The sequence below is a fragment of the Pseudomonas fluorescens genome (assembly GCF_003732425.1).
GTDB classification, from domain to species: Bacteria; Pseudomonadota; Gammaproteobacteria; order Pseudomonadales; family Pseudomonadaceae; genus Aquipseudomonas; species Aquipseudomonas fluorescens_BE.
This window is the reverse complement of sequence record NZ_MOBX01000003.1, coordinates 230,687-461,372: the sequence shown is the minus strand read 5'-3', so window position 1 is coordinate 461,372 and position 230,686 is coordinate 230,687. Positions and strand designations below refer to the sequence as shown.

221 protein-coding genes, 5 tRNA genes and 2 pseudogenes (2 of these 228 cut by a window edge) are annotated in these 230,686 nt (G+C 59.4%); 108 read left to right on the top strand and 120 right to left on the bottom strand.

Translation table 11 applies throughout. The features are described 5' to 3' along the window. The 3 genes in view from ligD to BK670_RS04860 are tightly spaced (at most 17 nt apart) and all read right to left on the bottom strand, a layout consistent with a single transcriptional unit that may run on beyond the window. Positions 1–1,397, bottom strand: the 5' portion of a protein-coding gene (ligD, locus tag BK670_RS04870; RefSeq protein ID WP_123448835.1) for a DNA ligase D. Its footprint begins 1,195 nt before the window's first position; only the first 1,397 of its 2,592 coding nucleotides appear in the window; its start codon is at positions 1,395–1,397; the stop codon falls past the left edge of the window. Between the two features lie 17 nt (positions 1,398–1,414). Further along, positions 1,415–2,368, bottom strand: a complete 954-nt coding sequence (locus BK670_RS04865; protein WP_123448834.1) for a methyltransferase — start codon at positions 2,366–2,368, stop codon at positions 1,415–1,417. A gap of 11 nt (positions 2,369–2,379) precedes the next feature. Next, complete coding sequence (locus BK670_RS04860) at positions 2,380–3,756, bottom strand: iron-containing redox enzyme family protein (protein WP_123448833.1); 1,377 nt, start codon at positions 3,754–3,756, stop codon at positions 2,380–2,382. A 315-nt stretch (positions 3,757–4,071) separates the two neighbouring features. On the opposite strand from BK670_RS04860, the gene BK670_RS04850 reads away from it, so the two are divergent. After that, complete coding sequence (locus tag BK670_RS04850; RefSeq protein WP_123448832.1) at positions 4,072–4,530, top strand: REP-associated tyrosine transposase; 459 nt, start codon at positions 4,072–4,074, stop codon at positions 4,528–4,530. A gap of 92 nt (positions 4,531–4,622) precedes the next feature. Here the strand turns inward: BK670_RS04850 and BK670_RS04845 are convergent, their stop codons facing one another. Continuing rightward, positions 4,623–5,390, bottom strand: a complete 768-nt coding sequence (locus BK670_RS04845; protein ID WP_123448831.1) for a tellurite resistance TerB family protein — start codon at positions 5,388–5,390, stop codon at positions 4,623–4,625. 259 nt (positions 5,391–5,649) lie between these two features. On the opposite strand from BK670_RS04845, the gene pcsA reads away from it, so the two are divergent. Next, positions 5,650–6,372, top strand: coding sequence for a phosphatidylcholine synthase (gene pcsA, locus BK670_RS04840; protein WP_007919592.1), 723 nt, complete (start codon positions 5,650–5,652; stop codon positions 6,370–6,372). A 148-nt stretch (positions 6,373–6,520) separates the two neighbouring features. Here pcsA and BK670_RS04830 read toward each other — a convergent pair whose 3' ends face one another. Both BK670_RS04830 and BK670_RS04825 read right to left on the bottom strand, forming a co-directional pair. Then, positions 6,521–7,333 carry a class I SAM-dependent methyltransferase gene (locus BK670_RS04830; RefSeq protein WP_123448830.1) on the bottom strand — a complete coding sequence of 271 codons (813 nt, stop codon included), beginning with the start codon at positions 7,331–7,333 and terminating at the stop codon, positions 6,521–6,523. Positions 7,334–7,366: 33 nt separating this feature from the next. Beyond that, complete coding sequence (locus BK670_RS04825; protein ID WP_123448829.1) at positions 7,367–7,639, bottom strand: DUF4242 domain-containing protein; 273 nt, start codon at positions 7,637–7,639, stop codon at positions 7,367–7,369. 225 nt (positions 7,640–7,864) lie between these two features. Here BK670_RS04825 and BK670_RS04820 point away from each other — a divergent pair, with 225 nt between their 5' ends. Continuing rightward, entirely contained in the window at positions 7,865–8,326 is a 462-nt protein-coding gene (locus BK670_RS04820; protein ID WP_123448828.1) for a GNAT family N-acetyltransferase, read from the top strand. 17 nt (positions 8,327–8,343) lie between these two features. Here BK670_RS04820 and BK670_RS04815 read toward each other — a convergent pair whose 3' ends face one another. From BK670_RS04815 to BK670_RS04805, 3 genes are all read right to left on the bottom strand, one after another. Further along, entirely contained in the window at positions 8,344–9,555 is a 1,212-nt protein-coding gene (locus tag BK670_RS04815) for a cytochrome c biogenesis protein DipZ (RefSeq protein ID WP_123449191.1), read from the bottom strand. 187 nt (positions 9,556–9,742) lie between these two features. Then, positions 9,743–9,997, bottom strand: a complete 255-nt coding sequence (locus BK670_RS04810; protein WP_123448827.1) for a hypothetical protein — start codon at positions 9,995–9,997, stop codon at positions 9,743–9,745. Positions 9,998–10,026: 29 nt separating this feature from the next. Beyond that, positions 10,027–10,290 carry a DUF2790 domain-containing protein gene (locus tag BK670_RS04805; RefSeq protein WP_123448826.1) on the bottom strand — a complete coding sequence of 88 codons (264 nt, stop codon included), beginning with the start codon at positions 10,288–10,290 and terminating at the stop codon, positions 10,027–10,029. Between the two features lie 296 nt (positions 10,291–10,586). Between BK670_RS04805 and BK670_RS04800 the strand changes: the two genes are divergently transcribed. Both BK670_RS04800 and BK670_RS04795 read left to right on the top strand, forming a co-directional pair. Continuing rightward, positions 10,587–11,327, top strand: coding sequence for a response regulator (locus tag BK670_RS04800; protein ID WP_016983266.1), 741 nt, complete (start codon positions 10,587–10,589; stop codon positions 11,325–11,327). Then, positions 11,324–12,631: a sensor histidine kinase gene (locus BK670_RS04795; RefSeq protein WP_123448825.1), complete on the top strand. Its 1,308-nt coding sequence runs from the start codon at positions 11,324–11,326 to the stop codon at positions 12,629–12,631. The genes BK670_RS04800 and BK670_RS04795 overlap by 4 nt, the downstream gene beginning before the upstream one ends. A 117-nt stretch (positions 12,632–12,748) precedes the next feature. Here the strand turns inward: BK670_RS04795 and BK670_RS04790 are convergent, their stop codons facing one another. Both BK670_RS04790 and BK670_RS04785 read right to left on the bottom strand, forming a co-directional pair. After that, positions 12,749–13,498 carry an HvfC family RiPP maturation protein gene (locus BK670_RS04790; RefSeq protein ID WP_123448824.1) on the bottom strand — a complete coding sequence of 250 codons (750 nt, stop codon included), beginning with the start codon at positions 13,496–13,498 and terminating at the stop codon, positions 12,749–12,751. Beyond that, on the bottom strand, positions 13,491–14,330 hold the full coding sequence (locus BK670_RS04785; RefSeq protein WP_123448823.1) for an HvfB family MNIO-type RiPP peptide maturase: 840 nt from the start codon (positions 14,328–14,330) through the stop codon (positions 13,491–13,493). Before BK670_RS04785 ends, BK670_RS04790 begins: the two co-directional genes overlap by 8 nt. 407 nt (positions 14,331–14,737) lie before the next feature. Between BK670_RS04785 and BK670_RS04775 the strand changes: the two genes are divergently transcribed. Both BK670_RS04775 and BK670_RS04770 read left to right on the top strand, forming a co-directional pair. Beyond that, complete coding sequence (locus BK670_RS04775) at positions 14,738–15,784, top strand: class I SAM-dependent methyltransferase (protein ID WP_123449190.1); 1,047 nt, start codon at positions 14,738–14,740, stop codon at positions 15,782–15,784. A gap of 54 nt (positions 15,785–15,838) precedes the next feature. Next, positions 15,839–16,681, top strand: a complete 843-nt coding sequence (locus BK670_RS04770) for an NAD-dependent protein deacetylase (protein ID WP_123448822.1) — start codon at positions 15,839–15,841, stop codon at positions 16,679–16,681. Positions 16,682–16,800: 119 nt separating this feature from the next. Here BK670_RS04770 and BK670_RS04765 read toward each other — a convergent pair whose 3' ends face one another. After that, positions 16,801–17,697, bottom strand: a complete 897-nt coding sequence (locus BK670_RS04765) for a LysR family transcriptional regulator (protein WP_123448821.1) — start codon at positions 17,695–17,697, stop codon at positions 16,801–16,803. A 241-nt stretch (positions 17,698–17,938) separates the two neighbouring features. Here BK670_RS04765 and BK670_RS04760 point away from each other — a divergent pair, with 241 nt between their 5' ends. Genes BK670_RS04760 through BK670_RS04750 form a run of 3 tightly spaced genes read left to right on the top strand, consistent with a single transcriptional unit; the run spans position 17,939 to position 20,520 of the window. Beyond that, positions 17,939–18,637: a CoA transferase subunit A gene (locus BK670_RS04760; RefSeq protein ID WP_016983257.1), complete on the top strand. Its 699-nt coding sequence runs from the start codon at positions 17,939–17,941 to the stop codon at positions 18,635–18,637. 24 nt (positions 18,638–18,661) lie between these two features. Beyond that, positions 18,662–19,327, top strand: coding sequence for a CoA transferase subunit B (locus BK670_RS04755; protein ID WP_116031285.1), 666 nt, complete (start codon positions 18,662–18,664; stop codon positions 19,325–19,327). Positions 19,328–19,338: 11 nt separating this feature from the next. After that, on the top strand, positions 19,339–20,520 hold the full coding sequence (locus BK670_RS04750) for an acetyl-CoA C-acetyltransferase (RefSeq protein WP_123448820.1): 1,182 nt from the start codon (positions 19,339–19,341) through the stop codon (positions 20,518–20,520). A gap of 221 nt (positions 20,521–20,741) precedes the next feature. Here BK670_RS04750 and cobF read toward each other — a convergent pair whose 3' ends face one another. Together cobF and BK670_RS04740 are read right to left on the bottom strand one after the other, a co-directional pair. Continuing rightward, entirely contained in the window at positions 20,742–21,497 is a 756-nt protein-coding gene (gene cobF, locus BK670_RS04745) for a precorrin-6A synthase (deacetylating) (RefSeq protein WP_123448819.1), read from the bottom strand. Beyond that, entirely contained in the window at positions 21,497–22,051 is a 555-nt protein-coding gene (locus BK670_RS04740; protein WP_123448818.1) for a histidine phosphatase family protein, read from the bottom strand. Before BK670_RS04740 ends, cobF begins: the two co-directional genes overlap by 1 nt. A 329-nt stretch (positions 22,052–22,380) precedes the next feature. Here BK670_RS04740 and BK670_RS04735 point away from each other — a divergent pair, with 329 nt between their 5' ends. The 8 genes from BK670_RS04735 to BK670_RS04700 all read left to right on the top strand — a co-directional run bounded on the left by BK670_RS04735 (position 22,381) and on the right by BK670_RS04700 (position 30,808). Further along, complete coding sequence (locus BK670_RS04735; protein ID WP_123448817.1) at positions 22,381–23,235, top strand: MurR/RpiR family transcriptional regulator; 855 nt, start codon at positions 22,381–22,383, stop codon at positions 23,233–23,235. Positions 23,236–23,237: 2 nt separating this feature from the next. Beyond that, the gene (locus tag BK670_RS04730) at positions 23,238–23,882 is read left to right on the top strand and encodes a cysteine hydrolase family protein (RefSeq protein WP_093439026.1); all 645 of its coding nucleotides are present in this window, start codon (positions 23,238–23,240) and stop codon (positions 23,880–23,882) included. Then, positions 23,879–25,210 (top strand): type I glutamate--ammonia ligase, encoded by a 1,332-nt coding sequence (locus BK670_RS04725; protein ID WP_123448816.1) that lies wholly within the window; start codon positions 23,879–23,881, stop codon positions 25,208–25,210. The genes BK670_RS04730 and BK670_RS04725 overlap by 4 nt, the downstream gene beginning before the upstream one ends. After that, positions 25,194–25,946 (top strand): N-formylglutamate amidohydrolase, encoded by a 753-nt coding sequence (locus tag BK670_RS04720; RefSeq protein ID WP_123448815.1) that lies wholly within the window; start codon positions 25,194–25,196, stop codon positions 25,944–25,946. The genes BK670_RS04725 and BK670_RS04720 overlap by 17 nt, the downstream gene beginning before the upstream one ends. 77 nt (positions 25,947–26,023) lie before the next feature. After that, the gene (locus BK670_RS04715; protein ID WP_123448814.1) at positions 26,024–27,373 is read left to right on the top strand and encodes an APC family permease; all 1,350 of its coding nucleotides are present in this window, start codon (positions 26,024–26,026) and stop codon (positions 27,371–27,373) included. A 118-nt stretch (positions 27,374–27,491) separates the two neighbouring features. Further along, positions 27,492–28,508 carry an arginine N-succinyltransferase gene (locus BK670_RS04710; RefSeq protein ID WP_123448813.1) on the top strand — a complete coding sequence of 339 codons (1,017 nt, stop codon included), beginning with the start codon at positions 27,492–27,494 and terminating at the stop codon, positions 28,506–28,508. A 61-nt stretch (positions 28,509–28,569) separates the two neighbouring features. Next, positions 28,570–29,604, top strand: coding sequence for an arginine N-succinyltransferase (gene astA / locus BK670_RS04705; RefSeq protein ID WP_123448812.1), 1,035 nt, complete (start codon positions 28,570–28,572; stop codon positions 29,602–29,604). Positions 29,605–29,938: 334 nt separating this feature from the next. Next, entirely contained in the window at positions 29,939–30,808 is an 870-nt protein-coding gene (locus BK670_RS04700) for an isocitrate lyase/PEP mutase family protein (protein WP_007919546.1), read from the top strand. Positions 30,809–30,941: 133 nt separating this feature from the next. On the opposite strand, the gene BK670_RS04695 is transcribed toward BK670_RS04700, so the two are convergent. From BK670_RS04695 to BK670_RS04685, 3 genes are all read right to left on the bottom strand, one after another. Further along, a complete protein-coding gene (locus tag BK670_RS04695) occupies positions 30,942–31,244 on the bottom strand; it encodes a hypothetical protein (protein WP_123448811.1) in 303 nt (100 codons plus the stop codon). Between the two features lie 200 nt (positions 31,245–31,444). After that, entirely contained in the window at positions 31,445–32,680 is a 1,236-nt protein-coding gene (locus BK670_RS04690; RefSeq protein ID WP_123448810.1) for a M20/M25/M40 family metallo-hydrolase, read from the bottom strand. A 211-nt stretch (positions 32,681–32,891) separates the two neighbouring features. Further along, entirely contained in the window at positions 32,892–33,965 is a 1,074-nt protein-coding gene (locus BK670_RS04685; RefSeq protein WP_123448809.1) for a diguanylate cyclase, read from the bottom strand. A 177-nt stretch (positions 33,966–34,142) separates the two neighbouring features. On the opposite strand from BK670_RS04685, the gene BK670_RS04680 reads away from it, so the two are divergent. From BK670_RS04680 to BK670_RS04600, 17 genes are all read left to right on the top strand, one after another. Next, on the top strand, positions 34,143–35,597 hold the full coding sequence (locus BK670_RS04680; protein ID WP_123448808.1) for a flavin-containing monooxygenase: 1,455 nt from the start codon (positions 34,143–34,145) through the stop codon (positions 35,595–35,597). Positions 35,598–35,618: 21 nt separating this feature from the next. Continuing rightward, positions 35,619–36,545 (top strand): alpha/beta fold hydrolase, encoded by a 927-nt coding sequence (locus BK670_RS04675; RefSeq protein WP_123448807.1) that lies wholly within the window; start codon positions 35,619–35,621, stop codon positions 36,543–36,545. A 178-nt stretch (positions 36,546–36,723) separates the two neighbouring features. Continuing rightward, the gene (gene glcD, locus BK670_RS04670) at positions 36,724–38,223 is read left to right on the top strand and encodes a glycolate oxidase subunit GlcD (protein ID WP_123448806.1); all 1,500 of its coding nucleotides are present in this window, start codon (positions 36,724–36,726) and stop codon (positions 38,221–38,223) included. Continuing rightward, positions 38,223–39,272 (top strand): glycolate oxidase subunit GlcE, encoded by a 1,050-nt coding sequence (glcE, locus tag BK670_RS04665; RefSeq protein WP_123448805.1) that lies wholly within the window; start codon positions 38,223–38,225, stop codon positions 39,270–39,272. Before glcD ends, glcE begins: the two co-directional genes overlap by 1 nt. Before the next feature lie 2 nt (positions 39,273–39,274). Continuing rightward, entirely contained in the window at positions 39,275–40,495 is a 1,221-nt protein-coding gene (glcF, locus tag BK670_RS04660) for a glycolate oxidase subunit GlcF (RefSeq protein WP_123448804.1), read from the top strand. Between the two features lie 88 nt (positions 40,496–40,583). After that, positions 40,584–41,963 (top strand): 2-oxoadipate dioxygenase/decarboxylase HglS, encoded by a 1,380-nt coding sequence (gene hglS / locus BK670_RS04655; protein ID WP_123448803.1) that lies wholly within the window; start codon positions 40,584–40,586, stop codon positions 41,961–41,963. Between the two features lie 429 nt (positions 41,964–42,392). Further along, a complete protein-coding gene (locus BK670_RS04650) occupies positions 42,393–42,908 on the top strand; it encodes an Hcp family type VI secretion system effector (RefSeq protein ID WP_007949952.1) in 516 nt (171 codons plus the stop codon). 131 nt (positions 42,909–43,039) lie between these two features. Continuing rightward, complete coding sequence (locus BK670_RS04645) at positions 43,040–45,082, top strand: type VI secretion system Vgr family protein (RefSeq protein ID WP_123448802.1); 2,043 nt, start codon at positions 43,040–43,042, stop codon at positions 45,080–45,082. Beyond that, positions 45,072–45,809: a DUF4123 domain-containing protein gene (locus BK670_RS04640; protein ID WP_123448801.1), complete on the top strand. Its 738-nt coding sequence runs from the start codon at positions 45,072–45,074 to the stop codon at positions 45,807–45,809. The genes BK670_RS04645 and BK670_RS04640 overlap by 11 nt, the downstream gene beginning before the upstream one ends. Next, positions 45,809–50,593, top strand: a complete 4,785-nt coding sequence (locus tag BK670_RS04635; RefSeq protein ID WP_123448800.1) for an RHS repeat-associated core domain-containing protein — start codon at positions 45,809–45,811, stop codon at positions 50,591–50,593. Before BK670_RS04640 ends, BK670_RS04635 begins: the two co-directional genes overlap by 1 nt. After that, complete coding sequence (locus BK670_RS04630; RefSeq protein WP_123448799.1) at positions 50,590–51,021, top strand: hypothetical protein; 432 nt, start codon at positions 50,590–50,592, stop codon at positions 51,019–51,021. Before BK670_RS04635 ends, BK670_RS04630 begins: the two co-directional genes overlap by 4 nt. Positions 51,022–51,753: 732 nt before the next feature. Then, the gene (locus tag BK670_RS04625) at positions 51,754–52,242 is read left to right on the top strand and encodes a HEAT repeat domain-containing protein (RefSeq protein WP_123448798.1); all 489 of its coding nucleotides are present in this window, start codon (positions 51,754–51,756) and stop codon (positions 52,240–52,242) included. Between the two features lie 122 nt (positions 52,243–52,364). Next, positions 52,365–52,985 (top strand): hypothetical protein, encoded by a 621-nt coding sequence (locus tag BK670_RS04620; RefSeq protein ID WP_123448797.1) that lies wholly within the window; start codon positions 52,365–52,367, stop codon positions 52,983–52,985. A gap of 458 nt (positions 52,986–53,443) precedes the next feature. Next, complete coding sequence (locus tag BK670_RS04615) at positions 53,444–53,863, top strand: hypothetical protein (RefSeq protein WP_123448796.1); 420 nt, start codon at positions 53,444–53,446, stop codon at positions 53,861–53,863. A gap of 229 nt (positions 53,864–54,092) precedes the next feature. Further along, positions 54,093–54,563: a hypothetical protein gene (locus tag BK670_RS04610; RefSeq protein WP_123448795.1), complete on the top strand. Its 471-nt coding sequence runs from the start codon at positions 54,093–54,095 to the stop codon at positions 54,561–54,563. 144 nt (positions 54,564–54,707) lie between these two features. Further along, on the top strand, positions 54,708–55,178 hold the full coding sequence (locus BK670_RS04605) for a hypothetical protein (protein WP_123448794.1): 471 nt from the start codon (positions 54,708–54,710) through the stop codon (positions 55,176–55,178). 59 nt (positions 55,179–55,237) lie between these two features. Continuing rightward, positions 55,238–55,735, top strand: coding sequence for a hypothetical protein (locus BK670_RS04600; protein ID WP_123448793.1), 498 nt, complete (start codon positions 55,238–55,240; stop codon positions 55,733–55,735). A 39-nt stretch (positions 55,736–55,774) separates the two neighbouring features. Here BK670_RS04600 and BK670_RS04595 read toward each other — a convergent pair whose 3' ends face one another. After that, the gene (locus tag BK670_RS04595) at positions 55,775–56,587 is read right to left on the bottom strand and encodes a VanW family protein (RefSeq protein WP_123448792.1); all 813 of its coding nucleotides are present in this window, start codon (positions 56,585–56,587) and stop codon (positions 55,775–55,777) included. Positions 56,588–56,811: 224 nt separating this feature from the next. On the opposite strand from BK670_RS04595, the gene BK670_RS04590 reads away from it, so the two are divergent. Continuing rightward, a complete protein-coding gene (locus BK670_RS04590) occupies positions 56,812–57,621 on the top strand; it encodes a glycosyltransferase family 2 protein (RefSeq protein WP_123448791.1) in 810 nt (269 codons plus the stop codon). Positions 57,622–57,970: 349 nt separating this feature from the next. Here the strand turns inward: BK670_RS04590 and BK670_RS04585 are convergent, their stop codons facing one another. The 7 genes from BK670_RS04585 to BK670_RS04555 all read right to left on the bottom strand — a co-directional run bounded on the left by BK670_RS04585 (position 57,971) and on the right by BK670_RS04555 (position 65,308). After that, a complete protein-coding gene (locus BK670_RS04585; protein ID WP_123449189.1) occupies positions 57,971–58,555 on the bottom strand; it encodes a hypothetical protein in 585 nt (194 codons plus the stop codon). Positions 58,556–58,639: 84 nt separating this feature from the next. Continuing rightward, complete coding sequence (locus BK670_RS04580; protein WP_123448790.1) at positions 58,640–58,837, bottom strand: hypothetical protein; 198 nt, start codon at positions 58,835–58,837, stop codon at positions 58,640–58,642. Positions 58,838–58,847: 10 nt separating this feature from the next. After that, the gene (locus BK670_RS04575) at positions 58,848–59,090 is read right to left on the bottom strand and encodes a hypothetical protein (protein ID WP_116031342.1); all 243 of its coding nucleotides are present in this window, start codon (positions 59,088–59,090) and stop codon (positions 58,848–58,850) included. Positions 59,091–59,257: 167 nt separating this feature from the next. Further along, on the bottom strand, positions 59,258–60,325 hold the full coding sequence (locus BK670_RS04570; RefSeq protein ID WP_123448789.1) for a lipocalin-like domain-containing protein: 1,068 nt from the start codon (positions 60,323–60,325) through the stop codon (positions 59,258–59,260). Continuing rightward, positions 60,315–62,786: an ABC transporter permease gene (locus tag BK670_RS04565; protein WP_123448788.1), complete on the bottom strand. Its 2,472-nt coding sequence runs from the start codon at positions 62,784–62,786 to the stop codon at positions 60,315–60,317. The genes BK670_RS04570 and BK670_RS04565 overlap by 11 nt, the downstream gene beginning before the upstream one ends. Next, a complete protein-coding gene (locus tag BK670_RS04560) occupies positions 62,783–63,436 on the bottom strand; it encodes an ABC transporter ATP-binding protein (protein ID WP_123448787.1) in 654 nt (217 codons plus the stop codon). Before BK670_RS04560 ends, BK670_RS04565 begins: the two co-directional genes overlap by 4 nt. 174 nt (positions 63,437–63,610) lie before the next feature. Further along, positions 63,611–65,308, bottom strand: a complete 1,698-nt coding sequence (locus BK670_RS04555; protein WP_123448786.1) for a sulfatase-like hydrolase/transferase — start codon at positions 65,306–65,308, stop codon at positions 63,611–63,613. Between the two features lie 389 nt (positions 65,309–65,697). Between BK670_RS04555 and BK670_RS04550 the strand changes: the two genes are divergently transcribed. From BK670_RS04550 to BK670_RS04475, 16 genes are all read left to right on the top strand, one after another. Next, positions 65,698–67,050 carry a UDP-glucose dehydrogenase family protein gene (locus BK670_RS04550; protein WP_123448785.1) on the top strand — a complete coding sequence of 451 codons (1,353 nt, stop codon included), beginning with the start codon at positions 65,698–65,700 and terminating at the stop codon, positions 67,048–67,050. Next, positions 67,047–68,084, top strand: a complete 1,038-nt coding sequence (locus BK670_RS04545) for an NAD-dependent epimerase (RefSeq protein WP_123448784.1) — start codon at positions 67,047–67,049, stop codon at positions 68,082–68,084. The genes BK670_RS04550 and BK670_RS04545 overlap by 4 nt, the downstream gene beginning before the upstream one ends. A gap of 18 nt (positions 68,085–68,102) precedes the next feature. Continuing rightward, on the top strand, positions 68,103–68,849 hold the full coding sequence (locus BK670_RS04540; RefSeq protein ID WP_123448783.1) for a sugar transferase: 747 nt from the start codon (positions 68,103–68,105) through the stop codon (positions 68,847–68,849). Further along, positions 68,849–69,496 carry a CpsD/CapB family tyrosine-protein kinase gene (locus BK670_RS04535; protein ID WP_123448782.1) on the top strand — a complete coding sequence of 216 codons (648 nt, stop codon included), beginning with the start codon at positions 68,849–68,851 and terminating at the stop codon, positions 69,494–69,496. The genes BK670_RS04540 and BK670_RS04535 overlap by 1 nt, the downstream gene beginning before the upstream one ends. Positions 69,497–69,517: 21 nt before the next feature. Continuing rightward, positions 69,518–70,540, top strand: a complete 1,023-nt coding sequence (locus BK670_RS04530; RefSeq protein ID WP_123448781.1) for a polysaccharide biosynthesis/export family protein — start codon at positions 69,518–69,520, stop codon at positions 70,538–70,540. Positions 70,541–70,556: 16 nt separating this feature from the next. Next, on the top strand, positions 70,557–72,146 hold the full coding sequence (locus tag BK670_RS04525) for a GumC family protein (protein ID WP_123448780.1): 1,590 nt from the start codon (positions 70,557–70,559) through the stop codon (positions 72,144–72,146). Continuing rightward, entirely contained in the window at positions 72,143–73,234 is a 1,092-nt protein-coding gene (locus tag BK670_RS04520; protein WP_123448779.1) for a glycosyltransferase family 4 protein, read from the top strand. The genes BK670_RS04525 and BK670_RS04520 overlap by 4 nt, the downstream gene beginning before the upstream one ends. Next, the gene (locus BK670_RS04515) at positions 73,231–74,598 is read left to right on the top strand and encodes an O-antigen ligase family protein (RefSeq protein WP_123448778.1); all 1,368 of its coding nucleotides are present in this window, start codon (positions 73,231–73,233) and stop codon (positions 74,596–74,598) included. The genes BK670_RS04520 and BK670_RS04515 overlap by 4 nt, the downstream gene beginning before the upstream one ends. Continuing rightward, a complete protein-coding gene (locus tag BK670_RS04510) occupies positions 74,595–75,563 on the top strand; it encodes a glycosyltransferase family 2 protein (RefSeq protein WP_123448777.1) in 969 nt (322 codons plus the stop codon). Before BK670_RS04515 ends, BK670_RS04510 begins: the two co-directional genes overlap by 4 nt. Beyond that, positions 75,556–76,692: a glycosyltransferase gene (locus tag BK670_RS04505; RefSeq protein WP_123448776.1), complete on the top strand. Its 1,137-nt coding sequence runs from the start codon at positions 75,556–75,558 to the stop codon at positions 76,690–76,692. The genes BK670_RS04510 and BK670_RS04505 overlap by 8 nt, the downstream gene beginning before the upstream one ends. Positions 76,693–76,705: 13 nt before the next feature. Beyond that, positions 76,706–77,707 (top strand): polysaccharide deacetylase family protein, encoded by a 1,002-nt coding sequence (locus BK670_RS04500; RefSeq protein WP_123448775.1) that lies wholly within the window; start codon positions 76,706–76,708, stop codon positions 77,705–77,707. Beyond that, positions 77,704–79,011, top strand: a complete 1,308-nt coding sequence (locus tag BK670_RS04495; RefSeq protein WP_123448774.1) for an oligosaccharide flippase family protein — start codon at positions 77,704–77,706, stop codon at positions 79,009–79,011. Before BK670_RS04500 ends, BK670_RS04495 begins: the two co-directional genes overlap by 4 nt. Beyond that, positions 79,008–80,927, top strand: coding sequence for a hypothetical protein (locus tag BK670_RS04490; RefSeq protein WP_123448773.1), 1,920 nt, complete (start codon positions 79,008–79,010; stop codon positions 80,925–80,927). Before BK670_RS04495 ends, BK670_RS04490 begins: the two co-directional genes overlap by 4 nt. Before the next feature lie 68 nt (positions 80,928–80,995). Continuing rightward, positions 80,996–81,685, top strand: a complete 690-nt coding sequence (locus tag BK670_RS04485) for a GNAT family N-acetyltransferase (protein WP_123448772.1) — start codon at positions 80,996–80,998, stop codon at positions 81,683–81,685. Between the two features lie 4 nt (positions 81,686–81,689). Beyond that, positions 81,690–82,880, top strand: coding sequence for a GNAT family N-acetyltransferase (locus tag BK670_RS04480; RefSeq protein ID WP_123448771.1), 1,191 nt, complete (start codon positions 81,690–81,692; stop codon positions 82,878–82,880). Beyond that, positions 82,877–83,569 (top strand): GNAT family N-acetyltransferase, encoded by a 693-nt coding sequence (locus BK670_RS04475; RefSeq protein WP_123448770.1) that lies wholly within the window; start codon positions 82,877–82,879, stop codon positions 83,567–83,569. The genes BK670_RS04480 and BK670_RS04475 overlap by 4 nt, the downstream gene beginning before the upstream one ends. Positions 83,570–83,721: 152 nt before the next feature. Here the strand turns inward: BK670_RS04475 and BK670_RS04465 are convergent, their stop codons facing one another. Beyond that, positions 83,722–84,519, bottom strand: a complete 798-nt coding sequence (locus BK670_RS04465; protein WP_123448768.1) for a class I SAM-dependent methyltransferase — start codon at positions 84,517–84,519, stop codon at positions 83,722–83,724. Between the two features lie 258 nt (positions 84,520–84,777). Here BK670_RS04465 and BK670_RS04455 point away from each other — a divergent pair, with 258 nt between their 5' ends. Beyond that, on the top strand, positions 84,778–85,125 hold the full coding sequence (locus BK670_RS04455; protein WP_093439192.1) for a hypothetical protein: 348 nt from the start codon (positions 84,778–84,780) through the stop codon (positions 85,123–85,125). Between the two features lie 150 nt (positions 85,126–85,275). On the opposite strand, the gene BK670_RS04450 is transcribed toward BK670_RS04455, so the two are convergent. From BK670_RS04450 to BK670_RS04425, 5 genes are all read right to left on the bottom strand, one after another. After that, positions 85,276–86,706, bottom strand: a complete 1,431-nt coding sequence (locus tag BK670_RS04450; protein WP_123448767.1) for a sigma-54-dependent transcriptional regulator — start codon at positions 86,704–86,706, stop codon at positions 85,276–85,278. Beyond that, a complete protein-coding gene (locus tag BK670_RS04445; RefSeq protein WP_123448766.1) occupies positions 86,675–88,168 on the bottom strand; it encodes a sensor histidine kinase in 1,494 nt (497 codons plus the stop codon). Before BK670_RS04445 ends, BK670_RS04450 begins: the two co-directional genes overlap by 32 nt. 94 nt (positions 88,169–88,262) lie before the next feature. Continuing rightward, complete coding sequence (locus tag BK670_RS04440) at positions 88,263–89,366, bottom strand: SCO family protein (RefSeq protein WP_123448765.1); 1,104 nt, start codon at positions 89,364–89,366, stop codon at positions 88,263–88,265. Then, the gene (locus tag BK670_RS04435) at positions 89,363–92,170 is read right to left on the bottom strand and encodes a multicopper oxidase domain-containing protein (RefSeq protein WP_123448764.1); all 2,808 of its coding nucleotides are present in this window, start codon (positions 92,168–92,170) and stop codon (positions 89,363–89,365) included. Before BK670_RS04435 ends, BK670_RS04440 begins: the two co-directional genes overlap by 4 nt. Before the next feature lie 278 nt (positions 92,171–92,448). Continuing rightward, positions 92,449–93,897, bottom strand: a complete 1,449-nt coding sequence (locus BK670_RS04425) for a sensor histidine kinase (protein ID WP_123448763.1) — start codon at positions 93,895–93,897, stop codon at positions 92,449–92,451. A 422-nt stretch (positions 93,898–94,319) separates the two neighbouring features. Between BK670_RS04425 and BK670_RS04420 the strand changes: the two genes are divergently transcribed. The 6 genes from BK670_RS04420 (at position 94,320) to BK670_RS04395 (ending at position 100,742) form a co-directional block, all read left to right on the top strand. Continuing rightward, the gene (locus BK670_RS04420) at positions 94,320–95,666 is read left to right on the top strand and encodes a hypothetical protein (RefSeq protein WP_123448762.1); all 1,347 of its coding nucleotides are present in this window, start codon (positions 94,320–94,322) and stop codon (positions 95,664–95,666) included. Positions 95,667–95,701: 35 nt separating this feature from the next. Next, entirely contained in the window at positions 95,702–97,936 is a 2,235-nt protein-coding gene (locus tag BK670_RS04415; RefSeq protein ID WP_123448761.1) for an Ig-like domain-containing protein, read from the top strand. A gap of 70 nt (positions 97,937–98,006) precedes the next feature. Continuing rightward, the gene (locus BK670_RS04410) at positions 98,007–98,471 is read left to right on the top strand and encodes a curlin (RefSeq protein ID WP_053119098.1); all 465 of its coding nucleotides are present in this window, start codon (positions 98,007–98,009) and stop codon (positions 98,469–98,471) included. A gap of 28 nt (positions 98,472–98,499) precedes the next feature. Next, positions 98,500–99,951 carry a curlin gene (locus tag BK670_RS04405; RefSeq protein ID WP_123448760.1) on the top strand — a complete coding sequence of 484 codons (1,452 nt, stop codon included), beginning with the start codon at positions 98,500–98,502 and terminating at the stop codon, positions 99,949–99,951. 310 nt (positions 99,952–100,261) lie between these two features. Beyond that, complete coding sequence (gene relB, locus BK670_RS04400; RefSeq protein WP_123448759.1) at positions 100,262–100,468, top strand: type II toxin-antitoxin system RelB family antitoxin; 207 nt, start codon at positions 100,262–100,264, stop codon at positions 100,466–100,468. After that, positions 100,449–100,742, top strand: coding sequence for a type II toxin-antitoxin system RelE/ParE family toxin (locus BK670_RS04395; RefSeq protein WP_123448758.1), 294 nt, complete (start codon positions 100,449–100,451; stop codon positions 100,740–100,742). The genes relB (BK670_RS04400) and BK670_RS04395 overlap by 20 nt, the downstream gene beginning before the upstream one ends. Positions 100,743–100,804: 62 nt before the next feature. Here the strand turns inward: BK670_RS04395 and relB (BK670_RS30390) are convergent, their stop codons facing one another. The 22 genes from relB (BK670_RS30390) to BK670_RS04285 form a co-directional block, all read right to left on the bottom strand. Continuing rightward, complete coding sequence (gene relB / locus BK670_RS30390; RefSeq protein WP_123449188.1) at positions 100,805–101,032, bottom strand: type II toxin-antitoxin system RelB family antitoxin; 228 nt, start codon at positions 101,030–101,032, stop codon at positions 100,805–100,807. Positions 101,033–101,250: 218 nt separating this feature from the next. Next, positions 101,251–101,625, bottom strand: coding sequence for a DUF6124 family protein (locus BK670_RS04385; RefSeq protein WP_123448757.1), 375 nt, complete (start codon positions 101,623–101,625; stop codon positions 101,251–101,253). A 1,046-nt stretch (positions 101,626–102,671) separates the two neighbouring features. Continuing rightward, positions 102,672–103,532 carry a CsgG/HfaB family protein gene (locus BK670_RS04380; protein ID WP_123448756.1) on the bottom strand — a complete coding sequence of 287 codons (861 nt, stop codon included), beginning with the start codon at positions 103,530–103,532 and terminating at the stop codon, positions 102,672–102,674. Between the two features lie 29 nt (positions 103,533–103,561). After that, positions 103,562–103,993: a curli assembly protein CsgF gene (locus tag BK670_RS04375; protein WP_095124771.1), complete on the bottom strand. Its 432-nt coding sequence runs from the start codon at positions 103,991–103,993 to the stop codon at positions 103,562–103,564. Next, positions 103,990–104,382, bottom strand: a complete 393-nt coding sequence (gene csgE, locus BK670_RS04370) for a curli production assembly/transport protein CsgE (RefSeq protein ID WP_123448755.1) — start codon at positions 104,380–104,382, stop codon at positions 103,990–103,992. The genes BK670_RS04375 and csgE overlap by 4 nt, the downstream gene beginning before the upstream one ends. Beyond that, complete coding sequence (locus tag BK670_RS04365; protein ID WP_123448754.1) at positions 104,379–104,918, bottom strand: type II secretion system protein; 540 nt, start codon at positions 104,916–104,918, stop codon at positions 104,379–104,381. Before BK670_RS04365 ends, csgE begins: the two co-directional genes overlap by 4 nt. Beyond that, positions 104,893–105,267: a type II secretion system protein gene (locus BK670_RS04360; RefSeq protein ID WP_064588154.1), complete on the bottom strand. Its 375-nt coding sequence runs from the start codon at positions 105,265–105,267 to the stop codon at positions 104,893–104,895. Before BK670_RS04360 ends, BK670_RS04365 begins: the two co-directional genes overlap by 26 nt. 5 nt (positions 105,268–105,272) lie before the next feature. Continuing rightward, positions 105,273–105,746, bottom strand: coding sequence for a type II secretion system protein (locus BK670_RS04355; protein ID WP_123448753.1), 474 nt, complete (start codon positions 105,744–105,746; stop codon positions 105,273–105,275). Positions 105,747–105,748: 2 nt separating this feature from the next. Further along, complete coding sequence (locus tag BK670_RS04350) at positions 105,749–107,596, bottom strand: secretin N-terminal domain-containing protein (protein WP_123448752.1); 1,848 nt, start codon at positions 107,594–107,596, stop codon at positions 105,749–105,751. Then, positions 107,593–108,111, bottom strand: coding sequence for a hypothetical protein (locus tag BK670_RS04345; protein WP_123448751.1), 519 nt, complete (start codon positions 108,109–108,111; stop codon positions 107,593–107,595). The genes BK670_RS04350 and BK670_RS04345 overlap by 4 nt, the downstream gene beginning before the upstream one ends. Next, the gene (locus BK670_RS04340) at positions 108,111–108,659 is read right to left on the bottom strand and encodes a GspMb/PilO family protein (protein WP_123448750.1); all 549 of its coding nucleotides are present in this window, start codon (positions 108,657–108,659) and stop codon (positions 108,111–108,113) included. The genes BK670_RS04345 and BK670_RS04340 overlap by 1 nt, the downstream gene beginning before the upstream one ends. After that, a complete protein-coding gene (locus BK670_RS04335) occupies positions 108,646–109,191 on the bottom strand; it encodes a PilN domain-containing protein (protein WP_123448749.1) in 546 nt (181 codons plus the stop codon). The genes BK670_RS04340 and BK670_RS04335 overlap by 14 nt, the downstream gene beginning before the upstream one ends. A gap of 1 nt (position 109,192) precedes the next feature. Further along, the gene (locus BK670_RS04330) at positions 109,193–109,996 is read right to left on the bottom strand and encodes a hypothetical protein (RefSeq protein WP_123448748.1); all 804 of its coding nucleotides are present in this window, start codon (positions 109,994–109,996) and stop codon (positions 109,193–109,195) included. Beyond that, a complete protein-coding gene (locus BK670_RS04325) occupies positions 109,977–111,683 on the bottom strand; it encodes a GspE/PulE family protein (protein WP_123448747.1) in 1,707 nt (568 codons plus the stop codon). The genes BK670_RS04330 and BK670_RS04325 overlap by 20 nt, the downstream gene beginning before the upstream one ends. A gap of 81 nt (positions 111,684–111,764) precedes the next feature. Then, positions 111,765–112,295 (bottom strand): response regulator, encoded by a 531-nt coding sequence (locus tag BK670_RS04320; RefSeq protein ID WP_123448746.1) that lies wholly within the window; start codon positions 112,293–112,295, stop codon positions 111,765–111,767. Positions 112,296–112,514: 219 nt separating this feature from the next. Then, on the bottom strand, positions 112,515–113,276 hold the full coding sequence (locus tag BK670_RS04315) for a peptidylprolyl isomerase (protein ID WP_123448745.1): 762 nt from the start codon (positions 113,274–113,276) through the stop codon (positions 112,515–112,517). A gap of 15 nt (positions 113,277–113,291) precedes the next feature. After that, positions 113,292–114,842, bottom strand: a complete 1,551-nt coding sequence (locus BK670_RS04310) for an ABC transporter substrate-binding protein (protein ID WP_123448744.1) — start codon at positions 114,840–114,842, stop codon at positions 113,292–113,294. Between the two features lie 9 nt (positions 114,843–114,851). Next, complete coding sequence (locus tag BK670_RS04305) at positions 114,852–115,472, bottom strand: SCO family protein (RefSeq protein WP_123448743.1); 621 nt, start codon at positions 115,470–115,472, stop codon at positions 114,852–114,854. Then, positions 115,469–116,119 carry an SCO family protein gene (locus BK670_RS04300; RefSeq protein ID WP_123448742.1) on the bottom strand — a complete coding sequence of 217 codons (651 nt, stop codon included), beginning with the start codon at positions 116,117–116,119 and terminating at the stop codon, positions 115,469–115,471. Before BK670_RS04300 ends, BK670_RS04305 begins: the two co-directional genes overlap by 4 nt. A gap of 14 nt (positions 116,120–116,133) precedes the next feature. Continuing rightward, positions 116,134–118,056, bottom strand: a complete 1,923-nt coding sequence (locus tag BK670_RS04295) for a YncE family protein (RefSeq protein ID WP_123448741.1) — start codon at positions 118,054–118,056, stop codon at positions 116,134–116,136. A 549-nt stretch (positions 118,057–118,605) separates the two neighbouring features. Beyond that, on the bottom strand, positions 118,606–124,437 hold the full coding sequence (mnxG, locus tag BK670_RS04290; RefSeq protein WP_123448740.1) for a manganese-oxidizing multicopper oxidase MnxG: 5,832 nt from the start codon (positions 124,435–124,437) through the stop codon (positions 118,606–118,608). A 200-nt stretch (positions 124,438–124,637) separates the two neighbouring features. Beyond that, positions 124,638–125,246: a lytic transglycosylase domain-containing protein gene (locus tag BK670_RS04285; RefSeq protein WP_123448739.1), complete on the bottom strand. Its 609-nt coding sequence runs from the start codon at positions 125,244–125,246 to the stop codon at positions 124,638–124,640. A gap of 205 nt (positions 125,247–125,451) precedes the next feature. Here BK670_RS04285 and gspG point away from each other — a divergent pair, with 205 nt between their 5' ends. From gspG to BK670_RS29555, 3 genes are all read left to right on the top strand, one after another. Continuing rightward, the gene (gspG, locus tag BK670_RS04280; RefSeq protein WP_007913548.1) at positions 125,452–125,880 is read left to right on the top strand and encodes a type II secretion system major pseudopilin GspG; all 429 of its coding nucleotides are present in this window, start codon (positions 125,452–125,454) and stop codon (positions 125,878–125,880) included. A 14-nt stretch (positions 125,881–125,894) separates the two neighbouring features. Continuing rightward, positions 125,895–127,082, top strand: a complete 1,188-nt coding sequence (locus BK670_RS04275) for a type II secretion system F family protein (protein WP_123448738.1) — start codon at positions 125,895–125,897, stop codon at positions 127,080–127,082. Positions 127,083–127,156: 74 nt separating this feature from the next. After that, entirely contained in the window at positions 127,157–127,717 is a 561-nt protein-coding gene (locus BK670_RS29555) for a hypothetical protein (RefSeq protein WP_185036721.1), read from the top strand. Between the two features lie 280 nt (positions 127,718–127,997). Here the strand turns inward: BK670_RS29555 and BK670_RS04265 are convergent, their stop codons facing one another. Continuing rightward, positions 127,998–128,897, bottom strand: a complete 900-nt coding sequence (locus tag BK670_RS04265; RefSeq protein ID WP_123448737.1) for a LysR family transcriptional regulator — start codon at positions 128,895–128,897, stop codon at positions 127,998–128,000. A gap of 250 nt (positions 128,898–129,147) precedes the next feature. Between BK670_RS04265 and BK670_RS04260 the strand changes: the two genes are divergently transcribed. Together BK670_RS04260 and BK670_RS04255 are read left to right on the top strand one after the other, a co-directional pair. After that, positions 129,148–130,167 carry an alpha/beta hydrolase gene (locus BK670_RS04260; protein ID WP_123448736.1) on the top strand — a complete coding sequence of 340 codons (1,020 nt, stop codon included), beginning with the start codon at positions 129,148–129,150 and terminating at the stop codon, positions 130,165–130,167. 207 nt (positions 130,168–130,374) lie between these two features. Then, positions 130,375–131,802 (top strand): mechanosensitive ion channel family protein, encoded by a 1,428-nt coding sequence (locus tag BK670_RS04255; RefSeq protein WP_123448735.1) that lies wholly within the window; start codon positions 130,375–130,377, stop codon positions 131,800–131,802. Positions 131,803–131,887: 85 nt separating this feature from the next. On the opposite strand, the gene ycaC is transcribed toward BK670_RS04255, so the two are convergent. The 7 genes from ycaC to BK670_RS04215 form a co-directional block, all read right to left on the bottom strand. Continuing rightward, positions 131,888–132,511, bottom strand: coding sequence for an isochorismate family cysteine hydrolase YcaC (ycaC, locus tag BK670_RS04250; protein ID WP_007913541.1), 624 nt, complete (start codon positions 132,509–132,511; stop codon positions 131,888–131,890). 70 nt (positions 132,512–132,581) lie between these two features. After that, on the bottom strand, positions 132,582–134,420 hold the full coding sequence (locus tag BK670_RS04245) for an amidohydrolase (protein ID WP_123448734.1): 1,839 nt from the start codon (positions 134,418–134,420) through the stop codon (positions 132,582–132,584). 43 nt (positions 134,421–134,463) lie between these two features. After that, complete coding sequence (locus tag BK670_RS04240; protein ID WP_123448733.1) at positions 134,464–135,090, bottom strand: antibiotic biosynthesis monooxygenase; 627 nt, start codon at positions 135,088–135,090, stop codon at positions 134,464–134,466. Continuing rightward, the gene (locus BK670_RS04235; protein WP_123448732.1) at positions 135,083–135,499 is read right to left on the bottom strand and encodes a DoxX family protein; all 417 of its coding nucleotides are present in this window, start codon (positions 135,497–135,499) and stop codon (positions 135,083–135,085) included. Before BK670_RS04235 ends, BK670_RS04240 begins: the two co-directional genes overlap by 8 nt. Before the next feature lie 215 nt (positions 135,500–135,714). Beyond that, on the bottom strand, positions 135,715–136,074 hold the full coding sequence (locus BK670_RS04230) for a DUF6124 family protein (RefSeq protein WP_123448731.1): 360 nt from the start codon (positions 136,072–136,074) through the stop codon (positions 135,715–135,717). A 516-nt stretch (positions 136,075–136,590) separates the two neighbouring features. Then, positions 136,591–137,514 carry a LysR family transcriptional regulator gene (locus BK670_RS04220; protein WP_123449187.1) on the bottom strand — a complete coding sequence of 308 codons (924 nt, stop codon included), beginning with the start codon at positions 137,512–137,514 and terminating at the stop codon, positions 136,591–136,593. A gap of 55 nt (positions 137,515–137,569) precedes the next feature. Beyond that, on the bottom strand, positions 137,570–138,553 hold the full coding sequence (locus BK670_RS04215) for an MBL fold metallo-hydrolase (protein ID WP_123448729.1): 984 nt from the start codon (positions 138,551–138,553) through the stop codon (positions 137,570–137,572). Positions 138,554–138,801: 248 nt separating this feature from the next. On the opposite strand from BK670_RS04215, the gene BK670_RS04210 reads away from it, so the two are divergent. Next, the gene (locus BK670_RS04210; RefSeq protein WP_123448728.1) at positions 138,802–139,233 is read left to right on the top strand and encodes a helix-turn-helix domain-containing protein; all 432 of its coding nucleotides are present in this window, start codon (positions 138,802–138,804) and stop codon (positions 139,231–139,233) included. A gap of 125 nt (positions 139,234–139,358) precedes the next feature. After that, positions 139,359–142,247: an ATP-binding protein gene (locus tag BK670_RS04205; protein ID WP_123448727.1), complete on the top strand. Its 2,889-nt coding sequence runs from the start codon at positions 139,359–139,361 to the stop codon at positions 142,245–142,247. Here BK670_RS04205 and BK670_RS04200 read toward each other — a convergent pair. Beyond that, positions 142,224–143,681 carry an ATP-binding protein gene (locus BK670_RS04200; protein ID WP_123448726.1) on the bottom strand — a complete coding sequence of 486 codons (1,458 nt, stop codon included), beginning with the start codon at positions 143,679–143,681 and terminating at the stop codon, positions 142,224–142,226. The genes BK670_RS04205 and BK670_RS04200 overlap by 24 nt on opposite strands. A gap of 89 nt (positions 143,682–143,770) precedes the next feature. After that, on the bottom strand, positions 143,771–144,721 hold the full coding sequence (locus BK670_RS04195; protein WP_123448725.1) for a GlxA family transcriptional regulator: 951 nt from the start codon (positions 144,719–144,721) through the stop codon (positions 143,771–143,773). A 215-nt stretch (positions 144,722–144,936) separates the two neighbouring features. Between BK670_RS04195 and BK670_RS04190 the strand changes: the two genes are divergently transcribed. After that, positions 144,937–145,659, top strand: coding sequence for a pirin family protein (locus tag BK670_RS04190; RefSeq protein ID WP_123448724.1), 723 nt, complete (start codon positions 144,937–144,939; stop codon positions 145,657–145,659). 49 nt (positions 145,660–145,708) lie between these two features. Here BK670_RS04190 and BK670_RS04185 read toward each other — a convergent pair whose 3' ends face one another. Then, the gene (locus tag BK670_RS04185) at positions 145,709–146,194 is read right to left on the bottom strand and encodes a hypothetical protein (RefSeq protein ID WP_259697526.1); all 486 of its coding nucleotides are present in this window, start codon (positions 146,192–146,194) and stop codon (positions 145,709–145,711) included. A 160-nt stretch (positions 146,195–146,354) separates the two neighbouring features. Beyond that, positions 146,355–147,230, bottom strand: coding sequence for a LysR family transcriptional regulator (locus BK670_RS04180; protein WP_123448722.1), 876 nt, complete (start codon positions 147,228–147,230; stop codon positions 146,355–146,357). A 111-nt stretch (positions 147,231–147,341) separates the two neighbouring features. Here BK670_RS04180 and BK670_RS04175 point away from each other — a divergent pair, with 111 nt between their 5' ends. From BK670_RS04175 to BK670_RS04165, 3 genes are all read left to right on the top strand, one after another. Continuing rightward, positions 147,342–148,541: a YbfB/YjiJ family MFS transporter gene (locus BK670_RS04175; protein WP_123448721.1), complete on the top strand. Its 1,200-nt coding sequence runs from the start codon at positions 147,342–147,344 to the stop codon at positions 148,539–148,541. A 60-nt stretch (positions 148,542–148,601) separates the two neighbouring features. Further along, positions 148,602–149,600 carry an NAD(P)H-quinone oxidoreductase gene (locus BK670_RS04170; RefSeq protein WP_123448720.1) on the top strand — a complete coding sequence of 333 codons (999 nt, stop codon included), beginning with the start codon at positions 148,602–148,604 and terminating at the stop codon, positions 149,598–149,600. A gap of 112 nt (positions 149,601–149,712) precedes the next feature. Then, positions 149,713–150,657, top strand: coding sequence for an alpha/beta hydrolase (locus BK670_RS04165; RefSeq protein WP_123448719.1), 945 nt, complete (start codon positions 149,713–149,715; stop codon positions 150,655–150,657). Here the strand turns inward: BK670_RS04165 and BK670_RS04160 are convergent. Further along, positions 150,654–152,465: an ABC transporter ATP-binding protein gene (locus BK670_RS04160; protein ID WP_123448718.1), complete on the bottom strand. Its 1,812-nt coding sequence runs from the start codon at positions 152,463–152,465 to the stop codon at positions 150,654–150,656. The genes BK670_RS04165 and BK670_RS04160 overlap by 4 nt on opposite strands. A gap of 124 nt (positions 152,466–152,589) precedes the next feature. On the opposite strand from BK670_RS04160, the gene BK670_RS04155 reads away from it, so the two are divergent. Continuing rightward, positions 152,590–153,183, top strand: coding sequence for a hypothetical protein (locus tag BK670_RS04155; RefSeq protein WP_259697525.1), 594 nt, complete (start codon positions 152,590–152,592; stop codon positions 153,181–153,183). A gap of 309 nt (positions 153,184–153,492) precedes the next feature. Here the strand turns inward: BK670_RS04155 and BK670_RS04145 are convergent, their stop codons facing one another. From BK670_RS04145 to BK670_RS04130, 4 genes are all read right to left on the bottom strand, one after another. Next, positions 153,493–153,822, bottom strand: coding sequence for a hypothetical protein (locus tag BK670_RS04145; RefSeq protein WP_123448716.1), 330 nt, complete (start codon positions 153,820–153,822; stop codon positions 153,493–153,495). Between the two features lie 151 nt (positions 153,823–153,973). Further along, entirely contained in the window at positions 153,974–154,999 is a 1,026-nt protein-coding gene (gene rtcA, locus BK670_RS04140; RefSeq protein ID WP_123448715.1) for an RNA 3'-terminal phosphate cyclase, read from the bottom strand. An 8-nt stretch (positions 155,000–155,007) separates the two neighbouring features. After that, a complete protein-coding gene (locus BK670_RS04135) occupies positions 155,008–155,796 on the bottom strand; it encodes a nucleotidyltransferase domain-containing protein (RefSeq protein ID WP_123448714.1) in 789 nt (262 codons plus the stop codon). A 13-nt stretch (positions 155,797–155,809) separates the two neighbouring features. Further along, complete coding sequence (locus tag BK670_RS04130) at positions 155,810–157,036, bottom strand: RtcB family protein (protein ID WP_123448713.1); 1,227 nt, start codon at positions 157,034–157,036, stop codon at positions 155,810–155,812. A gap of 246 nt (positions 157,037–157,282) precedes the next feature. Between BK670_RS04130 and rtcR the strand changes: the two genes are divergently transcribed. The 13 genes and pseudogenes from rtcR to BK670_RS04065 all read left to right on the top strand — a co-directional run bounded on the left by rtcR (position 157,283) and on the right by BK670_RS04065 (position 171,636). Next, positions 157,283–158,881: an RNA repair transcriptional activator RtcR gene (gene rtcR / locus BK670_RS04125; protein WP_123448712.1), complete on the top strand. Its 1,599-nt coding sequence runs from the start codon at positions 157,283–157,285 to the stop codon at positions 158,879–158,881. A gap of 122 nt (positions 158,882–159,003) precedes the next feature. Continuing rightward, entirely contained in the window at positions 159,004–159,273 is a 270-nt protein-coding gene (locus BK670_RS04120) for a hypothetical protein (RefSeq protein ID WP_123448711.1), read from the top strand. A gap of 45 nt (positions 159,274–159,318) precedes the next feature. Further along, positions 159,319–159,714 carry a hypothetical protein gene (locus BK670_RS04115; protein WP_259697524.1) on the top strand — a complete coding sequence of 132 codons (396 nt, stop codon included), beginning with the start codon at positions 159,319–159,321 and terminating at the stop codon, positions 159,712–159,714. A 761-nt stretch (positions 159,715–160,475) separates the two neighbouring features. Further along, positions 160,476–160,718 (top strand): annotated as a pseudogene (locus BK670_RS29790) (site-specific integrase); the annotation flags it as partial. 150 nt (positions 160,719–160,868) lie between these two features. Continuing rightward, positions 160,869–161,861 carry a SphA family protein gene (locus tag BK670_RS04105; protein WP_123448709.1) on the top strand — a complete coding sequence of 331 codons (993 nt, stop codon included), beginning with the start codon at positions 160,869–160,871 and terminating at the stop codon, positions 161,859–161,861. A 15-nt stretch (positions 161,862–161,876) separates the two neighbouring features. After that, entirely contained in the window at positions 161,877–163,058 is a 1,182-nt protein-coding gene (locus tag BK670_RS04100) for an MFS transporter (RefSeq protein ID WP_123448708.1), read from the top strand. A 35-nt stretch (positions 163,059–163,093) separates the two neighbouring features. Next, positions 163,094–164,539, top strand: a complete 1,446-nt coding sequence (locus tag BK670_RS04095) for a carotenoid oxygenase family protein (protein ID WP_123448707.1) — start codon at positions 163,094–163,096, stop codon at positions 164,537–164,539. Positions 164,540–164,767: 228 nt separating this feature from the next. Then, complete coding sequence (locus BK670_RS04090) at positions 164,768–165,619, top strand: fumarylacetoacetate hydrolase family protein (RefSeq protein ID WP_123448706.1); 852 nt, start codon at positions 164,768–164,770, stop codon at positions 165,617–165,619. A 3-nt stretch (positions 165,620–165,622) separates the two neighbouring features. Continuing rightward, on the top strand, positions 165,623–166,444 hold the full coding sequence (locus BK670_RS04085; RefSeq protein WP_123448705.1) for an IclR family transcriptional regulator: 822 nt from the start codon (positions 165,623–165,625) through the stop codon (positions 166,442–166,444). A gap of 21 nt (positions 166,445–166,465) precedes the next feature. Further along, a complete protein-coding gene (locus BK670_RS04080; protein ID WP_123448704.1) occupies positions 166,466–168,112 on the top strand; it encodes a bifunctional 3-(3-hydroxy-phenyl)propionate/3-hydroxycinnamic acid hydroxylase in 1,647 nt (548 codons plus the stop codon). A 22-nt stretch (positions 168,113–168,134) separates the two neighbouring features. Further along, complete coding sequence (locus BK670_RS04075; protein WP_123448703.1) at positions 168,135–168,983, top strand: VOC family protein; 849 nt, start codon at positions 168,135–168,137, stop codon at positions 168,981–168,983. Positions 168,984–169,055: 72 nt separating this feature from the next. Continuing rightward, the gene (locus tag BK670_RS04070) at positions 169,056–170,534 is read left to right on the top strand and encodes an aldehyde dehydrogenase family protein (protein WP_123448702.1); all 1,479 of its coding nucleotides are present in this window, start codon (positions 169,056–169,058) and stop codon (positions 170,532–170,534) included. 70 nt (positions 170,535–170,604) lie between these two features. After that, positions 170,605–171,636: a helix-turn-helix domain-containing protein gene (locus tag BK670_RS04065; protein ID WP_123448701.1), complete on the top strand. Its 1,032-nt coding sequence runs from the start codon at positions 170,605–170,607 to the stop codon at positions 171,634–171,636. A 59-nt stretch (positions 171,637–171,695) separates the two neighbouring features. On the opposite strand, the pseudogene BK670_RS04060 reads toward BK670_RS04065, so the two are convergent. After that, positions 171,696–172,028, bottom strand: a pseudogene (locus BK670_RS04060) (MlaA family lipoprotein); the annotation flags it as partial. A 488-nt stretch (positions 172,029–172,516) separates the two neighbouring features. Continuing rightward, positions 172,517–172,867, bottom strand: a complete 351-nt coding sequence (locus tag BK670_RS04050; RefSeq protein ID WP_123448699.1) for a hypothetical protein — start codon at positions 172,865–172,867, stop codon at positions 172,517–172,519. Positions 172,868–173,063: 196 nt separating this feature from the next. Here BK670_RS04050 and BK670_RS04045 point away from each other — a divergent pair, with 196 nt between their 5' ends. The 5 genes from BK670_RS04045 to BK670_RS04025 all read left to right on the top strand — a co-directional run bounded on the left by BK670_RS04045 (position 173,064) and on the right by BK670_RS04025 (position 175,301). Then, positions 173,064–173,468: a hypothetical protein gene (locus BK670_RS04045; RefSeq protein ID WP_123448698.1), complete on the top strand. Its 405-nt coding sequence runs from the start codon at positions 173,064–173,066 to the stop codon at positions 173,466–173,468. After that, positions 173,465–173,656 (top strand): hypothetical protein, encoded by a 192-nt coding sequence (locus tag BK670_RS04040; RefSeq protein ID WP_123448697.1) that lies wholly within the window; start codon positions 173,465–173,467, stop codon positions 173,654–173,656. Before BK670_RS04045 ends, BK670_RS04040 begins: the two co-directional genes overlap by 4 nt. Then, complete coding sequence (locus tag BK670_RS04035; RefSeq protein ID WP_123448696.1) at positions 173,653–173,847, top strand: hypothetical protein; 195 nt, start codon at positions 173,653–173,655, stop codon at positions 173,845–173,847. Before BK670_RS04040 ends, BK670_RS04035 begins: the two co-directional genes overlap by 4 nt. 156 nt (positions 173,848–174,003) lie before the next feature. Beyond that, on the top strand, positions 174,004–174,741 hold the full coding sequence (locus BK670_RS04030) for a hypothetical protein (RefSeq protein ID WP_123448695.1): 738 nt from the start codon (positions 174,004–174,006) through the stop codon (positions 174,739–174,741). Continuing rightward, complete coding sequence (locus BK670_RS04025; protein ID WP_123448694.1) at positions 174,738–175,301, top strand: siphovirus Gp157 family protein; 564 nt, start codon at positions 174,738–174,740, stop codon at positions 175,299–175,301. Before BK670_RS04030 ends, BK670_RS04025 begins: the two co-directional genes overlap by 4 nt. Here the strand turns inward: BK670_RS04025 and BK670_RS30045 are convergent. Next, positions 175,294–175,431, bottom strand: a complete 138-nt coding sequence (locus BK670_RS30045) for a hypothetical protein (protein WP_185036719.1) — start codon at positions 175,429–175,431, stop codon at positions 175,294–175,296. The genes BK670_RS04025 and BK670_RS30045 overlap by 8 nt on opposite strands. Positions 175,432–175,547: 116 nt before the next feature. Between BK670_RS30045 and BK670_RS04015 the strand changes: the two genes are divergently transcribed. Next, positions 175,548–176,012, top strand: coding sequence for a hypothetical protein (locus BK670_RS04015; protein ID WP_123448693.1), 465 nt, complete (start codon positions 175,548–175,550; stop codon positions 176,010–176,012). A gap of 75 nt (positions 176,013–176,087) precedes the next feature. Beyond that, positions 176,088–176,450 carry a hypothetical protein gene (locus tag BK670_RS04010; RefSeq protein ID WP_123448692.1) on the top strand — a complete coding sequence of 121 codons (363 nt, stop codon included), beginning with the start codon at positions 176,088–176,090 and terminating at the stop codon, positions 176,448–176,450. Here the strand turns inward: BK670_RS04010 and BK670_RS04005 are convergent. Together BK670_RS04005 and BK670_RS04000 are read right to left on the bottom strand one after the other, a co-directional pair. Continuing rightward, positions 176,447–176,764: a hypothetical protein gene (locus BK670_RS04005; protein WP_123448691.1), complete on the bottom strand. Its 318-nt coding sequence runs from the start codon at positions 176,762–176,764 to the stop codon at positions 176,447–176,449. The genes BK670_RS04010 and BK670_RS04005 overlap by 4 nt on opposite strands. A 106-nt stretch (positions 176,765–176,870) precedes the next feature. Continuing rightward, a complete protein-coding gene (locus tag BK670_RS04000; RefSeq protein WP_123448690.1) occupies positions 176,871–177,569 on the bottom strand; it encodes a hypothetical protein in 699 nt (232 codons plus the stop codon). Between the two features lie 92 nt (positions 177,570–177,661). On the opposite strand from BK670_RS04000, the gene BK670_RS03995 reads away from it, so the two are divergent. Beyond that, on the top strand, positions 177,662–178,531 hold the full coding sequence (locus tag BK670_RS03995; protein ID WP_123448689.1) for an adenine nucleotide alpha hydrolase family protein: 870 nt from the start codon (positions 177,662–177,664) through the stop codon (positions 178,529–178,531). On the opposite strand, the gene BK670_RS03990 is transcribed toward BK670_RS03995, so the two are convergent. Beyond that, a complete protein-coding gene (locus tag BK670_RS03990) occupies positions 178,528–179,271 on the bottom strand; it encodes an SLATT domain-containing protein (protein WP_259697523.1) in 744 nt (247 codons plus the stop codon). The genes BK670_RS03995 and BK670_RS03990 overlap by 4 nt on opposite strands. Before the next feature lie 126 nt (positions 179,272–179,397). On the opposite strand from BK670_RS03990, the gene BK670_RS03985 reads away from it, so the two are divergent. After that, positions 179,398–180,498, top strand: coding sequence for an HNH endonuclease (locus tag BK670_RS03985; RefSeq protein ID WP_123448688.1), 1,101 nt, complete (start codon positions 179,398–179,400; stop codon positions 180,496–180,498). 251 nt (positions 180,499–180,749) lie between these two features. Here the strand turns inward: BK670_RS03985 and BK670_RS03980 are convergent, their stop codons facing one another. After that, positions 180,750–180,983, bottom strand: a complete 234-nt coding sequence (locus BK670_RS03980) for a hypothetical protein (RefSeq protein WP_123448687.1) — start codon at positions 180,981–180,983, stop codon at positions 180,750–180,752. Between the two features lie 86 nt (positions 180,984–181,069). Here BK670_RS03980 and BK670_RS03975 point away from each other — a divergent pair, with 86 nt between their 5' ends. Continuing rightward, complete coding sequence (locus BK670_RS03975; RefSeq protein ID WP_123448686.1) at positions 181,070–181,699, top strand: phiTE_072 family protein; 630 nt, start codon at positions 181,070–181,072, stop codon at positions 181,697–181,699. 13 nt (positions 181,700–181,712) lie between these two features. Here BK670_RS03975 and BK670_RS03970 read toward each other — a convergent pair whose 3' ends face one another. Then, a complete protein-coding gene (locus BK670_RS03970) occupies positions 181,713–182,105 on the bottom strand; it encodes a hypothetical protein (protein WP_123448685.1) in 393 nt (130 codons plus the stop codon). Between the two features lie 201 nt (positions 182,106–182,306). Between BK670_RS03970 and BK670_RS03965 the strand changes: the two genes are divergently transcribed. From BK670_RS03965 to BK670_RS03945, 6 genes are all read left to right on the top strand, one after another. Beyond that, a complete protein-coding gene (locus BK670_RS03965; RefSeq protein WP_259697522.1) occupies positions 182,307–182,678 on the top strand; it encodes a hypothetical protein in 372 nt (123 codons plus the stop codon). Between the two features lie 76 nt (positions 182,679–182,754). Continuing rightward, positions 182,755–183,321 (top strand): hypothetical protein, encoded by a 567-nt coding sequence (locus BK670_RS03960; RefSeq protein WP_123448684.1) that lies wholly within the window; start codon positions 182,755–182,757, stop codon positions 183,319–183,321. Between the two features lie 61 nt (positions 183,322–183,382). Then, complete coding sequence (locus tag BK670_RS03955; RefSeq protein WP_123448683.1) at positions 183,383–184,147, top strand: hypothetical protein; 765 nt, start codon at positions 183,383–183,385, stop codon at positions 184,145–184,147. A gap of 51 nt (positions 184,148–184,198) precedes the next feature. Beyond that, on the top strand, positions 184,199–184,582 hold the full coding sequence (locus BK670_RS03950; protein ID WP_259697521.1) for a hypothetical protein: 384 nt from the start codon (positions 184,199–184,201) through the stop codon (positions 184,580–184,582). A 36-nt stretch (positions 184,583–184,618) separates the two neighbouring features. Further along, positions 184,619–185,035 (top strand): hypothetical protein, encoded by a 417-nt coding sequence (locus BK670_RS29780; RefSeq protein ID WP_252191777.1) that lies wholly within the window; start codon positions 184,619–184,621, stop codon positions 185,033–185,035. Beyond that, the gene (locus tag BK670_RS03945; protein ID WP_259697530.1) at positions 184,936–186,087 is read left to right on the top strand and encodes a tyrosine-type recombinase/integrase; all 1,152 of its coding nucleotides are present in this window, start codon (positions 184,936–184,938) and stop codon (positions 186,085–186,087) included. The genes BK670_RS29780 and BK670_RS03945 overlap by 100 nt, the downstream gene beginning before the upstream one ends. Positions 186,088–186,168: 81 nt before the next feature. Here the strand turns inward: BK670_RS03945 and BK670_RS03940 are convergent. The 9 genes from BK670_RS03940 to thrS form a co-directional block, all read right to left on the bottom strand. Continuing rightward, a tRNA-Pro gene (locus tag BK670_RS03940) sits at positions 186,169–186,245 on the bottom strand. An 88-nt stretch (positions 186,246–186,333) separates the two neighbouring features. After that, positions 186,334–186,690 (bottom strand): MerR family transcriptional regulator, encoded by a 357-nt coding sequence (locus BK670_RS03935; protein WP_003179985.1) that lies wholly within the window; start codon positions 186,688–186,690, stop codon positions 186,334–186,336. Beyond that, positions 186,671–186,973, bottom strand: a complete 303-nt coding sequence (gene ihfA, locus BK670_RS03930; protein ID WP_002553164.1) for an integration host factor subunit alpha — start codon at positions 186,971–186,973, stop codon at positions 186,671–186,673. Before ihfA ends, BK670_RS03935 begins: the two co-directional genes overlap by 20 nt. Positions 186,974–186,976: 3 nt before the next feature. Next, complete coding sequence (gene pheT / locus BK670_RS03925; protein ID WP_123448681.1) at positions 186,977–189,355, bottom strand: phenylalanine--tRNA ligase subunit beta; 2,379 nt, start codon at positions 189,353–189,355, stop codon at positions 186,977–186,979. A 26-nt stretch (positions 189,356–189,381) separates the two neighbouring features. Beyond that, a complete protein-coding gene (gene pheS / locus BK670_RS03920; RefSeq protein WP_003226365.1) occupies positions 189,382–190,398 on the bottom strand; it encodes a phenylalanine--tRNA ligase subunit alpha in 1,017 nt (338 codons plus the stop codon). Between the two features lie 109 nt (positions 190,399–190,507). Beyond that, complete coding sequence (gene rplT, locus BK670_RS03915) at positions 190,508–190,864, bottom strand: 50S ribosomal protein L20 (protein ID WP_002553161.1); 357 nt, start codon at positions 190,862–190,864, stop codon at positions 190,508–190,510. A 28-nt stretch (positions 190,865–190,892) separates the two neighbouring features. Further along, a complete protein-coding gene (gene rpmI / locus BK670_RS03910) occupies positions 190,893–191,087 on the bottom strand; it encodes a 50S ribosomal protein L35 (protein WP_002553160.1) in 195 nt (64 codons plus the stop codon). 60 nt (positions 191,088–191,147) lie between these two features. Next, a complete protein-coding gene (gene infC, locus BK670_RS03905; RefSeq protein WP_170929410.1) occupies positions 191,148–191,699 on the bottom strand; it encodes a translation initiation factor IF-3 in 552 nt (183 codons plus the stop codon). Then, positions 191,699–193,621 carry a threonine--tRNA ligase gene (gene thrS / locus BK670_RS03900; protein WP_007913488.1) on the bottom strand — a complete coding sequence of 641 codons (1,923 nt, stop codon included), beginning with the start codon at positions 193,619–193,621 and terminating at the stop codon, positions 191,699–191,701. The genes infC and thrS overlap by 1 nt, the downstream gene beginning before the upstream one ends. A gap of 371 nt (positions 193,622–193,992) precedes the next feature. Between thrS and BK670_RS03895 the strand changes: the two genes are divergently transcribed. Together BK670_RS03895 and BK670_RS03890 are read left to right on the top strand one after the other, a co-directional pair. Beyond that, complete coding sequence (locus BK670_RS03895; RefSeq protein WP_123448680.1) at positions 193,993–194,295, top strand: hypothetical protein; 303 nt, start codon at positions 193,993–193,995, stop codon at positions 194,293–194,295. 288 nt (positions 194,296–194,583) lie between these two features. After that, on the top strand, positions 194,584–194,796 hold the full coding sequence (locus tag BK670_RS03890; RefSeq protein WP_003179963.1) for a cold-shock protein: 213 nt from the start codon (positions 194,584–194,586) through the stop codon (positions 194,794–194,796). 72 nt (positions 194,797–194,868) lie between these two features. On the opposite strand, the gene BK670_RS03885 is transcribed toward BK670_RS03890, so the two are convergent. Together BK670_RS03885 and BK670_RS03880 are read right to left on the bottom strand one after the other, a co-directional pair. Continuing rightward, entirely contained in the window at positions 194,869–195,186 is a 318-nt protein-coding gene (locus BK670_RS03885; RefSeq protein WP_123448679.1) for an I78 family peptidase inhibitor, read from the bottom strand. Between the two features lie 169 nt (positions 195,187–195,355). Then, the gene (locus BK670_RS03880; protein ID WP_123448678.1) at positions 195,356–195,661 is read right to left on the bottom strand and encodes a hypothetical protein; all 306 of its coding nucleotides are present in this window, start codon (positions 195,659–195,661) and stop codon (positions 195,356–195,358) included. 131 nt (positions 195,662–195,792) lie between these two features. On the opposite strand from BK670_RS03880, the gene BK670_RS03875 reads away from it, so the two are divergent. Then, positions 195,793–196,005 (top strand): hypothetical protein, encoded by a 213-nt coding sequence (locus BK670_RS03875; RefSeq protein ID WP_123448677.1) that lies wholly within the window; start codon positions 195,793–195,795, stop codon positions 196,003–196,005. 33 nt (positions 196,006–196,038) lie between these two features. On the opposite strand, the gene BK670_RS03870 is transcribed toward BK670_RS03875, so the two are convergent. The 9 genes from BK670_RS03870 to BK670_RS29460 form a co-directional block, all read right to left on the bottom strand. Continuing rightward, entirely contained in the window at positions 196,039–197,067 is a 1,029-nt protein-coding gene (locus tag BK670_RS03870; RefSeq protein ID WP_007949847.1) for a nucleoside hydrolase, read from the bottom strand. Between the two features lie 31 nt (positions 197,068–197,098). Further along, entirely contained in the window at positions 197,099–197,503 is a 405-nt protein-coding gene (gene rbsD, locus BK670_RS03865) for a D-ribose pyranase (protein WP_123448676.1), read from the bottom strand. After that, entirely contained in the window at positions 197,500–198,417 is a 918-nt protein-coding gene (rbsK, locus tag BK670_RS03860) for a ribokinase (protein ID WP_123448675.1), read from the bottom strand. The genes rbsD and rbsK overlap by 4 nt, the downstream gene beginning before the upstream one ends. A gap of 24 nt (positions 198,418–198,441) precedes the next feature. Continuing rightward, positions 198,442–199,461 carry a LacI family DNA-binding transcriptional regulator gene (locus tag BK670_RS03855; protein WP_123448674.1) on the bottom strand — a complete coding sequence of 340 codons (1,020 nt, stop codon included), beginning with the start codon at positions 199,459–199,461 and terminating at the stop codon, positions 198,442–198,444. A gap of 3 nt (positions 199,462–199,464) precedes the next feature. After that, entirely contained in the window at positions 199,465–200,442 is a 978-nt protein-coding gene (locus BK670_RS03850) for an ABC transporter permease (protein WP_123448673.1), read from the bottom strand. Then, a complete protein-coding gene (locus BK670_RS03845; RefSeq protein WP_123448672.1) occupies positions 200,439–201,992 on the bottom strand; it encodes a sugar ABC transporter ATP-binding protein in 1,554 nt (517 codons plus the stop codon). The genes BK670_RS03850 and BK670_RS03845 overlap by 4 nt, the downstream gene beginning before the upstream one ends. A 56-nt stretch (positions 201,993–202,048) precedes the next feature. Beyond that, positions 202,049–203,005, bottom strand: a complete 957-nt coding sequence (locus tag BK670_RS03840; protein WP_034152750.1) for a sugar ABC transporter substrate-binding protein — start codon at positions 203,003–203,005, stop codon at positions 202,049–202,051. Positions 203,006–203,206: 201 nt separating this feature from the next. Then, positions 203,207–203,653 (bottom strand): hypothetical protein, encoded by a 447-nt coding sequence (locus BK670_RS03835; RefSeq protein WP_123448671.1) that lies wholly within the window; start codon positions 203,651–203,653, stop codon positions 203,207–203,209. Between the two features lie 186 nt (positions 203,654–203,839). Continuing rightward, positions 203,840–204,019 carry a hypothetical protein gene (locus BK670_RS29460; protein WP_148047002.1) on the bottom strand — a complete coding sequence of 60 codons (180 nt, stop codon included), beginning with the start codon at positions 204,017–204,019 and terminating at the stop codon, positions 203,840–203,842. Between BK670_RS29460 and BK670_RS03830 the strand changes: the two genes are divergently transcribed. From BK670_RS03830 to BK670_RS03820, 3 genes are all read left to right on the top strand, one after another. Continuing rightward, positions 204,003–205,091 carry an asparaginase gene (locus BK670_RS03830; protein ID WP_007913474.1) on the top strand — a complete coding sequence of 363 codons (1,089 nt, stop codon included), beginning with the start codon at positions 204,003–204,005 and terminating at the stop codon, positions 205,089–205,091. The two genes, BK670_RS29460 and BK670_RS03830, sit on opposite strands and share 17 nt — an antisense overlap. Before the next feature lie 175 nt (positions 205,092–205,266). Continuing rightward, positions 205,267–205,557, top strand: a complete 291-nt coding sequence (locus tag BK670_RS03825) for a DUF1654 domain-containing protein (RefSeq protein ID WP_123448670.1) — start codon at positions 205,267–205,269, stop codon at positions 205,555–205,557. A 4-nt stretch (positions 205,558–205,561) separates the two neighbouring features. Continuing rightward, positions 205,562–206,251: an endonuclease gene (locus BK670_RS03820; RefSeq protein WP_123448669.1), complete on the top strand. Its 690-nt coding sequence runs from the start codon at positions 205,562–205,564 to the stop codon at positions 206,249–206,251. A 306-nt stretch (positions 206,252–206,557) separates the two neighbouring features. On the opposite strand, the gene BK670_RS03810 is transcribed toward BK670_RS03820, so the two are convergent. Beyond that, positions 206,558–206,932: an SPOR domain-containing protein gene (locus BK670_RS03810; protein WP_123448668.1), complete on the bottom strand. Its 375-nt coding sequence runs from the start codon at positions 206,930–206,932 to the stop codon at positions 206,558–206,560. Between the two features lie 250 nt (positions 206,933–207,182). Between BK670_RS03810 and csrA the strand changes: the two genes are divergently transcribed. Beyond that, positions 207,183–207,377: a carbon storage regulator CsrA gene (csrA, locus tag BK670_RS03805; RefSeq protein WP_003179932.1), complete on the top strand. Its 195-nt coding sequence runs from the start codon at positions 207,183–207,185 to the stop codon at positions 207,375–207,377. A gap of 211 nt (positions 207,378–207,588) precedes the next feature. Here the strand turns inward: csrA and BK670_RS03800 are convergent, their stop codons facing one another. Further along, entirely contained in the window at positions 207,589–208,044 is a 456-nt protein-coding gene (locus BK670_RS03800; RefSeq protein WP_123448667.1) for a DUF2214 family protein, read from the bottom strand. A gap of 512 nt (positions 208,045–208,556) precedes the next feature. Then, positions 208,557–208,633, bottom strand: a tRNA-Val gene (locus BK670_RS03795). A gap of 182 nt (positions 208,634–208,815) precedes the next feature. Between BK670_RS03795 and BK670_RS03790 the strand changes: the two genes are divergently transcribed. Beyond that, the gene (locus BK670_RS03790) at positions 208,816–210,099 is read left to right on the top strand and encodes an NAD(P)/FAD-dependent oxidoreductase (protein ID WP_123448666.1); all 1,284 of its coding nucleotides are present in this window, start codon (positions 208,816–208,818) and stop codon (positions 210,097–210,099) included. Between the two features lie 49 nt (positions 210,100–210,148). Here BK670_RS03790 and BK670_RS03785 read toward each other — a convergent pair whose 3' ends face one another. The 19 genes from BK670_RS03785 to asd form a co-directional block, all read right to left on the bottom strand. Next, positions 210,149–211,120 carry an XdhC family protein gene (locus BK670_RS03785; protein ID WP_123448665.1) on the bottom strand — a complete coding sequence of 324 codons (972 nt, stop codon included), beginning with the start codon at positions 211,118–211,120 and terminating at the stop codon, positions 210,149–210,151. A 1-nt stretch (position 211,121) separates the two neighbouring features. Beyond that, positions 211,122–212,357, bottom strand: a complete 1,236-nt coding sequence (locus tag BK670_RS03780) for a c-type cytochrome (RefSeq protein WP_123448664.1) — start codon at positions 212,355–212,357, stop codon at positions 211,122–211,124. A 2-nt stretch (positions 212,358–212,359) separates the two neighbouring features. Continuing rightward, positions 212,360–212,899: a (2Fe-2S)-binding protein gene (locus BK670_RS03775; protein ID WP_038369461.1), complete on the bottom strand. Its 540-nt coding sequence runs from the start codon at positions 212,897–212,899 to the stop codon at positions 212,360–212,362. Beyond that, positions 212,892–215,723, bottom strand: a complete 2,832-nt coding sequence (locus BK670_RS03770) for a xanthine dehydrogenase family protein molybdopterin-binding subunit (protein WP_123448663.1) — start codon at positions 215,721–215,723, stop codon at positions 212,892–212,894. The genes BK670_RS03775 and BK670_RS03770 overlap by 8 nt, the downstream gene beginning before the upstream one ends. 497 nt (positions 215,724–216,220) lie before the next feature. Next, positions 216,221–216,297: transfer RNA gene (locus BK670_RS03760), tRNA-Asp, on the bottom strand. A gap of 94 nt (positions 216,298–216,391) precedes the next feature. Continuing rightward, positions 216,392–216,468, bottom strand: a tRNA-Asp gene (locus BK670_RS03755). Between the two features lie 56 nt (positions 216,469–216,524). Next, a tRNA-Val gene (locus BK670_RS03750) sits at positions 216,525–216,600 on the bottom strand. Positions 216,601–216,816: 216 nt separating this feature from the next. After that, positions 216,817–217,593, bottom strand: a complete 777-nt coding sequence (locus BK670_RS03745) for an SDR family oxidoreductase (protein WP_123448661.1) — start codon at positions 217,591–217,593, stop codon at positions 216,817–216,819. Continuing rightward, a complete protein-coding gene (locus BK670_RS03740; protein WP_123448660.1) occupies positions 217,590–218,801 on the bottom strand; it encodes an O-succinylhomoserine sulfhydrylase in 1,212 nt (403 codons plus the stop codon). Before BK670_RS03740 ends, BK670_RS03745 begins: the two co-directional genes overlap by 4 nt. Before the next feature lie 73 nt (positions 218,802–218,874). Continuing rightward, positions 218,875–220,380, bottom strand: a complete 1,506-nt coding sequence (gene purF / locus BK670_RS03735) for an amidophosphoribosyltransferase (RefSeq protein ID WP_123448659.1) — start codon at positions 220,378–220,380, stop codon at positions 218,875–218,877. A gap of 41 nt (positions 220,381–220,421) precedes the next feature. Continuing rightward, positions 220,422–220,982, bottom strand: a complete 561-nt coding sequence (locus tag BK670_RS03730) for a CvpA family protein (RefSeq protein ID WP_007913461.1) — start codon at positions 220,980–220,982, stop codon at positions 220,422–220,424. A gap of 98 nt (positions 220,983–221,080) precedes the next feature. Beyond that, entirely contained in the window at positions 221,081–221,737 is a 657-nt protein-coding gene (locus tag BK670_RS03725) for an SPOR domain-containing protein (RefSeq protein ID WP_123448658.1), read from the bottom strand. Beyond that, positions 221,721–223,028: a bifunctional tetrahydrofolate synthase/dihydrofolate synthase gene (folC, locus tag BK670_RS03720; protein WP_123448657.1), complete on the bottom strand. Its 1,308-nt coding sequence runs from the start codon at positions 223,026–223,028 to the stop codon at positions 221,721–221,723. Before folC ends, BK670_RS03725 begins: the two co-directional genes overlap by 17 nt. Further along, on the bottom strand, positions 223,025–223,945 hold the full coding sequence (gene accD, locus BK670_RS03715; protein WP_123448656.1) for an acetyl-CoA carboxylase, carboxyltransferase subunit beta: 921 nt from the start codon (positions 223,943–223,945) through the stop codon (positions 223,025–223,027). Before accD ends, folC begins: the two co-directional genes overlap by 4 nt. A gap of 204 nt (positions 223,946–224,149) precedes the next feature. Further along, positions 224,150–224,776 (bottom strand): phosphoribosylanthranilate isomerase, encoded by a 627-nt coding sequence (locus BK670_RS03710; protein ID WP_123448655.1) that lies wholly within the window; start codon positions 224,774–224,776, stop codon positions 224,150–224,152. 65 nt (positions 224,777–224,841) lie between these two features. Beyond that, a complete protein-coding gene (truA, locus tag BK670_RS03705; protein WP_047600206.1) occupies positions 224,842–225,666 on the bottom strand; it encodes a tRNA pseudouridine(38-40) synthase TruA in 825 nt (274 codons plus the stop codon). A gap of 268 nt (positions 225,667–225,934) precedes the next feature. Further along, positions 225,935–228,580, bottom strand: coding sequence for a motility hub landmark protein FimV (locus BK670_RS03700; protein ID WP_123448654.1), 2,646 nt, complete (start codon positions 228,578–228,580; stop codon positions 225,935–225,937). A 208-nt stretch (positions 228,581–228,788) separates the two neighbouring features. Continuing rightward, positions 228,789–229,799 carry an aspartate-semialdehyde dehydrogenase gene (locus BK670_RS03695; RefSeq protein WP_123448653.1) on the bottom strand — a complete coding sequence of 337 codons (1,011 nt, stop codon included), beginning with the start codon at positions 229,797–229,799 and terminating at the stop codon, positions 228,789–228,791. Positions 229,800–230,046: 247 nt separating this feature from the next. Beyond that, a protein-coding gene (gene asd, locus BK670_RS03690) for an aspartate-semialdehyde dehydrogenase (RefSeq protein WP_064363920.1) crosses the window boundary here: on the bottom strand, positions 230,047–230,686 show its 3' portion. Its footprint extends 473 nt past the window's final position; 640 of the gene's 1,113 nt are visible here — the last part of the coding sequence; its start codon lies beyond the right edge, outside the window — the gene reads right to left on this strand; it ends in the stop codon at positions 230,047–230,049.

Sequence of the window (230,686 nt, the reverse complement as noted above, 5' to 3'; positions counted from 1 at the left end):
ATGCTTTTCAACGTCGACTCGTTGAAGCCGGTGCCGACCTTGCCGGCGTAGCGCAGCTCGCCGCTGTCGCGATCATGCAGCCCCAGCAACAAGGCGCCGAAGGCACTGCGCGAGCCCTTCGGATCGGTGTACCCGACGACCACGAATTCCTGGCGGTGTTTGCACTTGAGTTTGATCCAGTCACTGCTGCGCCGCGACACATACGGCGAGCCGAGGCGCTTGCCGATCAGGCCTTCCATCTGCATCTGGCAGGCGCTGTTGAGCAGCGCGTCCGGGGTTTCGTCAAAGGCCTCGGAGAAGCGCAGCAACGGTTGTTCATGACTGCCGAGCACCGTTGCCAGCGCGGCGCGACGTTCCTCGACCGGCACCTCACGCAGGTCGACGCCGTTGAGATACGGCAGATCGAACAGGTAATAGAGAATGTTGCCGCTGCTTCCAGCTTCAAAAGCATTTTGCAGGGCCTGAAAGTCCGGTACGCCGTGTTCGTTGACGACGACCATTTCGCCGTCGAGCCACGCCGACTCCAATCCCAGCGCAGCCAGGGCTGCGGCCTGTTGCGGCAACTTGTGCGTCCAGTCATGACCGTTGCGGGTGAACAGTTGCACCTGATCATGATCGATGCGCGCCATGATCCGGTAACCATCAAATTTGATCTCGTAGCTCCACTGCCCTTCCGGCGCACTGTCGACCAGCGTGGCCAGTTCCGGTTTGAGTTGTGTCGGCAGTTTGGCTTTGTGCGCACCGGTGAGCTTGCCGGTCGCAGTTTTGCGTGTCTTGGCTGGGGACTTTTTCAGCGGTTTGCTGTGCTCGGCGGCCAGCTTGGGCTGGGTGACAAGCGTGCGTTCGCTCAACACGCTGTCGGGTTCAGCCGCCAGCACGTCGTAGTCATCCTGCGGCCGTGCGGCGCTGTCCTGATGTTTGATGAGAAACCATTGTTCTTTTTTGCCCGGCATGTGCGTGCGCACCAGGTTCCAGATACCGCCGAGCTTCTCGCCTTGCAGCTCGAACTTGAGCTTGCCCTTGGCGTAGGCCTTGTGCGGATCTTCCAGCGGAATCCACACGCCACGATCCCAGACAATCACATCACCGGCGCCGTAATGCCCTTCGGGAATGCTGCCCTCGAACGTCGCGTAATCCAGCGGATGATCTTCGACATGCACCGCCAGCCGCTTGACCTTGGGGTCGAGTGACGGCCCTTTTGGCACCGCCCAGCTCTTCAAAGCGCCATCGAGTTCCAGGCGAAAGTCGTAGTGCAGGTGCGAAGCGTCATGCTTCTGGATGCAGAACTGCAAAGCATGCTCGGCAGCGGTTTTACGCCCGGTGCGCTTGACGGCGGCCGGTTCCGACGTCGCCGAAAAATCGCGCATGCGGTTGTAGTCGTCGAGGTTCCTGTTCATCGTGCACCTGCCTTGTTTCAGCCCATTCGGGTCACGGTCAGCGCCACCACCGCGATGCGGTCGACCCGTTGATAGCCGGGGTTGAGCAGTTCTTCGCCGAAGACATCCGGATCGAGTTCGCGGTATGTCCAGGCGAAGCGCTTTTCATCCAGGCGTGGCAGCACGGTGTCGAGGAACGGGTCGCGACCGTCGACCATCGCCACACCGGTATAGAGCAGCAGAGAACCGCCGGGGGCCAGTCGATTCAGCGCCTGCTCGACGATGCGCAGCGACAGCCCTGCGCCCAGCGTCCCGCCACCGTGGCGATAGGCGCGTTCCGCCGGATCGGCCATGTACGGCGGGTTGGCGACGATCAGATCGAACTCGCCGTCGACGCCCTGCAAAAGATCACTGGCGCGCACTTCGACATTGGCAACTTCCGCCAGCGCCGCGTTGATCGCGGTCAGGCGCAGCGCCGCAGGGTTAATGTCCAGCGCCAGCACCTCTGCCTCGCGACGGGCGCGGCCGATCAGAATCGCACCGACGCCAGCGCCACAGCCGATGTCCACCGCGCGATGGATCGGCGCGAAGTTCTGCTGCAGGTGGGCGTGGATCAGTTGCGCAAAACGGTAGGTGTCGGGGCCGAAAAACACCGCGTCAGCGGCCTCGGTGGGAAATGCCGAATGCACGAACAGCAAATCATCCAGGCTCGACCAGCGCACGCGACTCTTCAACTGACCTTCGTAGGCATCGATGACCTGCGCGTCTTGCAGTTGCCGCTGCTCATCGGCCGACAACAACCCCGGCGCGAACGGACGCGACCAGCCGAAGACATCGCGCAAGGTGTCGGCCATCTGGCCCTCATCACGCTGATTGACCCGTTGATGGGTCAACGGCGTCGGGGTGACGAACCGATATCCGTCTGCCAACAAGCGCCGGCCGAGGTGCAGCAACACGAGGTCGTTGGGGCAGAGTTGTTCTTCCTGATTCATCGGCAAAGTCCTTAAGGCAAGCGGGATTTGAGTTCGATAAAACGCCGGGTGGCGAGCAGCCCGGCCGGGTGTGCATGGCGGGCCGGGGCGAGCCAGGGGATCAGAATCGCCATTTGCGCCAAGGCATCCTGACCTTGCAACGCGGCGTTGAGTGCCAGTACGTCGGGATCCTGTTCAAGCCCTTCGATGGGTGCTGCGGTCTGACTATGGCGCCGAACGGGTCTGGGTTTATCCGATGACGTCCAGTCGCCGGCAATCCAGTCGTGCACCAGTTGTTTTTCGTAGGCATTGAACACGCCGAACATCGCCGCACCGTCACCCGCGATCAGTTGCCAAAAACGGCTGGCCTGCGGGTCTTCGTGGCGTTTGATCCAGCCTTTGTTCTGCAATGCCTGGAGAAATCCGGGCAATTGCTCCGGCGCAGCCAGCCACTGATTGACGGTCTGCCCTTCGAAACGGCAGTAATCGGAGTGCATGTGTTGAGCGAATGGACACTTGCGCTCAAGCATCGCCAGCAATTCATGCTCAAGGTCGAAACCTTCGATGATTGTGCGGCTGCCCTGCCCCAGATCGTTGAGCCGATAGCCGAGCGCTACCCGGCGCAGAAATTCGGCGCGATCGGCCTCGAGCGGTAGCAGATCAAGCGCCGCCTGCACGGCTTTTTGCGCATGGCCGGTGCTGGCGTTGTCGATGGTCACGTGCAGGGTGAAATAGTACGGATCGATCCCGAGTTCACTGAGTTCGTAGCTGCTGATCAACAGGTGCAACGGCAGTTGTTCATAGCCGAGGTTATAGCCGATCACCTCGGGCAGATAATCAGCACCACAGACGCCGAGGGCCAGTTGTATTGCGCCCTGCAAGTAGCGCTCATCAGCGATCGCGCTGCTGTCCTGCAAGTCGTGTTCGGCGAGCAATTTACGGTAGATCACCACGTGGTTCTGCGCCGGATTGCCATCGCCCAGCTCTTCCAGAAAGGTTTGCAGCAGGCCTTGGAAACGCGGGTCCTGCCAGCGTGGCAACAGACCATGGAGCCAGGCGCCGTCGACCAGTTTGGTCGGCGCCACCGCTTGCAGGAAATACAGCGCCTGCGCCTTGCCACGGAAGAATTGCCGAGGCCCACCGGCCTTGCGTTGCTGCAGGTAGTCGGCGTATTGCCGGGCGACATCGGCGCAATGTTCGGCCACCCAGGCGTGCCACGTCGCGGGATCTTCGGGCAGAGCATCGGAGAGTTGCGCGGCATGTAGCAGTTGCTCCTGCAAAAACGCCTGCGCAAGGTCCTGGCAATCGTCATCGCGCAACAGCGCTTCATAGATCTGCCGGATATTCCCGGCGGCATTCATAAGATGCGGTTGGGCAGGCGCAGCTTGCAGGTGTGTCAGGACAGTCATGGCAAAATTCTCGGTCGGTAGGCAGGACGTTGTTCCACACGCCTCTACAGCAGCAGAGAGGCGGCGCCTGCGAAAAATTCAATCGACGTGAAAATTGCCCGGACGGACGGCCACCTGCGCCGTCTTCGCATACACCTCAATCCCCTGTAGGAGCTGCCGAAGGCTGCGATCTTTTGATTTTGATTTTAGAAAACAAGATCAAAAGATCGCAGCCTTCGGCAGCTCCTACAGGGTTACATCCTGCAATGGGTTTGACCGGCGTGAGAGCGAGGGCTGGCTAGAGTTCGAGAATGATATTTTTTGGAGGGCAAAGGAATGCCTGTTGCTGCAAAGGCGTGTGGATTGCGTAAGGGACGTTATAGCGAGGCTGGACGTATTTATTTGCTCACTGCCGTCGTTTATGAACGTCAGTCGGTGTTTTCGGATTGGCGTTTGGGAAGACTGCTGGTTGAGCAAATGCGTGCAGCCAATGACGAGGGAATGGTTCAGTCACTGGCGTGGGTTGTGATGCCCGATCATCTGCATTGGCTGATTGAATTGAAACACTGTTCGTTGGCAGCGCTCATGTGCCGCGTCAAATCGCGCAGTTGTCGCTCGATCAATCTCAAGCGCGGCAGTCAGGGAGGGATATGGCAGCGCGGTTATTACGACCGGGCGTTGCGTCGCGACGAAGATCTAAAAGCGGCTGCCCGATACATCGTCATGAACCCGTTGCGCGCCGGTTTGGTTGGGCGTGTGGGGGACTACCCGTTGTGGGATGCAATTTGGCTATGAAGATCAAAAGATCGCAGCCTTCGGCAGCTCCTACACGGAATGATGGACACCCTGTAGGAGCTGCCGAAGGCTGCGATCTTTTGATTCTGCTTTCAGGCCTGACCCTTGGCCTGCTGTTCCAGGTGCACCTGCAACTGCGGGTCGATATTCAACGCGGCTGCCAGCTCGTCCAGATAGGCGCGTTCGGCGTCCTGCTGGTCGTCCACCAGCATCACGCTGGCCAGGTACATTTCGGCGGCGACAGCCGGGTCACCGTTTGACGCTTGCGCCACTTCGTCAGGGTCCAGCGGCTTGGCGACTTCAGCGTCAAGCCATTGCTGTAATTGCGGATCATCGGTGTGTTTGCCGATTTCGCTGCTGATCAGGTGTTTTTCGGATTCATCGATACGACCATCAGCCTTGGCCGCCGCAATCAACGCGCGTAGCACCGCGTGGCTGTGTTCTTCTATTTCCGGGCCGGCAAGAAGGTTAGCGGTTTGCGGCGCTTGCTGCGGTGCCGCACTCGCCTGGTTGCGTTGCCAGGCCTGATACGCCTGGAACGCCATCATGCCCAGCGAGGCCAGCGCCGCGTAGTTGGTGCCTCCCGAACGGTTTTGCGTGGCGCCACCGCCGCCCAGCGCCCCACCCAAGGCGCCGCCCAGACCACCAGCGCCGCCGAGCAAACCACCGAGCAAGCCACCTAATCCGCCCAGCCCCCCGGCTGCAGAGCCGCCGCGTGTGCCGATGGAATCCGCGCCACCGAGCAGTCCACCCAGCAAGCCGCCTAAACCACCCGAACCATCGCCGGCAGACGCTGAAGATTGTTGCCCCGCCGAGGCCTGGCCTCGCAGCAGTTGTTCGAGCAAATCGCTGGTGTTCATCACGTCATCCTCAAGCATTGGCAGTAACTGCGTCTGGCAACGATAGACCCGTGTAGCCACAGCGCCAGCACCGTTTGGCTGACGCTCGACGCCCTGGCGGATTTCACCCGCGTATTTTTTCGCCGGCCAGCTAAGATTGATCAGTGGTGAACCTTATCCCGGCCAGACCGGTCGATAGCTGCAACCCCGACCCGGTTTGCCGGCGCCCTGCTCGCCAAGGGTGATACCCGGCTTGCTTCACTTTCTGGAGAACGCCCCTGTGATATCAACCGTACACATCGCCAGGCTCAAAGCATGGGGCGCCCATGGTTTTACCGCGACTGGCGTGGTCACCGCCTTCCTGGCCACTCTCGCCCTGTTGGAAAACCAGCCGACCCATTGCCTGATGTGGCTGGGCGTGGCGCTGATTGTCGACGGCCTCGACGGCGCGCTGGCGCGTAAGGTCAATGTGCAATCGGTGCTGCCGAGCTTCGACGGTTCGATCCTTGATCTGGTGATCGATTACCTGACGTATGTGTTCATTCCGGCACTGTTCATCTATCGCTACATTCCGTTGCCCGATTACACCCTGCTGCTGACCGTGTCGCTGATTCTGGTGTCGTCGCTGTTCTGCTTCTGCAACGTCAACATGAAGAGCAAAGACAACTACTTTGTCGGGTTTCCGGCGGCGTGGAATGTGGTCGCACTGTGCCTGTACATCATCGGACCGGGGCCGTGGATCACTTTCCTGACGGTGATCGGCCTGGCGCTGCTGACGGTGACGCGAATGAAGTTCCTGCACCCGTTCCGCGTACGCCGGTTCATGCCGATCAACATTGCGGTGACGGCCATCTGGCTCCTGTGCAGTTTGTCGCTGGTACTCAACCACCCGGTGATCAACCCGTTGGTGATGGGCTTGTGGTTGCTGATGTCGGCGTACTTTCTGGGGATCTGCATCTGGCGCACGGCGCTGGAGTGGTTTGATCGGCCGCAGGTGAAATAAGTCTTCCGCACTCAGTACATTTCCCTTGTGGGAGCGAGCCTGCTCGCGAAAGCGCTGTGTCATTCAACAAAGATGTTGTCTGACACTCCGTCTTCGCGAGCAGGCTCGCTCCCACAGGGATCTCCATCGCTATGAAAGTCGGGGTGACTCAACGTTTAGTAATCACCACCTCCAGATACTCACTCGGCACCACCAGCGACCCTTCTCCCGCCCGATTCAACCGATTGAGCAGATCCGCCAGATCACTTTCCAGCGCCTGCCCGCTCTCCGGCGGCAACGCGGCGAAGGCCTTGTGCACCGGCCCATACCAATGGCGAAAGATGTCGATGAAATGCGCCGCCGAGCGATAGCGAAAATTGAAATCGCGCCGCGTCACGCGCAACAGAAAATCGCGGTCATCGAAATGTTTGTGCAGCCAGGCATCGGAGCCCCAATTCGAGGGGGGCTGGGCACCGGCAGGCGGCGGCAGATGACGGCCGAGCGTCTTGAACATCTGGCCAACAAAACCTTCCGGGGTCCAGTTGGCCAGACCAATCCGCCCGCCACGACGACAAACCCGGCCCAGTTCGGCAGCGGCCTTGTCCTGATCCGGCGCGAACATCACGCCAAAGGTCGACAGCACCGCGTCGTAACTCTCATCGGCGAACGGCAGGGCCTCGGCATCGGCCACTTGAAATATCACATCGAGATGTTCCGCCCGGGCGCGATCCTGGCCGCGTTCCAACAACGCCGCGACATAATCGGTCGACGTGACCCGGCACCCGCGTCGCGCCGCGGCCAGCGTCGCATTACCGTTGCCGGCGGCGACATCCAGCACCTCCTCGTCGCAACGCAGGTCACAGGCTTCGGCGAGGTTTTCGCCGACGATTTGCAACGTCGTGCCGATCACGGCGTAGTCGCCACTGGCCCAAGCGACTTTCTGGCGCTCCTTCAGGGCAGTCAGATCAATCGGGGTACTCATAAACGTGAGCTCCGCTACTGGTTGAACCCGTGATCATTCGGCGGTCGTCGGATCAATAACCGTCATCACCCGCGCCACACTGTTGGCCGGAAACCCACCAAGCCTGGCGTGTTCGCGGATCTGCTCTTCGTCAGGTGCGATGTACACACAATAGATTTTGTCGGCGGTGACATAGCTCTGCAGCCACTGCACTTGCGGCCCGAGTTCGCGCAACACCTGACAGGACGTTTGCGACACGGTTTTGAGTTCTGCTTCAGACAGCTTCCCGGCTCCTGGAATCTCGCGTTCAATCACGAATTTCGGCATGGCAACCTCGCGTTATTGTTATGTGGCAGGGCCGGCAGTGACCCTGCTCACGCACTATCGCGCTGCTGCCGGTTGGCGTCCCTGCCGATCGTCCGGCAACCCTTGAAAACAGGGGGGTTGCCGATGAGTGGTGGAATTCTGTAAAGCATCTGGAACACCTTCAGGATTGCCAACGTTCGGGGATTGGTTTCTGATGCACGCTCGCTTCTGGAACGGACTCGACAGATGTCATTGCAAATCGATTGGCTCGCGCATCACATGCACTACAGCGACCGCTATGCCCAATGGATTCACCAACAATTCCCCTACGAATATGTCAACCAACCGTTGGCCGAATGGCAGCGCGAGTTCGCCGAAGGCCAAAGCAATGGCGACTGGTCCTGCCTGATCGCCATGGACGGTGAACATCTGGTCGGCGGCGCGGCGCTGGCACGCGATGACCTCGCCCTGCGCCCTGATCTTGGTCCTTGGCTGGCATGCGTGTTCGTCAGCCCAGAAGCACGCGGGCAAGGGCTGGCAGAACGCTTGATTGCCGGGATTTGTCAGGAGGCGAAAGAGTGCGGGTTTGCGCGTTTGTACCTGCATACGCAGAGCAAGCAGGACTACTACGCCAAGCGCGGCTGGCAAGTCCTGGAGCGTTTTCGCGCCTGGGACAACGAGCAATGGCTCATGGTCCGCGACCTCTGAGCCATTGGTGTTGTTGATCAGGCCGCCGGCGCCTTCGCCTCCTCCAGCAACTGCTGGATCATCTGCTCCTGCGCTTCGTAGCGACCTTCGCCGAAGTGGCTGTAACGCACCTGCCCCTTGGCATCGATCAGGTAATGCGCGGGCCAGTACTGGTTGTCGAAGTTGCGCCAGATCGCGTAGTTGTTGTCGATGGCCACCGGGTAGGTGATGCCGAGTTTTTTCACCTGATCCCGGACGTTGTCGATGATCCGCTCGTAACCGTATTCCGGGGTGTGCACGCCGATCACCACGAGGCCATCCTTTTCATATTTCTTCGCCCAGTCTTTGACGTACGGCAGGGTGTGCTGGCAGTTGATGCAGTCGTAAGTCCAGAAGTCCACCAGCACGACTTTGCCGCGCAGGGCTTCAGCGTTCAGTTCGGGAGAGTTCAACCACTGCACGGCGCCGGCCAGTGACGGCATCGCCCCTTTGCCCTGCTCCATCGGCGAGTCCGCGCGGACTTTGCTGATGAAGTAGTCGACCACTTTCGGCACGTTTTCCAACACGCTTTTTTCGACGCTGGCGACGCCTTCAGAGGAGGTGTTCGCCAGCAAGGTTTTATCGAAGCCAGTGGCGATCACCGCCGCCGTCGCCAGTACCGCAACCCCGGCACCGCGACGCAACCAGCCAGTGAACGGAATCGACGGTTTCAAGCGATTGACCAAGCCGCGCCCGGCAAAGATCAGTGTGCCCAGCGACAACGCACTGCCGGCGCCATAGGCCAGCAGCAACAGGCTGGTCTGCGCATTGGCGCCTTGCAGCATGGCCCCGGTAAGGATCACACCAAGAATCGGCCCGGCGCACGGTGCCCATAGCAGGCCCGTGGCCACGCCGAGCATGATCGAACCCATTGGCCCGGCCTTTTTCCGGGTATCCGGGTCGAGGCGGTTGCCGAGCATCACCAAGGGGCGCGTCAGCCAGTCGCCGATGCGCGCCGAGATCAGTGACAAGGCGAATACGCTCATTACGATCAGTGCGACGTAACGACCACTGTTGCTGGCCTGGATCACCCATTCGCTGCTGACCACGGCGAGGCTGGAGATCAGCGCGAAGGTCAGGGCCATGCCGCCGAGCGTCAGCAGAATCGCCGCGCGACTGCGTTGAGCGCCGGCAAACAGAAACGGCACCACCGGCAGGATGCAGGGGCTGAGCACGGTCAGCAGACCGCCAAGAAATGCGATTAGATACATGATGATCACCCGGAATAATGTGAACCCAGACCTCTGTGGCGAGGGAGCTTGCTCCCGCTCGGCTGCGCAGCAGCCGCAGAACCATCCAACGCGCTTTCACTGATCAATCGTGAAAGCCGGTTTGGGGCAGCTTCGCTGCCCGGCGGGAGCAAGCTCCCTCGCCACAGAATGCTTTGCATAACCAGACTCAAGCGCTCTGGCTGTCCAGCCAATGGCTCTGCGGCGTACGACTGGCGCCGTTCTCGGCAAACATCTGGCCCTGTGGCGTGCGGCTGGAGCCGTCCGCCGCAATCAGGCCATCGCTGTCCTGCTTGGCCACCGGGGTCAGTTGAAAGCAGCTGCCGCTGTGGCAGCTATGCTGTTCAACCGCAGCGTTGGCATGGGCGGCGACGCCGGTCAGGGAGAAAGCGATGGCAGTCAAAAAGCGCGATACGTTGTTCATCGGTATTTCCTTCTATTAAGAGTGATGACTCAGTTGTCGTTGTTGCAGCCGTCGGCAAATTTGCTGTAATCGAGTACGCGGGTCTGGCCGGCCGAATCGAGGTAGGTCATGCGCGCCTCGACGATGCCGCAGGACACCGAGTTGTCCTGCTTCAGCGAGATCACTTTCTGAATATCCAGGTGGGTGCCGTAGGTGTAGGTTTGCGGGGTGACGGCGGCTTCGGCCCGGGCCGACAGCGTGCAGATGTTCAGGGCGGCAAACAGGCAGGCGGCAATTACGGATTTGTTGTTCATGGCGTTTTCCTCAAGGCTTCAGTGGGTTTGAGCCGAGGCGATCTGTGTGGGCCTCGATGGAGCCTATTTGAAGCGTGCGAGGTATCGCGTCTGTGTCAGGAACTGGCGCGTTTCACTCGCTGTGTATCCCTGCCATCGGGGGATACACAGCGATACAAAACCCTGAGAAATTCGCGATTTTGCGTTCCCGTGTATCCGCCGCCACGGCAGATACACTGCAATACAAAGGCAGGCAGGCGAGCCATTGAAGGCTCTATAGACTGCACGGCAGTCCCTTTTGATAGAGGTTTGCACCGATGGATCATGTCGATCACATTCTCATCGTCGACGACGACCGCGAGATCCGTGAACTGGTGGGCAACTACCTGAAGAAAAACGGCCTGCGCACCACGGTGGTCGCCGATGGCCGGCAGATGCGCAATTTTCTCGAGGCCAACACCGTCGACCTGATCGTGCTCGACATCATGATGCCCGGCGACGACGGCCTGCAGTTGTGCCGCGAATTACGGGTGGGCAAACACAAGGCCACTCCGGTGCTGATGCTGACCGCGCGCAACGATGAAACCGACCGCATCATCGGCCTGGAAATGGGCGCCGACGATTACCTGACCAAACCGTTCGCCGCCCGCGAATTGCTCGCGCGGATCAACGCCGTGCTGCGCCGCACGCGGATGCTGCCACCGAATCTGGTGGTCACCGAGGCCGGTCGCTTGCTGGCTTTCGGTCGTTGGCAACTGGACACCTCGGCCCGTCACCTGTTGGACAAAGACGGCACCATGGTCGCCCTCAGTGGCGCCGAGTATCGATTGCTGCGGGTCTTTCTCGATCATCCGCAACGGGTGCTCAGCCGCGACCAACTGCTCAACCTGACCCAGGGCCGCGACGCCGATCTGTTTGACCGCTCGATCGATTTGCTGGTCAGCCGCTTGCGTCAGCGCCTGCTGGATGACGCGCGCGAGCCGGCCTACATCAAGACCGTGCGCAGCGAAGGTTATGTGTTCTCGCTGCCGGTCGAGATTCTCGGTGCCCCGGCATGAGCGTCAATCTGCACTGGCCGCGCACCCTCGCCTCGCGCCTGTCGCTGATTTTCCTGATCGGCCTGCTGCTCGCCCAGGCGCTGTCGTTCGGTGCGCAGTATTACGAGCGTTACCAAAGCGCCAAGAACACCATGCTCGGCAATCTGGAAACCGACGTGTCAACCTCGATTGCGATCCTCGATCGCCTGCCCGCGCAAGAGCGTCCCGACTGGCTCGAGCGTCTGGCGCGAAAAAATTATCGCTACCTGTTGAGCGCAGGCGAACCGGGCACGCCGATCGAGGCCGGTGATGTGCCGGTGGCGGTCACCTCGATCACCGAAGCCATCGGTGAACGCTATCCGCTGACCTTCACCGATATTCCCGGGCCGAAGAAACACTTTCAGGGCCATCTGCGCCTGAGCGACGGCAGCCCGGTGACCATCGACGTGCGCCCCGCGATGGTCCCGCTGTCACCCTGGTTGCCGGCGGTCTTGCTCGGCCAACTGGTGTTGATGATCGCCTGCACCTGGCTGGCCGTGCGTATCGCGATCCGTCCGCTGACCCGGCTGGCCAACGCTGTGGAAACCCTCGACCCCAACGCCCACCCGATCAACCTCGACGAAAGCGGCCCGAACGAAGTGGTCTACGCGGCGCGGGCGTTCAACGCGATGCAGGCGCGCATCGCCGCTTACCTCAAAGAACGCATGCAACTGCTAGCGGCGATTTCCCATGACCTGCAAACGCCGATCACGCGGATGAAACTGCGCGCCGAACTCATGGACGATTGCGCCGAGAAAGACAAACTGTGGAACGACCTCAGCGAGATGGAACACCTGGTGCGCGAAGGCGTGGCCTATGCGCGCAGCATCCATGGCTCGACCGAGGAAAGCCGCCGCACCAACATGGATTCCTTCCTCGAAAGCCTGGTGTTCGACTATCAGGACATGGGCAAGCAGGTACAACTGGTCGGCAAGAGTGCGGCGGTCATCGACACCCGTCCTCATGCGTTGCGCCGGGTGCTGGTGAACCTGACCGATAACGCACTGAAATTCGCCGGTGCTGCCGAAGTGTGGGTCGAAGCCAACAAGGGCAGCCTGGCGATCACGGTCATGGATCGCGGCCCGGGCATCGCCGATGCCGAACTGGCCCAGGTGCTGCAACCGTTCTATCGCGTGGAAAACTCGCGTAATCGCGACACCGGTGGCACCGGGCTAGGGTTGGCCATCGCCCAGCAACTGGCCATGGCCTTGGGTGGCTCGCTGACCTTGAGTAATCGCGAGGGTGGCGGGTTGTGTGCGGAGCTGAAACTGCCGCTCAATGCTTAACGCTACACAACCCTGTAGCAGTGAGCCTGCTCGCGATGGCGTCTTTTCAGTCAATGCGGGTTGACTCGAAGGACGCCATCGCGAGCAGGCTCACTCCTACAATAGATTGCTACACATTCACGCTATGCCGATCACGCTGTCCTCATGCATCTGCAGCAACAACATCAAGCCGTTATCCATGAACGAACTGCTGGCGGGCTGCCCGGCCTCCAGCGCCAGCCCCTGCAACTGCTGACGCCCGGTCAACGGCGCACACTCGGTGATGCGCTGTAACAGGCGCCAGGCCAGCGGGCTCAGTTCGGAAAACTTCACACGCCAATCCGCCGCACGTCGCACCAGCAAAAGGGTCGGTTGCGCCGGTGGCTGGGCAGGCTGATTGTCTGGATCAAGTTCATGCACCGGCCACACATACGCCAATGGCCAGGCCAGCGCCGAGATCTGCAACGGACGCTCCAGCAACAGCGCCGGATCCGTCCACGGCAGCGCTTGGCCATCAGATTGCTGCAAGATCATCTCGACCCATTCGTAATGCGCCAGCTCCAGTAAAAACGCCGGCCACTCACCTTCGCGCAACACTTGCGGCGGAGAAGCGAGATAGTCGAGAAACGTTTGGGCAATCTCGCCGAACTTCGGGGTTTGCGCCCGCCAGTCGCGCAGGAAACCTCGCACCAGCAAGCCCCAGCGCTGTGCTCCAATGATGCGGATCGATACCGGAAACGTGCCGCTCAACAGTTGCGAGACGTTGTTGAACACCAGATCGCGATAGACATTGACCCGCGCCGCGTTCATGTCGGCCGGTGGCGATTGATATTCGGGATCACGCAAATACCGGGTCAGCGCCTGTTGTTGCAGCCTCAGGTTATCCACGATGGCGGCCTCCTGCTTGCAAGTGGCGAATGGTCTGCAACTCGGCAACCAGTCCGGAAAATGCCGGAAAATTGAAATCCCGCTCAAGCAACGTTGGCTGCACGCCAAACCGCGTATAGGCCTCGGCCAACAGTGCCCACACCAGCGGTTTTACCGAAGCGCCATGGGTATCGATTTTCAGCGTATCGGACTCATCGAAATGCCCCGCCACATGCATGCCGACCACGCGACCCGGCTCGATACCGGCGAGAAACGTTTGCGGGTCGAAACCGTGGTTGATCGCGTTGACGTAGACATTGTTGACGTCCAGCAGCAGATCGCAATCGGCCTCGCGCAACACGGCATTGGTGAAGGTCACCTCGTCCATGTCCTGACGCGGTGCGGCGTAGTAGGAGACGTTTTCCACCGCCAGCCGCCGGCCGAGAATGTCTTGAGCCTGACGGATTCGCGCGGCGACGTGGTGAACCGCCTCTTCGGTGAACGGCAACGGCAGCAAGTCATACAGATGCCCGTCATCGCTGCAATAACTCAGGTGCTCGCTGTAGAGCGGCACGTTGTAATGGTCGAGAAAACCCCGGACTTCCTGCAAGAACCCGACATCCAGCGGTGCCGGGCCGCCGAGTGACAACGACAAGCCGTGACAGGACAACGGATAGCGTTCAGCCAGTTCCCGCAACGCCGCGCCATGTACGCCGCCGACGCCGATCCAGTTTTCCGGGGCGACTTCGAGAAAGTCGAAAGCGCCGGGGTTGGCAGCTTGCAGGTCTTTCAGCAGACCACGGCGCAGGCCGAGGCCGACGCTGGGTGGCAGTGATTGGGGCGGCGTAAGCATGGGGGTGTACCTCGCAGTGGGTTTGCCACATTTGAGCCGCCGGCTGTATCGCCGCTGTGTGCAACTGACCGGACATTTGCGGCCCTGTGTATCCCCCGATGACGGCGATACACAGTGATACACGCCGAAAAACCTGTGGGAGCGAACCTGCTCGCGAAGGCTGCCGAACAGTCGAACACGATGTTGACTGTGCCGGCCTCTTCGCGAGCAGGCTCGCTCCCACCGAGGTTTTCGTTGTTCACAAATACAGCGTCAGTCCCGCACCGGGGCTAGACTCCTTTATTACCCAGTCGAGGGGGCCGCAGGACGTCAGCCGTGCCCTGCCCAACTCCGTGACCACCGCCCGGTGGCGCACGCCTCGACCCTCGACGCCGCCGGACCGTGATCCTGTTTCAGGAGCACACATGATGAATGAGGCGAAGCTCAACGAATTCATGGGCAAACTGGTCAACGACATGGGCGGCGCGGCGATGCTGGCCAATGTCATCGTCGGCGAAGAACTCGGTCTGTACCGGGCAATGGCCGACAGTCAGCCGATCAGTGCCGATGCTCTCGCGGAAAAAACCACCTGCAACCCGCGCCTGGTGCGCGAATGGCTCAGTGCGCACGCGGCGTCCGGCTACATGGAGCACCACGACGGTCAGTTCCGGTTACCCGAAGAACAAGCGCTGGCCTTGGCCGTTGAAGATTCCCCCGTGTACGTCGCCGGTGGTCTCGGAGTGGTGGCATCGTTTTTCCACGACAAAGACAAACTGGTCAAAGCCATGCGCGGCAACGGTGCCCTGCCCTGGGGCGATCACCACCCGTGCATGTTCACCGGCACCGAGCGCTTCTTCCGGCCCGGCTACAAAGGTCACCTGATCGCCGAATGGCTGCCGGCGCTGGATGGTGTGGTGGCGAAACTAGAGAAAGGCGCCAAAGTCGCCGACATCGGCTGCGGTCATGGTGCCTCGACCGTGATCATGGCCCAGGCGTTTCCCAACTCGCGTTTCGTCGGCTACGACTATCACGCGCCCTCGGTCACCGTCGCCACCGAGCGCGCCGAGGAAGGTGGCGTCAGCAGCCGGGCGAAGTTTTTCCAGGGTTCGGCGAAAAGCTACCCCGGCGATGACTACGACCTGATCTGCTATTTCGACTGCCTGCATGACATGGGCGATCCGGTCGGTGCCGCGCGCCACGCCTATGACTCGCTGAAAGACGATGGCACGGTGTTGCTGGTCGAACCGTTCGCCAACGACACACTGGACGACAACATCAACCCGGTCGGGCGGCTGTTCTATGCGGCCTCGACGTTTATCTGCACACCGAATTCGCTGTCGCAGGAAGTCGGCCTGGGCCTGGGTGCGCAGGCGGGGGAAATGCGTCTGCGTAAAGTATTTACCGAAGCCGGGTTCAAGCAGTTCCGCCGGGCCACGCAAACGCCGTTCAACCTGATTCTGGAGGCGCGCAAGTAACCCGCGCGGGTCGCGTGCTAACCTGCTGGCACTGCCCACTTCGGAGCGCTGACCATGCTCGACAGCCCGACCCGCGAACACCTCGATACCTTGCAGGAAGCGATGGCTGATGGCGATTTCATTGTGCTGACCGGGGCCGGTATCAGCACGCCGTCGGGCATTCCGGATTACCGCGACAGCGACGGAGTACGCCGAGGCCGACAACCGATGATGTACCAGGAATTCCTCGCCGCCCCTGAATCACGCCGCCGCTATTGGGCGCGGGCCATGCTCGGCTGGCCGAGGGTACGTCAGGCGCAACCGAATGCAGCGCACGAAGCATTGGCCGGTCTGCAGCGCCATGGGCTGATCCATGACCTGATCACCCAGAACGTCGACACCCTGCACGATCAGGCCGGCAGTCACGATGTCATCGAATTGCACGGCAGCCTGCATCGCGTTGTCTGTCTGGACTGCGGCCAGCGCAGCGAGCGCGATTCGATTCAACAATTGATGGAGATGCACAACCCGTATCTGGCCGGGGTCGATGCGGTACAGGCGCCGGATGGTGACACCCTGCTTGATCCGGCCTTCGAAGCGCGTTTTCAGGTGCCGCACTGCCCGCATTGCGCCGGTGAACGGATGAAACCGGACGTGGTGTTTTTCGGCGAGAACGTCGCGCAGCCCACGGCGGCGCGGGCGATGGCGGCAGCAGAAAACGCGGCGGGGATGTTGGTGGTGGGTTCGTCGTTGATGGCGTATTCGGCGTTTCGCCTGTGCCGGGTGATTGCCGATCGCGGGAAGCCGTTGATCGCGATCAATCTGGGCAAGACCCGGGCGGATGAGTTGCTGGATTTGAAAATTGAAGCGTCGTGTGAACAGCTTTTGCCCTTGCTGACTCAACGCCTCACCCCCTGAACGCCCCTATCCCTTGTGGGAGCGAGCCTGCTCGCGAAGGCGGTCTGCCTGCACCAACAAGGTCGTTTGGCAGAACGCTTTCGCGAGCAGGCTCGCTCCCACAGGGGAATTGGGTTGGGTCAGGGCGACAGGCGTTGGCTCAGGTTTTCCTGCTGGAGAATATCGAACAACGCCTGCGCCGCCGCCGACAGTTCATTGCCCGGCTCCGTCAGCACGCCGATGGCCCGCTCCACCGAGTCATTCAGGGTCAGGCAATGGGCGCCCAGCTCGTGCATTTGCTCGGCGCACAGCGCTGGCACGGCACTGACGCCCAGACCGCTGGCGACCATCCGCCCGACCGTCGCCAATTGATGGCTTTCAAACTCCACCGGCAACTTCATGCCCCGCGCCTGCAGGTGCTCTTCGAGCATCACCCGCACCGTCGATGGCCGCTGCAAGGTGATGAACGGCTCCTGCAACAACGTCTGCCAGTCGATTTCGCCGCGCTGCGCCAGCGGCGAATCCTTTGACACCACCGCGACAAAGCGATCCATGTACAACGGCGTAAACGTCATCGAAGTGTTTTGCATCGGCTCGAATGCCACGCCCAGTTCGACTTGGCGATCACGGACCATTTCCAGCACTTGCTCGTTGATCACGTCGTTGACCGTGACGTTGACGTTCGGATAGCGCGCGCGAAAGGTCTTGAGGATCGGCGGTAGCAGGTTGCCGGCAAACGACGGCATCGCCGCCAGCGTCACCCGCCCGCGCTGCAAGCTGAAGCGTTGGCGCATTTCGTCTTCGGCGTTATCCCAGTCGGCAATCAAGCGCCGGGCCAGCGGCAACAAGGATTCACCTTCGGCAGTCAGCGCGACGTTGCGTGTGTTGCGGCTAAACAGGCGCCCGCCGAGGCCCTCCTCCAGCGCTTTGATGGTCAGGCTCAAGGCTGATTGCGACAGGTGCAGGCGCTCGCAGGCCACGGCGAAACTCAGACTCTGGGCCACGGCGAGAAAGGCGCGGATCTGTTTGATGGTCATACTCAAGCCTCTGAACATGAAACTCGGTCAGGTAGGAGCTGCCGAAGGCTGCGATCTTTTGATGCTGATTTTATAAGATCAAAAGATCACAGCCTTCGGCAGCTCCTACAGGGGGACGGATGCCTTTGTTGAGTTTTATCTATCAATCAACCTTAAAAATCAACTTAACAAATATATTCTTCAGCGCGACACTCCAACCATTCGGCTAGCCAGCCGCCCGCAAATAATAAAAGAGGTGCATATGGCAGGTTTCGACAAGCGCGTGAGTTCCTACGAGGAAGCCCTGGCCGGGCTTGAGGACGGCATGACCGTCATCGCCGGCGGCTTCGGTCTGTGCGGCATTCCGGAAAACCTGATCGCCGAGATCAAGCGCAAAGGCACCCGCGACCTCACCGTCGTCTCCAACAACTGCGGCGTCGACGGTTTCGGCCTCGGCGTGCTGCTTACCGATCGTCAGATCAGCAAAGTCATCGCCTCCTATGTCGGCGAAAACAAGCTGTTCGAAGAGCAACTGCTCAAGGGCGACATCGAAGTCATCCTGACCCCACAAGGCACCCTCGCCGAGAAAATGCGCGCAGGCGGCGCCGGCATTCCCGCCTTCTTCACCGCCACCGGCGTCGGCACACCGGTCGCCGAAGGCAAGGAAGTACGCGAGTTCAAAGGTCGCAAGTACCTGATGGAAGAATCCATCACCGGCGACTTCGCCATCGTCAAAGGCTGGAAAGCCGACCACTTCGGTAACGTCATCTACCGTCACACCGCGCAGAACTTCAACCCGCTGGCGGCCACCGCCGGCAAGATCACCGTGGTTGAAGTCGAAGAAATCGTCGAACCCGGTGAACTCGACCCCTCGCAGATCCACACCCCGGGCATCTACGTCGATCGGGTCATTTGCGGCACGTTCGAAAAACGCATCGAACAGCGCACCATCCGCAAATAATTCAGGCTGACGGAGAATAAAAACATGGCTCTTACCCGCGAACAAATGGCTCAGCGCGTGGCCCGCGAAATGCAGGACGGCTTTTATGTGAACCTCGGCATCGGCATTCCGACCCTGGTCGCCAACTACATTCCCGACGGCATGGAAGTCATGCTGCAATCGGAAAACGGCCTGCTCGGCATGGGCCCGTTCCCGACGGAAGACACCATCGATGCCGACATGATCAACGCCGGCAAACAAACGGTGACCGCGCGCATCGGCGCGTCGATCTTCAACTCCGCCGAATCCTTCGCGATGATCCGTGGTGGTCATGTCGACCTGACCGTGCTCGGCGCGTTCGAAGTGGACGTCGAAGGCAACATCGCCTCGTGGATGATCCCCGGCAAACTGGTCAAGGGCATGGGCGGCGCGATGGATCTGGTGGCGGGCGCCGACAACATCATCGTGATCATGACCCACGCGTCCAAGGACGGTGAGTCCAAACTGCTCTCCAAATGCAGCCTGCCGTTGACCGGCGCCGGTTGCATCAAGCGTGTGCTGACCGACCTCGCCTATCTGGAAATCGAAAATGGCGCTTTTGTCCTCAAGGAACGCGCACCTGGCGTCAGCGTCGAGGAAATCGTCGCCAAAACCGCTGGTAAACTGATCGTCCCGGATCACGTACCGGAAATGCAGTTCGCTGCCCAGTGAGGAATTCGAAAATGCAAGACGTCGTAATTGTTGCCGCCACGCGTACCGCGATCGGCAGTTTCCAGGGTTCCCTGGCCAGCGTGACCGCGGTGGATCTGGGTGCGGCGGTGATCCGCCAGTTGCTTCAGCAGAGCGGCCTGGACGGTGCGCAGGTCGATGAAGTGATCATGGGCCAGGTGTTGACCGCCGGCGCCGGCCAGAACCCGGCGCGTCAGGCCGCCATCAAAGCTGGCCTGCCCCACGCCGTGCCGGCGATGACCCTGAACAAGGTCTGCGGCTCGGGCCTCAAAGCCCTGCATCTGGGCGCGCAGGCGATCCGTTGCGGCGACGCTGACGTGATCATCGCCGGCGGCCAGGAAAACATGAGCCTGTCCAACTACGTTATGCCGGGCGCACGCACCGGCCTGCGCATGGGCCACGCGCAAATCGTCGACACCATGATCAGCGATGGCCTGTGGGATGCGTTCAACGATTACCACATGGGCATCACCGCCGAAAATCTGGTCGACAAATACGAGATCAGCCGTGAGCAGCAAGATGCTTTCGCCGCCGCTTCTCAGCAGAAAGCCGCCGCCGCGATTGAGGCCGGTCGCTTTGTCGATGAGATCACGCCGATCCTGATCCCGCAGCGCAAAGGCGATCCGGTAGCGTTCAAGGTCGACGAACAGCCACGCGGTGACACCACCGCCGAATCCCTGGCAAAACTGCGTCCTGCCTTCAAAAAGGACGGCAGCGTCACCGCTGGCAATGCTTCGTCGCTGAACGACGGCGCCGCCGCCGTGATTCTGATGAGCGCAGAAAAAGCCAAATCCCTCGGCCTGCCCGTACTGGCGAAAATCGCTGCCTACGCCAACGCCGGTGTTGATCCGGCGATCATGGGCATCGGCCCGGTGTCGGCGACCCGCCGTTGCCTCGACAAGGCTGGCTGGAACATCGGCCAGCTCGACCTGATCGAAGCCAACGAAGCGTTCGCCGCACAATCCTTGGCGGTGGCCAAGGATCTGCAATGGGATATGGACAAGGTCAACGTCAACGGCGGCGCCATCGCGTTGGGCCACCCGATCGGTGCATCGGGGTGCCGCGTGCTGGTGACCCTGCTGCATGAAATGATCAAGCGTGATGCGAAAAAGGGTCTGGCGACCCTGTGCATCGGCGGCGGTCAGGGTGTGGCGCTGGCGCTGGAACGCGTTTAAAACAAGGGTTCAACGGAGAGCGGCGGATCCACGACATCCGCTGTTTTCTGGCAACAAAAACCCGGTGCGACTTGCGTTGCACCGGGTGTTTTTTTGCCTGTTTAAAATGTGCGTTGAATGTTCCGACCCCTTCGCGAGCAGGCTCGCTCCCACATTTTGAAATGCAGTCCCCCTGTGGGAGCGAGCCTGCTCGCGAAGGGGCCAGCCCAGCCAGCGAAAATCTAAGGCTTGCGCAACAAATACGTATCCATGATCCACCCATGCTCCGCCCGCGCAGCCTTACGCACGCGCTCGATCTCATCGGCAACATCTGCAAGCCTGCCACTGATCAAAATCTCGTCCGGCGTGCCCAGATAGGCGCCCCAATAAATCTGAGTCTGCTGATCGACCACCCGCTGATACGAATCCTCGGCATCGAGCATCACCACCAGACTGTCCGCATCACTCACCTGCCCCGCCGCCAAACGCCGACCGGTGGTGATTTCGATGGAGCGACCGATGCTGTTCAACGGCACCTTGTGCTGCGCTGCCAACGCCTGAACGCTGGTGATCCCCGGGATCACCTCAAACTCGAAGGCACACGCGCCCGAGGCCAGAATCGCCTGAAGGATGCGCACGGTGCTGTCGTACAACGCCGGGTCGCCCCACACCAGGAAACCGCCGCACTGGCCGTCAGACAATTGCTCATTGATCAGTCGCTCGAAGGTCTGCTGCTTGGCGCGGTTCAGTTCATCGACACTGGCGGTGTAGTCGACATCGCCGCGTTCGCGCTCCGGGCTGTGGGCTTCGACGAAGCGATAGTCAGGGTCGTCGATGTAGCGCTCACAAATCTCGCGGCGCAAATCGATCAGCTTGTCCTTGCTCTGGCCTTTATCCATCAGAAAGAACACGTCGACCCGATTCAGCGCCTTCACCGCCTGCATTGTGATGTAGTCGGGATTGCCGGCACCGATGCCGATCACCAGCAGTTGTTTCATCACCAAGCTCCTTTAAGACACAGGCGCCAGCGCCCGGTGAAGCGCAGTTCGAGCAGCGACAACGGTTCGACATCAATGTCATGAAACGCCGAACCGCGCATCACGTGGGTCAGCGCGGCGCGGATGACAAACGGATGCGTCACCGCCACCACATATCCCGGTGTACCTTGCAGGCTGGCCAGCCAAATCGCCACGCGCTCACACAATTGCGCCACCGACTCACCGCCATGGGGAGCGGCATGGGGATCTTCCAGCCAACTTTGCAGCGCGGCGTCTTCCGAGGCTTGCAGGGCTTTGATCGACAGGCCGTGCCAGCGTCCCCAGTCACAATCGCGCAGCGCCTCATCAATCTGTGCATCCGCACCGAACCACGCCGCTGTCTGGCGCGTGCGCAACTCCGGCGCGCAAATCAATCGCCTCGCAGCGGCGAACCGCTCGGCCAATGCACCCGACGCCAGCTCGCTATTTTCAACAGGCTCATTCGTAGGAAAACACGCCAGTTTCTGTGCGACGGTTCGCGCGTGGCATATCAATGTCAAACGAATGGTCTGCACAGGGATCACTCCGGTGGGCCTGCATGAAAATCAACGGCGCCAGGCCGTTCTTTCGGCAATTGTGCCGTAAACCGAGGACTTCAGGGCTGCTGGATGGCCTCGGCAAGCGCGGACAAAAGCGGAAATACGGCAATCTCTGACACTAACGAGGGCGATGGACTACAAGCCTTGTCGAACTCCGTGTAGCCCTTGTTAAACGGGCATCTCGCCCTTTTTGGGGGCCTTTTCAACACACTGAAAAATTCACTAGACATGTAACATCAGTTACATAAATACTGTTTTAACGGATTATGAAGCGAATTCAACACCCTCATCCAGCAGGAGCCCGGATGCCCCCTCTCAGAGACCTGATCACCGATCCCGGCCTGGATCTTACGCCGTCGGAGCGCAAAGTCGTTCGCGCCTTGCTTGATCAGTACCCACGCAACGGTCTGGGGCCGATGGCGCGCCTGGCCGAACATGCCGGCGTCAGCGATCCGACCATTGTGCGGCTGGTGAAAAAACTCGGTTTCGGCGGTTATGCCGAATTCCAGGACGCCCTGCTCAGTGACATGGACCACCGCCTGCGCTCGCCGCGCACGCTGTTGCAACCGCGCGCCCATCAGCACAAGGACGACGCCTGGAGCCACTATCTGTGCGACAGCCATCGCCTGCTGGTCGAAACCCAATCGCTGACCCAACCCGAAGACGTGCGCATTCTCACCGACTGGCTGCTCGACGCCCGGCATCAGGTGTACTGCTTTGGCGGGCGCTTCAGCAGTCTGATGGCCACTTACCTGCTCAATCACCTGCGTCTGTTGCGCCCCGGTTGCTTCGCTTTGGAAGACAACGCGCAATTGCCTGATCGCCTGTTCGATCTGCAGCGTCAGGATGTTGTGCTGTTGTTCGACTATCGCCGCTACCAGACCCAGGCCTTGCGGGTCGCCAGCGCGGCAAAAAACAACAACGCACGCGTGGTGCTGTTTACCGATATCTATGCCTCGCCGCTGCGCGAGCTGGCCGACCTGATCATCAGCGCCCCGGTGGAGTCGGCCTCGCCGTTCGACACCATGGTCCCGGCGCTGGCGCAGGTCGAAGCATTGATCGCCTGCCTGACCTTGCGCACCGAAAACCTCGCCGATCGCCTGGAAGGCATCGATGCCCTGCGCAATGACTTCAACACCCACCTGCTGGAGGATAAATAAGGATGTTCAGCCTTCCCCACCGCTCGCCGCGGGACCTGCCGTTTGTTACCGATCACACCGCACTGTTGCTGGTGGACATGCAGCGTGCCTGGCTCGAACCGCAGTTCGACGCGCACCTCAACGGGCCTGACGCCGAGTATTTCCTGACCCGTGCACACATGCAGGTGGTGCCCAACCAACGTCGTTTGCTCAGCGCTTTTCGCGAGGCGCGGCAAAACGTGCTGCACACCATTATCGAAAGCCTCACCGCGGATGGTCGCGACCGCTCGCTCGACCACAAACTCTCGGACATGCACCTGCCCAAAGGCAGCGCGCAGGCGCGGATCATTGAAGACCTGAGCCCTGTAGAAAACGAAATCGTCCTGCCGAAGACTTCGTCCGGAGTGTTCAACTCGACCAACATCGATTACGTGCTGCGCAACCTCGGAACCCGTCACTTGATCATCGCCGGCATCGTCACCGACCAGTGCGTGGACATGGCCGTGCGCGATGCCGCCGATCGCGGCTATCTGGTCACCCTGGTCGAAGATGCCTGCGCCACCTACAGCGCCGAACGCCATCACGCCTGTCTGAATGCGATCAAAGGTTACTGCTGGATCACCGACACCGACACCGTGCTCGCCCGCCTGCAAGAGATGCAGCCATGAGCGCCCGCCTGACACCGCTGCCGATGACCACGCTGGTCACCACCGACCTGATCGGCATCACCCGGGGCCGCTCGTTTCCCACCGATGAGCTTGAGCATTATCAGGCTGCTGGTTGCGGCTGGGTGCCGGCCAACAGCGCGTTGACGCCGCAGGACATCATTGCTTCGACCAATCCGTGGGGCGCGTATGGCGACCTGCGGCTGATTCCCGATCTGGGCAGCCGCGTCACTGTCGGCAACGGCCCGGACGCCGACGCACCAGCGCTTGATTACATCCACGGCGATATCCGCGAAACCGATGGCCGCCCGTGGGGCGCCTGCCCGCGCACGCTACTGCGTGATGAAATCGAGCGTTATCGCGATGAACTGGGTTTGCAGGTTAACGCCGCGTTCGAACACGAATTCAACCTGCACGCCGGTTTCGCCGAGCATCTGGCGTTTTCCCTCGAAGCCCAGCGTCAGGGTGCCGAGTTCGGCGGCTGGCTGCTCAGCGCCCTGCGCGCCGGCGGTGTCGAGCCGGAAATGTTTCTGCCGGAATACGGCAAGCACCAATACGAAATCACCTGCCGCCCGACGCTCGGCGTGGCGGCGGCCGATCGCGCCGTCAACGTGCGTGAGATCAGCCGCGAGATCGCCCGGCAAATGGGTGTGGATCTGAGCTTTGCACCGAAAACCGCCGCCGACGCGGTGTGCAACGGCGTGCATCTACACGTCAGCCTGCTCGATCTGGCCGGCCAGCCGATGCTTTACGACGCTGGCACCAGCAACGGTCTGTCGAGCCTCGGCCAGCACTGGGCGGCGGGGATCCTGCATTACTTGCCGGCACTCTGCGCGTTCACCGCGCCGACGCCAGTGTCGTACGAGCGCTTGCAACCGCATCACTGGAGCGCGTCCTACGCCTGTCTGGGCCAGCAGAACCGCGAGGCGGCGCTGCGCATCTGCCCGACCGTGACCCTCGGCGGCAAATCCGTGGCCAACCAGTTCAACCTCGAATTCCGCGCCATGGACGCCACCGCCTCGCCGCATCTGGCCATGGCCGCGTTGCTGATCGCCGGAAGGCTGGGGATCGAACAGCGCCTGGCGCTGAACGCGATCACCGATGAGATTCCCGATTCACTCAACGACGAGCAACGCAAGGCCCGGGGCATCGTCGCCCTGCCCGCCTCGCTGGCCCAGGCCCTGGATTGCCTGCGCAACAGTGGCACCTTCACCGAATGGCTGCCCAAGCCGCTGCTCGACACCTACTACGCCCTTAAAACCGAGGAACTGGCGCTGACGGAACAGCTCTCGCCCGCTGACTTGTGTGAGCACTATGCACGCCTGTACTGAACCCACCGAGCTGGGGTTGTACACCCGACCGGCCTACAACTTGAGCCGCGCCGACTCGACGCACCCGTTGATTCTGGTGTGCGAACACGCCAGCCGCTACATCCCCGAAGCCCTGAACAATCTGGGCCTGGACGAGGCCGCTGCTGCTGAACACATCGCCTGGGACATAGGGGCGCTGCAATTGGCTGAACAGCTATCGGAAAGGCTCGGCGCAACGCTGTTGAGCGCCAATTACTCGCGCCTGCTGATCGATCTGAACCGGCCACGCCACGCCCCGGACAGCATTCCGGCGCAGAGCGAAATCTATCAGGTGCCGGGCAACCGCGAGCTGGACGAAGCCACCCGCGAGTACCGCCGGCAGACCTTGTTCAAGCCGTTTCACGCGCGCTTGCAAACGTTGATCGACGAGCGTGTGGCACAGGGCCAAACGGTGCGCGTAGTGGGGATTCACAGTTTCACCCCGGTGTATTACGGCCAGCCGCGGCCGCTGGAAGCCGGCGTGTTGTTCGGTCAGGCCAAGGCCTACGCGCAACGCCTGCTCGACGGCCTCGGCGAGCATCCGCTGAAAGTGGCCGGCAATCAGCCATACAGAATAGATCCGCTGGGTGACATGACCGTGCCGGTGCACGGCGATGCCCGTGGCCTCGACTCGGTGCTGATCGAGGTGCGCAACGACTTGCTGCGCAGCCCCGAAGCCGTATCGCGCTGGGCCGGATACCTCGCGCCATTGCTGTAATGAAAGACTGCTAACGCTGTAAACGATGGACCGATAACAACTAAAACGACCGACTGGCTGACAAGGAGTTGCGCTTCATGGAAATTGAAGAATTCGGCTACAAGCAAGAGTTGAAACGTAGCCTGACGCTGACCGATCTGGTGGTGTACGGGATGATCTTCATGATCCCCATCGCCCCGTTCGGTGTGTATGGCTATGTCAACGCCGAGGCCCCGGGGATGGTGCCGCTGGCTTACATCATCGGCATGGTAGCGATGCTGTTCACCGCGCTGAGCTACGGCAGCATGGCCAAGGCCTTTCCGATTGCAGGCTCGGTGTATTCCTACGCGCAACGCGGCCTCAATCAGCATGTCGGTTTCATCGCCGGCTGGCTGATGCTGCTCGATTACCTGCTGATCCCGCCGCTGCTTTACGTTTACGCGGCGATGGCGCTCAATCATTTGTACCCTGATATCCCGAAAGTCGGCTTCATTCTGGCGTTCCTGGTCAGCGCGACCTTCGTCAACCTGCGCGGCATCACCTTCACCGCTCGGATGAACCTCATCTTCCTGCTCGCCCAACTGGTGGTGCTGGGAGTTTTCCTGTTCTACGCCTGGAATGCCCTGCACAACGGTGGCGGTAACGGTGAGCTGACCCTGGCGCCGCTGTATCACCCGGAAACCTTCAACTTCGCCCTGCTGATGCAAGCGGTGTCGATTGCGGTGCTGTCGTTCCTCGGCTTCGACGCCATCTCGACGCTCGCCGAGGAAATCAAAGGCGATCCGGGCAAAAGCGTCGGCAAAGCTGCGTTGATCACCTTGGTAGTCATGGGGGTGATTTTTGTTGCGCAAACCTGGATCGCCACTGATCTGGCGGCCGGCATGGGTTTCAAATCCGCCGACACCGCGTTCTATGAAATCGCTGAAATCGCCGCCGGCAGCTGGCTGGCAACCCTGACCGCTGTCGCGACGGCGCTGGCCTGGGGCGTGGCCGTGGCAATCACTTCGCAAGCGGCGGTGTCGCGTCTGCTGTTCGGCATGGCCCGCGACGGCAAGCTGCCGAAAGTGCTGGCCAAGGTGCATCCGAAACACAACACGCCGTATCTGAGCATTTATCTGGTGGCGGTGCTGTCGCTGGTGATCTGCTACCTGTTCATCAACTCGGTCGACACCCTGACCTCGCTGGTCAACTTCGGCGCACTCAGCGGTTTCATGCTGCTGCACCTGACAGTGATCAACTACTACTGGCGTCGGCAGAAGTCCGGCCAGGTCGTGCGTCACCTGATCTGTCCGGTGATCGGCTTCATCATCGTCGCGGCCATCATGTACAACATGGGCGTCGATGCGCAGAAACTCGGCCTGATCTGGATTGCTCTGGGCCTGGTGTACCTGTTTTTCCTCAACAAACTCGGCGCCAGCACCGCGCTGCCTGACCCGAGCAACGGCTGACAAGAAAATGAGCGGAGTCTGACAACAAATCAGGCAACCGCCGATTTATCGCGTGGAAACCGACAGTGATAGTCAGGTTCGGCGACATCGCCGAACCTTTTGATACAGGAGTACATCCATGCTGGTCTTACGCCCAGTCGAACAGACTGACCTGCCCCAGCTACAGCAATTGGCCCGCGACAGTCTGGTGGGCGTCACCTCCCTGCCGGACGACAGCGAGCGCCTGCACGCGAAAATCGCCGGTTCGTGCGCCTCGTTCGCCAGCGCGGCACAGGCTAACGGCCCGGAGAACTACTTCTTCGTGCTGGAAGATCTGGACAGCCAACGGCTGGTCGGTTGCTCGGAAATTCTGGCGACGGCCGGCTTCGACGAGCCGTTCTACAGCCTGCGCAACCGCCATTTCACTAGTGCGTCACGTGAACTGAACATTGAACACGGCGTGCCGGCACTGTCGCTGTGCCACGATCTCAGTGGCCACACACTGTTGCGTGGTTTTCACATCGATGCCGAACGGGTGCGTACGCCGTTTTCCGAATTGTTGTCCCGCGCGCGCCTGTTGTTCATCGCCGCCCATGCGCCACGCTTTGCCGAGGCGGTGATTACCGAGATCGTTGGCTACAGCGACGAGGCAGGTCATTCGCCGTTCTGGGATGCGCTGGGCAAACACTTCTTCGATCTGCCCTACGCGGAAGCCGAACGGCTGTGCGGGCTGCAGAGCCGCACGTTCCTCGCCGAACTGATGCCGCAATACCCGATCTACGTGCCGATGCTGCCGCAAGCGGCGCAAGACTGCATCGGTCGCATTCACCCGGACGGTCAGGAAGCGTTCGACATTCTCGAGCGCGAAGGTTTCGAAACCAACAGCTACATCGACCTGTTCGACGCGGGCCCGACCCTGTATGCACGCACCAGCAACATTCGTTCGATCGCGCGCAGCCAGACTGCAACGGTGCAGCAACAACCCCGGATCGATGCCCGTGGCCGTTATCTGCTGAGTAACGACGCGCTGCACGGCTTCCGGGCAATCATGGCCGAACTCGATTACCAGGCCGATCAACCGCTGTCCCTCACCCCTGCGATGTGTGCGGCGCTGAACGTGACCGATGGCAGCCCGATCCGGCTGATTGCCCTGTGAAACGCACCCGGTTCCGCAGCCAACGACAGTGCCCGAACAGGCGCGCAGAAGGAGTTACAGCATGATTGTCCGCCCGGTCAATGTCAGCGACCTGCCAGCCTTGATGGCGCTGGTGCAACAGGCCGGCCCGGGGTTCACCACCCTGCCGGCCAACGAAGAACGCCTGTCCCACCGGGTCCGCTGGGCGCAGCGGGCGTTCGCCGAACAGGTGGAACGGGCCGACGCTGACTACTTGTTTGTGCTCGAAGACGACGACATGCGCGTAGTCGGCGTCAGCGCACTGGCCGGGGCGGTCGGCCTGCGCGAGCCCTGGTACAACTATCGGGTCGGGTTGACGGTGAGTTCGGCGCCGGATCTGGGCATTCAACGGCAGATCCCGACGCTGTTTCTCAACAACGAACTGACCGGCCAATCGGAGCTGTGCTCACTGTTTCTCGGCCATGATCACCGCCACGGCAGCAACGGTCGCCTGCTGTCGCTGGGGCGTTTGCTGTTCGTTGCCGAGTTTCCGCACCTGTTCGGCGAGAAGCTGATTGCCGAACTGCGCGGCAGTGCCGATGAGCACGGTTGTTCACCGTTCTGGGACAGTCTGGGCCGGCATTTCTTTCAAATGGACTTCAGTCATGCCGACCACTTATCGGGACTTGGCAACAAATCGTTCATTGCCGAACTGATGCCGCGCCAGCCGCTGTACACCTGCCTGCTGACGGAACAGGCCCAGGCGGCGATTGGCCAAGCGCACCCGAATACCGAGTCGGCGCTGAAAATCCTTCAGGCCGAAGGTTTCTCCCACAAAGGCTACATCGACATCTTCGACGGCGGCCCGGTGATCGAAGCGCCGGTGCGCTCCATCCGCACCGTGCGCGAGAGCGTCGAACTGACTTTGAGCCTCGGCAGCCCGGACGAACAGGCGCCGCTGTGGCTGATTCACAACCGGCGCCTGGAAAACTGCCGCATCACCGTCGCCCGCGCCCGCCGGGTCGGCAGCAGCCTGGTGATCGACCGCCTCACCGCCAAGCGCCTGCAACTGCAACCGGGCAATTCGGTGCGTGCGGCGATGTTGCCCAATCAACAGCATCAGGCGGTGGCGGCCTGATTGCCGGTCCGGCCTCGCAGGGCAGCGCGATCCCTGTGGCGAGGGAGCTTGCTCCCGCAAGGTTGCAAAGCAACCGCAATCGCGATGGTCGCAGTCATTAGGGAATAATCATTGTCAGTATTTGGGGCCGCTCCGCAGCCCAGCGGGAGCAAGCTCCCTCGCCACAGGAAACTCGTCTGGAAAAGATGAATCCTTTCAGCTTAAGGTTCATCGGCAAACACCCGCCTTGCAAATTCGTCATGATCCTTGACCCATTCGCGTGATAGCCTTTTCATTCTTCGGCGTTGACACCTTTGTTCAAGCCTTTCCATTCCTTTGTATTGGTGGAACTTGTATGACCCGGCTTTCCCATCAAGATTTGCGCCGTAACTTCCGTCAACTGCTGGCCTCCGACACCTGCTACCACACGGCTTCGGTGTTCGATCCGATGTCCGCGCGCATTGCCGCAGACCTGGGTTTTGAAGTGGGGATCCTCGGTGGTTCCGTGGCCTCACTGCAGGTGCTCGGCGCCCCGGACTTTGCCCTGATCACCCTCAGCGAATTCGCCGAACAGGCCACCCGCATCGGCCGCGTCGCTCAATTGCCGGTGATCGCCGACGCCGATCACGGCTACGGCAACGCCCTCAACGTGATGCGCACTATCGTCGAACTGGAACGCGCCGGCGTCGCCGCCCTGACCATCGAAGACACCTTGCTGCCGGCGCAATTCGGCCGCAAATCCACCGACCTGATCACCGTTGCAGAAGGCGTCGGCAAGATCCGCGCGGCGCTGGAAGCCCGGGTTGATACGGAAATGGCGATCATCGCCCGTACCAATGCCGGTATTTTGCCGAATCAGGAAATCATCAGCCGCACTCGCCAGTACCAAGCGGCCGGGGCTGACGGCATTTGCATGGTCGGCATTCAGGATTTCGATCAGCTCGAGCAAATCGCCGAACACCTGACCGTGCCGCTGATGCTGGTGACTTACGGCAACCCGGCACTGCGCGACGACAAACGCCTGGCCGAACTCGGTGTACGCGTGACCATCGATGGCCATGGCGCTTACTTTGCGGCGATCAAAGCGACCTACGACAGCCTGCGCGAGCAGCGGCAGATCTTTACCCAGGCCTCCGATCTGAGCGCGACTGAACTGACGCACACCTACACCCAGCCGGAGGAATACATTCTCTGGGCCAAGGAATACATGAGCGTCAAGGAGTGATGTGTTGGCCGGGCTGACGCCATCGCGAGCAGGCTCACTCCTACAATTGATCAGTGTTGAACACACATACTGTGTGCACTGAAGATCTACTGTAGGAGTGAGCCTGCTCGCGATAGCAACAGCCGCTACACAGCTAAACCGGCGTCTTGTAAGCCTCCTCCCGCTGCAGCGCCCGCGCCTGAATCACATTCAGCATCGCACAGCCCTCGCGCATCAACAAATGCACCGCGCTGGTCACCCGCGTCAGATCACAATCGGAAATACCCTTGAGGTTGCGACTGGCAAAGGTGTCGGCCAGATCGCGCACAACCACAAACCGGTGCATCGCACAGGCGGCCATGTCGCTGAGTTCAGAATGGGTGTTGAGGAAGAGCACCGGGGATTCGGCGTCGTAGGTGTCGATGGGGAGGAAGCGGGGCATTACTTGGTCGGTCATAGAGTTCACTTACATTTCCTTAAAACGCACATTCCCTGTGGCGAGGGAGCTTGCTCCCGCTCGGCTGCGCAGCAGTCGTACATCCATTCCATGCGGTCTGCATGACACACCGGATTGAATGGTTTTGGGGCTGCTGCGCAGCCCAGCGGGAGCAAGCTCCCTCGCCACAGAAGGTTTCCATTCAGCGGTTCAGGGTGAGCTCAGGGTTTGGTGAGTTCCATAATCATCCGCGACAACAAATAAATCCGCGGCGCTACGCTCGCCACTTCGGCGTATTCCTCCGGCGTATGAATATTGCCGCCGACAATCCCGAAGCCATCCAGCGTCGGCGTGCCGACCCCGGCAGACAGACTGGCATCCGCCGCGCCCCCACTGCCCTCCTCCGTCAACTTGCGGCCAATCTCGCCATAAATCCCCTGGGCCATGGCCATCAGGCGATCCGACTCGGGCGTCTGCGGCATCGGGGGCAAGCCGCGCTGCAACGAAGTCTTGACCTCAGTCTCGGGAATCAATTTGTCCTGCGACACCCGCGCCAGGTCCTTCTCGATCCGGTCAAATTCCTCCGGCACCGCCGCGCGCACGTCAGCCTTGGCCGTGGCTTGATCGGGGATCACGTTGGTGCGGTCGCCGGCCTTGAGCACGGTGAAGTTGATGGTGGTTTTTTTCGCCTCATCGCCGAGTTTGCCCAGTTGCAGAATCTGGTGCGCCGCCTCCATCGCCGCATTGCGCCCCAGTTCCGGGGCGACGCCGGCGTGTGCGGCTTTACCCTTGACCTCGACCAGCGCCGTCGCACTGCCCTTGCGCCACACCACCAGGCCATCGGCCGGGCGGCCCGGCTCAAGGTTGAGGGTCACGTCGTGCTGTTTGGCGGTTTTCTTGATCAGGTCGGTGGCGACGTCGGAACCGGTTTCTTCGCTGGCGTCGAGCAGGAAGGTGATTTGCGCATAGTCCTTGAAGTCGAGGTTTTTCAGGACTTTCAGCGCATAGATCCCGGCAACGATGCCGCCCTTGTCATCCATCACCCCCGGACCGTAAGCGCGGCCATCCTTGATGTGGAACGGCCGCTCGGCCGCCGAACCTTCCTTGAACACCGTGTCCATGTGCGCCATCAGGAGGATTTTCGCCTTGCCGGTGCCTTTCAGCGTCGCGAGTACATGGTTGGATTTGTCCGGTGTGTTGGGCACCAGTTCGATGGTCGCGCCGAGTTTTTTCAGCTCGTCGATGGCGATGTCGCTGACTTGCTTGAGGCCCGGTTCATAACCGGAACCGGAGTCGATATTGACCAGCCGCTCCAGCAATTTCAGGGCTTCTGGTTGGTATTGCTCGGCATCGGCGAGTACTTGTTTATGCGGTTCGGCGAAGGCGTGGGCAGCCGAGAAGGCGAGAGACAGGCCGAGGCTGGCGGCCAGCAGGGAGCGAGAAAATGAGCACGTCATGAAGCGATCCTTGTTTCGCGTCGGGGGGACTTGAACCGTACCCGACATCGGCGCGCGGCTCTACACCGAATGCGACCTCTCCCTGACCACCACCGAACACCGGTAGGAGCTGCCGAAGGCTGCGATCTTTTGACTTTATTTTTTAAATCAAAAGCAAGATCAAAAGATCGCAGCCTTCGGCAGCTCCTACAGGGGATGTGTGGTGTAGCGGTCAGACCGAATCCAGCAGCGTCCGCCGGGGCTTGTCATCGCAATTGCAGATCACCCGGTTACGTCCGCTCGCCTTGGCCTCGTACAACGCCTGATCGGCATCATTGAGCCAGCGCGTCGCGTCGGCATGCGCCGGATCGTACGCCGCCAGGCCGATACTCAAGCTGACCTTCAACGCCGGGTTCTGCTCATAACCCAGAATCGCAAAACGCTCGCGCAATGCCTCCATGGCCTGCGCGGCGTTGAACAACGGCAGTTCCGGGAGAATCACGCAGAACTCATCACCGCCATAACGCCCGGCCACATCGGTCGCCCGCAGGTTTTGTTTAAGCAACTTGCTCAACTGGCGCAACACGATGTCGCCCGCAACATGGCCATAGGTGTCGTTGATCGCCTTGAAGTGATCGATGTCGATCAGCGCAATCGCCGCGCCCTGCTTCTGTCGTTTGCAACGCTGAAAAGCGATCTCCAGTTGATCCTTCCAGGCGCCGTGATTGAGTAGCCCGGTCAGGCTGTCGGTGCGGCTCAGGGCGAGCAATTCGCGTTTATGCAGGCCCAGGGTGTAAGCCTGGCGAAAGCAGATCCAGCCCAGCGCCAACGGGTACAGCAGCAGCAACGGGAAACAGGCGTACATCTGCGTAGGCGTGGTTTGCGGAATGAATGCCGGAGCAAACACCACCAGCCCGACGCCAACCCCGAGCAACTGCGCCGCAGAGCCTGCCAAGAGAAAGCGTGAACCACCGATAGCGACATTGTTCATCGCCATCATCGAAATGGTCGTGGCAGTGGGCAGCGGATTGAAATGCATGGCGGCAAGCCAAAAACCGCCGAAAAAGGCGTCGATCAACAGATTGCGGTGTTCAGCGTGATAGGGAACCCTGGCGCGACGCGCCCATTGAAACGCGAGGTGCGGCCAGACCAGGCCGTTGAAGAGCATCAGTGCCCAGACCCACAGCGGCGGATCCAGCGCATACATCGCAACGGATACACACAGCAGCCCAAGCAACAGCCCGAGGATTCGCGACGTATAAAGCCTCCTGGCTAATGAAAGTCCCTTTCCTCCCGTGTTTCCCATAAGGACCTCGATCACGCACACCGCAGGACGGATGTGTTGGGAGTCTAACAGGGAGACGTTAAATAGCCATCACCGGCCAGCGGGCTGAATAGAGCGACATCAGGGCCGCACACAGTGCAAATATTTGGCTATACATGAAAGGAGCAAAATGGAAAAACAACTATAAGAAGGAGGCCCATGCACACCTATAAAGTGTTGATCATCGGCAGTGGTTTTGGCGGTCAGTGTGCCGCAGTCAACCTGTTGAAGGCCGGGATCGACGATTTTCGCCTGCTGGAGCGAAGGGACTTCTTTGGCGGCACCTGGTGCCAGAACACCTACCCCGGCGCCGCAGTGGACGTGCCGTCGCCGCTGTATTCGCTGTCGTTCGCGCCGTACCGCTGGTCGCAGATGTTCGCCGGACAGGCCGAACTGCAGCGCTACACCGAGCATGTCATCGAGCAGTTCGGTTTGCGCGACCGCGTGGAGCTGGAGGCCAACGTCGAGCGCGTCGAGTGGGACGACATTGAAAAACGCTGGGCCGTGCACACCGCCAGCAAAGGCACCTTTTATACGCAGTTCCTGATCAATGCCACCGGGCCATTGAGCCAACCGGTTATCCCGCACTTCCCCGGCCGGGATCGCTTTCAAGGCAAGACTTTTCATACGAACAAATGGGATCACAGCTACGACTATCGCGGTAAACGCGTGGCCATCGTCGGCAGCGGTGCCAGTGCGGTGCAAGTGATTCCGGCGATTGCGCCGCAGGTCGAGCAATTGCACGTGTTTCAACGCACGCCGCATTGGGTGCTGCCCCGCGCCGATCGTCAGTTCGGGCCGTTGCAACGCTGGCTGCTTGGCCGCAAACCCGCCTACAAGCTGTTGCGCTGGCTGATTTACTGGCAATTCGAAACCCGGGTCATCGCCTTCAAATATTCGAAAGCGGCGATTCACATGGTCCAGCAGCACGCCCTGCGTTTTCTCAAACGTCAGGTGCCGGATCCGGTGCTGCGGGAAAAACTCACTCCGGACTTCACCATCGGCTGCAAACGGGTGCTGGTGTCCAGCACCTATTACCCGGCGCTGAGTCGGGCCAACGTCACCTTGCACACCCGCGAGCAAGGCATCGCGTCCATCGACGAAACCGGCATCAACACTCAGGACGGTCAGCATATCGAGGTTGATCTGATCGTCTGGTCGACCGGATACGACGCCACCGACGGGGTGATTTCCTACCCGGTCAGCGGAAAAAACGCCGTGCAACTCAAAGATGTCTGGGCGCAATACCCGCGCGCCTATCTGGGCACCAGCCTGCCGGACTTTCCCAACCTGTTTATCGTCACCGGCCCCAACACCGGCATCGGCCACACCTCGGCACTGTTCATCATCGAGTCGCAGATGAACTACATCCTCGACTGCATTCGCACCGTGCAGGCCAAAGGCCTGCGCAGCATTGAAGTGCGCCCCGAAGCGGAACGTACCTACACTGAGATGATTCATCGGGAAATGCAGCGCACGGTCTGGAAGTCCGGCGGCTGTCACAGTTGGTATCAAAGCAAGAGCGGTCATGTGATCGCGATGTTTCCCGGCTTCAGTTTCAGCTATCACCGCTTGACCCGCGCGCTGAAACCGGCCGACCACATTCTGTCCTGAACACGTAAAAGGAAGACGTCGATGCTTTTGCTGTTTGTCGCCCTCGCGGTTTTCGTGGCCTGGAGCTGGTTGAGCTATCCGGCGGTCGGCCATTGGCTGTATGACCTGAACATGGCCATCGAGGCCAAGTTGTACAAATTGCACAAAATCGAAGTGCCGATCGCCGAGATGAGCGTCTCGACCTGGCAAGGCGGGCCGTATGAAGCGGCCAGCGCGATCCTGATGCTGCACGGTTACAGCGCCGACAAAAACCTGTGGCTGCGCTTCTCCCGGCACTTCGTGCGCCAGTATCGAGTAATCATTCCGGATCTGGCCGGCCACGGTGAAACCGGCTTCAAGGCCGGCGGCGGCTACGACATCCCGCTGCAGGCCAAGCGCATGATCCAGTTGCTGGATGTCTGCGGCGTGGAGAAAGTCCATGTGATCGGCAACTCCATGGGCGGCTACATCGCCGCGTGGCTGGCGGCGACGTATCCGGAGCGGATCGCCTCGGTGGCGCTGATCGATCCGGCCGGCGTCACTGCGCCCGAGGCCAGCGACATGGAGCGCCATCTAGCGCGTGGGCATAACCCGTTTCTGATCAATTCGCGGGAAGAGTTCCAGCAGTTTTACGCCATGACCATGGCCTCGCCGCCATGGGTACCCAAACTGGTATTGGACGCCATCGCTCAGCGCTACGAACAACAACGCGATGAACTGGAAGAGATCTTCCGCGATTTTCGCGCCAGCCCGCCGATGGAGCCGAAACTCGCCGACATCAAGTGCCCGGCACTGTTGCTCTGGGGGCGCAAGGATCGGCTGATCGACGTCAGCAGCGTACCGGTATGGAGCAAGGGCATCGCCAATCTGCGTGTGGATGTCTGGGATCACGTCGGGCATATGCCGATGGTTGAACAGCCGGGGAATACTGCACGGCTGTATCGCGAATTCCTGGAATCCCAAGGATGACAATGCATCCTGTGGCGAGGGAGCTTGCTCCCGCTGGGTTGCGCAGCAGCCCCAACGCAGACACCACGGTAAATCAGGCGTATCGCGCTTGCGGGATCAGGGCCGCTTCGCGCCCCAGCGGGAGCAAGCTCCCTCGCCACGGGGAAGTATTTCAGACGCGAGAAATCGGTAGGTCGAAATGAACATTCTTTATGACGAGCGCCTCGACGGCCCGTTGCCGCAGGTCAACAAGGCTGAGTTGCTCAAGGCCCTGCAGCACGCCGTGCCGGACCTCGACATTTTATGGCGCGAGGACGAACTCAAACCCTACGAATGCGACGGCCTCTCCGCCTACCGCACCACGCCGATGCTGGTCGCCCTGCCCCGTCGACTCGAGCAGGTGCAAACCCTGCTCAAACTCTGCCATGAGAAAAACGTCCCGGTGGTTGCCCGTGGTGCCGGCACCGGGTTGTCCGGCGGCGCCTTGCCGCTGGAACAGGGCCTGCTGCTGGTGATGGCGCGCTTCAACCATATCCTGCACATCGACCCTGCCGCGCGCACTGCGCGGGTTCAGCCGGGGGTGCGCAATCTGGCGATCTCCCAGGCAGCCGCGCCGTTCGGCCTGTATTACGCGCCGGATCCGTCCTCGCAAATCGCCTGTTCGATCGGCGGCAACGTCGCCGAAAACGCTGGCGGCGTGCATTGCCTCAAATACGGCCTGACCGTGCACAACTTGCTGAAAATCGAAGTACTGACCATAGAAGGCGAGCGCCTGACCCTGGGTTCGGATGCGCTCGACTCCGCCGGTTTCGATCTGCTCGCCTTGTTCACCGGCTCCGAAGGTCTGCTGGGGATCATCACCGAAGTCACGGTGAAACTGCTGCCCAAACCCCAGGTCGCGAAAGTCTTGCTGGCCAGTTTCGACTCAGTGGAAAAGGCCGGCCGCGCCGTCGCCGAAATCATCGCGGCGGGGATCATTCCCGGCGGCCTGGAGATGATGGACAACCTCGCCATTCGCGCCGCTGAAGACTTTATCCACGCCGGTTACCCGGTCGATGCCGAGGCGATTCTGCTGTGCGAACTCGATGGCGTGGAAGCGGATGTCCACGACGATTGCCAACGGGTGCGCGAGGTGATGACCGCAGCCGGGGCCACCGAAGTGCGTCAGGCCCGCGACGAGGCCGAGCGCGTGCGTTTCTGGGCCGGGCGCAAAAATGCCTTCCCGGCCATCGGACGTTTGTCGCCCGATTACTACTGCATGGACGGCACCATTCCGCGCCGCGAATTGCCCGGTGTCCTGCAAGGCATCGCCCGTCTCGGCGACGAATACGGTTTGCGCGTGGCCAACGTATTCCATGCCGGCGACGGCAACATGCACCCGCTGATTCTGTTCGATGCCAATCAACCGGGCGAACTGCACCGTGCTGAAGCCTTGGGCGGCAAGATCCTCGAACTCTGCGTGCAGGTTGGCGGCAGCATCACCGGTGAACACGGTGTCGGCCGCGAGAAAATCAATCAGATGTGCGCACAGTTCAACAACGACGAACTGAGCCTGTTCCATGCAGTAAAAGCCGCGTTCGACCCGCAAGGCCTGCTCAACCCCGGCAAGAACATCCCGACCCTGCACCGCTGCGCCGAGTTCGGCGCCATGCACATTCACGCCGGGCAATTGCCGTTCCCGGAACTGGAGCGTTTCTGATGGCCGATGTCGACGCCGCCAGCGCCCTGCTCGATCAGGTCAACGACGCCCGGGCGAATGCCACGCCGCTGAAGATTCAGGGTGGCAACAGCAAAGCATTTCTCGGCCGCGAGGTGGCTGGTGAAGTGCTCGACACCCGTGCCCACTGCGGCATTGTGCGATACGAGCCAACCGAACTGGTGATCACGGCGCGCGCCGGCACGCCTCTGTCCGAGCTGCTCGCGGCGCTGGATGCTGCCGGACAAATGCTGCCGTGTGAGCCGCCGGCGTTCGGCGAAGGCGCGACCGTCGGCGGCATGATCGCCACGGGTTTGTCCGGGCCACGACGACCGTGGTCGGGATCGGTGCGCGACTTCGTCCTCGGCACGCGGGTCATCACTGGCCTCGGTCAGCACTTGCGTTTCGGCGGCGAAGTGATGAAGAACGTCGCCGGTTATGACCTGTCACGGCTGATGGCCGGCAGTTACGGCTGCCTCGGCGTGCTCACCGAAGTGTCGCTGAAAGTCCTGCCCAAACCGCGTCAATGCCTGAGCATTCGCCTCGACATGGAGTGCGCGCGGGCGCTGGCCAATCTTGCCGAGTGGGGTCAACAACCGTTACCGATCAGCGCCGCGTGCCACGACGGCCAGAGTCTGTACCTGCGTCTTGAGGGCGGCGAAGGCTCGGTGACGGCGGCGCATCAACGACTCGGTGGTGAGCCGCTGGATTCAGGGTTCTGGCGGGATCTGAATGAGCAACGGCTGGGTTTCTTCGATGAGGGCCGGCCGTTGTGGCGCCTGTCACTGCCGAACAATCTCGGGCCACTGGACTTGCCCGGTGAGCAGTTTATCGACTGGGCCGGCGCGCAACGCTGGCTGAAATCTGATGCGGCGCACATTCACACTCTCGCGCAGGAACTGGGCGGCCACGCCACCTGCTTCAGCCATGGCGCCAGCGAGTCGCCATTCCAGCCATTGCCCGCAACACTGCTGCGCTATCACCGGCAACTCAAGACGCAACTCGACCCGCAAGGGCTGTTTAATCCCGGGCGAATGTACGCGGAGTTCTAGCCATGCAAACCACCCTCAGCGAACAATCGCGACAATTGCCCCGCGCTGCGGAGGCGGAGAAGATTCTGCGCACCTGCGTGCACTGCGGTTTCTGCAATGCGACCTGTCCGACCTATCAGTTGCTCGGCGATGAACTTGATGGCCCGCGCGGGCGCATCTACCTGATCAAGCAAGTGCTCGAAGGCGCGCCGGCGACGGCGCAGACGCAACTGCATCTGGATCGCTGCCTGTCATGCCGCAACTGCGAAACCACCTGCCCGTCCGGCGTCGACTATCACAACCTGCTCGACATCGGCCGCGCGGTGGTCGATCACGCGGTGCCACGCCCGGCGGCGCAACGCCTGTTGCGTGAGGGCTTGCGGGCGTTGGCGCCGAATCCGGGGTTGTTCAAAGGCTTGCTGCGAGTGGGCACGACGTTTCGTCCGCTGCTGCCGCGAATGCTGGAAAGTAAACTGCCACAGCATCTGCCGCTTTCCGGTTTGCGCCCCGCCCCGCGTCATGCCCGGCAGGTGTTGTTGCTTGAAGGCTGTGTGCAACCGGGGTTGTCGCCGAATACCAATGACGCGACGGCGCGGGTACTGGATCGCTTGGGTGTCAGTGTCACCCCGGTGGCCGAGGCCGGTTGTTGCGGTGCACTGGACTATCACCTCGACGCCCAGGCCAAAGGCCTCGACCGCGCCCGGCAGAACATCGATGCCTGGTGGCCGCACCTGCAAAACGGCGCCGAAGCGATTGTGCAGACCGCCAGCGGTTGCGGCGCATTCATCAAGGATTACGGGCATTTGCTGGTAGACGATCCGGTGTATGCGGCCAAAGCCCGGGAAATCAGCGAGCGCACAGTGGATCTGGTGCAGATACTCGCGCAGGAACCGCTCGAACAGATCTGCGCTGCCAGTGAACGCAGGATCGCCGTGCATTGCCCATGCACGTTGCAGCACGCGTTGAAACTGGGCGGTGCGGTGGAAGCCGTGCTGACGCGCCTCGGTTTCAATCTCACCGGCGTGCCCGACGGCCATTTGTGCTGCGGCTCGGCGGGCACCTATTCGCTGACGCAACCGGTGCTGGCCCGGCAACTGCGCGACAATCGCCTCAATGCGCTGGAAAGCGGTCGCCCCGAGCTGATCGTCACCTCCAACGTCGGCTGTCAGAGCCATCTGGCCAGCGCCGGGCGTACGCGCGTGATGCACTGGATCGAACTGGTGGATCAGTCATTGGCAGAATGAAGTTCGTAGGATTCTTCGTTTGCCCGCGTGCGAGAAGGCTGCGATCTTTTCCCTCACCCATTCCGTGACCGTGGCAGGAATTTTTTTCATGACCGTGCAGCCTTTCGTCAGCCCCGACCTGATTCGCCAACGCTTCTCCAAAGCGATGTCCGACATGTACCGCGAAGAAGTGCCGCTGTACGGCGCGCTGATGCAACTGGTGGAACAGACCAACCGCGAAGTGCTTGCACGGCAGCCAGACATCGCCCGGCAGCTCGCCAGCACCGGCGAAATTGAACGACTGGACATGGAACGCCATGGCGCCATTCGCGTCGGCACTGCCACCGAACTGGCCACCCTCGCCCGTCTGTTTGCGGTGATGGGCATGCAACCGGTGGGTTATTACGACCTGACCCCGGCGGGCGTGCCGGTGCATTCCACAGCGTTTCGCGCGGTGCATGAACAAGCGCTGCAAGTCAGCCCGTTTCGGGTGTTCACCTCGTTGTTGCGCCTGGAGTTGATTGAAGATCCGCAGCTGCGCGCCTTTGCCGAATCGGTGCTGGCCAAGCGATCAATCTTCACCCCGGAAGCATTGCGCCTGATCGCGCAAGCTGAATCCGCAGGCGGATTGAATGAAAGCGAGGCCGAGGCATTCGTCCTACAGGCATTGGAAACCTTTCGCTGGCATCACAGCGCCACGGTTACCGCTGCGCAATACCAGACGTTGAGTGCCCAGCACCGTTTGATCGCCGACGTAGTGGCGTTCAAAGGCCCGCACATCAATCACCTGACGCCGCGCACGCTGGACATCGATAGCGTGCAGGAACAGATGCCGGCCCATGGCATCACCCCAAAAGCCGTGATCGAAGGCCCGCCGCGCCGGCAGTGCCCGATCCTGTTGCGCCAGACCAGTTTCAAGGCGCTGGAAGAGCCGATCGCCTTCACCGATCAGAACCAGACCCGTGGCAGTCACAGCGCGCGTTTCGGCGAGATCGAACAGCGCGGCGCGGCACTTACGCCCAAAGGCCGGGCGCTATACGACCGTTTGCTGAATGCCGCCCGCGATGAACTCGGCGACTTCCCCAACGAAGCCAACGCCGCACGCTACAACGCGCTGATGACTCAGCACTTTGGCGAATTTCCTGACAGTGTCGAGGGTATGCGTGAACAAGGATTGGCGTACTTTCGTTATTTCGCCACGGAAAAGGGCCTGGCGGCAGGAGGACTTGGGCAGTCGTCTCTGGAGGACTTGCTGCGTGATGGCTATGTGAAAGCTGAGCCGTTGGTGTATGAAGATTTCCTGCCGGTCAGTGCAGCGGGGATTTTTCAGTCAAACCTTGGGGATGCGGCGCAGGCGCATTACGGCGAGCACTCCAATCGGCAGGCTTTCGAGCAGGCACTGGCGCGCGCGACCATTGATGAGTTGGGGTTGTATGCCGCGACGCAGCAGCGTTCGATCGATGAGTGCCTGACACAACTTGCGCGTTGAAAAATCAAAAGATCGCAGCCTGCGGCAGCTCCTACAGGGGAAATGCATTCCAAATGTAGGAGCTGCCGAAGGCTGCGATCTTTTGATCTAAAAGCTTTAAGCTGCCGCCTAGCCAAATGAAGGCATCTGGCCATTGTGCGCAAGAAGTTGCGCACTTGATTGGCAAAGCAGACCGAAAAAACCGCTGAGAGCAGCGCCGTACGAGGCCTGCAGCCAAGTGCGCAAGAAGTTGCGCAGTACTGCGCAACTTCTTGCGCACTTTTGCTTTGGATGGCCGCTCTATTTCGCGCATTGGCGCAAAAACCCGGCTGAACACCCCAGCCCGCATGGCCGGCACAATTGTTGGCACGCTCCTTGATAACAGTCAGGCACCCACCGGGCGATTTCGCCTCCCGGGCACCTTAAATTATTCCGCAAGGAGAGCACCCCATGGCAACACCAGCGTACATGTCGGTTACCGGCGAAAAACAAGGCCTGATCACTGCAGGCGCTTTCACCGCTGACTCCGTAGGCAACACCTACCAGGAAGGCCACGAAGACCAGGTTATGGTTCAGGCTTTCACCCACGACGTGATCATCCCGCGTGACCCACAATCCGGTCAGCCAACCGGTCAGCGCGTTCACAAGCCAGTTGTGATCACCAAGGTCTACGACAAGGCTTCGCCTCTGCTGCAAGCGGCTCTGACCTCCGGCGAGCGCATGAGCGAAATCGTTATCCAGTGGTACCGTACTTCTGCTCAAGGTACTCAAGAGCACTACTACACCACCAAACTGGAAGACGCGATCATCGTCGCCATCAACAACAAAATGCACAACTGCCAGGATCCAGGCAACGCGCACTTCACCCACCTGGAAGAAGTGCAGTTCACCTACCGCAAAATCACCTGGACCCACGAAGTATCCGGTACTTCGGGTTCCGATGACTGGCGTGCTCCAGTCGTTTAATTACGGCTGATCGTTACAAGCATCGGCCAGCTCTGCTGGTCGATGTTGTTTACGCCCCTCCAGAATTTCGCGTACGTTGAGCCGCTTTGCGGTCGTCGACGAACGCCGCTGTACAGCACGAGGAACAAGGGATGTTCGCGCCGGCCAATGAAACCCACTTTGCCCTGACCATCGAAGGGCTTTCCGCCGATTTCCAGGTGTTTACCCTCACCGGTCGGGAAGCCATCAGCCAGCCTTTTGTCTTCGAGGTGGAGCTGGTCAGTGAGCAGCCGTCGCTGGACCTCGAAACCCTGCTGCACAAACCGGCCTTCCTGCAACTGTCGCCCGACGGCAGCGGCATCCATGGCCAGATCTACCGCGCCGCGCAAGGCGATTCGGGCAAACGCCTGACCCGTTATTCGGTGACCCTGCGACCGCAACTAGCGTACCTGGCGCATCGCGTCAACCAGCGTATCTTCCAGAACCTCACCGTGCCGAAAATCATCGGCATGGTCCTCGAAGAGCACGGTATCCAAAGCAACGCCTACGAATTCAAGACCGGTTCGATCTATCCCGAGCGCATCTACTGCGTGCAATACGATGAATCGGACCTGCATTTCATCCAGCGCCTGTGCGAGGAAGAAGGTATTCACTACCACTTCGAACACACGGCGACGGCGCACAAACTGGTGTTCGGCGATGACCAGACGGTGTTCCCGAAACTCAAACCTGTGGCCTATCAGCAAGACTCCGGCATGGTCGCCAGCGACCCGGTGATCAAGCGCTTCGACCTGCGCCTGGAAACCCGCACCAGCCGCACCACCCGCCGCGATTACGATTTCGAAAAACCACGCATCACCCTGGAAAGCGAACAGCGCGGCGACGCCCTGCCCGACCTCGAAGACTACGACTATCCGGGGCGTTTCATCGACCGCGAGCGCGGCAAACACCTGGCCAAACGCGCCCTCGAACGCCATCGCAGCGACTTCCAGCTCGCCGAAGGCAAGAGTGATCAGCCATTGTTGGTCAGCGGCCACTTCCTCGCCCTGACCGCGCACCCGAAAGCCAAATGGAACGACCTCTGGCTGCTCACCGAAGTCCTCCACGAAGGCAAACAGCCGCAAGTGCTCGAGGAGTCGGTGACCAGCGACACCACCGCGCTGAAAGACGACTTCCACCAGGGCTATCGCAACCGCTTCCAGGCGACCCCGTGGGACGTGCCGAACCGCCCGCCCCTGCGCCACCCGAAACCGCGCATCCTCGGCAGTCAGAGCGCCGTGGTCACCGGCCCGAAAGGCGAAGAGATCCACTGCGACCAGTACGGCCGCGTCAAAGTCCAGTTTCACTGGGACCGCGAAGGCCAGGCCGACGACAAAACCAGCTGCTGGCTGCGCGTCTCATCCGCCTGGGCCGGCGCTCAGTACGGCGGCATCGCCATCCCGCGCATCGGCATGGAAGTGCTGGTGACCTTCCTTGAAGGCGACCCCGATCAACCGCTGATCAGCGGCTGCCTGTACCACAAGGAAAACACCGTCCCCTACGAACTGCCGGCGAACAAAACCCGCAGCACCTTCAAGACCCTCAGCTCGATGGGCGGTGGCGGCTACAACGAACTGCGCATCGAAGACAAAAAAGGTCAGGAACAGATCTACCTGCACGCCCAGCGCGACTGGGACGAAAACGTCGAGCACGACCAGAAAATCCGCGTCGGCAACGAACGCCACGACACCGTCGAGCAAAACAGCTACAGCGAGTTCAAGGCCGAAGAACACCACACCGTTTACGCTGACCGCAAAGTCGAAACCCGCGCCAACGACCACCTGACCGTCGGCGTCAATCAGCACATCAAGATCGGCACCGGCCAGTTCATCGACGCCGGCCAGGAAATCCACCTCAGCAGCGGCATGAAAGTGGTGATGGAAGCCGGCGCAGAGCTGACCCTGATCGGCGGCGGCAGCTTTATCAAGATCGACGCCGGCGGCGTGACAATGAGCGGCCCGGTGATCAACATGAACTCCGGCGGCAGCCCCGGAAGCGGCACCGGCGCCGCCCCGCTGATGCCCGGCAAACTGAAACAGGCCGACGCCGACAAGGCCGGCCAGGTCCTGACCCCGGCCCAGATCAACACCCTCAAACGTAACGCGCCGTTCTGCGAAGAATGCGAAAAATGCAAGGCAGGTGCCTGTGCCATCTGATCGAATTACGCCCAAGGATTGGCTGGCGCAACAGCCGTTGCAGACTGGCGAGCGCCTGTACCTGGTCATCAGCGCGGCGAGTGATTCCGACGCGCTGAAAAACCTGTATCTCACCGAACCCACCGCCCAGCTCATCCCGATCTGGGGCGGCACGCCCTACTCCACCTGGCAACCGGTGATGCCCTACGTCACCGAGTTCAAAGCCAGTTCCGCGTTCCTGCCGTGGATCGCTGAAACCGATGCCCTCGATTGGGGGTGGTTGGCGGTGTCGCGTTCGGAGCCGAACGAAGTGTTCGAGCATCTGCGCAGCCTGACTCAGGTGAAGATGCCGGATGGGACCGAGGTGTTTTTCCGGTTTTGGGATGGGCGGCATATCTACCCGATTCTGCATGGACTGGGGGAGAAGGCTGGGGAAGTGATGCCGGTGTTTGAGCGGTATCTGATTAATGGGCAGTCGCTGGAGGTTGGGACGAGGGTTGTGCCGAAGGTGCGTGATTGGCCGTGGTGGGAAGTGCCGAAGCCGTTACTGGATGGCTTGGCCAAGGAAAATCCGACGACGCTGATCAGCAACTTGATGCAGTGGCTGGAAGAAGACCGTCCGGACATTTACACCGCTTGGCCCGAGAACAACCTGAAGCTGAAAATCAGCCGTTTCGTGCGCCGTCCGGACGCACCGAAAAACCTAAAAGAAGCACTGTTAAATCACCTGATTCTGGAGCAAGGCTGATGGATCGCGTTGCCTTTGTTGACAACCAACTGAACACCTTCAAGGACAGTCTGAAGCTGTATCAGGAACAAACCAAAACCTGGTATGCAAGGGCTGCCGACAAGGCCAGTCGCGCCGCTGACCTGCCCTCTCTGCTGGGTATGGAGCGAGTGATCAAAGTTGGCGACACCAGCAAAGCGGTGAGCATGACCGACGGTAATTTCACTTCGAACGTGGCTCAGTGCCCGCTCAAGGGACCGTTGCTGATCGAGAGTAAATTCGAGTCGGTTTACGACATTCCTATTGGCGAAATCGAAGTCGAAATCGTCGCTGTGGAAGGTGGTGCCGTCAGCAAGGTCAAACTCGACGCACAAGGCAAAGCCGCCTGGACCGGTGGCGTCCCGGGCAAGTTCTACGAGATCCGCGTTCATAACGAAGTGACACCAGCGCAGATTGATGCGCTGTTCAGCTCTTACAGCGGCGTGACAGCTGACCTGGAAGGTTTTCTGCGTAAGGAATGGGCAGGTTTCAAACCGCAATGGTCGAACCTTTCCACCTCGGGCACTGCAATGGCGATTGGCACCGGCATTCTTGAAGGTGGCTGGGAGGCCATCAAGGGTGTGTGGGATGGCATCAATCAGGTGCTCGACATCCTGCAAGACCCGGGAAAATTCAAAGATGATCTCGGTGCTGGCGCACAAAAGCTAATCGATATTGCCCAAAGCACACCGGACGTCATGAAAAAGGCCATGTTACTGGCCAGCGATGAAGCAGCATTGTTCCTGCTGGTACGTAGCGCCGTGATCTGGCTCGCAGGGTTGCCGCCAATGAAGATGGCGGGCGACATCGCGAAGATGACCACGGCAATGGTCGTCGGTATCGCCATCGACATCGTCATCGGCGTGGTATTGACCATTGCGGCTGAAGGTACCGGGGTTCTCTACCTCGCTGCCCGACTGAAGAAATACGGTGAGCTTGTCATCAACGCCGTGGTCGGTTTCGTTAAGTCGCTGTTCAAGATCATCAATGGATTTATGGAATACGTCGCGAAATACACCGCTGTTGCGGCGCGTGGTGTGACGGCCAAAGTTAGAAACGGTATTTCCGAGTTGCGTTTTGATGGGAAGCGAGTGACTACCGTCGAAACACCTAAAGCCCACCATGATGCCCCTGTACAATCCAAAACACCGGATGACAAAAGCACAACTTGCGCTAAAAAAACGTGTACCAACGGTTGCCCTGTTTCGATGGTTACAGGTGAAGAATTACTGACTCTGACCGATGGTGAACTCGGAGGTCTCGCTCCATTTAGCTGGACTCGCCTCTATCGAACCAGCGCAGCCGAAATAGATTGTGGCCTTGGTTTAGGCTGGAGCCACGCGCTGGCACAGCGAATAGAAATCACTGCCGATGAAGTAGTCTGGACTGATCATGAAAACCGGGTGATCACATTCCCGCTTCCAAGTATCCAACGCCCGGCGATTACCAATAGTCTTTCGGAAGCGGCCATTTTCATCGGTGATGATCCTTCAGAACTTATTCTCACTCAGGCCGGTGAGCATGCTCAGTTCTATCACTTCCGCTACGATCGCAAAGGCGCAACACTGATAGCCATCAGTGACAAGTACGATAATCGACTTCATATCACGCGCGACATTCACGGTCGAATCAAACGCATCGACAATGGTGCTGGTCGTGCCTTGCTGTTGCGCTATGACCGCAAACATATCGTGGCAGTCGACTACCAACAGTTCAGCCCGGCAGACAATCTGGAGGAAGCATGGAGCACCGTCCAGACAGTTGTCAGCTATGCCTATGACTCACAATATCGCCTGATCGAAGCGAAAAACGCAGCAGGAGAAGCCGAGCGTTACGCCTATAACGATCAGAACGTAATTCTTGAGCGCCAGTTAGCCGGTGGGGCCAGTTTTTACTGGGAGTGGGAAAAAGAGGGCAAGTCAGCACGCTGTGTCCGTCACTGGGCGAATTTCTCGCAGATGGATACTCACTACGTTTGGGATGATAAAGGTAGCGTTACCGTCACCAACGCTGACGGCAGCGAAGAGATCTACACCCACGACGATCAGGCTCGACTTGTTGCACAAGTAGACCCTGACGGAGCCGAAAACCTCAAGGCTTACGACGAAAAGGGACGCTTGGTTGCAGAGCAAAACCCGCTCGGCGCGATCACCGAATTCCGATACAACGAATCAGGAAGTCTTGTAGCCGTAATACCTCCAGAAGACGAACCCACAGGTTATGAATACAACAATGGATTCGTAAGCAAGATCAGTCGCGGTAAGGCAGTCTGGAAATATCAACGTAACAATCAGGGTGATATCACCCAGCAGACAGATCCTGACGGCAACACTACCCACTACAGCTATGACCGGCAGGGCCGTCTGCTGGAGATTGGCCATTGTGATGGCAGCCGTCATCAATTGGGCTGGAACAATCTCGGCCAACTACTGGAGGAGCGACTTCCAGATGGGGGTCAACGCAAGTACCGCTACGACGCACTTGGCCGACAAATTACCCGTCAGGAAGAAAGCGGAGCCATCACCCACTATCAATGGGATGATGCTAATCGCCTTGCACAGATCACTCTGCCAGGTGGAGCGACTCGAGCATTTACTTACAACGCTTATGGCCGTGTCACCGCCGAGCGCGACGAGCTCGGCCGCATCACGCGTTACGAATACGCCGACAATCTGCATCTTGTCAGCCGTCGCATCAACCCGGACGGCAGCCAATTGCGCTATCGCTATGAAAACTCACGTCTGCTGCTGACTGAAATCGAAAACGAGCGCGGCGAGCATTACCACCTCGACTACTACGCCAATGGGCTGATCCAGCAGGAGACCGGCTTCGACGGTCGCCGCACCGCTTACGAGTATGATCTTAACGGTCAATTGCTGAAAAAAACCGAATTCGGCGATGACGGCAGCGAACTGGTCACTGAGTATCAGCGCGATGCTGCTGGCCGTCTGCTGGTGAAAACCCTTGCCGATGGCGAAGAGATTCACTACAGCTACGACGCCTTGGGCCGTCTCGTAAATGTTGACGACGGCCACTGGCCGCTCGCCTACAAATACGACCTGCAAGACCGACTGATCGAAGAACACCAAGGCTGGGGCACCCTGCGCTACGAGTACGACAGCGTCGGCCAACTCACACACTGCCGCCTCCCAGACGGCAGCAAACTCGATTACCGTCACCAACCCGGCGGGCAACTCGGCAGTATCGACCTTAACGGCTCACGTCTAACCTCCCACCAGTTCAGCGCCGGTCGAGAACAACAGCGCCAACAAGGCCTGCTGCTCAGCCAATACCAGTACGACGAGCAAGGCCGCCTGCAAGCGCACAGCGTTGGTCAGCGAGACAAAAGCCTGTTCCAGCGGCGCTACAGCTACGATGCCAACGGAAACCTCAGCGGCGTAAATGACAGTCGTAAAGGCAACCGCAGCTACCACTACGACCCTCTCGACCGCCTAATCAGCGTGCGCGGCGCCACACCGGAAAGCTTCGCCCACGACCCGGCGGGCAACTTGCTCGGCCAAAGCAACGAAGGCACCGCCAACCTCGCCAACGTCAAAGGCAATCGCCTGCTGATGCAGGGTGATCGTCACTACGAGTACGACGCGTACGGCAACCTGAGTCGTGAACGTCGTGGTACCGGGCAGAAACTCGTCACCAAATATAGCTACGACTGCCAACATCGCTTAATCGGCCTTAGCCTGCCGGGTGGCAGCATTGCAACCTACAAGTACGATGCCTTCGGTCGACGTATAGAAAAAACCGTCGACGGCCACACCACTGAATTCCTGTGGCAAGGCGAAAGACTTATCGCGGAAAGCGCCGAAAATCGCTACCGCAGCTACATCTATGAACCGGGGAGTTTCCGCCCGCTAGCGATGCTCGATGGCGAAGGCCCACGCAAGGCCACACCGTTTTACTACCAACTCGACCACCTTGGCACACCGCAGGAGCTCACCGACTATAGTGGTGAAATCATGTGGTCGGCGAAGTACCGAGCCTACGGTAACCTCGCAGCGCTGGACGTCAGCGAGATCGATAACCCATTGCGCTTCCAGGGTCAGTATTTCGATAGCGAATCAGGGTTACATTACAACCGCTACCGCTACTACAATCCGGGGACTGGACGGTTTTTGACGCCGGATCCGATAAAGTTAGTCGGTGGATTGAACGGTTACCAATACGTGCCGAATCCAACGGGCTGGGTAGATCCGCTAGGTTTAAATTGTACGCCAGGACAATGTCCTGATGCCGAACCTCCCAAATGGACTGAAAATTCAGTATTTAATAAATACCCAAAGAAAACGGTCATAAGAACCTCTGGGCCAGAGGAACAAGCCGCTTTCCTACAAGAACATTTGCCTGGACTGCCTAAGGAGCAGGCTCAAATGATCCTTGAACAATCGTATAAAAAAGGAACGTCCGTTGTCATCGGCGGAAGTCGAGTAAGGGGGGACAGTCACCCTGGTAGCGACTTGGATGTTGGATTCGGAGATGTCAATGCAAATAAAGCTGGCAAAATACTTAAGGACCTTAAAAAATCATTTGAGGGAAAGGAAGGCTTTTTGTCGCTCGAAGAAACTAAAATCGCGCCCGGCAACAAAACTGCATCCATTGAAGAAATAAAATCTCCAGAAGAATTTTTCCAACGCTCAGGTAAACGTTCTGAGCAGGATCAGAAAGCAGGTGAAGCTTATAGACCATCAGGTTCAATAACGCTTAAAGAGGATGGTACGATCACGCTAATACCACCTGGAGAATTTCCATGATATTTAAATCAGCCGGCACAGAAGTCAATCTAAACACGGTCACTTACAGGAGCCTAGGCTTCGGTGAGAAATCAATTCTCGAAACAAAAAAATACGAAATGACGATAAACAACGATGAGTTCCCGGAAAAGTTCATCAACCATGCAAACTCATTTATTGCCGAATGCAAAATTGATGACTCTGAGCAAGGCTACGCTGACATTCCCGAACTAAAAAAAATAGGTTACCCAACCTTTAATGAAATTTTAAACGACCATCACAATTTGGCTGCCAGCCTTATAAAAGATTATCTTTACTTCGAGCTTTTTTACTTCCTATTCCCCAACTCAAGAGAACTTAAGGTGGTTATTAACAGCATCGAAGACATAAAATCAGATGGAAGATCAATTACAATCACGGGCGACACGTATCCAGTTCAGAAAATTTAGAAAATCAAATCTACAACTCAAAGGTGAAAAACTACAATTGCAATGACAAAAAAACCAGAAAAGGGGAGAGATTTATTTTCTACAAGCGGAAAATAAATCCGCCCCTTTTTTCGCCCCTTTTTCTGTATTATTAGAATCTTCGCCTGTATCACGCGCGAGAACTGAAGATCCTCAATGAATCACCTAGAAAAAAGAAATCGATTCGGCATTATCAGAGCAGAACTTAGCGCATGAGAAAGTACGCGAGAATGAACTATCTAAATTGATCATTAAGCTAACGGCATCATTTTTTCTTCTAAAACAAAGGGCCTCGACCCTTTTTACTTGAGGAGCCCCCAAAAAAAACACGATCCAGACTTCTGGAAAAAAGTAGACATTCTCGAAAATTTTGAAAACCCACTACTAATAGTTCAAGACAGTAAGATTCACGCTTGGAAACTAGCAACCTCTGCAGATCTTAAAACGCTATTTTCCGAAACGACTGGGTTCCCATTCTGGATAGTCGACGACAACTTCAAAGTGCTAATCTATATGGATGATCATGATTGCGTTCATACCAGCGATAGCACTCAATAAAAACAAATCGACTCTAGGTAACCGAAAGAAATAAAGCGGTGACAGACCACTACTCCTTATTTTAAACGGGGCAGATCACAGTTTTTTACATCCATAATCTGCCGCCTGGGAACTCTCCTCTTTCTCGCTACTTAACGTGATCCGCCCCTGAACAACATGAACAGCAAAGTTTACGAAGAATATAACTACTGGCTTGGACCGAATGAAGGCTCAAATTGGAATGAGTACATTACTGAACAGGTAGCCCATGGAGCTTTAGGAAAATTCAACGCCATAGACTGGCAACAACTTAATGAAACAATTCTTTTAAAAGAAGAATACTGGCAAGAAAGAAGCGCAGCTGCTCTCGGAGAGTTACGATCGCCCGAAGCGATAGAGCTATTAAAAAAACTTCTTGACTCCACATTCTCCGAGGTAGCAATCGCCGCAGCTTCCGAACTTTATTGGACTGAAGAAGTTATTGAAGAAAAATACTCTAATAAAATTCAGCGAATCATAGACAATTTTCCCGATGAAGAAATTGAATCTTACCCTGAACTTAAAAAACTATTAAAAAATCACAAAACCAAGTTCCCTAACGGTAAAACGGAGATAAAATGGAGACAGACCACGGATTCTAATTTATCTTCTACAAACTGGAAATAAATCTGCCCCCTTTTCTCGAAGAATAGTCTCACAAACAAAAGTCGACCCAAAAGGTTTAAAACCATTGACGGCAACCAAATAGAATCAAAACAACTTGATCAATTTATAATCGAGAGAGCGAAATGAATTTTTTGATTGACATTACAGAATCCTTTGGCGCTATCGACTTCGACAATGCCGGCGGAGTTATATCCTATATAAACATCCCTCCAACTGAAAACATCCATAATAGCTTTCAACTCGAAATTTTTAATGTCGTTCTTAACCTAATAGACGAACCAGTAGTCTCTTCAATAAAACTTCAGAATTCAAAATTCTTGGAAAACATGGACGAGGACGGCTTCTTAATACTCAAGAAAGCAATCATTACATTTGAGAAAATAAAGGGTCATGAAAAACTAATACGCCTATTAAACCAAGATGAAGGCTACTTGATGCACGAATCTTACGGTACCAAATTATCGAACAAAGATAAAATCTACGATGTCGGAGGAAGATCATTCTCAACGCCACAGTTATTAATCAATCTTGCCATTATCTCACCAAAAAAAGTAACTATCGAATTCACCCCTTCGCACCATACTTATATAGCAACATACGAAAAACTCCAAAACTCAGTAGAATTCTTAAACTTACACGCAAATCGTGCACAACCTCCAATTCAGGGAATATTCGACACAACCTGCAGCAACGGGCACACCGTTAGCGATTTTGATGCGGGTTATCGAGTGTACAAACAATAGAACAATGGTATGTGGGGACAGTCCATATCTACCCTGAACAGCCCAAAAGATTTTTCACTTCACCTAACAAATATTTAAAAATAGAAACCCTAGCGCATAAATGGGAACAGTGGCATTTCTTAGCAGCTAATCTTAATTAAAAACCAAGAAAACATTGGACTCAAAGTCTTCTTGAACTACACGATACAGACGGTAATACTACGCTATACCGCGGCGCAGTCGGGGACAGACCACGTTTTCTTTTCTACGTTTTTAGTGACACTAACAAGAAGATGATAGCCCCCTGAGGGACGTCTACCCTTTCGCGTTATAAACATGGTTATCCCTTTTACTCGAATCGTATTCGATGAAAGAAGTGGTGCACACATTAACGTTCGGCCAGGAAAAAAGCCGGCGCCACACTGCCTTTTCAACGCAAGCGAAAAAACCTTATTGAAGCTACCTAGGGCATTCAAAAAATGAGCTATTTTGACGAGGAAATTGAGAAGGACTTTGTAGACTTCGGAATTAACTATGAGAAGCTGGACGATGCAACTCATGACAAACTTGTCACAAAAATCAATAAAAATCTCCCATTTACAGGCTCTAAAATTTCCTGGAGTTCATTTCCAGATAGCACATCCTACTTAAAAAATAATGTAAACACCGCATTTATAGAAATATTAAAGAAATTGAGCAACCTTAAAGTAAAGGAAATTATTTTTATCGGAGACTCGCTCACTGAAAGCGCATACAAAGTCCACACAATGGATCTTGAAAAAACTCTCGCGATATTTGCAGACATCCCACAGCACACTTATTTTTTTTCAAACCAGTTTAACTTCATCGGTTGCATAGACAGTGAAGGGGACATAAGTTTTAGCGAGATCCATTTTTAGAATCCAGCCTCAATTAAAAAAACCAACTTTATCCCAAAGTTTTCTTGTGCCAAAAATAGAGCTGGAGGGCAAGTTAATTTCGAAACAAAAGACCGTAGGAAGTTTTGTGTTAGCAATCTATTCCAGATAAAAGGGGGCCGATATATTGTCCACACATGATCCAAATGGAATTGAAAACAAATCCGCCCCCTTCACTGTGAAGGCAATTTAACGACCGCGAACAACTTCAATGACAACCAACTTTGAAATAGCTTTGAAAAAGAATGAACTCCCTGATTACTTCAGAGGTAATAGCCAATATTTCACAAGAGACCCCGATTGGGGAACCCAGTTGCATATCATAAATTGGCAAGGATTATGCGGCTACTTAAAAAAGCTGGAAAACTCGATCGAAATATTGAGGAATGCATTTAGCATATACTTAAACTCGGTTGAGCTTACAAAAAATGACGCCTGCGACTTGCTTGAAAACATTGGTTGCTATTATCACCTAAGAAATAAATATCCTTTCTTGCCAAAGGATGGATTTGATCTTGTGCGCGATGCTGCTGATAGTGAGAAACAGAGAATCTCGGATATCATGACTTTTCTGAGAAAAACAATCGAAGCCAAGTATGATATCCGAGACTTTGAACTCTATAATCGCCGAATTAGAAAACTCATTGATGACGGCGGACCAACCAACATAGAAAGTCTTTAATTTTTTTGCGACGAAACCCACAAAATTTTTTAAACATTAATGGAGGCCCGCCCGCCCCATAATTTTAATTGAGAACAGACCCTGATTAATTCAACCGTGGCATCGGAACGTGGTTGAAAACCTTAACGACTGGGAGAATCTCCAATGAAGAACAGTTTTGAAACAGCTTTAGAACTTCATGAAATATCTGACTTCCTAAAAGGCAATGGAAAATATTTTGCTCGCGACTCCGATTGGGGAGATCATCTTTTCATTAGCAACTGGCAGGAAATGTGCGCAGCTTTAAAACATCAAAAAGCAGCACAACACCTGCTGACAACCATATTTGAAGATTACACAAAATACTTAAAAGACGATTATTCAGATGCGGAAGGCTTGCTTTCAAACATAAGCGCTTACTACACACTTAAAAACAAAATCGCTTTTCTGTCGAACAATAATTACGACTTAGTTGAGAGCCTTGACGAAAAAAGCAAAAACAACATAGGAAAATTGTTCCGTCTCCTTAGACAGCATTACGACATAAAAAACGAATTCTTGCCAAAATACAAATTTAATGATGAGATCAAGCGATTAAAACTCAAAGGCTGTCTAATTGACCTCGAACGTCTTTGAGCAAGATATTTTATGCGACTACCTCATACCACCGTAAGCTCGATACTTGACCAGTCCTCATGAATAAACATCAGATCACTTTAGCCAATGGATGGATAGCAACCTTTGATAACAACGGTGAATTCCGTATGGGCGCCGAAGGTTGGAGCTTGTCTTTGCAAGGGCCGGACGGCAGGAAAATTCATTACTTCGCGGATCAGATCATTCTGGTCAACGATGACGACGGCACCCAGGCAAATTCATGCCTGCGTCTATCTATTGATGGTGTTTACGGTTATTTGAGTACAGCCGTTGATAGCTGCTGGGTGATCGATTTTTCGCGATGCATGATCGCCCCGCACCGAGTGAACATCCGTCACTACCACGACGCCTACGATGAAAGCGTTGCAGCTTACGAGCAGCCGGCCTTCAAACGCGCGAGGCAATACATCAGCGTTGTTGGAAAGTACATTTATCTGACCTTCCCTCTAACCAAAGATGAGGACTTTCCCAAGGTATGGCAGGAGTACCTCTCGATACGCAGACGCCAACTGGATGAGTTGTACTTCAGAAACTGATCAAAGGGCGCCATCGTCAGCGAAGCGCTTTCACGCGCCCTACCCGATCAACTCATCTGCCACCTCATACTTAACCACCACCCGATTCCGATACAACCTCACTCTCTCCACCAATTCCCCAACCTGCCCCTTCTCCCGCACTTCCCGCCAAATCTCATTCTCCCGATACATCCGCGCGCCCTCCCGCACAAACCGATGTGCCTCTTGAAAAACGTGATAGCGATATTCCCTCACTCGATCACACAACAACTCCCCTTCGAGTTGTGTCTCGCCGACGTTCAACTTCAGCTGAAAGCTCCGATCCGTCGGGTTGTGCAGCACCAGATCAACGTAGTTGTAGAAAATCGCCGCCCCGGACCCGAACGGCAGCACCCGCCCTTCGTCCGGAAACGGGTCGAAGCTGTGGTTGGAGCGCTCGACCACCACCAGCGGCGAATGAATGGCCATCCAGTGAATCAGGTTGCTCAGTTGGCAAATGCCACCGCCTACCCCGCGTCGTGCCTCGCCGAAGGACAGTTCCATGCCTTCAACGTAGCCGCGCTTCAAAGTCGGGCGGCCGACGAGGCGGCAGAAGGAGAAGTGTTCGCCAGGGGCGATGATGACGCCGTCGATGGCGGCGACGGCGAGTTTGAGGTTGATGACTTTGTTGTGTTGCAGGGCGAGGTCGGAGTCGCCGAGTTTGCGGATGAGTTTCGAGGTGTGTTTGAGGTAGCGAAATGGCAGGCGCTCGGCCGTGGCGACGGGGCGTGCGTAGCGTTTGCTGGAACAGCGCCAGGCAATTTGGCGGAACAGTCTTTTTTGCCACACGCGCAGCCAGTACAAGGCCGGGTGGTAGAGGGAAAGTGGTTTCATCCGTGACACAACGGCGTACGCCGTTTCTTCCTTGAACCGTGAGAGAGCCGCGCATTTTATCCGGTAATGACCGGTAGCACCCCGTGCATTTCATAAGATCAGCAGCCTCTCTTCGGCATACATCTACCGTCACATCCGTAAATTAAGGTTCGACTAAGGTTGCCTCGCTACGATCGCAGCCACGAAACCCTGTCGCCCTTGAATCGCAGATGAGTCCTTCCGACATGAAAGCGTTTGATTTACCAACCCAGCCAGCGTCGAATTTCAGCCTTGTCTTGGTAAATTACAAAACCCCGGACATCACCCGCATGTGCCTGGAGCTTTTGCGTGAGCATGTCCAGGAACAACGCATTCCGGTGTGGGTGGTGGATAACGATTCGGCGGATGCCAGTCTCGATTACTTGCGTTCGCTGGACTGGATCAACTTGATTGAACGGCCTTCCCCGGGCAAGGAAGTCGGCCATATTGCGCATGGCAAGGCACTGGATCTGGCGCTGGAAAAAGTCGACACCGATTATTTGTTTCTGTTGCACACCGACACCTTTGTCTATGACAAAGAAGTGTTTGCCATGATGATGCGCGAATGCACAAAAAACCCGGATATGGCCGCAGTCGGTTGTGTCGAGCAACTCAATCGCGGAATTGTTCGTGACACCTGGCGTTTAACTTCGCGTTTCTGCAAGCACTATATTCGTAAAGCGAAAGTGCGTCTTGGCCTGCGTTCGAAAATGCCAAGACCCTACAAAGAAACTCATCTGAAAAGTTTCTGCACATTGTGGAATGTCCGTTTGATGAAATCCCAGGGCCTGCACTTCTGCATGGATGAGCAGGTGCCCGGTTATGCGCTGCAAGATCGAATGAGCAGCCTGGGCTATGGCATCAAGTTCCTGTCGCCACGCAAAATTTTCAGTTATCTGGATCACATTCAGTCAGGAACCGTCGCTGCAGCAGGCACCTACGGAAAAAATCACCGCAGGACAAAAATGTATCAGGCCACACTGAAGCGCTTTCAAGGGGCAGCAAGACACAGCTGAAGCGCACACCTCGGTCCAACTCACCGCAAACAAAAAGGGCGACTATAAAGTCGCCCTTTTTGTTTGCGGAAATTGTATACAACCACTCCGAAGAGGTGTTCGCCCAGTGTAATGGCCTGGCAATCCATGCACCGGTAAAGAGCCCTGACACTGGGCGAACGGGGTGGATTTTAATAGAAGTTGGCGCTTATGTCCTCATTCTTGAATATGAAATTTATGTACGAACACGTTAATAGATATTTATCGACGATTCCTTTCATGAAACTTTCAATGAGGTTAAACCACACTAATAGTATGACTACCCTCATACAAAAACTGTACAAGAGCAGTCAGCATGTAGAGTTAAAGCTCAACTTTCGTGTTGACTGGTCACTTTTAAGATATCGGTGTAAGTGACAATAACGCTCTGCCCTTCTTTCAGATCTTTCAGCTTGGCTTGAATTTCAGGCTTTTTCACGTCAAGGACTTTCGACACGCCCGCCGGGTTTTGCAGGGTTACCTGATTTGTCTTCAAATCAATTTTGGTGATTTTCAATTGCACCTGAACCTGACGGTACGCCTCGCCGCCGGGGTTATCGCTGCCCGGAGCCTTACGTAACTCACCGGTACGTTCGGTGGTGCCAGGCAGACCTTTATCTACATCGGTGTCGAGGTAAGCGGCGACAGAACGCTGCACTTCGACTTTAACCAGATCACCGACTTTCAGATTGGCGAGGTTTTTTGCCTTGTCGCTGAGCTGAACGTGGACCTGACGACCTTCGGCGCCTTCGAGCACAACCTGATGGTTGGCGGCATCAACGGAGACCACTTTGGTGGTGACCTGATCTGCTTCAACAGTGGCAGACAGCGGAATATCGGCGGCCAATGCGCCGAAGCTGGTGGCGGACAGTACGGTTGCGAGGGTGATGGCCTTGGCCAGTGCGTCGAGCTTCATAATCAATACTTTCCCTGTGATGAATGGCAGCGCCCGATGCCGAATCACGTCGGCGCCGAGCGTGCCAATGAGCATAGACGCTGTTCAGGGCTTGGCTTGGGTTTGCGCCAAGGGGGTTTGTTGCCTGGCGGTGTCTTGCGCGGTGGATTCGCCGCTGGGCGTACCTTTGCCAGTGTTTTCACGCTGTTTCGGATCGGTGGGGCGCAGAGCGTCATTGTCGCGTTCGGTTTCGCCCGGTGGACGGGGTTCGTCGGGGTGTTCGCCTTGGGTGATGGGTTTCATGGAGTGGTCCTCAGGCTTCGGGGTCGTCGAGTTCACGGGTGACGTTGATCGCGGGGGAATCCTTATGCAGGTCGTCGGCTTTGGCGCGCAGGATTTGCCATTGCTCAAGGTCGATGGCGCCCTGGCCGAGCAGGTCATCGGCGATGCGTTGCAGGTCGAAGTAATGCGCGTCGGGGGATTGTTGCCAGTAGGTCTGGTCGTCGAACAGGCGCTGCCAGGTGGTCATGTCTGGGGGTTGCAGGTCGTCGCTCATGGCTAATCCTCGGCAGATTTTTCTGTAGAGGACAACACACCAACCCAAGTTCAAACCGATCCTTTGTAGGAGCTGCCGAAGGCTGCGATCTTTTGATCTTGTTTTTTAAAAGCAAAATCAAAAGATCGCAGCCTTCGGCAGCTCCTACGGGGATTCGTCGGTACCTGTCAGTACCCGGTCATTTCCAGATAGCCCTGGCCGGGATGGCTGCCGCTGATGTGCACCGGGCCTTCCCAGTACGGAATGCGCAGGTTCATCCAGGCGTTGGGGTTGAGCGCGTCGAGGCTGATGTCGAGGTGTTTGTCGGGAATGCTGATCGACCATTTGACCGGCATCGCCCGGCCGGCGACCTTGGCCGTGTTGTGCGGGGTGAGCCGGATCTGCGAGCTACTCAGGGTTTGCGTCTGACCGTCGGCAGCAATCCACGTGCCGGTGAGATACGGCGCGCCGTCCTTCTGGCGCATGCGGTAGAGCATCACGTGTTCGCCGCTGTCCAGGTGCAGGGAAAACCAGTCCCAACCGGTTTGATTGGCGGTCAGCGGCTGGCTGCTCCATTCGCGATCGAGCCATGCCGGGCCGCTGACGGTGTAGGTCTGGCCGTCGATCTGCAACGTTCCGCTGGCCTGAAAAAATGGCTGACTGTAGTAATAAGAAGCCTGACCTTCTTCGGATTTCTGGCTGAAACCCTTGTCGCCCTGCAACACCAATGGGCGACTTGAAGTGAGGTGCAATTGATAGGCGAAGTCCTTGTCGCGCGCGCTGAGTTGCAGGTCGCTCAACGGATCCTGCGCCTGACTGGCGAACCGCCAATCGTCGATCCACGCTTCGAACGGCGCCAGCCGCACACCCGCCTGCCCCACCCCGCCTCGGGCGTAACGTTCGGCGGCGTGATGCACGGTGCTGGACGTCACCGCCGCATGTCCCAGCCAGATAGTCTGATCAGCCCACCCGGCCTGCTCCGCCACGGGTTTCAGCGCACTGCGAAACAACGTCCACTGCACGCCGAATTGATTGCCCTGCTGATCCTTGAGATTGGCGGTGACATACCACCATTCGATGCGAAAGCCTGCATGGGCGCCGTGATCTGCCGGGAAACTGAACACCCGCCCCGGCACCACCGGCGTAAACGCCAACGCCTGATCGCCCATCCCGGCGAAGCCCTTCTGCTCCGGCGCCGATTGATCACAACCGCCGAGCAGCAGCAAAACCACGAGCACAAAGCGGTTAATCCTCATGGGCAAACGTCCTCAACAGGTCCGCCGGTTGCGTGCGGTACAACGAGTACAGCGGCCATGCCGACGCCAGCAATGTCGCCAGCAACGCCAATCCCATCAGTTGCAGCAATTGCCATGGGAACACCCGCAACGGCAGCCGCCAGCCAAACGCCTGAACGTTGATCACCGCATCCAGGCACCACGCCAGTGCGATTCCCAGTGGCAATGCCAAGAGCAATGTCAGCACCGCCAGCAGCCAGGTCTGACCGAGATTGAGCAGCATCAATTGCCGCCGCGTTACGCCCAACGCCCACAGCGGTGCGAGTTGGCCGAGGCGACTCTGGCTTTGCGTCAGCAGGCTGATGAACAGCGCCACGCCCGCCACCGCCAGGGTCAGACTGTTCAACGCCGCCGTCGCCGCAAAAGTGCGTTCGAAGACCTGCACTGACCAGCCCTTGAGCCGCGCCTGCTCGACAATGCGGCTGTCATCCAGTTGAAAGCGCGCCTGCAAGGTGTTCAACAAGCTCGGGATGTTCGCCGGATCGATGCGCAGATTGAAACGGTTCGGCGTCAGTTGCGGCCAGCCGCGCAACAGGTGGTGGATGCTAACCAGCAAGTGCCCCTTGGGATTGCCGTAGTCGGCGTAGATGCCAACGATGCGCGGCGACCAAGTGCCGTTGGGTGTCGGAATCGCCACGTGGTCACCCACGTGCAATTTCAGGCGCCGGGCGATTTGTTCGCTGAGCATCACCGCATCATCCGTGGCCAGATGCGCCCACGGGTCGCCGCCCATCGCATCGAGCAGCGGCCAGTGCTGGCGATAATGGGCATGATCGATGATGCCGAACACCTCCGCCGGCCAGCCTTGCAACGTCACCGCGACCTGCCAGTTGGGCAGAATCGCCGCGATGTTCGGCTGCTGCTTTAGCCAGCTGTACATTTCCCGCGACTGTGCCGGATTGCTCGGGTTGATGTACAACTCGGCGCTCAGGCGTTGTTCGAGCCAGTCATCAAAGGTCTGGCGAAAACCGGCGGTCATGCTGCTGGCACCGATGTTGGCGGCGAGCGCCAAAAGCAACGCCATCAGCGCCAGGCTCAGTGCCGGCAATTGCTGACGGCAATCGGCGAGAAACCATTGCCCCAGCACCGAACGACTGCGCCCGAGCAACTGATTCAACAGCGCGCTGAGCAACACCGGCAGGGCCAATGCGGCACCGATCAGTAACCCGGCCATCAACACAAAACCGCTGGCCAGGCTGTCGCCCCAGATCAACGCCACCAAGGCAAGCAAACCCAACACCGCCGCCAGCCAACCCTGCCGGCGTAACCAACGCGAGTATTGCTGATGCCAGGCTTGCGGATCCGCCACGGCCAACAACGGCAAACGGGCGGCGCGCAGCAGACTGTTGGACCCGGCGAGCAAGGCACCGAGCAGGCTCAAGCCGATGCCGCTGAACCACCACCAGGGACTGAGGCGCAACTGCCCCGCCACTTCCGCGCCATATAAACCGCGCAGGCTGGCGGCGACGTCCGGCAGCAAGACACTCGCCAGCCAATAGCCGCTGAGCACGCCGAACAATCCGCCGATCAGCGCCAGCACACCCAGTTCGACGATCAAGCACACGATCAACATCCGCGCGCTGACCCCGCAGGCGCGCAACGTACGCAGCAGACCGCGCCGTTGCTCAAGAGCCAGGCCAATCGCGGCGTGAACGATGAACAAGCCCACCACGAAGGATAAAAAACCCAACGCATCGAGATTGAGGTGAAAGCTCTCGGTCAGTCGCGCCAGATTGTTTTCCTCGCCACTGCTTTTGAGCTGCAACTGACCTTTGAACGCGGCGGGCAACTCGGCGTGAAAATCCTTGGGCAGCAATAGCCGCGACAATTGTCCGGGTTGTTCCAGCAGGGTTTGCGCAACGCCGATGTCCACCAGCAATAGGCCGGGTGCCATGTCCTTTTGCGCGAGCAACGGTGGCAGTTTTAAGCCGTTGAGCGTTTGCGGTGTGTCGCCTTCACGCAGGTTCAGCGCCTGCAGGGTTTCCGGTGAAATCCACGTACTGCCCGGCGGCGTAAAGAACTCGACGACACGCTCAATCGGCAGCGCCTGCCCGGCCACTGCGGAATCGGCCGGCAATGACACCGGCTCGATGCCCATCAGTTGCAAGCGCTGATCTTCATGGCCCTTGAGCAGCAACCGGCCTTGCAGCAGCGGTGACACCGGCCAGCCTTGTCGGCGCAGATCAACGAACCATTGCTGCGCGAACGTCGCACCGTTCGGTGTGCTGAGACTGGCCTGTGGTTCGCCGCCGATCAACTGGCTGGCCCGCGCGTAACTGTTGCGCGCCTGACTGTTCAGCGCCTCGACGCCGGTGAGCAGACTGGTCGCCAGCCACAAGCCGGTCAGCACGCTGAAGAACTGCACCGGATGGCGCCGCCAATGGCTGAGCAGCGCACGCAGGGTCTGACGGAAAACGCTCACGTCAGCCGCCCGCTGGACAACACCACTCGCTGCGCCAGGCGCGCCGCAATGCGCGGGCTGTGGGTGACCATCAACAAGGTGGTCGGGGTGTCATTGAGCAATTCCAGCAACAGCCGCAGCACTTCATCACTGGTGGCTTCGTCGAGGCTGCCGGTAGGTTCATCGGCCAGCAGCAATTTCGGCTGCGAGGCCAATGCCCGGCCCAACGCGACCCGCTGCTGCTGACCACCGGAAAGTTGCTCGGGATAACGCTTGAGCAAATCGCCCAGGCCCAGACGCTGCACCAGATGTGCCTGCCAACGCGGCTCATGGCGCCCGGCCAGGCGCGCCTGAAACGCCAGATTGTCCTCGACGCGCAAACTGCCGATCAGGTTGAACTGCTGGAACACCAGACCGATTTCCGTCCGCCGCCAGTTCGCCAGTTGCGCTTCGTTCATCGTTTCCAATCGATGCTCGCCGCTGCGAATGCTGCCGCTGTCGACTTTGTCGAGGCCGGCCACCAGGTGCAGCAGAGTGCTTTTGCCACTGCCGGATTCGCCCATCAGCGCCAGACTGCTGCCGGACTCCAGCGTCAGGTCGACGCCTTGCAGCACCTGCAATGGGCCTTGCGGGGTGAGATAGCTTTTGAAGACGTTTTCAACACGAAGCATGCCGCCACCTGATCGGTCAGTGTGGGGCAAGGATAGCGGATGCCGGTGACAGACTTGAACTCAGCGTTGAATTGGCCGGCCCCTTCGCGAGCAGGCTCGCTCCCACAGGTAGATCGCGTTCCAAATGTGGGAGCGAGCCTGCTCGCGAAAGCGTCGGCCCAGCCAACTCAAAACTCACTGCCCCGCCGCCACGCTCGTCGGCGCCTGCGCCGGCGTGACAATGCTGCCCAGATCAATATGCTTCCACTCAGGTTTGGCCCCCAACCGCGCATTGAAGCGGTAGTTGAAGGTGAATTCATCCGCCGTCGCGACACTCAGTGGCTTGCCATAAACAGCCTCGATTCCCGCCAGGTCGTAGCCCATCACCTGCAACAGGGTCGGGAAGATGTTGTAGTGGCTGGAGCGATCCTTGTTCGCCGCCAGTTGCGCCGACCAGTCCAGCGTCTTCAGTTTGCTGCCGGAAATCACCACCAGCGGCACCAAGCCTTCCTCTTCCACCGGATCGCCGCCGCAATGGGTGTTCAACCCCGGATTACCGCGCTCGTGCAGATCCTGGCCATGATCAGACGTATAGATCAGCAGCGCGTTGTTCAGATTGGCCTGGGCGAACACCCGCGCAAAGAACTCACCGACATTCCATAGCACAGTGTTCTTGTAGGCGTTGCGGTACAGCAGCCAGTCATCCGGCTGGCCATTGAAGCCGTTGCGCTCGCCGGTATCGGCCACTTCAGTGAATTGCCCGCGCGGCAAGGTCGGGCGGTAGGCCATGAACGCATCCGGGTATTTGTCATGCACCGGAAAGTGCGCGCCGACCTTGTTGATCACCACCAGCTCCGGCTTGTCATCGTTGAGCAGTTCGATCAGCTTCGCCGCTGCCGCCATGTCGCGATCGCGCACGCTGGTCTGGTCGAATTGCACAAACTCGTCGATGTCCTTCTTCTCAGTGTTGGTCATCAGGTTCTGCAGATTGCCGGCGGTGCGTTGGGCATCGATGTAAACGGTGCGCAGCCCGGCCTTTTTCGCGTACTGCCAGATCGACGGCAGTGTGCTGTTGATGCGCATGTAATCAGCGCGAGTGCCGCCGTAACGCAGGGTCACGTTGGTGTCGGCACTGCAATTGGCGATGGACGCGGCGTAGCCATAATTGAAGATGTCGACACCGGGATGCGCCTGCTTGAGGTTGCTGTGCACGCCGAACGGCGCATTGATGTCCAGATAATTGCCGGAGATGCTCTCATCAATGATCAGCACGATATCGTGGTCGACGGCTTGTGAGGTGCGCGTCAGTGTCACCGGTTCGCGCGGGCCGACGGTGTTGTGCAGCGCTTCGTAGGCAAACAGGTTGAGGTAGGCCAGCGGCGTGTACATGATCGGCAAGCCTCGGGCGCCCTCACCCGCACGCAAAAACAACACCGCACTGAGCAGCAGCACACCACACAACGGCGCCGCCACTCGCAATGCGTTCGGAATCACCAGCCCGTGGCGGGGTTTCAGGCCGATGCCGAACAACAACAGCAAACCGCTGAGGGCGCCGTGCAGGATCGCGTCCCGGTACTGGTACGCCGCTTCCTGGATGAAACCGCCGGAATAAACCAATGACACGAAACCGCTGTAGGTCAGGTAATCCGCCATGACCCGGGTATAGACATCGAAAAACACCGCCGAGACAAACATCGCTAATGCCAACAGGTGCCGAATGACAGCCTGCCGTATATACGCCGTTAGATATAACGCCAAAGTAAGCGCCAAAAACATCGCGCCAAAAAGAAGTACAGGAAAACCGAGGCCGATAGCATTTAACCGCTCTATGTAATATTCGACATAAAGCAGCAAATAAATAATTAAAAGCAATTCTTTCGCATATCTGAACATGGCGATACCGGTCTTGCAAAGCGGCGAAGAGTCAAAGGTTTGTCAATCAGAATCTGACACTAGCACCCGGCATTAAAAGCGCAAGAATTGAATGATTTCCGCGCAAAGCGTCAAAAAAACGGTGACTCAAATCTGACACAGCCAAGACGCTAGAAGCCTTTAAATTAGCGGCATTCGACCGTTTATCGCTTATTTAAAATCTGAACAAATCTGCACAAAAGCAACAATTTCAATCGCAGCAATGACTTGATGGCCAATCGCCAAAAAACACTCAAGTGTTATACAGATGCAACATGTCATTTTGCTGACACGCTTTTCAAACGCTGCGCTATACCCCATTTACAGTCTTCTTCCGAACTTCTTCTTTTCGCTCTATCGAGGGTGCGCAGATGGACGTGAGCGTATTTGGCACGGGCTATGTTGGATTAATACAAGCCGCCGCACTTGCAGATGTCGGTCATCGCGTTTTATGCGTAGATATTGACCCAAACAAGATTAAACAACTGCAACAAGCGGTGCCGCCAATTAGCGAGCCAGGTTTATCCAGCACACTTGAGGAAAACATCAAGGCCGGCCGTTTGCTGTTCAGCACCCAGGCCAGCGATGCGGTCGAGCATGCCGAATTGATCTTCATCGCCGTCGGCACTCCGGCCGATGAGGACGGTTCCGCCGACCTCAGTCACGTACTCAACGTCGCCCGGCAAATCGCTTCGCACATGGAGGCCGATCGCACGTTGATCATCAAATCCACGGTGCCGGTCGGCACGGCGGATCAGGTGCTGGCCACCGCCAACAGTGAATTGCAGCGCCGCGACAAGGCCGGTCTGACCGTACGGGTGGTCTCCAACCCGGAATTCCTCAAGGAAGGCAGCGCCCTCGCCGACTGCATGCGCCCGGACCGGATCATTGTCGGCACCCGCGACGAAGAAGCCCGCGAGCAGATGAGCGAGCTGTACGCGCCGTTCTGCCGCAATCACGAAAAACTGATGTTCATGGACAACCGCAGCGCCGAACTGACCAAGTACGCGGCCAACGCCATGCTCGCCACGCGCATCAGTTTCATGAACGAGCTGGCCAACCTCACCGAACTGCTCGGGGCCGACATCGAAGCCGTGCGCAAAGGCATCGGCTCGGATCCACGCATCGGGTACCACTTCATCTATCCGGGCTGCGGCTTCGGTGGCTCATGCTTTCCCAAAGACCTGCGCGCCCTGCTGCACACTGCCGAACACAACGGCATGCCGTTGAAACTGCTGCGCAGCGTCACCGACGTCAATGACCTGCAGCGGCACATCCTCTTCAGCAAACTCAAAGCACAGTTCCCACAAGGCCTGGCTGGTAAGTCCATCGCGATTTGGGGCTTGGCCTTCAAGCCCAATACCGATGACATGCGCGAAGCCCCCAGCCGCTACCTGATGGATGCGCTGTGGGCCGAAGGCGCCAGCGTGCAGGCCTACGACCCGGAGGCGATGTCCGAATGCCGGCGCCTCTACGGCTACCGCAACGATCTGCACCTGTGCGCCACCCGCGACGACACCCTGGAAGACGCCGATGCACTGGTGATCTGCACCGAGTGGAAAAACTTCCGCGTGGTGGATTTCGAGTTGCTCGCCGAAAAGCTCCGTTCGAGGGTGATCATCGACGGCCGCAACCTGTACAACCCGGAACAAGTGGCGGCCGCCGGCCTGCATTACAGCGGCATCGGCTTGCGCCACATTGCACCTGAAGGGCTACGGCCATGAAGGTGCTGGTCACTGGCGCGGCTGGCTTCATTGGTGCCCATTGCGTGTTGCGGTTGCTGCGCGACGGACACTCGGTGGTCGGTCTGGACAATTTCAACGCCTACTACGACCCGCAACTCAAGCGCGACCGCGTGCAGTGGGTGCGCGAGCAGGCCGGCGATTTCCAGCTCGCTACGGTTGACCTGGCCGATGCCGCGGCCATCGAAGCGCTGTTCGTCCGCGAACGTCCGCAAGTGGTGATTCACCTCGCCGCGCAAGCCGGGGTGCGGTACTCGCTGGACAATCCCAAGGCGTATCTGGACAGCAACCTCAATGGTTTCCTGAATATTCTCGAGAGCTGCCGGCATCACCCGGTCGAGCATCTGATCTACGCCTCGTCTAGCTCGGTGTACGGCGCCAACCAGCACACGCCGTACTCGGTCAAGGACGGCGTCAATCACCCGCTGTCGCTGTACGCCGCGACGAAGAAAGCCAACGAGCTGATGGCGCACAGTTACAGCCATCTGTTTGGCATTCCCTGCACCGGCCTGCGCTTTTTCACCGTGTACGGGCCATGGGGCCGGCCGGACATGTCGCCGATCCAGTTTGCCCGGGCGATCAGCGAAGGCCAGCCGCTGAAGCTGTTCAACTACGGCGAGCACCAGCGCGATTTCACCTACATCGACGACATCATCGAAAGCATCGCCCGCCTCACCGAACGCCCACCGCACGCCGATCCGCAATGGGATCGCGAGCAACCCGACCCGGCCAGCAGCATGGCGCCGTGGCGACTGTTCAACATCGGCGGGCAGCACCCGGTGGAATTGAAAACCTACCTGGCGCTGATGGAAAAACATCTCGGCCAGAAAGCCATTGTCGAGCTGCTGCCGCTGCAACCGGGTGACGTGCTCAACACCTGCGCCGAGGCCAGCGACCTGGCCCAGGCCACCGGGTTTCAGCCCCGGATCGAGCTGGACGAGGGCCTTGGGCGGTTCATCGCCTGGTTCCGCGACTACTACCCCACTGCCTATCGCCCACGCGCCGCTCGCGGCTGAATTAATGTGGAGGACTCCATGACTGGACATGAGAAAGGTGTGCCGATTCAGGAAATGCGCCGTGACAAGCGCATTGACCCCGAGCACCGCATGCGCCTCGACGCGGCGATTCATCGCCAGGGTCGCGGTTGGTTCACTGGCCGCGATGGCGGCCGGCCATGGCAACTGTCACGCACCAATCGAGTGGTCGCCTGCTTCGGCGCCCTGACGATTCTGCTGCTGATCTCGCCGCTGTTGATCGGCCTGGCACTGGTTATCAAATTCAGCAGCCCGGGCCCGGTGATGTTCGTGCAGAAACGCACCGGCTATCGCGGCCGCAAATTCGGCATGTACAAGTTCCGCACCATGGTCGCCAACGCCGAAGAATTGAAAGAGTCGCTGCGGCACCTCAACAAGCACGGGGTCGACGCCATTGATTTCAAGATCGACAAGGACCCACGCATCACCCGGATCGGCGGTTTCCTGCGGCGTACCAGCCTCGATGAGTTGCCCAACCTGATCAACGTGGTGACCGGTGACATGCGCCTGGTCGGCCCTCGCCCGACCTCGTTCAACGCTTACCGCTACAAGGACAATCACCTCGCGCGCCTGGCCATTTACCCCGGCATGACCGGCCTCTGGCAGATCTCCGGGCGCAGCAATATCGACTTCGACCAGCGCGTTGAGTTGGACCTCAGCTATATCGCCGAGCAGAGCCTTTTGCTTGATCTGAAGATTCTGTTGAAAACCCCTTTCAAAGTATTCAGCGGCCACGGAGCAAGCTAATGGACGGTTCAACCAACAAAAGCCTGAGCATCGCCAACCCCAGCGAATCGAACCTGACCTCGACCGTGCTGGATCTCGATCTGCGGATCCTGTTCCTGACCGCTGCCAACCCTGGCGCGGGAACCACCACCAGTGCCTTGGCGCTGGCCAGTCAACTGGCGCAAATGAGCAGCGGCCAGGTGCTGCTGGTCGACGCCAGCCAGTCGGCCGACAACCTCACGCAGCAATTGAACCTTGGCAAGGAGCGTGGTCTGCGCGATCTGCTGTTCAACCCGGACAACCCGCCGCTGTTGCAGGACTGCGTGGTGCAGGTGTCGAGCCTGCCCTTCCACGTGCTGCCCAATGGCCGGCCGATCCGCACCATGGAACACCTGACCGCCGAGCGCCTGAGCCCGTTGCTCGACCAGTTGGGCAGCCAGTACCGCTTCGTGGTGATCGACGGCGACGCCGTGTATTCCGCGGCCGACACCCTGGTCATCAGCACTCAGGTCGATGGCGTGGTGTTTGTCGTCCGTGCCGAAGATACCCGCTGGGAAGTCGCCCAGGCCGCCGTGCAACGCCTGACCCAGGCCGGGGCAAAAGTGGTCGGCAGCGTCTTCAACCGGCGCAAGTACTACATGCCCAAATGGCTTTACAAAAACCTGTAAGCGAACACAAAGGATGACGCCATGAACGCCAGAATGCTTGTCCTGCTGTTGCTGCCGCTTGCAGGCTGCTCCAGCAATACCGACACCCGCAACATGCCGGTGAATATCCTCACCGCCACCCCGGCCAATGCACAGGCCACCGACATGCCGAGGGTCGAGCAGACCCTGCGCCCGAAAGACGTGCTGGATGTGATTTTCCACATCAGTACCAGCGGCTCGGACGCTTACCGCGTCCAGTCGGGCGACCAGATCGGCCTGAACTTCACCGCCGCCAGTCAGCTCAACGGCACGCAACTGGTGCTGCCTGACGGCACCATCGAACTGCCGGGCGCCAACACCTCGGTGAAAATCGCCGGTTTGACCAGCGACGAGGCGCGGCAAGAAATCCAGCGCGCCTATCAACGCAAGCAGTTGTTCCAGCCCAACCGCAATCAGCTCACGGTGCAGATTCTCAGCCCGCTGAGCAACGAGCAAAACCTCAAAAGCGCGCTGAACCACCCGGCCACCGGCATGAGCCGCGAAATCACCGTCGGCACCGACGGTTATGCGAGCTTTCCGGAAATCGGCGCTGTGCCGCTGCAAGGCATGACTGTCAATCAACTGGAAACCTTCCTCAACAGCAAGTACGCGCAATTGCCGGGACGGATGACTGTGGATGTGCTGCTGAAATCCACCGCCGGCAACGAGATCTACGTGCTCGGCGAAGTCGCTCAACCGGGCTCGTACCCGATCCGTCGACCGGTGTCGGTGCTTGAGGCGCTGACCCTGGCGCGCGGCACCAACGTCAAGGCGCGGCTCGATTCGGTAGTGATCATGCGGCGCAACGGCAATCAGGTGCAGGCCATGAACTACGACGTAGAGAAAGCCCTGTCGGGCGATGCGCCACAGATCGCCTACCTGCAACCGGACGACATGCTCTACGTGCCAAAAACCAAACTGGCCAGCGCCGGCGAACTCGCCCGCCAACTGGCCGACGTGGTGCTGTTCCAGGGCGTGGGGTTCAGCTTCGGCTACCGCGTCGACAACAAAGGCAGTGACAACTGACTCTCAGGTGAACGACATGAACCCAAAAGAAAATTACCTGCACGAGTTCTTCAGGATTTTCTTCGCCAACAAGCAACTGGTGAAGCGCATCTTCCTGATCTTTGCAGTGATCGCGCTGTTGCTGCCGCTGATGCTCAAACAGAGCTTCGATATCACCGCGCAGGTGATCGTGCAGTCGAAAAAACTGTCTCAGGGCGATGCGACCACCTCGCTGACCCAGGACAACGCCACCTTCATTCCGCCATCGCTGGCGGACATGGAAACCGAAAGCAACATCCTGCGTTCGCCGGCGCTGATTCGTCAGACCATCAGCGAACTGCGCGACCAGGGACAGTACAACCCGCCGCCGGGGATGCTCAGCAAACTGGCCGAACCGTTCAAGCGTTACGTCAGCACGCCGCTGCGCGAATATGTGATCAATCCGCTGCGTGATGCACTGGGCATGGAAACCGATCCGGTGCGCGACACAGCACTGGATGGCTTGACCCAGGAGGCCATCGACAATCTGAAGATCGAAACCCTGCCGGGTTCCAATGTCATCTCGATCGTCTACAGCTTCCCTGATCCTGCCCAGGGCACGACGTTCGTTGCCACGCTGCTGCGAAACTATCTGGTCGATCGTCAGGCGTTGCAATCGATCGAGCTGCCGCACTCGTTCTACGAGACCAAGAAGCATCAATATCAGGTCCGCCTCGATGGTCTGGAAGGCGAGCGGCTGAGCCTGCTGGAAAGCGTCGGTTCGTCCGATCCGAAAGAGGAAATCACCTTTCGCCTCAACGCGATCAACACCGAAGAGCAGGCACTCAACCTGTATCGCGATCGCTTGCTGCAAAGCCAGCGCTGGCTCGATTACCTGAAAACCAGCCTGGCCACCGCCAATACCAACAAGCTTAACGACTACACCTTCCCGTTCACCTTCACCACTACGGTGGACAACATCGCGTTCGAGGATCGTGAGATCCGGCAGATGGGCGAGGCGCTGACCACTCAGGTCAGCCGCTATATGAACGACCTCGCGATATTTCAGCCCAGTAGCGAACCGATGTTGCTGGCCCGCGAGCAAATTGCCCGCACACGCCAGCAGTTCCTCAAAGTGGTCAACAACCGCATCCAGGAACGCACGATCGACCTGTCGGTGGTCAGCCAGGTCATCGAGCAGAAAACCGCGCGCATTGCCGAGTTCAAGAATCGCATCCATCAATTGCAGCAAACCCAAAGCAAGCTGCGCCAGATGGACACCGAAATCGGCGCATTGCACGCAGCGTTTTCAACCTATGCGCAACGCTTTGCCGAAAGCAGCACGACACGCGCGCTGGATAACGACTTGTCCAATGCCCGGGTCTTGAGTCCGCCGTATGAACCGACCGAGGCGGCGTTTCCCAAGCCGATGTTGATCATTCCGTTCGGCCTGTTCACCGGTCTGCTGCTGGCCATTGCCTTCGTCTATGTGCGTGAGTTCTTCGATCACCGCTTCAAGCATCCAGCGCAAATCAGCCACGAACTGGGCCTGCCGGTGCTGTTGGTGCTCAACGAAGAAACGTCGCAGCCCGGCAATCCGCACAAGAACTGGACCGTGCCCAGCCTGGTTCACTGGGTGCGCAATTGAACGCGGCGTCCACCCCGTGCGTCGCCCTGCCGATCATTCATTTGCTCAGCAGCGGCGGCTTCTACGGCGCCGAGCGGATGTTGCTGGATCATTGCCTGGCGACGCCGGGGCAGCATCAGGTGCTGTTCCTCGACGCCCCACCAGAGCTGATCGAGCGCTTTCGCGAGGCCGGGGTGGACGCTCGCGGCTGTGCCGGGCTCGGCGGACTGCTGTGGCACTTGCATCAGCACCGTGGTGACAACCCGTTGCTCAACACGCACAACTTCAAAGGGCTAGTGTTCGGCTGGTTCGGCGCCACTCTGTTGCGCTTGCCGCTGGTGATCACTCAGCACGGTTTCACCCCGCGCAGTCGCAAGCAGAAGCTCTACACCTGGCTAAGCCTGCAGTTGTGTCGTACGGCCTCGGTGAAACGGGTGGTCTGCGTAGCGCAAAGCATCGCTGCGCTGCACCGTCAGGCCGGCGTCCGTGCTGAGAAGTTGCAAGTGATTCCCAACGGTTTGCCAGCGGCACCAGCGATGCCGCCGGCGCTGGAACGACAACGCTGGCTGGTCGGTTACGTCGGTCGGTTGAGCAGCGAGAAAGGCCCGGATCTGTTTCTCGATGCACTGATTGCTCTGTGTCACCAGCATCCGCAACTGGACGCCGTGATGCTCGGTGACGGTCCGGAGCGTGAGGCCTTGCAGGCGCGTATCGACGCTGCCGGTTTACAAGGGCGGATTCGCTTGCCGGGCTATCAGACGGCGATGCAAGGCTGGTGGCAGCAACTCGATGCGCTGGTGATCAGCTCGCGCACCGAGGGTACGCCGATGATTCTGCTCGAAGCGATGCAGGCCGGTGTGCCAGTGGTGGCGTTCGCGGTCGGTGGCATTCCCGATGTCTTGCAGGATCGCCACAACGGCCTGCTCGCCGCACCGACCGATACCATCGCCCTCGCCCGTCAGCTCGATACGTTGCTGGCCGAACCGAAACTGGCCGCGCAACTACGTGAGAACGCCAGACGCACACAACAGGAACGCTACGACCTCAAGGCTTTGGCCGAACGCTGGTCGCAGCTGTACATCCACACGGCACGGGAGGCACGCGCATGATTTTCCCGCTCTCGATCGTCAGCCTGCTGGCACTGGTCTGCATGGCTTTGCTGGTCAGTCCTTATCCGTATCTGGCGCCGGGGGCAGTGTTGGGGCTGCTGGGTTTCACGGTGCTGTACCGCAAACCGTCCTGGGGCCTGCTGGGCATTGCCGCGCTGGTGCCGTTTGAAGGATTCTTCAAGGACAGCGCGTTTTCCGGGAGCAAATTCCTCGGTGCTTCGCTGGCGCTGATCCTGGCGTTGCAACTGGCCTTGCATCAGATTCCGTCGCAGCGCCTGCGCAGCAATCTGTGGCGCTACCTGATCGGCTTCATGGCGCTGTATCTGCTGAGCCTGCTCGCCACCGACAACATGGGCATGTCACAGAGTCATCTGCGTGAACTGAGCGTGGGCCTGATTCTGTTCGTGATCACCTTGTTGATCGGCCGCGAGCTGAACCTTGATCTGTTCGCCCGGCTGGTCACGCTCAGCGTCAGCACGACCTGCGCGATGGCGATGTTTTCCAGCCGATTCCAAGACAAGGGCCGCGCCGCCGGCCTGCTCGAAGACCCGAATGCCTTTGCTCTGCTGATCGCCTTCGCCGTGCCGCTGGGCCTGCTGCTGGTGATTCGTAGCCCGAATCTGCTGCAGCGTTTGTTCTGGGCGGGCTGCTGCCTTTTGCTGCTCGGCGGCATGACCAAAACGGAGTCGCGCTCAGGCCTGGTGGTACTGGCCTTGAGTCTGGCGATCGGGATCTGGCATTACCGCCAGCACCTCACCCACATCCGTCCCCGGCATTTCGGATTCGCCATGCTCGGCGCCGCCATCGTGTTGCCATTGGCGATTTATGCGATGCCTGCCGGTTACCTGGCGCGCATCCAGTCGCTGAGTATCTTGAGCGCCGGGGCCAAGGCTCAGGATGAATCCCTCGGCCGTCGCGCCTCCTACATTGTCGTCGGCAGCCAGATCATCCGCGAGCATCCGCTGCTCGGCTCCGGTCCCGGGACCTTCCCGTTGCACTACGCAACCACCGGTTATGCCAAGGCGTTCTCGGCCAACCGCAAGATCGGCGACCTGTATCGCCGGGCGCATAACACTTATCTGGAGATTTTCAGCGAATTGGGGATTCCCGCCGGGCTGCTATTCGTCGGCATGCTCGCGCAGGGTTTCTACAACCTGATCCGCGCACGACGCGCATGGCTGCAACGGCGCGAGTGGCAGCAAGCAGACCTGATGACCCATCTTGGAATGAGTTTTCTGTCGTTGACGTTGTTCCTGATGTTTCTCAGCGCGCCGAACCTGAAATACCTGTGGATCATGCTTGCGCTGACCTGGGTGCTGCGCCTGAAAGCCGAGCAAGCACCGTTGCCGGAGGCCAGGGCATGAGCCGGATCAGCATCGTCATTCCGATGTACAACGAGGCACGGCACATCGGCCGCACGCTCCTGGCCGCTCGCAAAGCCGCGAACGCCGCCGACATCGACTGTGAACTGATCGTCGTCGACAACGGTTCCACAGATGACGGGCCGCAGATCGCCCGCGCATTCGGCGCACAGGTTCTGGTGCTGCCCGGTCTGCTGATCGGCGCCTTGCGCAATCGTGGCGCAGCGGTTGCCAGTGGTGAATGGCTGGCGTTCATTGATGCCGATATCGAAATGCCCGAAGACTGGCTGAACCCGTTGTTCGCCCTGGCTGCGAGCGCTCAGGGCGACGTCTTCGGCCTGGACCTGCACACCCCTGCCGCCGCGCCATGGTACGCCGCCGCGTGGCAGCGCCGCTCTTTGCGACCGTCGAGCCGCGCTGTTCGCACCGTGCAATGGCTGCCCAGTGCGAACCTGCTGATGCGCAGGCAGTGGTTCGAAAACGTCGGCGCTTTCAACGAAACCCTGCGCACCGGTGAGGACAAGGAGTACACCCTGCGTCTGGGCAGGCACGGCGCTCGCTTGCTGTCGGTCAATACCAGCGTCGCCCTGCATTGGGGCTATGAAATGAGCTGGCGCGAATGGATCGGCAAGGAGCTGTGGCGTCAGGGCAGCCACCTGCAATTACTGCGCGCCCACGGCATGAGCCTGCGTCTGCTGCGTTTTCCGTTGCTGTCATTGCTGGTGTGGTTGCTCGATGCTCTGGCGGTCTTTGCGTTGCTCGCGGGCTATGCGCAGCAAGCGCTGATGCTGCTGTTGCTGAGCCTGCTGCCGAGTCTGTTGCTCAGCGTGCGGCAAAGCATTCGCCACCATAACGTCAACCTGACCTTGCAACTCTGGGGCCTGCACTGGGTGCGCCTGCACCTGGCCAGCGCGGCATTGATTCTCGGTCTGTGTCATTGGAACGCCAGGAGGCCCGCCCGTGGCTGAATTCATTTTTTGCCTGTGCCTTCTGCTGCCGGCCTACGCCTACATTGGCTATCCGCTGCTGCTGACTTTGCTGGCGCCGCTGTTCCCGGCCTGGCGGCACGCGCCGGCACCGCCGCTGAACGTCAGCATCGTCATCGCCGCGCACAACGAGGCGCGGCACATCGAGCACAAGTTGCGCACACTGCTGGCCCAGGATTACCAACCGGCGACGCTGCAAATCATTCTCGCCAGTGACGGTTCGAGCGATGACACCGTGGCCTGCGCGCACAAAGTGATCGATCCGCGCATCACCGTTCTCGACCTGCCGCGCCAAGGCAAAGCCGCCACGCTGAATGCCGGCGTCGCCGTGAGCAGCGGCGACATTCTGGTGTTCACCGACGCCGACAACCAATGGTCGCGCGACACCCTCGGCCACTTGCTCGCGCCGTTGAGCGATCCGCAGGTCGGTGCCTGCGCCGGGCACATGGTGATCCCGGTCACCGGTGGCGGCCTGAGCATCGGCGACAGCCTCTATCGGCATTACGAAGGCTGGTTGCGCCGGGTCGAGAATCGCACCGGCTGCATGGTCTCCGCCGACGGCGCCCTGCTCGCCTTGCGCCGCGAGCTGTTCCAGAACGTGCCGGCCGAGGTCAACGACGATTTCTTCATCAGTACCTGCGCGCCGGTCGCGCGCAAACGCATCGTCTACGTACCCCAGGCGCAAGTGATCGACCAGGGCGTCGACGAAGCGGGCAAGCAATGGCGCCGCCGCCAGCGCGTCACGGTCGGTGGCCTGCAAAGCCTGGCGCAACGCAGCGAACTGCTGAATCCATTCAAGTACGGCCTGTATTCCATTGCCTTGATCAGCCACAAACTGATCCGCCGCCTTGCACCGATTCTCTTGCTGCCGCTGCTGCTGAGTAATTTCTGGCTGTGGAACGAGCACGGTTTCTATCGCCTGACCCTGATCGCGCAATTGATCGGCTACGTGGTTGCCATCGCCGGCCTGCTGGATTCGCAACACCGTTTGCCCAAACCGTTCCGCTTCGCGGCGTTCCTGCTGGTGACGCTGGCAGGCATGAGCGTCGGCCTGTGGCAGTTCCTGCGCGGGCAACGCTACGCACAGTGGAATCCTGACCAGAATCGTTGAGAGGACTCACGCCATGGCGATCAAACAACTGCTAAAACGCACCAGCGGCTGGCTCTATCTCAACTCGTCAGTGGGGCGCAACCAGTTGCACGGGGCCGGAGTCATTCTGATGCTCCACCGGGTGCTGGCCAACGACCGCGCCGCCAGCCTGCCGCACCGCAATGAACTGTGCGTCGGCCCACAGGCTTTCGAACACCTGCTGGTGTGGTTGCGCAAGCATTTCGATTGCGTGCCGCTGATGGAGTTGCTGCAGCCCAGCGCCCTGCGCACCGAGCGCCCCCGCGTGACGCTGACTTTCGACGACGGCTGGCGTGACAACGCGGTCAACGCCTATCCGCTGTTGCAAAAACATCAGGTGCCGGCGAGCATTTTTCTCTCCACGGATTTCATCGGCAGCCGGCAACGCTTCTGGTGGGAAAGCGTGGGCGAAACGCTGTGGGGCAGCCATGGCGAAAAAGCTCGTATGCACCTGATCGAGCACCTGCGTATCACCGGTCATCCGCTGCCGGTGCTGCTCGACGATATCGATGTTGACCGGCGCAGCCTGGCGCTGCTGCATTACCTTCAAGGCTTGAAGCGTCTTGAACCGCAGGCACTTGAACGCCTGACCGCTGAGTGTCCGCCGGAATCCTTGCCGCAAGCCCTCGACTGGCATCAGGTGCGCGCCATGGAAGCGTCCGGGCTGGTGCGTTTCGGCCCGCACGGCGCCAGTCACGCGATCCTCACCGGACTCGATGAAGTGCGTCTGCGCGAAGAGATCAGCCGCAGCCGCGATGCCTTGCACAACGGCTGCAATAGGCCACTGCCGGTGTATTGCTACCCCAACGGCGACAACGATGAACAGGTGCGCGAGCAGGTCGCCAATCACGACTATCCGTTTGCCCTTGGCACGGCCAGTGGACTCTATCGCGGCGTCGGCGATCCTTTGAACCTGCCGCGCTTCGGTGTCAGCCAACGCACCGCGCGCAATCCAGAGCTGCTGTCGCTACGGATCTTTCGAGGGGCACGGCCATGAGTCGCGGTAGCTACCTCAAGCACCTGGCGCTGAGCATGGGCACCAAACTGGCAATGATTGCCTTGCGCCTGCTGCGCAATGTGTTGCTGGCGCGGATTCTCGGCCCCAGTGAACGCGGTTTGTTTGCCCTGCTCAGCACTTTGCCGGACTTGATCAGCGCCGCCACCAGTGGCGGGCTGAATTCGGCAGTCGGTTATCAAGCGGCCAAGCAGCGGCCGATGGGCTTGTTGCTCGCGCAGGTGTTGGTGTTCGGCTGCCTTCTGGCCGGACTGCTGACCTTGCTGGTGGTCACGCTGGCGCGAGAGTTTGGCAGCGAACTCGATGTCACGATGCAACTGGGTCTGCTGGCGTGGCTGTTGCTGCTGGCGGTGCCGTTGACAGTCCTTAAAAGCGGCTTGCTGACCTTGCACAACGCGTCGGGCGGCGTGGTCGCCTTCAATGTTCTGCGTCTGATCGAATCCCTGGCGCCGCTGCTGCTGTTTATTGCGCTGTTCTGGATGTGGAAAGAGGCAGCCCTCGAAGCTGCGCTGATCAGTTGGCTGGCCGGCATCAGCCTGGTGGTGCTGGTGGGCTGGATGTGGCTCAAACGCGCACAGCCGCTGCAACTGCAATGGGACCGTGCGAGCCAGAACGAGCTGCTGCGATTCAGTGCGCGCAGCCATCCGGATCTGCTGTTTCAACAGATCATTCTGCGCTCCGACTACTTGTTTATCGGCGCCCTGCTGGGCAGTACCGCGCTCGGCCACTACGCCATGGCCAGCGCCGCCGCCGAATTGTTGCTGATCGTTCCGGAAGCGGTCACCACACCGCTGATGAAGCGACTGCTGCAACAGGACAAAGGCATGGACAAGGTCACGCCGCTGGCGCTGCGCCTGACCGCCACGGTGATGCTCGGCGCCTGCCTGACCATGGCAGTGATCGGCGAATGGTTGATCGTCACCTTGTTCGGCGCGGCGTATCAACCGGCGTATCCGGCGCTGCTCGCGTTGCTGCCCGGCCTGCTGGGCCTGTGCTATGCGAGCATTCTGCGCCTGGATCTGATTGGCAAGGATCGCCCCGGCACGGTGTCGTTGCTGATGGGCATCGGCGCTCTGCTCAACCTGGCGCTGAATTTGCTGTTGATTCCTGCCTTCGGCATTGTCGGTGCAGCGGCGGCTTCATCAATCGCCTATCTGGCGGTGACGGTGGCGATGCTGGTGCTTTATTGCCGCTTGAGCCACGTGCCGTTCTGGCAAACCTTGATCATCCTGCCCAGCGACATCAGCCCGATGTGGTTGATGCTGCAACGTCGGAAGGCAGCATGAAACGCCTGGCGCTGCTGCTCGGTCTCGGCCTGTCGCTGGACGCCTACGCGGCGTCGATGCGCTGGGGCGATATCCGCGACGGCAGTTTGTATCTGCAGGCCGATCGCGCGGACACCGTGACCGTCAGCTGGGTGCCGGCGTGGCAGGCAGAGGCTAACGAAGAGCATCTGTACCTGCTCGACGGTCAGGGCAAGCTGCAGGGCGAACGGCTGATCAAGGCCAATGAAACCCGTGGTAGCCAGAGCTGGCCGCTGGCACCTGGCGCTGCAAGTTATCAACTGGAGATTCCCGGCTACAGTTTCCGCGGTTACCGGATCGAACATGACGAAAAAACCGTGGCACTGTTTGCCCCGGCCAAGGTGCATTTCAGCGCGGAAGTCCGTAACGGCACTGAGCTGTATTTCAGAGTCGCACCCGGCGAACACGCGGTGCTGGCCGGCAAGTTCCATGGCGGCGTCAGCGGTTTGCAGGCACAGCGGGTCGGCGATGAGCAAATGCTGACGCTGGCACTGAAACCCTATCGTGCCTATTGGCAGTTCGATCAGGTCGCGCTGCCCGTCAGCGAACAACCGCAGGTCTGGCGCCTGCGTCTGCAAGGCAGGGGCAAAGCAGCATTCTGGCTCGATGGCACGGCCAATCTGTTTGCGCAGAATCCGCAGCAGCTCAAACCCTTGCAGTCAGAACCGGGGCAGACGCACCTGACCCTGCACGACAAAATTCTCGGACGCACCCCGGATCTGGGAATCGCACTGCCTTACCTCGTACCGCCGCCAGCCAGTCACGCCGTACTCGATGCCTTGAAACCCACCGCTGCGAGCTACTACAGCTTCGTTGACGTCACCGCGAAGAATCCGCATTTCGAAGACGCGTTCCGTCAGCTTTATCAAAATCGCTTCGGCATTCGCCAGGACATCACCCTGCTCGCCGGTACCGGGCGTCAGGCCGATCTGCGCGCCGATGCACAAAGCAACAGCGGCCTCGACGCCTGGCTCGCCGGCACCCGCGCCCTGGGTGGCAAAGGCACGCATTACATCGGTTTCGCCGACGAACCTAATCTCAACTATTCAAGCTACGAACAATACCTTGCGATCTTCAGCAGCATGGCGCGGCAGGTGCGCAGCGACCCAGCCAACGCCAAGGCAGGCGTGCGCATCGCAATGCCGGCCAGCTCGCGGCTGGTCAACGGGCCGTTCACCGAAAACGCAGCGGACAAGCGCGGCATCGATTGGGCGCGGCGTCTACTCAGTGAATCCGCCGATCAAGTCGATGCATTGGCCTGGCATGAATGGATGATTCGCGACTTGCTGGCGACCCGTGTCTACCGCGACAGCGTGCGCCGTGCAGCAGACCTGGTGGGGCTGGACGCTAAAGGTCAGCCACGCAAAGCGTTGCTGCTGGATCAGACCAATCTGTCCAGTGGCTCAGCCCTGAGCCCCTACGATCAGGAAACCCATTACACCGCGCTGTGGTGGGCCTCGGTGGTGATCAACGCCTCTCAGGATGGGCTGCTGAGCATGCTCAACTGGTTTCAGGCAGCCGATGAACCGCCCTACGGCAAGGGCATGGTGCGCATACATGACGATGGTCGCTTCGAGCTGAAACCGGTGGGCCTTGCCCAGCAGTTCATCGCCCGGCATTGGCTGCCGCAAGTGCTGCAACTGGATAACGACGCTTTTGAGGTGGATGTCCTGGCGATGGCCGGCGACGAGCAGCGTGCACTGCTCGGGGTGAACAAAGGCACACGCCTGCAACGGGTTGATCTGAGCGGTGCCAAGTGCCCGCTGAATCAAAGCGCCTTGCGTTTCTTCGGCGCTGACAACCGCAGCCGCGACATACCGTTCGCCTGCGAAAACGGGCGTGTGCGTTTCGAATTGCCGGGGCAAACCCTGTTTGCCCTGAACTGGAGCGCATCATGAACCGCCCTTCGATGTACTGCCCCGCGAGCTTCTTGCTGTGCGTGGGACTCTCATCAGGAGAAGAGACCATGGAAGTTTTACAAAAACTCAGCGGACATATCCGTCGTAAAGGCCTGCGAGCGACCTTGGCGAAGATCCGCAAAATGTACATTTTTGCCCATCAGGAACTGCTGTGGATGGAGCGCGATCTGGTCAGCCCCGTGCCGCCGCACAACCTCAAGCCCTACCCGCCGCTGCGCGTAATGGAGATCACCGCAGACAACGCCAGCGCCTTCACCCGTTACTTCGGCGACCGTGTCGGCGTCATGGCCGAGCTGGCCAGTGAAGGTCACACCGGGCATATGCATGTCGACGAGCAAGGCGATGCCGTGGCGTTTATCTGGGGCACGTCGCGCGACTATTTCGATCGGCATTACTACGGTTGCCGGTTCCCGGTGAAACCCGGCGAGTTCTTCGAGTTCGGTGGCGAAATGACCCGTGCCTATTGGGGCAGCGAATTGTCAGTCGATGTGCAAGTGCGCCTGTGGAAAGCCATGGCCGTGAAAGGCTGCAGCCAAGTGGTCGATGTCTGTGACGCCAGCAACACCCCGGCGCTGAAGCTGCACCTGCGCATGGGCTATACCGAACAACAGCGGATCATGAATATCTACACGCTGTTCGGCCGCTGGCGCTTCTATCGCGAAACCCGCTACAGCGGTTCGCGCCTGGCGGCGCTGGGTAAAACTTCCCGTCCACCTGTCACAGCAACGGCGGCCTGAACCCATGGTGATGCGATTCGAATGGCGCACGTCCCTGTGCGCTGCCGACTTTCCGGCAACCGCCTACGAGGCACTGCGCCTGCATGTGGCCGACCACACGCCGTTCAACAACCTTGGCTGGTTGTGCGCGGCAGAGCAGGCCCTGGGCGAGGGTCAGCGCCTGCACATTCTGCTCGGCTGGGAAGCAGAGCAATTGCGTCTGTGCCTGCCACTGGTGGTTAGTCGCGAAGGCTTCGCTGGTGTGCCGTTTCGCGTTTTGCATCACTTGGGTTATCCGCTGGCCGATCGCCTGGCCCTGCTGTCGTTGCTCGGCCGCGAAGACATGCACAAGGCGCTGGTGCTGATCCGTAAGCATCTGCCCCATGCGCTGCTGCAACTCAACGAACTGTCGGAACCTGCCGGTGAAGAAAGTGCGCTCAGCGAATGGACGGCGCGCAGCTCCACGGCTGAACGACGCCTGAGTTGCAGGGTGCCGGTGCATCTGATCAGCGACACCGATCATCAGGAGATCTCCGGCGACCCGCGCTACAAGCTGCGTCGGGCGCGCAAAAGGATTGCCGCATGCGGTGCGCAAGTGCGGCGAATCACCCCCGATGCGCTGTCGATGCCTACGATTTTAGAAGCGCTGCAGGAAGTCGAGTCGGTCAGTTGGAAAGGTGACGAGGGCGTCGGGATTTTCGCCACCGAACGCAGTCGTCAGTGGATGCAAAGCGCTTTCACCGCCCTCGCCGCTCAAGGCCTGGTGCGGGTCGTGACGCTGGAGCTGAACGGCCGCTGCATCAGCTATCGCCTCGGCCTCCTCGAGCAGGGTCGCCTCTACGATTACAACCTGGCGTTTTTGCCGCAATACGCCGACCTCGGTAGCGGCCGGGTGTTGCTGGAGGAATGGATTCGCTGGGGGCTGGATGAGCACTGGCGCTGGATCGATGCGTCGCGGGTCAGCCTGGAAAACTCCAGCCATCAACTGCACGAACGCATGACCGGGCAACTGGAACACTGGCGCTGGAGTTTTTACTCGTGGCGCCCGAGCGGTTTGCTGCTGGGCCTGGGGCTACGCCTTTGGCACCACGTCAAACCGGCCCTGCAAAAATGGCGCGCACCGCGTGCCGGCAACTCGACAGCGGCGAACACATCCGAAACTCAACCGGCAACACCATCCAACACACCTGGGCTAGCGCCTCGGAGGGCATCATGAGCGTCATCGAAAGTCTGCTTCTGCGCATCAAACAAAAAGGCCTGCGCCGCACCCTTGGCGCGCTGTGGAAACGTTACGTCTTCGCTCACCGTGAATTGCTGTGGATGGAGCGCGACCTGGTCACGCCGATTGCCCCGAACAAACTGCGCCCCTGTGAAGGTTTGCGCAGAGTCGACATCACCGAGGACAACGCCAAAGCATTCGGCAAGTACTTTGGTGACCGCGTGCAGACCATGGCCGAATTGGCCGCTGAAGGGCATACGGGGCATATGCACCTGGACCAGGACGGTCACACCGTAGGGTTCGTCTGGGCCAGCACTCGCGACTATTACGACCGCCACTTCTACCGCTGCACGTTCCCGGTCAAGCCCGGTGAATACTTTCAGTTCGGTGCCGAAATTACCCGCCAATATTTCGGCAGTAGCTTGACCGTCGATGCACAGACCGCACTGTGGCAAGTCATGGCTGCCCGAGGCTTTAAAAAAGTGGTGGATATCTGCGACAACGCCAACGTACAGGCCCTGAAGATGCATATTCGCTTGGGCTATCAGGAACAAGGGCATATCACGCATGTTTACGACCTGTTCGGACACTGGCGTTTCTTCCGCGAATCGAACTACAGCAACTCGAGACTGGAGGCGCTGCGCAAGCCGGAAAGACCGGTAGTGACGGCAGCGGCGCAGGCTTGATTCTCATTTGAAATGTTGTGGCGGTCATGAGGCCGCCTTCGTCGGAACGCCGCCCGGAGCAGGCTCGCTCCCACACTGGATCTGTGCAGTACACAAAACCAATGTGGGAGCGAGCCTGCTCGCGAAGAGGCCATTTGTCACAATGGAAAACTTCAGGTCTTGGTGGCAACCAAGGTAAAGCACATCGGCATCTGCGCCGCTTGATTCAGATACTGGTCATACACCTCTTCCCGATTCGAATGCGGGTATTCCTTGAAGTGCGCAATATTCAGCCCTGCTCCGATCGCACCGCTGAAAATCGCCCCTAGCGTATGCACAAACCAATACGACTTCGCCGCCGGCTGCTCAACCTTGCCGACATAGACAATCGGCTCTTCCTGCACAAACGGTTCGGCGCGAAAGTACGAGCTGGCGAGGCGGTACGGATCCGCAGCGTCGGGATCGACCATCTCCAGAAATGGATGAGTTTCGTAGATCACCAGTTTGCCACCCGGCTTCAGCGTTGAAGCGACATGGCGGAAAAATTCGCCGATGTCCGGCATCCAGTTGAGAACACCGATGGTGATCAGCGCCACATCAAAACGGTTCTGCAAAGACGTCGGCAAATGATGAATATCGGTTTCGATAAATTCGGCGTTGTGCGGTGAGCGCTGGTTCAGCTCACGCGCCTGATCGAGAAACGCCGCCGACTGATCGACACCGACCACGATTCTGGCACCGAGCGCAAACAGAGAGAGACTCTCGCGGCCGTTGTTGCAGCCCAGTTGAATCACATCTTTGCCATCGACCTCCAGCAACCCGCTCAGGGTCTCATCAAGACAAGAGAAATCCGCCTGCGCGACCTCGCCGAGCAAGGCCCGCCAGTCAGGCGAATCCTGATGATGGCGGGCGGAATCGTTCCACGCCTGTCGATTACTCTCGATGGCGGTTTTATTGTTGGGCACTTCCATGGCGCACTCCGGACGATGCTCGTGATTGAGCGGATCCGAGTCTAGATCAGCCCGGCAATTGCGGTTGTTGCAAACATGTAAGCCAATTCGTGTAGGAGCTGCCGCAGGCTGCGATCTTTTGATCTTGTTTTTAAGGATCAAGATCAAAAGATCGCAGCCTTCGGCAACTCCTACAGGGATCCGATGTGGATCGAGCGTTGGGGGCGTGGGCAGCTATAGTTAATAGCCTTGGGGAAAACCGCACTCGCAGGTGCCGCCATGCATATGCTCGATCGGCTGCTGTTGACCGGCTGTCTGCTCGCCGCCACTCAGGCGCAAGCGCTGGACAGCAATTTCAATTATTACGGGCCGAACCAGCCCTTCGCCCACCCTGCCCCGTATTCACTGAGTTCCACGCCGCCCAAGCCTTACGACGATACGGCGCCGCAGGATTTTGTGGTGATTCCGGGTGACCATGAGTTCTACGATTCGCAGTTGCCGACCGTGGCGGATGCGACGGTGCGGGTGTTTATCCGCACATACGATGCCGAGCGCGGGATTTATGTGAATGACGAGGTGCTGGATCCGGGGTGTTTGCTGGAGTGTTTGAGCCGACAGCAGCATTGATTCTGACTACCAAGTATTAACCAGACACCACAAAACCCTGTGGGAGCGAGCCTGCTCGCGAAGGCGGTGGGTCAGTCAACATGGATGTCGGCTGACACGGCCTATTCGCGAGCAGGCTCGCTCCCACAGGGGAAATGCGGTGTACCTGGGTTACCACTGCCGTTTATCCGGCCGGGCGAGGCCGAGTTTTTCAATGCGGTAGCGCAGCATGTCGCGGCTCAGGCCCAGCAGGCGCGCGGATTTGGTGACGTTCCAGTCGGTCTTGTCGAGCATCTTGCGCACCATGTCGCGCTCGACTTCCGGCAGGTTCATCGACTCGGTATTGCTCGCCGGACGGGGTTCGTAGTGCGTCGGCACTTCGTGCAGGTGCAGCGGCGGTTCGTCGACCAGGCTCATGCACACATTGAGTTGATGCGCGGCAATCGTATCGCTCGGTGCCAGCAGCACGGTTTGCTCAAGCATGTTGCGCAACTCACGCACGTTGCCCGGCCAGGTGTAATTGAGCAGCAGTTCTTCGGCCTGATCGCTGAAATGCAGGTTCGGCTTACCGTAGCGTTTGCCGTGGCTGGCGAGGAAGTGCCGGGCCAGCATCAAAATGTCTTCACCTCGGGCATACAGGCGCGGCACCTTGATCGAAATGATCCGCAAGCGGAAAAACAGATCGCGACGGAATTTGCCCTGCTGGACCATTTGCTCAAGGTTGCAGTTGGTGGCGCTGATCACCCGCAGATTGACCTTGCGCTCCTTCACCGAACCAACCCGGCGAATCGTCCGGTCCTCCAGCAACTTCAACAGCTTGGCCTGCAACAGCAGATCCATTTCCCCGACTTCATCGAGAAACAGTGTGCCGCCGTCCGCGGCTTCCACTAAACCTACGCGACGATCCTTGGCGTCGGTGAACGCGCCTTTCTCGTGACCGAACAGTTCCGACTCGACCAGATTCGACGGGATCGACGCACAGTTGAACTCAATGAACGGGCCTTTGCTGCGCGGGCCGTCGAAGTGCAGCGCGCGGGCCACCAGTTCCTTGCCGGTGCCGGTTTCGCCCTCGACAAGCACCGGCGGTAGATCGGTGTTGGCCATGCGCCGTTCGGCGTCGAGCAACTGGCCGATGGTGTTTTTCAGGTACTGCATCGGTGCCGATTCGCCGATCAGCGCTTGTATCCCGGACTTCTGCGCCTCGCGCTCCTGATAGAACGACAGCGTGCGCTCCATGCGCTCGGTGGCCAGGGCCTTGTCGAGCAACAGTTTGAGTTCCGGCAGTGCAACCGGTTTGGTGACGTAATGAAAGGCGCCTTCCTTCATGGCCACCACGGCATCGTCGACGTTGCCATAGCCGGTCATCATGATCACTTTCAGATCCGGCGCGCTGATGCGCAGCTTCTGGATCAGATCATGACCACTCATGCCCGGCAGCGAGTTGTCGGTCAGCACGATGTCCGGCATGAAGCTGCCCAATTGCTCCAGCGCGTCTTCGGCCGAATGGCAAACCGTCACCTCGAAGTCTTTGCGCTCCAGGTAGGTCTGAATATTTTCGGCCAACAGTTCATCATCCTCGACCAGCAGAATGCTGTGCTCCATATTCCCCTCCCGATGCCACTTTGAAGTTGAGACTGACGCGGGTTCCCTCCTGCTCTTTGCTGGTCAAGACGACCGAGCCCTGAAACCGCTCCATGATTCTTTTGACCAACGCCAGGCCAACGCCGAGGCCGCCCTGCTTGGTGGTGAAAAACGGTTTGAACACCAACAGTTGCTGCTGCGCGCTCATGCCCTTGCCGGTGTCGCTCACGGTCAGGCGCACGCTGTCGGGCTGCGGTGTTTCGAATTCGATGCTGAGCACACCGCCCTTGGGCATGGCTTCCAGGGCGTTGGCAAACAGGCTATTGAGGATTTGCGTGAGCAACACCTTCTGGCTGACCACCGGCGCGCAATTCTGCGGTGTAAAGCGCACTTCGACGTTGCAGCGTTTGATCAATGCTTCGAAGGCGCCAACGGTGTCTTCGACCGCCATCACCAGGTCCACCGCCTCGCCGTCGTCATTCATCGGCCGCAGTGACACCAGCAATTCACGGACCCAGCGCGACATGCGATCGACCTGGCTGATGATGTCGCCGATGTTGCGTTGCGCGCCGGGGCTGGCGACTTCCTGGGCCAGTTCGGCGCTGGAACGAATGGTCGCCAGCGGATTGCGCAGGCTGTGCGCCACCGCCGAGGACATCTCGCCGAGGGCGACAAAGGTTTCATTGCTGATCAACTGTTGCTGCTGGCTCTGCAGCAGTTGCGCCGCGCGGCGGACGATCCAGAACAACGCGAGAAAGATCGCCGCACCGCCGAAACATGTGGCGGCCCAGATCGAGGCGAATCCACGGTCGATGCGGTCGACCAGATCCGCCGGTTCCTTGTAGATCTCGACCATGGCGACGACTTTGCTTTTGTCGGCGTTGAACATCGGGATGTAGTTCTCGATGAACAGGTATTTCGGTTCGCGCAGCAACTGCTGCTCGGGTTTCTCATCGTCGATCTTGTGGTAGCTGGAGGACACCGGCACTTTCATCTCGAACGACTCGTCGAGTTCGTCGTCATCCTTGATGTGCACGCCGATAAGCTCAGCGTTGGTTGACCAGATCACCGTGCGATCCAAGGCGTACACCGTGGCCAGAAGAATGTCCGGCAGGTGTTCGACATGGTCGAGAAATTCGATACGCGCCGAAGCCTGTAACACAGGGTCGACATCAGGGAAGTTGCCGTCCTGGCGCGGATCGAGCATTTCGCCCATGGTCCGCGCCGGGGTGATGCCGGCATGGCGTATTTCCGCCGCGCCGATGGCCTGAACGAATTGGGCGGTCAGCAAGGCGTCGCGCTCGACGCTTTCGGTGACCACGAAGCGCGTGGAGATATAGCCGAGGCCCACCGCCACGGCGGCGATGATGAAAAAACTCGCAAGCGAGAACCAACGCAGCAGATTGAACTGTTCGCGCCAACTTTTGCCCATTGCCGCCGACGTGTCCGGCGCAGGTGTTTTTTGTGCTTCCAGTCGCTGCATGGGAGTGCCCTGGAGGTTTTGTATCGAGGCAGTTACAGCCATCAGTGTAGGTGGCTCTGACCGCAACACACGGTTCAATGATGCTATTTCGCCGCTACCGCATCTGACTCACCGTCGCGGCTGGATCGCCCGGTTTTACTGGCGTCAATGCACCGCCGGCTACGGCACTGCTGGACGGTTGCTGACGCTCGGTTTCATCGCTGAGGAAGTCGATGATCGACTGCGCGGACTGTTCGTCGAGGCGCAGATTGGGCATCGGGATTCGCTCGAATTGTTCGTAGAGTTGCAGGGCAATCGGGTCTTTTTCCGCGAGCAGGCGATCCGGTTCGCGGATCCAGCGATTCAGCCACTTCGGATCACGGTGGCGGGTCACGCCGATCAGGTCAGGGCCGATGCTGCGCATGCCGAGGCCCTGCCCATCCATAGGGCCGAGGCTGTGGCACGAGGCGCAGCGCGTGCGGAACAGTTCTTCGCCGTTGCTGGGCGGGCGAATGTCCGGGGCGTTGGCGTAACTCTCTTCGATGCTCGGCTGTTTCCAGTTCTGCAAAGTGTTGGCCAGTTGATCGGCGAGGATCCACGGATTCTCGAATGGCGAGGCTTTCATCCAGCGCCCGGTGGTCTGGTTGCCGACGATCAGGCTGAGGTTGTGATCCTTGCTGCGGCCGTTGTCGACGCCTTCAATGAACAGCCCGAGTTTCTTGCGCAAGTCGGTGACATCGGCGAATTCGCCAGTGAGAAACTTCCAGCCCGGGCCGACCTTAAAGCGCTGCGCATAGGCTTTGAGCACTTCGGGGGTGTCGCTGAGCGGGTCGATGCTGATCGAGTAGAAGAAAATGTCCTGGCCGACCCGATCTCCGAGCAGTTTTTGCACTTGGCGCAGGCGCGCGGTTTCCAAGGGGCAAGAATCGCTGCACGAGGTGAAGATGAAATTGATCACCACCACTTTGTCTTTGATCAGGTCATCGAAAAAATGCACCTGCCGACCATCCTGATCGGTCAGCAGGGTGTTGGGGAAATAGTCGCCACCCCACGGGGTGGCGGATTCGCTCGCCGCTGGTGGCTCGCCGACGCTGGCCTGGTGCGCCAGCAGCACGCGGCTGCCGAGCACGCAGACCACCAGCATCAGCACCAGGTGCATGCCCAGCGCCCGGGAGCGCGGGGTATGCAGCGGTTGGCTGTCACCGTGGCGGCGGTTCATGGCTTGACCACCACTTGCGGGCCGTAACCGTCGCCATTGCGGAAGGTTGGCAGTGCGGCGGAGTTGACGTAGCGCACACCGTCCCAGCTTGGCAGAGGCGTCGGCATCAACTGCAGTTGCCCGGGTTTCTCAAGGTCCCAACGCAGCAACATCGAGTTGTCTTCATGCTGAGTGTTGTGACAGTGCTCCATGTAGGTCCCGGCAAACTCGCGGAAGTTGATCGCCATCTCGACGCTGTCCAGCCCATCGTTTTCCGAACCGATGCGATAGACGTCCTTGCGCGCCCATTTTTCCCATTCCGGCGGTGCCTTGCCACCGCGACTGAGGATGATCCCCTCTTCGAAGTGCACGTGCACCGGATGGCTCCAGCCCTTGCCGCCGGCCTTGATGTTCCACACTTCGAGGGTGCCGAACCCGGTGACGCCGGCATCGGTCGGGCCGCTGGACAGCTGGGTCGAGGCGTTCAGGCGCCGTGGGTCCATGTGGTAGCCAAAACCACCATCGGTCTTGACCGTCCACGGCGCTTCATCGGTGCCATCGGCGCGGCCAAAGGTGAAGGTGCGGTGGCGGGCCTTGGCCAACACGGCTTTATCGGCGGCGTTGTCGCGGTGAATTTTCAGCGGGATCATCACCAGCCCTTCAGCCTTGCCCGGTTTGGCCGGTTCGTAGGCCGCCGGGTTCATCGCCAGATCCTGGCCGGTGTAGGCCTTGACGTTGAGCTGCAAGACCTTGCCCACCGCCGGATCGCCCTTGTCCCACTGCGGGCCCTTGCTGGTTTGCTTGATCACCGGCAGGTATTTCTCCGAGAGCACGTCCGCCAGCGGGATCACTTCTTTCGGGCCTTTGCCGTCGTCCTGCGCCTGCAGGTTGAGGAAGAACAGCTTGTCGCCAGGCTTGATGCCGTTTTTCGAGAAGTTGACGATGATGTCGAAGCGCTCGGCGATGCCTTGGGTCGGCAGGATCGCGTTGTGGTTCTGTTTATCGCCGTCGGCGTCGAGGTCCATGCTGCCGTCGAACGGTACGCTGTGTTCCATGATGTTGCCGTCGTTGGCGATCATGTGGAACGGCACGCGGCTGTAGGTCACGCCGGAGTTTTTCGGCCCCTGGAACTCTCCGCCACTGCCTTTGATTTCCCGCACCAGCGCCAGTTTGAAGTAGCGCGACACCGAGCCGTTGAGGATGCGGAAGCGATAGCTGCGTGCGCGCACGTCGAGGGTCGGTTTCCACTGCCAGTTGACCAGCACTTGGTCGCCAATAAAGCCATCGGTGTTGAACGGGTTGAACCACAACTGACCTTCCTGATCCCAGGCCTTGTCGGCGAACACCAGGTTGACGTCGTAGTCACGGTTACCCCACGGCAAGGCACTGCCGCTGGGGAAGCGCAGGTTGACACCGTCGTTGACCGACTCGTTGCCGCGATCCAGCGCGCTGTAGTAGTTCATCATCGCCGCGTTGCCCTTGTAGACATTCTGCGCGGTGAAATCGAGCATGTGGTCGTGGAACCAGTGGGTGCTCATGGTTTCGCGCCAGTCGCCCCGGATCTTGATGGTGCCGTTATTACAGGTCTTCTTCGCCGGGGTCAGATCGTTGACCCACAGGGTCTCGCCCGGCGCGCAGGGGAACGCGGCGCGCGGGTCTTCGGCCTTGGTGTTGATGCTGTCGTAACCGGCGAGCTGGATCGGCCAGCGGTAATCGTAGTACTGGCCAGGAAAGAAGAACGCGTTGGCATAGCCATCGCTTTCTGCCGGCGCGTGACCGTTGTGCTCGTGGGTGCTGATGGTGTGCAGGCCGAAACCGCGGTTGGCCGACGGGTCGATCGGCAAGCCGTTGTAGTGACGCATCATCACCGGTTGGCCGTAGCGCACCATCAACAGTTTGGGCGGCAGCGTGCCGTCGAAGGTCCATACCGCGTTGTGGTTCTGCACGGGCATGTTCGGGTGGAAGCGCGGGTCGACGCCTTTGGCGGTGCCATCGGTCACCGGTAAACCGGCGACGTTGTGGTACAGACCGCCGGGGCCGAATTCGCCCATGGCGTAGCCGTGCATTTGTCGACTGTCGCGCAGACCGCCGTTGAGGCGCGCACCGGTCTGCACGGTTTTGTAGGCGACTTGCGGGTAGAACTCGTTCCAGCGCTGGTGCGACCAGCCTTTTCCAGGTGGCCGTCCTTCAGCGGAGGAGCCGATGTGGCGGTTGAGGAACACTTCAATCTGCGCCTGCCACGGATTGCGGTCGACGACGTTGGCGAACTGACTGGGGAATGGCGTCAGCCCCGGTTGGCGCAAGAACGCATCCAGCGCCGTGCCGGGTGGCGCGCTGCGGGCGATGTTGTTCGGGTCCTGCGCGGGTGCCGGGCCGATCGCGGCGGGTGGAAACGGCAACGGCGCGGCCGGTGTGGTCGGGTCGAGCTTTTCCGGGCCGAACTCTTCGAACAGGGTCAACTGCTGGCTGAACGGCTGCGCGCCATAAAGCGGACTGGGTTTGCCGTTGGTGGGGTAGTTGAAACTGGTCTGCACGGTGGGCGGCAGAACGTTTTCCGTGCGGGTCGAGTCCCGCGTGCCTTTGACCCCGTCGGGCAGATCGAAGGAATCTTCGTTGGCCTCGGGCATGGTCAGGATGGCATTGAGTGCGGTCGGTTCATCCGCCGGCTCGTCGTAGTACGCCGACGGGTCGGAGGTTTCTGGCTGTCGCTCGTCATCGATCGGGCTCGCCTGAACCGCGGCCATGGTGCCGAGGGTCAACATCAGGAAGACGCTCAGTGGTGTCAACCGGAAGGTATTGCTTGGGTCACGCGTTGTTCTGTCCATCACCAGCCGCCTCATCAAGGAAGGGGTGAGGGTGTTTTGCAACTAGTGCGCCAAGAAGTTATTTCCAGTTGTAACAGGGGCTTGGAAGGCCTGTGGGTTTCCCCACTCCCCGGTGACCGGGGCTTGACACCCAGTGATGGGGGAAGTTCATAAATTTTTGCGGCGTTTATAAACCTGTGTAGGAGCTGCCGAAGGCTGCGATCTTTTGATCTTGGTTTTTAAGATCAAGATCAAAAGATCGCAGCCTTCGGCCGCTCCTACAGGGGGGAATGTGTGTTTCAGGGGACCAGTTGAAAGGCCAGGCGAACGGTAGTGCCCTCGCCTTCGCGGCTGTCGAGGGTCACGCCGCCGCCAAAGCGTTCCATGATGCGTTTGACCAGCACCAGACCGACACCGAGGCCACCCGATTTGGTGGTGAAAAACGGCCGGAAGGCCATGGTCCGTTGCTCTTCATTCATGCCTTTGCCGGTGTCGCTGAGCACCACACACACGCCGCGGTCGTCGCTCGGTTCCAGGCTGACGGTCAACGTGCCGCCCTTGTCCATCGCCTCCAGTGCATTGGCCAGCAGGCTGTTGAGGATCTGCGTCAGTTGCACCGGCTGACTGAGCACCATCGGCGTGTGCTGCGGATGAAACACCACTGTCACCCCGGCCCTGGCGATTTGCTGTTCGAAGGCGACGAGGCTTTCGTGCAGCGCGGCCACCAGATTCACCGGCTCCGGGTCATCGTTGAGCGGACGCAACGATTGCAGCAGTTCGCGCACCCATTTCGACATGCGGTCGACCTGGCCGATGATGTCTTTGATGTTCTTCTCGGCCGGGCCGGCGTCGAATTCCAGCGCCAGTTCGGCACTGGAACGGATGGTCGCCAACGGGTTGCGCAGGCTGTGCGCGACCGCTGAGGACATCTCGCCCAGCGCGACAAAGGTTTCGTTGGCGATCAGCTGTTTTTGCTGGGCGGCGAGCAGGATCGCTGCACGCCGGACGATCCAGTACAGGCCCAGATAAATCAGTCCGCCACCGAGCGCAGTGGCCAGCCAGATCAAGATCAAACCGCGCTCCATGCGCGCGATCAGGTCTTTGGGCTCCTTGTAGATCTCGACCATCGCCGTGACGTTCTTGCCCTCGGCGTCGAACAGCGGAATGTAGTTTTCGATAAAGATGTAATCCGGCGGGATGACGAACTTCTGCTCTTCCCGGGCCTTGTCGACGTCGTGGTAGCTGGCCGACACGGGAATCTTTTCATTGAAGGAGCGATCGAGGTCTTCGTCGGCATGAATGCTGGTACCGATCAGCGCCGGATTGGTTGACCAGATCACCTGCCGGTCCGGCGCGTAAATATTGGCGAGGATCACGTCCGGCAGATGTTCGATGTGGTCGAGAAATTCACCGCGCGCCCCTGCCCGGGCCTGTGGGTCGACATCGGGAAAGTCCTTGTCCTGACGCGGGTCGAGCAGTTCGCCCATCGTGCGGATGTTGGGAATCGACACGTGGCGCACTTCGGCGGACGCGATGGCCTGGATGAACTGCGCGGTGAGCAAGGCATCGCGCTGCACGCTCTCATCGATCACGAAACGCGTTGAAACCGCGCCAAGTGCGATGGCCACGGTGCCGATCACCGCCATGCTGATCAGCGAAAACCAGCGCAGCAGGTTGAACGGTTGCTTGCGCGAACCCAACCGTAGCGTGCCCTCCTCAACCGGAAGCGATTTCGACTGCATGTTCATGGCGGCGACTTCCCGATACGTCCTATAGGGTTATAGCCCACGGGTGGGGGTTTGCCCGGATGCGGGGATATCGCCCCGATATACACCTTCCAAACTCCCCCCCGATCCCTGTAGGAGCTGTCGAGTGAAACGAGGCTGCGATCTTTTGATCCTGTTTTTGAATCAAGATCAAAAGATCGCAGCCTTCGGCAGCTCCTACAGGGGTTTTGTGTACGGCGGGCCATGAAGTTCATCCCCACCATCCCCAATCCTGGGGAATGACGCCCTTTCCCCGCACGCCAAAAACCTCATTCTCATACCCGCCAACCCCTCTAACCCGGCCCTCTCCCGCCCATTCACCACACCTTGGCATGGAAGGTGTACAGGCCCTGTGCAACTGACCCACCCCCAAGGGGCAGGTACTTCGATAGAGGGATTAACTCATGCACCCTTTACTGTCCAAAACCGCGACCGTCCTGGTCGTGAGCGCCTTGGCCCAGGGCATTGCTCAGGCCGCTTTGTTTGCTGTTGACCCGGGTCCGTACACGGTGGCCACTGGCGGTTTCGCCAGTTGGTATCAGGACACCCACGGCCGCACGCTGGATCTGTGCCTGTCCAAAGCGCTCAGCTCGCGAGTGCCCAGCGCTCCCGGTGCGCCTTCGTACATGTGCTCGTTGCTGCCGACTCCTGGCGTGTTCGACGACACCCAGCCGATCGTCTTCCCGAGCAACTTTCCCGATGAAGCGTTCTGGTTCACCGGCGAAACCACCATCATTGATGCCGCACGCGGGATCGACCTCGGTTTCGTCAGCGCCATCGAAGCCGCGTTCGCCGCTGAAGAACCGGTCGAGGGCGATCAAGTCAGCTTCGCGCGGATCCGCATTCGCGTCGATGTGCCCACTGCCGGCACCTACGTGATCACTCACCCGTACGGCGTCGACGTGTTCAACATCGATACCCCCGGCCGGCGCGCGATCAACATGACCCGCGACATCGGCATCGGTACGCCAAAAACCTATGACGGCGCGCTCAAGGGTGACATTGGCCCGTTCCTGCGCAGCGTCAACGGCCCGTACACCGAGACCAACCCGGTGACTGGCGCCGCCGAGCAATTTGTCGGCGACCCGAACCTCTCCGAAGCGGTGACCGGCAGCCCGTTCAACACCAACTACGTGCGGATCGAAGGCCCTAACGGTCTGGATCTGCGTTCGACCACTTTCGCCGTCTCCGGCAAGTTGTCGACCGTGGTGCGGCCAACGCCAATGATCACCCAGCGCAGCACTTACTCGCGCAAAGCGGGGACCAGCGCACCGGTCGCCCAACAAGACGTGTTCGTCCTCGCGCCGCCAGCGCCGGGTACTGTCGCCGTGACCAGTACCACGCCGGTGCTGAACATGACCGAAGCCAATTCCACCGGTGCCTGGTACGCGCAATCGTCGGCCAATCCGACCTTGCCGAGCGTCCTGCAGGTGACCGCCGACAACCACTTGGCTATCGCCAGCAGCACGCCGACCACCCTGCCCATGAGCCTGACCGACCTGGTGGTGATCCAGAGCGCCCAATACAGCTTGAGCTCCGGACAACTGACCGTGGTCGCCTCGACCAGTGACGAAACCTCGCCGCCGGTACTCACCGCCACCTCCGGCAGCGGCGCCGCCATCGGTGCGCTGGGCGGCGACGGCGCAGTGAAAACCCTGGCCACCGGGATCTCGCCGATCCCTCCGGCCAAGGTTCGGGTGACGTCGTCCAACGGCGGCAGCGATACCGAAGAAGTGGTCATCGTGCAATGAACGCTCACATGCCCAGATCCGCATCAGGAGGCATCATGAACAAGTGGCCACGCTTTGCGCTCAACGCGCTCGGGCTCGCTCTCTCGCTGACCGGCAGTGCCTATGCGCAACTCGCCGCCGTCGACCCCGGCCCCTACACCTTCGCCACCGGGAAATTCCCGATGTGGTATCAGGACAACAATCTGCTGTCGATGGAACTGTGCCAGTCGCGTGCTGCCAGTTCGCGGGTCGCGGTCAGCACGCCACCGGCCTACATGTGCACCCTGCTGCCGGAACCGGGCATCTTCGATGACAGCCTGCCGATGGTGTTCCCGGACAACTGGCCGCCGGAAGCCTTCTGGTTTCTCGCCGAAACCACGATCCCCAACAACGGCGCCGGCTTTGGCATGGACGCTTATGTCGCCGGGATCGAAGCGGCGTTTGCCTCGGAAAACCCGACGGATGGCGATCAGCAAAGCTTCGCGCGGATCCGTATCCGGGTGAACGTCCCCGTGGCCGGTACCTACACCATCACTCACCCGTATGGTGTGGAAACGGTCAACGTCACCACCCCCGGGCGCCGCGCGATCAACATCACCAAAGACATCGGCATCGGTGCGCCGGGCGATTTCAGCGGCACGCTCAACGGCGCCATCGGGCCGTTCCTGCGCAGCATCAATGGCCCATACACTGAAGTGAACCCGGACACCGGCGGCGTCGAAACCTTCGTCGGCGATCCGAACCTCACCGAAGCGGTGACCGGCAGCCCGTTCGACACCAATTTCGTACGCATCGTCGGGCCGTCCGGCGCCGGTACGATCCAGACCAACCTGTTCACTGTCGCCGGCAAGGTGCTCGACAGCCGTCAGCAAACCCACGTCGACATCGACCGCGCCACCTATCGCCGCACCTCGGCCGGGGTGCGTGCCGAAGTGTTCGCCAAGGCTGACAGCAGCTCGACCCTGTGTTTCCGTGAAACCGTGGCGCTGCTCCCCGGCCCTCCGCCAACGCCTTGCCAGACCAGCCTGACCGGTGACAACACCGGCCTGTTCTTCGGCCAGCGCCTGGGCAGCGGTGCCGTGCCACCCGTCGTGGTGGTGACTGCGACCAACCCGGCCGGGACCACGCGTCCGACCTCAGTGTCGGCCAAACTCACCGACGTGGTGAAAGTGCAGACCGCGCGTTATAGCTGGGCCAACCACAGCCTGCTGATCGAAGCGACATCGACCGATGAAGTGGCGATCCCGGACATGGTTGCCCAAGGCTACGGACGCCTGTCGAAGACCGGCACCCTGCAGCGCATCACCGTCGCTGACCTGACTCAGCCGCCCGCCACCATCACGGTGAAATCCGCCGCCGGTGGCAGCGACACCGAGCCAGTTGTCGTCGTCGGCACCGCACCGGACACCGGCGCCAACCAGGCACCGCTTGCCGTGGCCGATGCCGCCAGCACCAGCTTCGGCGTGCCGGTCACCGTCAACCTGGTGGCCAACGACAGCGATCCCGACGGCAACACGCCGCTGAGCATCACCGCATTGACTCAACCGCCAGCCGGCCAAGGCACCGTCGTGCTCAGTGGCACCACAGCAGTGGTCTACACCCCGCCAGCGGTGGTCAACGCGCCACTGACCACGACCTTCACCTACAAAGCGCAGGACGCCAAAGGCCTGGCCTCGGCCAATCCGGCCACCGTGACCATCACCGTCGCGCCAAACCGGCCGCCGACGGCCGTTGCCGACAGCATCGCTACGGCTGGCCTGACCGTGCCGATCAGCGTGCTGGCCAACGACACCGATCCGGAAGGCAACGTGCCGCTGGCCGTGGCCAGTGTCACCCAACCGGCACTGGGTCGCGGTAGCGTCAGCACCGACGGCACCGTGGTCACCTACACCCCACCGGCCGTGATCCTGACCGCCTTCACCACGACCTTCACCTACGTCGCCCGGGACAGCTTCGGCGCCCTGTCGACACCGGCCACGGTCACCGTGCAGGTCTCGCCAAGAGCGCCAGCGGAGAACTTCGCCGTCACCACCGCCACCGTGACCGCACGGGCCGGTAATCGCTTCACCTGGGACTTCTCGGGAACGTCCTCGGTGATCCTCGGCAACACCGTCACGGTGCAGGTCACCACACCGACCGGACTGGTGACCCTCGGCACCACGACCGTGCCACTGACCGGACGCTGGAGACTGACCGTCACCAACACCACCGTGGTGCCGTCGGCCAACCCGACCGCAACGATCCGCACGACGCCTGGCACCGTGCGCACCGTACCGGTCACCGTGCAGTAACCCTCCGCCCCCACCACCCGGTCATCGCGACCGGGCCGGTGGGCCAGTTTTCTTACCCGGGATTTTCGCCATGAACACGCCGACCGCCGCCCTGCTTTGCCTGCTCCTGCTGTGCAGCAGTGCAGGCGTGCGCGCCGACGACCTGATGGACAACGACGACCTGGCCCCGACCAGCAGCGACCTCGGCGAACTGCCCCCACCCGTGGGTCAGCAAGCCCTGATCGACCAGCTCGGTCAGGCCAACGTCGCCCTGCTGCAACAGAACGGTCAGTCGCTGCTCGGGCAGATCGTGCAGTCGGGCAGCAATCAGGAGGCGTACATCCTGCAACAGGGCAGCGACCTGATGGCGCTGATCAACCAGAACGGTTCCGGCAACGCCGCATCGATCACGCAAAACGGCAGCCATAACCGCGCGCAGATTTCGCAAAACGGCAACAACAACGACGCCAGCATCGAGCAGGCCGGCGCGGGGCTGCAAAGCGCCGTGACCCAGTCGGGCAACGGCATGAGCGTTTCGGTCAAGCAATATCGCTAAGCACTGCAAATCATCGGAGAGTCCAATCATGTTCAAACTGACGCCCCTCACCGCCGCCCTCCTGGTCATCATCAGTGCCCAGGCCATGGCCGACGACAGCCTGTCCAACCAAAGCCAAGTCGGTACCGCCAACATCGCGGACGTGAAACAGACCCAGGCCCCATTCAGCGCCACCACCCAGACCCAACTGGGCCAGGGCAACAACGCCGCCGCTGTACAAGACAACGCCACTAGCGTCATCACCCAGGACGCCGTCGGCGACTACAACGCCGGTTACGCCGAGCAACTGTTCGAAAACAACGGTGTCATCACTCAGCAACAAGCCGGCGCGTTCAACACCAGTCACGCCAGCCAGTCGCTGGGCTTCGGTGCCGGCAACCAGGCCCTGCAACAACAGCAAGGCACCGGCAACTTCTCGTTCGTCTATCAAGACTCGCAGAACGGCAGCGAAGCGAAAACCTTCCAATACGGCGACAGCAACGAAGCCAACATCGAACAACTCTATGAAGGCACCGGCAACAGTTCGGTGATCACCCAGTACGGCACCGCCAACTACGGCACCGCCGAACAGGTCACCCACAACGGCGGGCAGATCGGTATCAACCAGGCTGGCGAAGGCAACTACGCCTACGGCGACCAGCGCGACGGCACCGGCGGCAACATCACCATCAACCAGTTCGGCAACCTCAACGGCACCGAGATCTGGCAAGACGCACAACTCGCCAGCCAGGCCACCGTCAACCAATACGGCGACAGCAACGAAACCGTAGTCGACCAAAGCTTCGGCGAAAACAACACCGCTGCCGTCACTCAGGTTGGCAACACCAACGCGATCTATGCCGACCAGTTCGAGTCGGTCAACTCGACACTGGCGCTGTACCAGGTCGGCAACGGCAACGTGCACTTCACCTACCAGAACGGCGACAGCCACGTCCTCAACGCCACCTCCGTGGGCAACGACAACAAGGTCTACGCCAGCAACTGGAAAGGCCCGCAAACCGGTGGCCAATTCGGCAGCAACCAGCGCGCCAACGTCACTCAGGCCGGCACTGGCAACATCGCCAACTTCACCCAGGATGGCGTCGGCCAGATCATGACCACCAGCCAGACCGGCACTGGCAATAAAACCACGGTCAAACAGGCTGATTCCTACAACGAGCTGTACTTTGATCAGAATGGTAGCGACAACATTCTGATCTCGGATCAGCGCGGGACGACCAACCTGATTCAGGGTTCTTCGAATGGCACGGGCAACAGTGCTGAGTTTGATCAATCCGGGACGGGGAACCAGGCGTATACCGCGCAACTGTATGGCAGCGACAACATGATCACGGTGAAACAGGCGGACACGATGAACGTGGCGTATGTGACCCAGGGCGGGACGGGGAACATTGCCAATGTCGATCAGAGTGGGGTTACGCAGACCGCGAATATTCAGCAGTTCGGGTCGGCTAACCAGGCGACGGTGTTGCAGCAGTAGGGGTTGGGTGTTGATGAGCCGCGATTCTCTGGTGAGGGGGTCGCGGTTTTTTTGTGTCCGTAGGACCAATCAACGACACGCACTCTTTAAAGCGTCACACCCGTCACGTCCTACAGAAAAAGGAATGATTTCTGGAAAAGCTGAACGTTTTCCTACCACGTCTGGCGGTTGGCCGTCGGAAGCGCAAAGACTAGGATTTTTCGGGACAACCTGAACCCTACGGAGCTCGACCGACGTGCAACTCATCCAGACAACCACGACAACATTCCCCTTACCGAATAGACTTCCAGGCATTGATCCCGGAGGTGCCATGATCGACCCAACGATGATTGACCCACTGTGCCCAGTCGTCTCGGATCTTGATCCTGAGGAACAGGCTGCGAGCTATGACCGCTGGTTCAGGGCGGAAGTACAAGCCTCTCTCGATGATCCGCGCCCGAATCTTTCGCATGAACAAGTAATGGCCGAGATACATGCCTTGATCAAGGCAAAAGACAATGGTTTCGAGGCCGATTGAGTGGAGGCCCGAAGCACGGGCGAAGCTGGTAACAGTGCTCGAATACATAGTCGAAAGGAATGTTGGAGCAGCCAAGGAGATCTTGAAGGCAGTTGGAAAAGCCATAGCTTATCTTCCTGATCATCCCTATCTCTATCGATCAGGCCGGATCACCGGCACTCGGGAGATCGTTGTCAATTCCAGCTATCTGATCATTTATCGAGTGACGGATCGGATAGAGATCGTGAACGTTCTGCATGCGCGTCAGGAGTATCCGCGACGCGACTCCCTCTAAGCCATCTGTAAAACGATAAAAACCGCGCGTCCTTCAGGAGCGCGGTTTTTTATTGTGAGCGATCAACCCGAAGGCGCTGTGTCTTCCTTGCGCAACGCCTCACGAGCCTCATGTTTGATTCGCCGTTCCGCCATCAATGCCTTCATCTCTGCCATTACCTGCTGATTCGGAATGCTGGGGCGCGAATCATAGAGCGACTTCTGGACTTTGGCACGAAGCCAACGGTCATAACTGGCGGCCTGCTCTTCGCTTTCGAACGCTGCAATGGTTGTGGAAAACAGGGGATCAATGGTGCCTCCGTGCTGAATGTGAAAACGCGGTCCCTCTTCTCGGATCGCACTCTTGAGTTGACCTGGAACAATTGTGGCGAGGGAGCTTGCTCCCGCTCGGCGACTCAGTCGTTGTAAACCTGCTGATTGCGGTTTGTCTGGCAAACCGCGTTCGCGGGGTTTGGGGTTGCTTCGCAACCCAGCGGGAGCAAGCTCCCTCGCCACAGGGGGGGGTGGGGTTATTCGTGCAGTTCTACGTGATCAAGGGCCTGGTTGACTGCCAGTTCACCCAGCATCACGACTTGTGCGATACCGAGCGCGGTTTTGCGGTGTGAGGGCGGCAGCAAAGCAGCGAAGTTGTTGAGCATTTCACTGGCCGAGCCGAGGGTTTCGCTGGCGTTGGCCAGCAGACACTCGGTGTTGTACCTGGGGTTGGCGAAGTACATGGACTCCGGCTCGTTGGTACTGGACATGATCGGAGCGGAAGGATTCAGGTAGTAATCGAGCGCACGGTCGGCGGCTTCGTGGAGTTTTCTGCTGTCGACTGAGGCGTAGGGGGATGTGGTTTCGGTGGTGATTTCTGATTCTGGCGGATTGGGCGTTGGTTTTTTCATGATTATTTACCCTGTATGACGGTTATAGCTGGCCCCCATTCGGTTTCCAAGCGAATAGGTGGCAGCTGTACGCAGGTTGGAAACCCGGGACAGAGGCAACCCGGCAGACACAAGGTCTCCCACGCACAGCCGCCATAACAAAGTGCACACAGTGTGCGCAAGGATACGTTATGAATGGCGCTTGTGCGCTCTGTAGTTACTCGGGTTTCCACGCCCGGCCGCTGAATTGGCAGCGACGAACACAGGCTAGAGAGCGGACGTCCGACGGACAACCTGAAAACCTTGTGGGAAGGTTCTGCAAAATCGAAACATCCTTTAAACATTCAGGATTGAAATACGCATGTGTAGGAGCTGCCGAAGGCTGCGATCTTTTGATCTTGATATTCATCTTAAAAAATCAAAGTCAAAAGATCGCAGCCTTCGGCAGCTCCTACAGTGAATGTGTGCAACCGGCGGGAATTGGTGGGCTCATAGATCGCCATCGCTGGCAAGCCAGCTCCCACAAGGATTTGGGTACATCCGCAATAGCTACTGTGTCTGAGAGATAGCTATCGCGAGCAAGCTCGCTCCCACAGCTTTAGTGTGCGTACAACCCAAGCGGCAAAGCCGCCCCACTCAACAGGATGAGCGTTAGCTCGGCTGCAGCTTTTGATCTTGATCCACGGGCGACGTCGGAAGGCTGAGTGGAGGGATTGATCCGGGCGTGGGAGCGCAGCGACCGTTTGGCGCAGCCAAACACAGCGAGAGGAGGTGCAGCGAAGCAAACCGTAGGCGCTGCGCCCGGATCGATCCCGGAGCGAAGGAACCCCGAGCTTTAGCGAGCGGGCCGCACGTAGGAGCAAGCCTTTTTGGTTACTTTTTCGGCGTCTGGAAAAAGTGACCCGCCGTAAGGGCGGAACCCTAAGCAGCCGTTACCGCAGAAACGGATATGTACTCAGTCAAAAAGAACCCCGCCGCCTGACAAAAAGCCTTCGCGAGCAGGCTCGCTCCCACAGTGGGAACTGGGTACATCTGCAAGAACCTGGTCGGCCCGAAGGCCGCCACGTTCACTCCGCCTCCGGATCCACCTTGTTCTGGCTCAAATACCGATTCAACACATCATCCTGCGAAGGCACAGAAGCGTCCCCCGCCACCTGCCACAACCGCCGCTCAATCCCCTGCGCCACCATATGCCCCACCGCCGCCTCAATCGCCGACAACACACACAACTGCGCCGGCTCATTCGTCGTATAACCCACCTCGGCTTCGAGCAACTTCTTGAACTCGATAAACTTGAACACCCCGGCACTGCGCGCCACCGAATAAATCGTCTTGCTGGTCATCACATTCGACAACACCTGCCCACTGCGCACATCCACCGCACGCAAGTTGACGGTCACCTGATCCACCCGATACTCCCGGGAAATATCAATCCCCAGATACCGCGCCCCTTCCCCACCGCTACGCACATTGGTGTCATACGCAATGATCCCGCCCTCAAGCATCATGTTCGCCGCCTGCAACGGTGGCAGTTCACCCTGAATATTTACCGGCGTATTCGGCTTCTTCTGCGACGCACGAATGATCTTGCGCTCGGTCAGCAGGTTCTGCAGCCCTTCCCGCTCCAGCACGACAAACCAGCCACTGGCCTGCATCGCGTCCATCAACATCGAGGCCGCGCCCTGGGTCACGCTGGTGGAAAACGAACTCGCCGGCGTCGGCTTGTACTGCCCGGTCTGGTCACGGAAGCCGTACACCACCGCCATCAACCGCCCCTTGGGGCGCGGCATCTTCAGCAAGTCGTAATAAGTCGAGGCCCTGGGGGTCAGGGTCGGAGTCTCGGTGTCCTGCTCGGCCGACATCGGCTCACGCAGACTGCACCCTTGTAATGTCGCCAACAGCAGCCCTAGCGCGATGATCTTTTTCATGTCCGTCACTCCCCGGAACCGTCAGCCCGTCATGGGTTGAGGCCGTTCACCTGAATTTCCGAAACCTCACCGGTCGCTCGGTCGGTCACTTCTATGCTCAGTGCCCCGGAGTCGTCGATGACGTTGACGATAAAAGAGTCAGTGGACAGGCTCCCCGTGTTGCCAGTGGAGATGTTGTCCAGCAACTGCCCTAGCAGCCGCGATTGCAATTGACTGGTGAAGCGCTCCAGCGCCGACGTGCCGGCCACGGTCGAGCGGCTCTTGAGGTCCGGGTCGTCGTAATCGTTTTGCGCCTGGGCGTTATTGAGCAACCAGGTGCCGTTCAACGGGTTGCCGCCGAACGACGGGTTGACCGGTGTGTAGACCAGTTCAGTGGCCTGGACAGCCGCGGCGCTGGCGAGCCCGATCAACAAACCCGAGATCCAGAATCCGCTGCGCCGTGAGAACGTTGTGCTGTTCATAGTTCGTCCTTCTCAAGGTCGGTGGTGTCCTGCAACAGAGCCTCCAGCTTGCGCTGGACTACCTGGCGTCGAACCCAGTCGGCGGCCGCGTAGGCCTCGTCCTTCAGTTCCACGGTGTTCGGCGGCAGGAAGCGTCGATACACCAGGCGTTGCTGATATTCCACGGTCACCAGGCTGCCCCAGCGCGCGTCGGGGCGCTCGCGCACCACCAGGTTGAAATCCATCGGGCTGGTGTCGCGCAGGCGTTCACTGAACGAGTAGTAAAAGTCGTGGCCGATGTGCGAGATCGTGTCGTCGACGATGAAGCCCATCATTTCGTCTTCTTCAGCGGCGTGGGCGCAGCACGCCACAGCGGTGAGGATCAGCGCGCACATCCACTGGCGGCTCATGGCTGCAACGCCTGCGGCAAGTTCGACTGGCCTTTGGCCGGGCCATTGGTGCCCTCAAGGAAGGCTTTTTCGGCAACAAACTGCCAGTCCGAATAACGCTGCATGCCTTCGAAATCCGACCACTGCGTCGGGAAGTCCGCCTGCTTCAATGGCAGCTCCGTCGACGGGCTGTTGAGGCCGGTGATGCGTCCGTCGAAACCGCGTTGCAGCGCCCATTCACCTTGGCCGATCGGGTCCGGATAGAGCTGGCGCAGGTGATGCTTCGCCTCGGGAAAACGTTGATCGTCGAGCAGGTCGACCAATTCTTTCGGGTACTGCGCCAACCCCGGCGAACTGCGGTAGTAGCTGCGCAACGCCTGGGCGTATTGGGTACCGACCCAGAGCAACTGGCGCTCCCGGTCACGGCGCGACGCGGTCGACCACAACTCGCCGGCACTGGCCAGGCCCATGCCCATCACGACGATCAGGAACAGCACGCCCAGGTACGTAAAACCACCCTGCTGCGCGCGATTACCACTCGGCATACTGGCTGCCATCACGCGCCCTCCCGGTAGCACCGCTTTTGATGTCGGCCACGCCACCGGCGACGCCGTCCGGTGGCGCGATCAGTACCCACTGGTCTTTGCGTTCGGTGATCGGGTCCAGTGGTGCGCTGCGCAAGTAACGTTGTTCGATCAGTTGTTCGATGGAATCGGGGTAGCGACCGGTGTCGCCGTAGAAGTGATCCAGTGCCTCACGCATCGCCGACAGGCTTTGGCGCAGCGTGGTTTCCTTCGACGCTTCAAGGCTGTTGAAGTAGCGCGGCAGCGCGATGGTCATGAGCGTGGCGATGATCGCCATCACCACCATCAGCTCCAGCAAGGTAAAACCTTTTTCCCGGCGCATGAGGTTCACCACTCGCGGTAGGCGATGCCGTTGAGGCCTTTCCCGCGCGCCGTGGAGTAGACGTCGAACACGTCCTCGCCATCGCGCGGGTTCTGAGCCGAACTGTTGTAGGCGCGCACGCCCCAACCCCCTTCGTCATCACGTTTGGCCGGCACCAGCGGGTCACGCGGGATGCGGCGTAAAAAGTAGAACTTGGCGCCCTTCGCGCTGCGCACATCGCGCACGCCTTCGACCAGCACTTGCAGGTTCGGCGGGTAGCCGCTGCTGTTCAGCGACTTCTCGATGTAGCCGGCATCGAACGCGCGTTTATAGGCGTCGATGCCATCGCGAATCTGGTACAACGCGTTGCGCAATTCCTGCTCCTTGCCGCGACGCACCACGGTCTCGGTCAGTGGCGCGGCCATGCTCGCCAACAGGCCGACCAGGGCCAGCGTCACCACGACTTCGATCAAGGTAAAACCGCGCTGGGAGGCGTTCATGATCAAGGCTTCTCGACGGTGACACGGGTGGTGGCCACGGCCGATTCACCGACTGCACGCGGCTGCGCGGCAGGCGATGGCATCACGTAACTCTGCGAGCGATCCGGTGCCTGAATGTGCATGCTGGTTTCGGTACCGGTGGAGAACTCCATGTCCGACGGACTCTGATACGGCAGGTTGCGCACGATTCGTGGGGTGATCGACAGCACCAGCTCCGATTTGCCGACGGTGTCCTTGTTGCTGCCAAACAGCCGGCCGATGCCAGGAATATCACCCAGGCCCGGAATCTTGTTGCCAGTGGCGCCGTGGTCATTGCGCATCAGGCCGGCGAGGATCTGCGTTTCGCCGTCGTGCAGGCGCAGAGTGGTCTGCGCGTTGCGGGTGTCGACCTGCACCGGAATCGTGCCTTGGCGGGTCGGTTCCAGCGGAGTGGCGTTACTCACTTCCAGAGCGATCTTGATCGCTACTTCGTTGTTCAGGTGCACGGTCGGTTGCACTTCGAGTTTCAGACCGACATCCAGGTAAGTGACGCTTTCAGTGATCACCGGGCCTTGGGTTGAAGGCACCGAAGTGGCGCTGATAATCGGCACGCGCTGACCGATGTGGATGCGCGCCTGCTCACGGTTGCTGACCCGAATCACGGGGCTGGCGAGGGTGTTGATGTCGTTGTCCTGCGCGTTGATCTTGGCTTGTGGCGATGGCGAGATGCTGATACGGCTGGAGTTGATGCCTTTGAGTTGATCAAGCAGGGTCACCGCCGAACCGTCGCTGTTGACCACGCCAAAGGTGTTCGGCCATTGCAGACCAAGGTCGAGAATGCGCTGGGTGGCGACTTCCATCACTTCAACTTCGAGCACCACTTCCGGGTTGGACTGGTCTTGCGATTGCAGAAGTTTTTCCGCCATGCGGATCGCGTCTTCGGTGTCGCGCATGGTCAGGGTGTTGAGGCGTTCGTCGACGAACACGTCGCGGGTCTTGAGCATGGTTTTCACCATATTCAGCGCGGTGTTGGCGTCGATGCTGGTCAGGTAGAAGGTGCGCATCACCAGTTCCTGGTAATCCTTCACTTTCTGTGGCGAATCCGGGTAGATCAGCAAGGTGTTTTCGTTCACCACTTTCTGGTGCAACTGGTTCTGTTGCAGCAGCAAGGTCACGGCGTCTTCGATGCGCACATCACGCACGAAAATCGTCGCTTTCATGTCCGGGCGCAGGTCTTTGTCGAAGATGAAATTCAGCCCGGCGACCTGCGACAGCACTTCGAAAATGGTCTTCAGGTTGGCGTCACGAAACTCCAGGGTGACCGGGCGATCGAGCTTGGTGCGCAGTTGCGGATAGGCAATCACGTTGCGGCTCTGCACCAGACGAATGTTGCCTTGCAGCTCCAGCGCGCCTTCGTTGGCCGGGTCGAGTTCGAGGATCTGTTTGACCTGACGATCCGCGCCGTAGATGTCGCCGCGACGCAGGTCACCACGGGCCAGCTCGAGTTTCTCGTCCATGGTGCGCAAGTATTCGAGCTGCTTCAGGGCATCCTGGGCGCGGCGGTTGTTCGGTTCGATGGTCAGCACGCGCATGTAAGCGGTGCGCGCCGAAGCGAAGTCGCGGCGCGAGCGGTCGGTGTCGCCGGCCGTCAGCAATGCCGTGATCGCTTTGGCGCGGCCGCTGTTGAGCAGCAGATGCAATTCGGTGTCGCGAGGATTTTCACGCAGACCTTCCTCGATCCGGGCCAGCCCCGCCTCGTACTGCCCCTGATCAATCAGGTCGGCGGCTTCCTTGTTGGCCACCTGCGCAGAACTGCACGCGGCCAGCCCGGCACACAGGCCCAGGCTCATCAGCAAACGGGAACGGTTCATTGCGTACTCCCCACAGACAAGGTCTGCGACAAATGCAAAGGCAGGTAAACCAGGCTCAATTCCAGATCGGAAATGCCGGTGATCTTCCAGGTGTCGTCGATCACATCCCCGTTGCGCACGACGTAGATCTTTTCGCCGTTCTGCAAAAACACTTGCAGGTCGCTGCGGTCATGCAGCCTGCCGACGAACTGAAACGGCACCGGTGGCAAGCTCGGGGCTTGCACCACTGTTGCTGGATTGATGGCAATTTCGGTGACCGTGGCCAGAGTCGGCGCGGCCTTCCAGGATTTGGCGGCAAACAGGTCGCCGGCCGGGCTCAAGTCCTTGATCGGGGCGTCTTTGGCCTTGGCGGTGCTCGCCGGCAGCGCGCCACGGCTGGCGGTTTTGGCCGGGGCGGCCACCGCCACTTCGTTGGAATCGGCGTCTTCGCTCGTCGAGAAATACTCCGGCAACCATGCCAGCGCCGCCGCCACGCCGAAGAACGCCAGCCATCCTGTCACGCGCTTGGTATTCATCACGACCTCGACAGGTAAAGGGTCATACGGATCCGGCCGTTGAGGTCGGTGTCGCCGATCTTCTTGCGTTGAAACTCGACGTCTTCCACCACCACCGCCGGCAACTGGCCGAGCAAGGCGTGCAGAAAGCGGCGCAATTGCGGGTAGCTGCCGCGTACCGGCAGGAGGATCTGATAGCGCGCCAGATGGGTTTTCGGGTCGACGCCGAGGGCGTATTCGCCGCGCGCCAGGGTGATGTGCTCCTGGGCTGCGAGGGCGTAGATGCGGTCGATGGCGACGGTGGCTTGCGGCTGTGCCGGCAGTTTGTTGCGGAAGTCGTCGAGCTGCCGTTGCGGTACCACTGGCGGCGCGATGCTGCCGTCTTCAACCTTGGCCAGATAGTCGGTGGCCTCCTGAGTCTGCTGGCTGAGGTGCTGCAACGATTGCCAGCCCGGCAGCAAACCAGCGAGTGCCCAAGCCACGGCGACCAGCAGCAGCGCCAGCCCGGCCAGCCCCGGAATGCCGAGACCTTGCAGGTATTCGTGGACGATCAGTCTAGGGATTCGCATCGCCAATCTCCCAAGTCGCCGACAGGTTGAATTGCACCGGTTGTTCCGGCGATTTGACGACGATCTCGTGGCTCAGCAGCGAGACGTCCGACAGCTCGTCGCTGGCTTCCAGCCGTTTGTGGAAGTCGAGCATCGCTTGCAGATCGCGCGCTTCGGCGCTGATGCGGACCTGGCCTTTGCGCGCATCCGGGGTCAGGGTCAGCAGCGCGACGTCATCGCGCGGCATCGCTTCGAGCATGGCGAACAGGCGTTCCCACGGCCGGCGCAGTTGCTGCGAGACCTTGCGCATCTCGGCGAGGTTTGCCGCTTGCTCACGGGTTTCCGCCGGGCTCAGGGTGGACTTGTCACCGCTGTCGCCGGTCAGCTGACGCTGAGTGGTTTGCAGGTGGCCTTGTTGCTGTTCGGTGTGCGCGTCGAGGTGCTGTTGCACGGCGAAGCACAGCAGCGCCAGCAGCACACCGCCGCCGAGCAGGCTCCAGCCCAATGGGCCGGAACGTGGACGCGGCTGGAAGTCGAGATTGAGCGCGCGCATGTCAGGCCACCGCCCGGGACATGACGTACAAGCCGTCACGCACGGTCATCGAGTCGTCTTCAAGGGTGCGCAATTGCACACCCGCCACATCCGGATGTGCATCGAGGCGCGCCGGTGCATGCAGATAAACGTTAAAGGCGCGTTCGCTGGTCGAGGCTTGCAGCTGCCGTTCACGACCGATCAGAGCATTCAACGCGGCATCGCTGTCGCTGCCGCCCACCGAGCGCACGCCGGCCCAGCGCCCTTCCCTCGCCAGCAACAACACGCTGCGTTGCGGCTCGGCGACGACGAACAGGAAGTCGCCGGCATCAAGGCTTTTGTCGAAGCGGTTGAACGCCGCCATCAGGTACGGCTGCACCGAGCGCAGGCGCAAACCGCGACCGCTGACCAGCATGCGCAGGCGTTCGAGCAAGTCTTGTGGCAAAGCGCTGGCGATGCGGTCGTAACCGGCCGGTTCGGCGGACAGCACCAGACTCCAGGCTTGCGTCGGCGCGCCAAACAGGTCTTCGAAACACAGTTGGGCGAAGCCGCGCAGTTCTTCCGGGCTGCTGATCTGCGCGCTCCATGGCACCAGGCAGAAGCGGCTGAAGTGCCCGGAGATGACCACGCTCAATTCAGCACCGGCACGGGCATGTTCACCGAGCAGGCGATCAAGGGTATCCAGCGCCACCGCGTAGCTCTGGAAGCCTTCGTCGATGTAACCGACACTGCCCAGCCACAAGGTGTCGCTGCCGCGCCGCTGACCGAGGCCAACACCGCTGGCGCCGAGCACGGCGACAAAACGCTCACGCGATAAAAGTGACACGATTGATCTCCTCCAGCGTGGTGCGACCTTGTTCCACCAGCTCCAGCGCCGATTCGCGCAGCAGGCGCAAACCACGGGCACAGGCCAGGGCTTTGATTTGTTTGATCGGTTGGCGCTCGACGATCATCTGGCGCAGCTCGTCATCGAGGTGCAGCAGCTCGGCAATCGCCGTGCGCCCGCGATAGCCGCTGCCCCGGCAGTGGCCGCAGCCCTTGCCGTGGACGAAGTGGTAGTGGTCGACTTTCTGCGGATCGAGGCCCGAGGCGCGCAGTTCTTCATCGCTCGGATTGACCGGTGCGCTGCAACTGCTGCACACCAAACGAATCAGGCGCTGAGCGAGAATCGCGTTGAGCGCCGAGACCAGGCTGTAGGGGTCGATTTCCATTTGGGTGAAGCGGCCGATCACGTCGAAGACGTTGTTGGCGTGGATGGTGGTGAACACCAAGTGACCGGTGAGCGCCGATTGCACGGCGATCTGTGCGGTGTCCGGGTCACGGATTTCGCCGACCATGATCTTGTCCGGGTCGTGGCGCAGGATCGAGCGCAGGCCGCGGGCGAAGGTCAGGCCTTTTTTCTCATTGACCGGGATCTGCAGCACCCCCGGCAGTTGATATTCGACCGGGTCTTCGATGGTGATGATCTTGTCCACGCCGTGGTTGATCTCGGTGATCATCGCGTACAGCGTGGTGGTCTTGCCGCTACCGGTCGGGCCGGTCACCAGCACCATGCCGTAAGGTTCGGCGGCAAGGCGCCGCAACTGGCGCAGAGTTTCGTCTTCAAAGCCCAGCGCCTGCAATTGCACGCCGCAGACCTTGTCGGCCAGATCCTGTTTGTCGAGTACCCGCAGCACCGCGTCTTCGCCAAAGATGCTCGGCATGATCGATACGCGAAAGTCGATCTGGCGGCCGCTGATGCCAATTTTGAAGCGTCCGTCCTGCGGCACGCGTTTCTCGCCGATGTCCAGTTCGGCCATGACTTTGACCCGCGAGATCACCTGCTCGGCGAACTCATTGCCCTGGACTTTGCTGATGTTGTTGAGCACGCCGTCGATGCGGTATTTGATCACCAGACCGTGGCCGGTGGTGCCGAGGTGGATGTCACTGGCGTGCATTTTCAGCGCGTCGTACAGGGTCGAGTTGACCAGTTTCACCACGCTGCTAGCGTCTTCGCTGATGCTGGTCAGCGACAGGCTTTGCAGGGTGTCGATTTCGTTATGCGTGTCGCCTTGGGCGTTCAGCGATTCGACGGCGTGGAAGCTTTCTTCGTGGCGGGCCAGATAGGCCTTGAGGTCATCGGCGTGGACCAGGTGCAGCGGCGCACCGTGCAGGCAATCGTCGATCCAGGCCAGGCGCGCCGGGTCGAAGGGGTCGGCAAAGACACCGATGACTTCGTCATTGTGGCGCAGCAGGATGAATTCACGTTTCAGGCATTGTGCGAGGGTGACCCGGTCGAACACCGGCGTCGCTTGAAACAGGCTGTCGGTGTCGAGCACCGGGTAATGCAGGGTCGCGCCGAGGGTTTGAATGAACGGCATTGGCGCCAGTTCACACAGTACGCCGAGGGCTTCGAGGACGCGTTCGCCGGAGGTGGCGGCCCGCGCCCGGGCCTGGGCCAGCTGTTCACTGGAAAAGCGCGCGGGGGCGCTTTCGGCCGGTAGTGGTTCGACGACAACGGACAGACGTTCCATGGCTTGCTCTCCAACCGGGGCTTAGAGCCCTGTCGGCGCGGCAAACCTTGACGGCAAGTGCCGGAACGTCTGATCGCGCCATTACTCCCCGGTGAGCATTTGATCGTCGTCCGGTGCCATGGCGTGCGACTGTCGTCGCCGATCCGCCAACACCCAACTGCCATCGTACAACTGCAACGGGAAGCTCTCGGTCCTGCTCTGGCGTCGTTCGACAAACCCTTCGGAAGGGCTCGCACCGGGTTTCGCTTCGCGCTTGATGCCCAGAAGGTCGCAGACCGCCCGCGCCAGTTCCGCCAAGGGAAACGGTTTGAACAGGATGTGGCTGACTTGCAGTTGCCGCGCCCGCTCACAGACTTCAGCGGTGGGGTGACCTGTTATCAGCACAAAATTACACGCCCTGTTCTGGCGGACCGCGTCGAGCACCTCAAAGCCTTCCATATCGGGCAAGCGGTAATCGAACACCAGCACGTCGGGGGCAAACGTTTCGGCCAAACCGATAGCCGTCGCTCCGTCATGTGCAATCCGGACGTCCAGCCCCTGCGCCGACAGATAATCCTGAAGATTCTGTGCAAGCAGCTGTTCGTCTTCGACAACCAGTACTTTGTTAACCAAGGTCGACTCCTTGAAACAGCAGGTCCGATGACCCCGCCCTGAGAGTGCGCCTTACCAGGGGTAACGCACACTTCATGCCAGGCTGAGCGCCGGTAATTTTATGTCTTCATGTCCTTGAATTTAATGACAATGCCCGCTCGTCCCGGTACCCCGTTCCCCAGAAACGGGGAAGCACCTGAATGGGCATCGAAGCCATTCCCCACTATTGGGGGGGAACCTTCAGTCGTCGTCAATTCGTTCGATCCTGTTCTGCACCCGTAATTGCGCGAGCACCTGACGACGAGCCTGGGTCTGTTGCTGTCGGGCGAGCTGCGCCCTGACTGTGTCCAGCCCCTGCAAATCTGGGACATCGGCGGCCTCCAAGTGGTTCGGCAAATAAATCACATGCCAGCCGAACGGTGAACGCACCGGACTGCTGGCAAACGTCGCCCCGCTGACAATCGCGGCGCGCATTTGCATCAAGCGTAGACGCGCTGCAGCAACTGTGACTGCATCCGCTTGCGCGGGCACGCGAATCAACAGGTGCCGAGGCTGCAAGGTGTTGGCGCGGACCAGTTCGGCGAACATCTGCTGCGCCGCCAGTTCGCGGCGGGTGTACTCGGTGAACGACGCCTCATCGAAACCGGCATCCTGCAATCGACGAAGGAATTTATCCGCGCCGCCGATGGCCATGCGGGTTTGCTCGATCTGCTGACGCAGCGCTTGCTCGTCGATCTGCCGACCACGTTTCTGCGATTCCTGCCACAGCAATTCTTTGTCGATCAGCATTTGCAACGCCGCTTGCCGCAGTTCCTTGTAGGCCTTTGGGCTGCGAATGCTCGCCACCGCGCGGCCCTGATCTTCCAGGTATTCGGCGAAGAAGCGCTCGAAGCGAAACCCGGAAATTTCCTCGCCATTGACCCGCGCCACGGCCGGCTCGTTATTCGCCCACGCCAGCGGCAGCCAGCAAGTCAGCAGCAAAATCAGCGTTGTGAGTTTCATGATCGGGCCCTCCGTTCAGGGGCTGGCAACAATCGGTTTATAGGGCGCGACCAGATAAAAACGCTGATCGGGCAAATCCACGGTGACCACATGCGCGCCGCTCAAGCCCAGGCGTCGACCGGGGCCGAAACTCAGGCGCGGGGTCAGGCCGGTGTCGAAGTCGTGCAAGCCTTCCAGCGCCGCCACCAGTTTTTCCCGACTGGCGTCGCGGCCAGCCTGTTTCATGCCTTCGCTGAGCAGCAGCATCGAGGCGTAGGCGCCGACTTGCAGCACCGTGTGCTGGGCACCGAGGCCCTGGCCTTCGCGCAGTAACGTCAGGGCCATGCGCCCGGCCTGGGTCCAGTCGCTGGGCACGAACGGATAGGCGAGGAACACCCGTCGGGTGAAGCCGTCGGGAACTTGCAGCAGATCGCCGGCCACCTGGCTGGAGGCGGCAAACAGATAAGGCACTTGCCCGGCACTCTGCAGGCGCGTCGCCAGACGACTGAAGCCGCCGCCATTGCCCAGATAGAACACTGATCGCGAGCCTAACGGCAGCCCATCCGCCGTCGGGTCGTAGGCTTGCAGATGGACTTTCTGCCAGCCGTGATCCTGCAAGTACTGGCCGAGGTTTTGCGCGGCCAGCGTTTGTGCAGGGTCATCGGGATACGCAATCAGCGTCGGCCCTTGCAGCACACGCAGGCTTGCCGTGGCGTAGTCGGCCAGCGCGATCAGTTGTTCACGCAATCCCGGTAAAGGTTCGAATATCTGCGGGCTGGCCTGCAGGGTGCCGAGGATCGACATCGGCCCGATCAGCGGCACACCGGCCTGTTCCAGGCGCGGCCCCAGCTCGCTGTCGAGGGCCGGCGCCAGCGGCGCGATCAACGCGAACACCTGTTCCTGCTCGATCAACTGTTGCAGAGCCTGCTCGGCACTGGCGCGGTCCGGACCGGGATCAATCACCGTCAAGCGCAGTTGCCGCCCATGTATGCCCCCGGCCTGATTGATCCGCGCGACGCTGCCATTGAGCACCGCTGCCACGGTCATGCCCTCCTCCGCCAGCGGCCCTTGCCTGGGCAGCAAAGTGCCGAGGTGCAAGGTTTGCGCCTCAAGACCGGGATCGCGTTCATCGGCGAGGCGTTTGAGATAGGCGGCGAGGTTGCGCTGATCCTTCATCGACAAGAGAAAGCGCGGCATGCTCGGGTCGAGACGATTGTGGCCGGGGTCGCGGCCCTGCTCGATAGCCGTGGCCAGACTGCTCTCGCTGTAGGCCGGATAGCTGCGGCCGTTGACCTGTTGCTGGCCATACGTGCTGGTCAGCCGCGCCCAGTTCAGCTCGGGGGGACGCACGCCGCCTTCAGGTCGGCCGAGACCATCGGCGCCGTGGCAATTGGCGCACGGCAGGCTGGTCGCCGGCAGCAGCACGTCCGCCGCGCCGACCCGTGCCATGATCGCTTCGCCACTGGCCGACAGGCCTTGACGATAAAGACGCTTGCCCGCCGCCTCTTCCGGTGTCAACGGCGCAGCGCTCGCGCCAAGGCTGAGGCCAGCGAGCAGGATCAGGGCGAGGACGCGGCTCAGGTTCATGGCGCGGACTCAGCGGCCAGCCACGGGCATTGTCAGCAACTGCAAGCGCTGGGCAATGGCGGCGGCCGGAGCATCGGGACGGATTTTGCTCCAGCGTTTATTGGCGACATCGCCGACGATCAGCTGCGTGGAGTGTTGCTCGGGCGTCGGCACGATCTGGCCGATGCGGCTCAATACCAGGTCCATCTGCGCTTTGTCGCCGGTAAGAAAAAGCCAATGAGGGTCATCGGAACCCTGCTTCAAGGTGTAAGCCTTGAGCACCGCCGGCGTGTCGCGCAGCGGGTCACTGGTAAGGGAAATGAAGGTGATGTCCTGCGCCTTGTCGCCCAGCAGCTCGCGGACTTCCTTGAGCTTGCGGGTGATCAGCGGGCAGGCATCGTTGCAACTGGTGAAAATCACATTGAGCAGCACCACGCGGTTGTGCAGCGCGTCGCTGTAGAAGCGCAGGGTTTCGCCGTTCTGATCCTGCAACGGCGTGTCGGTGAACCAGGTTTTCGCGTCGTGGGTGCCTTTGGCCGGCGCGGCAGCCACAGTGGCTGGCGGCTCAGAGACATGGCCTTCATGAGCGAACGCGACGTTACCGAGAATCCAGAAACACACGGTCAGGGAGATCCAGTCGAGCAGTCTCATGGCTGTTGCTCCATGGCGATGGCGGTGTGTTTGGCGTGGGTGCGCAAGCCGCTGAGTTTTTCCACTTCCTTGGCCAGCAGCGCCGGATCGGTGAAGCCGTAATAGCGCATCCAGTGGCGGCTATCGCCGTCGCCGACGAGGATCAGCGGCTGATGGTTCTTCAGGTCGCCACTGAAGCTGCCGAGGCCCTTGAGGGTTTCATTGATCGACTGCGGCGAGCCGGTCAGCCAGCTCCAGCCCGGGCCGCGCTGGAAGGTGCGCGCATAATCCTGCAGGCGTTTCGGGTCGTCACGCTGCGGGTCGATGCTGATCGACACCAGTTGCACTTCTTCGCCGACCCGCGCGCCGAGTTGTTTCTGCACCTTGCCCATGATCGACGAGACCACCGGGCACACTGTGGTGCAACTGGTGTAGATGAAGCTCATGACGACGATTTTGCCCTGCACCAAGTCTTGTTCAAGGCGCACGGTTTTGCCGTTCTGGTCGAGCAGCGGCACGTTGGCGAACTTCACCTGAGCGTGTTCCTGGCTATTGCTGGCCGGGGCCTTGTGCCCGGCGTGTTCGTCCGCCGAATGGGCTTGGGCTTGTTGGAGGCCGAGGCTCAACAGGCACAAGGTCAGCAGGCCACTGGATGCAAATCGGTTCATGTCGAAACTCCTCTTCAACGGGCCAGGCCGGGGGCTACCCGAACACTGGCAAAGGTCTTGTCATCGAAACCGGCGCCCAGCGATGCCGCACGCACATGCAGGTACCAGGCGCCGCTGCGGTCGAGGGTGATCGGCGCTTCGTACACGCCATCGGCGACTTCCAGCGCCGCCACTTCACGCGGATGCGAGGTGGGCGCGAGGTAGTAGCGCAATTGCACGTCTTTGACGCCGCTGCGCTGGGTTTTGTCTTTGCCTTGAACGATGCGGAAGCGCACAACGTAGGGGTCGTTGAGCGCCACGGCAGTCTTGTCGAGGAGAAACTCGACTTTCGGCTGGCCGAGGTGTTTTTGCTGCTTGCCGTCAGGCTCAATCTGCGCGGTAAAGCAATGAATGATGTTCGGCTGGTTGAGCAGAAACGCCACATCGAATCGCCCCGCCGTCGGCAGCCTCACCCGCGCGCTGTACAGCCCCGGCGAAACCTCGCGCAGGCTGCGGTCGATGACCATGGCAGCGCGGGCAATCTGGCCACGGTTGGGGTAACCGGACATCGGCGCGTTCATGCCTTCGGCGTAGAAGTAGGTGGTGTTGTCGACCGGGTTGACCACGAACACCGCGTTGTCGTCCCGGGACACCGCCAGGCTTGAGGCCAGCGGTAAATCCCCGGCCATACGCGGTGGTTGCGGGCCGGCTTCGAAGCCCTGACTGATCGGCTGGCGGCCTTCGCCGAGGGAGGACAGGTTGATCATGGTGACTTTTGGCGAGGCGAGCCCGCGTATGTAGGCGTAGGCCTGGGTGAACACCACTTGGTAGGGCTCGGCGGAAACGTCCAGATCATGGATGGCGCTGTTGGTCGCGGCGTCGATGACCGTGGCGCGGTTTTCCACGGTGTTGAGCACCACACCGAAGCGGCCATCGGCGCTGAAGCCCATGGGACCGAGGCCTTGCTGCAACTTGATCACCTGGCGGAGGGCGTGAGTGTTGGCGTCGATCACGGTCACGGTGCCGTCCTTGCCGTCGGCCACATACACCGCGCCGGACAGTGGCGAATACGCGACCGACAACGGGTGTGAGCCGGTTTTGATCTGCTGGACGATGTTCAGGCTGGCGATGTCGATCACGCTGACGGTGCCGTCGTCGCGGTTGCTGACGAAGGCGAAACGGCTGTCCTTGCTGAAGCTGATTTCGTGGTGGCCGCGCCCGGTCTGCAAGTGTTTGAGGGGTTTGAGGCTTTGGCTGTCGATCACCGTGACGCCGGAGTCTTCGGTTTTGCTGGCGTTGTTGCCGACCCACAGCAGGCGCTCGTCCGGTTGCAGCGCCACGCGCACTGGCTGGCTGCCGGCGGCGATCGAGTCGATGACTTTGAATTGCTCGCTGTCGATCACGGCCACTTCGCCGGCCGTCGGCATCGAGACGAACACGCGTTTGTTGTCTTTGGGCGTGACCCAGTCCATCGGCGGTTGCTTGAGTTCGATGCGCGCCAGGGTGCTGGTGATGCCGCCGACCGACACCGACGGATCGACCACGGCGATGCTGGCGTCGCGGTTCATCACCAGCAGGAAATAGCTGTTGAGGTCGAGCAATGGCCGCGCGCCGATGTTGGACTTGAGGAATACCCCGACCCGGGCTTTGCAGCTTTGATCTCGGCCCTGGGCTTGATCGGCGGCGAGGGTTTGCGGATCGACCCAAGCCCCCGGTGCCACGCCAGACAACGGCTGGCCGGAAGCGCTGTCAGTGACGCGGAACTGCACATCGGCGAATTCACCTTCACGCAGTTTGCCGTCGGCGGCCAGTGGCATGAGGTTGAAATCCACCGCCACGCCATCACGGTTCAGCGTCTGACCCGCCCCGGTTTGCGCCAAGGTAATCTCACTCAGCGTCAGCAACGCCCCGGCCAGGGCCAGTGTGCAAATACCGATGATGTTGATGATCCTGTTCATCTATCACTCCCCTACCTATTCATCTGGCAAAACACCGGCCCCTGTGGGAGCGAGCCTGCGCGCGAAGGCGTCTTGCGCCTAACCCTCGAAAACCGAGTTGCTCCCATTCGCGAGCAAGCTCGCTCCCACAAGGGATTTGCATTCCTACCGCATCCTCACTGCCCACCACCGGCCCCTGTAGGAGTGAGCCTGCTCGCGATGGCGTCTTCAGCCTCACCCTCAAAAACCGGGTTGCTCCCATTCGCGAGCAGGCTCGCTCCCACAAGGGATTTGCATTCCTACCGCATCCTCACTGCCCACCACCGGCCCCTGTAGGAGTGAGCCTGCTCGCGATGGCGTCTTCAGCCTCACCCTCAAAAACCGGGTTGCTCCCATTCGCGAGCAGGCTCGCTCCCACAAGGGATTTGCATTCATCCCGCCAACCTCACTGCCAACCACCATCCCCTGTGGGAGCGAGCCTGCTCGCGAAGGCGTCATCTGCCGCACCGTCCAGAATCGAGTCGGGCCCATTCGCGAGCAGGCTCGCTCCCACAAAGCTCTTCGTTGTGCCTACTGGCTTGGTGGTGCCGGTTCCGGTTCGTTGGTCACACGCAGCAATCCCCATAACCCGGAGGTATTGCCGTAAGCGGCGTAGTCGCGGAACAGGTAATCCCCCGAGATTGCATTGCTGCCGCCGGCGCTGGGGATCATGAAGCTGAAGTGCGCGGCCGGCAGGATGCTTTCGTGGGCACCGATGTACATCGACATCGGGTTGTAACCGAAGCGCACCGAGCCGACGCCCGGCGAGCCCATCGGATAACCACCGGTGTCGCTCTTCTCGGCCTGGAACGGGTTCACCGACCAGACATGCCCGTCGAGCTGGAACGTGGTGCCACGACTGCCACCGCTCGGCATCAGAATGTGCGTACGGAATGGCTGCCCGGGTTTGGCATACAGCACCGGCGTCTGCGGATCGCCACCGACCAGCGCATTGCTGTAAGCCATGTGCGCATTGCTCATGTCGCCGTAACCCGCGCCATCGGCATGCCCGAACGGTGCATCCGGGGCGAGGCCGAAGCGATACCACAGCGGCTCGGTCTTGTAGTTGATCGCCATGCTTGAGTTGTCCTGCGGATCGGTCGGCACGCCGAAGCCCTCAGCGGCAATCCCTTCCACCGGCCGGCCATTGGCCCAACGAGTGTTCAACGCCTTGTGCCAGACCATCGCAAAGTCGCGGTAGCTGGTTTGCCCTGGCGCCGTAACCGTGGCGTTGGCCTTGCGCGCATCGTCAACCCAGGTTGCGCCAATCGGCAGGATGCTCATCGCCCCGCCAAGGCCTTTTTGTGGTTGCTTGATCACGTCCGCCGGGGTGATGTTCAAACCGCCGAACTCCACCGCCGTGGCGTTGATGTTGTCGACGCTACGGCCCAGTTGAGTCACCGGTTTGCCTTCACGCTCCAGGTGCCCGGCGTAGTACTGATAGGTACGCGTCGGGTACGCGCCGCTGTTGCCGACACGCGGTGGCACGGTCTGGATCGGGTTGGCGCCGACGTTGGCGCCGTCGGATTTGGTGATGTCATACGCCAACAACTGCGCGTGCAGACCGACGTGGCTGGACGGCCGCATCAGGTTGTTGCTGAAGGTGGTCGAACCCAGACCACTGTTGCGATCACGCTTGACCATGCCTTGCATCACCGCAGTTTGCGTCAGGTCAGGCATCACGCTCGGCAGACGGTTTTCCAGGGTGATGTTGATGCAATCCCCCGCCGCTGCGCGCAGCACCAGCGGTTCAACCGGGATGCCGGGTTTCAGCTTGCCACTCACCGGATCGAGATCGGATTTACGCACATAGAGGATCGCGGTCGGATCATGCAGCGGCCCGCTCTGCCCACCGATGGTGATGGTTTCGCCATCTTCCGGATCGGTCACGGTAACTTGCGGAATGCTCACCGTGCGCGAGTTCAGCACCAGGGTGCCGCCCGCCGGATTCAGCGGTCCGCCGACATGCTGGCCGAGCCCTTCGGGATCGCCGATGGTCAGGCCCAGCGCGTTGCCGAGAATGTCGTTGGCCAGTGCCGCGACCACTTCATAGTTGCGCTGCACAGTGGGCCGAGTGCCAATGCCGTTAGGATTGGCACCATAACGCGGGCAACTGCCCTCGAACGCCACGGTGTTGCGCATGCCCGCCGGGCTTGGATTATTTGGGATAGCAAACAAGTCGCTGCGTTTGGCGGTGTAGTTGCGCATCACGCCCCAGATACCGCTCCAGTAGCCTTCGATCGAGGCATCCATCGAGTACAGATAGTCGCCCGTGGTCGCCGCCGAACTGGACAACATCGACACCGGCGCAATGAAGCCCATCTGCTCGGAGATGCCGATCATCTGCGACGCGCGCCAGCCGGAGTTGGAGCTGTTGCCGAAACCGGAACCGCTCTGCAGCCATTTCACACCGTGCAGGGTGACGTTGTGCTCTTCTTCATGGCCACCGGCATGCACCCGCAGCCGCACGTTGTCGCCGGTATAGGTGCGCAGCATCGGCGTGAATGGATCGCCCGGCTCGGCGCCGCCCTTGTTGATGTGCGGCGGGAAGAGCGTGGTGCCACCGGTTGGACCGGTCGCCGAGGTGAGCAGATTCGGCGCCAGGTTCATCGCCGGAATCGCCCGGTCGGTACGGCTTTGCATGGCGAACGCCAGATCACCGCCGAGGCCGTCGGCCTGCATGCCGCGCTTGCCGTCCGGGCCGACCTTGTTCGGGTCGTACACGCGCAGGGCCAGCGGTTCGTTGCGATAGTTGACGACGAACATGCCCGGATCATCCACCGAAATCGCCTGCGGGCATGGCCGGCTCGGGCAGCCCGGGACCTGACCGCCCTGCACCTCCAGCACCCCTTCAAGCAAGTTGCTGGCGTTGTTGCGCACTGGCGGATTGATCGCGTAACGGAAGCTGTCGGCGGTGGCCGGGAACGCCTGCGCATTCGGCACGCCGTTGGGACCGGCCCCCACATAGACGCCGGCTTCATAGGCGTGCTGGAAGTCGCTGTACTCGAGGAAGAACTCGCGGAAGCTGTCGTTCTTGCCATCGCCGTCGAGGTCACCGGTGTTGATCACCGCTTGCCACGAAGTCGGCCCGCCGTCCTGCCGCGCGCCGCTGTAGAGAGGCTCGCCGGTTTCGGCGTGGAACCAGGTGGAACCGGCCGGCTCTGCAAGCACGGTTGCGTACAGACCGATTTGTTGGTGCGTCGATGGGCCTAAGTGGTCGTGGGTGAAGATCGTGCCGAGGCCGCGATCGACGCCTTTGGCGTTGACCACCGGATCGACGAACCAGCGCTGCATCGCCGTGCGCGCACCCAGCCAGTCGGCGCGGCCGTACTGGCCGAAGAACGGATGGTTCTTGGCTTTCGGGCAGGCTTGAGTGCCGTCACGCGGATCAGTACCGGCGCACTGGTTGAACTCGCGGATCGCGTGAATGCGTTCCTGCACGGCGCCGGGCGAGAGCACGCCGTCCTCGTAGTTCCAGCCGTTGGAGGAGCCGTCCGCCGAGGTCAGATCCCACTTCGGCAGGTGAATGTGCTGGCCGATCACGTCGGTCGGCGTGCGCACCTGATAATCGTCCATCTCGTAAGTAGCCGGCACCAGGTTGGTTTGCTGGTATTGCACGCAATCGAAGGTGTTCATGCGCATCACCAGCGGCTCTGGCGGACGCTGCTTGGTGATCACCGGCCAGGCGTCTTCCCACAGCGCGAGAATGCGCGCCTGCGGGAAGTGATAACCGACTTTGTTGTACACCGCATCAAACTGGATGTTGGCGGCTTTGTAGATCCGTGGGCGGTCGGCGGTGAAGGTCGAGGCGCCGACAAAGGACATGCCGTCGATGCGTTCACCGCTGTTGAATTCGCCACTGCCGGCATTGCTGGTCAGGCGTTTTTGCCGATCGTCCATGCACGGCTCGTAGTACGGCGCGCCGGCCATCGGCAAGGCACCGTTGGTGCGGAACGCCTTGGCCACCACTTGATTACCGGGCAGCAAGGCATAACTTGGGTGATCTTTTTTCGCGTGGAAGGCCATCGCGGCCTGTTCGACTTCGGTGCCTTCTTCTGGCAGGTAAATCGGTTTGGCGCGGGTGACTTCCTTGGAGAAGTCCAGCGAAGTGGTCACGGTATGTGCCTCGCCACCGGCCGCGACGCCGTCGAGTGCGTGCCGCTGCAAGCCGCCATCCCAACCGCCGGACTGCGCCGGGTCGAGGTTGGCCCACAGCGCTTTGCCGCTGGCCTTGAGCGATTGCGCGGTGGCCGCGTCGAGCATGTCCAGTGGCGGCGTTGGCGGACGCTGGCCGACCGAACTTTCCATGCCGCCGATCCAGAACGGATAGCCAGGGTTTTTCAAGCTGCCGTCGGCATTGCGGTTGGCTTCGCTGCGATCGACCAGCGCCAGTGAGCCAATGGCTTGACCAGCGGCGTTACCGCCATGGTGGTCACCGTCGTCATCGCCCTCTTCTTCGTCATCGTCGTCATCATTGCCGGCGACCAGGGTTTCACCGATTTTCGGCACCACCACGACTTTGCCCGGCATCGGCGCCATGGCTTTGCCCGGCAGCGGCACGATGGCCGGAATCGGTGTACCGGCGACGATTTCACCATCGGGCAAGGCCCGTGCCCCGACCGCCGGTTTGCCGCTGCGCAAGGCAAACGGTTCGCTGTGATAGCCGTCTGCGCCTTGCTGCGAAACATCCAGCCGGGTGCCTTCTTCAAACACATCGTGCACCCGCCACATGGACCACATGCCTTGGGCGAAGTGTGGATAGAAATGGCAGTGATAGATCGCATCACCGGCCACGCGGTTGCGGTTGCCCGAACCACCGTTGGCGATCTCATAGGTATAACCGGCGCCCGGCCCGATGCCTTGGGCGTCGACGTAATCGGAGTTGTCGTCGTTGGGGTTGAACAGCCACTGATGGCCGTGCAGGTGGAAGATGTGCTGTTCGTGGCCATTGTGGGTATTGCGGAATTTGACGAAGTCACCGATGTAGCTGTGGTTGACGTTCGATGGCTCCGACGGATACAGGGCCATGGTCGCTTTCACACCGATCTGATCGGCGCGCGGTATCTGGCCCGGGGCGATGTTCTCAAGCCCGGTGTTGGCCGGCACATCCACCAGCATCGCCACATCGCCGACGGTGTGCGAGCTGAGAAAGAATTCTTCGTAGGCACACGACAGGCAGTCGTGCATCGGCCCCACGCCCAAACGGTTGGCGACCACTTCGGCGCCCATGCCGCCGGAGCCATAGTTGATCATGAACGAGTCGCGGGTCGGCTCCAGCACATGGGCCATCACCGGATCGGCCCAGTACGCGGGGAACGCTTGGGTGGCGGCGGTTTCGTCCTGGAACTGCGAGGCAAAATCACGGAACGGTTCCAGCCGATTGGGGATCGCCGGGTTGCGTTTGCCCATCGACTCCAGCGGATAGGTGCTGGACGGGAAACTGCCGTCGGCGTTGCCGCCCATGACAATCGCATCGCTTTCGCTGGAAATGATTTCATTGCCGTCGACCATGTTGATGATCGGCGTGCCGGCCTTACCTTCGCGCAGCCACGGTTCGCGCTGCGGGTAGCGCGCCTGGTAATCGACGATGGGTTGACCGGTGGGCGCGCGACCGGTGGTGGCGAGGCGCATTTCTTCTTCGGTGAGGGTATTGCGATAAGTGCGACCGCCCTTGGGCAGCACGACGACCTGGCCGAACAGGCCGTTGGCGACGTTGCCGGCAGCACCCTCGCCGCCAAACGTCGCGCCACGGCTGCTGACGGCAAACGCACCTTCACGTTCGGCGAACAAGGTGTAGGAGCGGCTCGCGCCCGGTGGCACCAGACTGTTGGCGTTGCGCCCGGTGAACGAGGAAATGTCGTCGATGCTGTTTACCGCTTGCAGGCCGTTGACCTGGAAACCGACGTGACGGTCGGCGACCTGCTCGTCGACTTTGAAGTCCTCCGCGCCGTTGGCGTTTGCGCCCTCCTCCTCGCTCTCGTTTTCAAAGTGCTTGTTCGGGTTGGCCTGATAGTCGAGCAGGTTCTGCAGATTGATCGTCAGGCAATCGCCAGCGGCCACGCGCAGCACCAACGGCCGTGGCCGCTTGTCCGGGCGCAGCGAGACTTTGCCCGGCACCGCGGCGCCGCCGTAAGCCAGCGACTGCTCATGTTCATCGACCACATCGCGGCGCAGGGCGAACATCATGCCGTTGATGTTCTGCGCACCGAGGCGGTTGAACATCAGCGGTTGATCGAAGGCGACGACGTTGGCCACCAGGTTGCGCTCGCAACGCACGGCCGCGCCGGCCAGTTCGACGCTGAGCATCGAGGCCAGAATCAGCAGCCAGTTAATCAGGGACGGAGCGTGAGGAAAGCCAGCCATGATCAGTAACCTCGTAGTGGGTGCTCTTGGGAACACTTCTCGACAAATGCCTCGGAGCAATCCGCGTGCCACAAAAAATTTCATTACCGTTCAATCAGTTACCGCGAGCACTTGAGAATCCGGGGGATATTCCCCACCGGTTTTCCCCACTTTTCGGGTGTCTTCGGTTTGCCCCGAAAGTGGGGAAAACCGGGTTGGGCTCACAACGGCGCATCCATGGCCAGGCCCTGCAAACGCCGGTACTGACGCAATACGTTCGGCACATACCGCTGGGTTTCGGCGAACGGCGGAATCACCCGGCCACGGCTGAGCACTGCGTCCGGCCCGGCGTTGTAGGCCGCCACGGCGAGGGCGATGTCGTTGTCGAACAGGGTCATCAGGCGCTTGAGGTATTTGGCCCCGCCCTGGATGTTGGCCTTGGGGTCGTAGACGTCGGTCACGCCCATTTCCCGCGCGGTGTCGGGCATCAACTGCATGAGCCCGCCCGCGCCTTTGGCTGAGGTCGCGCCGGGGTTGTAGTGGGACTCGGCGTTGATCACCGCGTGCAACAGCGCTTCGGGTAATTGATTGACCTTGGCCGCCGCCGACACCAGTTCCGCGTAGGGCTGGTTGGCGATCATTTGCGGCTGCTGATCAAGGCTGGCCACTGCGGCGTCAGCCTCGCGGATCACCCGTTCGTAGGTGCGTCCGGGTCGGTGAACGTTGGACAGTACATAGCTGCCCTTGGCGTCCACCGAGATGAACACATCGGCCTGCGCGGCGCCGCTGAGCAGCACACAACCGAGCAATCCGCTGGCAAGGAATTTCATGTCGGGCCTCCCCGGATCGCCCCCGATAAATTGGGGGAAATGCCCCAATGGCCGATCACGTTTGAGCCATACGCAAGCACTGTGCCGACTCTTGAAAGGCCCGATTTACAAGGGCTTCAGCCAATCAGGCGGTTTTCAGTGGGGCTGAGCATGGCAATTGCATAAGCCCTTCAGGCGACACGGCTGCCACTCACGGGAGGTCATCATGAAGCTGCAATTTCGTCCGCGTGGCCAACGCGGTTTTACCCTGCTCGAATTGCTCGTGGTGCTGGTGGTGCTCGGCCTGTTGGCCGGGATCGTCGCGCCGAAATACTTCGCCCAACTCGGTCGCTCGGAAGTGAAAGTGGCCAAGGCGCAGATCGAAGGGTTGAGCAAGGCGCTGGATATCTATCGACTGGAGGTCGGTCACTACCCGTCCACCGAACAGGGCTTGCAGGCCTTGGTCACCGCACCGAGTGACGAGGCGAAATGGACCGGCCCGTACTTGCAGAAAAAGCTGCCGCAGGATCCGTGGGGGCGTAACTACGCCTACCGCTATCCCGGCGAAAACAGCGAGTACGACTTGCTGTCGATGGGCAAGGACGGCCAGCCCGGCGGCGAAGGTGAAAACGCCGAAGTGACCAACTGGCAGTAAGCGGAGCGCGGCCCATGCGATTTCATTTGAAGGCAGTCGGCAAGGCGGGCGTGGTGTCCTTGAGCGTGGAAGCGCCAGGCGACAGCGAAGCGCGGCGCATCGCCGAGGACCAGGGTTTGCGTGTGCTCAGCTCGCACGCCGACAAGCATTGGCGTTCGCTGAAACTGCGTCAGCGCGAGACCTTCAATCTGGTGTTGTTCAGCCAGGAACTGACCACGCTGCTCAATGCCGGCCTGCCGTTGATCGATGCGCTGGAAAGCCTCGCCGAAAAAGAAACCGCCCCCGCCGCCCGCAAAACCTTGAGTGAGCTGGTGCGCCTGCTGTACGAGGGCAAATCCTTCTCGCAGGCGTTGGGCCAGTTGTCGGCGGTGTTCCCGCCGCTGTACGTGGCGCTGGTTCAGTCCAGCGAGAAGACCGGCGCGGTCGGCGATGCACTGGGACGCTATGTCAGTTATCGCCAGCGCATGGACGAGGTGCGGCAGAAGATCATCAGTGCCTCGATCTATCCGATGTTGTTGCTGATAGTCGGCGGTGGCGTGGTGCTGTTCTTGATGGGGTACGTGGTGCCGCGCTTCAGCCTGGTATTCGAAGGGCTAGGGAATAACCTGCCGTGGCTGTCGCAGGTGCTGATGAGCAGCGGCATGTTTTTGCATGCGCATCAGGCTGAATTCTTCGGTGCGCTGGCAGCGATTGTCATCGCCCTCGCCGTGCTGCAGAAGCAACCGGCGTTTCGCCGCGAGCTGGACCGACTGGTGGAGAAACTGCCGGCCGTGCATCAACGGATTTTCATGTATGAACTGGCGCGATTCTATCGCTCACTGGGGATCCTGCTGCAAGGCGGGATTCCGCTGGTGACCGCCATGGCCATGGTGCGCGGCTTGCTCACCGTAGCGTCGCGGGTGCGCCTGGATCAGGCTTGCGAGCGGGTACGCGAGGGGCAGTCACTGTCTACCGCGCTGGAACTCAATCACCTGGTGACACCGGTGTCCCTGCGCCTGCTGCGCGCGGGCGAACAGTCCGGCAACCTCGGGCAGATGATGGAGCGCAGCGCCGATTTCTACGACGAGGAAATCAGCCGCTGGCTGGAGTGGTTCGTGAAGTTGTTCGAACCGCTGCTGATGACCTTCATCGGCCTGCTGATCGGGGTCATCGTGATCCTGATGTACATCCCGATTTTCGAACTGGCTTCGAGTATTCACTGACTCCGGGAACGGGTCCGATCCCTGCAACAACGCACTTTTACGTTCCCAACAAAACCACAAAGACGGAGAACGATATGCACATTCAAAAGCTCGTGCTCGCAATGGCCATCGGCGCAGTTCTGTCAGCGTCTACGGTGCTGATTCCGGATAGCCTTTCCGGCATTTCCAGTGTTCAGGCCAAGGAAGGTGGCAGTGGTGGTGGAGGGAGTGGCGGCGGTGGACATGGCGGAGGGGGTGGCGGTAACGGTGGAGGAAATGGCGGCGGGCATGGTGGTAGTGGTGGAGGCGGCGGAAGTGGCGGTGGCGGTGGCGGTGGCGGTGGCGGCAATGGTGGTGGACACGGCGGCAGTGGCAATGGCGGAAGTGGCCACGGTGACGGCGGCAGTGGTCACAGCGGCGGCGGCCAGGGCTCCGGACACGCCGGCAACTCCGCCTCCTCAGGACGCAGCGGCACCCACGCCGAACCAGGCGATGATCACGGCGTGCACCGGGCAGGCGAAGTCGGCGACGACCATGGCGTCCATCGCGCGGGTGAAGTCGGTGACGACCGGGGCCTGCATGCAGCAGGCGAACCGGGGGATGATCGTGGCGTACATGTCGGCGGCGAGCCGGGCGATGACAAGCGCGCCAACTGATCATTAGCCCCACCGCAATCTCTGTAGGAGTGAGCCTGCTCGCGATGGCGTTCTGTCTGTCATAGCTTCAGTGTCTGAATGACCGCTATCGCGAGCAGGCTCACTCCTACAAGGATTTGTGGTGTACGCAGATTCCGCAGACAAGCATAAATTCAATGTGGGAGCGAGCCTGCTCGCGAAGGCTGTGGATCAGCCAATGATGTTTTGACTGACACACCGATTTCGCGAGCAGGCTCGCTCCCACAAGGGTTTTGCAGGGATTGAAAATCTACTGTCAGGCTCAGAGATCGACGTGGCTCTGGTTCAACCGTTCACGCAAAAACTCGACCAACGCCTGCACCGGGCGCGAAGCCTGCCGATGCTGTGGGTAAACGGCTGAAAGTGTCAGCGGCTCCGGACGCAAATCATCCAGCACCGGCACCAACCGGCCATCTCTCAACGCCGCGCCAACGATGAACGTCGGCAAATAGGTAATGCCCATCCCCTGCACCGCCGCATCCCTAAGCAACTCGCCGTTGTTCACGCGCATGCGCCCGGTGACGTTGACCAACAGCGGCTTGCCCTGCCCCGCATTAAACCGCCATTGCACCGAACGCCCGTGCCCGTAAGGCAGGCAATCATGACTGTGCAGATCTTCGGGTTTGAGCGGCGTGCCACGTTCAGCCAGATACGCCGGGCTGGCGCAGTACACCCGTTCAATCGACGCGATGCGCCGGGCGATCAATGTCGAATCTTCGAGCACGCCAATGCGCAACGCCAGATCGTAGCCCTCACCGAGCAAATCCACCGGCCGATCACTCAGATCGACCTCAACCGTGACTTCCCGATAGCGCTGCAAGAACAGTGGTAACAGACACCCCAGATGCGCCACCGCAAACGACAGCGGCGCACTCAAGCGAATCGTCCCGCGAGGCTCGGCGGTTTGCCCGGCGATGCCTTGCTCCACTTGCTCGACTTCACCCAGCAGGCGCAAGGCCGATTCGTAATAACTCTGGCCCAGTGGCGTGACATCGAGGCGTCGGGTCGAGCGGTTCAACAACCGCACGCCAAGGCGCTCCTCCAGTTGCATCAAGCGTCGGCTGACGAACTGCTTGGACAGGCCCAGTTGATCGGCCGCGGAGGTGAAGCTGCCGGAGTCCATGACCTGGCAAAAAATACGCATGTCTTCGAACGGGTTCATTGTCACTCTCTGGTAGACAGTAAAACGCTTTATAGCCGCTTTTTCACTTTTCGGCAGCCCATTAATCTGTGCTCACGGTTTAAAAACAACCTTGAACAGGTAGGAGCTGCCGCAGGCTGCGATCTTTTGATCTTGATCTGCGGTGATGCTGGAAAAAGGCAACAAACAGGATCAAAAGATCGTCCGATCGCGGCCCGAGCCTTCGGCAGCTCCTACACGAACGTATAAACACTCAAAAATGGAATTGAACATGAACATCAAGAAAACCCTCACCGCTTCCCTCCTCGCCCTGTCCATCGGCAACGCATTCGCCGCCGAAAGCAGCGGTGTCGAACACAACACCCAAGCCTTCCTCAACGCCCTCGCCGCCGGTGGTGGCAAACCCCTTGAGCAACTGAGCCCGAAAGACGCCCGTGCGGTGCTGACCGGCGCGCAGGCTTCGGTGAAAGTGGACCTGTCCGGTGTTGACGTCAGCGACAAGGCGATCAAGGTCGATGGCCAGACCCTCAATCTGAAAGTGGTGCGGCCGGCCAAGGTCAAAGGCGAGTTGCCGGTGTTCATGTTCTTCCACGGTGGCGGCTGGGTGCTGGGCGATTTCCCGACGCACCAGCGCCTGATTCGTGATCTGGTGGTGGGTTCCGGCGCGGTCGCGGTGTACGTCGATTACACGCCGTCGCCGGAAGCGCAGTACCCGACCGCGATCAACCAGGCTTATGCCGCGACAAAATGGGTGGCCGAGCACGGCAAGGACATCGGTGTCGACGGCAAGCGCCTGGCGGTGGCCGGCAACAGCGTCGGCGGCAACATGGCGGCGGTCGTGGCGTTGATGGCCAAGGAACAGAAAGCCCCGGCGCTGCGCTTCCAGCTGCTGATGTGGCCGGTGACCAACGCGCAGTTCGACGACGGTTCGTACCAGCAATTCGCCGAGGGCCATTTCCTCACCAAAGGCATGATGCAGTGGTTCTGGGACAACTACACCACCAACCCGGCCGAGCGTGCGCAGATCCATGCCTCGCCGCTCAACGCCAGCGCCGAACAGCTCAAAGGCTTGCCCGCTGCCCTGGTGCAGACCGCCGAATTCGACGTGCTGCGTGACGAAGGCGAAGGCTATGCGCGGCATCTGGATGCAGCCGGCGTGGCGGTGACCTCGGTGCGCTACAACGGGATGATTCATGACTTCGGCCTGCTCAATCCGCTGAGCCAGATTCCTGAGGTGAAGGCGGCCGTGCGTCAGGCGGCGGCTGAGCTGAAGACTCATTTGAATCCATAAAAGCAAAACATCGCAGCCTTCGGCAGCTCCCACAGTGGACACGCGCAGGCTGCGATCTTGGCTGTTGATCTTGTGGCGAGGGAGCTTGCTCCCGCTGGGCTGCGCAGCGGCCCCAAAACCGGGTGAGCGCTGCGCACTCAAGCGGGAGCAAGCTCCCTCGCCACAAAAGCTGCTCCTTACGAAGCCTTTGCCTTTCTGGAGTCCTCCATGTCCTTCCTCCTCACTCACCTGCTGTCTCTGAGCGCCGCCCTGCTGCTGCTCGACGCCGTGCTCTGGCACTTCTCGCCCTTCACTCATCGCGCCCCGAGAGTCGGTGTGCGGCTGGTGCTGTTTCTGGCGTTCACGGCGCTGGTGATCAACGCCGGCGTCAGCCCGCTGCAAGCACCGCTGTTCGCCGATGATCGCGTCGCGCAATTGGGGGCGACGGCGTTGGGGATTCTCTGGTGGCTGTACGCCGCGCGGGTGCTGACCGAAGTCATCGGCCTGGCGCTGATGCGCCGCATCGGCCACAGCGGTCGTTTGCTGCAGGACGTGATTGGCGCCCTGGTCTTTCTGGTCGCCACCGTTGCCGCGGCCGGTTACGTGCTGGAGTTGCCGGTAAAAGGCTTGCTGGCGACTTCGGGCGTGGTGGCCATCGTTGTCGGTCTGGCGCTGCAAAGCACCCTCGCCGATGTGTTCTCCGGAATCGTGCTCAACACCACCAAGCCGTATCAGGTGGATGATTTCGTGGTGATCGACGGCGTCGAAGGCAAAGTCTTCGACATCGACTGGCGCGCCACCCACCTGTTGACCAGCGCCGGAACCATGGCGGTGGTGCCGAACTCGGTGGCGGCCAAGGCGAAGATCGTCAACCTCAGCCGCCCGAACAACATGCACGGCGTGTCGATCAGCATTCAGGTGCCGAATCATATCCGCCCACGGCGGGTACTCGATGCGCTTGATCGCACCTTGCAGGGCAGCAGTTCGCTGTTGCTGACGCCAGCGCCGAAAGCCGTGCTGAAAGAGGCCGGCGAAACCATGTCGGAATACGTCGCCAGCGGCTTCATCGCCGAGCTCGGCAAGAAAAGCGAAGTGCGCAATCAACTGTTCGACCTCGCCCACCGGCATCTCGAAGCGGCGGGCATTTCGCGGCATCCGGACGGCGTGATCGAACCTTCGACCCGTGGTCGTGCGTTGCTCGATGAAGTGAAAATCTTCCGCTCGCTGAGCAGTGATGAGCGCGATCGTCTGGCGGAATCGATGGTTGCCCAGCAATACGCGGCGGGCCAGGTGGTGCTGGATCTGGATGAAGTGCCGGACAGCCTGTTCGTGATTGCCACCGGCGTCGTCAGTGCGACCGTGGCGGACGGCGACAGCAAGGTCGAGGCCGGGCGGATGGGGCCGAGTGAAGTCATGGGTGAGCAGAGCATTCTGGCGGATACGCCGTCGCAGGCGACGTTCACGGCGTTGACGTCGAGCATCATCTATCGCCTCGACAAGAACCTCACCCGTCAGTGCATGGAGCAGCGCACGGAGGTGGGTCGGGCGTTGAATAAATTGCAGGCGGTGCGGCAGCAGAACAGTCGCCTCGCGTTGATGGCCAAACCGGTGCCGGTGAGGAAAGGCGGGTTTTTGGGGTGGCTTCAAAAGCGTTGAAAGCAAAAGATTGCAGCCTGCGGCAGCTCCTACATTGGAATGCGTTCCCCCTGTAGGAGCTGCCGCAGGCTGCGATCTTTTGATCTTACTTAGCGGTGAACTTGGTGTAGCTGTTGATCAGGTTGCGGTAGTTCGGCAGACGCTCGGACAGCAGATGCGCCAGACCTTCCATATCATTGCGCCAGTCACCCTGCAGCTCGCACGCGACCGAGAACCAGTTCAGCAGGTGGGCACCCGCCGCCGACATCCGCGCCCACGCCGCCTGCTGCACGGTGGTGTTGAAGGTGCCCGACGAGTCAGTCACCACAAACACTTCGTAGCCTTCAGCAATGGCCGACAAGGTCGGGAACGCTACGCAAACATCAGTCACCACACCGGCGATGATCAGTTGCTTGCGGCCGGTGGCCTTGATCGCTTTAACGAAATCTTCGTTGTCCCAGGCATTGATCTGGCCCGGACGCTGAATGAACGGCGCATCCGGAAACTGCTCGCGCAGCTCGGGCACGATCGGGCCGTTGGGGCCGGCATCGAAACTGGTGGTGAGGATGGTCGGCAGCTTGAAGAACTTGGCGATGTCGCCCAGCGCCAGCACGTTGTTCTTGAATTCGTTCGGAGTGAAATCCTGGACCAGCGAGATCAGACCGGTCTGGTGATCGACCAGCAGTACGACCGCATCATCTTTGTTCAGACGTGTGTAAGGAACGCTCATGGCAAAACTCCTGATGGACGGATGGATGAAGCGTGAAGCGCCGACCGGATGGCCGGCGCTTCAGGGGAAATCAGAAAGCGAAGCAGGAACAGCCGAATGCGCCCCAGAAACCGGCGAAGTCGCTGACCGGTGCGTTCGACATCCGCGCCTTTTCATGGCTGTGGGTGTGCACCGCGCACGGGCCGCTGCACTGGTGAACCTGCGCCTGCAACGGCGAATTCGGCCGCCAGTGGCCCGGGACTTTCACCACCGGTGACCAGTCTGGCAGCACCGGAATCGAGCGCGGGCCGAGGTCTTCGAAGTCGCCGGCGGCGTAGACAATCTTGCCGCCGACCACGGTCAGTACCGATTCGATCCACTTGATCGCTTCTTCTTCGACATGGAAGAAGTCCGCGCTCAGCGCTGCCAGATCCGCCAGTTGCCCGACCTTGATCTGGCCTTTCTTGCCCTGCTCCGAGGAGAACCAGGCGCTGCCATGGGTGAACAATTCCAGCGCGGTGGTGCGCGGCAAACCTTCTTCGTACAAGGCCAGACCGCCGACGGTGCGGCCACTGACCATCCAGTACAGCGACGTCCACGGGTTGTAGCTGGACACCCGCGTTGCATCGGTGCCGGCGCCGACCGGTACGCCTTCGGCGAGCATGCGTTTGATCGGCGGGGTCGCCTCGGCGGCTTGTTTGCCGTAGCGGTCGACAAAGTACTCGCCCTGGAACGCCATGCGATCCTGAATCGCGATGCCGCCGCCCAGCGCTTTTACCCGCTCGATGTTCTGTGGGGTGATGGTTTCAGCGTGGTCGAAGAACCACGGCAAACCGTTGAATGGAATGTCGCGATTGACCTTCTCGAACACGTCGAGCATGCGGCTGATCGATTCGTTGTAAGTCGCGTGCAGGCGGAACGGCCAGCGCTGCTCGACCAGGTGGCGCACCACCGGCTCCAGCTCTTGCTCCATGGTTTCCGGCAGGTCCGGGCGCGGTTCGAGGAAGTCTTCGAAGTCCGCCGCCGAGAACACCAGCATTTCCCCGGCGCCGTTGTGGCGCAGGAAGTCATCGCCCTGATGCAATTTCACGCTGCCGGTCCAGTTCTGGAAATCGCTCAGCTCTTCTTTCGGCTTCTGGGTGAACAGGTTGTAGGCGATGCGCACGGTCAACTGGTCGTCCTTGGCCAGTTGCTCGATCACCTGATAATCGTCCGGGTAGTTCTGGAAACCGCCGCCGGCATCGATCGCGCTGGTCAGGCCGAGGCGATTGAGTTCGCGCATGAACTGGCGGGTCGAGTTGACCTGATATTCCAGCGGCAGCTTCGGCCCCTTGGCCAGTGTCGAGTAGAGAATCATCGCGTTCGGTCGCGCGACCAGCATGCCGGTCGGGTTGCCGTTGCTGTCACGGACGATCTCGCCACCCGGCGGGTTCGGCGTGTCGCGGGTGTAACCGGCCACGCGCAATGCGGCGCGGTTGAGCAGCGCGCGGTCATACAGGTGCAGGATGAACACCGGGGTGTCCGGCGCGGCCTGATTGATTTCTTCAAGGGTCGGCATGCGCTTTTCAGCGAACTGGAATTCGTTCCAGCCACCGACCACGCGCACCCATTGCGGGGTCGGCGTGCGATCGGCCTGATCCTTGAGCATGCGCAGGGCATCGGCCAGCGACGGCACGCCTTCCCAGCGCAGTTCGAGGTTGTAGTTCAAACCGCCACGAATCAAGTGCAAGTGCGAGTCGTTGAGACCCGGAATGACGCAACGACCGTGCATATCGACCACTTGCGTATTCGGCCCGCGCAGGGCCATGGCCTGGTTATCGTTGCCAACCACGACGAAACGGCCGTCGGTGATCGCCACGGCGCTGGCCAGTGGTTTGGTGCGATCTACGGTATGAAACTGGCCATTGAATAAAATCAGATCGGCGCTCATCGCAGTTCCTCAAGCAAAGTGAAAAGAAGCGAACCCCGCGCGCTCAGCGCGGCGAGGTTTCTTGGGAATCGAGGTGTTCATGGGCCTGGCTGGCTTCGAGCCACGGCGTAAACAATCGGGTGACCGGCGGCATCACCACATACACCACCGACAGGACGATGGTCAGGGTGATCAGGAACGTCGCGACGACGTAGTTCGACAGGATCGGATGCAGCGCCAGCAGCGGTCCCCAGATCAACGGCACGAGCAAAGTGTGCGGCAGTATCACCAGCAGCGAGACCACGGCCTGTTTCCAGCGCGGCGGCGGCGTAGCGGCATCGGCCAGTGGCGAGAACCAGAATTCATTGATCGGCGCGACTTCGGTCTGATCGCCATCAGCCAGCATCGGCGCCGCTTCGGCGACCAGTGCCTGACGCTGCGGCGATTCCAGCCAGCCTTGCATCGCTTCGGTGGAACTGAAGCGCAGCACGCAGGTGTAGAAATCGAGACGCCCGCGCTTGCCGCGCACCACGTCCACGCCCAAATGCCCTTCACGCTGCCCCGCCACGCGGACGATATTGCGCAGCCAGGCCTCATACGCTGACTCGAAACCGGCCTTGACCCGGTGCTTGATGATCAGCGTGACCGTCTCATCGGCCCCCGGTGCTTGTGGATTGAGGACTTCAGGCATAACGCAGCACTCCGGGCAAACGAACAGGAATCACCAGCCGTCCCGGCCCGGCGATCAACACAGTGGTAAACAGGATCAACAGCAACCAGCCGAACTGCCCTTCAGCCACACTCCATTGCGGATGCACGACCAGCAGTGCCACCAGCAGCACAAAGAGAATAGGCACGCAGGCCAATCGCGCCAGTAACCCGGCGACGATCAGTAGCGGACAGAGGACTTCGGCGAAGATCGCCAGGATCAAGGTGAGGTAAGAACCGAGGTGGAACGGGTCTTCGATCAGTTGCAACTGCGCGGTAAAGTCGAGCAGCTTGGGCAAGCCGTGGACCCAGAGCAGAAACAACCCGCCGCTGACCCGCAGGAACAGCAAACCGATGTCGCGTGCCTGTTCTTCCCGTTGAGAAACGTGCATGGACTCACCCGTGAATAATTATTGGGTGAATCATGCCGGGGTTGGGTGGGAGGAAATTGGATGGGTGTGCTCAGTTCCACGGCGTGCCAGGATTTTTGAAACACCGCAGAACACTGTGGGAGCGAGCCTGCTCACGAAGGCGTCGGGTCAGTTATAAATACTTTGAATGACACAGCGCTTTCGCGAGCAGGCTCGCTCCCACAGGGGGGTTGTGTTCAGGCCGGTGGTTCGAGGTTATCCAGCACCCGATTCACCGCCAGCTCTCCGAGCATGATCAACTGCGCAATCCCCAACAACGCCCGACGCTGCGGCGCGGGCAACAGGTGGGCGACGTCCTGGGCGATGGTTTTGGCCGAGGCAAGTGTTTCGCTGGCGTCGGTCAGCAGTTCTTCGGCTTTGGTGTCGGCAGTTACCGCGTACATGCCGCGAGTTCTGCGTGGAGGTGGCGTGGAACCAGATGGCAGGAGGTAATGGTCGAGCGCGCGGTCGGCGGCTTCGTGGAGTTTTCTCGAATCGATGGATTCGTAGGGGGATGTGGGGTCGATGTCTGGTGGATTGGGTGTGACTTTGAACATGGTGAATCTCCTTTTTAGAGCCGGGATCACCACGTCCTGTCGCTAAACAGGATGGGTGGCGACCGTATGCAGGTTAGCGAACCGGTAAAAAGGCAACCCGGTAGACCCGAAGGTCTCCCGCATACAGCCGCCATAGCGAAGTGCAGACGATAGCCTGCTACGAAGCATGGAGCGCTGATGCACTTTTTTTGGTCCGAGTCGCTAAACCCGATCGCTGAGTTTTCAGCGACCACCAAACGATAGAGACCCGACCACAAGCGCACAAGCCGGCGGATTCTGGCGTAGCTGTAGGCAAAGGCGCAAGGTTGCGTAGCCTGAAAGAGTGTCTGTGGGTGTTGCTTAAACGGCGATGTTTAAACAACCGAAAACTCAAGAATCACACCAAACCAATGTGGGAGCGAGCCTGCTCGCGAAGGCGCCGGGTCAGTCAACAAATGTTTTGAATGACACACCGCTTTCGCGAGCAGGCTCGCTCCCACAGGGGATTGGTGTTGTTTGTGAGATATGCGCAGTGATTCAAATCACTGGAATATCCAGCGGCGCCGCCATGAACTGACTGATCCGCGAGCGCAACCATTTCTCCGCCGGATCGTTGTCATGCACCCCGCTCCACGCCATCGACAACTGCGCCGCATCGATCGGGAACGGTGGATCCTCGGCACGCAACGCACACCCTTCAACCAGCGCGCAGGCCGCGTAATCCGGCACGGTGGCGATCATCTCGGTGCCGGCGAGCAAGGCGCGCAGGCCGCTGAACTGCGGCACGCCCAGCACCACGCGGCGCGAACGGCCGACCTTGGCCAGGTCCAGGTCGATATTGCCGCTGAGGTCACCGGAGAACGACACCATCGCGTGCGGGCGCTCGCAGTATTCGTCGAGGGTCAGCGGCCCCGGGCGGTCGTCACCGCGCAAAACCTTGCAGGGAATGTCGCGCAATGTTTTGCGCTTGGCGTTGGCCGGCAGATCGGTGGTGTAGCTGACGCCGACGGAGATTTCCCCAGAGGCCAGCAGCGTCGGCATCAGCAGGTAGTTGGCGCGGCGCACCACCACGACAATCCCCGGCGCCTCTTGCTGCAGCTGACGCAACAATGGCGGAAACAGGCCGAATTCGGCGTCATCCGACAGGCCGATGCGAAACACGTCGCAACTGCTCGCCGGTTCGAACTCCTTGGCGCGGCTGACCGCGCCGGAGATGACGTCCATCGCCGGTTGCAGCTCTTTGAGAATCGCCAGTGCCCGTGCAGTCGGCTCCATGCCGCGACCGTTGCGCAACAGCAAAGGATCATCGAACAGATCACGCAAACGCCCCAACGCGGCGCTGACCGCCGGTTGCCCCATGAACAGCTTTTCGGCGACGCGAGTCAGGTTCTTTTCGAACATCAACGCTTCGAAAATCACCAGCAGGTTCATGTCGACGCGACGCAGATCGTTACGGTTCATAGGCACGTTTTCCTTTTCGGTGTCAGCCGTTTTTTGCGGGTAGGCGCTGCGCACTTTACTCGATTAACGGCACCTTGGCCGCGCGCTTGTAAGGGCCGTATTCCACGGGCACCCACTGAAAATGTTTGCCTTGTGCAGTGATGTGACCGATGCCCGGAAACGGCAGGTGCGCCGCCGTCACCCACGTCTTGCTGGCGACCGCCGCACTGAAGACTGCCTGACGAGCGTTGATCGCTTGCGCACTGTTGACGTCAAAGCCGATCGACACTTCCGGATGCTCAAACTGCACCGCCAGGTTATGCACCAGATCCCCCATGAAGACGATGCTCTGATTCTGCGAGGTGAAACGGTAGGTGGTGCTGCCCGGCGTATGTCCTGCTTCGAGTGTCGCTTCGACTAACCCCGGCAACGGCGACTGGCCCGCAGCGAAGGTCTTGAAACGCCCGGTGGCGACATAGGGCGCAGTGGAGTCCTGGGCGATCTTGAAAAACTCCCGGGCGCCGGCCGGCGCTTTGGCCAGCGCGGCCGGATCGAGCCAGTAATCCGCTTCAGCCTTGGCGGCGTACACCGTGGCATGGGTGAACAACGCTTGCTTTTGTGCATCGACCAGACCACAGACATGATCGAGGTGCAGGTGCGTCAGCAAAACCGTATCGACCTGCTCTGGCTGGTAGCCGGCCGCCTGCATATTCGCCACGAGCTGCCCGGCGGTGGCGCCAATGCATTGCCCGGCGCCGCTGTCGACCAGAATCAGTTGCTTGCCGGTATTGACCAGAAAAGCATTGAACGCCGTCTGGACACCCGGGGTTTCAATCGAACGGCGTGCCAGCAGTGCGCGGATCCGGGCCTGACTCATGCCCTGCAATAGCTTCGGCGACAGGTCGTTGTAGCCATCGAACAACGCGGTGACCTCGTAATCCCCCACGGCCAGGCGGAAATAGCCCGGCGCCTGAGTGCCCTGCTGTGGTGCCTGCGCCATGGCAGCGGAAATCACCAGCGCGCACGTCAGCGCCGTCGCTGCTTTAAAGATGCCTTTCATTTGATTCCCCTTGGATCTGCCGATTGCGGCGCCCGATCGGTTCGCCACGCTTGCAGTCATCGTGCCGCAAACCGCGGGGCGCAGACTTGCAGGGATGTGCTGAGTTCAGCTCAATGCGCTGGAATTAACAACGATTAACTCGTCAGCCTCCCGCCCTCGGCCAACAATGAAACCCTCTGCGCAGCGTTGTTTTTTTGACCTGAGGGGATGCGCCGACCGTGCATCCCCCATCGACACGGACTTTGGCCATGGCTCATTTACAGCACAGCGTCGCCCTCGCCCCTGCCAACGAACCACGCAAGACCGGGGTCGGCGGACTCAGTCCGCAACGTGAACGACAGGTCAAACAACTGATCCTCGAACGCCTCGGAGAGAGCCTTGAGGTCACCGAACTGGCCCGCGCCTGCTCGCTGTCGCGCAGTCACTTTTCCCGCGCCTTCAAATGCAGCACCGGGTTATCGCCGCAGGACTGGATTCGCACCCAGCGCCTCGCGCGAGCCAAGCTGCTGATCCAGCACACCGACCTGAGCCTGACGCAAATCAGCCTGGAATGCGGGTTCTGCGATCAGGCGCATTTCTGCCATATGTTCACCCGCAGCGAAGGCATCAATCCGTTTGCCTGGCGCTGCCAGATCATGCGTGCCCCCAAAGCTCACCGTGCACAGCCCGCCGTGTTTTGATCGCGGCCCCCGTTGCACTGACGCTCAAACCTGAGGATTATGCCGGGACACCCCGGAATAGAAGGCCTGCGCACGCGCCCGGCCCTACTCCGCTCTGTCCGCCGCAGCACCGCAGGAGTGAGCTGTTGAGTCTTTCCCCGAATCAGGCCCTCGGTTTTGGCCCCTATCGGATTCATCCCGGGCAACGCCTGGTGCTCGAAGGCGAGCAGCCGTTGCGCCTGGGCCGACGGGCGATGGACATCCTTCTGATTCTGCTGGCCCATGCCGGCGAAGTGGTGAGCAAGCAGCAATTGATGGCCGGGGTCTGGCCGGACAGCGTGGTCGAGGACATCAACTTGCGTGTGCACATGGCGGCATTGCGCAAGGCACTCGGTGACGGTCAGGCCGGCCAGCGTTACATCATCACCGTGGCGCAACGCGGTTACAGTTTCGTCGCCCCGGTTTTACCGCAATCCATGAAGGAGCGTCCTGTGGGCGATGCTGGTGGTCGGCACAATTTGCCCCTGCGGCGCACGCGCATGATCGGTCGCCAGGCGCTCGTCGATAGCTTGATGACGCAGTTGCCGCGCCAACGCTGCATCACCCTGGTCGGCCCCGGCGGGATTGGTAAAACCACCGTGGCCTTGCGCGTGGCCGAGCAGTTGATCGGACATTACCGCGACGGTATTCGGCTGGTTGACCTGGCACCGCTCAACGATCCCCGGCTGATTTGCTCACATCTGGCAGCGCTGCTCGACTTGGTATTAGTGGACGGTGATCCGCTGGCCGCGCTGGTCAATGGCCTGCAACAGCGGCAGATGCTGTTGCTGCTCGACAACTGCGAACACCTGATCGATGCCGTCGCGGCGCTCAGTGAAAGCATTCTGCGCGGGGCACCGGGGGTACATATTCTCGCCACCAGCCGCGAGAGCCTGCGCGCTGAAGGTGAATTCGTGCAGCGTCTGGATACCCTCGACTACCCGTCGATGCGCGCAGTATTGAATCGTCAGCAGGCACTGGAATATTCGGCGCTGCAGCTGTTCATCGAACGGGCTACGGCCGCGCAGGAAAGCTTCGAACTGAGCGACGCGCAGTTGCCACAAGCGATCGAGATCTGCCACCGACTCGACGGTATTCCGCTCGCGTTGGAGCTGGCGGCAGCGCAGGTTGCCGAGCTGGGCCTGAAAGGTCTGCTGAGCCAATTGCAGGGCCGCTTGCCACCGCTGGCGGCGGGCAATCAAAGCAGTCTTGAGCGACATCTCACCCTGCGCGCCACGCTGGACTGGAGTTTCAACCTGCTCGACGCTTGCGAGCAAACCTGCCTGCGTCGTCTGGGCGTGTTTTGCGGGAGCTTTACTTTAGAGTCGGCGGCGGCGGTTATCGTCGGCCAACAGATCGACCCCGGGGTGGTGTTCGTGTCGATCACCCAACTGGTGGCCAAATCCCTGCTCAGCGTTGAGGTCGGTGACGAAGAAGTGTTCTACCGCTTGCTCGACACAACCCGCCGTTACGCACTGGAAAAACTCGATCACGCCGCCGAATGCGAGGAAACCCGCGAACGCCATGCCGAACGCTGCCTGGCATTGATGCAGCAGGCGCAAAGCGATTGGGAAATGACACCGACGGCGTTGTGGATCGAGCGCTATGCCCGCGGACTGGAAGACCTGCGCGCGGCGCTGGACTTGTGCCTGAACGGTGTCGGCCCGGGTGGTCTCGGGGTTCGCCTGACAGCAGCGTCGGCGCCCCTGTGGCAAGAGTTGTCGCTGCTCAAGGAGTACGGCGGCTATGTGCGCCGGGCGCTGAGCCTGCTCGATGAACTCGGCGAACCCTGCCCCCGTCTGAAAATTTCCCTGAAACTGGCCCTCGGCAGTGCCTGTTATCACACGTGGGGAGGCACCCCGGAAACCATCCAGGCGTTCGTCGAGGCTCGCCAGTTGGCCCTCGAACACGACGACGTCGCCGGGCAATTGCGCGCGGTGTCCGGGCACATGGCGGTCAACCTCAGTTGCGGGCACTACCGCATGGCGCTGGCGCAGAGTGAGCACTTCGATCGCCTCGGCGTGCACGGTGACCCGTTGTTGTCATTGAGTACCCACCGTTTGCGCGTGCTGGCCCTGCACTATGCCGGTGATCAACCGCAGGCGCGCATTCATGCCGAGCAGGTGCTGCAGCGCATGGCGCATAGCGGTCACGTCAACCGCTTCACTCATGGTTTTGGCGTGCAGTACGACCAGAGCGTCGCCTCGCTGACGGTGCTGGCGCGAGTGCTATGGATGCAGGGATTGCCGGAGCAAGCGTGGCATACGGCGCGACTGGCCCTGGATATTGCCGTGCAGATCGACCATGGCACTTCGATTTGTTACACCCTGGCGCTGGCCAGTTGCCTGATCGCCCATTACAACGGCGATCAGCAGAACGCCCAGGCGTTGTTGCAACTGCTGCTGGAGCAATCGCAGAAGCATTCGGTGCTGCTGTTCAACACGTGGGCGCGGCACTATGCGCAGGTGATCGACACGCAAATCGGTGCGTCAGTACCGAAGGACAGCAGTGGGCTGATTCGGGAAATCATGGTGACGCTGGATGACCGTTTTGTGGACGAAGCGCTGCTTGAGCGGGCGCTGAGTGGTGATGCGGGTTGGAGCACGGCGGAGATTTTGCGGGCTCGGGCGGATGCGCTATTGAAGGACGATCTGCGTTGTCTGGACGGGCCCCTTCGCGAGCAGGCTCGCTCCCACATGGGGTCTGAGTACACCCAAAAACCCTGTGGGAGCGAGCCTGCTCGCGAAGAGGCCCTCAAGGAAGCCGAAGCACTCCTGCAACAATCCCTGACCGTCGCCCGCCGCCAGGGCGCGCTCGCCTGGGAACTGCGCAGTGCCACGTCACTGGCGCAACTCTGGCAGCGCCAATCGCGCTGCCAAGAGGCGCTGGATTTGCTCACGCCGATCTATCAGCGCTTCACCGAGGGCTACGCGACTCCGGATTTGCGCAAGGTACGCTTGCTGATCGACGATTTACGCGAGCACGTGCACGCCTGAGGCCCGGCGAATCCGGCTGATATAACGCGTATGCCGCCGTTCAAGATCAATTCCCTCACCGCTACGCTCCAGTTGCTCACGGGCGTAGCAGCGAGTGGTATGGAGCATTCGGTATCGGCCTGCACTGCCGCCCCGCTCCACCACCAGTAATGACTGGCGTGCCAGGCCTTCGATGAGCGCGGCAAGCCGCGACGACGCCAGTTGCGGGCAACTGATTACCGCCAGTGCCGCCTCCAGGGTAAATGCCATTTTGAACACCGATAAACGCTGCAGCGCGCGTTGTTCCTGCTCGCTCAAGCGTTGATAGCTCCAGTCGAGCGCCGCCTGCATGGATTGGTGGCGGGGCACAGCGGTGCGCCGGCCATGGCTGAGCACTTGCAGACCATTGCGCATTTGCGCCTGCAAGCCGACCAACGCCAAGGCGTCGATCTGCGCCGCGGCCAGTTCGATCGCCAGCGGTAAACCGTCGAGTTGGCGACAGATCTCCAGCACGGCTTTGACATCCTGCTCACGCAGGCGGAAATCATGCTGTCGCGCCCGGGCGCGGCTGACGAACAACTGCACCGCAGAATGGCCCATGGCCTCAGTGATGCAATCGCCTGCCGAGCGTTTCGGCAGGGTCAGCGGTGGCACGCACTGAAGGATTTCCAGACTGACCTGCAAGGCCTCGCGGCTGGTGGCGAGAATCGACAGCCGGGGAGCGGCCTCAAGCAACGTTTCAACCGCTGCCCGGCAGGCATCGCGACGGTGGTCTACGTTATCCAGCAGCAGCAACGCATGGCGAGTGGACAGTCCGGGCAAATCGCTTCCGAGAGTGCGCAGCACCTGATCGAGCAGCGGTGTGTCGTCGTCGATCAAGCTCAGATCGATCTGCCACACGCCGTCTCTGTAGTACTGCAACAGCAGTTCCGCGACCCGCAATGCGACAGTGGATTTACCCACCCCGGCCGCTCCCGTGACCGTCATCAGCCGGCACAACGGCATTTGCCGCACCAGCCCGCCGACCAGCGAGTCGCGCCCGGCGACCGGGGTCAGTCGCGCCGGCAAATTATGTTGAGGCGCTTGCAAGCCCTCGAAGGCTACTTGCGCCCCGCTGCTGCAACGCACCGGGGCGATAAACCTGTAACCGCATTGCGGCACGTTAACGATATAGCGCTGACCGTTTTCGCCGTCGCCCAAGGCGCGCCGGAGCGCGGCGATGTGCACGCGCAGGTTGATCTCCTCGACCACCGACGTCGGCCACACCAGGGCGATCAATTGCTCCTTCCTGACCACGCGCCCGGCACGCTCGACCAGCACCTGCAAAATGTCCAGCGCGCGACCACCCATGCGCAATGGCCGATCTCCATGGAGTATCAGCCGTTGGCGCAGATGGAAGGCGTAGGGGCCGAAATGCAGCACCGACGCCGTGTTCAAATCGATGAGGCTATCCATGCCAACATCTTGGCAGGCTCAGATGACGCGACAACTGCTACACGGGGCGCAGTACGGACATCCGGGTGCGCCAGACGGACAGCAGCGCTCTAGCTGAACTGTTCGCGGTATTGCGCGGGCGTCAGGCCGAGCTTTTCAGCGAACAGCGAACGCATGTGCCGCACACTGCCAAAGCCACTTTTGTAAGCCACGGTTTTAAGCGGCAGATCGGTGGTTTCCAGCAGGTTTCGCGCGCAGTCGATGCGCGCACTCTGCAGAAACTCCATCGGCGTCATGTTGATGTCGCGGGTGAACACCCGCGCGAAGTGCCGCGCACTCATATTGGCAACGGTTGCCATGCGCTCGACCGTGAAGGCTTCGTCGAGGTGTTCCAGCACGTAGCTCTGCGCGCGGGTAATCGGCGTTTCCTGCGGTGCCACCGCGGCCATCAGCGGGCTGAACTGCGCCTGCCCGCCCTGCCGCTTCATCACCACCAGCAGGACTTTGGCCACATCCTGCGCGAGTTTCTTGCCGTGATCACGAGCGACGACGGCGAGCGCCATATCGATCCCCGCCGTGACGCCGCCCGAGGTGACCAGGTTGCGATCCTCGACATAAATCTGGTCGGTCGTGACATGGGCCTTCGGGAACCCCTTGATCAGGCGTTCGGTGTAGTTCCAGTGCGTGGTTACACGGTAACCGTCAAGCAAACCGGCATGCCCCAGCACAAAGGCACCCGTGCAGATGGATCCGTAGTACTCGACGCGCCGGACTGCGTCTTTGAGCCAGGCAAACAACGAGGGGAACCGTTGGTTGTAGGCACCTGGGCCGCCTGGCACCAGCAGCAAATCATAACGTTCGGTGTCATCGCCAATGCTCCGGTCGGCCTGCACCATCACACCATTGGAGGCCCGCAGCGGGCCATCTTCGGTGCCAAGGGTGATCAATTGATAATGCGCATCGGGTTTCAGGTAGCGATTGGCAACCGAAAAAACCTCCAATGGCCCGGCCATGTCGAGCAGAAGAAAGTCGGGAAACAGCACCATTGCCACGGTTTTCATGGGAAGACATCACTTAAATCAGAGAGACATGATACGGACCAGACATTATGGCCAACTGCAGCCGTTTGAGCGCAAAAGTTTTGTGTGAAGGCTATCGCAAAACTGTCAACCTGACAGGGACAGTCTTTCAATTTTCATCTACTTATTGCGCGATCCAGTAAACAGTAACCTTCTCCTCACTCGGACGAATTCACGTCCCGCAAGGAGATTTCATCATGCTGACCCTTCGCAAAGCCTCCGATCGTGGCCTCGCCAATCATGGCTGGTTGAAGTCCTTTCACACCTTTTCCTTCGCCAGCTATCGCGACCCGCGTGAGCAGGGTTTTTCCGATCTGCTGGTGATTAACGACGACCGCGTTGCCGCCGGGAAAGGCTTCGGCCAGCACCCGCATCGCGACATGGAGATCTTTTCCTACGTGCTGGAAGGTGCGCTGGAACACAAGGACACGCTGGGCACCGGTTCGGTCATTCGCCCGGGCGACGTGCAGTTGATGAGCGCCGGCAGTGGCGTGGCGCACAGCGAGTTCAACCATTCGGCAACCAAGCCGGTGCACTTCCTGCAGATCTGGATCGTGCCGGATGTCAGCGGCGCCAAACCGCGCTACCAGCAGGAGCATTTCAGCGCACAGAAAAAACGCGGTCGCCTGCAATTGATCATCTCGCCAGACGGCAACGACGGTTCGCTGAAAGTGCGCCAGGATGCACGTGTCTTCGCCGGTCTTTTCGACGGCAAGGAAAGCGCCACACTGCAACTGCCAGCCAACCGCTACGCCTATGTGCACGTTGCACGCGGCAGTGTTGAACTCAATGGCCAGCGATTGCAGGAAGGCGACGGCGTGCGGGTTCGCGAGGAACAGTTGCTGAGCTTGAGCAACGGTGTCGATGCCGAGGTGCTGGTATTCGACTTGCGGCCTCAAGAATTGCCAGAGATGCCATGACGCGGTGTTTCAGTGCTCACGAAAAACGGCCTTCTTTGAAGGCCGTTTTCTATTGTGGTGATTCGGGTACTTGTTGCGAAGCCGGCTTTGGTGCACTTATATCCTTGCCGATCTGGATCGCGGCGAGTGTCGTCTGCAAGGTGGTTAACACCGCTGCCTGATTGGCGAAATGCGCTCCCACGACGACGGTGATCATTCCGATAAAATGGACGGCGGTCGTCGCCCAGTAATGCGCCTTCACTGTCGAGGCATGTTTGATGGCTTCTTTTGAGTCTTCGGCGATTTGTTGTACGCCGTCCCACATCAAATCGTATCGTTTGTCCCTCTCCGCCTGAGTCAAAAGATAAGCATCGATTTTTGCCGACACACCCTCGAACCGAGCGTCCATTCTGGTCTCAATGGTTTCTATCCTGGCATTGAATTCTTCACGACTGATAGCGTTCATGGCTTGATTATTCCGACTTTTACTCGATAGATCACTGACTGGATTTTGACTGAATTCCGTGGTCTTCAACTCAACACCTTCCTGGCTCAAACCCTACCGTCCCTGGTATTACCATCAGTGAAAGCCTGACGTCCTTCACCGAGCTGACGAAAACAATAGGACCCATCGACAATGCTGACAAGCCGGGAGATTCTGCCTCTGGTGTAGGCCGTTTCGTCAGAGGTTGTAGCCCTGCCAAAAGAACGTCTGCCTAGTCATTCTCCGACGCGAACGCGTCGACAATCTGCTCAATCACCGCCCTCACCCGCGCGGTATGCCGCAGGTCCGCGTGGGTCACCAACCACACTTCGTACGGCAGTGGTCGAGTGCGCTCCGGCCAGAGCCTGATCAGGCCATCGCGCTCGCCCATGTACACCGGGATTTCTCCTACACCCAACCCTGCTGCAATCGAACGGCGCACGAGCAGGCTGGAACTGAGGCTGGCGACGATGCGGCCGCGACTCAACGGCTCCGACACCAGGGTCAGGTCCTTTTTGCTTTGCAGATAAGGTTGATAGACCACCAGATCATGCCCCTCGAACGCCGTGTCCGGCTGCGGCACGCCATTGGCGTCGATATACGCTTGGGATGCGAACAGCCCCACCGGCCATCGGGCGATTCGCCGGGCGATCAGGTCAGGGTTGTCCGGGCGGGTGTTGCGCACCGCGATATCTGCCTCGCGCTTGGCCAGACTGAGAATCTGCGTGGACGCATCCAGTTGCACGCGCACGTCCGGGTGCTGTTCGTGCAAACGGGCAATGGTCGGGATCAGAAAGTCGATGGCCAGCGAATCCGTGGTACTGACGCGCACCGTTCCGGTCAGGCGATCATCCAGACCCTGAATCTGCCGCTCCAGCTCCAGCGCCGAATGCTCCATTTTCTCCACACTCCTGAGCGCCGCCTCCCCGACAGCGGTCAACGCGTAGCCGTCGGAGGTGCGCAGGAACAACGTTGCGCTCAGGGACTTTTCCAGCGCGGTGATTCGCCGCCCGACCGTGGCCTGATCCACTCCCAGCACCCGCGCTGCGCCGCGTAACGTCGACTCGCGGCAAACGGCCAGAAATACCCGTGCATCATCCCAATTCATGCTGCCTCCCAGTGATGCAGATTCGCATCGTAGCGCCGCTTAATCGCTGCATTAACGCAGCAACGATAGCCGATATGCTGGACGCCATAAACCTTCCGCGAGATCGCTATCATGCGCACTTCAACCTCCACCGGTATCTGGCTGCCGATCTTCGCCGGCCTCTGCGCCAGCCTGGTCAGCATCGGGCTGGCGCGTTTCGCTTACACCCCATTGATCCCTTCACTGATTGAGGCGCAGTGGTTCAGCGCCAATGATGTGGTCTACCTCGGTGCGGCCAATCTGGTCGGCTATCTGATCGGCGCCCTGCTCGGCCGGCCGACGGCGCGCCAACTCGGCAATAAAAATGCCTTGCGGCTGATGATGCTGGTGGTCACGGCGGCGTTTTTTGCCTGTGCGTTTCCGTTGTCGGTGAGCTGGTTCTTCGGCTGGCGGCTGCTGTCGGGGATTGCCGGTGGTGCGATCATGGTGCTGGTGGCCGCGACGGTACTGCCACACGTTCCGGCGGCGCGTAAAGGGCTGGCCAGTGGCGCGATCTTTCTCGGCATCGGGCTTGGCATTGCCGGCTCCGGGACACTGGTGCCGCCGCTGTTGAGCCTCGGTTTGCAAGCGACATGGCTGGGCCTGGGGGCGTTGGCCTTATTGTTGACGGCGCTGAGCTGGTTCGGCTGGCCGTCCGATTTCCCGCCCCCACAGGCCGCGCAGGAAAAGGTGTCTGTTGAACCGACGCCGCGCGGTGTCTATTTGTTGTTCGCTCAATACGCCTTCATGGCCGCTGGCCTGGTGCCGGCCATGGTGTTTCTGGTGGATTACGTGGCGCGTGGACTCGGCGCCGGGGCGCATGTCGGCGCGCTGATCTGGGTGATGTACGGTTTGGGCGCGATTGTCGGCCCGGTGAGTTATGGCTTTCTTGCCGATCAGCTTGGCGCACGTTCCGGCATTCGCCTGGTGCTGGTGGTGCAGGCGATCGCCCTTGGGTTGCTGGCGATGTCCCACTCGTTTGTGGCGCTGGCGCTGCTGGCGGTGATTCTCGGTTCATTTCCGCCCGGCATCGTGCCGCTTGCCCTGGCCCGGGTGCATGAGCTGGTGCCGGAGCATCAGCACCAGCAAATTGCCTGGAGCCGCGCCACCGTGTCGTTCGCCACCTTTCAGGCGCTGGCCGGGTTTGCCTATTCAGCACTGTTCAATGCCAGCGGCGGTCACCACGCGTTGTTGTTCGTCATCGCCGCTGGCGCGATCGTCGTGGCGCTGCTGCTGGAGCAAGCCATGAAATGGCTGCCCACCCCGGTTGAGCCACGCTGCTGCGCAAATTGAAGGGAATCATTGCCTACTCGCCATGCTCCCACTTACACAACTCAAGCCAAGAGAAACGATATGTCCCTGCCCAATGAAATGACCCGAATCGAAATCACCGAACCCGGCGGCCCCGAGGTCTTGCAACCCAAACGCGTGGCGCTTCCGGTCGCCGCACAAGGCGAGGTGCTGATCCGCGTACACGCCGCCGGAATCAACCGGCCGGACGCTTTGCAACGTGCCGGCAAATACCCGATGAAACCCGGCATGAACCCGATCCCCGGGCTCGAGGTCGCCGGTGAAGTCGTGGCCCTCGGGGCGGGTGTCAATCAGTTCGCCGTGGGCGACAAAGTCTGCGCGCTGACCAACGGCGGTGGTTATGCCGAATACTGTGCAGTCCCGGCTGGCCAGACCCTACCGATTCCACAAGGCCTGGACTGGGTGCACGCCGCCGCGATCCCGGAAACGTTCTTTACCGTGTGGGCCAACCTGTTCGGCCTCGGTGGCGCCAGCCGTGGCCAGCGCGCGCTGATTCATGGTGGCACCAGCGGCATCGGCACGACCGCACTGATGCTGTGCCGAGAATTCGGTATAGAAGCGTTTGCCACCGCCGGCAGCCCGGACAAATGCGCAGCGATTCGCGACCTCGGTGGCGAAGCGATCAATTATCGCGATGAGGATTTCGCGGCAGTCATCGCCGAGAAAACCGCAGGCCAGGGCGTCAATGTGATCCTCGACATCATGGGCGGCTCGTACCTCAACGGTAACGTCAGCGCCCTGGCGATGGATGGCCGACTGGTCATGCTCGGTTTCCTCGGCGGCGCGAGGGCCAATGACTTTGACCTGCTGGCAATGATGGCCAAACGCGCGGTGATCACTGGTTCCCTGTTGCGCGCCCGCACCGCTGCCGAAAAAGCCGCGATTGCCGATCAACTGCGTGAGCATGTATGGCCGGCGCTGGCTGCCGGGCGCTGCCTGCCGATGATCGACAAGGTCTACCCACTCACCGAGGCCGCTCAGGCTCACGCGCACATGGAGGCTGGCGACCATATCGGCAAGATCGTGCTGCAGGTAGCGTGAATCCTTGCAGCATTTGGTAATCGTTGCGCCGGGGCGGTGGTCGAAAAACTCCCGCGCAGATCGAGGCATCTGGTAAAAAGCCTTCTTTGTCTGCGCCTGGGTGAAACGTTTAATGTTCCTGTCCTTCATGACGCGTCTGCGCCGCCGCCGTTTGGCGTTCGCCTGCATGGCCGCGCTGATTATCGGCGTGCCGACCAGTTGTGCCGTGCTCGAACACACCGAACGCAAACTGCTGTTTCGCATCGAACCGGGCACTGCCGGTTGGTATCGCGGCTTGCCCGGCAGCGTGCAGGAACTCGATCTGCAACCAAAGAGTTTCAAGGCCGGGGAAAACATTCATGCCTGGTGGTGGCCGGCAGAAAAAGCCAATGCGCCGGCCATTCTCTATCTGCATGGCGTGCGCTGGAACCTCACCGGGCAGTTGTTCCGTATCGAGCAACTGCGCGCTGCGGGCTATTCAGTGCTGGCCATCGACTACCGCGGCTTCGGTGAGAGCAAAGGCGATTTACCGTCGGAAAGCAGCGTTTACGAGGACGCGCGGGTGGCGTGGGAACGCTTCAAGCTGCTGCAACCGGACCCGGCAAAACGCCTGATCTACGGGCACTCCCTCGGTGGCGCCGTGGCGATCGATCTAGCCGCTGAACTCGGGCAGACCGCCGCTCGCGATCACTCTGCATTACCGGTGCGCGGACTGGTGATCGAATCCACTTTCACCACACTGGCGGATGTTGCCGCGTCGGTGGCCAACACTTCGCTGCCGGTGCGCTGGCTGCTTTCACAGAAATTCGATTCGATCGACAAGATTGCTGATATCCACATGCCGCTGCTGGTGGTCCACGGTTTGGCTGACGCTTTCGTGCCGCCACGCTTCAGCGAACAACTGTTCAACGCCGCACAACAACCCAAGCGCTTACTGTTGGTGCCGGGCGCGACGCACAACAACAGCATGGCGCTCGGCGGGCAGAACTATCGCAAGGCGCTCGACAGCCTGATGCAGAGCAAGCCAGCCCCCCGGATGGCCGGGCCTGCAACCGTGCGCAACGGGCACGACACTTAACGGTAGCCGCGAGCCTGCAGATCGAACAATTGCGCGTAATGCCCGGCAGCGGCGATCAGTTGATCGTGGCCGCCCTGCTCCAGAATCCGCCCTTGTTGCAGCACGATGATGTGGTCGGCATTGCGCACGCTGGAAAACCGATGGGAAATCAGCAACGTCATGCGACCGTCGCTGTGCTGGCTGAAATGCTCGAACACCGCCGCTTCGGCCGCCGGATCCAGGGCGGACGTCGGCTCATCGAGGATCAGAATGTCGGCATCACGACGCATATACGCGCGGGACAAGGCAATCTTCTGCCACTGCCCGCCAGACAATTCCTGGCCACCGGCAAACCAGCGTCCCAACTGCGTGGCATAACCCTTGTCCAGCCCTTCAATGAAGGGGGCCGCCATGCCTTGGGCCGCGGCCTCCTGCCAGCGTTGCGCGTCGTTGAAGGCCAGGGTATCGCCGACGCCGATGTTTTCTCCAACGCTGAACTGGTAGCGGATGTAGTCCTGAAAAATCACGCCAATCCGCCGACGTAACGCGGTCTCCTGCCAATCCTGCAAATCACTGCCGTCGAGCAGGATACGCCCCTGATCGGGGCGATAGAGTCGGGTCAGCAATTTGATCAACGTGGTCTTGCCTGAACCGTTCTCGCCGACCAGCGCCATGCTCTGGCCTGGCACCAATTGCAGGTCAATGTTCTCCAGCGCAGGCCGACTGGCGCCCGGATAACGGAAACCGACGTTTTCGAAACGCAAACCATCGCCCGGGCAGACGCCGACCGTCAGGTGGCCGCTATCGACCTGAACCGGTTCGGCCAGGTATTCATACAGACTGGTCAGGTAGAGGCCGTCTTCGTACAGGCCACTGATCGCACTCAAACTGCTGCTCACCGCGCTTTGGCCTTGCTTGAACAGCACCAGATACATGGTCATCTGACCGAGGCTGATCTGGCCATGCACGGCATCAATCACCACCCAGGCATAGGCCGCGTAAAAAGCCGCGGTACCGAGCAGGCCGAGGCCGAATCCCCAGCCATCGCGCCGCAACGTCAGGCGGCGGTCTTCTGCATACAGCCTGGCGAACGTGTCGCGGTAGCGTTGCAGCAACAGCGGGGCAAAGCCGAACAGCTTGACCTCTTTGATATACGTTTCGTGGGACAGCAAGGTTTCGATGTAATTCTGCTGCCGACTCTCCGGCGCGCGCCGGGTGAACAGACGAAAGGCGTCACCGGAAAAATGCGCTTCGGCAAAGAACACCGGCAACGCACCGACCACCAGCAGCACCAGCGCCCAAGGGGAAAAATGCACCAGCAGCACACCAAAACTGATCAGCATGATCAGGTTTTGAATCAATCCCAACGATTTCATGACCAGCGCCAATGGCCGGGTCGAAGCCTCGCGACGGACACGCACCAGTTTGTCGTAGAACTCGGAGTTCTCGAACTGCACCAGTGACAGGGTCTGTGCCTTCTGCAAAATCAGCGTATTGACCTTCTGCCCCAGCTGCACCCGCAAGAGCGATTGCTGCACCGACAGTGCCCGTTGCGTGCCGGACAACATCGCCAACACCCCGGCCTCCAACAACACATAACGCAACACCGGCCACAGCGGCGCACTGCCGTGTTGTGCGTGCAACTGCATCGCTGCCACCACGGCATCGACAATCCGCTGCCCCAACCATGCCGCCAGTGCCGGCAGCAAACCGGCCACCAACGTTGCCAGCACCAGCCCCAGAAACAAGCCACGCGATGTCCCCCAGACCAGACGCAAGGCTCGTTGCGCCTGATCGAACAAAGACGTGAAACGCGATAGATCAGGCATGGGGCATTGGACTCTGCAGGTGAAGGCGGTGCGTCATGGTACTCCAGCGTCGCGACGAAATTTCACACAGCAAAGGTTCCTCGGCATACTGGCGCCCCTCCCGACACCATGAAAAGGACTGAGTGTGTTGACCCGCCCCAATGCCCTATGGATTTACTACCCGATTTGCTGGCTGGCTGTTCTGTCGCTGCTGCTGCACATCGCTTTTTATGACTGGTATCTGCTCACCCCGATCGACGTCGGCGGCACTTTGATGGGTGGCATGGGCGGACAAATGTCCGCCATTGGCTGGATCGCGGCCACCGTGGCATTGTTATTGGCCCTGTTGATGCGCATTCCGGGATCGATTCATGCCTGCATCGTCGCCGGGCTTCTGCCTTTGCTGATTGGCGCCTGGTGGCAGCTCAATTATCCGGACGATGCGGAACAACGGATCTACAGCATCAGCCCCCACGAAATCGGCAGCGCCATGTTGATCGGCGCAGTTTTGCTCGGGCTTGGCCTGTTTCTGCGTTCGAAACTGAAGAAAAAAGGCACGGTGTCTGGCTTGGTAATGACCAGCAGATCCGCGCTGGCCGTTCTGATAGCCACTGTTTTTATCGGCGTGCCTGTCTACATAGCCAAACAAGTTTCGCTGCCCCACTGCGCGTTCAGCAAAGACGGCCAGCAGTTGTCGGTGTGCCTGGGTGACGACGACGAACGCGTGATTGTCGACTGAATCACGGCCTGGATGCCGGTAATAATTCAGGCGTTTTTCAGAACGAAAGCATCTGGGAGACTCTGCCCTTTCCGGCGTCCAACGCTCTGCTATGTTCTAACCGCCCTACGCGGAACCCGGCGACACCCGCCACGCTCCGCGCCTGACTGCCGGGAGCAGAGACATGAGAATCAATCCCGGGCGGCGCGGTTCGGCATACTGGTCGATCGTTTTGGCGTGTCGTGGATGGTCAATTGCGAAAGCGAAAAGTGACGCCGAGATTTTGTCAGCCATGAAAAAGCCCAACCTGTTCAGGTTGGGCTTTTTGCTTCAGCGCTGGGCTAATTCGTGGCGCACGCATTGTTCGTAATAGGTCTGCTTGACCGCCGCCGGTTTGAGCTTCGACGTGCTGTTGTAGGTTTGCTCGGTAATCCCCATCGCGGTCATGCGCATCCACGGCTGCTGGAAGCGGCGCACCTGCAATTGTTTGCGCGCGCCATACAGCGAGACGCCTGACAGCTTCGATTGCTGAGCACCGGCAGCGATATCCGAGCCCCAGATACAGGCAAAGCGATGGCTTTTACTCAACTCTTTCGCCTGCACACCGGTGGCGAGGACAGCCAGGGAAAGCGTTGCAACGGTGATGACAATCGTCCGCATAGAGCCAACCTAACCTTTTGAAAAAAGGCGATTTTGCCGGGGAAGCAAAAGTCCGGGGGCCAGCAATTTGCCGCCTTTCGCGAGTTTTTTGCAGACGTAAAAAAGGGCGGTGGGATTTCCTGATGAAATCCCACCGCCCCTGGCCTGACGATCAGTTGGCGCTGACCTCAACGCGCAAACGATCAGCACCCTCTTCCCGACAATCAATGCGAACCGGCAAAAACAACTCTATTACCGCGATATTGCTGTGCAGATGCTCGGTCATGCGTGGCGTAGTGAAAGAGCCGCCACCGGCCAGCGCCATTGGCAACAGCAACTGATCGGCAAGGTGCTCGGCTACCGCAGCACCACTGCGCAACCAGTCGGTGGCCTGATTGATCGCGGCATCGGCTACTTTCTCTGCCCGTAACGACACTTGGCCAAACGCGCTGAACACTTCGGTGACGTGCTCGAATGCGTACTCCAGCAACAACACATTGCCCGGCCCCCGCGCCGGATCGAGCGTGACCTGTTGCAGCGCCGCAGGCAGCAGACCCAAACGCTTGGCTACCTGGCTTAACTCACGTTCGGCAACCGTCGGTGCCAGCCCGGCGGTCAGCGCCGAGGCGTGCTGCGATATCGCCTCGCCGCGTTCACACAGGTCCAGCCGCGTCAGGTTTGACGGCTGCACTTTCACCTCAATCTCACCGCCGCCTGCCGGAACAAATCCATGTCGCAACAAGTCCAGCTCAACGTTGGCCCCCATGCGGCGCAGCAGCGGCAGCCAACTGCGCGTGAGGAAATCGGTCGGCGGCGCCAGCGGATTATGCGTGCCACCCGAGATGCGCACCCGACTTGCCTGCGTTGCCCGCAACAATGCTGGCAACAAGGTCTGCAACACCAGCGTGCAACTGCCAGCCGTGCCGATGGCAAACTGGTAATCGCCAGAGCGAATCGCGCCGGGTTCGAAGCTCAAGGCTTGCGAGCCCAACTGCGCACCGGAAACCGTTGCGCCGCAGACCTCGGCCGCCGCCATCACCGCCGTCAAATGTTGCCTCAGCAATCCCGGACGGCTGCGCCTGGCACGAATCTGTTTAATGCGAAACGCCCGGCCCGTCACCATCGACAGGCTCAAAGCGCTGCGCAACACCTGGCCGCCACCGATGGCACCGTCCAGCTCTATCACTTCCTGTTTCATTGCATTCCTTACGCATACAGCCCGACGGTATCCCTGAGGTACTGATCCAGCCGTCGCGAGTCTTCCTGAGTTCTGGGTAATGTGGGCACTTCGCGCTCAAGCTCAGCCGCGATGAACCCGTGCAACGCCGGTCGACGCGGCCCGTAGGCGCTCTCATCGGCATTGCGTTTAAGGGCGAGCAATTCGTCGACTTCATCGAGCAACGCGCGGTCGTCGACCGTGGTCAGGAGATCGGCGAACGTCATCGGTGGCCGGCCTCGTCCCTGATCGATCCAGCGCACGGCCAATAATGGTCGCAGCACGTAGAAGTACTTCTTCAAACGCACGGTTTCACCTTGCAGGTAACCGCGAAAGTTCTTCTTTGCCATCGACAGATAGTGATTGCGCGCGGCTGGCGGGCTGTAGAACGCTTCAGCGAGTTCGCGCAACTGCGCCACCTGCGCGGTTTCACTGCGATAAACCAGCGGCGAGTCGAGCCACTCCAGCAAGGTCGGATTGGATTTGCGCAACAACCCGAGGGTTTTGCGCAGCTCCCAGCCACTGACATCGAGTTCATCGTCCAGCGGACGTTCGATCACATCACGCGGCGCATCAACCTGAACGAACCACGCTGGCTTTTCCACATACACAAATCGTACGTCGTAATCGCTGTCGGTCGAGGCGAAACCCCAGGCCCGACTGCCGGACTCACAGGCATACAACATCGTGACATTGCGCTCGCGCTCTATCCGCGCCAGCTCTTCCAGGACTCGCGCGCGCATGGTGTTGCACAGCGGGTGGCGCTCTTCGAATTCCATGATTTGCTTTCCTTTATCCTTTGACGCACACCACCTGACGCAAGGTGTGCAGCACTTCCACCAGTTCACGCTGGGCGTGCATGACTTTGTCGATGTCCTTGTAGGCCATCGGAATCTCGTCGATCACCGCTTCGTCCTTGCGGCACTCCACATGGGCCGTGGCGCGAATCTGATCCTCGACAGTGAACGTATTCTTGGCCTTGGTCCGACTCATGGTGCGGCCGGCGCCGTGGCTGCAGGAACTGAAGGATTCCTCGTTGCCCAGTCCGCGAACGATGAAACTCTTGGCGCCCATCGAGCCTGGAATAATCCCCAGCTCGCCCTTCTTCGCCGACACCGCGCCTTTGCGGGTGACCAGTACCTCTTCACCGAAATGCCGCTCTTTCTGCACGTAGTTGTGATGGCAGTTGACCGCTTCCAGCGCCACTTCAAACGGCTTGCGAATAATCTGCCGTGTCGCCTGAATCACCGCGCGCATCATCAGCTCGCGGTTCTGTTTGGCGAAGTCCTGCGCCCAACCCACCGCTTCCACATAATCATCAAAGTGCTGGCTGCCTTCTTCGAAGTAGGCCAGGTCACGATCCGGCAGGTTGGCGATGTGCTGACGCATATCCGCCTGAGCCATCTGGATGAACAGGTTGCCGATGGCGTTGCCGACGCCACGCGAGCCGCTGTGCAACATGAACCAGACCCGGTTGGCTTCATCCAGGCACACTTCGATGAAGTGGTTGCCGCTGCCGAGCGTACCGAGGTGCCCGCGGTTGTTGGTGTTGGCCAGTTTCGGGTACTTGTCGGTGATCAATTTGAACCGTGGATGCAGCCCCGCCCAGGCCTGATCGGCTTGCTGCGGGATTTCATCCCAGGCGCCCTTGTCGCGCCGCGAACGGGTCGAACTGCGGCCATGCGGCACCGCTTGCTCGATAGCGCTGCGCAGCCCGTGCAGGTTGTCCGGCAGATCGGCAGCCGTCAGTGACGTGCGCGCGGCGATCATGCCGCAACCGATGTCGACGCCGACCGCCGCCGGAATGATCGCACCGACTGTAGGAATGACGCTGCCGATGGTCGAACCTTTACCCAAATGCACATCCGGCATGACCGCAAGATGTTTGAAGATGAACGGCATTTTTGCGGTGTTCATCAACTGCTCGCGCGCCTCGTTTTCCACCGGCACACCTTCGGTCCAGAGTTTGATCGGCTTGCCGTTGGCGACTTCGAGCAGTTGGTACGTGTGTTCTTTCATGTCTTTATTCGACTGCGTATTGGAGAGATTTGGGTTGGCCATCCTGGCTTCTCGCTGGCTTGACCTGTTCGTTGCGATAGACATAGCAGCGGCTGTGCCAAGTTTGTAATTTTTCTGAAAAAAATCACTATCTATTTGTTTTATATAGTTTTTATATTTCACGCTGTTATTTGATCGTTTGAATAACGACAAACCACGCGCAGAAAAATTATCATTGAGTATCGTTTTTTATCTTTTGAGATAAGCATGCAAAATAAACGTACCGTTGCCATCGGTTTTATCGGTGCCACCCTTGATCGCGTCGGTAAAGGCGCCAATCGCTGGAGCCATTGGCGCCCAAGCGTGGGCCTCTGCCAGCAGCCGGATGTGCTAATCAATCGGCTTGAGCTGATTCACGGCATCGACGCCCGCGATGTCAGTCTTGCTGAGCGGGTGCGCGCCGACATCCAGCAGGTTTCACCGGAAACCGAGGTGCGCCTGCACTCGATGGCGTTGCGCAATCCATGGGATTTTGAAGAGGTCTACGGCGCGCTGCATGATTTCACCACTGCCTACGCGTTCGACACCGAACACGAGGACTACCTCGTCCACATCACCACCGGCACCCACGTCGCGCAGATCTGCTGGTTCCTGTTGACCGAGGCGCGCTACTTGCCCGCTCGCCTGATCCAGACCTCCCCCGCCAAGCGCAAGAGCGAAGACGAGCACGCCTGCGGCACCCACGCCCTGATCGACCTTGACCTGTCGCGATACGATCGCATCGCCTCGCGCTTTGCCAATAAACGCCTGGAAGGCCTGGCATTTCTGAAGTCCGGCATCGCCACACGTAATGCCGCGTTCAACCGCTCCATCGAGCAGATCGAACGCGTTGCGGTGCGTTCGAAAGCCCCCATGCTGCTGATCGGTCCGACCGGTGCCGGCAAATCCTTTCTGGCCCGACGCATCTACGAACTCAAACGCAACCGCCATCAGATGCAGGGGCGCTTTGTTGAAGTCAACTGCGCCACCCTGCGTGGCGACGGCGCGATGTCGACCTTGTTCGGCCACAGCAAAGGCGCCTTCACCGGTGCACAGAATGCCCGCGACGGCCTGTTGCGCGCGGCGGATGGCGGCATGCTGTTTCTCGATGAAATCGGCGAACTGGGCGCCGACGAGCAGGCGATGCTACTCAAAGCGATTGAAGAGAAACGCTTCTTTCCACTGGGCTCGGACAAAGAGGTGGAGAGCGACTTCCTGATCATCGCCGGCACCCATCGCGACCTGCGCAGCCGTGTTGCTGAAGGCTTGTTTCGCGAAGACTTGTACGCACGCGTCAACCTCTGGACGTTCGACCTTCCCGGCCTCGCCGGTCGCCGCGAGGATATCGAGCCGAATATCGATTTCGAGTTGCAGCGCCATGCCCGCGAGCATGGGCAATTGGTGCGCTTCAACCTTGAAGCGCGCCGACTCTATCTTGCCTTCGCCAGTTCTCGCGAAGCGGCGTGGCTGGGTAATTTCCGCGAACTGTCTGCATCGATCACGCGCATGGCGACATTGGCGGACAGCGGGAGGATTGATGAGGCGCAGGTGCAGGAAGAGATTGAGCGGTTGCGTTATGCCTGGGGCCTGAGCCAAATGGGGGACAGCCCGGAAGATTTGCCGGGAGATGCACAAAGCATGGATCTGTTTGACCGCTTGCAGTTGCGCGCAGTACTTGAGGTCTGCCGGCAAGCAGACAGTCTGTCAGATGCCGGTCGCCGCTTGTTTGGTATCTCGCGCCTGGCCAAGGCGCAACCGAATGATGCGGACCGTTTGCGCAAGTACCTGGGCCGATTCGGGATTGAATGGAGCCAGTTGGCGCCGTAGATCTCTCAGACGTATAAACCCGGCCACCTTAGTGACCCGGGATGCCGCTGGTCTGATGCGCCGCACCTTCGCCCTGTGAGTTATTCCAATGCAGTACATCCCCTGGCTCGGAAGACGACGTCATGAACAAGCGAATGATTGCAATCGGATTGGCAAGCCTGGTTTCGCTTTGCCCACTGTTTTCCCTTGCGACTGAAAAAACCGACGGCTCCTCAGCGCCTCCGACTGTGATGCCCGGTGTAAATCAGGGCGGATCCGCATCAAAAGAAGATAAAGCTGATAAGAAAGGTGAGGAGGCATCAGGATCAAATTCCGGAGCCGAGGCGCACGAAACACAGAAGGATGCCGACAGCTCGAGCGATTCTGCAGATGTCAAAAAATCCAGCCAGTGAACGGCTGCTTTTGACCGCTGAACAGATGGTAGCGCCGAGCCATGAATGATAACGTTCCTGGCCAAAAATCAAGGAAGGCGCGCCATGCTCAAACGGTGTCTGGCAACAACAATATTGTTCACTTTCAGCCTTTCAGTACACAGCGCATCTTTGCCCAGCGAATATCTGGAAGAGTGCCAGCGAGTCGAAAATTCGGCCAAAGCCATCATGAAGGCCAGGCAAGAAGGCGTACCTCTCTCCTCCGTTCTGGAACTGGCCGACAACGCTGGAAAGGAAAGCGAGTATGTGGGTAGTTTGTACAAAGCCTTGATCGGGCAGGCCTACGACATGCCTAGGGAGTCGGACCCGAGGAAGCAGGAGAAGGTGGTGGCTGACTTTCAGAAAACTTTTTATTCGCTTTGCATCGATTCGGCGGAGAAAACGGCGGGTGGAAGAAGCTGACGGGGAATGTTCTTCTAGAGACAGCAAAACCCGCCGAAGCGGGTTTTTGAAGATCAAACGATTAAACGGGGCCGCACGGATTTAACGAGGCATTTACTCGCTGTGAGTTAGCAGCGGATTTGGCACCGACCAGGACCTTGCAAGAGATTCCGAGCTGACCGCTAGAAGCCGCGGCCGACGGATCTTTCGAGGGTTCAGCGGCACTCAATCGGTGCCAACTACCTGCAAAATGGTTTGTCACCAAAACAGCAAGAAGTCGGGTGAATTTGCGGTCTGTTTGGCACTGCGGTTTGGGCCCAAAAACGTCGAATTTGAAGGTATGAGTGAGGCTCTTGGACGCGATGGTTTGATTCCAAATGGGCCCTGGGCATTGTGATCAAAGGGTCTTCAGGAGGCCCACAGCCCGTCAGCAATAAATTCGAATAGATGCGCCCTCCCCGCGCTCTGTTCCGTTTCCCCAGCGCACAATCGGAAGTCCGGCTTTCGCTGCTTCCGTTTGTCTTCAAAGGCACGGCCCGCGTGACTTACAGCCGGTTTCGCTGATTTGGGATGGTGACCTTTAAGAACGAAGAATCGGAACTGAGCTTCCCGGGTTTAGCGTCGCGGAGCGGGTGAGGGAAAACGCCCTAATTGCCCGGAAACAAGGCGTTAGGCAAGACCCTCTGACATGCGAAAAAGCTGAGAAAGGAAGAGAAATATCAAACAGTATTGGTGCCAAAGGCAGCGCGAAAAAGGGCCAAAAACGGCGTGAACTCACACCGGATGATGGGCATGTGGACGTAAAGGTGGTGAGTAAACAGGTCGGCGATCGCCGGGCCCGGTTCAAAAACCGCAAAGCCCTCTCACGACGGCGTCACAACGACACTCTGGTCCTTGCCGACAGCCAGAACGGTGACTGGACGCCACATGATCTGCGCCGCACGGGCGCGACCATGATGCAAGCCTTGGGGGGCAGCCTGGACGTCATCGATCGTGGTCAAAACCATGTGCTGGCTGGCTCGCGATGGCCTGCGCTAGAAACCGTACCTCCCTCAACATGACGCTCTCAGTCAACTCTGACCGCTGCGTTCAAGCAACACGAAAGCTCAAGAATTAAAGTTGAAGCGCCAGGGGAAGCAACCCCAGCTCACAACTCCAATAATAGAGCGACGTCAATGAGACTGAACACATCGTTGCCAGCGTGCCTGGCTTTCAGCTTCGTATCACTTGCCGCCCATGCTGCAGAGGGCCCTCCTCCGCCTTCCGTCAGCCAGCCCAGCGGTATCAACCTGGGCGGCACCAGTTTCTACGACGGGTTCGCCGGGCCTCCCGGGCTGACGCATCAGACCTATCTGAAGTTCAGTACGTCCAGCAGCATTCGTGACAATGCCGGTAAAGACAACCGCAACTTCGATAACCCGAAAATCAATGTCATTACCCTGATCAACCAGTTCAGTTATTACTCACCCAACACCATCGGCGGCGGCGCGCACCTGGGCTGGAGCCTGTTGGTCCCCGTGGTCTCCCTTGACGGCGACTTTGGCGACAACGGCGTCAAGCTCAAGGACAACGGGGTCGGTCTGGGTGACGTCACTGTCGGCCCACAGATTCAGTTCGACCCGATCGTCAACGCCGAAGGCCGGCCCGTGTTTGTGCAGCGCGTGGCCTTCGATACGATCCTGCCCACCGGCAAGTACGACAAACACAAAGACTTGAACCCCGGCTCCAATTACTTCTCTTTCAACCCCTACTGGGCTGCGACTTTGATGCCAGCACCACGCTGGGAAGTGAGTTGGCGCTTAAATTATTTGTACAACTTCAAGAACGACGATCCGGCCAGCAGTTCGGCACAGTTCTTTGAAGGGCGACCGGTGCGCGACACCCAATCCGGGCAATCGGCCTGGGCCAACTTTACGGCCTCGTACGAGGTGTTCCCGAAGGTGTCAGTCGGGATCAACGGCTATTACTTCAGGCAGATCTCGGATGACCAGGTCAACGGCGACCGCCTGAGCAACTCTCGCGAGAAAGTACTCGGCATTGGCCCCGGCCTGTTCTGGAAAATAACCGAGGACAAGGCCTTCTGGCTCAATACCTATAAAGAGACCGGCGTGGAAAACCGCAGCAAAACCGATTACGCCGTGCAGGTTCGCTACGTTCACAAGTTCTGACTGAGGTGATGTTTGATGAATGCGCTCAACTCCATCGACAGCAAGAAATCACTGGGCGCTATTTGCCTGATGATGGTCATTTCCCTGGGCACGCTGCAGATCCAGCCGATTCTGGGTGGCGCGTTGATTGATCAACTGGGCGTGCCGCTCAATGCCATCGGCGTGATTTTCGCCGCTGAGCTGATCGCGATGGCCATCGCCTGCGGCGTATGTGCCCTGCTTATGGCACGTGTCGACCGCCGCCGCTTTGCACTGGTTGCCTTGTTGATATTGGCCGCCGGCAACCTGGTCAGCACCCAGCTTCACAGCCAGACGTGGCTGGTGGTTTTCAGGATCATCTGCGGCGCCAGCGGTGGCGCAGTCATGGCGGTGGTGTATGCGACCGCTGCACTGCGCAGGTCGAAAGATGCGACGTTTGCCGTGATCAATATCGGCAACCTGCTCTGGGGCATGCTGCTGGTGACGTCCATGCCCCTGCTCTTGCAGGCGTTTGGCGTGCAAGGTGCCTTTTTCCTGCTGGCCATCACCAGCCTGCTCGCCGCACTGGGTTGCTGGAGAATACCCAGGCACTACTCAGACGCTCACCGCATTGCCCACGGTGCAGCCCGGCCGTTCGGGCTGACCTCTATGCTGCTGATCGCGCTTTTTGCGCTGCTGTTCTTCGGGCACTCCGCTCTGTGGGTGTATCAGGAGCGAATCGGCAGGAGTCTGGGCCTGGAGCCCCAGCAGATCGGAGCCATCCTTGGTGGCAGTATCCTGGCCGGCGCGCTGGGTGCAGGACTCTCCGGTCTGATCGGGCGCCGTTTGGGTTTGCTGTTCCCGCAACTGTTGAGCTTCGGTACCGCGTTACTGGCGACGCTGATCATGGTCTACGGCGACAGTACCGTTGCGTTCGCCACCACGGCTTGCCTGATTCATATGGTGTGGTTTTTCAGCTTGCCGTATCTGCTTTCCATGGCCGCCGAACTGGACCCCTCTGGTCGATTGGCGGGCTTGGGCAATGCTGCGATTTTCGTCGGTCAAGGGCTTGGCCCCTTCGGCGCCGCGCTGGTGGTCGGCGAGGGACACTTCCGCGCGGTGGGCTGGCTAGCCGCTTGCGCTTATGTGCTGGCCTTGATCATCTCGTGCCTGGTGGTGGCTCGCTTCCGTCGAGGCGTAAAGCCTTGCGGGCAGGCGCTCTCGACGCAATCCGCCTGAATGTCATTAATGAAACCGATCCATGAGATGAAGCGATGAATACTCCATTCCCCAACACCCCCGAATTTTCCGGGGCGCTGTACACACCCAGCCGCGTAGAGGGCGAGGTGCACGACCTTGGGGTCGAAGGCGCGATCCCCGAGGCGATCCGTGGCACCTTTTATCAGGTGTCACCGGACCCGCAGTATCCGCCCATGCTGGGCACCGATATTTTCTTCAACGGCGACGCCCTGGTCAGCGGCTTTTACTTTGCCGATGGCAAGGTCTCGCTGCGCCGCCGCTACGTGTTGACCGACCGCTTGGTCGCTCAACGCCGTGAAGGACGTTCGCTCAATGGCGTGTACCGCAACGTCTACACCAACGACCCGCTCGCGGCAAAAAACAACACCACCGCCAACACCTCGGTGATCCCGCACAACAACGTCCTGCTGGCACTCAAGGAGGATGCCATGCCCTGGGCGCTGGACCCGCAGACGCTGGAGACCCTCGGCGAGTGGACGTTCGACGGGCAAATCGACGCTGCGACCTTCACGGCCCACCCCAAGCTCGACCCGGCCACCGGAAACCTGCTGGCCTTCAGTTACGAAGCCAAAGGCGACGGCACACCCGACATGGCCTATTTCGAGATTTCGCCGCAGGGAAAACTGCTGCATGAGATCTGGTTCCAGGCGCCCTACGCCGCGATGGTCCACGACTTCGCGGTCACCGAGCATTACGTGGTGTTCCCACTGATCCCCCTGACGGTGGACGTCGAACGCATGAAAAACGGCGGCCAGCATTTTCAGTGGCAGCCCGAGCTACCCCAGCTGTTTGCCGTGGTGCCGCGCCACGGGCACGCGCGGGACGTGCGTTGGTTCAAGGGGCCCAAGGACGGCTTCCAGGGCCATACCCTGAATGCCTTCGACGAAGACGGAAAAATCTATCTGGACATGCCGGTCACCGGCGGCAATATTTTCTATTTCTTCCCCCAGGCGGACGGCTTCGTACCACCGCCGGAAACCCTGGCAGCCAGCCTGATGCGCTGGGTGTTCGACCTCCACAGCCCACAGGATGAACTGCAACCGCAGGCGCTGACGGACTATCCCTGTGAATTTCCCCGCTGCGATGACCGGTACATAGGCCGTCAGTATGAACACGGGTTCCTGCTCGCCTTCGATCCGCAGCGGCCCTATAACCCGTCGAACGGGCCGATGCCGTTTCAGTTCTTCAACCTGTTGGTGCACCTCAACCTGACAACCGGTGTCACCGATGCCTGGTTCCCCGGTGACAGCGGATGCTTTCAGGAACCCATTTTCATTCCACGCTCGGCTGAGGCACCGGAAGGTGATGGCTACGTGGTCTGCCTGCTCAATCTGATTGCTGAAGCCCGCACCGAGCTGGTGGTGCTGGACTCCACTGACATGGCGGCCGGCCCCATCGCCCGCATCAAAGTTCCGTTTCGCATGCGCATGTCGCTGCACGGCTGCTGGGCGCCGCGCTAACTCAGCATTCGCCTCCCCTCCTCCAATAGCAATGCCCGTAGCCATCCAAACGCTGGAATGGCACGGGCTATTTGGCGTTTCAGGCATCAATCCGATCACCGAATAGAAAAAACACACTTATTCCGAATTGTAGGATTTATACAAAAATCCTACTTTACAGGATTAAGTCACAAGACTAGATTAAGGCCATTGCAGCCCATCTCCCGCTCCGCGTTCAGAGGACACTTCATGAAATTCGCGAGTTTTATCGTTCAAAGCCGTACGAGCTACGGTGTGGTTGAAGGTGATCAGGTGATTGACCTGGAATCGGTCAAATCCACCTTCGGCACTGACCTCAAGCAGGCCATCGCCGCCAACCGCCTGGGCGAACTGACCCAGGCCATCTTGGCACCACTGCCACGCGTAGCATTGGCAGACGTGACGTTCCTGCCGGTTATCGCGAACCCCGGCAAAGTGCTGTGCATCGGCATCAACTACGCCACCCACGTGCGTGAAACCGGCCGTGAAATGCCGACTTACCCGATGATTTTCACGCGTTTCGCCGACAGCCAGGTGGCCCACCTGCAACCGATCATTCGCCCCAAGGCTTCGCACAAACTGGATTTCGAAGGCGAGCTCGCGGTGGTCATCGGCAAAACCGCACGGCACGTCAAAGCGATGGATGCGCTGGACTATGTGGCCGGTTATGCCTGCTACAACGATGGCAGCGTCCGCGACTGGCAGAAGCACACGATCCAGTTCGTGCCTGGCAAGAATTTTCCGAACACCGGCGGCTTCGGTCCCTGGCTGGTGACCGGCGATGAAATCGGCGACCCCCAGGACCTGGAATTGACCACCCGCCTGAACGGCGAAGTGATGCAACACACCCGCACCAGCGACATGATTTTCGACGTGCGCCAGCTGATCGAGTACTGCTCCACGTTCACCGAACTGGCGCCCGGTGATGTGATTGTCAGTGGCACCACCGGTGGCGTCGGCGCCTTCCGCGAGCCGCCGGTATGGATGAAGCCAGGCGATATCGTCGAAGTCGAAATATCCGGCATCGGCATTCAGCGCAATAGCATCGCCGACGAGCAGTAAGCCATGAATCCATTGTCTGAATCAGAACACCTGCCCGAGCAGGACGCCGATAGCAAAGGCTCGAGCCTGGAGCGCATGCTGCGGGTGCTGGATTTATTCACCGAAGCCAGCCCAATCTGGGCGGTCGACGAAATGGGCGCAGAGCTGGGTTATACCCGCTCAACCATCTACCGCTACGTTCGCGAACTGGCCGAGGCAAACCTCTTGTTTCAGGTCGAAGCCGGGCGCTACGCATTGGGTGCACGAATTATCACCTGGGACCGCCAACTGCGCCTGAGCGACCCCCTGGTACGCGCAGCACAGTCGCTGGAACACGAACTGCCCCGCTGGAGCGAGCAGCAGGTATGGCTGATCTGCCGGCTGTTCAAGGATCAGGTGGTGTGTATCCACCAGCATGGCGAGTTGTTCAGTGAGGTCAGCTATTCCCGTGGCTCACCCAGGCCGCTGTTCCTCGGCGCCACCTCGAAAGCGATCCTCGCCAACATGACCTCGCGCCAGCACAGCCAACTGTTCCTTGAAAACCCCGATGAAGTGCGCGCCAGCCATCTCGGCCACACCTGGGAACAGTTCCGCCGCTCACTGCAGCAACTGCGCCGCCAGGGGTATGTCGCCAGTGCGGCTGAAATTGATCCCGGCGTCTACGGCCTGGCGGCACCGATCTTCGACAGCGACGGCAAGGTGGTGGGGAGTATCAGTTGCGTTCGTCCGATTCAGGCGCGCGACATCGCCCAGGAAGCGCAACAAGGGGCACAGATGCTGGCCCTTGCGCAGGCGCTGTCGCAATGCATGGCGGCGCTCACCCATAGCCCCCGGCAGCCGGACTGAAACCTTTGGAAGGGAATAACAATGACAACCCTCAACAGCCTCAGCACTCAAGTCCTGATCATCGGTGCCGGTCCCACCGGGCTGACCCTGGCCAACCTGCTCGGTCAGGCCAATGTCGACACGCTGATCATCGACCGCAAGGCCGGCACCGTGACCGAACCCCGCGCCGTCTCGATCGACGATGAATCCCTGCGCACCATGCAGGCGATCGGGCTGGATGACGCCGTACTGCGTGACGTGGTGCCCGGCTACGGCGTGCATTACTTTACCCACCCGGGCGGTCGTTGCTTTGGCAAGGTCGAGCCCACCGGCAAGTTGTATGGTTTTCCCAAACGTAATGCCTTTCGCCAGCCGTTGTTCGAAAGCACGCTGAAGAGCGGCCTTGAGCGTTTCGCGAGCCTGACAGCACGCTTCAATCACGAACTGCTGGAGTTCACTCAAGATCAGCACGGCGTGCGTGCCTTGATCATGGACGCCGATGGCCAACTGCTCAACGTCAAGGCCAACTACCTGGTCGCCTGCGACGGCGGGCGCAGCCCGGTGCGCAAGCAACTGGGGATCGAGATGGTCGGGTCGAGCTTCGCCTCACGCTGGCTGGTGGTCGATACCGACCAGGACGACGACCCGTTCTGGCAGACCCGCGTGTACTGCGATGCCAGACGCCCGGTCGTGGAAGTACCCGGCCCGCACCGCACACGGCGCTTCGAGTTCCTGCTCAAGCCTGGGGAAACCGATGCGCAGGCGCTCAGCCCCGCGTACCTGCAGACACTGCTTCGTCCGTTCAAGGGTGATGCCCCGGTGTCCATCGTGCGCAAGACGGTCTACACCTTTCATGCTCGCGTTGCCGAGCGTTGGCAGGTGGGCCGCGTCTTTCTGGCCGGCGACGCCGCGCACTTGACCCCGCCCTACGCCGGGCAAGGGATGAACAGCGGCGTTCGCGATGCCCACAATCTTGCCTGGAAGCTGATCGGCGTCATCAAGGGAAAAATGGCCGCGACCGCCCTGCTGTCCTACGAAAGCGAGCGGCGCGACCATGCCTGGGCCTTGATCAAGCTGGCCCTGAACCTGGGCGTGGTCATGGCACCGGCCACCGTACTGCGGGCTCGCTTGATCAGCGCGGCCTTCGCATTGATCGGACTGGTGCCACCGCTGCGCGACTATTTCCTGCAAATGCGCTTCAAACCCAAACCGCGATTTACCAAAGGTCTGGTGCTGCCCGAGGGCAAGGCGGGAAAGCTGGCCTGTGGGCAAATGTTTCCTCAGCCTTTGCTGACCGATGCCCAAGGCCACGCCCACTTGCTGGACGCGAGCATCGGGGACGGCTTTGCCCTTATTCAATATGGCGACCCTGCCCGCCAGCGTCTTGACCAACTGCACCACGGTCTTTGGGACCACCTGGAAGCCAAGCGCATCCTGATCCTGCCCGCGCACTGGCAGACACTGCCATCGCTCCCGGGCTGCACCGTGCTGCAAGACCGTGAAGAGGCGCTCAAGGGCGTGCTCGGCGACAGCCAACAGTTTCTGCTGCTGCGCCCTGATCGCTATGTCGCCGCCATCTTCGACATGGCCACCCAAGACCAGACCGCCGAATCATTGCAGACGCTGTTCGGCATCACCCTGACGAACAACTGCGCGGCTCAGCCACGCATGGCACCCGTCTACCCCTGAACCTTCAGCCCCAGAGGTGTTTATGCAAACCTTGCAGACTTCCACACCCGCACGCCTGTGCTATCTGCACCTGGCAAGTAAAGATCCACAGCAGCAAGTCGAGTTCTATCGGCGTCTGCTGGACATGGACGGCCTGGCGCAAGCCGACGGCAGTTGGCTGCTCCAGGGGCCCCAGCGAGCCATGCTGGTTTCGCCCGCAGACCACAGCGGCCTGCTCGCCGCGGCGTACGATCTGGGCAGCCAGCCGCACTTGAGCGAGCTGCACGCGCGCCTGGTAGCCAAAGGGTGCAGCGTCGAACCGCTCGACTCGCCGTTGCTGGAAGCGGGCGCCTTTCAAATCCGTGATCCCCAGGGACGGCAAACCGTCTTTGGCGTCGCCCGCAGCGCCTCCACGCCCCACCCCGGGGGCATGCCGGGACGCCTGCAGCACGTGGTGTTCCAGACCACCGAACTGGAAGCGATGATCGACTTCTACGTCAACACAGTGGGCTTCACCGTCTCGGACAATGTAGTGGACGAGCAAAGCGGCCAGCTCACCACCTGTTTCCTGCGCTCGGACGATGAGCACCATTCGCTGGCGTTTTTCCGCGGTTCAAAAAACGAATGGGACCACCATTGCTACGAAACCAACGAATGGAACGATATTCGCGACTGGGGCGACCGTTTCGCCAAGGAACGCATCACCCTGTTCTTCGGCCCGGGCCGCCATGGTCCGGGCAACAATCTGTTCTTCATGGTGGTCGACGCCGATCGCAACCGCTTGGAGTTCTCGGCGGAGCTGGAAATCACCGAGGCCACTCGCCCGCCTGGCGTCTGGCCGCAGGAGGAGTACACCCTCAACTCCTGGGGACGCGCCTGGATTCGAAGCTGAATACGGTCAATCCAAAGGGTCTGCCCTCACCCACCCGCAATCGACGCGGCTACCTGCCTCTAAGGTAAGACTATGACAACTCCAATACTCGCGGCCTACGCCATCAACGGCGATCAATACATCAACGGCACCTGGCGTGCAGGTCGTTCTGCACGCCGCCTGGACGACCGCAACCCCTTCAACGGCGAATCCTTGCTGGAAATGCCCCTGGCTTCGGTTGCCGATCTGGACGACGCTTACCAGGCCGCCCAGCGCGCGCAAACCGAATGGGCAGCGCTGCACCCGACCCAGCGCAGTGCACAGTTGGAAAAACTCGCCCAGGTCATCCAGAACCGTCGCGAAGAAATCATCGACTGGCTGATTTGTGAGTCCGGCAGTACCCGTATCAAAGCGAGCATGGAATGGCAGTTCACCCTCAACCTGGTGCGCGAGTGCGCAACGCTGCCGATGCAGGTTGAGGGCCGGATCCTGACCAGCTACAAGCCTGGCGAACAGAGCTTCGTGTTTCGCGAGCCGCTGGGGGTGGTCGGTGTGATCAGCCCCTGGAACTTCCCGCTGTACCTGAGCATGCGCTCGGTGGTCCCGGCACTCGCGCTGGGCAATACCGTGGTACTCAAGCCTGCCAGCGATACTGCGGTGACAGGTGGCCTGCTGATTGCCCATCTGTTCGAAGAAGCCGGGTTCCCGGCGGGCTCGCTGAACGTGGTGGTCGGCGCAGGTTCGGAGATTGGCGATGCGTTCGTCGAGCACCCGATACCGAGCCTGATCTCCTTCACCGGCTCCACCGATGTGGGACGCAATGTCGGACGCATCGCCACCGGCGGCAAGCACATCAAGCGGGTGGCGCTGGAGCTAGGCGGTAACGCGCCGCTGGTGGTGCTGGAGGATGCGGACATCGAGATAGCGGCGCATGCCGCAGTGGTCGGGCGCTTCCTGCATCAGGGCCAGATCTGCATGAGCGTCAATCGGGTCATTGTGGATCGCTCACTGTATGCCGACTTCGCGGCGCTGGTGGTCGAGCGCGTGCGCAACCTCAAGACCGGTGACCCGGCCAACGCCGACACGGTGATCGGGCCAGTGGTCAACCAGAGTCAGCTCGATGGCCTGCTAGGGAAGATCGACGCCGCCGAGCGTGCCGGTCTCAAGCAACTGTGTGGCGGCCAGGCTCGCGGACTGGTGCTGCCGGCCCACGTCTTCGGCGAAGTGAGCCCCGAACAGGCCTTGGCTCGCGATGAAACCTTCGGTCCGTTGCTGCCACTGATGATTGCGCAAAACCAGGCACATGCCCTGGAGTTGGCCAACGCCAGCGAGTACGGTCTGTCCAGTGCAGTGTTTACCCGTGACATGGCGCGCGGCCTGAGCTTTGCCCGGGGCATCGTGGCGGGCATGACCCATATCAACGACATCACCGTCGATGATCAGCCCAATGCGCCGTTCGGAGGCGAGAAGAACTCCGGCCTTGGGCGCTTCAACGGTCACTATGCATTGGATGAGTTTACCCGAGCCCATTGGGTCACCTGGCAAGCCGGGGGCCATCACTACCCGTTCTGATCGTCTGTAAAGATCGGGCAGGGTCCAACCCTGCCCCTTCAGCCAATACAAAAAAACAAGAGGCGAAACAATGAATAATCTAGCCTGTGTGTCCACCGATCAGGTTGTTCGCTCTGATCGGCTGATGAAGTGGAAAGAGTTCATGAGCGATCACCTGGGCCGCACGCCGGAGTATATAAAGCGCCTGGAATCGACCAGCATCGATCCGCTGCAGGACGCAAACTTCCAGGGCAGACTGGAATACGGTGACCTGGGCCAGTTGCGCTTCTGCCGAATGACCGCCAGTGCCCATCGGTATTCACGCCACCTGAGCAAGGCGCTTGACGCCCACGACAGCCCCCGCATGTTGATCCTTCAACTGGCCGGTGTCAGTCACTTCGAGCAAGGCCAGCAACACAGCACCGTCGCGCCGGACGAAATGCTGCTGGTCGACTGCGGCAAACCCTTCAGCGTCACGAGCACCCAGGGCTGCGAGCACTTTCTCCTGCTGTTCCAGGGCGCCGCCGGGCAACCGACACACCCCGGCGACATGCACCTGAACGGCCGCAACGGGCTGGGCCGCATGCTGATGCACCTGATCAGCGACGCCTACCAGCACTATCCGTTGCTCAACAGCCACTCGGCCGCACTGATCGGCGACAGTATCGCCGGCCTGCTGGACAACGCGCTGAAGAACAAACAGGACGAAAAACAACTCGACCACGACTTCCGCTTCTTCAAACAGAATCGCCTCAAGGCGTATATCGAGCGCCACCTGGCCGACCGCGACCTCAGCATCGAGCGCATCGCCAACGCCGAGCAGTGCTCAGTGCGCAGCTTGCATCGGTCATTTCAGGACGACCTGGGGTGCAGCGTCAGCGAGTACATCTGGCAGCGACGGTTATCCCGCTGCGCCGAGGACCTGCGCAACCACGAACAAGCCCATCGCTCGCTTACCGAGATCGCCTATGCCTGGGGCTATGGCAGCAGCTCTCATTTCAGCCGGCACTTCAAATCGACATTTGGCATGTCGCCCCGACTGTTTCGTGAAACCGCCAGTGACACCCGCATGAAATCCACTGCGGCGTCCCCCCAGGCGCCGTCCATCAGTGCCAAGGCTTAGATGGACGACCTTTGCGATCAATTCGGGTCACCGCCCGGCACCTAGTCGTAACGCACTGATTAAAAGTCATCCTTTACGTTTCCATCCTTGATCTTGAACTCTCGGGTTTGCAGATAAACACTTCGAATAAAGTTGTATTTATCGCCAGTGATGAGCTTTTCAGATTTTAAATATTGAGCGCGCCCGTCGATCATGCTCACGCCATACAGGCTATTACGCGCAGGGACGTCACCGATGTAGCGAACGGGGTTGGCATAGGCATCGGGAAGGATGGCTGGCGCGTCGCGAAGTGTGCTTGGCCCCAAGATTGGCAGTACAAGATAAGGACCACTCTTTACCCCCCAGTGACCGAGGGTTTGGCCGAAATCTTCGTCACTGCGCTGCAGCCCCATATCCAGCGGGAGAACAAGCCGAAAGGCCCGCGGCTGGAGGAACAATTTGAATCGATCTGTACCGCGCCAGTAGCGCCGAAGGATCAGCGGAAAGTTTCACTGATGCACCTGGTGACGGGTGCATTGGGAAAACAACCGAGGGCAACACGATGAACAAGGTCATTCACATCACCCTGCGCGGTGAGCTGCAGGTCTTCGCCGACGCCGACCTGAATGCCTGCATCCGAGAGGCGAACAGGCTCAACGCTGAACGCGGACTCGCCAGCGGCGTGCGTGTTGTTGAGTGCGAAGACGGACTTCGAATGACGGCAGCCGATTGCAAGGCTGCCGCCCGATCCTCTCTGCGATCTTCCAGGCAGGGCGCCCGCTCGCGAGGGAGGTGCTGATTGAAGTTCAGCGAGATCGCAATCCGATGCGGACGAAACTGGGGCCTATAACCGCCCACCTGCATAAAGGTATGAACCACAGCAAATTTAGCAGTGAGTGACTTACTTCGCAGTAATCAATCCACCACAGAGGCTGTCTAGCAAATTCTGGCCGCCTTTGGAATTGAAAAACTCAGTCGACTGCTTCACCTCCATTTCGTACCTAGGGTTTGTAGCAACATCACGGATGTGTTTCGCCATCTCGTCAGTCATGCCCTCTTTCTGTTCCGTCAGGAATTTTTCTAAAGTGATACCTGCTTCTGGATGTTTTTTTGCGCACGCCTGGGTGGATGCTACAGCCATAACCGCAGTGTTGTGGTCTGCGACAACGTCTGTGGCAGCCGGAGCTGGAACAGCATAAGCGAGGGCAATCACCGCGATGGCTGCAGCACTGCGAACTTTACTTAGAAACATTCAGATCTCCCGATCTCAATTATTTGGCATTAATGCCAAAACGTATCGGCCAAGCTCGCTGGTTCCTTTAGCAATTTAGCCGCGCACCTCCGACGCCACTCGAATGCACTCACCTCCGCGCCCAACGGCAACCAGCGGAGCGGACGAGTGCATCCGAGTTTTGTTGAATCAACACCCCGCCACTCTGGAGACGACCATGTCAGCTCTACGTAAACCCATTCCGGAAGACAACTTTCTCGACACGGAGCCAGGTCAAGAATGGCTGACTGAGTCGGTCGACGATCTGCTTCATCGGCGCCACGTAGAGGCGCCAAATCCGGTAGGTCGAAGCAAGGTTCTGGTCAACGCTGACCACTTACCGGAGGCGCTGGCGGATCACATGGCCGCGAACCCGGATCTTGATCGGTACATCGAGAAGATTTTGATCGAGCTGATCAGGCGAAAAGAAGGCGGGATTCTGCACGCCTGGGCCATCGAAGCCGTCGGCGGTGATCCGCAGATCGTTCGGTCGCTCGCCAGCGACCTGGTCGCGGTGCACGCCAACGAGTACCGAGATGCGAAACGCGAAAGCGATCGCGTAGAGCGGGAGTGCGGGTTTTGAGCCCCCACATCCTGATCGATCAAGCCCTTGATGGTGTGTCGGCGCAGGCCGGCGAAGAAGACATCAGCTTGCTGGTACAGGGGCTGATCACCCGCCTCTTCACTGACGGCGCGATCACCACCGACGAGTTCAACCACTACTGCAAGCGGCTGCGTGACACCTGTCAGCGGCGCAAGGAGGAAGCATGAGTACGGCACCAGTTAAATCGCTCATCGACGAACAGCTCGAAGACATCGAACACAAGATCGCCCTCCTCGGCTTCGGCCTTCCCTTCAATGAGGTGATCGGCCGCAAGCGCGAGGATCTGGTGGCCAATCTCCCGCAACGCCTGGCGCCTTCCATGCAGGGCAAACGGATTGCGGTGAGAGTTCGGCTGTGACCAGTCGCCAATGGGCGCGCCGCCTGATCATTTGGCGCGGCGCGTTCTCTTCCCTCGGCGTTTTCACCTTCCTGATGCTGCTCAGCGCCCTCGCCGACCGCATCACTCAATAAACCAAGCATTCAATCGCTGCGCTGGGCGCGGCAAGGATTCCTCATGTCCACGAATACGCGGATCTGGGATCGGGTCAACACAACCGATCCGAGTGCCACCAAGAATTTCACAGGGATGGGCGGCTTCAAGGGCACAGCCATCAAGCCGACCTACCTGATGCGCAAAGCCACCGAAGTGTTCGGCCCATGCGGTGAAGGTTGGGGCTGGACCATCCTTGAAGAACGATTCGACGAAGGTGGTCCGTTGCAAGCGCCGACCAAAGAATGGCCGACCGCGCCACTGATCAACGCGAAAGTCCACACCGTGAGAATTGAGCTTTGGTACCAGGGCGAAGGCGGACAGAAATGCACCGTGACGCATTACGGGCACACGCCGTTCGTTCTCCTGCAGCAAGGCAAGATCATCACCGATTGGGAGGCAGCAAAGAAGTCGCTCACAGATGCGATCGGTAAATGCCTCCAGCCGCTCGGATTCGCCGCGGACATCCACATGGGGCTGTTCGATGACGCTGCATATGTCGAAACAGTTCGGGATGAGGTGGCGTTGAACAAGGCCGAAGATCGGGTGGCGGAGGAAGATCGTCAGAAACAGGAACGGCAGGATTACATCAAGTCGGTCATCGACACCATGGCTGGCGCCCAGTCTGCCCAGGAACTGAAGAAGATCCACGACGTCGCCGTGCGCAAGTTGACTATTCGAAAGGACACCAGAGGTGCCGAGCGCATTTCACTGGAGTGGAAGCGCATCACCGAAGCCACTGAACGGGAGAACGCAGAATGACTCAACTTTACGCACTGACCGGCAAGCTCGCCGAACTTCAGGGAATGGCCGACACCGATGATGAGGGCCTGAAAGAGGCCCTGCAGCACGCCATGGACGAGATTCAAGGCGAGTTCGAGGTGAAGGCCGACAACATCGTCATGCTACGTCGAAACATCGAGAGCGATATCGACGCCATCGACAAAGAGGTCGAGCGCCTGAACGAACTGAAACGCGTGAAGAAAAACAGCGTTTCCCAAATCAGTGATTACCTGCGCCGGAACATGGAAGCCGCGGCGATCAAGTCAATCAAACGACCGTTGTTCACAATCACGCTGGCACTGGCGCCTGAAAAGGTGATCGTCGACAAGGAAGATGAGATCCCTGATGACTTCATCGAAACGAAGACTGTGTTCGCCCCTGACAAAAAGTCGATTGCGGCGAAGCTCAAGGAAATCCGGGATCACAACGACGCTGTGCGAAAGCGTATCGAAGCCGGCGAGGACGCGGAACATGAACTGCTACCGGAACCGGTCTGGGCTCACCTTGAGCGCGGAGAAAGCTCAATCCGGATCAAGTGAGGCCAGCATGATCGGCAATCACGTCAACCTGATCGAGCAGCAGCGGCAGCACGCGGAATCCATCAATGACTAGGTCGCCCAGTACCTGGCCACCGGCGGGCGGATCGAACAACTGAAAAGCCCGTCGCACAACCCGCTACCACCGCCCCGCTCAAACAACATAGAACCTGAAACGGTGCTCAAGCGGCGCCCGAAGCCGATATCGGCCGCCGACCGCAGGGCTATTCGCAAAATGGCGGACTCGCTATGAAGTCAAAACGCAAACCCAACAATGGTTTCGCCCGGGCCGAACGCAGCTGCCGGGCGCTGCTGCGCACCAACCACGTCGCGGTGGTGAACATCGACCCCAGCGGCAGCCAGATCATGGCGAACTGGAAGAGCTGCAAGCAGATCCGAAGTCTCGCGATCGCCAACGCGATATTCGACTTCTCCTACCGCTGGACGATCTATATCGGCGCCATGTGTCGAGACGAGCGCGGCGCCGAGTACATCAAGTCGGTCGAGATCTCGCCCGAGGGCATCTACAAGGTCGAGCGCCTTACCGATGCCATCGAACATTACTACCTGGAGTTGCGCAACAGCGCGAACCCGACCCATCTGGTCGCGTCAGGCTGGATTGTCATTCCCGACGAGATATCGATGGACGAAGCCCAAGCCGCGAAGCTGTTCTACGCCGCCGGCGCCTGGCATCAGGTGAAGGTCGCAGCGTGAGACGTTCCAGATCCCAACAACGAAAACGACAGACCTGGCTGGACTTGCCGGCCAGCGGAATTGAAGAGGTAGGCCATGGCCGAGGAAAAGGAACTGACGGAGGAAGCCAAGAAGCAGCGCAGGAAGCGCGAGAAATCGGCGGCGAAGGACGCTGCATTGGGCGTCGAGAGGTTTACGGTTGAAGTGGCCGGAGTGTTCAAGCCTGACCTGAAGGCAGTCATGAAGGCCCACGGCATCAACAGCCAGCAAGAGGTTCACCAGTTGCTGCTGATGAACCTGATCGCCGCCGACTTCGAAACTCAGGCCCAGATGCTCCGATGTGTCACGACACCTTTTGTGGTTACTGAAAAGGTGTCACGCATCATTCAGGCAGCCGGCATGAAGTCGCTCGCCGACGATCCGCCAGAGCCTGACGACGAAATAGTCCGGAATGGTTAAAGCTTCAGATGAGCCAACTCATCATCAATGACTGCTTCAGCCTTTAGAATCGCTGCGGTTGCGTACCGGTAGTAAATCTGAAGATCGTCATAGTCGAGTCCAACTTTCCCGTCTTGAATTTCCCGACAGCGAAGCAATGCGACCTCTATCAGCCCGTGCTCCAAAATATTGTTTGCTGCTTCTCCACCTTCGGTTTGGCCGATTCGACGAGCAAGTTCACCCACTTGCTCAAGCTTACTCACTGCGGCTGCACGGCCCTGTGAATCTAGATCGGGGATTTTGTGCCACACCTGGTCGACGATTGATTTTTTCACAGCTATCTCCTTGATCCGGCTCCATGCCGGGCCGAACACAAATACTTCACCTCAGACTAAATTGCCAACAGTTTTGGCTTGCTTAGGCTGCGAAAACTTAAGTCTATCAATTGCTCAGAGCCTCCAACTTTTCTTTTAGTTGATAAAGCCGTGAGTATTCAGCGAGGCAAATCTTTAGTTCTAACTTAAGCTTATCGTGCGGCGATTTTTGAAAATTTTGAGTCGCCGACTGTATCGAACTCTTATCGTTAGCAAGAACAATAAGATCTTGAGGATCTAATATTTCCTTTGAGAGCACTGCAGAACTAATAGTTCGATTATGACTGCGCAAAATAATTATTTCCATTTGCGCCAAGAGCAAAACGGGGATTCCGAGCAAAACCTCCCTCCTAATTTTTTCTAAACAATCGTACTCTTTGGCGAGATCAATCACGCGCCAAAATTCCGGAACTCTAGGATCGATCAATTCGATGGTGATTGGCCCACTCTCTGACCTTACGATCAGTCGAACGAGGACTCTCAGCGTTTCAACTCTAGATTTTGTTAGGCTCTCAATAGCTTTCATTGCATCAGCTTTGACTTCCTTTAGTTTGACTACATTTCCAACTATGGAAATTTCTTGTAGTTCCGGAGCAAACCCAACAGCAATAGCCAAAACTGCAAAGGAAATTACAAATGCAGTAAATTCAGCACCGGAAAATTTACACATAAGCAGAAATACTATAGCAAGAGAGAGAGCCAAGCAGAATCCCAGACTTGCTCCAATAGCTAGATACCGTCGGTTATTTGTTTTTCTGATGATCATCTGTGCCCCCCTCCAATTTAGTGGCTTAACACAAATACCCCACTTCTACGAATCACGCCAGCCGGCGAGGCAATCGGCTGTCTGGAGCAATTATGAATCCCTACCTGATCACCGGCCCTGCCCAGATCGGCATCAGTGGTGGCCGCACCAGCGGGCACATGGTCTACAAAATCCTCGAAGCACACGGCGGCACCCTCCCGCCTGATGTACACCTGTTCTTCCAGAACACCGGAAAAGAGCGCGAGGAAACGCTGCTCTTCATCGACCAGATCGCGAAGCGCTGGAACGTAAACATCGTCTGGATGGAATGGTGCCGCGTTTATGGCCAACCTGATGAAGCGCCTTGGTACAAGCTGGTGGACTTCGAAACAGCCAGCCGCAACGGCGAGCCATTCACTATGATGCTTGAGTATTACGCGGCGTATCGTAAGGCAGAAAAGAACCTGCCTCCGGTGCTGCCAAACTTCTCGAACAACATGTGCACCGCATACCTCAAGGTGAAGATCGGCGAGAAGCACATGCGTGCCCTTGGATACACCGAATGGGATTGCGTCGTCGGGATCCGCTACGACGAGCCGAAGCGTTACCACCGCATGATGGCCGCCAATGACCGTGGCGGCACCCGATGGGATAACGTATGCCCTTCCTATACCGCCGGAGTCACGAAAGGAGATGTTGCCGAATTCTGGGCAACGCAGCAATTCGACCTCGGCATGGACTCCGACTTCGGTAATTGCGACCTGTGCTGGAAGAAGAACGAAGGAAAGCTGATCAAGACCATCATGGATGACCCGTCGCGAGTGATCTGGTGGTCAGGTACTGAAGAGCGGTTCGGCCAGGTGTTCCGACAGGATCGAGCTGACTACAAGACGATGGGCTGGTCTGCCGAGCAGCGATCTCGGCAGACCGACTTCGATTTCGACTATCTCTCTGAAGACATCAACTGCTTCTGCGGCGACTAAATACCCGCGAGCGGCACGATCGGTGCCGGACTGAACCCTATCCAGACCCAATAAAGCGCTACTACAAGTACCGCAGCAACTACGGGGTAAGCCACAAAGTCCAACAAATACAGAAACCACACCTTCGCACTTGCGAGAAATTTCGGTAGGCCTTCGATAGGGTAATGCTCTGACATCTCCAGCTTTGCCCGCAAGTAGTCGCCTCTGAAATCATTGCTGGAGTGTGTCTCATACAGCTTCAAAACGTCGTGATACTCTTTCCAGCAAGAGTCATATGTATCTTTATCAAAAGCATCGTCATTTGCCTTGGGATGTGACTTTTGCTTCAGCTCGCCTAGCTTTGACGCGCAGGAGTACATTTTTTCTGAACGGCTGGAGAAATCGTTCTTCTCCATGAGAAGCGAGTACACCAATACCGCTATCGAAGCGAAGACCTGAAGCAGAACGACTTCTTTCTTTTTGATATTCACTCCCAGATCGTACGCCTGCATCAGGGACACAAGAATCAGCACCAGAGACAAAACTACAACGGTATAGGTAGACAGCTTCGCATGCAGCTTCAGCCTGCGTGCAGCGTGAAACCTCGTTTTTGACGTTGCATCCATTTTTTTGTATAGATTTTTAAAGCTATCCGACTGTGCCATTGCGTCCCCCCCTTCCCAGGTCCGCATCATATCCGCCAAGCCGCCTGACTCCCACCACTTACGGTTCGATTTACTCAGACGTCTTGGAGAAAGCATAGGTCCCACCTTTGGACATGCGCGCCGGTAGCAGCATCACGAATACCGTTCAGGGACTATTGCGCCAAACTGCTGGACGAGCGAGCATTCACTCCCTGATGATTTTGCAGCTCACAAGGAAGTCGATTGAAACTGCCATCCGTTAAAAGAGAAATACTGGAAAACGCCCTTAAGCAGTTCGATGAAGAGTTTCGGTACAAGCCTGAATGGAAAGACTGGATGAACAATCAAACGCACCTATATGCGATTAGTGCAAATGATCAACTCTATCCAGCGAAGAAGATTGTGTCCTTGGCTACCGGCATTCCAGTAGGCCTTTTCTCAGGTGGGCAGCCTACGAATGGCTACCTCAAGCGACGTGGCTTCACGATCGTAGCGATGCCGCGGTCGTTACCTCCGGAGCTTCGGTTCGTGGTAGGCCAGGTATATGACCGGCAAACAGAGATCCATCAACTGTTTGGCGGGAGCGCATATAGCGGAATTTCACCATCTACAAAATCACCTGCTATTTTTATCTTTTCAGGGGCTACAGGCGGGCAATACGGTTATGAAGATAAACATAGCAATGATGGCGTCTTCATCTACACCGGTGAGGGTCAAGTCGACGACATGACTCTCACCAAGGGCAATCTTGCAATTCTCGAGCATGTTAAACAGGGCAAAGCGCTGCATGTCTTCGAAATAATTGGCAACAAGCAGGGTCAAAAATACATTGGTGAATACACCTGTGCGAGTCACGAGTGGAGTCGGGGCCCGGACAAGTTTAACAAGGACAGGAAAATAGTAAGATTTAACCTCGTTCCCGTGGAGGTAGATTTCGACTCGCATACCTACGCAGAAGAAGACGACGCGCTGGGGCCAGCTATATCTCTTGCCGAGGCACGAAAGCTTGCTCTCGCTGCGGCGGAATCTGGTTCGGCAGGAGAGAAAGGATCGGCTCGAAGAACTGTTTATCGTCGCAGCAGACGTATTGCCGAATACGTTTTGAGAAGATCTGGTGGTAATTGCGAAAGCTGTGAAAATCCGGCCCCCTTCATGAAGACGAATGGATCACCCTATCTAGAGCCGCACCATGTCAATCGACTATCAGATGGCGGCCTAGATCACCCACGCTTCATAGGCGCCATTTGTCCTACCTGCCATCGAGAAATCCACCACGGCCTCAACGGAAAGGCGAAGAACGAAGCGCTGAAAGCTTACATAGCCAGTATCGAGCCCAAATCGTAATTTTTTGTTCTAGAAAAGTACTGCTAGCTGTACCTAACCTGGCGCGGTCGCTGAGTGCGCCGGCTCGGTGAGCAGATCTTGTAAAGCAATCAGTTGCGGGAGAATCAGCCACGGTGCCGACGTAAGCCTTTCACCAAGACCCAGCAGGTGCACATGTGCGGCAACAGCGTCAGCCCGCCACCGATGGCCGCACTGGCTCGAGCCAACGATCCGTGGCGTGTTGCTGAACGCCGAGCCGAAGCGGCCTGACTTCAAATCAAAGTTGCGGCCCTTTCCGAGCTGATCAATGGAATCGTGCCGCCCTTTCGCTGTGTTTCAAGCCAGAGCCTAGTGAATTCAATATTGAATTTCCAGTTGTGCTCTTTGAAAAGTGCTATGGCCGTGCCTGAGAGTTTGTACTCACCACACTTTGGGCAGGCGAGCTGCTTGTAGTCGCCCGCTGATGGAACTTCGCTCGACTCAGTTCCGCAGATAAAACATTCCATACCCACCTCCATTGGCTGATCGCTGAACTGTAGCTGATCCCTCACCACACTCCACCGCCCGGGCATGCCCCGGCATAGGACGCCCCATGCCCACAGAAAACAAACCGGCCGAGCAGCTGAAGGTTGAGCGCTCGACTGTGACCAAGCTGGTGATCATCGGCGCGCCGCGGCTTGACCCGATTACCGTATTCCTTGAGGACTTCGGCCGGCGCGACTGCCCGACTGAGTCAGATCCGAACTACCAGACCGCCCAGGGCAAGATCACCATCAACTGCTGGGACAAAAGCTGGAACGCCTACTGGGGAGGTATGGGCCCGCGCACGGTCGCGGAGTTTGTCGCCGACTGCGACTGGCATTACATCCTGAACTGCCTGGATCGCGGGATTAGCAGCACACGGTTCAGCGGGAACGCGCTTCACGCATTCGCGAGAAAGTGCATTGTCCAGCGCCGCCGGCAACAGACCGGCCGTCACGACTGGGAACTGGATGAGCTGAATAAGGGGGAAGCCCGCGACCTCTGGCACGACATCGATGTTCTGCGAAGCGTCGAGTCACCGAACGAATGCTGGCATCACAGCAAGTTGTTGACCGAGCTTTTCGGTGATGAATGGCACTACCCCGTCGGTGACAAGGCTTTCGAAGAAAACCACGAATTCACGTCCCTACAGCACATTGTCGAGACGGTTCAGGAAGCGCTGCGTCCGGAGCAGCAGTAAGTGGCTGCATCAATCATTTCTGATCTGAAGATCTGCCAATCTCCTCACGCGTAGGCATTGTCCAGTCCGAGGCTCTTTTTTCGTAGATTGATGGTTCTGGCTTTGGTGTTTCGTAACAGAAAGCTAAAAAATAGATAGCCAGTGACAACGCCGCAACGCCCGCACGCCCAAGGGGATCCGCGTCTTTGGAGAGACGTCCGCCAGGTGCAACGTGGATCGTCGCCCCCCGAATGTATGCAAACACTGCCTGACCGAAAAACAACTGCAAAATAAGCACTGTCCAAAAGCTCTTCCAGTCTCCTTCGAATCGAGCAAATACGTTTATAAGCGAGGCTGTCGACATCAACAGCAGTAACAACAGCTGATAGCGCCTCAAAAACTTCATAGTTCCGTTTTGCGACTTCAAAACGCTTTCTCCAATCAACGAACTTTTAACCTGGCGTAGAAAGGTATCGGCCAGAGTAAGCCGTTCCTAAATCGCGCTACTCCCTCCCCGCTCAAAGTCAGCCGCTATAGCGGCAAGGACGAAGTCATGCCTGAAGAAAAGAAGCCGGCTTGACCAGAGCACTACCGCTATATCGACACCATCGAGCCAGAAGGCCTTGAGGTGCACTGCATCACCTATCAGGTGATCGGTGAAACAGCGCAGTGCTACTACATCGGCGACAAGCACACCTGCGATCTTGTCAACGGCCCGCAATACAGTTGGACCGCAGACGCAGTGAAGAAGCGCCGCAAACGCGTCCTGAAGGAAGGCGGCACCTGGGGCCGTCGCTTCGCCTACACGGATAAGGCCTTGGCGCTTCGCTCGTACAAAGCGCGCAAGTCATGGCAGCTGCGTCATGCGCAATTGTCGATGGAACGAGCCCAGGCGGCCCTTGGATATTTCGGCAATCTCGAAGTTGAAAGCACGATCCCGGCCGGGGCCGTGACAATTCCGAGCGAATACATTCAAGGCCTGGGCTGGGGGGATTACTGATGCTCCTGACCTGCATCGCCGGCTGCACCCTCTTCTTCTGGCTTCCATTGGTACTGACCATAAAGGCGGTGATCGGATGATTATCGATGATGTGATGACGGACAAAATCACCCTGCACGGCCTTGGATTCGTGCAGGTTCAGCTGCAGGGCAATCAGCGCTTGCACGTTTGGCACCCTGAGCTGCCGCGCCGGGCATGCTTCGAACACTCGGCGATCCACGATCACCGCTTCAACTTCACCTCCCGCGTAATCGTCGGTACGCAGTTCAACCACGAGTTCGAACTGGTTTGCCATGACGCCGGCGAATTCATGCTGTACCTGCACGAAGGCGCTCGGACAGCGGGCGGCGGCCGACCATGGACACCGGATGGTCGTGCAGACCTGGTGCATGTCGGAACGATCGGGATTCCAGCCGGCAACGACTACAACACCCAGGCATACGCATATCACCGCACTGAACCGGGCGGCGATGGCCGAGTGGCGACAATAATGGCCAAGCGCGACGAGTACCCAGCGGGCGCCCATTCAACCTGCCGGGTTGGCGTCGAGCCTGACACGGACTTCGACCGGTTCCAGTGGTCGCCAGCCCAACTCTGGGAGGTCGTCAGCGATGTGCTGCTTGGCCAGAAGGTGGCGGCATGATCCTCTTCCCAATAGCCGCCCCGCTCTACATGGCCTACCTCATCTACAAGGGGCCGTGGCGATGAACAACAGGATTGTCTGTCAGTTCAGTTGCGGTGCTGCCTCGGCGGTGGCCACCAAGCTGGCCCTGGCCGAATACGGCGCCACTCACGACGTGCAAATCGTCAATGCATTCCTGGCAAATGAGCATCCCGACAACCGCCGCTTCGCCCTGGACTGCGAAGCGTGGTTCGGCCGCCAGGTGACTGTGCTGCGGGATGAGAAATACGGCGCTGACGCTCAGGAGGTGTTCCGGCGCGAGCGGTACATGAAGAACCAATACGGCGCGCCATGCACCAAGCTGCTCAAGCGCAGGCTGCTCGACACCTGGAAGCAGCTAGGTGACGTAATGGTGTTCGGCTATACCGCCGAAGAGGCTGATCGCCTGGCTGACTTCCGCGAGCGCAACCCTGATCGGCCGGTTATTGCACCGCTGATTGATCGCGGCCTGGGCAAGGAAGACTGCAAGGCAATGATCGAGCGCGCCGGTATTGAGCTGCCGCTGATGTACCGCATGGGCTACGACAACGCCAACTGCATCGGCTGCGTGAAGGGTGGCGAAGGTTATTTCCGTGCTATTCGGGAAGATTTTCCGGAGCAATTTGAGGGGCTGTGCCTGATCCAAGACGACTTGGGCGAAGGCTCCTACCTTTTCCGCAACCGAACAACCAACGTGCGGTTTTCCCTTCGCGACCTCGGCGAAGGCCCAGTGCGGCGAAACGAGAAGATCCCGTCCTGCTCGTTTTTTTGCGAGATGGCCGAAGCCGACATCGCAAACAACTCGTAACCCCTCCCCCAACTCAACAGCCTGCCGGTGTACGGCGGGCGAGGAATTCGTATGCCTGAACTCAAATGCGAATACGGCCACACCATGCGCGTCGGAACTGATGAATGGATCAACCAGTTATCGCTGGACCAGCTTAGGTACGCCCGCCAGCAAATGGCGGACAAGATCGATAAAGCCGAACAAGGCCCGCGGCGCACGGTATGGCTGGTAGATGACGGAATCACCATTGATGGCTTCTACCGCGAGGAAGCATTCGCTGATGCCGCAGACCATCTGCTCCGGATCTACAAAGACACGTTCGTGAAAGAGGCCAAGCAGTTCAGCGGCGCGCCTGGATCTGTCCACGACTTCAAACAATCCATCCCGCACATCGAACCGCGGCGCGTGACTCAGCACGAATACGACACCGAGTGGTTCCCAGCCAATCCCGAATAACCACCTTCTGCCGCCACGCGCGGCATGGAGCATCACATGTCAAATCGCAGCGCGGCCCAGGTCGCGCCCATCCTCCCGCGCTTCATTCGCGCCGGGGAGGCATACGGCTACCTCGGCATGTGCCGGGATGAATTCAACAAAACGGTGCGTCCGAATGTACGCGAGTTCCCGATCGGGAAACAGGGCGTGGGTTTCGACCGGCTCGAGCTGGATGAGTGGGCCGACCGCTACATCGAGTCGATGGCAATTGAAAAGGCCGCCAATCAGGACAACAATCGCCCTCGCAGCGAGCGCCAGGGTAAGAAGAAAGGAGCAACGCCGTGGCCCAAAAAGCAATCACCGGCCTCCAGCAAATGCCGAACGGCATCTGGAAGATCGACAAAAAGTACAGAGGAGAACGAATTCAAGAGAGTACTGGCACTTGTAACCGCGCCGAAGCAGAGCAGTACCTGATTCACAAGCTGGAGCAGTTGCGCCAGCAGAAGGTGTACGGCGTCCGGCGGGTCAGGACGTGGCGGGAGGCGGCAACTCGCTTCCTGCTGGAAGTGAAGGATCAGGCTTCAATTCACATCTCGGCCACCTATATGGAACAGCTCGACCCATTCATTGGCGATATGCCGCTGACCCACATCGACGACGATGCCCTCGCGCCTTACATCCAGTCGAAGCTGAATCCAGCGGTAGGGAAGCCGGTCACGAACCGGACAGTGAATATCGCGCTTCAACGGGTCATCCGCGTGTTGAACCTTTGCGCGCGAAAGTGGCGTGACGAGGAGCGACGGCCGCTGCTGGACGTGGTGCCGATGATTTCCCTGCTGGACGAGAAGACGAACAGCCGAAAGCCCTACCCGCTTTCATGGGAAGAGCAGTCGATCCTGTTCGCCGAACTCCCGGCGCACCTCCAGACCATGGCCATGTTCAAGGTCAATACAGGTTGCAGGGAGCAGGAAGTTTGCAAACTTCAGTGGAATTGGGAGATTGCGGTACCGGAACTGGGAACGAGCGTGTTCCTGATACCTGCGGGATTTGGGGGTAGAAGCGTCAGGTCTGGCGTGAAGAACCGAGACGAGCGTCTGGTCGTGATGAATGACGTTGCCAAGTCAGTGATCGAGAAGCAGCGCGGCAAGCATCCGCTCTACGTGTTCCCGTTTGGCAAGCCAGATGGTGATGGGAATGAAACGACGGTTCACCGCATGAATGACTCGGCTTGGAAGAAGGCGCGGATCCGAGCGGCGAAGAAGTGGCAGGAGAAATTCTTGCGGCCGGCACATGACGGCTTTGCCAGAATCCGAATTCACGACTTGAAGCACACCTTTGGGAGAAGGCTGCGTGCTGCTGGCGTGACGGAGGAGGATCGCAAAGCGCTGCTCGGCCACAAGAACGGGAGCATCACCAGCCACTACTCGGCGGCGGAATTGGATCAGCTCATTGCGGCGGCAAATAAGGTATCAGCAACCGACTCACGCGCACCAGCGTTGACGATTTTGAAAAGGAGGGAGGCATGAGGAAAAGGCCAGGGTCACTTGAAAAGTCACTATGGCAAAAACAACAAAGCCGCTCGAAAGCGGCTAAGTCATTGAAAAATATGGTCGGGACGGAGTGATTCGAACACTCGACCCCTAGCACCCCATGCTAGTGCGCTACCGGACTGCGCTACGCCCCGACTGGTTTTGCAACCGTTCTTCACCTCGAAGAACGCTCAAGAATATAGCGCAAGCGTTTGAAAACTGGAAGTATTCAAACGCTGCTTTTTATTTCTTGAGAACCACCAGCACATCTTCCAACTCGGCAATCATCTGCCGAATCATCTGCTTGTACTGAGTCGTGTCGTCTTTGGCTTCGTCGCCGGACAAACGCAAGCGCGCGCCGCCGATGGTGAAACCTTGATCATAAAGGAGCGCGCGGATCTGCCGGATCATCAGCACATCCTGGCGCTGATAATACCGGCGGTTTCCGCGACGTTTGACGGGGTTGAGTTGAGGAAACTCCTGCTCCCAGTAGCGCAGCACGTGTGGCTTTACGGCACACAGCTCGCTGACTTCACCAATGGTGAAGTAGCGTTTGCCCGGGATGACGGGTAGTTCGTCGTTATGACTTGGTTCCAGCATAAGCCTCAACTCGGGCCTTCAACTTCTGCCCTGGACGAAAGGTGACCACACGGCGAGCCGTGATCGGGATTTCTTCCCCCGTTTTCGGGTTGCGGCCAGGCCGCTGGCGTTTGTCCCGAAGGTCGAAATTGCCGAAACCGGACAATTTGACCTGCTCGTTGTCTTCAAGAGCGTGCCTGATTTCCTCGAAAAACAGTTCTACCAATTCCTTGGCTTCCCGCTTGTTCAGGCCCAGCTCTTCATACAGACGTTCCGCCATCTCAGCTTTCGTCAAAGCCCCCATACGTCACTTCCTTAACGTGGCGTTCAACCTTCTTTCGAGCGAGGTGAGGATATTTTGCGTCGTCGAATTCACCTCATCGTCATTAAGAGTGCGCGATGGATGCTGCCAGGTCAAGCCAACTGCAAGGCTTTTTCTATCAGGATCAATACCTTTACCCTGATACACGTCAAACAGCCTGAGATCTGTGAGCCATTCGCCTGCATTTTCACGGATTACGTCCAGTACGGCCGCAGATGCGACGTCTTTGTGCGCAATCAGTGCAAGGTCACGACGCACTTCAGGAAAGCGCGACAACTCATGGAATTTCGGCATTTTACCGAGCGCCACTTCCGCCAGAACCAGCTCGAAAACGAAGACCGGACGATCCAGACCCAGCGCTTTCGACAGTTCAGGGTGAATGGCGCCGATGAAACCGACTTCACGCCCTTCACGCTCGATGCGCGCGGTTTGACCCGGGTGCAACGCCGGGTGTTTACCCGGAGCGAAGGTGAATGAATCCAGAGCACCGGCAAAACCCAGTACTGCTTCCACGTCGGCTTTGACGTCGAAGAAATCGACCGTGTCGCGACCTTGCGCCCAGCCTTCCGGCAGGCGGCTACCGCAAACCACGCCAGACAACATCGGCTCTTGCTTCAGTCCTTCGAGCTGACCAACGAAGCGCAGACCGCTTTCGAACAGACGCACGCGATCTTGCTGACGGTTGAGGTTGTGCTGCAACGCCTTGACCAGGCCCGGCCACAACGACGAGCGCATGGCAGCCATGTCATTGGAGATCGGATTGGCCAGCAACAGCGGCTCGACGCCCGGGTTGAACAGTTCGAACTGACGCGGATCGATGAAGCTGTAAGTGATCGCTTCCTGATAACCACGCGCCACCAGCAGACGGCGCAGCTCCGGCAAGTCACTACGCGCTTCAGCCTTGGCTTGCGGCGCCAGACGTGCCTGCGGGTAACGAACCGGCAGGCGGTTGTAGCCGTACAGACGAGCCAATTCTTCGATCAGGTCGACTTCCAGACTGATGTCGAAGCGATGACTTGGCACTTCTACGCGCCATTGGCCTTCACCGTCGGCAGTAATGCCGAGACCCAGACCACCGAGCAAGCGCTCGACCTGGACCGAATCCATTTCCATACCGAGCATCTGGGTGATGCGCTGGGAACGCAGGGTGATCGGTGCGATCGACGGCAAGTGCTGTTCGCTGACGGTCTCGATGATCGGGCCGGCTTCGCCGCCAGTGATGTCCAGCAGCAGGCCAGTGGCGCGCTCCATGGCTTCACGGGCCAGTTGCCAGTCGACACCACGCTCATAGCGGTGCGAAGCGTCGGTGTGCAGACCGTAGGAACGCGCTTTGCCCGCGACAGCGATCTGGTCGAAGAAAGCACTTTCCAGGAAGACGTCGCGAGTGGTTGCAGACACACCGCTATGCTCACCGCCCATGACACCGGCAATCGCCAGTGCGCGGGTGTGGTCAGCGATCACCAGCGTATCACTACGCAGACTGACTTCCTGACCGTCGAGCAGCACCAGCTTCTCGCCCTCTTCCGCCATGCGCACACGGATGCCGCCATTGATTTCGGCGAGATCGAAGGCGTGCAGCGGCTGGCCCAGTTCGAGCATCACGTAGTTGGTGATGTCGACGGCAGCGTCGATGCTGCGCACGTCGGCGCGACGCAGACGTTCCACCATCCACAACGGCGTTGGCTTGGACAGGTCAACGTTACGGATAACGCGGCCCAGGTAACGCGGGCATGCCGCAGGGGCTAGCACTTCTACCGAACGCACTTCGTCGTGCACGGCAGGAATGGCCATGACCACCGGACGGGTGACCGGCGCGGCATACAGCGCGCCGACTTCACGGGCCAGACCGGCCAGCGACAGGCAGTCACCACGGTTCGGGGTCAGGTCGACCTCGATGCTGGCGTCTTCCAGATCCAGATACACACGGAAATCTTCGCCCACCGGCGCATCGGCCGGCAGCTCCATCAAACCGTCGTTGCCTTCACCGACCTGCAGCTCGGCTTGCGAGCAGAGCATGCCGTTGGACTCAACGCCACGCAGCTTGGCTTTCTTGATCTTGAAGTCGCCCGGCAACTCAGCGCCGATCATGGCGAACGGAATCTTCAGGCCCGGACGCACGTTTGGCGCACCGCACACGACCTGGAAAGTTTCCGCGCCATTGCTGACCTGGCACACGCGCAACTTGTCGGCATCAGGGTGTTGCTCGGTGCTCAGCACCTCGCCCACCACCACGCCACTGAATACACCGGCGGCCGGGGTCACGCTATCGACCTCAAGGCCCGCCATCGACAGACGAGCAACCAGCTCGTCGCGATTTACCTGCGGGCTAACCCAGCCACGCAGCCATTGTTCACTGAATTTCATCCTGCTCTCCTAAGAATTCGTTACGACTAGCGAAATTGCGCGAGGAACCGCAAGTCGTTGTCGAAGAACAGACGCAAGTCGTTCACGCCGTAACGGAGCATGGCCAGACGCTCGACACCCATGCCGAAAGCAAAACCGGAGAATTCTTCCGGATCAATGCCGGACATGCGCAGCACGTTCGGGTGAACCATGCCGCAGCCCATTACTTCCAGCCAGCCAGTCTGCTTGCAGACGCGGCAGCCTTTACCGCTGCACATCACGCATTCCATGTCGACTTCGGCGGATGGCTCGGTGAACGGGAAGTACGAAGGACGGAAACGTACTGCCAACTCTTTTTCGAAGAACACCCGCAGGAATTCTTCGATGGTGCCTTTGAGATCGGCAAAATTGATGTCGCGATCAACCAGCAGGCCTTCAACCTGGTGGAACATCGGCGAGTGGGTAATATCGGAGTCGCTGCGATACACGCGGCCTGGGCAGACGATGCGGATCGGCGGCTGTTTCGATTCCATGGTGCGGACCTGTACCGGCGAGGTATGGGTGCGCAGCAGCATGTTGGCATTGAAGTAGAAGGTGTCATGCATCGACCGGGCCGGGTGATGGCCTGGGATGTTGAGCGCTTCAAAGTTGTGATAGTCGTCTTCGACCTCAGGGCCTTCGGCAATGCCGTAGCCGATGCGGGTGAAGAACTGTTCAACACGTTCCAGAGTCCGGGTCACCGGATGCAGACCACCGGAGGTCTGGCCACGGCCCGGCAACGTCACGTCAATGGATTCGGCGGACAGTTTGGCAGCCAGTTCGGCTTCTTCAAACAGAGCCATGCGCGCATTGAGAACGCCTGTAACACGTTCCTTGGCAACGTTGATCAGCGCACCGACTTGCGGACGCTCTTCTGCCGGCAAATTCCCCAGGGTCTTCATCACCTGAGTCAATTCACCCTTTTTGCCAAGGTATTGAACCCGGATTTGCTCCAGGGCATTGATATCTTCAGCGCTTTGCACAGCCTCTAGTGCTTGAGAGACCAGCGCATCCAGGTTTTCCATGTACAGACTCCAGATACAAAATAGGGGAAGAGCTTGAAGGCTCTTCCCCTATTTATGACGTTTAACACCTGGCCCCACAGAGGTGAGGCCGGGTGACTGTCGGGGGTACTTAAGCCAAGGTGGCTTTAGCTTTCTCGACAATCGCAGCAAACGCCGCTTTTTCGTTCACTGCCAGATCAGCCAGAACCTTACGGTCGATCTCGATGGACGCTTTTTTCAGGCCAGCGATGAAACGGCTGTAGGACAGACCGTTAACACGAGCACCAGCGTTGATACGAGCGATCCACAGAGCGCGGAACTGACGTTTTTTCTGACGACGGTCACGGTAGGCGTATTGGCCTGCCTTGATTACCGCTTGCTTGGCAACACGGAATACGCGGGAGCGTGCGCCGTAGTAGCCTTTAGCAAGTTTCAGAATTTTTTTGTGACGCTTACGGGCAATGACGCCACGCTTTACACGAGCCATGAGTTACTTCCTCTATTCTTGACTAAAATTAACGAAGGCGCAGCATGCGCTCGACTTTTGCCACGTCAGACGGATGCAGCAAGCTGCTACCGCGCAGTTGACGCTTACGCTTGGTCGACATTTTAGTCAGGATGTGGCTCTTGAAAGCGTGCTTGTGCTTGATACCGTTAGCAGTTTTCAGAAACCGCTTAGCAGCACCACTTTTGGTTTTCATTTTTGGCATGTTCGGATACTCCGCATTCAGTTGATAAACATAATCAGAAGGCCTGCCGTGCCCTGTTGATTACTTCTTCTTTTTCGGGGCGATGACCATGATCAGCTGGCGTCCTTCCATCTTAGGATGCTGTTCGACCGAACCGTACTCGAGCAGGTCAGCTTCAACCCGCTTGAGGAGTTCCATCCCCAGCTCCTGGTGGGCCATCTCACGGCCGCGGAATCGCAAGGATACCTTGGCCCTGTCCCCATCACTCAGGAAACGTACCAGGTTGCGCAGTTTTACCTGGTAATCCCCTTCCTCCGTCCCTGGACGAAACTTGATTTCTTTTACCTGAATCTGCTTCTGGTTTTTCTTCGCCGCGGCAATCTGCTTCTTCTTTTCGAAGATCGATTTGCCGTAGTCCATCACACGGCAAACCGGTGGGACTGCGTCTGCGGAGATTTCTACCAGATCAAGCTTTGCTTCTTCAGCAATACGAAGCGCTTCATCAATCGAGACGATGCCAATCTGCTCGCCATCAGCGCCAATTAACCGAACCTCGCGTGCCGAGATATTCTCGTTGATCGGGGCTTTCGGTGCAGCTCGTTTATCTTGTCTCATTTCACGCTTAATAATAATTACTCCGAATCTGGGCGACCACGCCGGGAAACCGCTTGCGCGAGAAACTCAGCGAACTGGGCGACGGGCATCGAGCCCAGGTCAGCACCTTCACGAGTACGCACAGCGACAGTCTGCATCTCGACTTCCTTATCTCCGATAACCAAAAGATAGGGAACCTTGAGCAAAGTATGCTCGCGGATTTTAAAGCCGATCTTTTCATTTCTCAAGTCGGACTTGGCACGAAATCCGCTTTCGTTGAGAGTTTTTTCTACTTCTGCAACAAAATCTGCCTGTTTATCAGTGATATTCATGATCACCGCCTGGGTTGGCGCGAGCCAAGCAGGGAACGCACCTTCGTAGTGCTCGATCAGAATCCCGACGAAACGCTCGAAGGAACCGAGGATCGCGCGGTGCAACATCACTGGATGTTTGCGGCTGTTGTCTTCGGAGACGTATTCAGCGCCCAAACGGACAGGCAGGTTAAAATCGAGCTGCAAGGTACCACATTGCCAGACGCGACCGAGGCAATCTTTCAGCGAGAATTCGATTTTCGGACCATAGAAAGCGCCCTCACCTGGCTGCAGATCGTACGGCAGGCCCGCAGAATCAAGGGCTGCAGCCAATGCAGCTTCAGCGCGATCCCACAGCTCGTCGGAACCGACGCGTTTTTCCGGACGAGTGGACAACTTCATCTCGACATCGGTGAAGCCGAAATCGCGATAAACGTCCATGGTCAGCTTGATGAACGCAGCGGATTCAGCCTGCATCTGCTCTTCGGTGCAGAAGATGTGCGCATCATCCTGAGTGAACGCACGCACGCGCATGATGCCGTGCAGCGCACCCGACGGCTCGTTACGGTGGCAGGCACCGAACTCGGCCAGACGCATCGGCAGTTCGCGGTAGCTCTTCAGGCCTTGGTTGAACACCTGCACGTGGCACGGGCAGTTCATCGGCTTGATCGCGTAGTCGCGGTTTTCCGACTGAGTGGTGAACATGTTGTCGGCGTAGTTGGCCCAGTGCCCGGATTTCTCCCAAAGGCTGCGGTCAACGACTTGCGGGGTCTTGATCTCGAGGTAGCCGTTATCGCGCTGGATCTTGCGCATGTACTGCTCGAGCACCTGGTACAGAGTCCAGCCGTTCGGGTGCCAGAACACCATGCCCGGGGATTCTTCCTGGGTGTGGAACAGGCCCAGACGCTTGCCGATCTTGCGGTGATCGCGCTTTTCAGCTTCTTCGATGCGCTGGATGTAAGCTGCCAGCTGCTTCTTGTCTGCCCAAGCGGTGCCGTAAACGCGCTGCAATTGCTCGTTCTTGGCGTCGCCGCGCCAGTAGGCACCGGACAGCTTGGTCAGTTTGAAAGATTTCAGGAAGCGCGTGTTCGGCACGTGTGGGCCACGGCACATGTCGACGTATTCTTCGTGATAGTACAGGCCCATGGCCTGCTCGTTCGGCATGTCCTCGACCAGACGCAGCTTGTAGTCTTCGCCACGGGCCTTGAACACTTCGATCACTTCGGCGCGCGGAGTGACTTTCTTGATGACGTCGTAATCTTTCTCGATCAGCTGCTGCATGCGCTGTTCGATAGCAGCCATATCGTCCGGAGTGAAAGGACGCTCGAAGGCGATGTCGTAATAGAAGCCTTCGTCAATGACCGGCCCGATGACCATTTTCGCAGTCGGGTACAACTGTTTGACCGCGTGGCCAACCAGGTGAGCGCAAGAGTGGCGAATGATCTCCAGCCCCTCTTCATCCTTAGGCGTGATGATTTGCAGGGTCGCGTCGCTGCTGATGATGTCGCTGGCGTCGACCAGTTGGCCATTGACCTTGCCGGCCAGTGTGGCTTTGGCCAGACCGGCACCAATGGATGCCGCGACCTCGGCTACGGAAACCGGGTGATCGAATGAACGTTGACTGCCGTCGGGAAGAGTAATAGTTGGCATGGCGCCTCCTCTCCTAGTGGTGACCCCTACCAAAGGTCACGTGGGTTGGGATGAGCCAGTACAAGATCCGATCCAGGCCATTCAATGACGAACGCCTGCCTTACAGCGGCAGGAGCCTTGCGGCCAACCGGAAAACCGAACCAGAGTGACTGGGATTCAAATCGAAATATTCGCACGTTGACCGCTGCCGGGACTGAAGGTCATCCGGAGCCTGAGAACGCTTGAGCCCGGCATGCTAGCACAGATGAGCGGTCACTAATGCCTCTGTTTGATCAGAAGGCAAATCGTCCGTTTTTATGCCAGAGTGCTGAACTTGATTGGCCTTTCAGCCCTCAGATAACAAGACATTGACCCACAAGGAGCATCCTCGCATGCGTCTGAATACCCTGTTCGCCGTAGTCGCCCCTATCGTTATGCTGCTGCCGCTGAGCGCCCACGCCGATTGGCCGAAGGGCGAGCGTGAGAAGTACATGGCGCAGTGCACACAAGCGGCGACTCCGCAGATTGGTGCAGCTGCCGCCAAATCGCACTGCGCCTGTGGCGCTGATGCAATCAAGCCCTACCCGGCCAGCGACATTCAGTCCCTGATGGACAACAAGGCCACCCCTGAACTGCAGCAGAAAGCGCTAGGCCAAATTGCCAAATGCAAGGCAAATGCACCGGCGAAAAAGTGAGTAAAAAAGCATTTTGAATCGGCTCAGCGCCCGTAAAAAAGGCTGAATTTGAGCCTTTTCGGACGATTTATGCAGGTTTTACAGGTTTTTTTATTGTCTTTACTTTTCGCTCAAAGCCTTTCAAACCGGGGCTTTCAGCCGAAACAGGCAGTAAAGAAAACACGACTGATTGGCAAACAGCACGTCCGGGGGGCTCCCAAAGCGAACATTTCGACTATGATACCCGGGTGTGCCCAGTTGGCCTGAGCAGCACAGTACTGAAAAATATATGTTTCTTGGAGATACACCATGTCTAATCGCCAAACCGGCACCGTTAAGTGGTTCAACGATGAAAAAGGCTTCGGCTTCATCACTCCTCAAGGTGGCGGTGACGACCTGTTCGTACACTTCAAAGCTATCGAAAGCGACGGTTTCAAAAGCCTGAAAGAAGGCCAGACCGTTTCCTTCGTGGCTGAGAAAGGCCAAAAGGGTATGCAAGCTGCACAAGTTCGCCCAGAGTAATTTCCCGGCGCACTAAAAAAACCCCGTCCATGTGACGGGGTTTTTTATGCCTGCAACAAACGTGGTGCGTAATCAGCCGCAGTTGACGCGAGTGATTACCAGGTTGTTGTCAGTGTTCAGGTTCAAGCGATCGGAACGGTACTCGAGCGTGATCATGTCGTTCGGCTTGAGGAAACGGGCATTTTGCGCCCCGGCTTTGGCGCGCGCCTGCTCAAGTAGCTCTGGCGACGCTTTCTTGCCGATGGCGAATGCCGCCGCCGATGCTTCACAGCGGCTGTGACCGGCTTCGGTTGCCGCAGATTCCTTTGCCGACTCGCTGGAGGTCGTGCTGCAACCGGCCAACATGGCAGCGGCCATAAGTGCACCCAGTGTCGCGAACTTCAAAGGCATGAAGCCTCCTTGTTTTCAAAATGGTTAAGCTGAGATCGTGCGACCGTCATTCCGCTGTTTGGTTTCACGGCCAGGGCCATCACCCTGCCCCACGACCGGAAAAAAGCCGAGTGTGCCTCAGTCGCACGCAGCACTTCATCGATCAATCGTGACTGAATATTAACGGCGCTCAGTAGACGTCGATGTAGTCATACGGCGGATTCGGCCAGTTGTCCTTCAGTGCGTTGAAAATCTGCATCACCCACACTTCATCACTGGCTGCGACATTGCCCACGTAGCCCGAACCCTTGGCCCAGGTTTCCAGGCGAAACAGCAAACCATCAATATCCTGCCCGCCGGTTACGCCTGAAGAAATGTAAGCAATACCGCCCTTGGTCACGCGCAACTGCGTGTGTTCGTCATCACTGGCAGAAGCGAGCATTTGGCGCACTGCGTCGAGCGTGAGGCCGTCAGGGGTGTTCAAATCGATCTGCACAGCACAATCCTTGGAAAAGCTTGAAAGACCAAGTGTCGCATAGCGCTGCGCTCATGCCTAAGTCGCAGTGCCAAACGTCCGGCAAAATGGTTAACTCGCTCTCAGACATTCCCGACTTTTCGAGCGCACTCATGAGCACCGTAAGCATCACTGCCGACATCAAAGTCTTGTGGCCCAAGGGGCACAGTTCGTATAGCCCGGGCAGTTCGGAGGAGCTGGCGCTGATCAGCATCGATCTGCTGGTCAAAACCATGGGAACACAAGGCGCACAAACGTTTATCGCGCAGGTGTTCGAGCGGTATCAGCACGACCACAAGACCACGCCGGATACCGAGAGAGAATAAATCCCCGCAGACTGGCATCTGCGGGGTTTGGCCTTACTTCAAGCGCTTCAGACGCTCGGTCAACAGATCAAAGAAGCCTTGCGCGTCGCCATTTTCCACCCAGAAGGCATTTTTCGGCGCCTTCAGGCCGTCGTACCAATCGACGATGGTCTGACCGAAAGTCGGCCCTTCACGGCTATCCACCACGACATTCACCGAGCGACCGGTGAACAGTTCCGGCTTGAGCAGATAGGCCACAACGGTAGCGTCATGCACCGGGCCACCCGGAATACCGTAGTGCTCCATATCGCCCTTGATGTACTCGTTGAGAATGTCGCCGACAATCTTGCTCGCGTTGTTATTCAGCGCGGCGATCTGCTTCAGGCGTGCATCACTGGTGAGAATCTTGTGGGTCACGTCCAGCGGCAGGTAGGTCAGTTTCACGCCGCTTTTCAGCACCACTTCAGCCGCTTGCGGGTCAGCGAACAGGTTGAATTCGGCCACCGGGGTGATGTTGCCACCGTTGAAGTGCGCACCGCCCATGATCACCACTTCCTTGATGCCCTGAACGATTTCAGGCTCCTGGATCAGCGCCAGCGCCAGGTTGGTCTGCGGGCCGAGCATGGCGATCGTGATGCTGTGCGGCTTGGCTTTTTTCAGGGTATCGATCAGGTAGTTGACCGCATTGCCTTCTGCCAGCCCCTTTTTCGGTTCGTGCACAGTGACACCCGACAGGCCTTCCTTGCCATGGATGTTCTCGGCGTAGATCGGCGTGCGCATCAGCGGCTTCGGCGCACCTGCATAAACCGGTACGTCTTCGCGCCCTGCCCACTCGCGTGCCAGCCGTGCGTTACGCGAAGTCTTGTCGAGGCGCACGTTGCCGGCCACGGTGGTCAGCGCGCGAATATTCAGCTCGTCGGGCGAGGCCAGGGCGAACAACAACGCGACCACATCGTCAGCACCCGGGTCGGTGTCGATGATCAGGTCGATTTTCTCCGCCGCCTGGGCGCCGGTGGCAGTGATTACGGACAAAAGCAAAAAGCTCCGGATGAATTGATGCAGTTTCTGAGCATAGCGTTGCATGGCGCATTCCTTGTGCATGTGGAATCGAAAATCAGAACGTAACCCCGGCGACCAGGACGATATTGCAGTACGGCTGGCATTCACCTGTACGAACAATCGCCCGAGCCTGTCGGCTGAGAACCTTGAATTGCTCGTGGCTGAGCAGATCGCGACGGCCCAGAGCGCCCTCTTCATTCAACTGTTCCAGCGTATTCAGCGCGGTCGGTTGCTTGTCGAAGATTTCTTTGGCGAGCGCATGGCTTTCCACCTGCATCTCGCTGAGCACGACTTTCAGGGTGCTGACGAAGTCCGGCACGCCGTGGGTCAGCGCCAGATCAATCAGCTCGACACCCGGCGGCACGGGCAACCCGGCATCACCAATGACCACCATGTCGCCGTGGCCCAAAGAAGCAATCAGCCGCGACAATGCGACGTTGAGCAGAGGAGTCTTTTTCATGCGGGTTTAAAGGCCTGTACGTCGGATAAGGTTGGAATGGACGGTTGCGCGCCGGCGCGGGTTACCGACAGCGCGGCGGCGATCTGCCCGAAACGAATGGCCTCGGCCTCGGACTTGCCACTGGCCAGCGCAGCGGCGAAACCACCGACGAAGGTGTCGCCTGCCGCCGTGGTATCGACAGCTTTCACTTTCGGCGCCGGGAAATGTTCGAAGCTTTGGCCATTGGCGAACAGCGAGCCTTGAGCACCGAGGGTAATGATGACTTTGTCCGCGCCCATGGCGATCAACTGGCTGGCTGCACGTTCTGCCGTTTCCTGCGAGTCCACCGGCAACCCGCTCAACACCGCCGCTTCGCTCTCGTTGGGGATCAGATAGTCGATCGCGGCAAACCAGTCTGCTGGCAGTGGACGACTGGCCGGAGCCGGATTGAGGATGACAATTTTACCCAGCGCGCGCGCTCGTTTGAGCGCATGCCCCACCGTGGCATCCGGAATTTCGAGCTGGCAGATGATCACGTCTGCGGCTTGCAGCACTGCATCAAACCGGTCGATCACTGCGGGCGTCATGGCACCATTGGCGCCGGCGACGATGACAATGGCGTTCTGGCTGTTGTCGTCAACCACGATCAACGCCACACCACTGGAATCTTCGACCGCGCTCACAGCGTCGCAATCGATGCGCTCGGCCAGCAGGGCGTCACGTAATTGCACGCCATAGTCATCGTTGCCAACGCAACCGACCATCGATACCTGCGCGCCCAATCGGGCTGCGGCCACCGCCTGATTGGCGCCCTTGCCGCCGGAAACCGTGGCAAACGAATGACCGATCAGCGTTTCACCGCCTACCGGCAGCCGCGGCGCCCGGGTCACCAGATCCATGTTCAGGCTGCCTATTACCACTACATTTGCTGGCATACATCATTACTCGTCAATTCAGTTTCAGCGGTATTCGGTGAACACGCCGGACAACGGTGCGGTCGATTCGCGCAAGACAATACTCGGGGTCACGATGCGTTGATCAGTGCCCAGGCTCGGTGTAGCAATCCGTCGCAGCAGCACTTCGGCCGCCATCTCGCCCAGTTGCAGGATCGATTGGCCCACCGTGGTGAGTGCCGGGTAGACGTAACGACTCATCTGAATATCGTCGAAACCGATCACTGACAGCTCACTCGGCACGCGAACATTGCGCTCCGCCGCCGCACGCAGTACACCAATGCCGATCATGTCGTTGCCGGCAAAGATCGCGCTCGGCGGATTGTGCTCGAGCAGAATCGCCGCTGCGTTGTACCCGCCAGTACTGGTGAAATCGCTTTCCAGCATGCGCTCCTGACGGACTTCAACGCCCGCCTCTTTCAACGCTCGGCAATAACCGGCCAGACGCATCTGCGCAACACTGGTGCTGACCGGGCCGCCGATGGTGGCGATATCGCGGTGCCCCAATTCCAGCAAGTGCCGGGTCGCGAGGTAAGCGCCATATTCGTGATCGATGCGCACAAGGTCGGCATCGACACCCTCCAGACCTCGGTCGACAATGACCATCGGCGTTTTCACCCCGGCCAGCCCCTGCGCCAGACCGCTATCACCGCCAGCGGAAGCAACGATCAAACCGTCGATGCGCTTCTCCAGCAAGACACGCAAATAGCTGCGCTGTTTGTCGGGGTTGTCGTCGGAGTTGCAGAGGATCACGCAGTAGCCGTTACGCTCGCAGTAATCCTCGATACCCCGCGCCAACTCGGCGAAGTACGGGTTGAGACTGTTTGGCACCAGCAGGCCGATGGTTGCAGTGGTCTTGGCTTTCAGCGAGCGCGCCACCGCACTCGGTACATAGTCGAGGCTCTTGATCGCCGCCTCGACTTTCAGCCGCACTTCCTGACTGACCGGCCGAGTGTTGTTCACCACATGCGACACCGTCGTGTAGGAAATCCCCGCGAGGGCTGCCACGTCCTTGATCGTTGCCATGTCTTAGCCCCGGCGACTGGCGCGCTGACTGCGATAAGTGTCGAGCACCACCGCGATCACGATGACGGCGCCGGTGATGATTCGTTTGGTTGGTTCAGTCGCACCGATCTGCGCCAGACCTGCCGCCAGGACCGAGATGATCAACACGCCAAAGAACGTGCTGATCACCGAACCACGCCCGCCCATCAGGCTGGTACCGCCGATGACCACAGCAGCGATCACCTGCAACTCCAGACCGGAACCGGCATTCGGATCAGCAGCTTCCAGACGGGAAATCTGAAACAGCGCGGCGATACCGGCCAGCAGGCCCATCAGGCTGAATACCAGAATCTTGTAGGGCTTCGGATTGATGCCCGCTAGACGCACCGCCTCTTCGTTGGTGCCGATGCCGATCAGGTAGCGACCGAATACGGTACGCGTCAACACGGCCTGAGCAATGAAAATCACCAGCAAGGCAATGATGAACGATGGCGAGATGCCGAACGCAATCGGGTTCGACAGCCAGGCGAACGAGTCACCGATGTACGCGGTGCGCGATCCGGTCATCTGATACGCCAGACCCCGAGCCATTTCCAGCACACCCAAAGAGACGATGAACGATGGAATCCGCCAGGCCACCGTGATCGAACCGGTGACAGTACCGGCCAGCGCCGCCACTGCCATGCCGAGCAATGCCGACGGCAACACGCCCCAGCCCCAGCCGAGAATCGCAACGCTGACCGTCGAAGCGGCCAATGCGAGTACCGAGCCTACCGAGAGGTCAATGCCGCCGATGATCAACACGAAGGTCATGCCGACCGCCAGCACCATCAGATCAGGAATCTGGTTGGCCAGCGTACTGAAGGTGTTATAGGACAGAAAATGGCTGCTCAATACCGAGAACAGCGCAATCATCGCCAGCAAGGCGCCGGCCAGGCCAAGATAAGTGCCCAGACCGTAGAAGTTGCCACTACGTTTGCCGGCAGGAGATGCAGTTTTCATGGGAGATCCCTAGGCGCTGCTTCGTTGAGCAACGCATCACGTTTTTGGTAGCCGGCGAACGCGGCGGCAAGCAAGTCATCCTGAGTCCAGCTGTCACGCTCGAAGGTGTCGATCAGCCGCCCGGCCGACAACACGCCGATCCGGTCGCAGATCAGCATCAACTCACGCAGATCACTGGACACCACCACCAGCGCTTTGCCCTGGCGCGTCAGTTCACCGAGCAAGGCGTAAATATCGAACTTGGCGCCGACGTCGATGCCACGGGTCGGCTCGTCGAACAGCAAAACCGAACAATCACGTTCCAGCCAGCGGCCGATCACGACCTTCTGCTGGTTACCACCGGACAACTCGGAAACCAATTGTGTCGGGCTCGAGCTGCGGATGCGCATGGCGTCGATCTGACGCTGCGCCAAAGCGATCTCGTCGCCATTGTTGACGACACCGCCACTGGAAATTTCCGGCATGTTGCCGAGTGCGATGTTGGCACTGATCGACTGACTGAGCAGCAGGCCTTCACCCTTGCGGTCTTCGGTTATCAACGCGATACCGTTGCGCACAGCGTCGACGGGCGAACGCACACTGACCACTTTGGCTGGCGAGCCGAGTGCAATGGTGCCGCTGTCGGCAACGTCCGCTCCGAATATCAGTCGCAGCAGTTCGGTGCGCCCAGCCCCGATCAACCCGGAAATGCCGAAGATCTCGCCAGCGCGCACTTCGAATGAAACGTCGCGAACTTTGTCGGAGCGGGTCAAGCCTTTGACCGTCAACGCCGGGGCGCCAATATTGCGCGTGCCCATGTCGATATGTTCGCCCAGTTCGCGACCAACCATCAGCGTCACCAGTTGCTCGCTGTTGTAATTGGCCATCGGCTCGACGCAGACCAGATTGCCGTCACGCAGCACGGCAATGCGTTGTGCGACCCGGGCAAGTTCTTCGAGGCGGTGGGAAATGTAGATGATCGAGACGCCGCGTGCCTGCAAGCGGGTGATCTGCTCAAAGAGCATTTCGACTTCACGTGCGGTCAGCATCGCGGTCGGCTCATCAAGAATCAGCACATGACAATCGCCAATCAGGTTGCGGGCGATTTCGACCATCTGCTGATGCCCGATACCCAGCTCGCCGACCAGCGTATCCGGATCAATCGCGTCGAGGCCGACTTGTGCCATCGCTTCGACCGCGGCTTTGCGCAATTGCTTGCGGCTGATCCAGCCGCCGTTGCTTGGCAAGTTGTCGAGAAACAGGTTCTCCGCCACCGACAAGGTTGGCAACAGATTGAGTTCTTGCATGACCATGCGCACGCCGAGCTCTTCAGCCTGGGTACGACTGCCCGGACGAAAGTCCTTGCCATGGAATTGCATCTGGCCGGTGGTCGGCGTGACCAGTCCGCCAATGATCTTCGACAGGGTACTTTTGCCGGCACCATTCTCGCCGGTCAGCGCCAGCACTTCACCGCGCATCAGCGTCAGATCGATGCCGGTGAGCACCGGTTGCGCATAGGTCTTACCGATACCGCTGACCGAGAGGACAGCGTTCGGGGCGGAAACTGACATAAAAACTCTCCATGCGCTCGCCCGGACGGACGAGCGCCGTTGTGTCGCCAGAAAACTTACTTGGTGACCAGCTCAACCGGTGTTTCGATCACGCCGTTAGCGCCGCTGTCGACTTTCTCGCCCTTGATGATTTTCAGCGCGGTTTCGATGCCGAACACAGCTTGCCTGGCAGCGAACTGGTCAGCCGTGGCCAATACGCGACCGTCCTTCAACATTGGCTTGATGGCATTGATGTTGTCGTAACCGACCACCTGAACCTGGCCAGCCTTACCGGCGGCACGCACGGCAGACACAGCGCCTACAGCCATGCTGTCGTTACCGGCCAGCAGTGCTTTGACGTCTGGGTATTCACTGAGGATCGAAGCGGCAACCTTGTTGCCCTTGTCGATTTCCCAGTCACCGGATTGCAGGGAAACGATCTTGATCTGTGCAGCGTCCATCGCATCCTTGAAGCCAGCGGTACGCTGCTGGGCATTGGTCGTGGTGGACACACCTTCAATGATGCCGACCTCGTCACCGGCCTTGAGCTGTTTGGCCAGATACTCACCGACCAGACGCGCGCCTTTGCGATTGTCCGGACCTACGAAGGGCACGCTGATGTTTTTGCTTTTGACGATGGCCGGATCGAGCTGGTTGTCGATGTTGATCACGGTAATGCCGGCATCGACGGCTTTCTTGATCACCGGCACCATGGCCTTGGAGTCGGAAGGCGCGATCACCAGCGCATTGACCTTGGCCAGGATCATCTGCTCGACAATGCGGGTCTGGCCGGCAGTATCGGTTTCGTCCTTGATGCCGTTGGAGATCAAGTCGAAGTCGGCGGAGTGTTCTTTCTGGTAGGCCTTGGCGCCGTCTTCCATGGTCAGGAAGAATTCGTTGGCCAGAGACTTCATGACCAGCGCGACTTTGGGTTTTTCGGCGGATTCGGCGAATGCCGAGGAGACAGGTAGTGCGGCGGCTGTGGCAGCCAGCATAGCGACAGCAAGAAGACGTCCAGCGAATGGCAGCTTCATGGGTTCACTCCGATCTTATGATTATTGTGAGCAACGCTTGCGCCAGCGTAAGCTACATCGCTTTCTTCCGGACCATACAGTGCCGAGAGAGCCGCGCAAACGTTTGCGTAGATCGAACTATGCGAATCCCGCCGACATTTGTCAACAATCAGAAATCGTCATTTGTTATAGGGCGAATCGTCCGACTCGCACCTTCGCTGCTTACGCCGTGGTGCTGACCAAATTCCCGCTTGTGGAACTCTTGGACATTTCCTTTACCAATGCCCCCGCCACTTCTGCCATCGCGGCGCTGGTTTGCGCAATCTGCCCCTGAATGGACATGACCGCCTGCGATTTCGCCTCGGGCGTCGGATAGGTTTCAGCTTGCGCCGCTGCCAAGCGCTGTTGCTGCTCCTGAAGCTGCTTCTGCAATTCCTGCATGCGCTTGAGCAGCATCTTGACGGTGATGCTCAGGTTGTCGCTGCTTTCCGCCTTGCTGTCTTCCTGCGCGGGACCGCCGGTTTTGACCTGATTGCCTTGCTCTTTCTCAGTGCCCAACGCCTCGGCGGAGGCATCCGCTTCTGCCTCGCTCAATGCATTGATTGTCGCTGCCGTTTTGCCGCCGATGGTGACTGCACCGGGATTTGAAAAACCGACCGTCAGTGACATGTGGACTCCCTAAATTTTAGTTTCCTTGAACACCCATCGGCCCGCGCGTGGGTTTCTTTAGCAGAAAAACCGAAACCAGCAACTCGAATCGCTCGACAAAAGCAGTAGTCCTTTTCGGAGAGCCGAACGTGAAAGCGCCCTTTGTTCGGAAACCCGGATAACCGATTCAATACGTGATTTGCCAACTCATAAAATCTTGATGTAAATCATCAAGTTAAACATTTCTTTAAAGCAAAGTTCGGCTGGTATAGATCCTGCTCCCTTCACCACACCCCAGGCATCCAGATCAGCTTGGGGTGCATCTAGATGAACCTGCATCAGCACCGTCTCACTACTAGAGAGAAAAATAATGAAATCTGCTTTCAATACTTTGGTCCCGGGCGCTTTGGCCCTTCTCCTGCTCCTGCCCTCCGCCCTTCAGGCGAAAGAAGTCGAAACCCAGACCAAGCTCGCCAATGTCGTGGTGCTTGCCACCGGCGGCACCATTGCCGGCGCTGGCGCGAGCGCCGCCAACAGCGCCACCTATCAGGCGGCGAAGGTTGGCGTCGAACAATTGATCGCCGGCATTCCCGAGCTGAGCAAACTGGCGAATGTACGTGGCGAACAAGTCATGCAGATTGCTTCGGAAAGCATCACCAACGAAAACCTGCTGCAACTGGGTCGTCGCGTGGCCGAACTGGCCGATAGCAAAGACGTCGATGGCATCGTCATCACCCACGGCACCGATACCCTGGAAGAAACGGCTTACTTCCTCAACCTGGTAGAAAAAACCGACAAGCCGATCATCGTCGTCGGTTCGATGCGTCCGGGCACTGCCATGTCCGCCGATGGCATGCTCAACCTGTACAACGCCGTGGCCGTGGCCAGCAGCAAAGAAGCGCACGGCAAAGGCGTACTGGTGACCATGAACGATGAAATCCAGTCCGGTCGTGACGTCAGCAAGATGATCAACATCAAGACCGAGGCATTCAAAAGTGCCTGGGGCCCACTGGGCATGGTGGTTGAAGGCAAATCCTACTGGTTCCGCCTGCCAGCCAAGCGTCACACTATGGATTCGGAATTCGACATCAAAAACATCAAGAGCCTGCCTGACGTAGAAATCGCTTATTCCTACGGCAACGTTAGCGATACAGCCTACAAGGCTCTCGCGCAGTCGGGTGCCAAGGCGATCATCCATGCCGGCACGGGTAACGGCTCGGTATCCTCCCGCGTGGTTCCAACCCTGCAAGCGCTGCGCAAGGATGGCGTGCAAATCATTCGTTCGTCCCACGTCAACGCTGGCGGCTTCGTTCTGCGTAACGCCGAACAGCCAGATGACAAATACGACTGGGTTGTCGCTCACGACCTGAACCCGCAGAAAGCCCGCATCCTGGCAATGGTCGCCCTGACCAAAACCAACGACAGCAAAGAGCTGCAACGGATGTTCTGGGAATACTGATGGACTTCCGCCCGGTCGATTCTTGATTAGGCACCCTGCACCACTCGCCTGACGGGCGGGTGGTGCATCGCTCACAAATCTCTCGCACTTTTCCTACAAAAAACTCGACACGACCCACACCAAAATCGGAAAACCGCTGTCAGAGGATTTTCTTGAATTTTAAGCAGTTGCGAAAATGCTTACAGTTAAATACTGTACGCACGTACAGCTTAATAAGGATAACCTCGTGGCCACCTCCCCTGATGCTCCTGACGCTTACGAACGCATGGGCATGCGCGTTCAGAAAATCATCAATTCCCCCACCGCCCAGAAAGCCAAAGCCGCACTGATTTTCCGTCTGCCGGACGAACCGACGGATGAGTGGGAGCGCCTGCTTGAGGAAATCGACGAGAACGACAACGTCACCCTCGCCTATCGCGACGACGGTGGCGTGCAGATTTTTTGGGTTGTACCGAAGGAAGATTGATTCAATGAGTGTCCGCTGTTTTGCTTTGCTGCTGTTGTTTTTCGCCATGGGTGCCCAGGCCGGCGCACCCCGCACATTCACCGAAGCCAAGAAGGTCGCCTGGAAACTGTATGCGCCGCAGTCCACGGAGTTTTATTGCGGGTGCAAGTACACCGGCAACAAAGTTGACCTGAAAGCCTGCGGTTACGTACCGCGAAAGAATGCCAAGCGCGCGTCACGCATCGAGTGGGAGCACATTGTGCCGGCCTGGCAGTTCGGCCATCAGCGCCAATGCTGGCAGGAAGGTGGTCGCAAGAACTGCACCCGTTACGACCCAAGCTATCAGAAGGCTGAAGCCGATCTGCATAACCTGGTGCCGAGCATTGGCGAGGTCAATGGCGATCGCAGCAACTTCAGCTACGGCTGGCTGCCGGTGCAGTCCGGGCAGTACGGTTCGTGCCTGACGCAGGTCGACTTCAAGGCGAAGAAGGTCATGCCTCGCCCGTCGATTCGCGGCATGATTGCCCGCACGTACTTCTACATGAGCAAGCAGTACGGCTTGCGCCTGTCGAAACAGGATCGACAATTGTATGAAGCGTGGGACAAGACTTACCCGGTGCAGGACTGGGAGCGTCAGCGCAATCAGAGCGTGGCGTGCGTGATGGGGCGCGGCAACGAGTTTGTCGGCCCGGTGAATATGAAAGCCTGCGGCTGATTGCAGCGCAGACAAAAAAGGCCTCGAACGTGATGTTCGAGGCCTTTTTGTTTGTGCTTGGACGGCCGACTTGTTGTGCCGCCAGTACCCCACCAAGTTAAGTGACTCGCGAGGTATGCCACGCTCTTTGATCAGGTATCTGCGCAAGCTTCATGACGGCTGATGACTCTCCGGCAATCCAGCCGTAACCCCCTCAGTGGCGGTGTCAGCGATTTCCCAGAGAATGTCCTTTTCCATGTCGATGTCAGCCAATTCAATCGCTTGTCCCGCTGCTGCCATAAACAGGCAAAGTCACCGTCCGTTCGTTTACGGCGTGAGCGGATGCTCGACCAGCACCGATTCAACGTTCTGTTTCTTGGCCTTCACCAATGCCGCATCGACTTGCACCTTACGCGCTTCAGCTTCAGCCTGAGAGTTGAACGGGCCAATGAGAATTCGTGTTTTGCCGCTGCTGTCCTTGATCACCGTAGGCACGAAGGCGTGCTCGATCAACCAGCCACTCAGGTCACTGACAGCCTGTGGCGTTTCGCCGCGCACTTCGAGATCCCATTGTGGTGCTGCAGCTGCAGCCGCCGCCGGCGCCGTTGCTGCAGCCGATTGTGGTTTTGGTGCATCTAAACTCTTGCCTTCACCACACCCTGCCAATACCAGTGCCGCGACTACCCAAACCAATTTGCGCACAACGCTTTCCTCGAAATTCTCAAAGCCGCGATCTTATCATTCATAAATACTTCGCGAGCCCCGCAAAATGGGCACAAAACAACGAGATTGATGCTTGCAGCCTCTGTATAGTTACGCCCTGGGAATTAATGCCGCTTCTGCGCGTCAGAAAGAGGCACCCAAACCGTGAGACTTCGCACTAATCTATACGTACCACCGACCTCTGCACTGTCTGAATCAGGTGCCCTACAAAGCAATCAAGGAGAAGACCATGCTGATACTCACCCGCAAAGTCGGTGAAAGCATAAACATTGGTGATGACATTACGATCACCATTCTGGGCGTTAGCGGCCAACAGGTTCGCATTGGTATCAACGCTCCGAAAAACGTTGCCGTGCACCGTGAAGAGATTTACCAGCGCATTCAGGCTGGCCTGACCGCCCCGGACAAGCCACAAACTCCCTGAGCCAGATCGCAGTCAGTAGCCAGTCCGTTTACCTTGTGGAATGACTGGCTAGAGATTCACGCGCCGTACTGCCATACGCTCCCCACTCCGCTGGGCACGGCGCCTGACACGCTCCCCCCTTTCACGCCCCCCCCTCTTGCTGCCGGATACTACCTGCAATCCCCCAGGCTGGCTGTCGGACGTTTCCGATAGCGCGCAGAGAATTCGCCCTCTAACTGAATGTCACGCCACGCGCCATGCCTGTGGCCGCCACCATTATCAGTACCAGCAACAACGCCTCGACATGACTGATTCGCGCGTACAGCTTGGCGCGCCCGGTATCGATTGCTGCGCCGCGTGCAGACGCGATCCGCCACTTGATCAACGTGATCATCGGGGCAAGCTCTACAATCAGGATCAGCACAAACAGCGTCATCTTCAGATGAAACAGCGGCTGATGAAGATAATAGTCAGTGCCTTTTTCAAAGCCGCCAAAAGCCCGCATCCCGCCTGTCACCAGCAGAATCAACGCAGAGATACCCCAAAGATTATCGGCAAGCAAAACGCGCCGGGCCTCACCTGCGCCAGCAGCGAGGCGACTCAATGCCGTTCCACGCGTCAGAACCGCCCAAAAGCCCAAGGCATAAGCCAGTAGATGAATAGCGGCAAGAAACCAGTGAGCCAGCATCGATACACCCCATTAGAAAGAGTTGAAAATCGGCCAGTCAGTAGTAGTCGAAAAAACAGGGACTTGCTTGCGAGGAGTCGTCAGGCAATCACCAAGCACAGAAGCGGCAAAGCCAAATCGCAGGCAAAAAAAATCCCAAGCAGCTGATGGAAGCTTGGGATTTAAAAATGCATAAACCGTGGTGGTGAACGCGGGGCGAATGTTACTTAATTCCACGAACAGTAACAACGTTTTTTTGATAACCGGTTGGTTAGTAACACTCGTAACCCGTTCAATATCCGAACTTTTTTAAAGGACGCTGACGACGAACGGCGAATCGCCAGGCAACTGCCTGACCCGACGGTGGATCAACTTCCCTCGCATGGAATTTCGAATGCCCCGAGATCGACTAAACGCGAAGTCGAGCTGGCGCCATGAGGAGGTTTTGCAAAAGTTTTGTAAATCGCAGACAACAAAAAAGGGCCCACCTTTCGGTGAGCCCTTCTAGACCGCCCAGCAGAGCGGATTTTGTTTGGTAGGCGCGATTGGACTCGAACCAACGACCCCCACCATGTCAAGGTGGTGCTCTAACCAACTGAGCTACGTGCCTGCTGTGAGGCGGCATTCTACGGAATTCCGGAGGGGTGTCAACACCTTTTTTCACCTAACCCTATGAATATGCAAAATATTTAATTTCGGGTCGGCAACGAAGATTTTCCGGTGGCTGGCGGAGGTTTTTCAACTCGGGTAGGATCGACGCACTAGTAAAATATATTAAACAGAGGCTGCAGGATGGCGAACACCCCTTACCCAGAGTCTTATTACGCTGCGTCGGCCAATGCCGTACCGCCCCGCCCTGCCTTGCAGGATGATGTGGAGACGGACGTCTGTGTGATCGGCGCCGGGTATACCGGATTGTCCTCAGCGCTGTTTCTGTTAGAGAACGGTTTTCGCGTGACGGTACTGGAAGCGGCCAAAGTCGGTTTCGGCGCATCGGGGCGCAATGGCGGGCAGATCGTTAACAGTTATAGCCGCGATATTGATGTGATCGAGCGCAGCGTCGGGCCGAAGCAGGCGCAACTGCTCGGGCAGATGGCATTCGAAGGTGGCCGGATCATTCGCGAGCGTGTTGCCAAGTACAACATTCAGTGCGACTTGAAAGACGGCGGCGTGTTCGCCGCGCTGACTGCCAAGCAGATGGATCATCTGGAGTCGCAGAAGCGCCTGTGGGAGCGCTTTGGTCATACGCAGCTTGAACTGCTCGATCAACGCCGCATCCGCGAAGTGGTCGCCTGCGATCAGTACGTCGGCGGCATGCTCGACATGAGCGGCGGGCATATTCACCCGCTGAATCTCGCACTCGGCGAAGCGGCGGCCGTCGAGTCCCTGGGCGGCAGCATTTATGAACAGTCGCCTGCCGTACGCATCGAGCGCGGCGCCAACCCGGTTGTGCACACGCCGCAGGGCAAGGTCAGGGCCAAATTCATCATCGTCGCGGGCAATGCCTACCTCGGTAATCTGGTGCCGGAGCTTGCGGCCAAATCGATGCCGTGCGGCACGCAAGTCATCACCACCGAGCCGCTGGGTGATGAGTTGGCGAAAGCGCTGTTGCCGCAGGACTACTGTGTTGAAGACTGCAATTACCTGCTCGACTACTACCGCCTCACGGGCGACAAGCGCCTGATCTTCGGTGGGGGCGTTGTGTATGGCGCACGCGATCCGGCGAACATCGAAGCGATCATCCGCCCGAAAATGCTCAAGGCATTCCCGCAGCTCAAGGATGTGAAGATTGACTACGCCTGGACCGGAAATTTCCTGCTGACTCTGTCGCGCTTGCCACAGGTCGGACGGCTGGGCGACAACATCTATTACTCGCAAGGCTGCAGTGGCCATGGCGTGACCTACACGCATTTGGCAGGCAAGGTTCTCGCCGAGGCGTTGCGCGGTCAGGCCGAGCGTTTTGATGCGTTTGCCGATTTGCCGCACTATCCGTTCCCAGGCGGGCAGTTGCTGCGTACACCATTTGCTGCGTTGGGCGCCTGGTATTACGGCTTACGCGACAAATTCGGGATGTAAAAAAAGGGGCCGCTGAACAGCGGCCCCTTTTATTCAACACTGAACGGTTTCAGAGTTGGTCTCGGGCAATCCCGCTACGGATGCGCAGGATATCTGCCAGCACAGCCAGCGCGATTTCCGCTGGCGTCTTGCTACCGAGATTAAGGCCAATCGGCGCATGAATCCGCGCCAGCTCAGCCTCGCCCAAACCGCCAATCCTGCGCAAACGCTCGAAGCGCTTCTGCGACGTCTGCAGCGAGCCCATCACGCCAATGTAGAACGCTTCGGTGCGCACCGCTTCCATCATCGCCAGGTCATCGATGCGCGGATCATGGGTGAGTGCCACGACCGCCGTATCGCGATGACAGCCACCGTCAGCAATAAACACCGACGGCAACTGCCGACGAATCTCCACGCCATCCAGCACCACGCCTTCAAGCACCTCGTCACGCGGATCGCAGAGAATCACCTCAAAACCCAATCCAACGGCAAACTCGGCACACGCCTGCGCCACGCTGGAATACCCGGCGAGCAACAAACGCTGCGCCGCACCGACACGAATGCGCACCCGATCAATCTCACGCTCGATCCGCGCACCCTGCTCGCGATCAGCGAACAGACTGCGCGCTCCATTGGCCAGGTCGACCTCGCGAATCAAGCGCCGCTGACCGAGCAGCGCCGACTCCAATTCACGCAGATGCGCCTGCACCTCGCAGTCGGCGTCAAATTTCTCTACCAGCACATCGAGAATGCCGCCGCAGGGCAAGCTGACCCGCGAGCGCGGATCATCACCCTCGCCGTAACGCACGACGTTGACCGCATCAAGAAACGCACCTTCGGCGACGCGCTCGAGAAAATCCTCCTCGACGCAACCGCCGGACAGCGACCCGATCCACTGCCCGCCATCGTTCACCGCCAGCAGCGAACCCGGCGCGCGCGGTGCCGAGCCGTAAGTGGTCAGCACCGTGCAGAGCCAGATGCGCTGCCCCGCCACCGACCACGCCAGCGCCCGACGCACCACTTGCAGATCGAGATGCTGCATGTCAGTGCGCCTTGTGTTCGATGGACGGTGCGTCGGCTTGCAGCTTCTGCACTTCACTCACCGCCAGCTCAGCCGACTGACCACCCCAGCCTTGACGCAGGTAGTTGAGCAGATCAGTCAGTTGCGCAGGACTGAGCTTGTCGGCGAAACCCGGCATCGGTTGCATATGCTCGAAACCGGAGAACTTCTGCTCGCCGATACCGTCCTCGATCACCCGCAACAGGTTGCGTGGGTCTTCCAGACGCAACGTGGTGTTGCCACGCATGGCCACCGCGATATGCGGTTTGCCTTCGCCACCCGCAGCATGGCAACCGGCGCAGACATTCAGGTACTCCTGACGACCGCGCTGGGCACTGGCGCTGAGCTGTTCTACCGGCACTTCAACCAGCGCTTTGGCTGCCGGCGGTTTGTCGCCGAGCAGGAACGTCGCCATCGCCGCCAGATCGCTATCGTTCAGACCTTGAGTGCTGTTGTGAAACACCGGGAACATCTCGTTGAACATCGTCCCCTGCGCACTCATGCCGTGCTTGAGGAACGTGCTCAAATCCTGTTCGTTCCAGCCGCGCGCAGCCAGATCAGTGGCCAGCAGGCTCGGCGCCAGATAACCATTGAGGATGCCGCCGGTGAGGCGCTTGTCCAACTGCATCGCCCCTGGAAGGCCACGCGGCGTGTGGCATTCGCCGCAATGACCAAGCACCTCGACCATGTACTGGCCGCGTTTCCAGGCTTCGCTTTTGCCTTCGGCCGGCTCCAGCTTCAGCGCTTTGCCGTACATCATGTTCCAGCCGATCAGGCCCGGACGCACATTGAACGGAAAGCTCAGGCTGGTAACCGGCGCTGCGCGCTCGATCGGCTCGATGGTTTTCAGGTACGCATGGATCGCGTCAGAATCTGCACGCGGCATCAGGTGATAAGAGGTGTACGGCATCGCCGGATACAGGTTTGCGCCATCACGACGCTTGCCCTCGGTCAGCGCAGCAAAGAACTCGTCATCGCTGTACAAACCAATGCCATGCTCCTTGCTCGGGGTGATGTTGGTGCCGTAGATCGTGCCGAATGGCGAGACGATCGGCAGACCGCCGGCAAACGGCGCACCACCCGCAGCAGCGTGACAGGCCATGCAATCGGCGGCGCGAGCGAGATACTCGCCACGCTTGACCTGATCATCAGCATGGGCAAACAACACCGGCGCAGCGAGGCCAACCGCCAGGGTGAGGCGGGTCAGAAAAAGCTTCATGCTTAACCCTCCTTGACCAGGCCGAGATCGGTCAGCACGTTGCGGGTGGCGTTGTAGTAACGCACGTACCCGGTGCAACGGCAGACGTGATGGCCGAGGCTGTCCTCGATGACTTGTTCGAGCTTGCTTTGCACGGTCGGCTGGCGTTGCAGCTTCTCGACCAACACCGTCGCAGCGTTGACGAAACCTGGTGCGCAGTAGCTGCACTGGAAGGCGAACTCGTCGACGAAGCGTTGCTGGATCGGATTCAGCTCGGTGACCTGGCCGCTCTCGTCACGCTTGGCGTGCGATTCGATGGTGCGGACTTTCTTGCCTTCGAAGTAATGCGCGCCGGTGATGCAGGTGCGCACTTCTTCGCTGGTGCCGTCCGGGTTATCGACGATCACCACGCAGGCGTGACAGATGCCCTGGCCGCAGCCCAGGCGCGAACCGGTGAGGTTTTTGTATTCGTGCAGGTAGTCGATCATCGGCAGGTCATCAGGGATGTCCACCGGGCCGACGGATTGACCGTTGAGGGTCAGTTGAAGCGGACGGTTAGCCATTGAGGGCCTCCTTGATGCGCGCAGCAGTGATTGGCAGGTCGCGAACACGTTTACCGATGGCGTGGGCCACGGCATTACCAATGGCGCCGACGATCGGGATCATCACCACTTCGGCGATGCCTTTGGACGGGTCGCTTGGCGACAGCGGCGGCAGAATCTCAGCAGTCTGCTTCCACACGGCAACGTGACGGGCCATCGGCAAACGGTAACGGTTGAAGTTCCAGTCACCCTCCCCCGGTCCGCCTTCATACAGCGGCATTTCTTCCATCAAGGCGTGGCCGATGCCCATGGCGATACCGCCTTCGAGCTGGCCCTTGACCAATTCTTCGACCAACACACGACCGCACTCGACCCACGAATGGTGGTTGAGCACTTCGACTTCCGCCGAGCCTTTGTTGACCTTCAGCTCGACCAGCGTCGCAACCGGGCTGTAGTAAGTCACGGCGGCGTTGTTCAGCTGAACCACCGGGTAATTGATGTTCTGGCGATCCAGCAGGTGGAAACCCGCCGTGTTCATCAGCGCTTTCTTCGCCTTCGGCGCGCCATCGCCATATTTCACCGCCAGACCGTCAAGCGGCAGACGCTCGCGCACGCCGTCGATGCTGTATTCGGCCTCGGCCCAGCTCCAGCGGTTGAATGCGTGAACGGTAGCGCCGGTCACCAGACCACGCTCGTGAGCGTGTTTGGCCAGCTCTTCGAAACTCAACGGCTGCATGCCGTTGGCCGTGAGTTTGCCGTCGACCCAATGCGCATCTTCGCGACGCACGACGTAAGGGTTGGCTTGACCGCCATAAGGGCCCTGACGCCAGATTTCCATGGCCGCCGGCCACAGACCGTTGTTGAACAGCACGCGTGCCGCTTCACGGGTGGCGTGACTGAAGTAGTAAGCCGAGTTGGTCGCCGACGAGGCCGAAGCCAATTTGCCCACCCAACGCGGGTTGCGCAGCAGATTGTCCTGCTCGGCCTGGCTCATGATGTACGGATTGCCGCTGGTGATCAGCTGCATTTCCTTCCATTCGGTTTCGCCGGTCTTCACTTCGTGTGCCGGGCTGCCGAGGAAATCGGCCACCACCAGGGCTTGCGAGGTGGACATGCCGGTGCCGATTTCGATGCCGATGTGGCGCAGAGTGATGCAACCGTCAGCAGTGAATTCGATGCTGGCCATCGGCGCTTCGGAACCGGTGCCGAAGTCTTTCTGGCAAATGGCAAAACCAACGCCGTACCAGTTGTCCGGGTCGGCCGCTTCGCGCTGCTTCTTGATCGCGTCGCGGTTTTTCCAGACTTCGTGCACCGAAGCCTTGTCGAGAATTTCATGCAGGCGCAGAGCACCGGCCGGGATCGCGCCCTGAGTGTTTTTCATGCCGGAACGCAGGGCGTTCTTGCGGCGCAGATCGATCGCATCGACACCGAGGCGATTGGCGATTTCGTCGACCATCATTTCGGTCGCCGCCATGCTTTGCAGGGTGCCGTAGCCACGCATGGAACCCGCCTCAACACCACGCGAGTGGTAAGCGGTGACCTGCAGATCGTTCTGCGGCATGTAGTAGATCGATTGCGCCGCCGTGGCGCCAACCGCCGCTACCGATGGACTGTAGTTAATCCGGCCACCACCGTCGACGCTCATTTCCGCGCGGAAAATCTTGAAGGTGTAGTCGTTCTTGTCCACCGCCAGTTGGTAGCGGATGTCGAACGGATGACGCTTGATGCCGCTCTGGAACTGCTCGTAGCGGTCGTTGGCCAGACGCACCGGCACACCGGCGCCGTACAGCGCCGCGAGGGCTGCGTAGTAGACGAAGATGTTGTGGTCTTTGGAACCGTATCCGACGGTGTAACCCGGATGCATGTTCAGGTTATCGAGGCCGAAACGCGACGGCGCGATCATCTTCGCGGTCTCGGTCGCTGCCTCCAGCGGGCACTGGGTCGCCACAACGAAATGCAGGGTCTTGGTTTTCGGGTCGTACCAGCCATTGCCGTTGTCCGGCTCCATAGCGGCCGGCTCGATCGACGGGGTCTTGTAGCGCTCATCGAACACCAGCCAATTGTCTGGCGGCGTATCGATCTCTTGCTTCATGCGGTCGGCGTAGAACAGGCCGCGCTCGGTCAGGTTGCCGTGCAGGTTCGGCTGGGAATTCCACACCGGACGACGGTTTTTCAACATCGGGAACAGGATCGAGTCTTTGAGGCTGGCGAATTCGTCTTCGTCGGCCGAGGTCGGGCCGCCGACGCGCACGTAGCGGAAGCTGCCGTAGGGGTCGCCTTCGTAGAACGGCACTTTGGCGCCGTAACGAATCGCTTTGTCATTGAATTTGAGTTTGTTCTTGGCCTGGCGGAAACGCTCGAAGTCGTTCCAGATCAGGATCGCTACCGGGTGACCGATGAACATCGGCACTTTGCCTTCCGGCAGCAACGGATCCGGCGCGTGCTCCTCAGGGAAGACGATGCCGTCCTTGTCCAGATCGGCGGCGGTGACGATGCGGTCAGGCTGCAAGTCAGCGCCGAGCCACGACAGGTCATAGCCGTCGTAGATGCGGTCAGCCTTGATGGTTTTCAGCAGCATGGCGTGGCCCTGTTGCTCAGGCCAGCCCGGCATGTCCTTGGAGCGGATGTCGCGAGCAAAGACTTTGCTGCCGCAGACCTTGGACAGGGCATCGTTGCGCTGACGCGCCTTGCCGTTGTTGCCGAGCCATTTCTCGGACGGCACGGTGACGCTGGTTTCCATCAAGGCAGCCAGCGCCTGACTGCTGAGCGGCGTGAGCGTGACGCTCACACCCGCCACCAGCCCGCCCTGAAGGAACGAGCGCCGGGATATATCACGGTTGGACATGGATCATCCTCTGGGCGGTTATGTGTCCGCCCTTCTGGTTATCTACTGGGAATCTCGAGTCTTGCAGAAGCCCTTTCTGGCGAAACAAAGGGCGTGTTGACAGTGCAAAGCTGACCGAAAGGTTAACTTTAAAGGTTTATCCGCTCGCAGCAAACAACCAGTTACAAAAATTTGACTAAAGAATCAAAAAATCAATGCGACGTGAGACCGCAGCAGATTACCGAAACAATAGATATCTCCCCTGTGGGAGCGAGCCTGCTCGCGAAGGCTTACTGTCAGCCAGCACATTATTAGCTGACACACCGCTTTCGCGAGCAGGCTCGCTCCCACATGGGGATTTGCTTTGGATTCGGGGATAGGGGGAGGAAAAAGAAGAGCAGCCAAATTTCAGGCACAAAAAACCCCGGTCTTTCGACCAGGGTCTTTGCTATCGATTCCGAACCAGCCGATGGCTGTTCTCGGTGCTTCAAGGCGTTCAGTGGTCCTTGGAGCAGATATGGCGCAGCGGACGGGACTCGAACCCGCGACCCCCGGCGTGACAGGCCGGTATTCTAACCGACTGAACTACCGCTGCGTATCGCTTTGAGCTTGCGCTCAAGTAACTCGTTTTGACTGCAAGCTTCGGCGCTTTGCAATCGCGAACCAGACAATGCCTGACTCGTAAAATATGGCGCAGCGGACGGGACTCGAACCCGCGACCCCCGGCGTGACAGGCCGGTATTCTAACCGACTGAACTACCGCTGCGCGTCGGTGCAGGCACTTTCAGCCTACGCTCTTGCTTACGCAAGTCTCTCGGGGAGTGGTGGGTGATGACGGGATCGAACCGCCGACATTCTGCTTGTAAGGCAGACGCTCTCCCAGCTGAGCTAATCACCCGTTTGCATCTCCGAGGCCGCGAAATTTACGCAGGTAGCGAACCTAAGTCAATAGCAGGATTGAAGTTTTTCTAAAAAAGACGAAATTGCTTCAATCCTGCAAAACTGCTTTCGCGGGTAAACCCGCTCCCACAGGGGTATGCATTCCAAATGTGGGAGCGAGCCTGCTCGCGAAGGCGTCAGTTGATTCAACACAAATTCAGGAGAACAAGACGACCTACTCGCTGTAGATCATCTTTTTCGTCATACCACCATCGACGACGAATTCCTGCCCGGTGACAAACCCGGCATTCCTCGACAGCAACCAGGCAACCATCGCCGCCACGTCCTCTACCGTCCCTACCCTGCCCGCTGGATGCTGAGCATGATCGGCATCAGCCAACGGCTCGGCGCGCCGCGCAGAAGGATCGCGCGCATCGATCCAGCCCGGGCTGACCGCGTTGACGCGAATCTCCGGCCCCAGACTGATCGCCAACGCATGCGTGAGCGCCAGCAAACCGCCCTTGCTCGCCGCATAAGCCTCGGTATCAGGTTCTGATTGCCCGGCACGGGTCGACGCCAGATTGACGATCGAACCGTTGTGCGCACGCAGATACGGCGCACAGTGCTTGGCCAACAGCATCGGCCCACTGAGATTCACCGCCAGCACGCGATTCCAGTAAGCCAGGTCGAGGCTTTCCAGGGTGATGTTGTGCGGATCAGCCACTGCCGCGTTGCACACCAAAGCATCGAGACGACCAAACTGCCCCAACACTTCAGCCACGCCGAGCGCCACCTGACTTTCCTCGGCAACGTCCATGGCAATGAACCAGGCATTTTCACCCAGCACCTTCGTCACTTTCGAACCGCGCACACGATCCAGATCGGTCAGCACCACTTGCCAGCCTTCACTGATTAGCCAGGCCGCAATGCCCAAACCGATCCCACGCGCGGCACCCGTAACCAGCGCGACGCGGCCATGGGTACCTGCTGTCGGTGTCGACAACTCGATCACAACGCGGCCAGACCGCGCGCCAGATCGGCTTGCAGGTCAGCGACGTCTTCCAGACCGACCGCGATGCGAATCAGGCTGTCACGAATGCCCGCCGCTTCACGCTCTTGCGGCGCCAGACGGCCATGAGAGGTCGTGCTCGGGTGCGTGATCGTGGTCTTGCTGTCGCCGAGGTTGGCAGTGATCGAAATCAGTCGAGTCGCATCGATGAAGCGCCAGGCGCCCTCTTTGCCACCTTTGACTTCAAAGCTCACTACCGCACCGAAGCCCTTCTGCTGACGCTGGGCCAGTTCGTGCTGCGGATGGCTCTTCAAACCGGCGTAATGGACTTTTTCGATGCCGTCCTGCTGCTCCAGCCACTCGGCCAACGCCTGAGCGTTCGCGCAGTGCGCCTTCATCCGCAGGTTCAGGGTTTCCAGACCTTTGAGGAAGATCCACGCATTGAACGGACTCAGGGTCGGCCCGGCGGTACGCAGGAAGCCGACGACTTCTTTCATCTGCTCACTGCGACCGGCTACCACACCCCCCATGCAACGGCCCTGGCCGTCGATGAACTTGGTCGCCGAGTGCACGACGATATCTGCGCCCATTTTCAGCGGTTGCTGCAGTGCCGGGGTGCAGAAGCAGTTGTCGACTACCAGCATTGCGCCTTTGGCATGCGCAATTTCAGCCAGTGCGGTGATGTCGACCAGCTCGGCCAATGGATTGGACGGCGACTCGACAAAGAGCAGCTTGGTGTTGGACTTGATCGCCGCATCCCAGGCCGATAGATCGGCCAACGGGACGTAATCGACTTCCACGCCAAAACGCTTGAAATACTTTTCGAACAGACTGATGGTCGAACCGAATACGCTGCGCGAGACCAGCACGTGATCGCCGGCGCTGCACAGGCTCATCACCACCGCCATGATCGCGGCCATGCCGGTTGCGGTCGCAACGGCTTGCTCGGCGCCTTCCAGCGCGGCAATACGCTCTTCGAACGCGCGCACGGTCGGGTTTGTGTAACGCGAGTAGACGTTGCCCGGCACTTCCCCGGCAAACCGCGCGGCTGCGTCGGCAGCGGTGCGGAACACGTAGCTGGAGGTGAAGAACATCGGATCACCGTGCTCGCCTTCCGGCGTACGGTGCTGACCGGCACGTACGGCCAGGGTATCGAACGCTACGCCTTCGAGGTCGCTGTCCAGCCGACCGGCATCCCATTCCTGACTCATGCTGTCACTCCTTGCCCTGTTCTTGAAAATTAAATGTCAGATACAAAACCGGCCCCTCAGGGCCGGTAGAAACTCAGTTGTTGTACAGATCGATGATCGCACTGACCGCCTGGGTCTTGACCTTCGAGGCATCGTTGCGTGCCTGTTCGATCTTGTCCAGATACGCCTCGTCGACGTCGCCGGTGACGTATTTGCCATCGAACACCGCGCAATCGAAGTGCTCAATCTTGATCTTGCCGCCGCCGACCGCTTCGATCAAGTCAGGCAAGTCCTGATAGATCAGCCAATCGGCACCGATCAGATCCGCCACGTCCTGAGTCGAACGGTTGTGCGCGATCAGTTCATGAGCGCTCGGCATGTCGATGCCGTACACGTTCGGGAAGCGTACCGCTGGCGCTGCCGAGCAGAAGTAGACGTTTTTCGCGCCGGCTTCGCGGGCCATCTGGATGATTTGCTTGCAAGTGGTGCCACGTACGATCGAGTCGTCGACCAGCATCACGTTCTTGCCGCGGAATTCCAGCTCGATGGCGTTGAGCTTCTGGCGTACCGACTTCTTGCGCGCCGCCTGGCCCGGCATGATGAAGGTACGGCCGATGTAACGGTTCTTGACGAAACCTTCGCGGAATTTCACGCCCAGGTGGTTGGCCAGCTCCAGCGCAGCAGTACGGCTGGTGTCCGGAATCGGGATGACCACGTCGATGTCGTGCTCTGGACGCTCGCGCAGGATCTTCTCGGCAAGCTTCTCACCCATGCGCAGACGGGCCTTGTAGACCGACACGCCATCGATGATCGAATCCGGACGCGCCAGGTAGACGTGTTCGAAGATGCACGGGGTCAGGGACGGGTTGGTCGCGCACTGGCGGGTGTGCAGCTTGCCGTCTTCAGTGATGTAGACCGCTTCGCCCGGAGCCAGGTCGCGAATCAGGGTGAAACCGAGCACGTCGAGCGAAACGCTTTCCGAGGCGATCATGTATTCGACGCCTTCGTCGGTGTGACGCTGACCAAACACGATCGGACGGATGCCATGCGGGTCGCGGAAACCGACGATGCCGTAACCGGTGATCATGGCCACTACCGCGTAACCACCGACGCAACGGTTGTGCACGTCGGTCACAGCGGCAAACACGTCTTCTTCGGTTGGCTGCAGCTTGCCGCGCTGGGCCAGCTCGTGGGCGAACACGTTCAGCAGCACTTCCGAGTCGGAACTGGTGTTGACGTGACGCAGGTCGGATTCGTAGATCTCTTTGGCCAACTGCTCAACGTTGGTCAGGTTACCGTTGTGCGCCAGGGTGATGCCGTAAGGCGAGTTGACGTAAAACGGCTGGGCTTCGGCCGAAGTCGAACTGCCCGCGGTCGGGTAACGGACGTGGCCGATACCCATATGACCGACCAGACGCTGCATGTGACGCTGTTGAAACACGTCACGCACCAGGCCATTGTCCTTGCGCAGGAACAACCGGCCATCATGGCTGGTCACGATACCGGCAGCGTCCTGGCCGCGGTGCTGGAGCACGGTTAGCGCGTCATACAGCGCCTGATTGACGTTCGACTTACCGACGATACCGACGATGCCACACATGCGACGCAACCCCTACTTAATGGATCTGAACTGAACAACACTCACTGAGGCGTTTTCGCCGACGGCAAGAGTTGCTCCTTGAACGGAATATCAGCGGGTACGCTGATTCCGCTGGCAAGCCACTGACTGCTCCACCCGAGAATCAGGTTTTTGGACCAGTCGGCGACCAATAGAAACTTTGGCACGAGCTGTGATTCTTTCCACCACCCGTCCTGCTGTACCGGCCCCAGGCTCAACAGCCCGACCGCCACGACCACCAGCAACACGCCACGCGCAGCGCCGAAGGCCATGCCGAGGAATCGATCGGTCCCGGACAACCCGGTGACGCGAACCAACTCGCCGATAAGATAATTGATCATTGCGCCCACGATCAGTGTGGCGACAAACATGATGGCACAGCCCGCGATCACGCGAGCCGATGGGGTTTCGATATATCCGGCGAGGTACTCGGACAGTGAGCCACCGAACATCCAGGCGACGACTCCTGCGATGATCCAGGTCACCAGCGATAATGCTTCCTTGACGAAGCCGCGGCTCAAACTGATCAAAGCGGAGATGGCGATGATTGCAACGATCGCCCAGTCAACCCAGGTAAATGGCACAGTGCAGCCTACAGACGGATAAGGCGGCGCATTTTAGCAGAGCGCATGCCTCTCGGTAAGCTGCGATTGTCAGTGCATTTCAATCGAGGCGATAGTTTTTAACCGCGCTCAGGCTGGAAGCGCACAACAAACCCCTTGAGGTTCTGCTGACGACCCAGCAGATCACGCAGACGATCGGCTTCTGCGCGCTCGATCAGCGGCCCGACGAACACCCGGTTCTTGCCATCGGCCGAGCGGATGTAGGCGTTATAGCCTTGGCTGCGCAGGGTTTTCTGCAGGCTTTCGGCGCTGGCGCGACTGGACAGACTGGCCAGTTGCACCGACCAGCTCACCGACAGACCATTGGCATCGACGCGACTTTGCGTGGTGTCAGGCTTGGTCGATGCGGAGGTAATAGGCTGGGCAGGCGCAGGAATGGGCTTGGCCACCGCTGGCGGCGCGGCAGGCTTGGCGATCAAAATGGGAGCTGTCGTTGCCGGCGCTGGCGCAACGGGTGCAGCAGGCGCAGTGTCTTCGGCGACTTCTTCATCGGTCGGCACCGGTTCTTGTGGCAAGGCTTGCGGCTCGGGCACGGCCACCGTTTCCATCTGTACTTGCGGCACGGCAGGCGCCTGCGGCGCAGCGGGCGCTTCAACCGTTACCTGACGCTGCTCATCCTGACGGGAAAACAGCATTGGCAGGAAAATCACCGCCAGCGCAACCAGCACCAAAGCGCCAACCATGCGCTGCTTGTACGCTTTATCCAGCAAAGCCATTTGCCGCTTCCTCCGTGGAGCGCCGGGCCAACCATTCAAGGGCCTCGGCGACACAATAAAATGATCCGAACAACAGAATCTCGTCGTCGCTTGTAGCCACGGCGCACTGCCCTTCCAGCGCAGCCGCGACACTGTCGTAAGACGTGACCGCGGCGCCAAGGTTCTGCAATGCAGCGTTTAATTCAGCCACCGGACGGGCGCGCGGCGAATCAAGCGGGGCAACCGCCCAATGCTCGACACTAGCATTCAATTCGCCGACAACACCATCCAGATCCTTGTCGGCCAACAGGCCGAACACCGCCAGACGCTTACCGACCGGCGGCCGCGCGGCCAGACGACGGGCCAGATACTCGGCGGCATGCGGGTTGTGGCCAACATCCAGCAATAGATTCAGGCGCTTGCCATTCCACTCGAAAGAGCGGCGGTCCAGCCGCCCGACCACGCGAGTGGCCTGCAAGGCGGCGACAATCTGCGATGCATTCCACGGCAAGCCGAGCAGCAGATAGGCCTGCAACGCCAGCGCGGCGTTTTCCATCGGCAGATCGAGCAGCGGCAAATCACGCAACTCGACAACCTGACCCTGCGCGTCGGTGCCGCGCCATTGCCAGTGCTGATCGGTAATGCCGAGGTCAAAATCACGCCCGCGCAGGAAAAACGGACAGGCCAGTTCACGCACCTTGTCGAGCAACGGTTGCGGCGGATTCAGGTCGCCGCACAAGGCAGGCTTGCCCTGACGGAAGATCCCGGCCTTCTCGAAAGCCACGGATTCGCGGGTGTCGCCCAGATAATCCGCATGATCGACACCAATGCTGGTGACCAGCGCAATATCGGCATCAACCACATTGACCGTGTCCAGACGCCCACCCAGACCGACTTCTAGCACCACCGCATCAAGACCGGCCTGCTGAAACAGCCAGAACGCCGCAAGGGTGCCCATTTCGAAGTAAGTCAGGGAAGTGTCGCCGCGCCCGGCCTCGACTGCAGCAAAGGCTTCGCACAGCTGCGCGTCAGTGGCTTCGACGCCATTGAGCTGCACCCGCTCGTTGTAACGCAGCAGGTGCGGAGAATTGTAGACACCGACGCTAAGGCCCTGCGCCCGCAGCAATGAAGCCACGAATGCGCAGGTCGAACCTTTGCCGTTGGTGCCGGTGACCGTAATCACCCGAGGCGCCGGCTGGCCCAGCCCCATGCGGGACGCTACCTGTTGTGAACGCTCCAGGCCCATGTCGATGGCCGAAGGATGCAGCTGCTCAAGGTAGGCGAGCCATTCGCCAAGGGTGCGCTCGGTCATAGGCCAGCAGGGACCGGTGGAACCACAATCGGCTCGATTGGCGCGGCGACGAATTTCGGCGTCGGCTTGCCAGTCATTTGTGCCAGCAGGTTACCCAGACGCGGGCGCAGTTCCTGACGATGGATGATCATGTCGATCGCACCGTGCTCCAGCAGGAATTCGCTGCGCTGGAAGCCTTCCGGCAGTTTTTCACGCACGGTTTGCTCGATAACGCGCGGGCCAGCGAAGCCGATCAGGGCTTTAGGTTCACCGACGATCACGTCGCCGAGCATTGCCAGACTGGCGGAAACACCGCCGTAGACCGGGTCGGTCAGCACGGAGATGAACGGAATGCCTTCTTCACGCAGCCGCGCCAGCACCGCCGAGGTCTTGGCCATCTGCATCAGCGAGATCAGCGCTTCCTGCATACGCGCACCACCGGAGGCGGCGAAGCAGATCATCGGGCAGCGGTTTTCCAGCGCGTAGTTGGCGGCGCGGACGAAACGCTCACCGACGATGGCGCCCATGGAACCGCCCATGAAGTTGAATTCGAACGCGGAAACCACCACTGGCATGCCCAGCAAGGTGCCGCTGACGGAGATCAGCGCGTCTTTTTCGCCGGTCTGCTTCTGAGCAGCGGTCAGGCGATCCTTGTACTTCTTGCCGTCGCGGAACTTCAGACGGTCAACCGGCTCCAGATCGGCGCCCAGTTCGTTGCGACCTTCGGCATCGAGGAAAATGTCGATGCGCGCACGTGCGCCGATGCGCATGTGGTGGTTGCATTTAGGGCAAACGTCCAGGGTCTTTTCCAGCTCCGGACGATACAGCACCGCCTCGCAAGACGGGCATTTGTGCCACAGACCTTCAGGGACCGAGCTCTTCTTGACCTCGGAACGCATGATCGAAGGGATCAGTTTGTCTACTAACCAGTTGCTCATGCTTTCTTTCTCCAGTACCGGCGGCTCGAACGCTCTGGTTCGCAGCCCCGCGTATGCCCTTCAGCTAAATTCATGTGTGTGGCGATGATTGGTGGACAGCCACGGTCAGCGCGAAACATGACCTGCGTGCGTTCCAGAAACCCTCAGCCGCGCCTGCTTTGTGCAAGTGCATTGATGGACGGCGGCAGACTGCCAGCCGTCACATCAATATGGCGCTTTGCGTACCGCGTTGATGAACGCGCGAACCTTTGCGTGATCCTTGATGCCTTTGCTCGCCTCTACCCCACCGCTGACATCTACCGCGTAGGGTTTTACCCGAGCCACAGCGCCTGCGACGTTTTCGGGAGTCAAACCACCGGCCAGGATCAACGGTTTACTCAAACCCTGCGGAATCAAAGACCAGTCGAACGCCTCGCCGGTTCCGCCAGGCACGCCTTCGACGTAAGTGTCGAGCAGCACACCGCTGGCGCTCGGGTAAGCATCGACGGCGGCCGCAATGTCATCGCCAGCCTTGACCCGCAGCGCCTTGATATACGGACGATGCCAGCCCTCGCACTCGTCGGCCGTCTCGTCGCCATGGAACTGCAGCAGATCGAGCGGCACGGCATCGAGGATTTCTCCCAACTCGCAGCGGCTGGCGTTAACGAACAGACCCACAGTGGTGACAAATGGCGGCAAAGCTTTAATGATCGCCCGCGCCTGCTGCACTGTGACCGCACGCGGACTCTTGGCATAGAACACGAACCCGATCGCATCTGCCCCGGCCTCAACAGCGGCCAGCGCATCTTCCATGCGGGTAATCCCGCAGATCTTGCTGCGAACGGCTGACATATCGAGAAAAGCTCCGAGGTAAAAATCGGGAAAGTCCCGGATGGTAACAAAAGCGTTCGAGGGCGTCAGCCGTCAAGTTCGGAGAAGCCCGTAAGGAAATGTGGCCCGATAAAACGTTCGGGCAACGGGAATTCGTCGTGGTACTCGACCTGCACCAGATACAAGCCGTACGGATGCGCCGTAACGCCACCGGAACGGCGCTCGCGACTTTCCAGCACTTCCTTCATCCACTCCACGGGTCGCTCGCCCGCGCCGATGGTCATCAGCACGCCGGCGATATTGCGCACCATGTGATGCAGGAATGCGTTGGCGCGGATATCCAGCACGATCATCTTGCCGTGACGGGTCACGCGCAGGTGATGCATTTTCTTGATCGGCGACTTGGCCTGACACTGGCCGGCGCGGAACGCACTGAAATCATGGGTGCCGATCAGGTACTGCGCAGCCTCGGCCATGCGCTCGACGTCCAGCGGACGGTGGTTCCAGGTGATTTCTTCGTTGAGATGCGCCGGGCGGATCTGATCGTTATAGATCACATAGCGATAGCGCCGGGCGATGGCTTTGAATCGCGCGTGGAAGTGCGCCGGCATCACCCGCGCCCAGCTGACACTGATGTCATGGGGCAGATTGATGTTGGCACCCATCACCCAGGCTTTCAGCGAACGATCGACTTGTGTATCGAAATGCACCACTTGCCCGCAGGCATGCACGCCGGCGTCGGTGCGCCCGGCGCACTGCAGCGAAACCGGTGAATTGGCGACTTTCGACAGCGCTTTTTCGAGCTCTTCCTGCACCGTCGCCACACCCGTCAACTGACGCTGCCAGCCGCTGTAGCGCGAGCCTTTGTACTCAACGCCCAGCGCGACGCGGTAAAAGCCGTCGGGGGCCATTTCGGCGACCGGGTTATCTATGTTTGCCAAGGTGGGACAGCCTGCTGTTTGTGCAAAGGCGGGCATTATAAGGCTGTGGTTCAGGGATGCCAGAGTTCTCTATTGGCAGTTCTGGCTCTATCGCGAGCAGGCTCACTCCTACAGGGGGAACGCATTCCAAAATGTAGAAGTGAGCCTGCTCGCGATAGCAACCCTTCAGACACCACTGGATCCGGCCCAAACAAAAACGGCAGCCTCACCGGGCTGCCGTTTTCGTTTACTACTGGATTTACGAAAGGCTCGACAGCATTTCCTTGGCTTCACCACGCTGCTTCTCGTCACCCTCGGTCAACACTTCGTTGAGGATGTCGCGCGCACCGTCGCTGTCGCCCATATCGATGAAGGCCTGGGCCAGATCGAGCTTGGTCGCCACTTCATCAGTACCGGCGAGGAAGTCGAAATCATCCTCGCCCAGATCATCACCCATTGCCGCGTCGGCCTCGGTGAAGGTTGGCTCGGCGATGCTTTGCGACAGGCGATCCAGCTCGGCGTTAACGTCATCCAGCTCGGCAGCAAACGTATCCGGTTCGGCCGCTGGATTGCTGTCCATTTCGTCGGCGAGCGACAGATCGAAATCGGCCGGCAGCTCCAGATCATCTTGTGGCACATCAGCCACCACTGGCGCCTCGACCGGCGGCAGATCCTTCACGCCTTCGTCCAGATCCAGCAGGAAGTCATCGTCCGCCAGGCCAGTCACTGGAGCCGGCTCGGCACCAAGGTCCAGATCGAGGTCGAAGTCCGACAGGTCATCCAGATTTTCTTTGACTTCGGTCTGTTGCTTCAGCACGGATTCGAAGCTCAGGTCGTCGTCCGCGGGAAATTCGTCCAGCTCAACCGGCGCTTCAGCCTCAACCACAGGCGCAGGCTCTACCGGCGTGATGTTGTCGAGATCGTCCAGGCTCAGATCAAACGCGCTGTCGAGATCATCTTCCACTGGCGCCGGCGCCGGTGCTTCAGGCTCATCGAGCAGCAGATCCTTGACGTATTGCGCGTCCAGCTCGGCAGCGACGGCGGCAGCGGCCAGACCACTGGCAGCGACAACGACCATGGCCGGGAAGCGACTCTTCAGCTCTTCGACCTTGGCGAAGTTGTCGCCATTGGCCACCAACTGGCGCTCCTGACCGACGAACGCATCGCGGTCGCCCTGCTGACCGTAGACCTCCATCAGTTTCAGACGCAGATCACTGCGTTGCGGCTCAAGGCTGACGCCCTCTTCCAGCAACGCGGCAGCCTGATTCAGGCGACCAGCGTTGATGTGCGACTGCGCCTTGTCGAGCACGTCATCGGAACGTTCGGCGGCGGGAGCAACCAGCGGCGCAGCAATCGGCTCGGCCATCACGATCGGCGCCACTACCGCTGCCGGAGCAGGCGCTGGCGCGGGTGCCGGGGTGTTCAGCTTGACGCTTGCCGCCGGAGTTTCCAGGCCTTCGAAGCTGCTTTCAGGCAGATCCTGCTCAGCGGAGAACTCTTGCTCTTCCGACAGCGCACGGGCCATGCGCATATGTTTCTCGGCTTCTTGCTGTGCTTTGCGGCGACGCGCCAGCAGCAACAACAGGAGCAGCAGAACCACAGCACCGCCGCCCACCAGACCCAGCAGGATCGGATTGGTCAGCAGTTCGTTGAAGGTTTTCTCGTCATCGACCACCGGCTTCGGCGCGACCACTGGCTCGACAACTGGCGTTTCAGCCGGTGGCGCAATGGCAGACTCTGGCGTCGGCGCCGCGTCTGCCGGGGTGGCGGGCGGTGTGGCGGCCAGCTCGGCTGTGATCGCAGGCACCGCCGGTGCGGCAGGATTGGCGGTCGGCGCAGCGCCCGCCCCTTCGGCCTGCAGTTTTGCCAGCTGATTGTTTTTCAGCTCGATGAGTTTTTGCAGCTTGTCCAACTGACTTTGCAGATCGGACATGCGGCTTTTCAGTTCCTCATTGTCACGACGGGTCGTGTCGAGGCTTTCCTGAGTGACCGCAAGCTTGTTGCTCAGCGCCTTGGCGTCACCTGCCGGGCCTTTGCCGCGGGCCTTGGTGCTTTCGGCGGAGACCAGGCTCAGATTGTCCTGGGCGTTCTGTGCTGCACCGGTATTGCCGCGACCACGGTTGGTCGCATCGAGCTGCTGTTGACCGGTGCCCGGCTTGGCCACATAACGACGACCCTGACGCCAGGCTTCGTTCTGTGCCGCCACTTCGGCAATCGCTTTCGATTGCGGCAGCGCAGTGCTTTGCACCGAATCCGGCAGACGCAGCACCTGACCGGTTTTCAGGCGATTGATGTTGCCGCCGATGAACGCATCCGGGTTCAGCGCTTGAATGGCCAGCATGGTCTGCTGCACCGAGCCGCCGGTCCGCGCCTTCGCGGCGATTTCCCACAGGGTATCGCGCGGCGTGGTGGTGTATTGCGTCGGGTGCGTAGCGCCCGTGGTCGGCGCAGCGATGGTCTGCGACGGCGCCGGTTGCGCGGCGGCGTCAGCGGTCTGCGGCGAGAATTTCGATGGGTCCAGCAGCACGCTGTAATCGCGCAGCAGACGGCCGTTCGGCCACATCACCTGCACGAGGAATTTGACCATCGGTTCCGACAGCGGCTTGCTCGAGGTTACACGCAGCACGCTTTTGCCACTGGCGTTGAGCACCGGGGTGAAGGTCAGATCATTGAGGAAGGCCTGGCGATCGACGCCGGCCTTGGCAAAGTCTTCAGGTGAAGCCAGGCTCGGCACCACTTCGGCAGCGGTGAGATCCTTGACGTCGAGCAGCTCGATCTCTGCCACCAGCGGCTGGTTCAGGGTCGACTTCAGGGTCAGCTCCCCGAGCCCGAGGGCATGCGCCATACCGGAGGACAGCGCCGAGGCGGCCGCTATTGCTAACACCAGTTTGCGAACTTGAACCATAGCCTCATCCTTTGTTTGAACGTTCCTCGGCCAGCGAGAAGATGTTGAATACCGCTGCCGTAAGGCATTGCGCGCGACGACGACAGATGTCGCGCGCGATCATTTCTTTGATGCCCCGGAAAGTCCCGGAGGGTGACACGTTATCAAGTGTTCCGGGCAAGCATAGCGCTCACCTAGAATCAGTCGACAAATTGTTGCCAAGTATCTTTTACAGCAGGTCTTTTATCAACAATTCAGCCACCTGCACAGCGTTAAGGGCCGCGCCTTTGCGTACGTTATCTGACGTCAGCCACAGATTAAGTTCCGCCGGGTCGTCGACACCGCTGCGCACGCGACCGACATAGACCACATCCTGCCCCACCGCGTCACCGACCGCAGTCGGATAATCGCCGGCCTCGACCAGCTCGATACCCGGCGCTTCTTCGAGTGCGGCGTTGACCTTTATCAGGTCGACGGCCTTCGCTGACTGCAAGGTCACGCTAAAGCTATCGCCAAAAAACACCGGGGCTTGAACGCAAGTTGCGGAAATCTTTAATAAAGGCAGCGCCAGCACCTGACGCAACTCACGCACAAGGCGTTTTTCCAACAGCGTGTGGCCCTGCGCGTCGGGCGTGCCGACCTGAGCCAGCAGGTTAAAAGCCATCTGCCGATCAAAGAACGTCGGTTCCAACGGGCGCATGTTCAGCAGCTCGGCGGTCTGCCGTGCGAGCTCGGTGACGGCTTCACGACCTTGGGCGGAAACGGCCAGATTGGCGGTAACGTTGACATATTGCAGGTCGATCAGATCAAGCAGTGGCGCCAGCACTACGGCCAGCGATGTGGCCGACGGGCTTGGGCTGCTGACTTGGAATGGTACTTTCAAACCTGCGAGGACAGCGGCGTTGGCTTCCGGAACCACTTGTGGCGCCTGATCGGCCGGCAAGGCGCCGGACAAATCAATCAGCGAACAGCCGGCAGCGTGGGCACGGGCGGCGTAGCTCAGGGTGATCGCCGGGCCGGCGGCGAAGAACACCAGTTTGACCTTGCTGAAATCGAACTCGTCGACTTCGCGTACACGCACGTTCTTGTTGCGGAACAGCACCGAGCTGCCGGCGGATTCGCTGCTCGCCAGCAGGTGCAGGTTGCCGACCGGGAAATCGCGCTCTTCGAGAATCTGTACGAGGGTTTCGCCGACAGTACCGGTGGCGCCGATTACGGCAATATCTAGGGTCTGGGTCATGGTGCGAGCCTCTGGCGAAACGGGGGGAGCGGCACTTTACCGGGTGACTGGCGCACAGGCAATTTCTGTCCGGGATTTGCGGCGCCTGTACCGGCCTATCGCGAGCAGGCTCACTCCTACAGGGGGAATGCATTTCAAAGGTGGGAGCGAGCCTGCTCGCGAAGAGGCCCGGCAAGGCACCACATCTTCAGGCATAAAAAAACCCGCACCTCTCACAAGGCACGGGTTCTCTCATTGCTTCAAGCGATCAACGCTCCAGCAAAATCCGCAGCATGCGACGCAGCGGTTCGGCCGCGCCCCACAGCAGTTGGTCGCCGACGGTGAACGCACCGACGAATTGCGAACCCATGTTCAGCTTGCGCAGACGGCCCACCGGCACATTCAGGGTGCCGGTAACCTTGGTCGGGCTCAGCTCCTGCATGCTGATCTCGCGCTGGTTCGGCACCAGTTTGACCCAAGGGTTGTGCTGGCTGATCAGCCCTTCGATGTCGGCGATCGGCACGTCTTTGTTCAGCTTGATGGTCAGCGCCTGGCTGTGGCAACGCATGGCGCCGATGCGCACGCAGATGCCGTCGACCGGGATCGGGCTCTTGAAGCGGCCGAGGATCTTGTTGGTCTCGGCCTGGGCCTTCCACTCTTCACGGCTCTGACCGTTCGGCAGTTCCTTGTCGATCCACGGGATCAGGCTGCCGGCCAGCGGTACGCCGAAGTTTTCGGTCGGGTACGCGTCGCTGCGCATGGCTTCGGCTACACGACGGTCGATGTCGAGGATCGCGCTGGCCGGGTCGGCCAGTTGATCGGCGACAGCGGCGTGGGTCGCGCCCATTTGCTTGATCAGTTCACGCATGTTCTGCGCGCCGGCACCGGAGGCCGCCTGATAGGTCATG

Coding starts and splice junctions, on each gene's coding strand:
- BK670_RS04865 (WP_123448834.1), bottom strand. CDS start 2,368: ATGAATCAGGAAGAACAACTCTGCCCCAACGACCTCGTGTTGCTGCAC.
- BK670_RS04860 (WP_123448833.1), bottom strand. CDS start 3,756: ATGACTGTCCTGACACACCTGCAAGCTGCGCCTGCCCAACCGCATCTT.
- BK670_RS04850 (WP_123448832.1), top strand. CDS start 4,072: ATGCCTGTTGCTGCAAAGGCGTGTGGATTGCGTAAGGGACGTTATAGC.
- BK670_RS04845 (WP_123448831.1), bottom strand. CDS start 5,390: ATGAACACCAGCGATTTGCTCGAACAACTGCTGCGAGGCCAGGCCTCG.
- BK670_RS04830 (WP_123448830.1), bottom strand. CDS start 7,333: ATGAGTACCCCGATTGATCTGACTGCCCTGAAGGAGCGCCAGAAAGTC.
- BK670_RS04825 (WP_123448829.1), bottom strand. CDS start 7,639: ATGCCGAAATTCGTGATTGAACGCGAGATTCCAGGAGCCGGGAAGCTG.
- BK670_RS04820 (WP_123448828.1), top strand. CDS start 7,865: ATGTCATTGCAAATCGATTGGCTCGCGCATCACATGCACTACAGCGAC.
- BK670_RS04815 (WP_123449191.1), bottom strand. CDS start 9,555: ATGTATCTAATCGCATTTCTTGGCGGTCTGCTGACCGTGCTCAGCCCC.
- BK670_RS04810 (WP_123448827.1), bottom strand. CDS start 9,997: ATGAACAACGTATCGCGCTTTTTGACTGCCATCGCTTTCTCCCTGACC.
- BK670_RS04805 (WP_123448826.1), bottom strand. CDS start 10,290: ATGAACAACAAATCCGTAATTGCCGCCTGCCTGTTTGCCGCCCTGAAC.
- BK670_RS04800 (WP_016983266.1), top strand. CDS start 10,587: ATGGATCATGTCGATCACATTCTCATCGTCGACGACGACCGCGAGATC.
- BK670_RS04795 (WP_123448825.1), top strand. CDS start 11,324: ATGAGCGTCAATCTGCACTGGCCGCGCACCCTCGCCTCGCGCCTGTCG.
- BK670_RS04785 (WP_123448823.1), bottom strand. CDS start 14,330: ATGCTTACGCCGCCCCAATCACTGCCACCCAGCGTCGGCCTCGGCCTG.
- BK670_RS04775 (WP_123449190.1), top strand. CDS start 14,738: ATGAATGAGGCGAAGCTCAACGAATTCATGGGCAAACTGGTCAACGAC.
- BK670_RS04770 (WP_123448822.1), top strand. CDS start 15,839: ATGCTCGACAGCCCGACCCGCGAACACCTCGATACCTTGCAGGAAGCG.
- BK670_RS04765 (WP_123448821.1), bottom strand. CDS start 17,697: ATGACCATCAAACAGATCCGCGCCTTTCTCGCCGTGGCCCAGAGTCTG.
- BK670_RS04760 (WP_016983257.1), top strand. CDS start 17,939: ATGGCAGGTTTCGACAAGCGCGTGAGTTCCTACGAGGAAGCCCTGGCC.
- BK670_RS04755 (WP_116031285.1), top strand. CDS start 18,662: ATGGCTCTTACCCGCGAACAAATGGCTCAGCGCGTGGCCCGCGAAATG.
- BK670_RS04750 (WP_123448820.1), top strand. CDS start 19,339: ATGCAAGACGTCGTAATTGTTGCCGCCACGCGTACCGCGATCGGCAGT.
- cobF (WP_123448819.1), bottom strand. CDS start 21,497: ATGAAACAACTGCTGGTGATCGGCATCGGTGCCGGCAATCCCGACTAC.
- BK670_RS04735 (WP_123448817.1), top strand. CDS start 22,381: ATGCCCCCTCTCAGAGACCTGATCACCGATCCCGGCCTGGATCTTACG.
- BK670_RS04730 (WP_093439026.1), top strand. CDS start 23,238: ATGTTCAGCCTTCCCCACCGCTCGCCGCGGGACCTGCCGTTTGTTACC.
- BK670_RS04725 (WP_123448816.1), top strand. CDS start 23,879: ATGAGCGCCCGCCTGACACCGCTGCCGATGACCACGCTGGTCACCACC.
- BK670_RS04720 (WP_123448815.1), top strand. CDS start 25,194: ATGCACGCCTGTACTGAACCCACCGAGCTGGGGTTGTACACCCGACCG.
- BK670_RS04715 (WP_123448814.1), top strand. CDS start 26,024: ATGGAAATTGAAGAATTCGGCTACAAGCAAGAGTTGAAACGTAGCCTG.
- BK670_RS04710 (WP_123448813.1), top strand. CDS start 27,492: ATGCTGGTCTTACGCCCAGTCGAACAGACTGACCTGCCCCAGCTACAG.
- astA (WP_123448812.1), top strand. CDS start 28,570: ATGATTGTCCGCCCGGTCAATGTCAGCGACCTGCCAGCCTTGATGGCG.
- BK670_RS04700 (WP_007919546.1), top strand. CDS start 29,939: ATGACCCGGCTTTCCCATCAAGATTTGCGCCGTAACTTCCGTCAACTG.
- BK670_RS04695 (WP_123448811.1), bottom strand. CDS start 31,244: ATGACCGACCAAGTAATGCCCCGCTTCCTCCCCATCGACACCTACGAC.
- BK670_RS04690 (WP_123448810.1), bottom strand. CDS start 32,680: ATGACGTGCTCATTTTCTCGCTCCCTGCTGGCCGCCAGCCTCGGCCTG.
- BK670_RS04685 (WP_123448809.1), bottom strand. CDS start 33,965: ATGGGAAACACGGGAGGAAAGGGACTTTCATTAGCCAGGAGGCTTTAT.
- BK670_RS04680 (WP_123448808.1), top strand. CDS start 34,143: ATGCACACCTATAAAGTGTTGATCATCGGCAGTGGTTTTGGCGGTCAG.
- BK670_RS04675 (WP_123448807.1), top strand. CDS start 35,619: ATGCTTTTGCTGTTTGTCGCCCTCGCGGTTTTCGTGGCCTGGAGCTGG.
- glcD (WP_123448806.1), top strand. CDS start 36,724: ATGAACATTCTTTATGACGAGCGCCTCGACGGCCCGTTGCCGCAGGTC.
- glcE (WP_123448805.1), top strand. CDS start 38,223: ATGGCCGATGTCGACGCCGCCAGCGCCCTGCTCGATCAGGTCAACGAC.
- glcF (WP_123448804.1), top strand. CDS start 39,275: ATGCAAACCACCCTCAGCGAACAATCGCGACAATTGCCCCGCGCTGCG.
- hglS (WP_123448803.1), top strand. CDS start 40,584: ATGACCGTGCAGCCTTTCGTCAGCCCCGACCTGATTCGCCAACGCTTC.
- BK670_RS04650 (WP_007949952.1), top strand. CDS start 42,393: ATGGCAACACCAGCGTACATGTCGGTTACCGGCGAAAAACAAGGCCTG.
- BK670_RS04645 (WP_123448802.1), top strand. CDS start 43,040: ATGTTCGCGCCGGCCAATGAAACCCACTTTGCCCTGACCATCGAAGGG.
- BK670_RS04635 (WP_123448800.1), top strand. CDS start 45,809: ATGGATCGCGTTGCCTTTGTTGACAACCAACTGAACACCTTCAAGGAC.
- BK670_RS04630 (WP_123448799.1), top strand. CDS start 50,590: ATGATATTTAAATCAGCCGGCACAGAAGTCAATCTAAACACGGTCACT.
- BK670_RS04625 (WP_123448798.1), top strand. CDS start 51,754: ATGAACAGCAAAGTTTACGAAGAATATAACTACTGGCTTGGACCGAAT.
- BK670_RS04620 (WP_123448797.1), top strand. CDS start 52,365: ATGAATTTTTTGATTGACATTACAGAATCCTTTGGCGCTATCGACTTC.
- BK670_RS04615 (WP_123448796.1), top strand. CDS start 53,444: ATGAGCTATTTTGACGAGGAAATTGAGAAGGACTTTGTAGACTTCGGA.
- BK670_RS04610 (WP_123448795.1), top strand. CDS start 54,093: ATGACAACCAACTTTGAAATAGCTTTGAAAAAGAATGAACTCCCTGAT.
- BK670_RS04605 (WP_123448794.1), top strand. CDS start 54,708: ATGAAGAACAGTTTTGAAACAGCTTTAGAACTTCATGAAATATCTGAC.
- BK670_RS04600 (WP_123448793.1), top strand. CDS start 55,238: ATGAATAAACATCAGATCACTTTAGCCAATGGATGGATAGCAACCTTT.
- BK670_RS04595 (WP_123448792.1), bottom strand. CDS start 56,587: ATGAAACCACTTTCCCTCTACCACCCGGCCTTGTACTGGCTGCGCGTG.
- BK670_RS04590 (WP_123448791.1), top strand. CDS start 56,812: ATGAAAGCGTTTGATTTACCAACCCAGCCAGCGTCGAATTTCAGCCTT.
- BK670_RS04585 (WP_123449189.1), bottom strand. CDS start 58,555: ATGAAGCTCGACGCACTGGCCAAGGCCATCACCCTCGCAACCGTACTG.
- BK670_RS04580 (WP_123448790.1), bottom strand. CDS start 58,837: ATGAAACCCATCACCCAAGGCGAACACCCCGACGAACCCCGTCCACCG.
- BK670_RS04575 (WP_116031342.1), bottom strand. CDS start 59,090: ATGAGCGACGACCTGCAACCCCCAGACATGACCACCTGGCAGCGCCTG.
- BK670_RS04570 (WP_123448789.1), bottom strand. CDS start 60,325: ATGAGGATTAACCGCTTTGTGCTCGTGGTTTTGCTGCTGCTCGGCGGT.
- BK670_RS04560 (WP_123448787.1), bottom strand. CDS start 63,436: ATGCTTCGTGTTGAAAACGTCTTCAAAAGCTATCTCACCCCGCAAGGC.
- BK670_RS04555 (WP_123448786.1), bottom strand. CDS start 65,308: ATGTTCAGATATGCGAAAGAATTGCTTTTAATTATTTATTTGCTGCTT.
- BK670_RS04550 (WP_123448785.1), top strand. CDS start 65,698: ATGGACGTGAGCGTATTTGGCACGGGCTATGTTGGATTAATACAAGCC.
- BK670_RS04545 (WP_123448784.1), top strand. CDS start 67,047: ATGAAGGTGCTGGTCACTGGCGCGGCTGGCTTCATTGGTGCCCATTGC.
- BK670_RS04540 (WP_123448783.1), top strand. CDS start 68,103: ATGACTGGACATGAGAAAGGTGTGCCGATTCAGGAAATGCGCCGTGAC.
- BK670_RS04535 (WP_123448782.1), top strand. CDS start 68,849: ATGGACGGTTCAACCAACAAAAGCCTGAGCATCGCCAACCCCAGCGAA.
- BK670_RS04530 (WP_123448781.1), top strand. CDS start 69,518: ATGAACGCCAGAATGCTTGTCCTGCTGTTGCTGCCGCTTGCAGGCTGC.
- BK670_RS04525 (WP_123448780.1), top strand. CDS start 70,557: ATGAACCCAAAAGAAAATTACCTGCACGAGTTCTTCAGGATTTTCTTC.
- BK670_RS04515 (WP_123448778.1), top strand. CDS start 73,231: ATGATTTTCCCGCTCTCGATCGTCAGCCTGCTGGCACTGGTCTGCATG.
- BK670_RS04510 (WP_123448777.1), top strand. CDS start 74,595: ATGAGCCGGATCAGCATCGTCATTCCGATGTACAACGAGGCACGGCAC.
- BK670_RS04500 (WP_123448775.1), top strand. CDS start 76,706: ATGGCGATCAAACAACTGCTAAAACGCACCAGCGGCTGGCTCTATCTC.
- BK670_RS04495 (WP_123448774.1), top strand. CDS start 77,704: ATGAGTCGCGGTAGCTACCTCAAGCACCTGGCGCTGAGCATGGGCACC.
- BK670_RS04490 (WP_123448773.1), top strand. CDS start 79,008: ATGAAACGCCTGGCGCTGCTGCTCGGTCTCGGCCTGTCGCTGGACGCC.
- BK670_RS04485 (WP_123448772.1), top strand. CDS start 80,996: ATGGAAGTTTTACAAAAACTCAGCGGACATATCCGTCGTAAAGGCCTG.
- BK670_RS04480 (WP_123448771.1), top strand. CDS start 81,690: ATGGTGATGCGATTCGAATGGCGCACGTCCCTGTGCGCTGCCGACTTT.
- BK670_RS04475 (WP_123448770.1), top strand. CDS start 82,877: ATGAGCGTCATCGAAAGTCTGCTTCTGCGCATCAAACAAAAAGGCCTG.
- BK670_RS04465 (WP_123448768.1), bottom strand. CDS start 84,519: ATGGAAGTGCCCAACAATAAAACCGCCATCGAGAGTAATCGACAGGCG.
- BK670_RS04455 (WP_093439192.1), top strand. CDS start 84,778: ATGCATATGCTCGATCGGCTGCTGTTGACCGGCTGTCTGCTCGCCGCC.
- BK670_RS04450 (WP_123448767.1), bottom strand. CDS start 86,706: ATGGAGCACAGCATTCTGCTGGTCGAGGATGATGAACTGTTGGCCGAA.
- BK670_RS04445 (WP_123448766.1), bottom strand. CDS start 88,168: ATGCAGCGACTGGAAGCACAAAAAACACCTGCGCCGGACACGTCGGCG.
- BK670_RS04440 (WP_123448765.1), bottom strand. CDS start 89,366: ATGAACCGCCGCCACGGTGACAGCCAACCGCTGCATACCCCGCGCTCC.
- BK670_RS04435 (WP_123448764.1), bottom strand. CDS start 92,170: ATGGACAGAACAACGCGTGACCCAAGCAATACCTTCCGGTTGACACCA.
- BK670_RS04425 (WP_123448763.1), bottom strand. CDS start 93,897: ATGAACATGCAGTCGAAATCGCTTCCGGTTGAGGAGGGCACGCTACGG.
- BK670_RS04420 (WP_123448762.1), top strand. CDS start 94,320: ATGCACCCTTTACTGTCCAAAACCGCGACCGTCCTGGTCGTGAGCGCC.
- BK670_RS04415 (WP_123448761.1), top strand. CDS start 95,702: ATGAACAAGTGGCCACGCTTTGCGCTCAACGCGCTCGGGCTCGCTCTC.
- BK670_RS04410 (WP_053119098.1), top strand. CDS start 98,007: ATGAACACGCCGACCGCCGCCCTGCTTTGCCTGCTCCTGCTGTGCAGC.
- BK670_RS04405 (WP_123448760.1), top strand. CDS start 98,500: ATGTTCAAACTGACGCCCCTCACCGCCGCCCTCCTGGTCATCATCAGT.
- relB (WP_123448759.1), top strand. CDS start 100,262: ATGATCGACCCAACGATGATTGACCCACTGTGCCCAGTCGTCTCGGAT.
- BK670_RS04395 (WP_123448758.1), top strand. CDS start 100,449: ATGGTTTCGAGGCCGATTGAGTGGAGGCCCGAAGCACGGGCGAAGCTG.
- BK670_RS04385 (WP_123448757.1), bottom strand. CDS start 101,625: ATGAAAAAACCAACGCCCAATCCGCCAGAATCAGAAATCACCACCGAA.
- BK670_RS04380 (WP_123448756.1), bottom strand. CDS start 103,532: ATGAAAAAGATCATCGCGCTAGGGCTGCTGTTGGCGACATTACAAGGG.
- BK670_RS04375 (WP_095124771.1), bottom strand. CDS start 103,993: ATGAACAGCACAACGTTCTCACGGCGCAGCGGATTCTGGATCTCGGGT.
- csgE (WP_123448755.1), bottom strand. CDS start 104,382: ATGAGCCGCCAGTGGATGTGCGCGCTGATCCTCACCGCTGTGGCGTGC.
- BK670_RS04365 (WP_123448754.1), bottom strand. CDS start 104,918: ATGGCAGCCAGTATGCCGAGTGGTAATCGCGCGCAGCAGGGTGGTTTT.
- BK670_RS04360 (WP_064588154.1), bottom strand. CDS start 105,267: ATGCGCCGGGAAAAAGGTTTTACCTTGCTGGAGCTGATGGTGGTGATG.
- BK670_RS04355 (WP_123448753.1), bottom strand. CDS start 105,746: ATGAACGCCTCCCAGCGCGGTTTTACCTTGATCGAAGTCGTGGTGACG.
- BK670_RS04350 (WP_123448752.1), bottom strand. CDS start 107,596: ATGAACCGTTCCCGTTTGCTGATGAGCCTGGGCCTGTGTGCCGGGCTG.
- BK670_RS04345 (WP_123448751.1), bottom strand. CDS start 108,111: ATGAATACCAAGCGCGTGACAGGATGGCTGGCGTTCTTCGGCGTGGCG.
- BK670_RS04340 (WP_123448750.1), bottom strand. CDS start 108,659: ATGCGAATCCCTAGACTGATCGTCCACGAATACCTGCAAGGTCTCGGC.
- BK670_RS04335 (WP_123448749.1), bottom strand. CDS start 109,191: ATGCGCGCGCTCAATCTCGACTTCCAGCCGCGTCCACGTTCCGGCCCA.
- BK670_RS04325 (WP_123448747.1), bottom strand. CDS start 111,683: ATGGAACGTCTGTCCGTTGTCGTCGAACCACTACCGGCCGAAAGCGCC.
- BK670_RS04315 (WP_123448745.1), bottom strand. CDS start 113,276: ATGAAACTCACAACGCTGATTTTGCTGCTGACTTGCTGGCTGCCGCTG.
- BK670_RS04310 (WP_123448744.1), bottom strand. CDS start 114,842: ATGAACCTGAGCCGCGTCCTCGCCCTGATCCTGCTCGCTGGCCTCAGC.
- BK670_RS04305 (WP_123448743.1), bottom strand. CDS start 115,472: ATGAGACTGCTCGACTGGATCTCCCTGACCGTGTGTTTCTGGATTCTC.
- BK670_RS04300 (WP_123448742.1), bottom strand. CDS start 116,119: ATGAACCGATTTGCATCCAGTGGCCTGCTGACCTTGTGCCTGTTGAGC.
- BK670_RS04295 (WP_123448741.1), bottom strand. CDS start 118,056: ATGAACAGGATCATCAACATCATCGGTATTTGCACACTGGCCCTGGCC.
- mnxG (WP_123448740.1), bottom strand. CDS start 124,437: ATGGCTGGCTTTCCTCACGCTCCGTCCCTGATTAACTGGCTGCTGATT.
- BK670_RS04285 (WP_123448739.1), bottom strand. CDS start 125,246: ATGAAATTCCTTGCCAGCGGATTGCTCGGTTGTGTGCTGCTCAGCGGC.
- gspG (WP_007913548.1), top strand. CDS start 125,452: ATGAAGCTGCAATTTCGTCCGCGTGGCCAACGCGGTTTTACCCTGCTC.
- BK670_RS04275 (WP_123448738.1), top strand. CDS start 125,895: ATGCGATTTCATTTGAAGGCAGTCGGCAAGGCGGGCGTGGTGTCCTTG.
- BK670_RS29555 (WP_185036721.1), top strand. CDS start 127,157: ATGCACATTCAAAAGCTCGTGCTCGCAATGGCCATCGGCGCAGTTCTG.
- BK670_RS04265 (WP_123448737.1), bottom strand. CDS start 128,897: ATGAACCCGTTCGAAGACATGCGTATTTTTTGCCAGGTCATGGACTCC.
- BK670_RS04260 (WP_123448736.1), top strand. CDS start 129,148: ATGAACATCAAGAAAACCCTCACCGCTTCCCTCCTCGCCCTGTCCATC.
- BK670_RS04255 (WP_123448735.1), top strand. CDS start 130,375: ATGTCCTTCCTCCTCACTCACCTGCTGTCTCTGAGCGCCGCCCTGCTG.
- ycaC (WP_007913541.1), bottom strand. CDS start 132,511: ATGAGCGTTCCTTACACACGTCTGAACAAAGATGATGCGGTCGTACTG.
- BK670_RS04245 (WP_123448734.1), bottom strand. CDS start 134,420: ATGAGCGCCGATCTGATTTTATTCAATGGCCAGTTTCATACCGTAGAT.
- BK670_RS04240 (WP_123448733.1), bottom strand. CDS start 135,090: ATGCCTGAAGTCCTCAATCCACAAGCACCGGGGGCCGATGAGACGGTC.
- BK670_RS04235 (WP_123448732.1), bottom strand. CDS start 135,499: ATGCACGTTTCTCAACGGGAAGAACAGGCACGCGACATCGGTTTGCTG.
- BK670_RS04230 (WP_123448731.1), bottom strand. CDS start 136,074: ATGTTCAAAGTCACACCCAATCCACCAGACATCGACCCCACATCCCCC.
- BK670_RS04220 (WP_123449187.1), bottom strand. CDS start 137,514: ATGAACCGTAACGATCTGCGTCGCGTCGACATGAACCTGCTGGTGATT.
- BK670_RS04215 (WP_123448729.1), bottom strand. CDS start 138,553: ATGAAAGGCATCTTTAAAGCAGCGACGGCGCTGACGTGCGCGCTGGTG.
- BK670_RS04210 (WP_123448728.1), top strand. CDS start 138,802: ATGGCTCATTTACAGCACAGCGTCGCCCTCGCCCCTGCCAACGAACCA.
- BK670_RS04200 (WP_123448726.1), bottom strand. CDS start 143,681: ATGGATAGCCTCATCGATTTGAACACGGCGTCGGTGCTGCATTTCGGC.
- BK670_RS04195 (WP_123448725.1), bottom strand. CDS start 144,721: ATGAAAACCGTGGCAATGGTGCTGTTTCCCGACTTTCTTCTGCTCGAC.
- BK670_RS04190 (WP_123448724.1), top strand. CDS start 144,937: ATGCTGACCCTTCGCAAAGCCTCCGATCGTGGCCTCGCCAATCATGGC.
- BK670_RS04180 (WP_123448722.1), bottom strand. CDS start 147,230: ATGAATTGGGATGATGCACGGGTATTTCTGGCCGTTTGCCGCGAGTCG.
- BK670_RS04175 (WP_123448721.1), top strand. CDS start 147,342: ATGCGCACTTCAACCTCCACCGGTATCTGGCTGCCGATCTTCGCCGGC.
- BK670_RS04170 (WP_123448720.1), top strand. CDS start 148,602: ATGTCCCTGCCCAATGAAATGACCCGAATCGAAATCACCGAACCCGGC.
- BK670_RS04165 (WP_123448719.1), top strand. CDS start 149,713: ATGTTCCTGTCCTTCATGACGCGTCTGCGCCGCCGCCGTTTGGCGTTC.
- BK670_RS04160 (WP_123448718.1), bottom strand. CDS start 152,465: ATGCCTGATCTATCGCGTTTCACGTCTTTGTTCGATCAGGCGCAACGA.
- BK670_RS04145 (WP_123448716.1), bottom strand. CDS start 153,822: ATGCGGACGATTGTCATCACCGTTGCAACGCTTTCCCTGGCTGTCCTC.
- rtcA (WP_123448715.1), bottom strand. CDS start 154,999: ATGAAACAGGAAGTGATAGAGCTGGACGGTGCCATCGGTGGCGGCCAG.
- BK670_RS04135 (WP_123448714.1), bottom strand. CDS start 155,796: ATGGAATTCGAAGAGCGCCACCCGCTGTGCAACACCATGCGCGCGCGA.
- BK670_RS04130 (WP_123448713.1), bottom strand. CDS start 157,036: ATGAAAGAACACACGTACCAACTGCTCGAAGTCGCCAACGGCAAGCCG.
- rtcR (WP_123448712.1), top strand. CDS start 157,283: ATGCAAAATAAACGTACCGTTGCCATCGGTTTTATCGGTGCCACCCTT.
- BK670_RS04120 (WP_123448711.1), top strand. CDS start 159,004: ATGAACAAGCGAATGATTGCAATCGGATTGGCAAGCCTGGTTTCGCTT.
- BK670_RS04115 (WP_259697524.1), top strand. CDS start 159,319: ATGATAACGTTCCTGGCCAAAAATCAAGGAAGGCGCGCCATGCTCAAA.
- BK670_RS04105 (WP_123448709.1), top strand. CDS start 160,869: ATGAGACTGAACACATCGTTGCCAGCGTGCCTGGCTTTCAGCTTCGTA.
- BK670_RS04100 (WP_123448708.1), top strand. CDS start 161,877: ATGAATGCGCTCAACTCCATCGACAGCAAGAAATCACTGGGCGCTATT.
- BK670_RS04095 (WP_123448707.1), top strand. CDS start 163,094: ATGAATACTCCATTCCCCAACACCCCCGAATTTTCCGGGGCGCTGTAC.
- BK670_RS04090 (WP_123448706.1), top strand. CDS start 164,768: ATGAAATTCGCGAGTTTTATCGTTCAAAGCCGTACGAGCTACGGTGTG.
- BK670_RS04085 (WP_123448705.1), top strand. CDS start 165,623: ATGAATCCATTGTCTGAATCAGAACACCTGCCCGAGCAGGACGCCGAT.
- BK670_RS04080 (WP_123448704.1), top strand. CDS start 166,466: ATGACAACCCTCAACAGCCTCAGCACTCAAGTCCTGATCATCGGTGCC.
- BK670_RS04075 (WP_123448703.1), top strand. CDS start 168,135: ATGCAAACCTTGCAGACTTCCACACCCGCACGCCTGTGCTATCTGCAC.
- BK670_RS04070 (WP_123448702.1), top strand. CDS start 169,056: ATGACAACTCCAATACTCGCGGCCTACGCCATCAACGGCGATCAATAC.
- BK670_RS04065 (WP_123448701.1), top strand. CDS start 170,605: ATGAATAATCTAGCCTGTGTGTCCACCGATCAGGTTGTTCGCTCTGAT.
- BK670_RS04050 (WP_123448699.1), bottom strand. CDS start 172,867: ATGTTTCTAAGTAAAGTTCGCAGTGCTGCAGCCATCGCGGTGATTGCC.
- BK670_RS04045 (WP_123448698.1), top strand. CDS start 173,064: ATGTCAGCTCTACGTAAACCCATTCCGGAAGACAACTTTCTCGACACG.
- BK670_RS04035 (WP_123448696.1), top strand. CDS start 173,653: ATGAGTACGGCACCAGTTAAATCGCTCATCGACGAACAGCTCGAAGAC.
- BK670_RS04030 (WP_123448695.1), top strand. CDS start 174,004: ATGTCCACGAATACGCGGATCTGGGATCGGGTCAACACAACCGATCCG.
- BK670_RS04025 (WP_123448694.1), top strand. CDS start 174,738: ATGACTCAACTTTACGCACTGACCGGCAAGCTCGCCGAACTTCAGGGA.
- BK670_RS04015 (WP_123448693.1), top strand. CDS start 175,548: ATGAAGTCAAAACGCAAACCCAACAATGGTTTCGCCCGGGCCGAACGC.
- BK670_RS04010 (WP_123448692.1), top strand. CDS start 176,088: ATGGCCGAGGAAAAGGAACTGACGGAGGAAGCCAAGAAGCAGCGCAGG.
- BK670_RS04000 (WP_123448690.1), bottom strand. CDS start 177,569: ATGATCATCAGAAAAACAAATAACCGACGGTATCTAGCTATTGGAGCA.
- BK670_RS03995 (WP_123448689.1), top strand. CDS start 177,662: ATGAATCCCTACCTGATCACCGGCCCTGCCCAGATCGGCATCAGTGGT.
- BK670_RS03990 (WP_259697523.1), bottom strand. CDS start 179,271: ATGCTTTCTCCAAGACGTCTGAGTAAATCGAACCGTAAGTGGTGGGAG.
- BK670_RS03980 (WP_123448687.1), bottom strand. CDS start 180,983: ATGGAATGTTTTATCTGCGGAACTGAGTCGAGCGAAGTTCCATCAGCG.
- BK670_RS03975 (WP_123448686.1), top strand. CDS start 181,070: ATGCCCACAGAAAACAAACCGGCCGAGCAGCTGAAGGTTGAGCGCTCG.
- BK670_RS03960 (WP_123448684.1), top strand. CDS start 182,755: ATGATTATCGATGATGTGATGACGGACAAAATCACCCTGCACGGCCTT.
- BK670_RS03955 (WP_123448683.1), top strand. CDS start 183,383: ATGAACAACAGGATTGTCTGTCAGTTCAGTTGCGGTGCTGCCTCGGCG.
- BK670_RS03950 (WP_259697521.1), top strand. CDS start 184,199: ATGCCTGAACTCAAATGCGAATACGGCCACACCATGCGCGTCGGAACT.
- BK670_RS29780 (WP_252191777.1), top strand. CDS start 184,619: ATGTCAAATCGCAGCGCGGCCCAGGTCGCGCCCATCCTCCCGCGCTTC.
- BK670_RS03945 (WP_259697530.1), top strand. CDS start 184,936: ATGCCGAACGGCATCTGGAAGATCGACAAAAAGTACAGAGGAGAACGA.
- BK670_RS03935 (WP_003179985.1), bottom strand. CDS start 186,690: ATGCTGGAACCAAGTCATAACGACGAACTACCCGTCATCCCGGGCAAA.
- ihfA (WP_002553164.1), bottom strand. CDS start 186,973: ATGGGGGCTTTGACGAAAGCTGAGATGGCGGAACGTCTGTATGAAGAG.
- pheT (WP_123448681.1), bottom strand. CDS start 189,355: ATGAAATTCAGTGAACAATGGCTGCGTGGCTGGGTTAGCCCGCAGGTA.
- pheS (WP_003226365.1), bottom strand. CDS start 190,398: ATGGAAAACCTGGATGCGCTGGTCTCTCAAGCACTAGAGGCTGTGCAA.
- rplT (WP_002553161.1), bottom strand. CDS start 190,864: ATGGCTCGTGTAAAGCGTGGCGTCATTGCCCGTAAGCGTCACAAAAAA.
- rpmI (WP_002553160.1), bottom strand. CDS start 191,087: ATGCCAAAAATGAAAACCAAAAGTGGTGCTGCTAAGCGGTTTCTGAAA.
- thrS (WP_007913488.1), bottom strand. CDS start 193,621: ATGCCAACTATTACTCTTCCCGACGGCAGTCAACGTTCATTCGATCAC.
- BK670_RS03895 (WP_123448680.1), top strand. CDS start 193,993: ATGCGTCTGAATACCCTGTTCGCCGTAGTCGCCCCTATCGTTATGCTG.
- BK670_RS03890 (WP_003179963.1), top strand. CDS start 194,584: ATGTCTAATCGCCAAACCGGCACCGTTAAGTGGTTCAACGATGAAAAA.
- BK670_RS03885 (WP_123448679.1), bottom strand. CDS start 195,186: ATGCCTTTGAAGTTCGCGACACTGGGTGCACTTATGGCCGCTGCCATG.
- BK670_RS03875 (WP_123448677.1), top strand. CDS start 195,793: ATGAGCACCGTAAGCATCACTGCCGACATCAAAGTCTTGTGGCCCAAG.
- BK670_RS03870 (WP_007949847.1), bottom strand. CDS start 197,067: ATGCAACGCTATGCTCAGAAACTGCATCAATTCATCCGGAGCTTTTTG.
- rbsD (WP_123448676.1), bottom strand. CDS start 197,503: ATGAAAAAGACTCCTCTGCTCAACGTCGCATTGTCGCGGCTGATTGCT.
- rbsK (WP_123448675.1), bottom strand. CDS start 198,417: ATGCCAGCAAATGTAGTGGTAATAGGCAGCCTGAACATGGATCTGGTG.
- BK670_RS03855 (WP_123448674.1), bottom strand. CDS start 199,461: ATGGCAACGATCAAGGACGTGGCAGCCCTCGCGGGGATTTCCTACACG.
- BK670_RS03850 (WP_123448673.1), bottom strand. CDS start 200,442: ATGAAAACTGCATCTCCTGCCGGCAAACGTAGTGGCAACTTCTACGGT.
- BK670_RS03845 (WP_123448672.1), bottom strand. CDS start 201,992: ATGTCAGTTTCCGCCCCGAACGCTGTCCTCTCGGTCAGCGGTATCGGT.
- BK670_RS03840 (WP_034152750.1), bottom strand. CDS start 203,005: ATGAAGCTGCCATTCGCTGGACGTCTTCTTGCTGTCGCTATGCTGGCT.
- BK670_RS03835 (WP_123448671.1), bottom strand. CDS start 203,653: ATGTCACTGACGGTCGGTTTTTCAAATCCCGGTGCAGTCACCATCGGC.
- BK670_RS03830 (WP_007913474.1), top strand. CDS start 204,003: ATGAAATCTGCTTTCAATACTTTGGTCCCGGGCGCTTTGGCCCTTCTC.
- BK670_RS03825 (WP_123448670.1), top strand. CDS start 205,267: ATGCTTACAGTTAAATACTGTACGCACGTACAGCTTAATAAGGATAAC.
- BK670_RS03820 (WP_123448669.1), top strand. CDS start 205,562: ATGAGTGTCCGCTGTTTTGCTTTGCTGCTGTTGTTTTTCGCCATGGGT.
- csrA (WP_003179932.1), top strand. CDS start 207,183: ATGCTGATACTCACCCGCAAAGTCGGTGAAAGCATAAACATTGGTGAT.
- BK670_RS03800 (WP_123448667.1), bottom strand. CDS start 208,044: ATGCTGGCTCACTGGTTTCTTGCCGCTATTCATCTACTGGCTTATGCC.
- BK670_RS03790 (WP_123448666.1), top strand. CDS start 208,816: ATGGCGAACACCCCTTACCCAGAGTCTTATTACGCTGCGTCGGCCAAT.
- BK670_RS03785 (WP_123448665.1), bottom strand. CDS start 211,120: ATGCAGCATCTCGATCTGCAAGTGGTGCGTCGGGCGCTGGCGTGGTCG.
- BK670_RS03780 (WP_123448664.1), bottom strand. CDS start 212,357: ATGAAGCTTTTTCTGACCCGCCTCACCCTGGCGGTTGGCCTCGCTGCG.
- BK670_RS03775 (WP_038369461.1), bottom strand. CDS start 212,899: ATGGCTAACCGTCCGCTTCAACTGACCCTCAACGGTCAATCCGTCGGC.
- BK670_RS03770 (WP_123448663.1), bottom strand. CDS start 215,723: ATGTCCAACCGTGATATATCCCGGCGCTCGTTCCTTCAGGGCGGGCTG.
- BK670_RS03740 (WP_123448660.1), bottom strand. CDS start 218,801: ATGAGTCAGGAATGGGATGCCGGTCGGCTGGACAGCGACCTCGAAGGC.
- purF (WP_123448659.1), bottom strand. CDS start 220,380: ATGTGTGGCATCGTCGGTATCGTCGGTAAGTCGAACGTCAATCAGGCG.
- BK670_RS03725 (WP_123448658.1), bottom strand. CDS start 221,737: ATGGCTTTGCTGGATAAAGCGTACAAGCAGCGCATGGTTGGCGCTTTG.
- folC (WP_123448657.1), bottom strand. CDS start 223,028: ATGACCGAGCGCACCCTTGGCGAATGGCTCGCCTACCTTGAGCAGCTG.
- accD (WP_123448656.1), bottom strand. CDS start 223,945: ATGAGCAACTGGTTAGTAGACAAACTGATCCCTTCGATCATGCGTTCC.
- BK670_RS03710 (WP_123448655.1), bottom strand. CDS start 224,776: ATGTCAGCCGTTCGCAGCAAGATCTGCGGGATTACCCGCATGGAAGAT.
- truA (WP_047600206.1), bottom strand. CDS start 225,666: ATGGCCCCCGACGGCTTTTACCGCGTCGCGCTGGGCGTTGAGTACAAA.
- BK670_RS03700 (WP_123448654.1), bottom strand. CDS start 228,580: ATGGTTCAAGTTCGCAAACTGGTGTTAGCAATAGCGGCCGCCTCGGCG.
- BK670_RS03695 (WP_123448653.1), bottom strand. CDS start 229,799: ATGACCCAGACCCTAGATATTGCCGTAATCGGCGCCACCGGTACTGTC.